The organism is Streptomyces atratus (assembly GCF_900119365.1).
GTDB lineage: Bacteria > Actinomycetota > Actinomycetes > Streptomycetales > Streptomycetaceae > Streptomyces > Streptomyces atratus_B.
Genome location: NZ_FPJO01000005.1, coordinates 1 through 230,686, shown reverse-complemented (window position 1 = coordinate 230,686; position 230,686 = coordinate 1). Strand labels below are relative to the sequence as shown.

Here is a 230,686-nt window from a genome sequence, read left to right as displayed (position 1 = left end):
AGTACGGATCGCCCTGCACCGGCCGGTCGACGAGGAGGAGGCGGAGCACCTCGCGAAGCCGTCCGACCCCGTGGTCCTCGCCTCCGGGAACCTCGGCCTGATCTCCTTCCCCGACATCGAGGGGCGGGCCTCGCGCGAACAGCTCGACCGCTGCCACCCCGCCCTGCTCGGCACCCTCGCCAACCACCCCGGGATCGGCTTTCTGCTGGTCCGCAGCGAGCGCCACGGATCGGTGGTGCTGGGCCGCGGCGGCGCGGAGATCCCGGTCTCGGAGCTGGTCGACGGGGAAGGTCCGCTGGCTCCGTTCGGCCCCGGAGCGGCCGCGGCGGTGCGGCGGACGGACACCTTCCCGCACGTCGCCGACATCATGGTCAACTCGATGTACGACGGCGCCACGGGCTGTGTGCACGCCTTCGAGGAGCAGATCGGCTCGCACGGCGGCCTGGGCGGCGAGCAGTCCCGCCCGTTCCTGCTGTGGCCGGCCCGGCTGTCCGCGCCGGTGGCGCCCGGCACGGAGCTGGTGGGCGCCGAACAGGTGCACAAGGTGCTGCGCCGCTGGCTGCGGGAGTGCTCGGGTCCGCAGATTCCCCTGTCGGCGCCGGGCGCGGCGGGCGGCGCCGACGAAGCGGACGGCACGGTCCAGGCCGCCGGCTGAGGGGCGTTGTCAGTGGCGGACGGCAGGATGGGGGCCATGACGAACTCAGCTGTTGTGCTCGCCGACACCGCCGCCTACGCCGCCGCGGTCGAAGAAGCGACGAAGGCCGCCGCCGCGTACTACGCCACGGGCGAGAGCACGTTCGACGACGACGCCTACGACCGGCTGGTGCGGGGGATCGCCGCATACGAGCAGGAGCACCCGCAGGAGGTGCTGGACGCCTCCCCGACCGGCAAGGTCGCGGGCGGCGCCGCGAGCGGCGACGTACCGCACACGGTGCCGATGCTCTCGCTGGACAACGTGTTCTCGGCCGACCAGTTCGTCACCTGGACGGCCTCGCTGGAGCGCCGGATAGGCCGGCCCGTCGCGGCCTGGAGCGTGGAGCCTAAGCTCGACGGCCTGGCCGTCGCGGCGCGCTACCGGGCGGGCCGCCTGGAGCAGCTGATCACCCGGGGCGACGGCACCGCGGGCGAGGACGTCTCGCATGCGATCGGCACCGTGGTGGGCCTGCCCGAGCAGCTCGCCGAGCCGGTGACGATCGAGATGCGCGGCGAGATCCTCATGACGACCGAGCAGTTCGAGCAGGCCAACGCCGTGCGCACCGAACACGGCGGCACCCCCTTCGCCAACCCGAGGAACGGCGCGGCGGGCACCCTTCGCGCCAAGGACCGCGCGTACACGGTCGAGATGACGTTCTTCGCCTACGGCGCCCTGCCGCTGCCCGACTCCGGCGAGCTCACCGAAACCCTCGCCGAACTCCCGCACAGCGAGGTTCTCGCGTACGTCGCCCGCCTCGGCGTGCACACCGCCGCGGACACGGACGTGGCGCCGCGCACCGTCACCACCGTCGGGGAGGTGCAGAGCCGGGTCGAGGAAGTCGCCGCCCTGCGCGCCTCGTTGCCGTTCGGCATCGACGGCATCGTGATCAAGGCCGATCTCGCGGCCGACCAGCGCGAGGCCGGTTCCGGGAGCCGGGCGCCGCGCTGGGCCATCGCCTACAAGCTCCCGGCCGTCGAGAAGGTCACCCGGCTCCTCGGCGTCGAGTGGAACGTGGGGCGGACCGGCATCATCGCGCCGCGCGCCGTGCTGGAGCCGGTCGAGATCGACGGCTCGACCGTCAGCTACGCCACGCTGCACAACCCCGCCGACATCACCCGCCGCGATCTGCGCCTGGGCGACCGGGTGATGGTCTACAAGGCGGGCGACATCATCCCCCGTATCGAGGCCCCCGTCGCCCATCTGCGGACCGGTGACGAGAAGCCGATCGACTTCCCGGAGTCGTGCCCGCAGTGCGGCTCCGAGATAGACACCAGCGAGCAGCGCTGGCGCTGTGTCCGGGGCCGCGGCTGCCGGCTCGTCGCCTCCATCTCGTACGCGGCGGGCCGCGACCAGCTCGACATCGAGGGCCTCGGCGCGACCCGTGTCGTCCAGCTCGTCGACGCCGGTCTGGTGGCCGACTTCGCCGACCTCTTCACCCTCGACCGCGAGCAGTTGCTGGGCCTGGAGCGGATGGGCGAGACCAGCACCGACAACCTCCTGGCCGCCATCGAGACGGCACGGACCCAGCCGCTCTCCCGGGTCTTCTGCGCGCTGGGGGTGCGCGGCACCGGGCGCTCCATGTCGCGGCGGATCGCCCGGTACTTCGCGGTCATGGACCGGATCAGGGCGGCCGACGCCGAGGAGCTCCAGCGGGTCGACGGCATCGGCAAGGAGAAGGCCGCGGGTGTCGTCGCGGAGCTGGTGGAGCTGGCCCCGCTGATCGAGAAGCTGGTGGCCGCCGGGGTCAACATGACGGAGCCCGGCGCCACGCCGCCGCCCGAGCCGGGGGAGGAGGGCGAGGAGCCGGCCGCCGCCGCGGACGGGGAGGGCGGCGCCCTGCCGCTGGACGGGATGACGGTGGTGGTCACCGGCGCCATGACCGGCGTACTGGAAAAGCTCTCCCGGAACGAGATGAACGAGCTGATCGAGCGGGCCGGCGGCAAGTCCTCGTCCAGCGTCTCCAAGCGCACCTCGCTCCTGGTCGCCGGGGAGAAGGCCGGATCCAAGCGCGCCAAGGCGGAGGACCTCGGCATCCGGATCGCCGCGCCGGACGAGTTCGCCGAACTGGTCGCGGTGTTCCTGCCGTCGGAGGTGTGAGGCACGGCGCCGCGCGGCCGAGCCCTTGGATTTTGCCCGGGAGTGGCTTTCTTTGCCTCCCTATTGCATAGTGAGGGCTCGGCCATGCCTCGCTATCAGCGGGTTCATGGGTGTGTGCGCGGCCGCGACGGCAGGTCGGTGGGAGGGGCGATGCGTTCTCTGCACGAAAGGCGACGACTCGGCTCCTCCGTCCGCCGGGACCACCAGGACCACCGGGGCGTCACCCGTGGCCTCGCCCTCGATCTCGGCAGCTTCCGCACCCGCGTCTGGGTGCCCGGACACGGCGTTCTGGCCGACACCGACGTCTGCGGCGATTCGGGCACGGGAGCCGGGAACGGCCGCCCGGTCCGGCGGGGGCGCATCGTCGACCCCGAGTCGTGCGGCCGGATGCTCGGCCGTATCGCCGACACGGCACTGGGCGCGGACCGTACCGGCACCGTGATCGTCCTCAGCCACCCCGTCCTCGCCGGGGCCCGCCAGCGTGCCGAGGCGAGGGAACTGATCGCCGCCCTGGGACCGACGACCGTCATCGCCCTCGACAGCGCGAGAGCCGCCGCCGCATACGCCGGTCCGCGCGACGGCGGCCCGCTGCTCGTCGTCGACATCGGCGCCGAACTGACCGAGGCGACCCTGCTCGTCGACGGGCAGGTCCGCGACGCCCGCCAGGCCGAGACGGGCCTGGGCGACCTCGTCCCGGCACAGCCGCCCACCGCAGTGGTCCGCACCGTCCTGGACATGATCATGGAGATGTGGAAGCAGGACCGGCACGGCGCCGTCCTCGGGGCCCTGCGCAAGGGCCCGTTGCTCACCGGGGGCGGCGCCACCCGCCCCGACATCACCAACCGGATCGCGGTCCGCCTCGGGGTCCCGGTGCGTCTCACCGACGATCCGGCGACCGCCGTCGTACGCGGCGCCGGGATGGTCCTCGACTCCGTACTCCGCCGGGCCGGCGCGGCCCCGGCCCTGACCGGCCGAACCGGGTGACCCCCCTCCCGGGGCCGCCCCCGGGGAACGTGCCCCCTGGGGCCTGTCCGACGGACCGGGGCCGGAGCGGCCCGAGCGCACGGCCGGGCACCCCGGCACACCACGGCACCGCGCAGGCGGCCCGGCTGCTCCTCGCCGCCCTCCTGCTCGCCGTCCTCACTGTCGTCGGCGGCACCCCCGCAGCCGCCGGATCCGCACTCCCCGCCCGGCCGTTCGCCGGCGTGCCGCCCTCCGCCGCGTACACCCCCGGCGCCCACCAGCCCACCCCGCACACCGACCGGACCGCCCGCACGGGCACCGCCCACGACACCCGGCGCACCCGCACGGCCACGGCCACCGACCACCACCGGTCCGGGCCGCCGACCGCACCCCGCCCCCAGCCCCGGGCCGGCAGCGACCAGGCCCGCACCGCGCACCACCTCCCGCCGCCCGGCCCCGACGCCCTGCTGCCCGGCGCGCCCGGCGTCCACGCGCCCCACCGGGCCGACCGCCCGGCCCCCACCGCACCCCCTCGTGCCACCGACCACTCGCGCATCGCGCTCCCCGGCGTACGCGGGCCTCCACGGACGGCCGTTCACCGGCCACCGGTCCTGCCACCGGTCCCGTCCCACAGAACCGCCGTGCCGCCCCTGCCGAGGTGAGGGCGCCCGGCGCCCCCTCGGAGGAAACCCATGACTCGCGCCACCACGGTGCGAGCGGTGCTGGCTGCCGCCGTGCTGCTCGTCTCCGTGCTCATCACGCTGACCATGTCACCCAGACTCGGCCTCGACCTTCAGGGCGGCACCAGAATGGTGCTCCAGGCCAAGGACTCGGACACCGCGAAGGCGGACCGGGAGAGCACCGACCGCACACTCGAAGTACTGCGCCAGCGCATCGACTCGCTCGGCGTCGCCGAACCCACGCTGACCCGCTCCGGCGAGGACCGGATCATCGTCGAACTCCCGGACGTCCAGGACCCCCGCAAGGCCGCCGAGGTCATCGGCAGAACCGCCCAGCTCAGCTTCCACGCGGTCCAGGGCCCGGGCAGCGGAAAGGACGACAGGGCCGGCGCGGGGCCGACCCTCCCCGACGAACAGGGGCGCGCCCTCGACCTCGGCCCGGCCAGGCTCTCCGGCGCGGGCGTCAAGGACGCCACCGCGGCGTTCGACGCCCAGCAGGGCGCCGGCTGGACCGTGTCCCTGGACTTCCACAAGAAGGCAGGCCGGGACTGGACCCGGCTGACCGGTGAAGCCGCCTGCCACCCGGTCCAGGACGACCGCCGCCGCGTCGCCATCGTCCTCGACGAGCAGATCATCTCCTCGCCGCAGGTCTCCCCGACGGTCGCCTGCAACACCGGCCTGCCCTCCGGCTCCACCCAGATCACCGGTTCGTTCAGCGCGGACGAGGCCCGCGAACTGGCCCTGCTGATCAAGGGCGGCGCCCTGCCGCTCCCCGTCGAGATCGTCGAGCAGCGGACCGTCGGGCCGACGCTCGGCGCCGCCGCGATCGACGCCAGCGCCCGCGCAGCCCTCATCGGCGCCGCCGCCACCGCACTCTTCATCACTGTCGTCTACCGGCTCTTCGGCGCACTCGCCGCCGTCGCGCTCGCCGCCTACGGACTGATCTCCTACGCGGCCCTGGTCGGCCTCGGCGTCACCCTCACCCTGCCCGGGCTAGCCGGATTCGTCCTGGCCATCGGGATGGCGGTCGACGCCAACGTACTGGTCTTCGAACGGGCCAGGGAGGAACACGCACAGCATCCGGGCCGTTCCCTGCGGTCCTCGCTGACCGCCGGATTCAAGGGTGCCTGGAGCGCCGTCGCCGACTCCAACGTCACGACGCTGATCGCGGCCGGGCTGCTCTTCTTCCTCGGCTCCGGACCGGTGAAGGGCTTCGGCGTCACCCTCGCCATCGGTGTGACCGCCTCCATGTTCTCCGCCCTCGTCATCGCCCGCGCACTCACCGAGATCGCTGCGGGCTCCCGGTTCGTCAGCGCCTACCGGGGCGTCAACGGCATCGCGTTCCCCGGCCGGGTACGCACCTGGCTGACCCGCCGCGAGCCCCGGCTGATGCGGTTTCCGCGCCGCTGGCTGATGGTCTCCACCGCACTGGTCGCCGTCGCGGTCCTCGGCATCGTCGTCCGCGGTGTCAATCTGGGCGTCGAGTTCACCGGCGGCCGGCTCATCGAGTACTCGACCAGCCGGCCCGTCGACGTGGAGCGGGCCCGCACCGCGCTGGCCGGTGCGGGCTTCGGCGACGCCGAGGTCACCACGGCCGGGGCGGGCGACCTCTCCGTACGGACCGGTGAACTCGACAACGACGGCGAACACGCCCTGCGCGCCGCCCTCGCGGAGGAAGGTGGCAAGACGACCAAGGTCCGCGACGAGCTGATCGGCCCCAGCCTCGGCGACGAGCTGCGGCGCAATGCCCTGATCGCGCTCGGCATCGCCGTGTTCGTGCAGCTGGCCTATCTCGCGGTCCGGTTCCGCTGGACGTTCGCCGTGGCCTCGGTCGGGGCGCTGGTCCACGACGTGATCATCCTGGTCGGCGCCTTCGCCTGGCTCGGCCGTACCATCGACGGCGTCTTCCTGGCCGCGCTCCTCACCGTCATCGGATACTCCGTCAACGACTCGGTGGTGGTCTTCGACCGGGTGCGGGAACTCTGGGCGAAGGCCCGTCGCGTACCGCTGGCCACCATCGCCGACCGGGCCGTTGTCCAGACCGTCCCGCGAACGGTCAACACCGGAATGGGCGCGCTCTTCATCCTCGTCGCGCTCGCGGTGCTGGGCGGTGACTCCCTCGCGGACTTCGCCCTCGCCCTGCTCATCGGCATCTGCGTCGGCACGTACTCCTCGGTGCTGACCGCCGTGCCGGCCGCCCTCGTCCTGGAGCGCAGCAGCAAGGCCCCGCCACCGGCCCGCAAGCGGGCACCGGGACGCCGGTCCGGTACGGGGCGGGCGCGCCGGGATCCGCTCGACAACGGAGCACGAGTCTAAGACCGACCGGCAATTGGGGGGCGGCGTCGCGGGGCTGGGCACGCACATCTGCCGCGTTGTCGTCAATCAACAACTTCCCCAAGCTCTCGGCTTCGCTCGAGCAGGGGAGACCCCATTGCGTTGCCTCAGTCCTCCGCCTTGCAGCTGCACGCACCCAGCCCCGCTCCTTCACCCACCCCCCAATTGCCGGTCGGTCTAAGGGCTGTCCGGCGCTCGAATTCGTCTCAGGAGGCGAGGTATCGCAGATGGTCGGCGGTGGCCCGGTCGGCGGGCAGGAAGGTCTCGATCGCCAGCTCGGCCACCGTCACATCCATCGGTGTGTTGAACGTCGCGATGGAGCAGACGAAGGAGAGCACCCGCCCGTCGTGCTCGATCAGCAGGGGCAGCGCGAAGGGCAGCGACGGAACGGGCCCGGGGCAGGTGCCTTCAGGTACGGGGTAGCCCGCGACCTCCTCGTACAGCTCACGCAGCTCCGTCGAACGGGACAGGGCGATCTGGCGGTCCATCTGGTCCAGCAGATCGGCCCGCCACTCCCGCAGATTACGGATGCGCGGGGCCAGACCTTCCGGGTGCAGGGTGATCCGCATGGCGTTCAGCGGCGGCACGAGCAGGTGCTCGGCCACTCCCTCCAGCAGCGTCGCCATGCCCCGATTGGCCGCCACCACGTTGTACGTACCGTCGACGACCAGTGCCGGATACGGGTCGTACGCCTGGAGCAGCCGCTCCATCCCCTCGCGCAGCGCGTCCAGCGCCGGGTCGTCGAAAGCGGTCTGTGCGTAGCGGGGTGCGTAACCGGCCATCAGCAGAAGGGCGTTGCGTTCTCTGACCGGGACGTCGAGATGCTCGGCGAGCCGCAGGATCATCTCTTCGCTGGGGCGGGAGCGGCCCGTCTCGATGAAAGAGATGTGCCGGGCGGAGGAATCGGCACGGAGCGCCAGCTCCAGCTGGCTGATCCGGCGCTGCTCCCGCCAGCTGCGCAGCAGCGGTCCTACCCCCGTGTCAAGCGCGACAGTTGTCATACCCAGACCGTAACGTCACCGGCACCGCCGACCGGCACCGATCACTGATGAGGGAGTCGCCGTATGCCCGCCGCACCGCTGTCGCAGCAAGAGATCGAGGACCGTCTGGCCGGACTGCCCGGCTGGTCGCTGGAAGGGGACCGGATCACCTGCACCTACCGGCTCCACACCCACTTCGCCGCCCTCGGCCTGACCGTGCATGTCGCCGCCATCCAGGACGAACTGAACCACCACTCCGATCTGACCCTCGGCTACAACACCGTCTCCCTCTCCGTGAACACGCACGACGCGGGCGGTGTGGTCACCGAGAACGATCTGAACCTGGCCGCGCGGGTGGTGGCGATCGCCGACGGGCACGGCGTGCGGTAGCCACGGCGACGCGCGCGGCAGGTCACATCGCCGCGCCGAACCGTGGATGCGCGGCGAGCCAGCGCGTACAGCTCTCGCTGCGCTGCGCTGCGCTGCGCTGCGCTGCACCGCCTCCGCGTACGCCGCCGTGTGTACCCGCTCACCGCGCCCGCCGCCGCGCCGGCCGCCGTCGAACGCGGATGCCAGCCCAGCAGATGGCGCCAGCTCAGCGGCGAGCCGGTGATCGGCCGGGTCACCAGCCCCGGGGTCGGCGGGCTCTCCCCGCAGGTCCCGATGAGGGCGAAGTCGAGTCGTCCGTCCACCAGCTGGGAGGCGATCTCGGCGACCGACCAGGAGGTGTACGTCGACACGGGCGCGGCCGGGTGCGCGGTGACCAGGCGGTCCACGAGGCCGGCCAGCAGCGGGCCGTGCGTGCCGCCCAGCCGGAAGCGCTCCATCGTCCCCCAGGCGTTGGCGAACCGGACCGCCTCCTCCTGGAGCTCGCTCACGGCGGGCAGCACCACCCGGGCCCGTTCGAGCACCAGCTCACCGAGGAGCGTGGGCCGGGCGCCGGTGTGGTCGCGGTCGAAGAGCGGGCCGCCGAGCGCCTTCTCGATCCTTCGCAGCTGCGCGCTCAACGCGGGCTGGGCGAGCCCGAGCGTCGCGGCCGCCTTGGTCAGGCTCCCGGTGTCGGCGATGGCACGTACGGCTCGCAGATGGCGCAACTCCAGCTCCATAAACGCAAGTTATGGACCCGGCGGCGTACCGGCAATATGCCGGTGTCCATTGAGTGAGATGTGTCCGGACTCGGGCGGGTGCCGGCGCGCGGCGTCGGCCGGAATGAGCGACTTGCTGAACCGGCAATAGAACTTGCCGTGGAGTCGGCCCGCGGTGACGCTGTTTCCATGAGCCAGCAAACCGGACACGGTCATCACCAGAACACCGCCCACAGCCACCAGCACCACCCGGACGCGGCCCACGGCGGGCACCACGACCACACTCATGGCCATCATCACGACGCCGGTGACATCGACTGGGATGTGATGGGGCCGCAGCTGGAGCAGGAAGCCGAGGTCAGCCGTCCGCAGTACGAGGCGGCGGCTCGCTGGATCGCAGGGCTCCCCACGGCCCCGAAGGTCCGCCGGGTGCTCGACATCGGCAGCGGACCGGGCGTGATCACCTGCCTGCTCGCCGAGATGTTCCCCGAGGCGGAGGTCGTCGCCGTCGACGGCACCCCGGCACTCCTGGAACGCACCCGGAACCACGCCGAACGCCTCGGTCTCGGCGACCGGGTCCGCACGCACGAGGCGGACCTCCCCGAAGGCCTCGGCGGACTGGAGGAGGCGGATCTGATCTGGGTGGGCAACGCCCTGCACCACATGGGCGACCAGCGCGCCGTCCTGGCCGGATTCGCCGCGCTGCTGCGCCCCGGCGGGACCGTCGCCCTGGTCGAGGGCGGGCTGCAGCCCCGTCGGCTCCCGCGTGACATCGGCATCGGGCGCCCCGGTCTGGAGGCCAGGCTCGAAGCGATCAACGCGGCCCGGTTCGAGGACATGCGGGCGGCACTGCCCGGCGCCACGCGGGAGACCGAGGACTGGAGTGCCCTGTTCACCGCGGTCGGACTGGCCCCGCAGGGCACGCGCAGCTTCCTGCTCGACCTCCCGGCGCCGCTCTCCGACCGGGCCCGGGACCATGTCGTGACCGAGTTCGCCCGTCGGCGCCAGATGTTCGAGGAGGAGCTCACGGCCGAGGACATCGCCGCACTCGACCGGCTGCTCGACCCCGACGACCCGGCCGGGCTGCTTCGGCGCCCCGATGTCTACCTGCTCTCGGCACGCACCGTGCACCTGGGCCGACGGGACTGACCGCGCGCGACCGCGCTGATGGGAGCCGGGTCGGGCCCGGCTCCCATCCGGTGCGGGAGACGGGCGGCGCGTCCCCGGGCTGTCCCATGTCCCGCCGCGGCCCCGTGGCGGCCAGGCGCGGACGGGGCTGCGGATGACGGGTATTCACGGGCCCCGGCCGCCGCCCGGGCCGTGTCAAGAAAAGACACGCTGCTGCCAGGGTGAGTGGGCATCAGGAAGTCCCCTGAGCGGTCTAATCGCGGATCAATTCGCCTATGAATAAGGGCAATTGGCGGCTCATCGAATTATGTGAATATCGCATATGGCGCATTTATGTAACTCGATCGGAGTGTGGGTGTCGACCTTCGACGTGTCCGATATGACACGTATGAAGATCTTCAGTAATTTCATCCACGGGTCGACTGCTCAGCCGACCTTTCTGAGACAGGAGAAGCGAAATGATTACGCGTTCCACCGTCGTCACCGCCGCCGTTGCGGCCGCTGCAGCCCTGGCCGCCACCGGTATCACCTACGCCTCGGCCGCCACCTCGGAGCCGGCCCAGGCGACCCAGGCCGTCCAGCAGGCCGTTCCCGCTTCGGCTCTCGGCGGCGGCGACGTCGACAAGGGCAACGAGGGCAAGGGCAACGAGGGCCGTGGCAATGAGGGCCGTGGCAATGAGGGCCGGGGCCACAACGAGGGCCGTGGCCACTACGAGGGCCGCATCCACATCAACGAGCGGACGTACGCCGACGAGCTGGGCGGCTGCGTGACCGTGGTCAGCGGCCTCGGTTCCAACAGCCTCAACATCCGCAACGACAGCCGCCGGACCGTTGAGGTCTTCCGCGGCGCCACCTGCGACAACGGCGCCCCCATCGCCACCGTCGGACCGCACAGCTCCAGCGACGGGGTGTTCCCCGGTCACGTCAAGGGCGGTGTGTGGGTCAAGAACGGTGTCGTGGGCAGCTTCCGCGTCATCGAGCGTCACTTCGACGACAAGAATGACGGCGGTGGCCGGGACTGGTGACCGAGTCGCCAGGTTGACGTGAGCCCCGGCCCGCCGTAATCGGGCCGGGGCTCCAGTCAGGGTATCCGACCGGAGTGTTCCGGTCGGATATCCGCACCTGAACGACGACTGACAATCTCAAACACCTGCCAGGTCATACTAAAACCGGACGGTGAGGTACTGCCAGCCGACTGGAGCAGCCGTGCCGCACGCGGCCACCGGTCGGGCCGGTGCTCTTCCGGTTCCGGGATTCGGCTTCCGAATTCGTTTCTCGGTCTGCGACCCTCGGCGGGGGCCCGGTAACCGGGGCGGCAGAGCGTGGCGCCGGCGTGGCAGACGCCGCCCATGTCCCGGCCGTCAGGAGGCCGACGGGCCGTCTTGGTCCGGGTGGGTGAAGGCCCGCACGGCACGGTGCCGAAGGGCCACTCGCATCATGGTCCGCACGCATCCGCACAGATCCCCGTGCCGGTCTGTATCCGGCCCATGCCCCGGGATGTTCCCGCATCGGCTCCAACCGTCACCACTGGCCGCTGCCGTTACGGTTCCGCTCCCGCAGGGCGGGCCGCCGCCCGGCTCGGCAGCCGGGCGGCGGCCCGTGTGCGTCAACGGCGCGATGGCGGGGCTCAGGCGCCGACGTTGAACTCGCCGGGGTTCGGGCCCAGGCGCCTGCCCTCGTCCAGGGCGGCGAACGCGGCCAGGTCGTCGGCGTCCAGTTCGAAGCCGAACACATCGAGGTTCTCCACGATGCGCGACGGCGTCACGGACTTCGGGATCACCACATTGCCGGTCTGGATGTGCCAGCGGAGCACCACCTGGGCGGCCGTGCGGCCGTGCTTCCGGGCGATCGCGACGACCGTCGGGACCTCCAGGAGGCCCTTGCCCTGCCCCAGCGGAGACCAGGCCTCGGTCGCGATGCCGTGCTTGGCGTGGAAGGCGCGCGACTCGGCCTGCTGGAGCTGCGGGTGGAGCTCGATCTGGTTGATCACCGGGACCACGGAGGTCTCGCCTAGCAGACGCTCCAGGTGCTCGGGGAGGAAGTTCGAGACACCGATGGCCTTGGCGCGGCCGTCGGCATGGATCTTCTCGAAGGCCTTGTACGTGTCCACGTACGCGTCCTTGGCCGGCACCGGCCAGTGGATCAGATACAGGTCGACGTAGTCGAGCCCCAGCTTGTCGAGCGAGGCGTCGAAGGCGCGCAGGGTCGAGTCGTGGCCCTGCTCGGAATTCCACAGCTTCGTGGTGACGAACAGCTCCTCCCGGGCGACACCGCAGGCCGCGATCGCTCTGCCGGTGCCCTGCTCGTTCTCGTAGATCGCGGCGGTGTCGATGCTCCGGTACCCGGACTCGATGGCCGTGGTGACCGCCTTCGCGGCCTCGTCGTCCGGCACCTGCCAGACACCGAAACCGAGCTGCGGCATCGCGACGCCGTTGTTGAGGGTGATGGAGGGGACCTGGCTCACGAGCGGTCGATCCTTACGTCGTCGGTAGGTACTCCCACGGTCAACGATCACCGGCCGCCGAGCATTCCCCGCAGACCTCATCCGTCCAGGGCATTGACCGCGTCCGGTCAGCACGCAACTCTGGAGCACGTCACTGAACTACGGACACTCTTGTGAACGTGCACTCCGAGATCATGGCGAACGACTCCGAGCGAGGTCGACGTGACGAACCCTTCCAGGCGGGCGTTGTTGGGTGTGGCCATCGGCGGTGCCGTCGCCGCGACCGCCGGGCTCCCCGCCACCGCGCACGCGGCGAGCTGGAAACTGCGCTGGTCGCCCTCGGCGAGCAGCGGTGGACTCGGTGCCTTCGAGACCGTCGAGGACGACCGGGCCGACTCCCATCCGACGGGGCAGCCGCACATCCTCACCGAGGGCGACAACTTCCGGTTCAACATGCACACCGTCGACCGGGACACCTCGACGGACCGCCAGCGCCAGGAGGTCACCGGGCTGCGCACCAGCGGCAGTTCGTACCTCAAGTGGCTGCCCGGGGAGACCTGGCGGGTCGCGTACCGCATGTACATTCCCGGCTCGCTGAAGGCGACCACCAGCTTCACCCACATCATGCAGATGAAGCAGCCGGGCACCGGCACCTCGCCGATCGTCGTGCAGTCCCTGCGCCGGGTGAGCGGGGTGCAGACCATCGAGCTCAAGCTTCCCCTCGCCGACATCCTCGTCGGCCGCACCGACCTCGTGCCGCTCCAGGACAAGTGGATCGACGTCGACTTCCGGATCACGATCGGTGACGGTGCGTCGGGCTCGGTCCGCTGGATCCTGAAGGACGGGGCGACCACCGTCGTCGACAGGTCGAAGTCCGGCGTCGACACCCTCCTCGCCGACCGGGTCCGGCCCAAGTGGGGCATCTACCGGTCGCTCGGCGACACCTCGGGATCGCTGCAGGACACCCATCTCCTGCTCACCGGGATGCGTGGGTACCAACTGGTCTGACCGGTCCCGGGAACAGGAGGCGGAACGCCCTGGCACGGCAGGGCGGCGGGGCATGCCCGCCGCCCTCGAGGGCTTTCCGTACTCCGCCCAACCTGCCTGCGCCGCTTGAGATTTGGGCCCGCGCGAGGCATTGACAGAAAGCTCCGCAGGGAATCCTATGCAGTGTCGGTCAGGAACCTTTCCTAACACCGAACCGGAAGGGATCATCCGTGCACCCTGCCGCACCCCCACGCCGCTTGGTGGCCGCCCTCGCAGGCATCAGCTGTCTGCTCCTGCCCCTGCTGGGCCATCTCCCGAAGGCCTATGCCGCCGCGGACGCGGACGAGGCCGCCATCGACTCCATCCGGGCGGCCGGCGGTGACATCGTCGTCTCGGTGGGCGGCTGGAGCGGCGACAAGCTCGGCGAGAAGTGCACCAGCGCCGCCGCGCCGGCCGGGGCCTACCAGAAGGTGATCAACGCCTACCACCTCAAGGCGCTGGACATCGACATCGAGGACACCGAGTTCTCCAAGGCGACCGTGCGGCAGCGGGTGGTCGACGCCCTGAAGATCGTCAAGAACGCCAACCCCGGCCTCGTGACGTACGTGACCACGGGGACCACCCCGACCGGCCCCGACGCCACCGGCAAGGACCTCATCGAGCGGGGCGCCGTGACCAAGATCGTCGTCCAGTACAAGGGCTGAGGAGATCCCATGCGTACCACCACGAGCGGAGCGACCCTCGCCGGAGCGGCACTCGCCGCAGGACTGCTGATGCCACTGCTCGGCGCGCCGTCGGCCGCCGCGGCGGACACCCGCTACGAGGCGGAGGGCGCGAAGCTCTCCCAGGCGGCCGTGGCGACCAACCACACCGGCTACTCCGGCACCGGCTTCGTCGACTACACCAACGTGGCCGGATCCTCCGTGGAGTTCACGGTGAACGCCACCGCGGCCGGCAACGCGCTGGCCATCCGCTACGCCAACGGAACCACCACCGAGCGTCCGCTGGACATCAGCGTCAACGGCACGGTCGTCGCCTCCGGAGTCCCGTTCGGCTCCACCGGGTCCTGGGACACCTGGGCGACGAAGACCATCGGCGCACAGCTCCCCGCCGGAACCAGCACCGTCCGGGCCACCGCGACCACGGCCGACGGCGGCCCGAACCTCGACTACCTGGACACCGCGATCCCCGCCACCGGCGGTCCCGCCGTGCCCTTCGGCAGCCACACGATCCCGTACGCCGCGGGGATGCTGAAGCCCTCGGGCTCGCAGTCGGCACTCGACCAGGCCGTGATCAGGACGTACAACGACTGGAAGTCCGCGTTCGTGAAGAAGAACTGCGGCAACGGCTGGTACGAGGTCATCTCGCCGGACGCCGACCACCCCTACGTCGCCGAGGCCCAGGGCTACGGGATGGTCGTCACCGCGACGATGGCGGGCGCCGACCCGGAGGCGAAGACCGTCTTCGACGGCATGGTCAAGTACATGCTGGCGCACCCCTCGGTGAACAACGCCAACCTCCTCGCCGCCGAACAGGACGCCTCCTGCAAGAGCGTCGACGGCTCCGACTCGGCGACCGACGGGGACCTGGACGTCGCCTACGGGCTGCTCCTCGCCGACAGGCAGTGGGGCTCCACCGGCACGTACAACTACAAGGACCTCGCGGTCAAACACATCAACGCCATCAAGAAGAGCGAGGTCAACCCGACCACGCACCTGATGCTGTTCGGCGACTGGTCGGACTCGGGGGAGTCCCACTACTGGATGACCCGCTCCTCGGACTGGATGATCGACCACTTCCGCGCGTTCAGGGCCGCCACCGGTGACAGCACCTGGGACACCGTGCGTACCGCGCACCAGAACCTGATCACCTCCCAGCAGTCCAAGTACGCATCCAGCACGGGGTTGTTGGCGGACTTCGTCGTCAACACCAACACCACGGCCAAGCCCGCCCCGGGCGAGGTGCTCGAAAGCCCCAACGACGGCGACTACTCCTGGAACGCCTGCCGCGACCCGTGGCGCATCGGTGCCGACGCCGTCACCAGCGGGGACAGCGCCTCGCTCGCCGCGGCCCGCAAGCTCAACACCTGGATCAAGGCCAAGGCGGGCGGCGACCCGGACAAGATCGCCAGCGGCTACCACCTGAACGGTTCGGTGTTCGACAGCGGCAACGACATGGCGTTCACCGCCCCGTTCGTCGTGACCGCGCTGACCGACTCCGGCTCCCAGGCCTGGCTCGACGCGCTCTGGAACAAGCTCGCCACCACCCCGATCGACCCGGATCTCTACTACGGCGGGAGCGTCCAGCTCCAGTCGATGATCGTCGCATCCGGCAACTACTGGGTTCCCTGACGGAGGGTCAGATGCAGACCGGAACGCTCACCACCTCACGAGGAAGAGTGGCGGCCCTCACCGCCGTGCTGCTCTGCACCGCCCTGGTGCAGGCGGTCCCGCAGCCGGCCTCCGCGGCCGCCACCCGCTACGAGGCGGAGTCCGCGACGATCGTCAAGGGCGCCGCCGAGTCCAACCACTCCGGCTACTCGGGCACCGGATTCGTCAACGGCGACAACGTCGTCGGCAGCTATGTGGAGTTCACCGTCGACGCGGCCTCCGCAGGCACCGGGAAGATAGCCGTCCGCTACTCCAACGGTACGGCGGACGCCCGGCCCGCCGATGTCGCCGTGAACGGCACGGTGGTCTCGGCCGCCCGCGCCTTCGACGCCACCACCGACTGGAACACCTGGGCCACCTCCACCCTGACCACCCCGGTCAAGGCGGGCAGCAACAAGATCCGGCTGACGTCCACGTCGGCCAACGGGCTGCCCAACCTCGACTACCTCGACGTCACGGTCACCTCCTCGGACACCGAGGCGCCCACCGCGCCCACGGCGCCCAGCTGTTCGGAGATCACCGAGAACAGCCTCACGCTCGGCTGGGGCGCCGCCACGGACAACGTGGGAGTCGCCGCGTACGACATCTACGAACACGGCAACAAGTTCGGCGAGGCACCCGGCACCGCCACCACGAAGAACCTGACCGGGCTCACCCCCGACACCACCTACAACCTCACGGTGTTCGCACGTGACGCGGCCGGCAATGTGTCGTCGGTCAGCCCGATCGTGGACTGCACCACCCTGCGCAGCTCCGACACCACCGCACCCTCGGCACCCGGCACCCTGTCCACCTCCGGCCTCACCGCGAACAGCGTCGCCCTGAACTGGGGGGCGTCGACGGACGACAAGGCGGTCACCGCCTACGAGGTACGCAGCGGCAGCACCGTCTACAAGACCGTGACCGGCGCTCCGCCGGCCACCACGACCACCCTCACCGGGCTCGCCTGCGCCAGCCCGTACAGCCTGGACGTCGTCGCCAAGGACGCGGCGGGCAATGCCTCACCGCCGAGCAACACGGTCACCTTCACCACCCCGGACTGCGCCACCGACGGCGGTGTGCCGTCCGGCATCGCCACCGTCTCCGGCGGCTGGTCCATCCCCTGGGGCACCTACTGGATGCCCGACGGCAAGAGCGCGCTGGTCACCGAACGGGACAGCTTCAAGGTCCTCAAGGCCACCCCCGACGGCACCAGGACCCAGGTCGGGACCGTACCCAACGCCGTCACGACCGACGGCGAGGGAGGTCTGCTCGGCGTCGCCGTCGACCCGAAGTGGTCCACCAACCACTACGTGTACTTCATGCACACCGCGTCCGAGGGCAACCGCGTGGCACGCATGACCTACGACGGCAGCTCGCTCAGCGGATACACGGTCCTGCTCCAGGGGATCAAGAAGAGCAGGTACCACGACGGCGGACGGCTGCTGTTCGGCCCCGACGGCTACCTGTACGTGTCGACCGGCGAGGCACAGACCCCCGACCTGGCCCAGGACAAGAACTCGCTGAACGGCAAGATCCTGCGGATGACGACGGACGGCAAGGCCGCTCCGGGCAATCCGTTCGGCAACTACGTCTACAGCTACGGCCACCGCAACCCGCAGGGGCTCGCCTTCGACCGCAACGGCCGGCTCTGGGAGGCGGAGTTCGGCGACAGCAAGAAGGACGAGCTCAACCTCATCAAGCCGGGCAAGAACTACGGCTGGCCGGTCTGCGAGGGCACCTGCACCACCGACGGCATGACCAACCCGAAGAAGACCTGGAACATCTCCGAGGCCTCGCCCAGCGGGATCGCCATCGTCCGCAACGTCATCTACATGGCGGCGCTGAAGGGCGAACGGCTGTGGCGGGTGCCGATCAGCGGTGACACCGAGAACCTCGGCACGCCGAGCGCGTACTACGTCGGAACGTACGGCAGGCTGCGCACCGTCACCAAGGTGCCCGGCCAGGACCAGCTCTGGCTCTCCACCACCAACTGCGACAACAAGGGCAACGAACCCGACGGCTCGGACAAGCTGTTCCGCGTCTCGATCACGTAGCACGGGACGCCGTACGCGCTGTACCGCCGGGGCACGCCATGTCTCAGCGGTACAGCGCGTCGACCTCCGCGGCGTACGCCGTCTCGATCGCCCGGCGCTTCAGCTTCAGCGACGGGGTGAGCAGACCGTGATCCTCGCTGAAGGGATGCGCGAGGATCCGGAACGTACGGATCGACTCGGCCTGGGAGACCGCCGTGTTGGCGGCCACCACCGCCCGCCGGACCTCCATCTCCAGACCCGGATCGCGCACCAGGTCCTCCGGCTTCAGAGGCTCCCGCCCCTGCATCGCGAGCCAGTGGTCCACCGCCTCCTGGTCGACCGTGACCAGGGCCGCGATGTACGGCCGGTCGTTGCCGACCACGATGCACTGCGCGACCAGCGGATGCGCCCGCACCCGCTCCTCCAGACCGGCCGGCGCCACACTCTTGCCGCCCGATGTCACCAGGATCTCCTTCTTCCGCCCGGTGATCGTCAGATATCCGTCCTCGTCGAGCGAGCCCAGGTCCCCGGTGGCCAGCCAGCCCTCGCGCAGCACCGCCGCGGTGGCCTGCGGGGCGCCGAGATAGCCCGTGAACACATTGTCGCCGTGCACCCACACCTCACCGTCCTCGGCGATGTGCACGGTCGTCCCCGGGATCGGCAGCCCGACCGTGCCGTACCTGGTGCGTTCCGGCGGATTGGCCGTGGCCGCCGCGGTCGACTCGGTCAGCCCGTACCCCTCGTACACCGTGACGCCCGCGCCCTCGAAGAACAGCCCGAGCTGCCGCTCCATCCCCGAACCACCGGACATGGCGTGCCGGATCCGGCCGCCCATCGCCTCGCGCACCTTCTTGTACACGACCTTGTCGAAGAACTGGTGCTGCATCCGCAGCCCGGCCGACGGTCCCGGCCCGGTCCCGAACGCGCGCGCCTCCAGCGCCTCGGCGTACTTCACCGCGATGTCCACGGCCTTGTCGAACGGCCCGATCCGGCCCTCCGTCTCGGCCCTGCGCCGGGCGGCGTTGAAGACCTTCTCGAAGATGTACGGAACCGCCAGGATGAACGTCGGCCGGAAGGACACCAGATCCGGCATCAGCGCCTTGGCCGACAGCTCCGGCTGATGGCCCAGCTTCACCCGGCCCCGGATCGCCGCGACCTCGACCATCCGGCCGAAGACATGGGCCAGCGGCAGGAAGAGCAGCGTCGCCGCCTCATCACCCGGCCGGGAGCGGAACACCGACTTCCAGCGGGCGACCATGGTGTCCGTCTCGAACATGAAGTTGGCGTGCGTGAGCACACAGCCCTTGGGGCGTCCCGTCGTCCCCGAGGTGTAGATGACGGTGGCCACGGACTCGGGCGTCACGGCGCGGCGGTGGCGGTGCACCACCTCGTCCTCGACGTCCGCCCCCGCCTCGACCAGCTCGGCCACCACGCCGGCGTCCAGCTGCCAGAGCCGCTTGAGGCCGGGCAGCCGGTCGATCACCGAGGCGATCGTCATCGCGTGGTCCTCGTGCTCGACCATGACGGCGGACACCTCGGCGTCGTGCAGCATCCACAGCACCTGCTCGGCCGAGGAGGTCGGATAGACCGGTACGGACTGGGCGCCCACCGTCCACAGTGCGAGGTCGAAGAGCGTCCACTCGTAACGCGTACGCGACATCAGGGCCACCCGGTCGCCGAACCTGACGCCGTGGGCGATCAGTCCCTTGGCGAGCGCCAGCACCTCGTCGCGGAAGGCCGCAGCGGTGACAACCCGCCAGTTCCCGTTCGCGTCCTTGCGGCCGAGCGCGACCCGGTGCGGGTCCTCCTCGGCATGGTCGAAGACCACGTCTGCCAGCCCGCCCACGAGGGGCGCGGCCGCCATGGGTGGGACAGTGAACTCGCGCAATGACCTGCTCCTTGTGGCGCTCCGCACAGCGCCGTGACGCTACCCCACCGGGCGGCGCGGCGGGAGGGCCCGAAACGGCGGACAAGGTGGCATATGCACAAGTCAGCCACCGAAATCCGGCCAGATGGGCAAGGCTCGGGCGTGGCCGGGACCACGGAGCGAGGGGCGGGCGCCGGAATCTCCACCGAATCTGTACGCCACTGCCACTCCCGTTCCGGGGGTATGCACGGTGGTTCATCCGTATTCACCCCGATCGGGCGGGACGTGTGTGCGACCGCCGGTATGCCCGTGCCTCCGTGCACGCGGGTGGTCATGCGTGTGGCCGTGCGCCGTCCCGGCCGTTGATCGGAGCGAGGGGGCCGACGCCGCGGATCAGCCGGTCGCCGCCCGCCAGGATCGCCGTCGCCAGCGCGTCCGCGGCCTCGTGCGCCCCGTCGCGGCGGCGGCCGTGCGACAGGACGAAGTCCACACCGCCCAGCTCCGGCAGACCCGCCCTGGCCGGAACCGGCGCCAGGCCCGGCGGGATCAGCCCCCGGCTGTGGACCATCACGCCCAGCCCCGCGTGGGCCGCCGCGACCAGCCCGCTCAGGCTGGTGCTCGTGCAGGCGATCCGCCAGGACCGGCTGTGTTCCTCCAGGACCTCCAGGGCGCGGGCGCGGGTGATGCCCGGCGGCGGGAAGACGATCAGCGGCACCGGGCGGTCCGGGGCGATCCGCAGCTGTGGTGCGCCGATCCAGGCCAGCGCGTCCTGCCAGACCAGCTCGCCGTGCGTGTCGCCGGTGCGCCGTTTGGCCAGCACCAGATCGAGCCGGCCGGCCGCGAGACGCTGCTGGAGCGTCCCGGAGAGCTCCACCGTCAGTTCCAGCTCGACCTCCGGATGGTCGTGGCGGAACGACTCCAGGATCTCCGGCAGCCGGGTCAGCACGAAGTCCTCGGAGACCCCGAACCGCAGCCGCCCGCGCAGCCGGGTGCCGGTGAAGAAGGCCGCGGCCCGCTCATGGGCCGCGAGTATCGTCCGGGCGAAGCCGAGCATCGCCTCGCCGTCCACGGTGAGATCGACCCGGTGCGTGTCCCGGGTGAACAACTGCCGCCCCGCCGCGTCCTCCAGGCGCCGCACGTGCTGGCTCACCGTGGACTGCCGCACCCCCAGCCGCCGGGCGGCCCGGGTGAAACTCAGCGTCTGGGCGACGGCGAGAAAGGTACGGAGCTGCGCGGGGTCGTACATGAGTGCCAGGCTATCGCGCTCCGTGATGACAGTGAGAGCGGTGTGCGGGATTCCCGATCACGCCGATCGGGAGCAGCATGGGGAGGGCACGACCAGAACCAAGAGAACATGTGGAGCACATGAGCCGCCGCACCCTGAAGCTGCCGTCCTGGCTGCCGCTCGACCCGTACATCCTGGCGCTGATCGGCACCGTCGTGCTCGCGGCGATACTGCCCGCCTCGGGGACTGCGGCCGATGTGGCGGGCGGTGCCTCCACCGGAGCGATCGCCTTTCTCTTCTTCCTGTACGGCGCCCGGCTCTCCACCGCCGAGGCCCTGGACGGGCTCAAGCACTGGCGGCTCCACCTCACCGTGCTGATCTGCACCTTCGTGGCGTTCCCGCTGCTCGGACTCGCGGGCAGGGGACTGGTGCCCCACGTCCTGACGCCGCAGCTCCACAGCGGCTTCCTCTTCCTCTGCCTCGTCCCGTCGACCATCCAGTCGTCGATCGCCTTCACCTCGATCGCCCGGGGCAACGTGCCCGCGGCGATCTGCGCGGGCTCCTTCTCGTCGATCGCCGGGATCTTCCTCACCCCGCTGCTCGCGGCCGCCCTGCTCGGCAACAACGGCGGTGGATTCTCGGCGGACGCGCTGCTGAGGATCGGCGTCCAGCTGCTGCTGCCGTTCGTCGCCGGGCAACTGCTGCGCCGCTGGATCGGCGGCTTCATCACCCGCCACAAGAAGGTCCTCGGCCATGTCGACCGCGGCTCGATCCTGCTCGTCGTCTACACGGCCTTCGGTGAGGGCATGGTCGCGGGCATCTGGCACCAGGTCACCCCGGCCCGGCTCGGGGCGCTGCTCGGTGCCGAAGCACTGCTGCTCGCACTGATGCTCACGCTGACCTGGTACGGGGCGAAGCGGCTCGGCTTCGACCGGGAGGACCGGATCGCCATCCAGTTCGCCGGTTCGAAGAAGAGCCTGGCGTCGGGACTGCCGATGGCGAGTGTGCTGTTCGGGGCGCAGGCCTCGCTCGCCGTGCTGCCGCTGATGCTCTTCCACCAGATGCAGCTGATGGTGTGCGCCGTGATCGCCAAGCGCCGCTCGCGCGACGCGGAGCAGGAGAGCCCGGCGAGCGCAGCGGTGTCACGGGGGCCCGCCGCCGCGGTGGGCTGAGCCGGGACGGGGCCGGGCGGGGCCGGGGCGCCCTGCGGGGGCCTCAGTCCAGGCCGACCGGTGTCTCCAGGGCGATGCGGTGCTCGCCCGCGTACACGTTCATCGAAGGGCCCCGCAGGAAGCCCACCAGGGTCAGCCCGGTCTCGGCCGCCAGGTCGACGGCGAGGGACGACGGCGCCGAGACCGCCGCGAGCATCGGGATCCCGGCCATCACCGCCTTCTGGGCCAGCTCGAACGAGGCCCGCCCCGACACCAGCAGAATGGCCCGGGACAGCGGCAGCCGGTGGTCGGTGAGGGCCCGGCCGACCAGTTTGTCGACCGCGTTGTGCCGCCCGACGTCCTCCCGGATGTCGAGCAGCTCGCCCGCCTCGGAGAACAGGGCCGCCGCGTGCAGCCCGCCGGTGCGGTCGAAGACCCGCTGTGCGGCGCGCAGCCGGTCGGGGAGGGCGGCGAGCAGGGCGGGCTCGACCCGCAGCGGGGGAGCGTCGGCGACCGGGTGCCGGGTCGTGGTGCGTACCGCGTCGAGGCTCGCCTTGCCGCACAGTCCGCAGGACGAGGTGGTGTACACATTGCGTTCGAGCGTGATGTCGGGGACCGGGACACCGGGGGCGAGCTTCACGTCCACCACGTTGTACGAGTTGACGCCGTCGGCGGTCGCTCCGGCGCAGTAGACGATGGACTGCACCTCGGAGCCGTCGCCGATGACGCCCTCGCTCACCAGGAACCCCGCCGCCAGGGCGAAGTCGTCACCCGGAGTGCGCATCGTGATGGCGAGCGGCCTGCCGTCGAGCCGGATCTCCAGGGGCTCCTCGGCGACGAGCGTGTCGGGCCGGGTGGAGACGGCCCCGTCCCGGATGCGGATGGTGCGGCGACGCTCGGTGACCCGTCCCATAGCGGTTAAACCCGATTCTGTACGTGCGGGAGGCCGAACCGGCCTCTGAGGATCTCATTGTCCTGTACGGAGCGGACCCGGCGAGGCGCGAGAAATGACATCAAGTCGACAGAATACTGTCTACAGAATCCTTTCGAGATGTCAACGCTGTCGTCAAGCCATGTTGCCAAGCCTCCAACGGCCGGGCGCTATTCCTGTGGGAACACGTGCCCCTGTACCGGGCAGTAGCGACCAAGACTGGATGGTTCCTGCCATACGTAGCGAGGGGACCCCGTACATGACCGGCTCACGTGTCGTGGCGCTCGGCCACTACCAGCCCGCCAAGGTGCTCACCAACGACGACCTGGCGGCCATGGTCGATACCAGCGACGAGTGGATCACCAGCCGCGTCGGCATCAGGACCCGCCATGTCGGGGGGCCGGACGAGCCGGTGGACGAGATGGCCGCGCACGCGGGCGGCAAGGCGCTGGCCGCGGCGGGGCTGCGGCCGGCCGAGGTCGATCTGGTCCTGGTCGCCACCTCGACCGCGATCGACCGCTCGCCGAGCATGTCGGCGCGCGTCGCCGCCCGGCTCGGGATGGGCTCGCCCGCGGTGATGGACATCAACGTCGTCTGCTCCGGCTTCACCCATGCCCTCGCCACCGCCGACCATGCCATCCGGGCCGGGGCCGCCGAGCGCGTCCTGGTCATCGGCGCCGACAAGATGGCGGACATCGCCGACTGGACCGACCGCAGCACCTGCGTACTGCTCGGCGACGGCGCCGGTGCGGCGGTCGTCGTCGCGGAGCCGGACGGGAGCGGCCGGCCCGGGATCGGTCCCGTTCTGTGGGGCTCGGTGCCGGAGATGGGGAACGCGGTACGGATCGAGGGAACGCCGCCGCGGTTCGCCCAGGAAGGGCAGTCCGTCTACCGCTGGGCCACCACGCAGCTGCCGCCCATCGCCCGCAAGGTGTGCGAGAAGGCCGGTGTGGCGCCCGAGGAGCTGGGAGCGGTGGTACTGCACCAGGCCAACCTGAGGATCATCGAACCCGTCGCCAGGAAGATCGGCGCGGTCAACGCGGTCGTCGCCAGGGACGTCGTGGACTCCGGCAACACGTCCGCGGCCTCGATCCCGATGGCCCTGTCCAAACTGGTGGAACGCGGCGAGGTCCACAGCGGCGCGCCGGTTCTGCTCTTCGGCTTCGGCGGGAATCTCTCGTACGCGGGTCAGGTGATCCGCTGCCCCTAGCGGGCATTGCGCTCGGTAGACTGTAGACAATAGGCAATTGATGCCTCGTCGGCCGGAGGGGGACCGCGATGTTGTCCGCAGGACTGCCGCAAGGGACTGTGCCGAGGCTGGAGCGGCCCGGACCGCTGCGTGAGCGCGTGTACGAGGCGCTGCTCGAACTCATGACGACGCGTGCGCTCCGTCCCGGCCAGCATCTGGTCGAGAGCGAGCTGGCGGGCCATCTCGGGGTGTCCCGCCAGCCGGTCCGCGAGGCGCTGCAGCGGCTGAACACCGAGGGCTGGGTCGATCTCCGGCCCGCCCAGGGCGCGTTCGTGCACGAGTCCACGGAGGAGGAGGCGGACCAGCTGCTCTCGGTCCGCACCCTTCTGGAGGCCGAGGCCGCACGCCTCGCCGCGGCCAACTCGGGCACGGCCGGCATCGCGGCCCTGGAGGAGCTCTGCGCCAAGGGTGAACAGGCCGTCGCCGACGACGACGTGGACCTCGTGGTCGCCACCAACGCGGCCTTCCACGCCCAGGTCATGGAGCTGGCGGGCAATGCCGTCCTCTCCGGGCTCGCCGGCCAGGTGGACCGCAGGGTCCGCTGGTACTACACCCCGGTGGCCCGCCGACGCGGCGCCCGGTCCTGGATCGAGCACCGCGCGCTCATCGAGGCGATCTCCGCGCGCGACGAACAGCGGGCCACGGAGATCATGCGGTCCCACACGGAACACACGCGCAGCACGTACCACCAGCGCGAGGAGAGGTAGCTCCGCTCGGGATCAGGGCCGGTCCCTGCGTGGGCAGACCAGGTGGTGGCTGATCCGGCAGCACTCCCCGGGGCCCGGTTCGTGGTCCTGGGCGTTCCACGCCGTGCCGTCCCGGTCGAGGTGCCACCGCTGTCCGGGCGGCACGGTGTGCGCGAGGAGCGGGGCGGGGCCGTCCGGTTCGAGACGGACCCACCACCGGTAGTGGGTGGGGCGGATATCGACGGTGAGCCCGCAGTCCGGGCAGTCGGGCGCGGGTTCCGGGCCGGGGAACGCCCCGTCCCGGAGACCCTGCTCGTGATCGGTCGAGTGTTGGAGATCGGTCCATTCCTCAGTGGTCCGTGGCGTTCCGGAAACCCCCATGGTCAAAGGGTGCGGGCAGGTCGTGAGGCGCGGTAGGACGCGATCCGGCCGCGCGGCGGCGGGTGGGAAGCCGCGCGGCCGTCGGCGCGGGTGTGGCGGGCGGCAGGCAGACTTGCCGGTGTGACGATACTGAGCAAAGGCGCCAACGTGCCCGTCGCGGCTTCCGCGGTCAGGGCCGTACTCGACTGGTCGGCAGGGCCCGGAGTGCCGGACGTGGATGCTTCCGCCCTGCTGCTGGGCAGCGGCGGGCGGGTGCGATCCGATGACGACTTCGTCTTCTACAACCAGCCGCGGCACGCCTCGGGCGCGGTGAGCCACGTCGGCAAACGGCCCGGCAGCGACTCGCTGGACGTCCACCTGGCCGCGCTGGGGCCGGACATCGAGCGCGTCGCGCTCTGCGCCTCCGCCGACGGCGGCACCTTCGGTCAGGTGCCGGGGCTGTGTCTGCGGCTGCTCGACTCGGCGTCCGGTGCCGAACTGGCCCGCTTCGGCATCACCGCCGCGATGGAGACCGCCCTGGTCGGCGGTGAGCTCTACCGGCGCGACGGCGGCTGGAAGTTCCGCGCGGTCGGCCAGGGTTACGCCAGCGGGCTGGCGGGACTGGCGACCGACTTCGGGATCAGCGTCGACGAGGACCAGCCCGCGGCCGGGCCCGGCTCCCGTCCCGTGACGCCTCCGTACCCCGCCCGGGCACCGTCGTTCGACGCCCCCGTGCCGTCGTTCAATGCTCCCGTGCCGGCGGCCGGCGCCCCCGTGCCGGGGCACGTCGCAGGAGAGCCCCGGCCCCGGCTCACCAAGGGCGAGGAGCACCTGCCCGTGGACATGCGCAAGCGCCTGTCGCTGCGCAAGCAGCAGGTCCTGGTCAGCCTGGGCAAACACGGCGTACCGGAGCTGCGCGCGCGGGTGGTCCTCGTCCTCGACGCGTCGGGTTCGATGGGCGGTCTCTACCGGCGGGGCACGGTCGCGGGTGTCGCCGAGCGGATGGTGGCCGTCGCGGCGCAGCTCGACGACGACGGCCAGATGCAGGCGTGGACGTTCGCCAGCAACCCCGCCCGGCTCCCCGACCTTGCCGTGGGCGACCTGCCCGAGTGGCTCAGGCTGCACGTACGCGTGGGGCAGACCTTCGGGTTCGGGCGCAGGAAGCCGCCCAGGGGGCTGGAGCCCGGTCAGATCGACATGCGTACGGTCGGGATCCAGAACGAGGAACAGAAGGTCATCGCCGAGGTGCGGGCCTTCGTGCGGGCGCATCCGGTGCCCGACCCCACGCTGGTCCTGTTCTTCTCGGACGGCGGTGTGCACCGCAACAGGGAGATCGAGCAGGAGCTGCGGGCCGCCGCCGAGGAGCCGGTGTTCTGGCAGTTCGTCGGCCTCGGCAGCTCTCAGTACGGCGTGCTGGAACGGTTCGACACCATGCCGGGCCGCCGGGTCGACAACGTGGGCTTCTTCGCCGCCGACGACATCGAGAGGATCTCCGACCAGGAGCTGTACGACAGGGTCCTGTCGGAGTTCCCGTCCTGGCTGAGGGCCGCCCGCCAGGCCGGAATCCTGCGCTGAACGGGTCGGCCCCCACCGCCCGGCCGACCGGCTTTGTCCTCGGTGTGGAGAAAGTTGTAGTGGATTCCTGCGCAACTTCTTCCCACTCCCGGCAACCGCTGCTACGTTCCCCTCGAAAGCCCGACGGAAAGGCCGATGCGGCGGGGAGGGGCGCGTGAGACGTATGACGGCACGACCCGCGAATGCGCATCAGGCGCGACTGCTCCGGCTGTTGCGCGACGGCGGGCCCAACTCACGTGCACAGCTGGGGGATCAGGTCGATCTCTCCCGCTCCAAGCTCGCCGTCGAGGTCGACCGACTGCTGGAGACCGGGCTCGTCGTGGCCGACGGACTCGCCGCATCCCGCGGCGGGCGCCGCTCGCACAACATAAGGCTCGCACCACAACTGCGGTTCCTTGGCGTCGACATCGGTGCCACATCCGTCGATGTGGCCGTCACCAACGCCGAGTTGGAGATCCTGGGCCACCTCAACCATCCGATGGACGTACGCGAAGGCCTCGTCGCCGTCTTCGAGCAGGTGCTGTCCATGGCGGCCAAGCTCCGGGCCTCCGGGCTCGCCGAGGGTTTCGACGGCGCGGGCATCGGCGTACCCGGACCGGTCCGCTTCCCCGAAGGCGTCCCGGTCGCACCGCCGATCATGCCCGGCTGGGACGGCTTCCCGGTCCGCGAGGCGCTCAGCCAGGAACTGGGCTGCCCCGTCATGGTCGACAACGATGTGAACCTGATGGCGATGGGGGAGCAGCACGCGGGCGTCGCACGCTCCGTGGGCGACTTCCTCTGCGTCAAGATCGGCACCGGCATCGGCTGCGGCATCGTCGTCGGCGGCGACGTCCACCGCGGTACGACCGGCAGCGCCGGGGACATCGGCCATATCCAGGTGGAACCCGAGGGCCGCGCCTGCGCCTGCGGCAACCGGGGCTGCCTGGAGGCCCACTTCAGCGGTGCCGCGCTCGCCCGCGACGCCGAGGACGCGGCGCGCACCGGGCGGTCGGCGGAGCTCGCCGGCCGGCTGGAGGCCGCCGGGAGACTCACCGCCGCCGATGTGGCCGCCGCCGCGGCGGCCGGTGACGCCACCTCGCTCGACCTGATCCGTGAAGGCGGCAACCGGGTCGGCCAGGTCATCGCGGGACTCGTCAGCTTCTTCAACCCCGGCCTGGTGGTGATCGGCGGCGGTGTGACCGGCCTCGGCCACACGCTCCTCGCCAGTGTCCGGACCCAGGTCTACCGGCAGTCGCTGCCGCTGGCCACCGGCAATCTCCCCATCGTGCTGGGTGAGCTGGGACCGGCCGCCGGAGTGATCGGCGCCGCCCGCCTCATCAGCGACCACCTCTTCTCACCGGCCTGACCCCGGGCCGGCCACGCACGGGCGCACCCCGGAAACACCGGGATCGCCGGAAACACCCGCACCACCGCACCTGGTACAGCCCTGCCCGCTCACCGGCCCTCCCCAAGTTCTCGGCTGCGTTCGAGCAGGGGAGACCCCATTCGCCGAGGGGATCGTCATGGCACCAGAACCACCCCTGCTCACCATGTCCGGCATCACCAAGTCGTTCCCCGGAGTGCGCGCCCTCGACGGCGTGGACCTGGAGGTCCAGGCCGGCGAAGTCCACTGTCTCCTCGGGCAGAACGGCGCCGGCAAGTCCACCCTCATCAAGGTGCTCGCCGGGGCCCATCAGCCCGACGGAGGCGCGATCACCTGGCGCGGCGAACCGGCCGCGCTGAAGTCGCCCATCGCCGCCATGCGGCTGGGCATCGCCACCATCTACCAGGAACTCGACCTGGTGGAAGGCCTGTCGGTCGCCGAGAACGTCTTCCTCGGCCACGAACCCACCACCGCCCGCTTCGTCGTCCGCACCCGCGAGGGCCGCACCGCCGCCGCGGCGCTGCTGAAGCGGCTCGGCCACCCGGAGATCGACCCGGCCCGCCCGGTCGGTGAGCTGTCCGCCGCTCAGCAGCAGATCGTCTCCATGGCACGGGCGCTCTCGCACGACGTACGGCTCATCGTCATGGACGAGCCGTCCGCCGCACTCGACCCGGACGAGGTCGACAACCTCTTCCGTATCGTCGCCGCGCTCACCGCCGACGGCGTCGCCGTCGTCTACATCTCGCACCGCCTGGAGGAGATCCGCCGGATCGGCGACCGGGTGACCGTGCTCAAGGACGGACGGGCCGTGGCCGTCGGGCTGCCCGCCGATTCCACACCGACACGCGACATCGTTGCCATGATGACCGGACGCAACGTCGAGTACGTCTTCCCGCCCCGTACCGCGGACCGCGCGGAAGTCACCGCGGCGGAGCCCGTCCTCAAGGTCGAGGGGCTGACCAGGAAGGGTGAATTCGACCCCGTGGACCTGGAGTTGAGGCCCGGCGAGATCGTGGGCCTGGCCGGGCTCGTCGGTTCGGGGCGCTCCGAGATCCTGGAGACCGTCTACGGCGCCCGCAGGCCGAGCGCCGGACGGGTGACCGTGGCCGGCAAGCAGTTGAGGCCCGGCAGCGTCCGTGCGGCCGTCGCCGCCGGAATCGGCCTCGCCCCCGAGGAACGCAAGGCGCAGGCCCTGCTGATGCTCGAATCGGTCACCCGCAATGTCTCCGTCTCCTCGATGTCCCGCTTCTCCAGGGCCGGCTGGATCGACCGCGCGGCCGAACGCCGGGCGGCCCGCGAAGCCACCCGCGAACTCTCGCTGCGCCCCGACAACCCGGACACCCCCGTTCGCATGCTCTCCGGCGGCAACCAGCAGAAGGCGGTCCTGGCCCGCTGGCTGCTGCGCGGCTGCCGGGTCCTGCTGCTCGACGAACCGACCCGCGGTGTCGACGTCGGCGCCCGCGCCGAGCTGTACGCCGTGATCCGCCGGCTGGCCGACGAAGGCCTCGCCGTCCTGCTCGTCTCCAGCGAGGTGCCCGAAGTACTGGGCCTCGCCGACCGGGTGCTGGTGCTCCGCGAGGGCCGCGTCGTGCATACGGCGGACGCCCGGGAGCTCGACGAGCACCGTGTACTCGACCTAGTGATGGAAGGGAGCCCGACGTCATGACCCAGCCCGTCTCCTCGGCGCAGCAGGGCGGGCCGGACAAGGGGGCCGCCCCCGCCCCGGTCCCCGAACTCCGGAAGAAGGACGGACCCGTCCGCACCTCGGGCCTGCGCCTGGACGTCCGTAACCTCTCGCTCCTCGGCGTCCTCGCGGTACTGGTCGCCGTCGGCGGATTCACCGAGCCCGACGCCTTCCTGGACACCGGGAACCTTCAGCTGATCCTGACGCAGTCGTCCGTCATCGGTGTCGTCACCGTCGGGATGACCTTCGTCATCACCAGCGGCGGCATCGACCTCTCGGTCGGAGCGATGGTCGCACTCGCCTCAGTCTGGGCGACCACGGTCGCCACCCAGGAGTACGGCTTCGCGGGGATCCTGTTCACCGCGGTGATCGTCGGACTCGCCGCCGGACTGGTGAACGGGCTGCTCATCGCGTACGGGCGGATGGTGCCGTTCATCGCGACGCTGGCCATGCTCGCGTCGGCCCGCGGGCTCGCACTCCAGATCACCGACGGAAAGACCCAGATCGTCACCGTCAAGTCGGTCCTCGACCTGGGCCTGCCCGACTCCTACGTCCTCGGCATCCCGCCGCTGGTCATGATGTTCGCCGCGGTCACCGTCATCGGCTGGCTGGTGCTGAACCGTACGACCTTCGGACGGCGCACGGTCGCGGTCGGCGGCAACGCCGAAGCCGCCAGGCTGGCCGGGATCGACGTACGACGCCAGCGGCTCTTCCTCTATCTCCTCTCCGGGCTGTGCTGCGGCATCGCCGCCTTCATGCTGATCATCCTGTCCGGCTCGGGTCAGAACACCAACGGCAATCTGTACGAGCTCGACGCCATCGCGGCCGCGATCATCGGCGGCACCCTGCTCAGCGGCGGGCGCGGCACCATCGTCGGCTCCGTACTGGGTGTCCTGGTCTTCACCACCATCACCAACATCTTCGCGCTCAACAATCTGCAGAGCGACGTCCAGCAGATCGCCAAGGGCGCGATCATCGTCGCCGCCGTCCTGGTCCAGCGCCGCACATCGGCGCACGGGGAGACCTGACGCTCCACCTCCCACTCACCACCCCGTTCGCCCCATGTGACATGTCACGCACCGGATGAAGGGTTTGACAGCCATGCCAGAAACCAGCCGCAGACGACTGCTCTTCGGTACCGCGGCCGTCTCCGCGGGCGCCCTCCTCACCGCCTGCACCAGCAACGACCCCAAGAGCGAGGACACCGCCAAGCGCACCGGACCCGCCGCCGACAACAAGCCCGGCAAGCCCGTCACCATCGGCTTCGCGGGCCCGCAGGCCGACCACGGCTGGCTCAACGCCATCAATGAGAACGCCAAGTCACGGGCGGCCACGTACTCCGAGGTGACGCTGGAGACCACCGAGGGCTCAAACGACACCGCCGCCCAGATCGGCCAGGTCAAGACACTCATCAACAAGAAGGTCGATGTCCTCGTCATCCTCCCGGCCGACGGCAAGGCGCTCACCCAGGTCGGTCTGGAAGCCATGCGCGCGGGCATCCCCGTCGTCAACCTGGACCGGATCTTCGCCTCCCCGCAGGCCTACCGCTGCTGGGTCGGCGGCGACAACTACGGCATGGGCCTCAACGCCGGTACGTACATCGGCGAGCAGCTCAAGGACAAGGCGGGAGCCAAGGTCGTCGAGCTGGCCGGCATCGACAATCTGGAGCTCACCAAACAGCGCAGCCAGGGCTTCGCCGACGCGCTGAAGAACTACTCCAACATCGAGTTGGTGGCCCGTCAGGCAGCCGATTTCACCGTCGAGTCGGGCCAGGCGAAGATGGCCCAGCTCCTCCAGGCGCAGAAGAAGATCGACGCCGTGTGGAACCACGACGACGACCAGGGCGTGGGCGCGCTGCGCGCCATCCAGCAGGCCGGCCGGGACGAGTTCCTGATGGTCGGCGGCGCCGGGGCGAAGTCCGCGATGGACGCCATCAAGGCCGACAACAGCGTCCTGAAGGCCACCGTTCTCTACCCGCCGACGATGGCCGCGTCCGCCATCGACCTGGCCCGCGCGCTGGCCCAGGGCAAGGGCGTCAGTGGCCTGGCCGAGCTGGAGATCCCGACCAGCCTCACCCTCTACTCGGCCGTGGTCACCAAGGAGAACATCGACCAGTACCTGCCGACGGGCTTCAGCTGATCCGTCCCGCAGGAGGGTGCTGACCCTCCTGCCGCACCCATCGAACGACCGACGAGGAGGAAGCCCGGATGGCCCGTAGGGAAGAGACGGATCAGGAGGCCGCAGCGCCGCCGACGCACCGGCCGGCGACAAATGTGCCGGTGCTCGGGGTCGGCATGGTCGGATACGCGTTCATGGGCGCCGCCCACTCACAGGGCTGGCGCACCGCGGGACATGTCTTCGACCTGCCGATGAGACCGGCCCTCGCCGCGATCTGCGGACGCGACCGGGCCGCGGTCGACGCGGCGGCCGCCCGTCACGGCTGGGCGGCGGCCGAGACCGACTGGCGGGCGCTCATCGCCCGGGACGATGTACAACTCGTCGACATCTGCACCCCCGGCGACAGCCATGCCGAGATCGCCATCGCCGCCCTGGCGGCGGGTAAGCACGTGCTGTGCGAGAAGCCGCTCGCCAACACGGTTGCCGAGGCGGAGGCGATGACCGAGGCCGCGGAGCGCGCCGCCGCCCGCGGCCAGGTCGCGATGGTGGGCTTCAACTACCGCCGGGTGCCCGCGATCGCCTATGCCCGGCAGCTGATCGCCGAGGGACGGATCGGCACCCTGCGCCATGTCCGCGCCGCCTACCTCCAGGACTGGCTCGTCGACCCCGAATCACCGCTCACCTGGCGGCTGGAACGGGAACGCGCCGGCTCGGGCGCGCTCGGCGACCTGGGGGCGCACATCGTAGACCTGGCCCAGTATCTGGCGGGGGAGCCGCTGGTCGGGGTTTCGGCGGTCAGCGAGACCTTCGTACGCGAACGGCCCCGGCTCGCGGGCCCGTCGGCCGGGCTCTCCGGAGCGGCGGACACGATTGCGCGAGGAGCGGTGACCGTCGACGACGCGGCGCTGTTCACCGGGCGGCTCGCCTCCGGGGCGCTGGCCTCCTTCGAGGCGACCCGGATGGCGGCCGGCCGGAAGAACGCGCTGCGGCTGGAGATCAACGGGGAGCGCGGCTCGCTCGCCTTCGATCTGGAACGGCTCAACGAACTGTCCTTCCACGACCACACCGAACCCGCCGCCACGGCAGGATTCCGGCGCGTCCTCGTCACCGAACCACAACACCCTTACCTGGAGGCGTGGTGGCCGCCGGGCCACGCCCTCGGCTACGAGCACACCTTCGTCCACCAGGCCCGCGACCTGGTGCGGACGATCGCCGAAGGGGCCGCCCCCGCACCGTCGTTCGCCGACGGACTGCAGGTGCAGCGGGTGCTCGCAGCGGTGGAGGAGAGTGCCGAGAAGAACTCCGTACACACCCCCGTGGTTCTCTAGGAGGCCTTGCCCATGCCCCGTCCCTTCACACTCTTCACCGGCCAGTGGGCCGACCTGCCGCTGGAGGAGGTCTGCCGGCTCGCCCGGGACTTCGGTTACGACGGGCTCGAACTCGCCTGCTGGGGCGACCATTTCGAGGTCGACAAGGCGTTGGCCGACCCCGCCTATCTGGACGGCCGGCGGCAGCTGCTCGACAAGTACGGACTGAAGTGCTGGGCGATCTCCAACCACCTCGTCGGCCAGGCCGTCTGCGACGACCCGATCGACGAGCGGCACCAGGGGATCCTGCCCGCACGGATCTGGGGCGACGGCGAGCCCGAGGGGGTCCGCCGCCGGGCCGCCGAGGAGCTCAAGGACACCGCCCGCGCGGCCGCCGCCTTCGGGGTGCGTACCGTCATCGGCTTCACCGGCTCGTCGATCTGGCACCTGGTCGCGATGTTCCCACCGGTGCCGCCGCACATGATCGAGCGGGGCTACGAGGATTTCGCCGAGCGCTGGAACCCGATCCTGGACGTCTTCGACGCGCACGGCGTGCGCTTCGCCCACGAGGTGCACCCCAGCGAGATCGCGTACGACTACTGGACCACGCACCGCGCACTGGAGGCCGTCGGCCACCGGGCGGCGTTCGGGCTGAACTTCGACCCGAGCCACTTCGTCTGGCAGGACCTGGACCCGGTCAACTTCCTGTACGACTTCCGGGACCGGATCTACCACGTGGACTGCAAGGAGGCACGCAAACGCCTCGACGGCCGCAACGGCAGGCTCGGCTCGCATCTGCCCTGGGGCGATCCGCGGCGCGGCTGGGACTTCGTCTCGGCCGGGCACGGCGACGTGCCCTGGGAGGACGTCTTCCGGATGCTCCGGTCCATCGGCTACGAGGGGCCGGTCTCCGTGGAGTGGGAGGACGCCGGGATGGACCGGCTGGCCGGCGCGCCGGAGGCACTCGCCACGCTGAAGCGGTACGACTTCGAGCTGCCGTCGGCGTCGTTCGACGCGGCGTTCGGGGGCGGCTGACCGACTCCCGCCCGGGGACGGTGTGTCCCCGGGCCTCCGGCCCGGGCAGGGGCGGGCCGGGGGCGAGAGCTCCGCGACCGCCCCGTACCCACCCCTGCCCTCACCCTGCTTTGTCCTGACGCAGGGAAAAGTTCGACCGGACCGCTGCGCAGGGGCTTTCCGTCCCGGACGAACAGGTCTACGGTCCAGAACGTGTACATGACATGACTCGGGTCGCCGGTGTCCCACACACCCCGGACGACCCGCGCGGCAGTCCCCGCGCAGAACGGCACGGCAGCACCCCGCCCGTACAACCGGCACTCTCCGGAGGACACTCGTGCACAGAACCCCAACCGGAAACAGGAACAGAACACGGCTCCGAGTCCGCAAATCCCTCGCGCTGTTCACCGGCGGCCTGCTCGCCGCGGCCACCCTGGCCCTGGGCGCCACGCCCGGAGCAGCCGCGACAGGGCCCTCCTCACCGGCCGCCACGGACGCGGCGGCCGAGGAATTCCAGCAGGTCACCCTCGCCAAGGGGGTGGCCGAGACCGGCGAGCCCATGACGCTGGCGGTGCTCCCCGACCGCAGCGTCCTGCACACCGCGCGCGGCGGCGAGCTGTGGCTCACCGACAGCGGCGGCGACACCACACTCGCCGGCGTCCTCCCCGTCTACTCCCACGACGAGGAAGGCCTCCAGGGCGTCGGCGTCGACCCGGACTTCAGCAAGAACCGGGCCATCTACCTCTACTACGCGCCCCCGCTGGACACCCCGTCCGGCGACGCCCCCGAGAACGGCACCGCCGCCGACTTCGCCAAGTTCGACGGAGTGAACCGGCTCTCGCGCTTCGTCCTCAAGGAGGACGGCACGCTCGACACCGCCAGCGAGAAGAAGGTCCTGGACATCCCGGCCTCGCGCGGCATCTGCTGCCACGTCGGCGGTGACATCGACTTCGACGCGCAGGGCAATCTGTACCTGTCGACCGGCGACGACTCCAACCCGTTCGCCTCCGACGGCTACACCCCGATCGACGACCGGACCGACCGCAACCCCGCGTTCGACGCCCGCCGCACCTCGGGGAACACCAACGACCTGCGGGGCAAGATCCTCCGCATCAAGGTCGCCGACGACGGCTCGTACACCGTCCCCGAAGGCAATCTCTTCGCCCCGGGCACGGACAAGACCCGCCCCGAGATCTACGCGATGGGTTTCCGCAACCCCTTCCGCTTCACCGTCGACAAGCCCACCGGCATCGTGTACGTCGGTGACTACGGGCCCGACGCCGGTGCGGCCGACCCCAAGCGCGGACCCGGCGGCCAGGTCGAGTTCGCCCGCGTCACCAAGGCCGGCAACTTCGGCTGGCCGTTCTGCACGGGCAAGAACGACCCGTTCGTCGACTACGACTTCGCGACCAAGACCTCCGGCGAGACCTTCGACTGCGCCGCACCCAAGAACACCTCCCGGTACAACACCGGACTGGTCGACCTGCCGCCGTCCCAGCCCGCCTGGATCCCGTACGACGGCGGATCGGTGCCCGAGTTCGGCACCGGCTCCGAGTCCCCGATGGGCGGTCCCGTCTACCACTACGACGCCGACCTCGACTCGCCCGTGAAGTTCCCCGAGGCCTACGACGGCAATTTCTTCGCCGGTGAGTTCGGCCGGCGCTGGATCAAGCGCATCGACCAGGACACCGACGGCACGGTGAAGTCCATCAACGCCTTCCCGTGGTCGGGAACCCAGGTGATGGACATGACGTTCGGCCCCGACGGCGCGCTGTACGTACTCGACTACGGCACCGGCTACTTCGGCGGCGACCAGAACTCGGCGCTCTACCGCATCGAGAACGCCACTGGCGGACGCTCGCCGATCGCCGAGGCGACCGCCAACAAGACCTCGGGCACCGCCCCCCTCAAGGTCGCCTTCTCCTCGGCCGGAACCACCGACGCCGACGGCGACACGCTCAGCTACAGCTGGGACTTCGGCGACGGTGGCACATCGACCGCCGCCAATCCCACGTACACGTACAAGAAGAACGGCACCTACACCGCCACCGTCACCGCCACGGACCCCACCGGCCGCACCGGCTCGGCGAACGTCCATGTGACGGTCGGCAACACCGCTCCGGTGGTGAAGCTGGAACTCCCCGGTGACGGGCAGCTGTTCTCCTTCGGCGACGAGATCCCGTTCAAGGTGACCGTCACCGACCCCGAGGACGGAACCATCGACTGCTCGAAGATCGAGGTCCGTTTCATCCTCGGCCACGACAGCCACGGCCACCCCATCACCTCGGCGCACGGCTGCACCGGCACCATCAAGACGGAGATGGACGGCGGACACGACCCCAACGCCAACATCTTCGGTGTCATCGACGCCTCGTACACGGACGGCGGGGGAGGCGGCCAGGCCGCCCTGTCCGGCCACGACCAGTCCGAAATCCAGCCGCGCCACCGCCAGGCCGAGCACTACAGCGACTCCCACGGCGTCGCCCCGCAGAACAAGGCGACCGCCCATGGCGGCAAGACGGTCGGCGACATCCACAACGACGACTGGATCTCCTTCAAGCCGTACCTCCTGGCCGGCTCCACCAAGCTGACCGCGCGGATCTCCTCCGGCGGCGCCGGCGGCTTCCTCGAAGTCCGCACCGGCTCGGCGACCGGCAAGATCCTCGGCTCCGCACCCGTCCCGGTGACCGGTGCCTGGGACAACTTCCAGGACATCGACGTACCGCTGCGCGGCGTCCCGAAGAAGTCCACCGAACTCTTCCTGGTCTTCAAGGGCGGCGCCGGAGCGCTCTACGACATCGACGACTTCGAGCTCTCCAACAGCGCCCCCGACAAGACCGCCAAGCGGATCCTGGTCTTCTCGAAGACGGCCGGCTTCCGCCACGACGCGATTTTGAACGGCATCGCGGCGCTGAAGGAACTCGGCAAGGACAGCAACATCACCGTCGACGCCACCGAGACGGCAGGCCAGTTCACCACCAGCAACCTGGCCCGCTACGACGCCGTCGTCTTCCTCTCGACCACCGGTGACGTGCTCAACTCCGACCAGCAGAAGGCCTTCGAGAACTACGTGGCCACCGGCGGCGGCTACATGGGTGTCCACGCGGCGGCGGACACCGAGTACGACTGGGCGTTCTACGGCGGACTCGTCGGGGCCTACTTCTCCTCGCACCCCGCCATCCAGCCCGCCACCGTCCGCGTCGAGGACCACAAGCATCCGGCCACCGCGCACCTCGACGACGAATGGAACCGCACCGACGAGTGGTACAACTACCGCACCAATCCGCGAGGCCAGGCCAAGGTCCTTGCGACACTCGACGAGACGACCTACACCGGCGGCTCCATGAAGGGCGACCACCCCATCACCTGGTGCCAGACCTACCAGGGCGGCCGCTCCTTCTACACCGGCCTCGGCCACACCAAGGAGTCGTATGCCGAACCGGCCTTCCGCCAGCTGCTCCTGGGCGGCATGCGGTACGCGGCCGGACAGGTGAAGGCCGACTGCAAGCCCGACACCGGCTACCGGTCGATCTTCAACGGCAAGACGCTCGAAGGCTGGAAGCAGGCAGGCCCCGGAAAGTTCGACGTCGTCGACGGTGAACTCCGTTCCCAGGGCGGCATGGGCCTGCTCACCTACCAGGCCAAGGAGCTCGGCTCCTACTCCCTCAAGCTCGACTGGAAGATGCAGGGTGACGACAACTCCGGTGTCTTCGTCGGCTTCCCGGAGTCCGACGACCCCTGGTCCGCGGTGAACAACGGCTACGAGGTCCAGATCGACGCCACCGACGCGCCCGACCGCACCACGGGCTCCGTCTACACCTTCAAGGCGGCGAACGCCAAGGCCCGTGACCAGGTCCTGCGGCCGCCCGGCCAGTGGAACAGCTACGAGATCAAGGTCCAGGGCGAACGCCTCCAGGTCTTCCTCAACGGGGTGAAGATCAACGACTTCACCAACACCGATCCGGTACGGAGCCTGAAGAGCGGCTACATCGGCATCCAGAACCACGGTGCCGACGACCATGTGTCGTTCCGCAACATCCAGCTGAAGGAACTGCCCTCGGCGTAGGGCGCCCGTCCCGGTGACGGCGGGCGAGGAAGGGACACCCTCCCCGCCCGCCGTCACCGCCCGATCCCGGTCCTCTCTCGTACAGCGCCACCCGCTCTGCCCAGCCAGCACCCCCAGCCAGGGAGGCAGCCCGTGTCAGCAACCGCCGTACGTACCGGAGTCTGGTTCATCGGAGCACGCGGCTCCGTCGCCACCACCGCCACCGCGGGGTGCGCGGCGATCGCGGCAGGGCTCCACCCGGCGGCAGGCATGGTCACCGAGACCCCGCCCTTCACCGGCAGCGGGCTGCCCGCACCCACCTCACTCGTCTTCGGCGGACACGACACGGTCGGCTGCCCGCTGCCGAAACGGGCCGAGGCACTGGCGGCCGGGGGAGTGCTGCCGCACGGCCTGCCCTCGGCGGTGCACGCCGAACTCGCCGCCGCGGACGCGGAGATACGGCCCGGTGGGCCACTGCCCGGCGACACCCGCAGCGACGAGGAACTCATCACCGCGTTCGTCGCCGACCTCACCGGCTTCGGGCACCGCAACGACCTGGCCAGGACGGTCGTCGTCAATGTGGCGTCCACGGAACCCGTCCCGGCCCCCGGCGAACGGAGGCTGCCCGCCAGCTCGCTCTACGCGGCGGCGGCGCTGCGGGCCGGCTGCCCCTACATCAACTTCACCCCCTCCACCGGGCTGCGCACCCCCGCCCTCCAGGACGCCGTCGCGGCCTGCGGACTTCCTCACGCGGGCCGCGACGGCAAGACCGGTCAGACGCTGCTCCGCTCCGTACTCGCCCCGATGTTCATGCAACGCGCCCTGCCCGTACGGGCCTGGTCGGGCACCAACCTGCTGGGCGGCGGGGACGGAGCGGCGCTGGCCGACCCCGGCGCGGCGGCCGCCAAGAACGCCGGCAAGGAACGTGTCCTCGCCGACACCCTGGGCGCCGCCCCCGAGGGCGAGGTCCACATCGACGACGTACCGGCCCTCGGCGACTGGAAGACCGCCTGGGACCACATCGCGTTCGACGGTTTCCTCGGCGCGCGGATGGTGCTCCAGACCACCTGGCAGGGCTGCGACTCCGCACTGGCCGCGCCCCTGGTGCTGGACCTCGCCAGACTGGTGGCCCGCGCCCATGAGCAGGGCATGAGCGGCCCGCTGCCCCAGCTCGGCTTCTACTTCAAGGACCCGGACGGCGGCCCGGCCGCGCTCTTCGAGCAGTACCTCGCGCTGCTCGCCTTCGCCGAGACGCTCCGGGGGGAACGGTGACAGCACGCGCCTGGGCGGAGCTGCTACGGGTCTCCGCGCTCTTCACCGTCCCCGGTGACGCGCTCGCCGGGGCGGCGGCGAGCGGCCGACGTCCCGACCGCGGAACCGCGCTCGCCGTCGGAGCCTCGCTCTGCCTGTACGAGGCGGGCATGGCGCTCAACGACTGGGCCGACCGCGAGGAGGACGCCATCGACCGCCCGCACCGGCCGATCCCCTCGGGCCGGATCGCACCCGCTGCGGCCCTCGCGGCGGCGGGCGCGCTGACGGCCGCCGGGCTGGGCCTCGCCGCCCGGGCCGGCCGCCCGGCCCTCGCGGTGGCCACGGGGCTGGCGGCGACCGTATGGGCGTACGACCTCCGGTTGAAGCACACCCCGGCCGGTCCGGCGGCGATGGCGGCGGCGCGCGGGCTCGACCTGCTCCTCGGAGCCACCGCAACCGGGGCGGCGCGGCGGACAACGGGGGCGGCGGTGGGTCCGGGGGCGGGCCCGGGTCCGGGATCCGCCCGAGGTTCGGATACGGCTGGGCGTGGCTCCCTCCGCGGCGCCCTTCCGGCCGCCGGCCTGCTGGGCGCGCACACCTACGCCGTCACCGCCGTCTCCCGGCACGAGGCGCACGGCGGATCCACCACCGCACCCCTCGCCGCGCTCGCGGCCGTCGCCGCCCTGGGCGCCGCGGCCGTGCACGAGCAGCGTGGACGGCGCGGAGCCGAGACGACGGATCCGGAGAAGGGAGGCCGCACCCGGAACGAGCCGCTCCGGCCGCATCCCTCGCACCGCTCACCGGCGCCCCCCGCCCCCACCGTCCCCGGTCTCGTGCGCACCGTGCTCACCGGCTCCTACTTCCGGACCGCCGCGGTCCCCCTCCTGCAAGCCGCGCTCAACCCGTCCCCGCCGCTCACCCAGCGCGCCGTCGGCGGCGGCATCCGGGCGATGATCCCGCTCCAGGCCGCCCTCGCCGCCCGTGCGGGCGCGGTCACTACGGGCCTCGCCGTCATGGGACTCGTACCGATCGCCCGCACCCTCGCCCGGAAGGTGAGCCCGACATGACGATCCGCTTCGGCTACGGCACCAACGGGCTCACCGACCTCCGCCTGGACGACGCCCTCGGACTCCTCGCCGACCTCGGCTACGACGGGGTCGGCCTGACCCTCGACCACATGCACCTCGACCCCCTCGCCCCGGACGCCGCCGCCCGCACCCGCCATGTGGCGGCCAGGCTCCAGGCGCTGGGGCTCGGCGTCACCGTGGAGACCGGTGCCCGCTACATCCTCGACCCACGCCGCAAGCACGGCCCGTCCCTCCTCGATCCGGACCCGGAGGCCCGTGCCGCCCGCACCCGGCTGCTCGTCCGGGCCGTCGGCATCGCCGCCGACCTCGGCGCCCACGCCGTGCACTGCTTCAGCGGCATCACCCCGCCGGACACCACCCCCGACACCGCCTGGCAGCGGCTCACCGGCTCCCTCGCCCCGGTGCTGGAGGCCGCCGACCGTGCCGGCGTTCCCCTGGCGATCGAACCCGAGCCCGGACACCTCCTCGCCAACCTCGCCGACTTCCACCATCTGCGCGTCCTCAGCGGCGACCCGGCACCGCTCGGGCTCACCCTCGACATCGGCCACTGCCAGTGCCTGGAGCCGGCCCTGCCCGCCGACTGCGTCCGCGACGCCGCACCCTGGCTGCGCCACGTCCAGATCGAGGACATGCGCCGCGGCGTCCATGAACACCTCCCGTTCGGCGAGGGCGAGATCGACTTCCCGCCCGTATTCGAAGCACTCGACACCCTCTCGGACAACGGCTACCGCGGCCTCACCGTCGTCGAACTGCCCCGCCACTCCCACGCCGGCCCCGAACTCGCCCGAACCTCCATCGAATTCCTCCGCGACCACAGTCCGTCGAAACACAGCCCGCCGAGCCGCTGAACCACCGAAGGGAGCGACGCCATGCCGATGTCCCCGACGAACCCCCCACTGCTGACCCGCAAGGAACTCGACGCACAGCTCGGCGGAGCCGCGCGCGCCTGGCTCGACGAGGCCCTCGCCGAGGCGGAGCACTCCGCCGCCCACCAGGACACCGAACAGCCCGGCGGACCGTACGCCGCTCCGTCGTGGGAACTGCGGTACGCGGCGGCCGGCCGGTACTGCGGACTCGAACACGCCGACTCCGTACGCGCCCTGCTGCTCATCGAAGCCCGGGCCGCGCTGCCCGCCCTGACCAGGCTCTACGAACAGGGCACCGCCGCCGAACGGCACGCCGTCCTGCTCACCCTGCACCGGCTGGACCTCGGCCCCACCGCCCTTCCCCTCGTCGAGGACGCCCTGCGCACCAATGACACCCGCCTGGTCGCCGCAGCCGTCGGACCGTACGGCGCCGCTCACCTCGACCCGCACAACTGGCGCCACGCCATTCTCAAGTGCCTCTTCACCGGGGTCCCCGTCGACGCCGTCGACGGACTGGCCCGACGCGCGCGCGGCGACGCCGAACTCGCCCGCATGCTCGGCGACTTCGCCGCCGAACGCATCGCAGCGGGCCGCAGCGTCCCCACCGATCTCACCCGCGTCCTCGAACTCACCACCCCCGGTGCCGCCGCCCCCACGGAGGAGTCCTGATGCGCATCTTCGACCCGCACATCCACATGACCTCCCGCACCACGGACGACTACCAGGCGATGTACGACGCGGGGGTCCGCGCCCTCGTGGAACCCTCCTTCTGGCTCGGCCAGCCCCGCACCTCGCCCGCCAGCTTCTTCGACTACTTCGACGCCCTGCTCGGCTGGGAACCCTTCCGCGCCGCCCAGTACGGCATCGCCCACCACTGCACGCTCGCCCTCAACCCCAAGGAGGCGAACGACCCCCGCTGCGTCCCCGTCCTGGACGCCCTGCCCCGCTATCTCGTCAAGGACTCCGTCGTCGCCGTCGGCGAGATCGGCTACGACTCCATGACACCGGCCGAGGACACAGCCCTGGCCGCCCAGCTCCAGCTCGCCGCCGACCACGAACTGCCCGCACTCGTGCACACCCCGCACCGGGACAAGCTCGCCGGGCTGCACCGCACCCTCGACGTCATCCGGGAATCCCATCTCTCCCCGGAACGGGTCCTGCTCGACCACCTCAACGAGACGACCGTGAAGGACGCCCTGGACAGCGGCTGCTGGGCAGGCTTCTCCATCTACCCCGACACCAAGATGGACGAGGACCGCATGATCGCGATCCTCAGGATCCACGGCACCGAGAGGATCCTGGTCAACTCGGCCGCCGACTGGGGCAGGAGCGACCCGCTCAAGACCCGCAAGGTGGGCGACGCGATGCTTGCCGCCGGGTTCGGCGACGACGACGTCGACCAGGTGCTCTGGCGCAACCCCGTCGCCTTCTACGGACAGAGCGGCCGTCTCCAGCTCGGCGTCGCCGCGCCGGACCCCCTCCACGAGGGCAACTCCATCCTGCGTGGCGGGGAGTGAGGCGATGCGCTTCCGACACCCCGACGGCTCCACCGTCCACCTCTCGTACTGCACCAATGTCCACCCCGCCGAAACGCTCGACGGCGTCCGCGTCCAACTGCGCGACCACTGCGAACCGGTCCGCAAACGCCTCGGCCGCGACCGGCTCGGCATCGGTCTCTGGCTCGCCAGGGACGCGGCCCATGCCCTGATCAACGACCCGGCCCAGCTGCGTTCCCTGCGCGCCGAACTGGACCGCCGCGGCCTGGAGGTCGTCACCCTCAACGGCTTCCCGTACGAGGGATTCGGCGCCGACGAGGTCAAATACCGGGTGTACAAGCCGGACTGGACGGACCCGGAGCGGCTCGCCCACACCACCGACCTCGCCCGGCTCCTGGCCGGCCTGCTCCCCGACGACGCCACCGAAGGCACCATCTCCACCCTCCCGATCGCCTGGCGCACCCCCTTCGACTCGGACCCCGAGGCGGCCCGCACGGCACACACCGCGCTCACCACCCTCGGCGAACGCCTCGACGCACTCGCCGAGCTCACCGGCAAGTCCATCCGCATCGGCCTCGAACCCGAACCGGGCTGCACGGTCGAGACCACCGCCGACGCCATCGCACCCCTCACCTCCGTCGGACACCCACGCATCGGCATCTGCATCGACACCTGCCACCTGGCCACCTCCTTCGAGGACCCCGGCACCGCCGTCGACGCGCTCGGCGCAGCGGACATCCCGATCGCCAAGGCCCAGCTCTCCGCCGCCCTGCACGCCGAACACCCCCACCTTCCCGAGGTGCGCGCCGCACTCGCCGCCTTCGACGAGCCCCGTTTCCTGCACCAGACCCGCACCAGCACCGCCGCCGGGCTGCGCGGCACCGACGACCTCGGCGAGGCCGTCACCGGCCGGGTCCTGCCGGACGGCGCCCCCTGGCGCTCCCACTTCCACGTCCCCCTGCACGCACCACCCGCACCACCGCTCACCTCCACCCTTCCCGTGCTCCGATCCACACTGACCCGCCTGGTGGGCGGCGCACGGCCCCTCACCAGGCACCTGGAGGTCGAGACGTACACCTGGCAGGCGCTCCCGGCCGCGCACCGCCCCCGTACCCGCACCCAGCTCGCCGACGGCATCGCCGCCGAACTCACCCTCGCCCGCGACCTCCTGGTCGACCTCGGCCTCAAGGAGCTCCCGTGAACACAGCCGAGCAGCCCACCGGGCCCACCACACCCACCCCTCTCCTCGTCGTCGACGTCGTCGGCCTCACCCCGCGGCTCCTCGACCACATGCCGCACCTCAAGGCCCTGGGGCAGTCAGGCACCCACGCCCCCCTCGGCACCGTCCTTCCCGCCGTCACCTGCGCCGCCCAGTCCACCTTCCTCACCGGCACCACCCCCGCCGAACACGGCATCGTCGCCAACGGCTGGTACTTCCGCGAACTCGGCGACATCCTGCTCTGGCGCCAGCACAACGGACTGGTCGCCGGCGACAAACTCTGGGACGCCGCCCGCCGCTCCCACCCCGGCTACACCGTCGCCAACATCTGCTGGTGGTACGCGATGGGCGCCGACACCGACATCACCGTGACCCCGCGCCCCGTCTACTACGCCGACGGCCGCAAGGAACCCGACTGCTACACCCGTCCGCCCGCCCTGCACGACGAACTCACCGAGAAATTCGGCACCTTCCCCCTCTTCCACTTCTGGGGCCCCGGCGCGGACCTCGTCTCCTCGCAGTGGATCATCGACGCGACCCGGCACATCCTCGACACCCGCCGCCCCGACCTGGCCCTGTGCTACCTCCCGCACCTCGACTACGACCTCCAGCGCTTCGGCCCCGACGACCCGCGCTCCCACCGGGCCGCGGCCGAACTCGACCGCGCCATGGCTCCCCTCCTGGACGATGCCCGCCGCGAGGGCCGCACCGTCGTCGCCCTCTCCGAATACGGCATCACCCGTGTCGACCGGCCCGTGGACATCAACCGGGTGCTGCGCCGGGCCGGCCTCCTGGAGGTCCACACCCAGGACGGTATGGAGTACCTCGACCCGATGGCCTCCCGCGCCTTCGCCGTCGCCGACCACCAGCTCGCCCACATCTACGTACGCCGCCCCGAAGACCTCGAAGCGACCCGCGAAGCCCTTCAGGACCTCCAGGGCATCGAGCAACTCCTCGACGACGAGGGCAAGAAGGCGCACGGCCTGGACCATCCGCGCTCGGGCGAACTGGTCGCCGTCGCGGACCCGGATGCCTGGTTCACGTACTACTACTGGCTCGACGACGGCCGCGCGCCCGACTTCGCGCAGCTCGTCGAGATCCACCGCAAACCCGGCTACGACCCCGTCGAACTCTTCCTGGACCCCCAGGACCCGTACGTCCGGGTCAAGGCGGCCACGGCCGTCGCCCGCAAGAAACTCGGCATGCGCTACCGCATGGCGGTCGTGCCCCTGGACCCGTCACCTATTCGCGGCAGCCACGGCCGCCTTCCGCAGAGCGACGAAGAAGGTCCGCTCATCCTGTGCTCCACCCCCCACGCGTTCACCGGCCCCGTCCGGGCCACCGAAGTGAAGTCCTTGCTCCTCAAGCTTGCCGGACTGCACTGACAACGTCCCGCCCCCAGAAGGAGTTCCCCCATGAGCCGCCGCACCCCCGTCGACGCCGAACTCGCCCATAAGCTCAGCAGGCGCTCCATGCTCGGCGTCGCCGCCGGAGCCACCGCAGCCGCCCTCCTCGGTGCCGCCGCCCCGTCCGCCACCGCACAGGGCAGGCCCCAGGGTGATCCGCTGCTGCCGCCCGGCCGTCTCGGGATCCAGCTCTACACCCTCCGCGACAAGGTCTCGACCCTCGGCTTCGACAAGGTCTTCGCCGAACTGGAGGCGTACGGCTACGACGAGGTCGAGTACGCCGGATACACCCAGGGCTCGGCCGGTGCCATCACCCTCGCCCAGCTCAAGCAGCTCACCCGCGACCACGGGCTCAAGGGCATCGGCAGCCACGTCGGCTACTACGACAACAACAACCCCAACGCCTACACCTTTGCCCAGAACCTGACCAAGGTCCTAGACGACGCCCAGGCCCTCGGTCTCAAGCATGTCGGAACCGCCTCGGGGCCGTTCCGCTACGGATCGACGGTCGATGCCTGGAAGCGCGCCGCCGAGGAGTTCAACACCTACGGCGCCGCGGCCCGGGAGCGCGGCATGAAGTTCTACCAGCACAACCACGCCGAGGAGTTCTCCTTCGCCACCGACCGGCCCGATGTCCGCCTCTACGACGTACTGCTCGCCGAGACCGACCCCGATCTGGTCTTCCTGGAGATGGACATCTACTGGGCCTACGTCGGACAGTTCCGGTTCGGGAAGCGGGCCGACGGCACCGCCGACACCTTCGACCCGTTGCACTACGTACTGAAGCAGCCCGACCGCTACCCGCTCTTCCACGTCAAGGACGGCGAGCACGACATGGCGGCCCGCGACGGCTACCGCATGGTGGACGTCGGGGACGGCGACATCGATTACAAGAAGTTCCTCACTGCCGTCACCAGGACCCATGGCGGCCGCCGTGACCACCATTGGCAGGTGGAGCACGACCAGCCGATCGTGGACTCCTTCACCACGGCCCGCCGCTCGGCCGCCTACCTGCACACCCTGCGCCGCAAGGGCTGCTAGCGACCGCACGCACGACGGCCCTCCTCGCGAAGCGGCGGGGAGGGCCGTCGTGACGACCGCGCAGCCGGGGCGCATTACATACAGTCGACGAATACTGTGTGTAACCCCTCATCCCGCATCCGGTGGGTGGTGTCCAGGGGGTGTGCGGCACTTTCGACATCGGCGCGATCGGTAGCGGCGGCCGCCCCGGCCGACGCGGAGGTCGAGGTGGAGCCGCCGAGGCGATGTACTGTGCGTACGGGTGTGACCGCGGACCGTGGTCGCGGTGCTGGAGGTGGGGCCGGATCGTGCCGGGTGTATCCGCCGCACCGCACTGACCATGGGAAACGCAGGTGAGCGCCATCCCGAACCCCTGGTATTGTTTTCCATGTCGCCGCGGGAAACCGGGGCCGACCACCTGGTCCGGGTGGCGGAATGGCAGACGCGCTAGCTTGAGGTGCTAGTGCCCTTTATCGGGCGTGGGGGTTCAAGTCCCCCCTCGGACACCAGTAGGAAATCGGTCAAATGCCGGTCGGGATTCTTCCCGATCGGCATTTTGTGTTGTGGGCCCGTATCCGGCTGTCCCCTGCGATGTCGCGCCCCGTGCGTGCGCTCGGCTCACTCCCATCTCCTCCGTCACGCTCGTTACGATCCGGTCTCGGACGGCGGGTGGGGTCTTGTCTCCACCCGTGTAATCGTTTCCAATCATCCGTGTAATCGATTCCACGGTTCCGGTCCACGGCTCCGGCCCGCTGGTTTCGAGGCTCACGGAAACCACAAGGAGGTGGTCCGGACATGACGAGCATCAAGGACGTCGCGGCCCAGGCGGGAGTCTCTGTCGCCACGGTCTCCCGTGTTCTCAACAGTCATCCCTCCGTCAGCCCGGACGCGCGGACACGAGTCCTCGCCGCCGTCGACGCCCTCGGCTACCGGCCCAACGCCGTCGCCCGTTCGCTGCGCACCGATCAGACGCGCACCCTCGGCCTGGTCATCAGTGATGTGCTCAATCCGTACTTCACCGAACTGGCCCGCTTCGTCGAGGAGGAGGCCCGGGCCCTCGGCTACAGCGTCATCATCGGCAACGCCGACGAACGGCCGGAGCTGCAGGACCACCACGTCCGCACGCTCCTCGACCGGAGGATCGACGGGCTGCTCGTCTCTCCCGCGGACGGCGACTCCCCGCTGATGGCGGACGTGGCGCGAGCCGGTACCCCGATGGTCTTCGTGGACCGGTGGATGCCCGGTGTCGACGTCCCCGTCGTACGCGCCGACGGCCGCCTCGCGATCCGGGACCTGGTCGCCCATCTGCACGCGCTGGGCCGCCGCAGACTCGCGATCATCGCCGGCCCCGCGGCCACCACCACGGGCAACGAGCGCGTCGAGGCCTTCCGCGAGGCGCTGCGCGCGTACGAACTCACGCTGCCCGACGCCTACATCGGCCAGGGCGACTTCCAGGCGGACAGCGGCCGGCGCGTCACCGAGCGCTTCCTGGCACTCCCCGAACCGCCGGAAGTCGTCTTCGCCGCCGACAACCTGATGGCGCTCGGCGCGCTGGACGCCATCCGTGCGGCCGGCCTGCGTGTCCCGCAGGACATCGGGCTCGCCGCCTTCGACGACATCCCGTGGTTCGTCCACACCGCCCCGCCGATCACGGCGATCGCCCAGCCGACCGGCGAGCTCGGCCGCGCCGCCGTCCGCGCACTGGTCGACATCGTCGAGGGCCGGTCCCCGCAGTCCGTCACCCTTCCCGCCCGCCTCGTCGTACGCCGCTCCTGCGGCGAACCCACCTCGGACAAGAGGAGCAACTTGTGAGCATTCCCGACGAGTTGCTGCGGATCGAAGGCGTACGCAAGACCTTCCCCGGTGTGGTCGCGCTGGACAGCGTGGACTTCGACCTGCGCAGCGGCGAGGTACACGTCCTGCTCGGCGAGAACGGAGCCGGCAAGAGCACACTCATCAAGATGCTCTCCGGCGCCTACCGCCCGGACAGCGGCCGGATCTTCGCCCAGGGGCGCGAGGTCCGCATCCACGGCGCACAGGACGCCGAACGGCTCGGAATCGCCACGATCTACCAGGAGTTCAACCTGGTGCCCGATCTCACGGTCGCCGAGAACATCTTCCTCGGCAGGCAGCCGCGCCGCTTCGGGATGATCGACCGCCGTCGCATGGAGGCGGACGCCGAGGTGCTGCTGCGCCGCGTCGGCCTGCATGTCTCGCCGAAGGCCAGGATCCGCGAACTGGGCATCGCCAGGCTGCAGATGGTGGAGATCGCCAAGGCGCTCAGCCTGGACGCACGCGTCCTGATCATGGACGAGCCGACCGCGGTCCTCACCTCGGAGGAGGTGGACAAGCTCTTCCGGATCGTGCGGCAGCTGCGTGCGGACGGCGTCGGCGTCGTCTTCATCACCCATCACCTCGAGGAGATCGCGGCACTCGGCGACCGGGTCACCGTGCTGCGCGACGGCCGGAGCATCGACCAGGTGCCCGCCTCGACCCCAGAGGCGGAGCTCGTACAGCTGATGGTGGGACGCAGCATCGACCAGCAGTACCCCCGTGAACGACCTGAGACCGGGAGCCCGTTGCTGTCCGTGCGCGGCCTGACCCGCGACGGCGTGTTCCACGACATCAGCTTCGAGGTGCGGGCCGGCGAGGTGGTCGGTCTGGCCGGTCTCGTCGGCGCCGGACGCACCGAGGTCGCCCGCGCCGTCTTCGGCGCCGACCCCTACGACGGCGGCACCGTCGACGTGCTCGGCGAGCGGCTGGCCAAGCATGACGTCACCGTGGCGATGGGCGCCGGAATCGGCCTCGTGCCCGAGGACCGCAAGGGGCAGGGGCTGGTGCTCGACGCCTCGGTGCAGGAGAACCTGGGCCTGGTCACCCTGCGCTCGGCCAGCCGCTCCGGGCTCGTGGACCTCAAGGGGCAGCGCGTGGCGGCCGCCCGGATCGCCGAACAGCTCGGCGTACGGATGGCGGGCCTCGGCCAGCATGTCCGTACGCTCTCCGGTGGCAACCAGCAGAAGGTCGTCATCGGCAAGTGGCTGCTCGCCGACACCAGGGTGCTGATCCTCGACGAACCGACCCGCGGCATCGATGTCGGTGCCAAGGTCGAGATCTACCAGCTCATCAACGAACTGACGGCGTCGGGCCATGCGGTCCTGATGATCTCCAGCGACCTGCCCGAGGTCCTCGGCATGAGCGACCGGGTGCTGGTCATGTCCCAGGGCCGGATCGCGGGGGAACTCGCCGCGCACGAAGCGACCCAGGACGCCGTGATGGCCCTCGCCGTCAGCGCACCTTCCACAACACCTTCCACAACACTTTCCACAGCACCTTCCACAACACCTTCCGACGCATCGTCCACGACGACTGAGGAGAGCCCCCGTGGCCACTGACACGCTCAAGAGCAATACGGGCGCCAGTGGCGCCGCAGGGCACACGGTCCGCCGTCTCCTGCTCGACAACGGCGCCCTGAGCGCCCTGGTCGTCCTGCTGGTGGCGATGTCGCTGCTCTCCAGTGACTTCCTGACCACCCAGAACCTGCTGAACATCGGTGTGCAGGCCGCCGTGACCGCGATCCTCGCGTTCGGTGTCACCTTCGTCATCGTCTCGGCGGGCATCGACCTGTCCGTGGGCTCGGTCGCCGCGCTCTCGGCGACCGTCCTGGCCTGGACGGCGACCTCGGAGGGGCTGCCGGTCTGGCTGGCGCTCGTCCTCGCAGCCGCCACCGGAATCGCGTGCGGCTTCGTCAACGGGGCGCTCGTCTCGTACGGCAAACTGCCGCCGTTCATCGCGACCCTGGCGATGCTGTCTATCGCGCGCGGTCTGTCCCTGGTCATCTCCCAGGGCAAGCCGATCGACTTCCCCGACTCGGTCTCCGTGCTCGGCGACACGCTCGGCGGCTGGCTGCCCGTCCCGGTCCTCGTGATGATCGTGATGGGGCTGATCGCGGCGCTGATCCTGGCCCGTACCTACATCGGCCGTTCGATGTACGCGATCGGCGGCAACGAGGAGGCGGCCCGGCTCTCCGGGCTGCGCGTCAAGCGGCAGAAGCTGGCCATCTACGCCCTGTCCGGGCTCTTCGCCGCGGTCGCGGGCATCGTCCTCGCCTCCCGGCTGACCTCCGCGCAGCCGCAGGCCGCGCAGGGTTACGAACTCGACGCGATCGCCGCAGTGGTGATCGGCGGCGCCAGCCTCGCCGGCGGGGTCGGCAAGGCGTCCGGAACCCTGATCGGTGCACTGATCCTCGCCGTCCTGCGCAACGGGCTGAACCTCCTCTCCGTCTCCGCCTTCTGGCAGCAGGTCGTCATCGGTGTCGTCATCGCGCTCGCGGTGCTGCTGGACACACTCCGCCGCAAGGCCGGATCCGGAGCTGCCGCACCGGGCGGTTCGTCCATGGCACCGGGCTCACCGGGATCCGGTCGCAAGGGAGCGGGCGCGGTCAAGTTCGGTGTCGCCGCACTGTGTGTGGCCGTCGTCGTGGGCGCGGTCTCCTATTTCAACTCCGGCCCCTCCGGCGGCAACACCAAGGTGGGCATGTCGCTCTCCACGCTCAACAACCCCTTCTTCGTCCAGATGAAGGCGGGCGCACAGGCGGAGGCGAAGGCGGCCGGGGTCGACCTCACCGTCACCGACGCCCAGAACGACGCCTCGCAACAGGCCAACCAGATCCAGAACTTCACGAGTTCAGGCATGAAGTCGATCATCGTCAATCCGGTGGACTCGGACGCGGCGGGCCCCGCAGTCCAGGGCGCCAACAAGGCGGAGATCCCCGTGATCGCCGCCGACCGAGGCGTCAACAAGGCGCGGACCGCGACGCTCGTGGCGTCCGACAACGTCGCCGGCGGCAGGCTCGCCGCCAAGGCGCTGGCCGAGAAGCTCGGGGGCAAGGGCAGCATCGCCGTCCTGCAGGGCACGGCAGGCACCTCGGCCAGCCGTGAGCGCGGAGCGGGCTTCGCCGAAGGCCTGGGGGCGTACCCCGGCATCAAAGTCGTGGCCAGGCAGCCGGCGGACTTCGACCGCACGAAGGGCCTGGACGTCATGACCAACCTGCTCCAGTCCCACCCCGGCATCAGCGGTGTCTTCGCCGAGAACGACGAGATGGCGCTCGGCGCGGTCAAGGCGCTCGGCAGCAAGGCCGGAAAGTCGGTGTCCGTCGTCGGCTTCGACGGAACCCCGGACGGCCTGAAGGCGGTTGCCGCGGGCACGCTGTACGCCTCCGTGGCCCAGCAGCCCAAGGAGCTGGGCAGGATCGCCGTGCAGAACGCGGTGAAGGCGGCAGAGGGCGAGAAGGTCGGCAGCACGGTGATGGTGCCGGTCAAGGTCGTCACCAAGAGCAACGTCGCCGACTTCTCCTGAGCCCGGCCCAAAGGGACCCCGGTGCGGCTGAGCGGGACTTGCGGACATGACCTGGCTCGCCCCGAACAGCCGCCTGACCACGGAAAGCAGGAACCATGCACGAGAGCGAACACGACCACGACCGGTACGACCTGCTGGTCGTGGGCTCCGCCAACGCCGACCTGGTCGTCGGCGTCGAGCGGCGCCCCGCCCCCGGCGAGACCGTGCTCGGCTCCGACCTCGCCGTCCACCCGGGCGGCAAGGGGGCGAACCAGGCGGTCGCCGCGGCCCGCCTCGGAGCCCGTACGGCCCTGCTGGCCCGGGTCGGTGACGACGCGCACGGCCGCCTGCTCCTGGAGTCGCAACGGGCGGCGGGCGTCGACACCGCGGGCGTCCTCGTGGGCGGGGCCCCCACCGGCGTCGCGCTGATCACCGTGGACCCTTCGGGTGACAACAGCATCGTGGTGTCGCCGGGGGCCAATGCCCGCCTCACCCCGGAGGACATCCGGGCGGCCGGCCACCTGTTCGGCGCGGCCCGGGTCGTCTCCGTACAGCTGGAGATCCCGCTGGACACGGTCGCCGAGGTGGCCGGTGCGATGTCACCGGGTACCCGGCTGGTGCTGAACCCGTCCCCGCCCGCGCCCCTGCCCGGCCATGTGCGGGCCGCCTGCGACCCCCTGGTGGTCAACGAGCACGAGGCGCGCTACATGCTGGGCGAGGCCGCGGGCAGCACGCCGGAGGACTGGGCGCGAGCGCTGCTCGCGCTCGGCCCGCGGTCGGTCGTGGTCACGCTGGGGGCGGCGGGAGCACTGGTCGCGGACAGCCGCGGGGACGAGGTCGTACGCGTACCGAGCGTCGAGGTCGAGGCCGTGGACACGACCGGGGCGGGCGACGCCTTCACCGCCGCCCTGGCCTGGCGGCTGGGCCTGGGCGAGGAACTCGTCGACGCTGTCGCGTTCGCCGTCAGGGTGGGCGCGGCAGCCGTCACCAGGCAGGGCGCGCAGGCGTCCTTCCCGACCGCAGAGGATGTCGCCGCGCTGTGAAGAAGGCAGGGATCCTCAACCGCCATCTGGCCGGAGCGCTGGCCGAACTGGGCCACGGCGACGCCGTACTGATCTGCGACGCGGGCATGCCCATCCCGGCCGGCCCCCACGTCGTCGACCTGGCCTTCCGGGCCGGTGTCCCGTCGTTCGCCGAGGTGCTCGACGGGCTGCTGGACGAACTGGTGGTGGAGGGCGCGACAGCGGCGTACGAGGTAGGGGAGGCCAACCCGGAGGCCGCGTGTCTCCTGGCGGAACGCCTCCCGGAACTCGCCCACGTACCGCATGACGAGCTGAAGGCACTCTCGGCGGGTGCCCGGCTGGTGGTGCGGACGGGGGAGGCGCGGCCGTACGCGAATGTGCTGCTGCGGTGCGGGGTCTTCTTCTGACGGGAACAGCCGGCGAAGGAACGGACCATCAGTAACCCACGGCCGAGGTTGCTTTGGGGCGGGCGTGACGTAGCGTTGCCCTTTTGGTGGTGTTCGAAGGAGCACCACGAGGCACCGTTGTGCCCTCACCAGCTGTGGGGCACCGAGGGGTTTTGGGATGAAGCTCTGCTTCCTCGTCGAAGAGCTGTACCGGCATGACGGCATGCCGCTCGACGTCGTCCGGCAACTGACGTCGTGGGGACACCGGGTGGACGTGGTGCGCCCCGGCGGCTCACTCCTGCGGATATCGGAGGAGGTGCGGGCGGGGACCCACGACGCCTGGGTACTCAAGACCGTGTCCGGCGGCCCCGGGCTCACCCTGCTGGAGGCCGCGGCGGCGGTGGGGCTGACCACGGTGAACGACGCGCGGTCGATCCGCGCGGTCCGCGACAAGGTCCTCACCTCGGTCATCGCGCGGCAGCACGGGCTGCCGGTCCCGGTGACCTATTCGGCACCGAGGGCCGCGCTGTTCGCGGACGTTCCCGAGGAGCTCTTCCCCCTGGTGGTCAAGCCCGCCGACGGCAGCTCGGGGCGCGGGGTGCGGTTCGTGTCGGACCCCGGGCGGCTGGCGGAGACGGAGCAGGCGGGCGAGGGCCAGCTCATCGCACAGCCCTACGTGTCCAATGCGGGTTCCGACCTCAAGGTCTACTGTCTCGCGGGCGAGTTCCACGCGACCGTGCGCCGCTCCCCGCTCCACCCGGACGCGCCGGTCGACGAAAGAGCCGTCCCGCTGCCCGCCGAAGTGGCCGAAGCGGCGGCGAAGGTGGGAGCGGTCTTCGGCCTCGATCTCTACGGCATCGACGTGGTGCTCGGCCCCGACGGCCCCGTGATCGTCGACATCAACGACTTCCCGAGCTTCCGCCGGGTGCCCGACGCCGTGTCCCGGTTGGCCGGCGCCGTTCTCGAGCTGGCCAGGGCGGGCGGCTCCGACCGGAGGGGCGCGATCGCCCCTGCCCCGCGCATTCCCGTGCAGCCGGAAATCTCCCACGGACGGCCCCATCCGTACCCCGCCGCCGGTCCCGGTCCCGGGCCCGGTCCCGAAGCGGACATGGTGGCAGCCGTACCGGAAGGCGCGCGGATATGAGGGTCTGTGTGCTGACCGACAAGCCGGATCATCCGCTGCTCGCCGCGGCCGCCTCCGCGCTGACCGAGGCGGAGCACCGGGTGATGTTCCTGAACCCGGACGCCGGAACCGGATCCCCGTCGCAGCTGGTGGCCCCGGGCGATCTCGCCGATGTCTACCTTCTCAAGGCCCATACCCCCCGGGCACTCGCGCTGGCCCGTTCCCTCGAAGGGCTCGGCGTCAGGGTGGTGAACTCCGCTGCCGCGACGGAGCTGTGCCAGGACAGGAGCCGGATCGCCGCCGTGGCGGAAGGCGCCGGTCTGCCGATGCCCCGGACACGGACCCTGGACGCACTGTCCGAAGCCCGCCACGGCTCGGAGCTGCCGGAGAGCGGCTATCCGCTCATGGTCAAGAGCCGCCACAGCCGCCGCGCGGACCTGGTCGCCCGCGTGGACGGCCCGGCCGGGCTCCGGGACCTTGCGGCAGGGTGGTCCGACGAGCCCGTCGTGCTGCAGGAGTTCGTCGCGAACAGTGGCTGGGACCACAAGCTCTGGGTGATCGCGGGAGAGGTGTTCGCGGCGGTGCGGCCCGCACCGGTGGGCGCACCGCCGGACGGCGCACGGCCCGCGCCGCTGGTCCGCGACCTGCCGCAGACCTGGACCCGGCTCGCCCTGCGCACAGGCGACGTCTTCGGCCTCGACGTCTACGGTGTCGACCTGCTGGACCGCGAGGGCGAGCCCGTCGTCGTCGACATCAACGCCTTCCCGGGCATCCGCGGCCCGAAGGGCGCCCCGGAGGCGCTGGCGGCCCTGGCACTGCGACTCCCCGGCCCACCCGCCTACGAGGCCTGAGACACCCCGGCCTCCACCAGGAACTCGCTCGGCGTACCCGACCACGACACATGCAGCCCGTCCCGGGCCCGTGTGCACGCGACGAACAGCAGGCAGCGTTCCGCCAGGAGGTCCGACTCGTGCTGGAGCCGGTCGATGTCGGCCGGGGTCACCGCACGCGGGTACGGCAGCGCACCCTCACTCACGCCGATGACCGCGACGCACCGGAACTCCAGCCCTTTGAAGGAGTGCATCGTGCCGACCTGCACGGCGTCCGCGTCGGAGGGCACATCGCCCCGCAGGCGTGAGGCAGGGATGCCCGCGGCCTTGAGCCGCTGCACCGCCTTGTCGCAGTTCTTGTTGAAGCGGGCGCTCACCCCGAGCTCACCCGGGGAGATCCCGCTGTCGAGCCAGCTACGGACGCGTGCGACGAGTGCGTCCAGTTCGGCTTCTTCCGACTCCGCCCCGTACGCCTCGGGTCCCTTGCCGTGCAGGGCCGAGCGATAGCCCAACAGGGTCTCGTTCGCGGCGTCGTCCGCCAACTGCTCGAAGGGCCGGCCGACGAGCAGGGCGGTGGACCAGGAGAGGATCTCGTGCGTGGAGCGGTAGTTCTTGCGCATCTTCGCCGACCGGCCGGCCACCTTGATCCCGACGGCCTTCAGCGACACCTTCGAGTCGTAGATGCGCTGATGGGGGTCGCCCGCGATGAAGAGATCGTCGGGACGGGCCGGAGCCGCCGCACGCAACAGCCGCCACTGCGCGGGGTGCAGGTCCTGCGCCTCATCGACGACCACATGCCGGTAACGCGGACCATCGGCCTCCAGTAGATCCGCTGCCTCCGCGCACGTGCCGAGATAGGTGCGGAGCCCGTCGGAGGTGAGCCGATGGGTGAACTCCTCGATCGTGCGCCACACCAGCGCGCGGGCCGACGTGGGCAGCCCGCTGCCACGCCCGCGCCGCTCACAGCCCTCGTACTCCTTCAGGGTCCGCAGATTCTGCGCGAGGACGACGTGCTTGTACTCCTGCCCGAGAAACTGCGCCGTGCCGGTGAACCCGGTGGCCTTCGCGGCCTGCGCCCACCGCGTCTCCTCCTCGCTGCCCCGGAGCGGCCGCCGCGAGGTGGACACGATGCGGCCCGCGAACGCGTCGACGGTCATGATGTCCACTCGGTCCCGCAGCGCTTCGTCCTCCACCAGGGTGGCGAGCCCGGTCCGCAGCGCGCCCACCAGGGTGTTGGTGTACGTGGTCAGCAGAATGCGGTCGCCGTCGCGCAGGTACCCCAGCAGATGGCGCACCCGGTGCAGAGCGACGACCGTCTTGCCCGTCCCGGGACCGCCGGTGACCTGTGCCGGCCCGGAGTACGAGGCCCGGTAGGCGACCTTGTGCTGGGAGGGGTGCAGGAAGACCCGCCAGGCCGCGAACGGCTTGTCGAGGATGTCGCGCAGCTCCTCGGACGCGGTGACGAGCGCGATCCGGGTCCTGGTGCGGTGGATGGCGGTCGCGAAGTCCCCGGTGTCCACGGGCGTGGTGTCGGCGGGTGCGGCGGCGAGGCCGATGGACACCACGTCCCGCCACACCTCCTCCACGGTGAAGCCTGCCGCGAGATATTCGAGGACTTCACGCTGGTCCTGCGGGAAGTACGGCGCGAAGACCTCCAGCTGTTCGGGGTCGGTGAGGGCACGGGCCTGGCGCAGGGTGGTTTCGTCGATGCCGAGCGCCGCCAGGTCCCCGTCGGACACCTTCGCGAACAGCCGTCGGTCGGGAGTCGGCGCGATGCTCTCGTACACGGGGGTGAGCTCGTCGAGCATCGCGATGTCGCGGATCTCGACGGCCCGGGTCACGGTGTTGATGCTGGCCTTCTGCTTGACGGCCCAGTCGATCGCCTTGTCGTGCGGCATCACGCGCAGCAGTACATAGGTGTCGCCGCTGTCGGGTGCGAGGACGACACCCCGCGTCCCCTGGTCGATCCGGATGGTCCGGATATGAGGATCACGGGCCCGCTTCAGGCTCTCCAACTTGAGCCCGGGATCCTTGAACAACTGGTCCAGAGTGAGGCGTTCGAACTTCTCCCACGCGTCGAACACCCCCTGCTTGACACTGCCCTGAAGCTTTCCGAGCTGGGCGCAGAAACCGATATCGAACGCGAGGTGGGGCATGGGACTGACTCTCCGGGAAGCGGACGGGACGGGGGAGACGGGGTCAGGTGGCCGGAGCGTCGAGATCGAGGCCTATCAGAGCCAGCGCCTCGCCGACCTCTTCGGTCATCTCGTCGCCGGGCCCGAAGACCAGACACAGGTCGTCATGCAACGGCCGAAGAATCCGATGGGCCTCGACCGCCTGCCCCTGGGCGAGCAGCAGCATCCCGATGTCGCGGCGCAGCTCGACGGCTTCCTCGCTGAGATCGCCGTCGACCGTTCGTACGACGTCGAGGAGGCCACGCAGCGCGGCGAGTGCATCGGTGACCTGGCCGAGTTCGGCCCGGCATCGCGCGGCCTGGGCGCGGCAGGCGCGTGCGGGCTCGCCGGTGGGGCCGTCGGTGCGCGCGTACGCGTCCGCCAAAGCGTCGAACTCGGGCAGAGCCGCCCGGTAGTCCCCGCCGAGCAGCTGGATCGCGGCCCGGCGGGTCCGCAGCTCCAGGACCTTCCGGCTCTCCGCGCCGAGCGCGCGGGCAGCCGGTTCGATGATCTCTCCCAGTACCTCGGCGGCCTGTGCGAACCGTTCCTCGTCCAGGAGTGCGTCGGAGTGTGCGTACGCCTCGTCGATCTCCGCCCGCAACTGCGCGGGTACGGGCACGGGCGCGGCTTGTCCGGCAGCCGGGTCGGCGGCCACCGGCGCGGACCGGCCCGCACCCGCGCGGGCACGGGGCGCGTACGGGTTGCGGAAGAGCCCGGTCGGGTCGGGCACCCCCGCCGGTCCGGCCTCGCCGGGCCCAGGCATCCGGCCGGGCGGCGGCAGGAACGGCCGCAGCCGCTCGTACACCTCCTGCACATCGGCGGGCCGGGCCTCCGGCGCCTTGAGCAGCAGATGCAGGACGAGGTCCTCCAACTCCTGCGGCACCTCGGGACGCAGCACCCGCAGTGGAGTGGGAGCGGCGTTGACGTGCTGGTACATCACCATGTACTCGCTGTCCGCCGTGAACAGCAGGCGTCCGCCCAGCAGTTCGTGCAGCACGCAGCCGAGCGCGTACAGGTCGGTCTGCGGAGTGGTCCGTCCGCCGCGCACCTGCTCGGGTGCCATGTACTGGTAGGTGCCGATGGGGGTGCCGGTCGCGGTCAGCTTGGTGACGTCGGTCCGCAGGATCGCCGCGATCCCGAAGTCGAGGACCTTCACCGTCCCGTCGCGGGCGACCAGGATGTTGCTGGGTTTGAGGTCGCGGTGGATGACCGGCACCTCGTGCGCGTACGACAGCACGGTGGCGACCTGTGCCGCCACCGCCACCGCCCAACTGACCGGAAGCAGCCGATTCGGATGGATGTACGCGGACAGCGACATCCCGTCCACCAGCTCCATGACCAGGAACAGCCGCTCGTACGTGTCGTCGAGCACCGCGTCGTACACCTGGGGCACGCCGGGGTGCTGGATCCGCGCGGTGATCCGGGCCTCACGGCGGAAGCGCTTGGCGAACTCCTCCGCCAGCTGCGGCGAGCCGCCGACGGCCTGCTGCCGGATCAGCTTCACGGCGACGGGCCGGTCGAGCACGGCGTCGTAGCCACGCCACACGTCCCCCATGCCGCCGTTGTCGAGCGGTTCCAGAAGCTCGTACCGACCGGCGATCGGCTGCTGCTGCGGCACATTGCCCCCGTGTGTGCGTGTGCTGGCCGGTGTGCGCGGCTGGACCGGCTTTCGGCATGGTGGAGGGCAAGTGTCCCTGGTGGGGCGATCTTCAGTCCAGCGGCGGCGGCACGGAGGCGGTCGGGGCGCCCCTTTCCGGTCACGGGGCGCCCGGGGCGGGGGCCCCGGCCGTTCTACGGCGAGGGCTCCGCCACAACAGAACAGACGGCCCACACCGTCTTGCCCGGCCCGTCCGCGCACGGATACCAGCCCCAGCGGTCCGCGAGCGCGGCCACCAGGAGCAGGCCGCGGCCTCCGCTTGAGGAGTCCGACGGGTCGGTGAGGGCAGGGACCTTCTCGCCGCGGGTGTCGGTGACCTCGACGCGGACGGTGGAGCTTTCGGCGGACAGCCGCAACCGGAAGTCGCGGCCGGGCACGAGGCCGTGACGTACGGCGTTGGCGCTCAGCTCGGCGATGACCAGTGTCACCGTGTCGTGGGTGTCGCTGCCGTACGGGATGCCCCACGCGTCGAGCCGCTCACCTGCCAGGCGCCGGGCGAGGCGGGCACCGCGGGGCGTGGAGCTGAAGCGCATTGAGAAGTGGTGCCCGGGGAAGCGGGGTTGGTTGGTGCGAAGGGGGCGCACGGGGAGTGGCGAGTTGCTGGTCATGGGGGCCACGGTTCCGTTCAGTGGCGTAGCATGACCAGGGGTGACGCGCCGTCGCGTACTGCTTGTACGCGGGAGCGTTCGGCATGTACGTGCGTGGGACAGGCGATGGCGGTGACGCGGGGCGACGAGGACGCGGTGGCCGGGCAGCCTGTCGTGGCCCCGTTCGCACAGTGGCTTGTTTTGTCACGTGCTGTTGAGATCGACTTCTTCGGGTTCGATGATGTCCGTTGCTACCGGGGAGCGGGGGGCACGCTGTGCTGCGGAGAAGTAACGACTCAACGGTCGGTGCGTGATGAGGCAGCGCATGCAGCTCGCGCTTCAGGTCATGCTGGTGCTTGTCGCCAGCTTGTTCGGCATCGTCACCAACTACGCCACCAACGTCAGCGATGCCCCGTGGTTGTTACAGGTCATCCAACATGCGTCCGTCCCCGCCATCGGCCTTCTGGTCGTCGCGATGGTGGTGGGCCAGGTCGTCGTGTACCGGCTGGAGAACCCGGCGCCGCCGCAGGTCGACTGGCCGCGTGACCGGGTCCCGTACCCCGGACTGGACTCTTTCGCAGAGGACGAGGCGGCCGTGTTCTTCGGCCGGGAAGTTCTGGCTGCCGAACTCACACGCAGGCTCCACACTTCATCGGAAAGGCCCACCGATCGGTTTCTCGTACTCGTCGGCGCGTCCGGGAGCGGAAAGTCCTCGCTCGTCAGAGCCGGTGTGATGCCACGGCTGCGGGACCGCCGATGGACGCTGGTGCCCGCCTTCTCCCCGGGGCCGAATCCGCTCGGTGCTCTGGCCTCGGCCATCGTGGCCGCAGGCGAAGGACAGGAATCAGTGAGTGCTGTCCTACGGCGCCTGCGTCAGGGGCCGGGAGCTCTTAAGACAGAGTTGGTGCGTCTGCGCGGCGGCCGATTCCGGCGTGTGCTCCTTGTGATCGACCAGTTCGAAGAGGTGGTCACCCTTGCCGGTGAGCGGGAACGAGCGCAGTTCCTCGGCGCGCTGCGCTTCTGTGTGGAGCAGGACACGAATGTCCGCGTGCTGGCCACACTCAGGGTGGACTTTCTAGGTCGGCTCCTGGCCACGGGACATGCCGAGATCTGCCAACACCCCATCACCTTGGGTGCACTGGGGAGAAGTCAGTTCGCGCAGGTGGTGGAGCGCCCCGCTGCGCTGGTGGACCTCTCCTTCGCACCCGGTGTGGTGGACACCATCGTCGACGAAGTCGGCGCGGACGATGCCCTGCCGCTGCTCGCCTATCTCCTCCAGGAGCTCTACTTCGCATCCGGTCCGGGCGAGACGGTCACCGAAGAGCTGTACCACAGCGTGGGCGGTGTGGCGGGTGCCCTTGCGCGGCAGGCGGATCACACTGTGGCCGAACTCGGCCACGCTGACGGGATCGCCTTCGTACTGCAGGTCCTCCTCCGGTTCGTCACGGTTCAAGGACAGGAAGTTGCCCGCAAGCGAGTCCTGCTGTCCGAACTGACCGAACGGGAACGACACGTCGTCGACGCGTTCGTCGATGCACGGCTGTTGGTATCCGACGCAGGTGGGGACGGTGCCTCCGGTCAGGAAGAGCCTTACGCGCAGGTGACGCACGAGGCACTGTTCCGACAGTGGGCTCCGCTACGCCAGGAAGTCGAATCACGCGTGGAGCAACTGCGCGAGCGGGCCGAGCTGGAGCGGTGGGCCGAGGACTGGGAACGCTCAGGACGCAGTGAGGACTACCTCCTCACCGGCGAACGGCTAACGCTGGCCCAGCGCTGGCTCACCGCACTGGAGGAATCAGGCATGGCAGCGGAGCCGGTTCGTGTACTCGTGATGTCCTCGCAGCGACGTGATCTGGCCTTTCTTCGCCGTGTGTCGGACGGTGTTGGCCAGTATGCGCTCGGCAGCGCGGAGAGCCATCCGGAGCGGGCCATTCTCCTGTCCTTGGCCGCTCTCGGCGAATGCACGCCGACGCCCTCGGCCCGCCGCGGTCTCATGGCGGCGCTGGCTGCGAGTCATCTCCGTACTCGCATGGACGGGCACACGGACACGGTCAGGCACATCGCCTGGTCTCCGGACGGCCGGCGACTGGCCACCGCATCACGTGACGGCAGCGCACGCGTCTTCGACGCCCGATCCGGGCAGTCGCTGCTCGTTCTGCCCTCCGATGGTGCAATGGTCGAGTCGGTCACCTGGTCGCCCGATTCCGCTCACGTTGCGACGGCGGGACGGGAGCGAGTCGTACGGATTTGGGACGCCGTCTCCGGAGAGCCTGTCCGGTTGTTGACCGGAGCCGCGGACATCGTGAGGCAGGTGGCCTGGTCTCCCGACGGAAGGCACGTTGCAGCCAGTTCGAAGGACTGCGTCGTACGAGTGTGGGAAGGAGAAACAGGGCACCTCGCACACGAGCTCCGTGGGCACCGGGACGACACCTGGGGCGTTGCCTGGTCGCCGGACAACAGCCGCCTCGCCTCGGCCTCACATGACCAGACTGCGCGCGTGTGGGACCTGTCCACTGGAACTGCCGTCGTCCTGGCCGGTCACTCGGACTTCGTCGAAGGAATCGCCTGGTCGCCGGACGGTTCCTCCCTTGCCACGGGTTCCGGCGACCACACTGCCCGCATCTGGGATGCCCGGACCGGTGCGCTACGGCTGTTGCTGCGTGGCCACACAGACTACGTCTGGAACCTGGCCTGGTCCCCGGACGGCCGGGTACTCGCGTCTGCTTCCTCGGACCACACTGTGCGCCTCGTCAGCACCCAGGACGCCAAAGTGCTGACCGTGCTGCGCGGCCACACCGACACGGTCTGGGGCGTGACCTGGTCGCCCTCAGGCACTCAACTCGCCACGAGCTCGACCGACGGCACCGCGATCGTGTGGGACCTGCGGCCACGGGGAGCGGAGACCGTGGTGGCCGACGGACACTGCGGCCCCGTGAACCAGGCCGCTTGGTCCGCCGACGAGCTGACGATTGCCACGGCTTGTGACGACGCCACCGTACGACTCTGGCACGCGGGCGACGGGACTTCCGCCGGACAGCCGATGCGGCTCGATGACCGGGTCTGGAGCGTGGCATGGTCGCCCCTGCCTCAAGGCGGCAGGTTCGCGCTCAGCACGAACGACGGTGTCTTCCGCGTCATGGACGACACCGGCACCACTCTGGTCGAGCAGCGGGGAGAAGTCGTCGAGGCGTGCGCCTGGTCACCGGACGGCCGCCGCATCGCCACCGGCGGACACGACGGCATCGTACGCGTGCGGGAGGCGGACACAGGTACCGAGCTCACCGCTCTGACCGGCCACCAGGACTGGGTGGGCCGCATCTCCTGGTCTCCCGGTGGACGATTTCTTGCGAGCGCATCGGACGACCGCACATGCCGCCTATGGGATGTCGCCGAGAGCCGGCAACTCACCGTCCTGCGTGGCCACGACAACTACGTGGACGACGTCGCCTGGGCCCCCGACGAACAGCGGGTCACCACAGCCTCCGGTGACTGGACCGTGGCGGTGTGGGATGTCGCCACGGGCCGCCGTATCGATGTGCTCAAGGGCCATGAAGGACGTGTCCGCTGCGTTGCCTGGTCTCCCGATGGCCGATTTATCGCCAGCGGATCCGACGACCGGACGGTACGCGTCTGGTCCGCCGACACGTTTGAGGAAGTCGCCATCGTCGGTGTTCACCAGGACAAGGTGTCATCGGTCACCTGGTCCCGTGACAGCGCTCGGCTGCTCACCGCCTCGTTCGACGGAACAGCCCGCATCTGGTCAGCCGACCCGGACTACGACCGGCTCGAAGCCCATGCCCGAGGACGCGTTTTCCGGACCCTTGACGAGGATGAACGGCGGCGGCATCTGTTGCCACTTGCAGGGACGTAGCCGGACCGGCTTCAGTACCGCTCTTCCACCGTCCGGTCGTCGGTGCTCACCAGATAGTCGTCCGGATCAAGGTCCATCGCCTTGCGGGCGGGCGACGACCAGTACATCGCGTTGCGCTCCGCGAACGTTTCGGGGCCTTCGTAGGAGATCAGCCATACGAACCGGTTGCGCTCCCGGTCGACCCAAGCCCCGCCGATCGTGAACCCCAGTTCCAGGCGCAGCGGCACGATTTCCGCGCGCCACCGCTCCACCCACTTGTCCAGCATGCCGTCACGAACGGTGTAGGTGCGGAGTTGCGTGGTCCTGGCCATGGGTGGTGTGCCTTCCCGGTTGGACTCGGAGGTGGTATGTACCCGATGCGACGCGGCACGACAACGAGTATCTTCTTTGGTCTTCTCCTCCAAGGGCCGCGGCATGGTCTCGCACGGGATGATGTGTTGATCGTGGCCGCGGACGGTTGGCTACGGAGCTGGATCCTGGTCGGGTACCACCGTCACGACAGAGGCACTCCAGCAAATGAGTCTCGGATGTGGGGTCTCGGCCCACACAGCCAAGCGATGTCCGCTCAGTAGCTACCTGATGGCTGGCATTACCCGGTCCGTGCATGTGGCGCCCCGCGCAAGCGACTTCGAGCCATTTCGATCCTGGCGTGGTGATACCTACTATGTGTCAGGTGACAAGTCGAGCGATACCGGGGGATGACATGGACGATGTAGAGCGCAGGAACGCCACAACTCCGATTCGCGTTCACCAGATTCGTTCCGCGCTGATGGAACAGTACGCCGGTCTTATCTACGACGAAGACCTCAAGTCGTATGACCAGCGGGGGTACGACCAGCGGTTTCTGTCTCGAGCTCTTACTGCTGCGGCCGTTCGCGTTGTCACCGGATGCGACCACAAGACCGCAGGTCGTTCGGTCATTGACGGCGAACTTGACCAGGGCATCGATGGTGTGGCCGTGACCGACGGTACACAGGAGGTCTGGCTCGTCCAGGCCAAGTGGAGTGACGAAGGCAAGGGCAAGTTCAACACCGACGCCGCCCACAAGTTCATCCATGGTCTTCGCCTCATCGAGCAGCGGAGCTTCGATCGGTTCAACGACCGACTCGATCCGATTGCTGCCCGGGTGAACTCCGCCATGCACGACGCCCGGTTGAAGGTCACCCTGGTGATCGCGGTGATGGGAATGGGAACGCTCAGCGACGAGGTTGTCGCCATCCTCGAAGATGCCCGCAAGGAGTTCAACGGGCTCGGCCCTGTCTTGGACTACCGAGTGGTCAACGCTGCGGATGTCCTGCGGCAGATTCGTGAAGACCTCGCTCCTGAGCCGGTGCGGGTCACCGTGCGCATGACGAACTGGCTCAAGCGGAACACGCCCCTTGTTGCCTACCAGGGGACGGTTCCGGCGAGCAACATTGCGGAGTGGTACGGGGAGTATGAAGACCGTCTGTATTCGCAGAACCTTCGGCAGTCGCTGGGCACCACTCGGGTGAATTCAGGCATGCTCAACACGCTTGCTGAGGAGCCGGAGAATTTCTGGCTCTTCAATAACGGGGTGACAGTGCTCTGTGACGGGCTGGACGAAGACTGGCCCGGCCGACGCAGGCCGGACGAGCCGGTGCACCTACAGCTCAGAGGCGTCAGCGTGGTCAACGGAGCGCAGACCGTGAGCGCCGCGCATCGCGCGATGCAGTCGTCCGCGGATGCCGTCGAAGATGCCGAAGTTACTGTCAAGGTCATCGTTGTCGGTGAGAACATGCCGGACTTTGCACGGCGGATCACAGAGACAACCAACACCCAGAACCATGTCGAGCAACGCGACTTCATCGCCCTGGACGAGGTCCAGGCGATGATCCGGGAGGATTTCGCGCTGTCACTTCAAAAGTCATACGTGTACAAGCGCGGCGAGCCGGACCCCGCTCCAGATGAGGGGTGTTCGGTGGTCCACTCTGCCATCGCCTTGGCGTGTGCGCATCACGGCACTGAACTCACCGTGCGCGCCAAGCGGGATACGGATCTACTCTGGGAACGAGGAGCCGGCGGAGCCTACCCCCGGCTGTTCTCGGAGCGGCCGAGCGCATTCCAGATCTGGCGGTCAGTGCTTGTTCACCGGGCGGTCGGCGCTGCGCTCAACGAGGAGCGCAAGAAGTTCCAGAAGCGTGCAGCAGACGTCGCCCAGCGAGGCGACCTGCTGATCACGCATTTGGTCTTCCAGTTCATTGAGCAGGACCGGATTGATGACCCTGACTACGACTGGGACAAGGTGCTCGCCGAGGTGCCTGCCCTGACTACGCGGGTCCTTTCTTGGCTGATCCACCATATCGACAGTGAATTCGGGCCGACGTCTTTCCTCAGCGGCACCCTCACGGACGTGGCGCGTTGCAAGCAGCTCACAGCGCTGGTGCTCCGTGATGCGGAGCGTGCAGGAGTCATCCCCGATCTACCCGCCGAGTATCGCCCCTCCAGAGCAGCCCGGCGCAAGGCCCGTCGGCCCAACGCCGTGCCCACTCTCGTCGATCACGGGAAGATCACGGATGGAACTCCCCTTCGTCTGCGGCTGTTGAACAAGCCAGAGATCAAAGCTCTCGAAGCATGGCTCGCCCAAGAACCCCGACGCAGTGAGGCGACGTGGGTCAATGATCGATCGAAGTGCCTTTTGTGGGCGGGGGACAACCGGGCCTATTCGCCTACGCGCCTGGTCCTGCACATGTACGAACTCGCGGGCTGGGAGCAAGCCCCAGTCGCAGTCCAGGGTCCCGCCCGGTGGGCTGTGGACGGAGGAGGCTTGACCCTCTCTGACATGGCGCTGGCGCTCCTTGATGAACAGGCCGAGCAGGAGTGAGGGGCTTACTGCGGCTCGCGGACGGCGTTCGCGCTGACCTCGGCGACGATCAGTGTCAGCGTGTCGTGGGTGTAGCTGCCGTACGGGACGCCTCACGCGTCGAGCCGCTCACCGGCCAGGCGCCGGGCGAGACGGGCACCACGCGGTGTGGAGCTGAAGCGCATCGAGAAGTGGTGCCAGGGGAACCGGGGTTGGTTGGTGCGAAGGGGGCGCACGGGGAGTGGCGAGTTGCTGGTCATGGGGGCCACGGTTCCGTTCAGTGGCGTAGCGTGACCAGGGGTGACGCGCCGTCGCGTACTGCTTGTACGCGGGAGCGTTCGGCATGTACGTGCGTGGGACAGGCGGTGGCGATGACGGTGACGCGGGGCGACGAGGACACGGACATGGGGGCATGCTCGGGCTCGGGGCCGGGCTCGGGCGCGGAGCCCGGGAATCGGCCGGAGGACGAGCCAGGGTCCGGGGTGTTGATCGCGTTCGGGCAGCAGTTGAAGCTGTTACGTCTGCGGGCGGGGCTGGACCGGACTGAGTTCGGCAAGCGGGTGGGTTACGCGGCACAGTCCATCGCGTCGTTCGAGCAGGGGCGGCGGATCCCGCAGCCCGAGTTCATCGACAAGGCGGACGCGGTGCTGGACGCCGGGGGCTTGTTGATCGCGTTGAAGAAGGAGGTTGAGCGGGCTCAGTATCCGCCGTTCTTCCGGGACGCGGCGCAGTTGGAGAAGAAGGCCGTGGCGCTCTCGGTGTACGGCGTTTACGCGATCCCTGGTCTGTTGCAGACAGCCGAGTACGCACGTGCTGTCTTCCAGATGCGGAGGCCGCTGCTTGATGATGACGCGATCGAGCGTGGGCTGTCGGGTCGGTTGGCGCGGCAAGAGATCTACGACCGGCACCCGACTCCGTTGCTGAGCTTCGTTGTCGAGGAGGAGGCGCTCCGGCGCCCCGTGGGTGGTCGGGCAGTTCTGCTTGGTCAGTTGGAACAGCTACTGCTCATCGGCCGGAAGCGTAACGTTGAGATTCAGGTGATGCCGACCGACAGGGAGGACCACGGGGCGCTGGGCGGGCCGTTCACCCTCATTGACACGGTGCAGGGACAGCGCATTGCCTACGCCGAAGCGCAAGGTGACAGCCGCCTGTACACGGGCCAAGCGAAGGTCCGCCAGCTCGAAGCCCGCTATGGCATCATCCGATCGCAGGCACTCACTCCGCGTGAGTCTTCGGAGTTTGTTCAGAAACTACTGGGAGAGAAATGACCATTCAACACTCTGAATCGACTGCGCCCGAGTTGGAGTGGTTCAAGAGCAGTTACAGCACTGGCGATGGCGGCGAGTGCGTAGAGGTCGCCTGGCGCAAGAGCAGCTGCAGCACCGGCAATGGCGGTGAGTGCGTGGAGTTTGCCGCCGCAGCCACGCACGTGCACATTCGCGACTCGAAGCAGCTCAGCGGCCCCATGTTGACCGTCGGTCCGTGCTCGTGGGCCGGATTCATCCGCCTCGTCGCCGGCTGAGGCACACAACGCAAGGAGGGTCCCGCCGCGCGCCGCAGAGGCGTAGCGGCGGGACCCTCCCCGTGACTTGTGGGACTACTCGTCCACGCCCTCTTCGCGGCGGATCATCCGCCATGCCGCCCGGCGCGCGCTGCGGTCCAGGTTGGAGCGGAAGCTCTTGTCGGGGCCGAAGTACTGGCGGCCCATGCCGGCGGTGGACTCGATGTGGTCGGCCATGTTGTCGGCGAAGGCCCGGTCCCAGACCTTGCCGAAGTTGTCCTCGTCGTTGACGACGGCTGCCGCCCGGACCTTGGGGTCTTCCGTGGTCTTGTTGAACGGCTTGCGGACGTCCTCCTCGGTAAAGTCCGTGCCGAACTTGGCGTTGAACGCCTTGATCAGCTCCGACAGCAGCGACTTCTCCGCCTCCGCCGCGCCGCCTGATCCGTCACCGAAACCCGGGAGCTCGGTCGAGCCCTCGGGGGTGAGTGAGACGTCGTGCTCACCCGTCCTCTCGACGCGCAGGTGACTGAGGTTGATCTCGCCTATGTCGACGCCACCGTCGGCACGGCGGGGGAGCCGGTTGAGGAGGTAACGGCCGTAGAGGTGGAGGCGTTCCAGTTCAGCGTCGCGGTACGGGACGATCTGGGCGAGGAAACCGTACTTACGCACATAGTCGTTGAGGTCCGCGCGGAAGGCCTCCGCCGTCTCCACGTCGTCCTCCTCCTCGCTCTCCAGGAGTGGCGTGAAGCGGGCGACGGCGGGGGAGAGGAGCCGGTACAGCTCCGCGTGGAGCTTCTCCCACTTCGCCTGCGAACCGGCCGCCTTCTCTTTCGCCGCGAAGTACGCCGCAGCGAACTCGTCCATTCCCGACTCGGAGATGATCGGCGCCGACATCACCCGACTCTGCGCGGTGTAGAGGAGGTTCGGGTCGGACGGGAGGGTGTTGGCCTCCTCGAAATACGGGCGGAACGCCTCCTGGATGTCCTCGGCGTCGTTCACGAAGTCCAGGACCGCCAGGTCCGACTGGGCCTTGCGGTCGGCGGTGCGGTTGAGCCGGGAGAGGGTCTGCACGGCGGAGATACCGGTCAGTGTCTTGTTGACGTACATGGTCGTCAACAGCGGCTGGTCGAAGCCGGTCTGGTACTTCTCCGCGACCACCAGGATCTTGAACTCCTGCTGGCCCCGGCCGCCCGCGCCGACCGCCTTGTCGTCGGCACGGGTGTACGCGAACGCCTTCGGCAACGCGCTCTCGGCGACCCCGCCGTTCTCCTTCGGCTCGGTCGTCTCCTCGCCGTCGATCGTGAGCGAGCCGGAGAACGCCACCAGAACCCCCAGGTCCGGGTACTTGGCGTCGTACTCCCGGTCCTTGATATAGCTCTTGATCGCCCGCGCCATCTGTACGGCGGACTGCCGCGAGGCCGTCACCACCATGGACTTGGCGCGCCCGCCGAGCCGGCCGCGGGAGTGCGTCAGGAAGTGCTCGACGATCACCTGTGCGTGCTGGGAGACGGTGTGTTCGTGGGTGAGGGCGTACCGGGCGAGCAGGCTGTTGGCCTTCGAGGGGTCCACCTCGCGCTCGTCCGGATTCTGGTTCACCAGCTTCCAGTACGTGTTGTACGTGACGTAGTTCCGCAGCGGGTCGAGGATGAAGCCTTCCTCGATGGCCTGACGCATGGAGTACGTGTGGAAGGGGCGATAGGCCGCCTTGCCGTCCAGGGTGTCTTCCGTGCCGAAGAGTTCGAGGGTCTTCGCCTTCGGAGTGGCGGTGAACGCGAAGTAGGAGAGATTCGCGGCCCGGGAACGCTCCGCGGCCTTCTGCCTCAGCTTCTCGTAGACGGTGACAGCGCTTGCGCCCTGGTCCTCCGAGTCGGCGTCCAGACCGAGGTCACGTAGGGCAGCCTTGACGGCGGTGGAGGCGTCGCCGGACTGGGAGGAGTGCGCCTCGTCGATGACGATGGCGAAATTCGTGCCCTTGATCTCGGTCGGGTTGCGCTCGATGTAGTCGATGAGCGCGGGGAACGAGTGAAGGGTGACGGTCACGATCTTGCCCGTGTCGCGGGAGAGCGCGCGAGCGAGCTGCTCGCTCTTCGAGCCGTGCTTCTCGTCCACCTTCACGACCAGGCCATCGGTCTGCGAGAAACTGCCGACCGTTTCCCGGAGTTGGGCATCGAGGTTTCGGCGGTCCGTGATGACGATGACCTTGTCGAAGACCGGCGCACCCGGCTTGATCCGGCCGGCCGACAATGTCTCCGGGTCGAGCGTGCGGGGGTCGGAGTCGGCGTGGAGGTCGCTCAGTCGGTGAGCCAGCCAGCCGATGGTGTTCGACTTGCCGGAACCGGCGGAGGCCATGACGAGATAGTTCTGGCCGACGCCGTAGGTCGCCGCGTGCGCGGTCAGCTTCTTCACCACGTCCCACTGGTGAAAGCGCGGGAAGATCGTCGACTTGGTAGTGCCGCCGCCGGGTGTCTTGGTCTTCTGCTGGTGCACGTAGCGCTGGAGCAGGTCGAGCCAGTTGTCCCGAGCCCAGACCTGTTCCCACAGGTAGGAGGTGGCGTACGTGCCGTACGCGGTCGGGGCGGAGTTTCCGGCGCCGCCCGGCAGGCCGGCACCGTTGGAGCCGGTGTTGAAGGGGAGGAAGCGGGTGTTCTTGCCCCGGAGCTGCGTCGCCACGAAGACGAGGTCCGGGTCCACGGCGAAGTTCACGATGACGCGGCGGGTGAAGATCAGCTCGGTGGGGTCGCGGTCGGTGCGGTACTGCTCCTTGGCCTGCTCGACGCCCTGCCGGGTGAGCGGGTTCTTCAACTCGGCCGTGGCGACAGGGATTCCGTTGAGGAAGAGAGTCAGGTCGAGCTTGTTGCCCCAGTCGGCCTGCTTGGTGGCGTAGACGAGTTCGCGTACGACGGTAAGGCGGTTGGCCTGGTAGCCGTCGAGGACGGAGTCGTCGGCGACGAGATTCGGCTTGAAATAGGCCACCCGGAGGCGGACTCCCCGGTCCTTGACGCCGTTACGGAGGACGTGGAGGAGGCCGTCTTCGCTGATGGCCTTGTCGAGGCGCTGGGCGAAGCCGCGCTGGGCGTCGTTGACGTTGTTGCCGTAGACGGCGAGCAGTTCGTTCCACTCATTGATCTGCGTCTTGCCAAGGAAGGTGAACAGCTCGTTGGTGTCCAGCCCGAGGTCGGCCTGATAGTCCTCGGGCTGAGCCTCGCGCCAGCCGCGCTCGGTCATCGAGGCGACGATGGCGTCCCCGAAGGCGGACTCGTGGTGGATGGGGCTCATGCCGATACTCCGTCCGTTACGTTGCGGCCGCTGGCGGTGGAGACGTCGAACTGGCCGGTTACGGCGGCGGTGATGAGGGCTTGGCGGCGTTCGGCTACCAATTTGCGATGCTGCGCCACGCGGGACCTCAAGGTCTCGTGCGTTGCCATCGTGCGGCCAGCCTCCTCGGCCAAGTCTCGCTGACAGGGTGAGCTGGGAGTGGGTACCAGAACCCGCTTGAGGTCCCAAATGTTGATGCCCTTAATCGTGGCACCTGTCACACGTTGTTGGATTTGGTGAATGACTAGAGGGGATTCGAGGGCAAGTCGCAGCCATTTGGCGTCAGTGGAAGGCCCGACGGAGATTCGGGCTGCATCTTGGGTGAGGTTGGCGCCGGTGAGCTCGGTCGGAACTACTGCAACTTCACCAACACTCCCGCGAATGGCGATGACCAGGTCTCCGCCTGCAAGTCGCGATCTTTCATACCCGGACTCAATCTGATGAGTCGTCCGGTTTAGGGTTTCGAGCGAAAGGCGATTCGCGGCGACGTCCCCGCCCTTCACGATGGGCACGCCGTCAGCCACATTCGGTCCAGGCAAAACGATCCCATACATGATTTGCCGGAGTTGGTTCGTGAGATGCATGAGCGGGGTCCATCGCCATCCTGAGGGCAGATCGCTCTGTGGATGTTGGGCACCCGCGTTGAGTAGCCTCGCCAGAACGGCGCGCTCGCGCTCTCGCACTTCCTGCTCGAAGCGCTGAAGTGCAGCGGTGAGCTTCGACATGTGTGCGGTCTCTGCGTCGAGGAAGTCGGCGATGCGGCGCTGCTCCTCCAGTGGGGGCAGTGGGATGGGCGCATCACCAAGCCGGTCCCGGTTGAGCTCGATCTGGTTCGTTGCTCCAACTACGAGTGCTGCGTAGACGTACTCCTGGAAGGGGCGCGAACCTAGCCAATAGTAGGAGAATCGCGCATCCAGCTCGTCCGACTTGGCTCGGGAAATTGTGACATGGCTGTCTGCCATGCATGGGAGCCCGTCTGGCGACTTGCTGAAGTATCCGATGCGTCCCAAAGTTCCTGTGCCTGTGGAGTTGATGAGCACATCGTTTGGGAGAAGGTAGCCCTTGAGCTTTTTTGGATCGCCACTGAAGTCATGGAAGCGGGTACGTGACCAGTCGAGGCCTCCTGTTTGGTTCGCGGCTTGGCTGATGGCCCGCACTGGCCCCTCGTCCACGTAATTCGGGGCAGACCCACGATTTAGCACGGAAGACACATGCTTCAGTGGAGCCACAGACCACGAGTCAGGGAGGGGGACGCCCAACACGGAACTCATTCCGTCACCTCGCCCAGCAGCGTCTGGATCTCGGCCTCAAGCGCCTTCAGCTCCGCGTCGATCTCCGCCAACGGCCGCGGCGGCTCGTACACGTAGAAGTGCCGCGTGAACGGGATCTCGTACCCCACCTTCGTCTTCGTGTGGTCGATCCATGCGTCCGGCACGTGCGGGTGCACCTCTCGCTTCAGGTACTCCTCCACGTCCTTGCCGAGCGGCACATTCTCGGAGTCCCGTAGCTCGCTGTCCGGTTCCGTCTCGCCCTTGAGGGTCTGCACCTCGCCCTCCGGGGCCCGTACGCCCACCGTGTCCCGCAGTGCCTTCGTGAACGGTGCGCCCGTCGGGCCCTGGACGCCGGCTTCCGCCATGGCGTTCCGTACCGCGACCTGCGCCTCGGATTTGGTGGCCCACTCTGTACCCAGCAGCGGGGCCAGCGCGTCCCCGAGTACCTGTGCCTCGGCCTCCGCCAGCTTCCGGAACTGCGCCTCTTCCTCGTCCGTCAGCTTCCGGCGGGCCTTCACCTTCGCGGCCAATTCCGGTTCGTGCGGCAGGAAGCGCTCCTCCGCCCACTTCTGCACCGGCTTCGATGCCAGCAGCGCCGCCAGCGTGTCGTCCGTCAGCTCGAAGCACAGCTTCAGCGGCCGTTCGACCGTGATCCGCTGGTAGCCGAAGGCCGTGTTGTCGAAGACCTTCACCTTGGCGTGCATCGGGTGTTCCGGGTCCGCCGCGGCTGCCACTGCGTCCCCGTACAGGCGGGTGATGTCGCCGATGTGGTTCGGCTTGCCGCCCGTGCCATCGCCCAGCTCCTTGCGCTTGTCGCCGAGCGACTTGCGCATCTTCACCCACTGGTCGCGGGCGTCCAACAGGACGACCTTGCGCTTGTGTTCGGCGTCCTTACGGTTCGTCAGAATCCAGAAGTAAGTCGAGATCCCTGTGTTGTAGAAGAGCTGGTCCGGCAGGGCGACGATCGCCTCCAGCCAGTCGTTCTCCAGGATCCAGCGGCGGATCTCCGACTCACCCGAGCCAGCCGCGCCCGAGAAGAGCGGGGAGCCGTTGAAGACGACGGCGATGCGCGAACCGCCCCCGCCCTTCACGTCCACCGGCTTCATCTTCGAGACCATGTGCTGGAGGAAGAGCAGCGAGCCGTCGCTGATACGGGGCAGGCCCGCGCCGAAGCGTCCGGAGTCGCCGAGGTTCCTGTGCTCGTACTCGACCTCCTCCTGGACCTTTTTCCACGCCACGCCGAATGGCGGGTTGGCCAGCAAGTAGTCGAACTTCTCCCGCGCGTGGCCGTCGTCGGAGAAGGAGTTGCCGGAGGCGATGTTCTCCGGGTCCTGGCCCTTGATCATCAGGTCGGACCGGCAGATCGCCCAGGACTCCGGGTTGAGCTCCTGGCCGTACACCTCCACCGTGGCGTCCTTGTTGTACGCCCTGATGTGTTCCTCGGCCGCGCTGAGCATGCCGCCCGTGCCGCAGGCCGGATCCAGGACCGTGCGGACGACGCCGGGGATACTGAGCGCGTCGCCGTCCGGGGCGATCAGCAGGTTGACCATCAGCTTGATGACTTCGCGCGGGGTGAAGTGCTCACCCGCGGTCTCGTTGGACTGCTCGGAGAAGCGGCGGATCAGCTCCTCGAAGATGTAGCCCATGTTGTGGTTGGACACGACCTCGGGGCGCAGGTCCAGGTCCGTGAACCTGCCGATGACCTGGTAGAGAAGGTTCGCGCCGTCGAGCTTGCGGATCTGCTGGGCGAACTCGTACTTCTCCAGGACCTCACGGGCGTTGGGCGAGAAGCCCGCGATGTACACCTGAAGGTTGGCGGCGGCGTTGTCCGGGTCGCCGGCGATCTTCTTCAGGGTCAGGCCGCTCGTGTTGTAGAAGGAGTGGCCCGACGCCCGCGGAAGGAAGTAGTCAGGGTCGAGGTCCTGCTCCTCGCACCGGGCGGCCTCCTCCACGACCTTGTCGCGCGTCGGCTCCAGGACGCACTCCAGGCGGCGCAGCACCGTGAACGGAAGGATGACCTTTCCGTAGTCCGACTGCTTGTAATCGCCGCGCAGGAGGTCGGCGACGGACCAGGCGTGGTTCGCCAGCTCCGTGTGCTTGCTGCTGTTCAAGGGATTCCCCGGTTTCCTTTCGGACCCGCCCACCCCAACCGGAGCGGGTTCGGACAAGTGTGATGGATGCGTGAAGGCAGTGGTGCCGTTCAGGCCGAATCGGACGGGACGGACGGCCCGGTGCCGGTCGACGACGGGATCAGCCCGCCGCCCGTCAGCCCGCTCGCCAGCAGCCGGGCCGTCTGCTCGGCCAGCTCCGTCGTGCGTCGCGCCTCCGCCCCCAGCTCGTGGACGCGGCGGAACGCTTCCCCGTACCGGCGCTGCTCCTCCAGCGGTAGCAGCGGCACGCGCAGTCGGCCCGGACTTACGTGCAGGATCGTGCTCCCGGTCGATGCGCCGGCGATGTTCTCCTCCGCGCCCAGGAAGCCCGCGAGGAACCACGGGTCGAGCCGCGCGGGATCGGGCCGGAAGAGGTGGACCTGCCGGCCGAGAAGCGCCCCCTCGTCCGACTCGGCCGCCACCCGGACCATCGGTCCGCTGCCGCCCGCGAGCGACCGGACGAGCACATCGCCCGCAGCGATCACCGGGGTGGAGTCCGGGCGCAGTCCGGACGGGTCGCCGGTCGGGTCCGTGCCGCGCGCGATGTCCTCGCCGGTCAGGACTGCGGTGGCGGTCGGCACGGAGGGTGCGCCCTGTGGTTCCTTGGGCTCCTTCGCGTCGGGGGCCGTACGCAGCAGCGTGAGCGCGCCGCCCCGTGCCAGGTCCGATGCCGTCGCCGTACGCCACTCCCGTGCCACCGGTCCGGCCGCCTGCCAGCCGACGTGACCCGCCGCCCTGCCCAGCGAGCCCGCGGCGGCGACGAGGCGTCGGCGGCTGTCGTCCGTTTCCCGGGCGAGCTCCGCCGGTTCGATGTCGGTGCGGGAGACACGTACATGCCGGGCGGGGGAGAGGTCGATGAGGTCGCCGATGAGGTCGACCACCGGGACGGCGCGCGCGATGCCGGGTTCGTCGGTGAACTCGTCCGGGGCATCCGTGAAGGCTGCCCACGCGGTGAGTACTCGGTCCGTCAGAGCCGTCCAGTCCAGGGAAGCCCGGCCGCCGCCCCGGGTGCCCCCGCGAGAACCGGCCTCCGTCGTGCCCCCGGCCCGCACCGTGCCGGGCTCCTCGGACGTATCGACGAAGAGCACGGATCTCCGCTCCGGGCCGCTAGGCTCCGGCCGTTGCAGGACCCAGATCTGCAGACCCACGTGCAGAGGGGCCGCCGCTCCGGCCGGCAGGGCGACGACCGCGCGCAGGGCTCCGCTGCGTACCAGCTCCATCCGTACGCGGCGGCCCGATGCACGGGAAGCCGTGGCGGGCGGAAGGATCAGGACGGCATGGCCGCCAGGTACGAGATGGGCGAGTGCGTGCTGGACCCAGGCCAGCTCGGACTCGGCGCGCGCCGGTACGCCGTACGCCCAGCGCGGGTCGTAGGCCAGCTCGTCGTGGCCCCAGTCCCGGTCGCCGTAGGGCGGGTTGCACAGGACGGCGTCGATGGCGAGCCCGCCGAAGGCGTCGGCGCGGAGGCTGTCGCCGGTATGGACGGTCACCGTCGCGTCCGGGGCGGCCAGCATCAGGGCCACCGCGCTGCGCCGGGCCTGGACCGGCACGCTGTCCTGGCCGTACAGCTCCGTCGCGCCCCGCCGGGCGGCCGCCGTGAGCAGTGTTCCGCTGCCGCAGGCCGGGTCGAGAACCCGGGACGGCGGACCCGGTACCAGTCGGGCCACGAGATCTGCGAGCGGGTCGGGGGTCCGGTAGGTGCCGCTGGTGGCACTGTCCTCCAGCTCCCGTTCCGCCAGTACGCCCAGTGCTCCTTCGCCGCCCTCGTCACGTACGCAGCGGACCAGGGCCCGCAGCGCCGGGGCGTCTCCGGCCGAGAAGCGGGAGGCCTCCGCACCGGGGACGGTCTCGGCGAGCGTCGAGACGGCGCCGTTCGCGCGGGCGGCGAGATCGGCGTCCGGCAACTCGGTCAGGGCCGTCAGCTCGTCCGGCGTGCGACGGGCGGTGGTGAGGACGAGAGGGAGGAGGTTCGCTGCCGCGCCACCGCCCTGCGGGTGCAGGCGCAGTGAGGTACGCAATTCCTCCAGCGGGCTGACCGCTGCCGTGTGCCCCCGGGCGTCCAGCCAGGCGCGCACGGCCGGCAGGTCGTACAGAGGGCTGCTCTCGGTGCCTCCCGAAGGGGCGGGGAAGTCGTCGTGACGTCGGCGCCAATTGCTGACAGTGGCACGTGTGACCCCCGCGATGCGTGAGATCTCGGCGGCTGTCACCTGTGCGGATGGCTGGGGCATGGCGCGAGTCCTGAGCCTCTCGGTGGGGAGCTGTTAACAAACTACACCAGCCGTCAAATCAGGCAAGCTGTTTGACAGCGCTTTCACGGTGATGCTTATCTGGGGTTGCTTCCGGGTGGTGGCCGCCATCCGAACGACAAGCGATCCCTGCGGCCTGCCTGTCCGCTGCCTCACCGATTCTTTGGGGAAACTGCCATGCGTCTCACCATGCCGACCGCCGTTGTCGAGGGAACCCAGCTCACCGTCATGCCGTTCCGTGCGGACGCCGTGATCGGGACCATGTCCGTACCGACGCTCGTCCAACTCGTGCCCTCGCCCCGCCGCGAGGAGGACACGAAGACGCTCAAGGCCGCGTCCGGCGCCGTGCGCCGCCACGCCGAACTGCGATCGCTCGTGCAGCGGGCGCTGAAGTCCACTCAGAAGGGGAAGAACGTCGGCTCGTACGCCGAGTACATCGCGGACGGTGTGAAGGGCGAGTTGGGAGCGGGCTGGTCAACCCCGCCGATCACGTTCTGGCACGCTGGACCGCTCGCCGCGCTCAGTGACGAACTGCTGCCCGGCACCGGGCTGCGGACCCTGACCATCACGCCGGGCACGTCCGTGGTGGCCATCGACGGCGAGACGCAGACGACCGCGTGGCACGAGCTGTACGACGATCCCGAGCGGTACGGGCTCACCTATGCCGAACTCGCTCAGGTGCGCGTGCCGTTCGAGCTGTACGTGGACCTGACCGTGGCCGATGCCCGGCAGATCTTCTACGACCGCAATGTGCAGGGCGTCGCCGTCGCGAAGAACCTGGCCATGTCCATGGACCAGCGGGACTTCGCCACCCGCCTCGCACACCGCGTCGCCGACGCAGTCAAGGTCGATATCGACGGCAAGCTCGTGCCGTTCACCAAGCTCGTCAACGCCAGCAAGCGGCAAGTGGGGAAGGCCGATGCCGAGGTCATCACCCTGTCCGCGCTCCGGGCACTCGTGATCACGGCGATCTACGGGCGCGGCGGGCTGTCCCGCTCGGCGGAGACCGTGCAAGAGGACGAACTGCCCGCGGGGTCGAGCCCCGAGCAGGTCGAGCAGAGTGTCGTGCCGCTGCTGGCCCGTCTGATCGCCGACCGCAGCGAGCACTTCGTCTCACGCAGTGCCCTCACCGCGCCGGCCGTGCTCGCCGGGCTCGGCATCGCCGTGCACCACACCGCGCCCTGGGCCGACCCGGTGAACGCCCTGGGCACCGACGAACTGAACCGGCTGCTTTCCGACATCCGGTGGGAGCGCGAGGCCCGCTACTGGGACGGTGTGGCAGCGAAGTCGGGCGCCTCCGGACGCCTCAACTTCAGCGGCGGTGTGAAGGACTCCGGCGGCCGGGTCGCCGACGCGATCCTCTACCCCGGTACCGAAGCCGGGCGCCGGATCCGCGGCCAGTAGACGCCGGATCGCGTACGCCCACCCTCTCGGGTCCGCCGCTCCGGAGCGGCGGACCTCACATCCCGAACCCGCCCCGCACAGAAGCGACTTGGAGCACATCATGAGCACTCCGCACCACCAGGACCCTGGCCCGTACCACGCGCCTCAGCATGCCGTCCCGGTCCCGCCCGCCTTCCCGCCGCGAAAGCCCTCGACGTCGGCCCCGCCTTCTGGTGGCCGGGCCGCCCGGCGGGCCGGGCCACGGCAGCGGCACACCGTCGACGACGCGCCGGGGGAGGCGGTCGCGGTCGCCGTCAGCTCCGGTTCGCGTACACGATGAGGTTGTCCACCGGGTGGCCCCGGTCGTCGAAGGCGCCGTCGCAGGTGATGAGGCGCAGGGTGCGCGTGTTGGTGGCGCCGTAGACCTTCTCGGTCGGGAAGGCCTTCTTGCTGACGGTTTCGGTGGCGGTGACCCGGAAGTGGAGTTCCGCGCCGCGGTCGTTGCGGACGGCGATGTCCGCTCCCTTGCCGATCTTCTTCAGATCGTGGAAGACGGCCTTCCCGAAGCGGGTGTTGTTGTGCCCGATGAGGACCGCGGCGCCGCGCTCGCCGGGAGTGGCGCCGCCGGTGTACCAGCCGGCGGTCATGCCCTTCTCGGCTGGCGGGACCTCGACGGTGCCGTCCTGGTTGAGGCCGAGACGCATCAGCTCGCTGTCGATCCCGAGCGACGGGATGCTGATGCGGACGGGGGCGGCTGCCGCGGAATCCTCGGATTTCCCGGTCCCCGTCGAACCGGTCTGTTCCGGAGCATCGACCGTGGCGGTGGTGCTACTGCCGGGTGTCGCGGCGGACGAGCCGTCCGTGGCGTCGGAGGAGCAGCCGGTGAGGACGAGACAGGCGAGCACCGGAAGTGTGACATGCCAAAGCGACATGTGTGTACGGGACATGGGGGCTCCAGAACGGGACGGAGACGGGCAGTGGCGCCGCCCGGGACGAGGCGGCGCCACAAGGGAAGGTCAACTGCTGTGCGCGGTACGTTGTCGTGCGCGGTCAGTTGCCTTGCAAGTCAGTGGCCGTGAAGGGACTGACGTGCCGGCAGTTCAGCGGCCCTGCTGTGCGGCGGAGCGGCGGCGCAGCACGACCGTTCCCGCTCCCGCGACCAGAAGGGCGGCTGCGGCCGACCCGGCAAGGGCGGTGGTGCTGCTGCTCGAGGTCCCGGCCGGTCGCTCGCCCGCGGCGACACCGCCACGGGGCGCAACCGACGGCTCCGAGCCCCGCGCGGGCGGGCCGGTGACACCGGCCGGGGCGGCTGCGGCGGACCGCTCGACGGACGGCTTCGGTGCGGGCGTGCTGTCGGCGAAGGCCGCGGTGGACGGGACGAGTACCGCGCCGGCCGCGACAGCGGCAAGGACGGCGGTACGCAGGGACAGACGGTGGGGCATGGGCATGGCTCCATTCCAGGTCGGCCTCGGTGGTGCCCGGAAGCCGGTTCGCACCGGGCACAAGGCATGCCGACAGGCTGGCGTGAAGTTATGAAGAAACTGTCAGATCGCTGTGGTCATCGCATCAGGCCTGGCCCGCACCGCTTCCACGGCCGCCCACGGCACGTTCGGGTCCGCCCGCGCCGCTCCCGCGTTCGCAGCCGCCTGCCGCGCTCCCCGACACGCCCGTCGAGGCTCCTTGGAACTCGTCCGACCCACCAGCCTCTCCGCATTCATCCGACCCCGTCTGTGCAGGATCTGCCGGCAGCCGGAGCGTGAACACCGAACCCTGCCCCTCGACGCTCACCGCACTCACCGAGCCGCCGTGCGCCTCGACGAGTTTCCGTACGATCGCCAGGCCCAGCCCGCTGCCGCCGGTGCGGCGGCTGCGGGACTTCTCTGCGCGCCAGAAGCGGTCGAAGACATGGGGCAGATCCTCGGCCGAGATGCCGCTGCCCGTATCCGTGACGTCCACCACGACCAGGTCCGCACACTCGGACCCATACGCATGCAAGGAGACATTCCCACCCGCCGGGGTGTGACGCACCGCGTTGGAGACGAGGTTGCCGATGGCCTGGCGCAGCCGGACCGGATCGGCCGTCAGCTCGGGACCGGCAGCGCCGGCCGTCGCCGTGAGGACGGCCAACGTGACTCCAGCCGTCTCCGCTCCTCCCTGGTGGGCCGCGGCGACCTGGCTCAGAACGTCCTCGATGCGTACCGGCTCGGGGTGCAACCGCAGCGCACCCGCGTCGGCCGCGGCCAGATCCTGGAGATCGTCGATGATGTGCTGCAGCTGAACGGCCTCCGTGTGGAGCGAGGAGATGAACGCCGGGTCGGTCTCCGCCAGACCGTCCTGTGCTGCCTCCAGCCAGCCGCGGATGTTGCTCAGCGGGGTGCGCAGTTCGTGGGCTACGTCGCTGACCATGTCCTTGCGCTGTCCTTCGAGGCGGGCGCGGTGGGCCGACATGTCGTTGAAGGCCGCGGCGAGCCGCCCGATCTCGTTGTCGTCGGTGACCAGCACCGGCGCGGAGTCCTCACCGTCCCGCATCCGTTGTGCCGCACCGGTGAGGGCGTGCAGCGGCCGTACGAGCCGGGCCCCAGCCAGCATGGTGGCTCCGACGGTGAGCGCCAGGACGAGCGCCGCGGCACCCGCGATCTTCGCGGTGTTCGCCGGGGAGAGGTCGAAGCCGGGCACGGTCGTGCCGCCCTCGTCGCCGATGAACAGCAGTGCGGGCGAGGCGACATAGGAACTGAGCTGCTCACGGCGGGCCGTGCCCACGCAGGAGGCGGTGGCCCGGTCGTCGTCGCCGGTGCGGACGCTCGGCGCGGGAGCGGGCGACGGGGGGGAGACACCGGCGCTGGGCATCGGCTCGGAACCGTCGCCCCAGGACAGGTCCAGATTGAGCTGTACGCCCGTGCGGCCCTGACGTTTCAGGCAGGCATCGGCGAGCTGATTGAGCGCCCCCAGCGCCTTCCGCTCGGTCGCTGTCGGTTCGTCCAAATTGTCGGATGCGCACCTGGTGCCCTGCACCCGGTCGGGATCGTTGCCCACGACCTCGATGCGCGGGCGCCCACTCGGGCCCCGGACCACATCCGCCGCGACCCCGGACCGATTCAGGCACGCCACACTCCGGTCGGCGACACGCTGCAACTCCGTACGCTCGGACGCGGGCAGCCGGAACGGACCGACTGCGCGCGGGTCGACACGGTCGGCCGTGACGCCGGCCCGGCCCACCGTCTGGGACAGCGTCGTGTCCACGGACAGCGGATCCACGATCGCCGATGCCTCGGGCGGCAGCGCGGGCGGGGACGGCCGGGTGGCGGAATCGGCGAGTGGTCGGCGCTGCTCGGTGGTGAGGGCGATCCGCCGGCCGGACTGCCGGGCCAGGTCGCGCACGGTGCTCTCGACGCCGTCCCAGGTGGGGTGGCCCGCCGCGTACCCGAGCAGGGTGTTGTAGATCCGGGCGTCGGCGGCGAGGTTCTGACCCTGTTCCTGCTTGATGGCACCGGAGGTGGTCTGTACGGCAAGCCAGGCCGTGGCGGCCACCGAACACGCCGCCACCAGCGCCGATACCGCCAGCAGACGGCCGAACAGACTCTTGCGGAGCGGCAGCCGGGTCCGCCGCTGCTCACGACGCAACGGAAGCGTTCCTCGCCGGGTCCGTCAGCTTGTAGCCGACACCGAAGACGGTGATCAGCCGGGCCGGCCGACGGGGTGCCGGCTCGATCTTCTTGCGCAGGTTCATGATGTGCACATCGACCGTACGGAAGCTGATGTACCGGTCGAAGCCGTGCAGCTCCTCCAGGAGCCGCTGCCGGGTGAAGACCCGGTCGGGCTCGGTCGCCATGGCGACCAGAATCCGGAACTCACCGGGGGTGCAGTCCACGGACCGGCCCTCGACGGACACCTCGTGCCGGTCCGGGTCGACCACCAGCGCACCCACCCGCAGCGCCTGATCCGCGGCGGGTCCGGTGTCCTGCGCGCCCCGCCGGCTGCGCCGCAGCAGTGTCCGTACACGCGCCATCAACTCACGCGGGCTGTACGGCTTCGTCATGTAGTCGTCCGCACCGAGGTCCAGCCCCAGCAGCAGATCGTCCTCGGTGCTGCGGGCCGTCAGCATCAGCACCGGCAGCTCCCGGTGCTCGGCACGCAGCACGCGTACCACGTCCAGGCCGTCGGCCCGCGGCATCATCACATCGAGCACCAGCAGATCGGGCTCCCGGTGCCGGACCTCGGCGAGCGCCGCGAGGCCGTCGCCCACGACCGTGACCGCGTGGCCCTCGTGCTCGAGGTAGCGGCGTACGAGTTCGGCCTGCTTCTCGTCGTCTTCGGCGACCATGACGTTTGCGCACACGCGATCGATCGTAGAGGGTCCGCACGGCTCGTCCGGCGTTCAGAGGCTGGACGCCGGACGAGCCCGGCGCGCTACCGCGCCGACGCGACCAGCGACCAGCGGTCGGAGAGGTTCGTGTACGTGTGGCTCGTGCCCCAACTGGAGACGGTCCAGGGTGCGCTCTGCTCCTTTACCACCTCGTTCGTCCACCCGGACGGCTTCGCGTGCGAAGCAGGGGCAGTTACTGATGGGTGGACATCGGATGCCGTCGGACTTGCCTCGGCTGAACGAATGGGCACCGGCTCTTGTCGTGGGGCCGGATGCCTGGTCTTGTGTACCGTCGGCTGCCCGTTCACCCGCGGGCGCGGCCAGGGCTGGGAAGAGTGGGGAGAAGTGTGGAACCGGTGACCGGACGTGATGCGCGGGGTGCGCTGCCCGCAGGGCTCGGCGATGCCGTCCGGGCCACCGCCGAGGAGATCGCCGCGGTGCTGCGCGGCGTTGCCGACACGAGTGTTCCGGTGCCCGGTTCGCAGTGGACGGTGGGCGAGGCCGCGGCGCATCTGGCGCAGGCCAACGAGCTGATGGCCGAGCTCGCGGCCGGGCAGGAACGCCGCTACGGGGACGGCACGCCGCAGAGCCTGGCCGCTGCCAATGAGCGTGCGCTCGCCGAGTTCGACGAGCGGGCCGCCGAGCCGCTGGCCGGGATGATCGTCGCGCACGCGGATGCCTGCCTCACAGCCGTCGAGCGGAGTGTCGCGGGGGCCGGGGACGTGGTCACACCGTTGGGGCCGATGAGCCGGGCGGTGCTGGCCTCGTACCTGCTGACACACATGCTCGGCCACGGCTACGACCTGGCCCGTGCGCTGCGGCGCCGTCACATGGTCGACCGCGAACGCGTCGAACTGTCGCTGCCGTTCCTGATCACCGCCATGCCCAGGGTCACCGATGCCGCCGCCACCGCCCGGCTCACCGCCAGGTACACGATCCGCCTGTGGGGCGGCTCCCGGTTCGGCGTCACGTTCACCGACGGCGCCGTGACCGTCACCGCTCGACCGCCGGACCGCCCCGACTGCACCATCCTCATCGAGCCGGTCACCTTCTTCCTGATGGCGCTCGGCCGCACCGACCCCTATGGCGCCATCGCCCGGGGCCGGGTGTTCGCCCGGGGCCGCAAGCCCTGGCTCGCTCCCCGGTTCCCCGGGCTGTTCAAGGCACCCTGAGCCCTACGCCGGGTGCCCGTGGGACTCCATGAGCTCCTGGTGGGCCGCCATCACGTCCTGAGTGAGTACGGTGACGATCTCCGCCCTGGTGGGCGTCGTGCCGCCCGAGTGCTCGGCGTACAGACGCAGATCCCGTTGCGCCGCGGCCTTCTGGCAGAGTTCGCGGGCGAAGCGGGCATTGCCCAGGGTGTCGGCCATGCCTTCGTCCACGGCCGAGGCGAAGAGGGTGCCGAGTGCGGCCGCGGCCTCCTCGTCGGGTTCGTCGCCCTGACCGGACAGGACGGACCGGGCGATCAGGAGCAGCTCCTGCGCGGAGTACGAGGGGAAGTCGACGCGGGTGTTGAACCGGGACACCAGACCCGGGTTGGCGGCGAGCAGGCCGGTCATCTCCTCGCGATAGCCGGCGAGCACGACGACGAGCCGGTCCCGGTCGTCCTCGGCCCGCTTCAGGAGGACCTGCAGTGCCTCGTCGCCGAACGCGTCGCCACCGCTGTACCCGCTGTTGGACAGGGCGTACGCCTCGTCGATGAACAGCACGCCGTTCAGGGCGGAGTCGATGACCTTGCTGGTCTTGATGGCGGTGGATCCGAGGTGCTGTCCGACGAGGTCGACGCGCTGGGCCTCGACGACATGGCCGGAACGCAGCAGCCCCAGACCGGCGAAGACCTTGCCGATGATGCGGGCGACGGTGGTCTTCCCGGTGCCGGGCGGACCCGCGAAGACGAAGTGCCGGGGCCGGGCGCCGCTGGGCAGCCCCTGCTCCTCCCGGAGCGCCGCCATGCGCAGCTGCGCGATCAGCGTGAGGACCTGCCGCTTCACCGGCTCCAGACCGATCATGCCGTCCAGCGCCTCCTGGGCCTGGGCGAGCAGGCGCGCCCTCTCCTCCCGCGACAGCCCGTCCCCGTCGCCCTCCCGAACCTCCGGACCGGCCGCCTGGGCCGTGGGCGCGGGAGCGGGTGCGGCCGTACGGGCCTCCGGGGGCGCCGGGGACGGGGCGGAAGGGGCGGGGGAGGGCGTCGAAGACTGCCCGGCCACGGCCGAAGCCGTCGGAGCCGAGGAACGCGCCTGGGCCCGTACATCCACATCGAGCAGGCCCGGCGCACACCGGAACGCGTACTGATACCGCTTCAGCGCCTCCTCCGGCCGGCCCAGCGACTCCAGGGAGCGGCCCATGAAGTACTTGACCTCCGCGTCGAAACGGCTCCCCGACTCCAGCTTCCTCGGCAGCTCCGCCAGCACGTTCAGCGCCTCGTGACAGACTCCCTGCGCGAACAGCGCCGCGCCCACGTACAACTGCGCCTCGTCGTGCAGGAACGCGTCACGGATCCCCGGGGCGAAACGCAGGACCAGAGCCCAGTCCTCCTTGAGGAAGGCGTAGCGCGTGCAGACGAACCGGGTCTCGTCGCAGTCGAGTTGCGCGGTGGAGAGCCCGGCCCAGGCCTCGTCGAGCTTCCCGGCGTCCAGCAGCGAGGTCATGGCCGCCACCCAGAGGTCCCGGGCGTTCTCCAGCCGGAAGGTGACGTAGTGACCGAGCTGGAACCGGGAGCGCAGCGGCATCCCGAACTTCGAACGCAACGCGCCGAACGACCCGGAGGCGCGGACCATGCCGTCCAGCGCCTCCTTCTGACGCTGCCCGGTCGCGTGCAGCCCCAGCCAGGCGTCGGCGGCCAGCGGATCGTGCGCCGCGGCGAGCGAGAACCGTTCGGCGGCGGCCGCTTCGTCGCCCTGCTGCAGCAGGACCATCGCCTGCTGCCAAGCCTGCTCGGCCTTCTTGGCCGAACCCCGACTTGCGGCTGCTCCCTGCACAGTTACTCCCCTCGACAGGCCCCGGCCCGCGCGCCGGCGGCCGACGGGGCTCGCCGTGATGACCTGGAACAACTGCCAGGATATCCAACACGGCGTGGCGGCCGCTGAAGACTCCGGATGCGGTCGAATCCGCCGGAAGCCGGCGAAAGGCCGGTTTCCGGACGGATGAACGGCCGATCCGCATCGGGCCCGGGCGATCACCATCGCGATGTTCAGGGGACATTGACCCGTCTGACGCTAACGTGGCTCCGCACGGTGACAGCGACGGTGCCGGGGAGGGCGCACCGCGCGGAACACCGGGAACGAGGAGTGCGCGACATGCTGGATCCCACTTCGGTGGCGGCGATTTCGGCGGTACTCGGTGCGGTCGGCTCGGGGATGGCCAACGAGGCCGGCAAATGGGCCTGGGAGTCCACCGGCGCGGCCGTGCGGAGAATCACCGGCCGTGAGGTTCCCGCCCCGGTGGCCCCGGAGGAGCGGGACGATGTGGCCCGCATGGTCCATGAACGGCTCCGCGCCGATCCGCAACTCGCCTCCTCCTGGACCGCGTTCGCCGCGCGGGTAGGCCGCCGCGCCCCCGCCCCGGCCCGGGCCGCGCGGTCGAACCTCCCCGCCTCCATAAGGTTCTTCACGGATCGCAAGGAGGCGATGAAGCAGCTCCAGCGAGAGGCGTCCCGCCGCCCGGACGGCCGGCCCCGGCTCGCGCTGGTGCACGGCCCGGACGGAATGGGATCCAGCACGCTCGCCGTGCACTTCGGAGCACAGCCGACCCGTCTCTTCCCGGACGGGCAGATCTACGCCGACCTCGGAGGCGGCGGTGGCGGGCGCGACATCGGAACCGTACTGCGGGCGCTGCTGCGTCAACTACGGGTACCGGACGAGGAGATGCCGCCCGGGACCGACGAGCTCGGCGAGTTCTACCGCCATTGTGTGGCTGACCGCAGGCTCCTGGTCGTGCTCGACCACGCGTACTCCGCCAGGCAGGTGCGGCCGTTCCTCACCTCGGCACCCGGGGTGTTCACGATCCTGGTCGCCCGGGCCCCCTTCCCCGGTATCGACGCCCTGCGGGTGCCCGTCGGACCGCTCTCGGACAAGGACGCGGAGCGGCTGCTCACCGCCGTCACCGACAAGTCCACGGTCGCCGCCGCCCGTGCCACACTGCCCTCGCTGCTCCAGCGCTGCGGCGGGTCGCCGTACGCCCTGCGCGCCGCGGCGTACCAGCTCTCCGCGCCCACCCTTCCGCCACGCCGCACCGAGGCGGACAGCGACCCGGTGCGCGGGGCCGCCGAGGACAACTACCGGCTCCTGACGCCGGAATCCGCCAGGCTGTACCGGCTGATGGCGCTGCGCGCCTGGCCCGCCTTCGACGCCGCCGCTGCCGCCCGCACCACCGGCCAGGACCCCCACGCCACTGCGGAACTCCTGGAGGACCTCGCCGACCGGATGCTCCTGGAGCATGGCGCCGGCGGAACCGGCAACGGCCGATACCACTACCGCCACGGGGTCCGCGCACACGCCGAGGCGGCAGCGGTCCGGGAGGACGGGATCGCGGCGTGCTCGGCCGCGCTCGCCCGCACCCTGAGTGCCTATGCCGATCTCGCGGCATCGGCCGCCCACCAGGCGCTCCCGGAGAGCTGGCGGGTCCCGGCGCCCGCCGAGGACCGTGCCGGGCAGCGATACGAGGACCGGGGCGCCGCCCTCGACGCGCTGCTCGCGGAGGCGGGCAATCTGGTCGAGGCGGTGCGCTGCGCCGAGGAGTCCGGCGACCCGGACACCGCCGTACGCCTGTGCCGTGCCCTGTGGCCGCTCCAGCTCAAGGCGGGCCACCACGAGATGCTGCTGCCGGCGCTCCGGATCGGGACGCGCCTCGCCGACACGCATCGCCCCGCGAGCCCCGACGCCGGAGCACTGCACGCGCAGCTCGCCCACACCCTCACCGAGCTGAAGCGCTGGGAGGAGGCGGAGACGGCGGCACGGGCGGCGGCGCGGGCCGAGGAGTCGGCCGGCCACAAGCGGGGCCACGCCTCGGCCGTCGAGCTCCTGGGGCTGCTGAGGCTGCGCCAGTGGCGGTACCCGGAGGCGTACGAGTGCTTCGACGAAGCGGGCGGCATCCTGGACACCATGGGCGAAGGGGACGAGGGCACCGCCGATCTGCCGCGCGCCCGGGCCCTGCTGGAGCGTCATCGAGGACGGGCGCTGCGCGGTCCCGGGCGACGGGAGGAGGCCCGGGAGAAGCTGGAGACCGCGCTGCGGTACTTCCGGGCGAGCGGCGACACGTACAACACGGCGCGGACGCTCACGGATCTGGCCGAGAGCTGGCTGGACGAGGAGAACACCGGAGCGGCGCTGCCGCTGATCGATGGTGCGATCACGACGCTCGACGGGCAGAGCGCGGAGTACCAGCTGCTGTACCTGCGGCAGATGCGAGAGGCCTGCGGCACGGGGTGAACCCATGTCCCGCTCAGGCCGCTGCCTCCTCCGGCGTCAGGGGAACGACCCGTACGCGGTGGAGCCGGTCACCCGTCCGCACGGCCAGCCCGTCGGCCACCGCCTGCGCGAGCCGCTGTCCGACCGCGCCCGGTGCGTGACCGCCCGTGGCCAGCCAGGCGTGCAAGGCGGAGGCGTACACGGCGGGGTCCGCGGCGGACACGCCCTCCGTATCGGTGACGGGCATCGCCACGATACGGAGCGGCGCCGCGCCACGCACCCGGACCACGCACGTGGACGGGCCGGTCACATAGGCGGCCAGGGAACAGTCCCGGTGGCGGCGGAGCACCTCGGCAGTCCAGATCGACGGGGAGCCGAAGCGCGGGTCGTCGGGTGCGCCGTCACGAAGGACGACATCGGCCAGATCCAGCTGGTCCACATCGCGGGTGTCCTCGTGGACGGCGATGTGCAGTTCGCCGTCGGGGGCCGATCCGGTCTCCGGCCGCGCTCCGGCCCACCGGCCGACCGCGATCTCTCCAGGCCCGAGCACCCGTGTCAGGACCCGCAACGGGACGGTGGCCGTTCCGGGCTCGTATCCGGGCAGCGGGAGCGGCTCCAGCGTTGCGGGCCGGCCGGGCTCCGGCACACCCATCATCGAGTAGAAGAGCTTGCGGAGCCGGGCCGCGGACTCGCCCGGCACGGAGGTGGTGAACCCGGCCGGGCCGGGCAACGGCCGGTGGCGGCCGATGAGTTCCTCGATCTGCGGCAACAGGGGCGCGTCGGGGGCGAGCCGCGGCGCCTCCCGCATGAACGCGGAGATCGGTGCGTCGGGGTCGAGGGCGTGGAGCGGCACGGCCCCCAGGAGCACGGGGGTGCCGAGGGCGGCCGCGTAGAAGGTGACGGATCCGTGGTCCCCGATCACGGCATCGGCTGCCAGCAGGGCCTGCCGCCACCCGTTCAGCGGATCGATCAGCGCCAGCCCGCCGCGCCGCGCGCGATCGAGCCAGGCACGGATCTGACCGGGGCCGTGCCCGTGCCAGATGTTGGGGTGCAGTACGGCCGCGAACCGGTATTCGTCCACGGGGAACTCGTCGGCCACGCGGTTCAGCAGGGCGGCGACGACGTCGCCCCCGTCCGGGACCTCCCCGCCGTCACCGAAGAGTGACTCGGGGTTCCAGGTCGAGTTGAGCAGGACGAGCCGCTGCCCCGGCCGGACCCCCAGCGCGCGGCGGAAGCGTTCGCGAAAGGGCCGTGCGGCAAGGATCCGGTCGTAGCAGGGGTCCCCGGCGAGCACGGCGGTCGGCGCGGCTTCGGGACAGGCGGCGCGCAGCCGTTCGTACTGCTCGGGATGGGAGAGCACGAGCACGTCCGCGACGGGAGTGCCCCGGGGCGACAGCAGCCACTGAGGCGCGAGCCCGAACACGGGCGCAGGCACCGACCCCGACCCCTGTCCGGTGTCCGGTGTCCGGTGTCCGGTGTTGCCAGCCTCTTAGTGTATCCAACACCGTGCGAGAGGATGGCCAACTGTCCTGAAAATACGTCTAGTTGGCCGCCGAAGCTGGCAGAGACGACCAGGTCCACTCCCGTCTCGACCGCCTGTTCCCACGGCAGCACCGGAACTCCGGTGTCGGCCAGCAACTCGGCGGTGCCGGCCGCGAAAGCCGATGAGCCCGTGCAGGTCATCAGCAGCTGGACCCGCAGATCGTCGTCGAAAAGGGGCAGCACGTCGAGCAGCCGGGTCGCGGCGGTCACGTTGTGCACGACGACCAGCACCCGCAGGCACTTCCCCCGCGTCGCCCACCGCGCCGCGTCGTCCCCCACCGGCACCCGCACCCACCCGGCCCGCCCGAACCCCATCCGCACGCCCCTCATCAGCCCGGGCCCGTCCGAGGCCCCCGTGCCGCCCGCGCGAGCGGCCACGACAGTCAACCAGCACGAGGCCGCACCGGCCACCGAGGGGGCGTCAGACGGCCATCGCCACCGAGGCCTTGCTCAGCGCCTCCTCGCGCGGATCGTGCGCAGCGCCCCGGCTCCGGTCGCCGAAGACGACGACCCGCAGCAACACGAACCGTCCGACCCCCGCCAGCGCGGACGCCGACAGATAGACGGACTGTGCGAGCACGGGCGAGGGATCGGGCCGTACGGCGAAGAGGCAGAGCAGCGCCCCCGTCGTGAACGCGTAACTCACGGCGACCGTCACCCCGGACTGGAGGTGGACCCCCCACCCCTTGCGCTCGCTCCGGAAGGAGATCCGCCGGTGCAACTCGGTGGCGACGGCCGTGGAGACGACGGTGACCAGTGCGTTCGCGAGGGTCATCGGGATCCGCTCGCTGAGCAGGAGGACCGCCCCGCTCGACGCCAGCCCGACCCCGCCACCGCATACGACGAATCGTACGAAGGCCGCGACGAGAGGGCGGAGGTCGCGCGTCTGCCGACGCGTTGGGGCGGTCACGGGCTGGCCTCCGGAGGCTGGAGCGGCGAACGGTGTGTCGAATCCACCCCAGAACCTACGGAGTCGGCGACGTTCGGGCGACCCGATAAACCTCGAATCCAGTGGGGGACAACCAGGAAACAACCCCGGGCCGACCACGAGAGACAGGATCCGAGACGTATCCGGCCATAAGTCTCGCCACGCCCAGGTAGGTTAAGGCCAGAGCTTGATCGTTTTCACGTCCGGAGGTCTCCATGAGTGAGCAGCAGCCGTCCGATACCCCTCCCGCCGAGCCGGTGTCGGACCGGATCGACACCACGAGGCCTCATTCCGCCCGGTTCTGGAACTACTTCGTGGGCGGCAAGGACAACTACGAGGTCGACCGCGAGATCGGTGACCAGATCAAGGCGTTCTTCCCGGGGCTCGTCGACGTGGCGGTGGCGGGTCGGCAGTTCCTGCGGCGTTCGGTGAGTCATCTGGTGGAGGACCGGGGGGTCCGGCAGTTCCTGGACATCGGGACGGGCCTGCCCACGGCGGACAACACCCACCAGGTGGCCCAGGGCATCGCGCCCGAGTCGCGCATCGTGTACGTGGACAACGATCCGCTCGTGCTGGCGCATGCCCGTGCGCTGCTGACCAGTTCCCCCGAGGGCGTCACCGACTACATCGACGCCGACCTCTACGATCCGGACGCCATCCTGGCCGAGGCGGCGAAGACGCTCGACTTCGACCGGCCCGTGGCGCTGATGCTGCTCGGCATCCTCGGTCACGCGGGCGACTTCTCGAAGGCCCGTGAGGTGGTGGGCCGGCTGATGGCCGGGCTGCCGGCCGGCAGCTACCTCGTGGTGTACGACGGGACACGCACCAGCGAGGGCATGATCGCCGCGGAGAAGGCGTACATCGAGAGCGGCGCGGTGCCGTACTACGTGCGCGAGCCCGACGAGATCGTCACGCTCTTCGACGGGCTGCGGATCCTCGACCCCGGCTTCGTCCGGCTCAGCGAGTGGCGGCCCGACGCCGACAGCGCGACCGTGTCCGCGGATGTCGACGCCTTCGGGGGCATCGGCGCCAAGGAGTGACGCGTCCCGGAGCCCGATGCCCGGATCCGGCCGCCGGACCGCGATGTCCGCGCGGTCGGCCGGACGGTTGCTGCAAGATGCTTGCAGGAAGCTGATCAGTACCAGGGGGAGTGCCATATGACAGGGTACGGATCCGGTGCGGACCGCATCGACACCACCAGGCCGCATCCCGCGCGGGTGTACGACTGGTTCCTCGGCGGGAAGGACAACTATCCCGTCGACGAGGAACTCGGCAGCCAGATCGCCGGGCTCTCACCGGACACGAAGCGCATCGCGCGCCACAACCGGTGGTTCATGCACCGCGCGATGCGGTGGCTCGCGGGCGAGGCGGGGATACGGCAGTTCCTCGACATCGGTTCCGGCATTCCCACCGAGCCCAATCTGCATCAGATCGTCCAGGGCTCGGCTCCCGACGCACGGGTCGTGTACGTGGACAACGACCCCATCGTGCTGGCCCACTCGGAAGCGCTGCTGAGCGGGAGCGCGGAAGGGGTGACGGCGTATCTCGACGCCGATGTGCGGGAGCCGGAGAAGATCCTCCGGCTCGCGGCCGATGTGATCGACTTCGACCGGCCCGTCGCGCTCTCCCTCATCGCCCTGCTGCACTTCGTAGGCGATGGAGACGGGGAAGGGGAGGGGGCGTACGCCCTGGTGGAACGGCTGGTGGAGCGGCTTCCCGCCGGGAGCTTCCTCGTGCTGTCACAGCTCACCGGTGACTTCGACCCCGAGAGCGTGGAGAAGGGCGTGGCCTCGTACGCGGCGGGCGGTGTGACGCTCGTGCCGAGGTCGCGCCGCGGCGTCGGCCGCTTCTTCGACGGGCTGGAAGTGGTGGAGCCGGGGCTCGTCCAGGTCGTCGACTGGCATCCGGAACTCAGCCTCGGCGATCTCCCGGTGGAGACGCGGCCGGTGCCGATCTACGGAGCGGTCGCCCGCAAGCCGTAGCGTGCCGGGCACATGGGCCGGGTGCCGTCCAAAGCTCGCCGCCTCGCCCGCGTCGATGCGCCGATGAGGGCGAGGCGGGGCACATCCTCATCCTTTTGGTCAGTCATGCCCAGAAAGCGGTCTCGCGAGATCGAAAAAGTGGCGAGAACGGTCGCGAACAGTGCCGAAAGGCTCACTGAATTTCCTTATAGTGAAGCCGCGTTGATCAACCGACCACCGCAACGAGCGAAGCCTTCGTCGCAGGAGATTCCGTACGATGACGACGCCCGCATCCGCGGTGCCCGAGCGCCCGTCCATGTCCCCGTCGCCCGTGTCCGGGGGCTGCCCGGCGAGTGGCGGCAAGGCCGCCGTACCGCTGAGCGGTCCCGGGTTCCACACCGAACCCCAAGTCGTCTACCGCACCATGCGGAGCGAATACGGCCCCGTCGTACCCGTCGAACTGCCCGGCGGGGTTCCCGCCTGGCTGGTCATCGGCTACCGCGAACTCCACCAGGTCACCAGCGACGGCGAGTTGTTCCCCCGGGACGTCGGGTTGTGGAACCAGTGGGGGAACATCCCCGAGGACTGGCCGCTGATACCGATGGTCGGCCGACCGATGCCCTCCATCTACTTCACCGCCGGGGCCGAGCACCGGCGCCACGCGGCGATGGTCGGGCAGGCCCTGGAGGAGGTCGAGCACTTCGAACTCCGCAGGGACTGCGAGGATTTGGCGGATCGCCTGGTCGACGGGTTCTGCGACCGCGGTACGGCGGACCTGATCGCCGACTTCGCCGTGCCACTGCCGGTGCTCGTCCTCGCCCGGCTGCTCGGATTCCCCGACGGCGACGGGCCGCGGATCGCCGACGTGCTCAGGGGCCTGGCCGACGGCGGGCCGGACGCGCAGGAGGCCCATCTCCGGTTCGGCGAACACATGCAGCGGCTGCTGGCGGCCCGCCGGGCCGCGCCCGGAAACGACGTGACCTCGCGCATGCTGGCGTACGCCGAAGCATTCACCGACGAGGAGTACGTACTCGACCTGATGGCCATCACGGCCGCGGGACACCTCACCACGGCCGACTGGATCGGCAGCTCGCTCCGGCTGATGCTCACCGACCACCAGTTCGCCGTCGCGCTCTCCGGCGGCCGGCACAGCGTCGCCGAAGCCATGAACGAGGTGCTCTGGGAGGAGGGCCCCACGCAGATCCTCGCCGGTCGCTGGGCGGCCCGCGACACCCGGCTGGGGGACCGGAGCATCCGAGCCGGGGACATGCTGCTGCTGGGCCTGGGTGCCGCCAACGCCGATCCGCACATCCGGCAGCACCTCTCGGCCTCGCCGGGGCCGTCCGGCCAGAGCGGCAACAGCGCGCATCTGGCGTTCAGTCACGGCGAGTACCGCTGCCCCTTCCCCGCGCAGGAGATCGCCGAAATCATCGCCCGCACCGGGATCGAGGTGCTCCTCGACCGGCTGCCCGATCTGGAACTATCGGTCCCCGCAAAGGAGTTGGTCCGCAGGCAGTCCGCCTTCCTGCGGGGGACGACCGCGCTGCCCGTTCGGTTCGCCCCCGTACGTCCGACAGGAGACCCGTCTTGAACTGCCCGCACGCCGCAGCCCGGGAGACCGCTTCGAACGGCGCGGCCGTCGTCATCGACCCGCTGGTCCAGGACCTGGACGGTGAGACGGCACGGCTGCGCGACGCCGGCCCGCTCGCCAGGATCGAACTGCTCGGCGTTCCGGCCCTGACCGTCACCCGGCACGCCCTCGCCCGTCAACTGCTCGTCGACCCACGCCTGGTGAAGGACCTCGACGCCTGGGGGCTCTGGCAGCGCGGCGAGGTCACCCACGAGTGGCCGCTGATCGGCATGATCGATGCCGGACGCTCCATGTTCACCGTGGACGGCGCCGAGCACCGGCGACTGCGTACCAAGACCTCCCAGGCGCTCACACCGCGCCGGCTGGAGGAGATACGCCCGGACATCGAGAAGTTCACCGAGGAACTGCTCGACGCCCTCGCCGAACAGGGCGAGAGGAGCGAGAACGGTGCGGTCGACCTCAAGTCCGTGTTCGCCCAGCCGTTGCCGATGCGGGTCGTCGGCATGCTGATGGGGGTGGACGAGGCCGAGCACCCCATGCTGATGAAGCGGTACAAGGCGTTCTTCTCCATGCTCACCCCGCAGGAGGAACGCCTTGCGCTGCTCGCCGAGTTGGACGTCTTCTACGCCGCTCTCGTGCGCGAGAGGACGGCGCGTCCGACCGACGATCTCACCAGCGCGCTCATCCTCGCCGAGGAGGGCGGTGAACCGCTCACCGAGGAAGAGGTGGTGGGCAACCTCAAGGCGATGGTGGCCGCCGGGCACGAGACCACGATCGGGCTGATCCTGAACGCCGTACGCGCCCTGCTCACCCACCCCGACCAGTTGCGCATGGTGCTCGACGGCGAGATCCCGTGGGAGGCGGTGATCGAGGAGACCCTGCGCTGGGACACCCCCACCACCCATCTGCTGATGCGGTTCGCCACAGAGGACATCCAGGTCGGCGACGACGTGATCGCGAAGGGCGAGGGAGTGGTGATCTCCTATCGCGCCATCGGCCGTGACACCGAGCACCACGGGGCCGACGCCGACGACTTCGACATCACCCGGCCGGCCCCGATCCGCCACATGACCTTCGGCCACGGCCCCCATATCTGCCCAGGGGCGGCCCTCTCCCGCGTCGAGGCCGGGATCGCCCTGCCCGCACTGTTCGGGCGCTTCCCCGGGCTGCGGGCGGCCGTCGCGGACGAAGAGGTCCGCAAGCTCCCGGTGATGACGCAGAACGACATGGAGGCCTTCCCGGTCCTGCTGCACGGCTGAGAACTGACCACCCGTCGGGCACCGTGGTCCGTGGGATTCGGCGGCACGTCCTACGGCCCGTGGCGCCCGTACGGCCGTCCCGGTCAGCCCAGCGCGTCCGCCAGCGCACTGTCCGCCGCGGCGCGCGACTCCTGCCACAGCGTGGTCACCGGCTCCCACACGTGGACTCCCTCGGGCATGCCCACGGTGGCCCCGCGGAAGGTGACGCCCAGGTGGGAGGGGTCCGCCGCCACGGACAGGCTCCCGACGACATGGCCCTCGCCGGCCGCCGGTTCCGCGGTGCGCACGGCCGCGTACGCCCGCTCGCCGCCGGCCAGTACGTAGGGTCCGCTCCCGGCGGGCGGGACGGCCTCGGCCGAGCCGTCCAGGCCCCTGAAGGTGATCGTGGGGACCCGGTCCACCACGCAGTCCCGGCCGCCGTTGTTGGTGACGCTGATCCGGGCGACGTTGCGCTGTCCGCCGGGTTCGGCGTGTACTTCGAGGGCCTTCTCCTGGCAGGTTCCGAGACGGCTCGCGGTGCCGGCGGGCGCGGCGCCGGCCGTTGCGGGGGCAACGGTGCCGGTCAGGGTCAGGGCGGCCGTGACGGAGAGCACGGGGGCGAGTGCGGAGCGGAGGCGCATGGTGTTTCTCCCGTTGGATCGACAGCCTGCGGAAGCGGCCGGACGGCCCTGTCGGCCCGTGCGGCCGACAGGGACAGTGTGAACCGTATGACCCGATCTCCGCGACAGATCGGACCCATCGGTTCGGTGTATGCGGTGCCGGGGCGGGTCCCACGCGGGGACCGGGGCGGGCCGCCCGGTGCTCGTCGAGCCGCCCTGCCCCGTGCGCCGTCAGCGTGTCCGGACCGTCGCCATCACCTCCCGGTCCGGCTGGAGCGTCAGCGAGGGCACCGGACCGATGACACCCGGGTCCACATCCAGTTCGAAGCGGCGCGCCAGCACGGCCAGGATCAGCACCGCCTCGACCATCGCGAACCGGGTGCCCAGGCAGACCCTGGGGCCGCCGCCGAACGGGAACCAGGCGTACTCCGCGATGTCGTCGCCCTTCTCCGGATCCCAGCGCTCGGGGCGGAACTCCTCCGGCTCGGGGAACCACCGCGCGTCGCGTTGTGTCACCCACTGGCTGGTCCACACCCGGGTGCCCTCCGGCATCGCAACACCGCCGATGTGCGCACCCTCCTTAGCGACACCGGTGACCAGCCAGATCGTCGGGTAGAGGCGCAGCGTCTCCTTGACCACGGACTGGGTGTACGTCAGCCGCGCGTAGTCGTCGAACTCCGGCTCCCGGTCGCCGAGCACCCGCTCCAACTCCTCGGTGAGCGCGGCGCGCACCCGCGGATTGCGGGACAGCAGGTACCAGGCCCACACCAGTGTGGAACTGGTCGTCTCGTGACCGCCGATGTACAGCGTGACCGTCTCGTCGCGTATCTCCTGGTCGGTGAGGCGCACACCGGTCTCGTCGACCGCGGCCAACAGCCGGCTCAGCAGATCGGGCCGCTCGTCCCCGCCGTCGCGATGACGGGCGACGACCCGGCCCACCTCCGCGTCGATGACCGCCGCGGCCTTCTTGATCCTGGCCCGCCCGGGAGTCGGCACCCAGTCCGGCAACAGCGCACCGATGCCGGCGAACTCCTTGCCGATCTCCTGCTGCGCCACATCCATCGCCCGGCCCATCGCCTCGGCGTCGGCCGCCGTGTCGACGCCGAAGATGGTGCGCACCGCGATCCGCTGCGTCAGCGCCGCCATCTCCCGCTTGACGTCGATGCGTTCACCGCCCGACCAGGTGTCCGCCAGCTCCACCGTGCTGCCCGCCATCGTCGCCGCGTACGACCGCACCTGCTTGGGCCGTACGGAGGGCTGCACCAGCGACCGCTTCCGCCGCCAGTCCGTGCCCCGGGCGACGACCACGCCGTTGCCCATCACGGTCCGGAAGGCGATGCCCAGGGCCGGCTGGTCGAAGGAGCGCTCCGTCTCGGTGAGCAGCTCGCCGATGCAGTCCGGATCGGCTATGTACACACAGGAGTTGGGGCCGAACCGCCAGCCCACCATGTCCCCGTGGGAGCGCAGCCGCTCGAAGAATGCGAGGGGGTTCTTTCCGAACTGCGGCAGGTTCCCGAGGAACGGCAGCCCCTTCGGGCCCGGCACGATCCTGTGGCTCCGCGGCTCGGCGACGACGGCCGGGCCGGTCTCCGTGGACATGAGAGTCTCCGCTCCTTGTGGCGCACCCGACTCGGTGCGCGGCGACCTGACTTGAGTGGTACCGCCTGCCGTGGAACATGCCATCGGCCTTGTGCGGTACGTGAGTTGTCGAGACTAGTCGCGTGGTGCCGTCCCCGGGAGCGGGCGGGCGGCAGGGGTGGCGGAGAAGAGACGCTCCGCCACCGCCGGTCGGGCCCGGGACCCGGGCCCGACCGGCGGTGCGGTTCCGCGGTGTGCCGGGCCCCGGTCCGGGGCCCGTGCCGCGAGGTGTGCGGGTCAGACGCCCGGCGGGACCCGGGACGGGCGGCCGCTGCCGCGGGTGAGGGAGTAGCCGAAGAGCGCCGCGAGCGCCCCCAGGACCCCGCCGCCGACCGTCCACAGCCAGCGGCCGGTCCACCAGCCCGAGGCCCAGCCGTCCTCGGGCTCGCTGCCGAGCGAGACCTTGGACGAGGTGTCCTCACCACCGTCCGCCGTGCCGTCCGAGGCCTGCTCGACGGAGGAAACGCCGGGCACCAGCGGCTCGGCGAGCGTACCGTCGACATCGGCGGCGCCGCCCTGGTCGGCCGCCGTGACCTCGACCTCGGTCCGTACCGGAAGGCCGAGGTCGGCCGACGGCAGATCGACGACCGTCAGGCGTACGTAGTAGCTGCCCGGCAGCGGGTCGTTGGCCCACGGCTCGGACCAGGCGCGGACGGTCCGCAGTACACAGGTCAGCTCGACCGCCGACGCGTCGGCGGCGGCCTTGCCGGTCTGGCGGCCGTACATGCAGGCCTGGCGGCGCCGCAGCCCGTCGTACACATCGACCTGCCAGGTCGACGCGCCGTGCCGGGCGGCGCTCTCGGGCAGGGTGATCTTCGCCTTGACGGTGGCCCGCTGGCCGGCGTCGGCGGGGAACACCCAGTACAGGTAGTCGCCCGTGGACGCCCCGGCGGTGGCGAGCTGGTTCTGCTGGAGGGCCGTCGCCGTACGGAAGGTGGTGCCTGCCTCGGTGGGGCCCGACCCGTCCTCGGAGGCGCTTGCGCTCGGGGAGGCCGACGGGTCGTCGGCGACCGCGGCGCCCGCCGAGGTCAGCAGGGCGAGCCCGGCGAGCAGCGCACCCGCGAACGCACGTGTCCTACGCATCATCAGTTGGTCCTCCAGACAGCGACGCGCCAGCGCGAGATCCAGCCGAAGAGCAGGCCCGCGATCAGTCCGGTGAGGATCAGCACGCCCAGCAGCCACCAGCCGCGGCCGAGACCGAACGCGGCGGCATCCGCGGCGTCGTCCGGGGCGTCCACCAGGTCCACGGTCAGCTCGACCGGCATGCCGGGCGAGGTCTTCACCGAGGCGGGGGCCGAGAAGGCGTTGGCGACCTGGAGGCACACGGTCTCGGCGGCCGGCTTGTCATCGCTGTCCGTGCCGTCCACCTCGGCCTTCGGGTAGCGCAGGCCGGAGGAGATCGCGTCCGTACGGCCGGTGCCCGACTCCGAGCCCCGCACGATCTCCCGGCCGTGCACGGTCAGCGCGCGCAGCAGCACGCCGTAGTCGTTGTTCACGGCGCGGTCGGCGAAGACGCTGACCGAGGCGCGCAGTTCCTGGCCGGGCAGCACATCGACGCGGTACCAGCGGTGCTCGCCGAACTTCTCGCGGTCGGTGTACAGGCCGGGCTTGAGCTGCGGTGCCGAGGAGCAGCTGTCCGCGCCCTCGGTCGCCACCGGGGTGACGACGGGCTCGGCGGCCCGGTCGACCAACTGCTTGACACGTCCGGAGAGTTCATCGGTGTGCTGGACCGCGGTGTACGTTCCGCCGGTGGCCTCGGCGATACAGGTCAGCTGTTCACGGATCTTCGCGTTGGGCACCAGGCCCAGGGTGTCGATGACGAGGTGGATGCCGCGGGCCGCGATGTCACGTGCGACCTCGCACGGGTCGAGCGGGCCGCAGGTGTCCTCGCCGTCACTGATCAGTACGATCCGGCGGGTGGAGTCACCGCCCTTGAGGTCGTCGGCGGCGCCCAGCAGGGCCGGGCCGATCGGGGTCCAGCCGGTGGGGGCCAGGGTGGCGACCGCGGTCTTCGCCTCGGTGCGGTCCAGCGGGCCGACCGGGTAGAGCTGCCTGGTGTCCTTGCAGCCGACCTTGCGGTCGTTGCCCGGGTAGTCGGCGCCCAGGGTCCGGATGCCGAGCTCCACCTGCTCGGGCACCGCGTCCAGGACCTCGTTGAACGCCTGCTTGGCGGCTGTCATCCGGGACTGGCCGTCGATGTCGCGGGTCCGCATGGAGCCGCTGACGTCGAGTACCAGCTCGACCTTGGGGGAGGCTTTGGCGGGGGCTTCGTCGGCGGCGGCGGGGAGCGCCGAACCGAGCCCGGCGGTCAGAGTGGCGAGCAGGATGCCCACCCCGACCGTCAGCCTTTTTCTTATGATCATCGCCGGATAGTAGTGAAGATCGCTTCGCTTCCCCAAACCGGTCCGGGGACGGCCGTGGGGCCGTCAGAAACCGCCGAGCAGCGGGCCCGAGGCCCGGTCCAGCACCGAACCGATCCGCTCCCAGGTGGCTGAATCCCTTTCCAAGGGCGGCAGTTGGGCGTCATCGCCGGTTCTCCAGCCGGTGGCGGCCGCTACCGGGTCGGCGCCGGTGGCCGCCGCCGCGGCCAGTGCGGCGGCGCCCATCGCGACCGGTTCGCCGCCGCCGGGCACGATCACGGGACGGCCGGAGAGCCGTCGTACCGTCTCTACCCAGGTCCGCCCCTGCGCGCCGCCGCCGATCAGACGCAGCGGCCGGGCGGCCACCTCGGGGTCGGCCGGGTCGAGGCCGCAGGCCCGCAGCAGTTCGTCGAGGGCGCGCAGTACGGTGACGACGGCGCCCTCGTAGGCCGCGCCGAGGAGTTGTTGCGGCGTGGTGTCGTGACGGAGCCCGGTGAGCAGGCCGGAGGCGGTGGGCAGATCGGGGGTGCGCTCGCCGTCGAGGTAGGGCAGGAGCACCGCCTCGCCGCCGGGGGACGTGTCGTCGCGGTCCAGGCCGAGCAGTGCGGCGACCTTGTCCACGGCGAGTGTGCAGTTGAGGGTGCAGGCCAGCGGGAGGTACGTACCGTCCGCCGCGGCGAAGCCGGAGAGCGCCGGTGAGGCGGGCCGGGTCCGGGAGGCGGCGAAGACCGTGCCCGACGTGCCGAGGCTGAGGACGGGGTGGTCGAGGAGCCCGGAGCCGCCCAGTCCGAGGCCGACTGCGGCGCTCATGTTGTCCCCGGTGCCGACGGCCACCGCGGTCGTGGTGGGCAGCCCGAGCGCCTCGGCCGCTTCGGCGGTCAGCGAGCCGACGCGGGTCGCGCCGGTCCGGGCCACCTCGGGCAGCAACGCGGCGTCCAGGCCGAGGAGTTCGAGGAGCTCGGGGTCGTAGGCGCCGGTAGCGGTGGAGTACCAGCCGGTGCCCGAGGCGTCGCCGGGGTCAGTGGCGGCGGTGCCCGCGAGCCGTTCGGTGAGGAAGTCGTGGGGGAGGCGCACGGCGGCGGTCGCGGCGGCGTTGTCCGGTTCGTTCTCCCGCAGCCACCGCCACTTCGACGCGGTGACGGCGGCCACCGGCACCGATCCGGTCCGCGCGGTCCAGGCGTCCGGTCCGCCGAGCGCCTCGGTGAGCCCGGCGGCCTGCGGGGCGGATCGGGTGTCGTTCCACAGCATCGCGGGGCGCACCGGGCGGCCCGACCGGTCGAGGGCGACCAGCCCGTGCTGCTGCCCGGCGATCGCGATGCCGGTCACGGCCGAAGCGGAGGCTCCGGACTCCGCGAGTCCGGCGGCGACGGCGTCGCGCAGGGCCTGCCACCACCCTTCCGGGTCGCTCTCGCGGGCCCCCGCCGTACCGCTGACGACATGCGGGGCGCGGCCGACGGCGAGCAATCGGCCGCTCTCGGCGTCGACGAAGGCCGCCTTGGTGGACTGGGTGGAACTGTCCACACCGATGACGACGGTACGCGGCGACATGAGTCCTCATTCCTGTGCTGCGTGCGGTGCGGGATTGATCGTGCACAGAACAAATTACGTCACCGAGGGCCAGCCCGACAGTGGCCCGCGGTGGGGGGTTACGTGCCGGGCGCGGTCCGTGCATCATTAGTCATGGCACTGAACAAATAAGCCCGGGTGCCTCGACCGGCCCTGGGACCGACGGCACCGAAGGCGGCCAGAGGATGACGGAACGCTTCACGCCCACCCCCGACGACAGGTTCACCTTCGGACTCTGGACGGTGGGCTGGCAGGGGCGCGATCCGTTCGGTGACGCGACCCGCGCGCCGATCGACCCGGCCGAATCCGTGCGGCACCTCGCGGAGCTGGGCGCGTACGGTGTGACATTCCACGACGACGACCTGATCCCGTTCGGCTCGACGGACGCCGAGCGCGAAGGAATCGTGAAGCGGTTCCGGCAGGCGCTGGACGCGGCCGGGCTGGTCGTCCCCATGGCGACGACGAACCTCTTCACCCACCCGGTGTTCAAGGACGGCGCGTTCACCGCCAACGACCGCGACGTACGCCGCTACGCCCTGCGCAAGACCCTCCGCAACATCGACCTCGCCGTCGAGCTGGGCGCCACCACCTATGTGGCCTGGGGCGGCCGGGAGGGCTCCGAGTCCGGCGCCGCCAAGGACGTCCGGGTCGCCCTCGACCGTATGAAGGAAGCCTTCGACCTGCTCGGCGACTACGTCACCGAGCAGGGCTACGACCTGAGGTTCGCCATCGAGCCCAAGCCGAACGAGCCGCGCGGCGACATCCTGCTGCCGACCATCGGTCACGCCCTCGCCTTCATCGAGCGCCTGGAGCGCCCGGAGCTGGTCGGCGTCAACCCGGAGACCGGACACGAGCAGATGGCCGGGCTGAACTTCCCGCACGGCATCGCGCAGGCGCTGTGGGCGGGCAAGCTCTTCCACATCGACCTGAACGGCCAGTCGGGCATCAAGTACGACCAGGACCTGCGCTTCGGCGCGGGTGATCTGCGCCAGGCGTTCTGGCTCGTCGACCTGTTGGAGACGGGCGGTTACGCGGGCCCGCGCCACTTCGACTTCAAGCCGCCGCGCACCGAGGACCTCGACGGTGTCTGGGCGTCGGCCGCGGGCTGCATGCGCAACTACCTGATCCTGAAGGAGCGCACCGCCGCGTTCCGTGCCGATCCCGCCGTGCGGGAGGCGCTGCGCGCTTCCCGGCTCGACGAACTGGCCCGCCCCACCGCGCAGGACGGCGTGGCCGGGCTGCTGGCCGACCGGTCGGCGTTCGAGGAGTTCGACGTGGACGCGGCGGCGGAACGGGGGATGGCGTTCGAGGTCCTGGACCAGCTGGCGATGGACCACCTGCTCGGGGTCCGCTGAGCTGGGGCCCGCGGGGGCGCGGGACACAGGCGGCCGGCCACGCCTTCTCACCCGGCTCCGCCGGTCGCGTGGCCCGCGTACGCCACCGGGTCGGCCAGCACCTCCGTGAGCACCAGCGCCGCCGCGCCCCGTGCCGCGTCACCCGCGACGGACGAGGCGCGCAGCCGCCCGCCGCCCGGCGACCAGAGCCCCGACACCACACGGCCGGTCAGCTCCTCGTCGGCGGGTGGCGACAGCCACGGCATCAGGTTCCGGTAGATCCCGCCGAGCACCACCGCGTCCGGGTCGAGCAGATTCACCGCCCCGGACAGCACCCGCCCCAGCATCCGGCCGGCCTCCGCGACCGCGGCCACCGCCCGTTCGTCCCCCGCCCGGGCACGCCGCTCCAGCTCGGCCACCCCTGCTCCGCCGCCCGACTCACCGACCCCGGCGGCCCGCAGGAGCGCCGCCTGTCCCGCGTACTGCTCCAGACAGCCGCGCGAGCCGCACCGGCACTCCGGTCCCTCGGCGTCCACCACCACGTGCCCGATCTCTCCGGCGAACCCATGTGCCCCGCGCAGCAGTTCACCGCCGACGACCAGGGCGCCGCCGACACCGATCTCGCCCGTCAGATAGAGGAAGCTGCGGATCGCGTCGAGCCCGCCGAACCACAGCTCGGCCAGCGCCGCCAGATTGGCCTCGTTCTCCGATCGCACCGGCAGCGCCGCACCGTCGGGACGCCCGGCGGCGAGCGCGGCGGCGAAGAGTTCATCGGCCGGAACCCGGTTCCATCCCAGGTTGGGCGCCTGGCGCACCGCACCGCCGGAAACCAGCCCTGGCAGCGCGAGTGCGACCCCCACCGGGAACAACTCCTGCTCGCGCGCCGACTCCAGGGTGCGTGCGGCGATCCCGGCCGCCCGCGCCAGGACCTCGGCCGGTGGTGCGCCGCGATTGTCGAGGTGCTCGGTGAGCCGCACCCGTCCGGTGCCTGCCAGGTCGACGACGCACACCGAGACGTAGTCGATGTTGACCTCCACGCCGAGCCCGGCGGGCCCGGTGCGTGCCACCTTGAGCGCGGTCCCGGGGCGGCCCGCCTGCCCGCTGAAGGTCTTGCCGGACTCGGTGAGGAAACCGATGCCGAGCAACTGCTCGACGAGCGAGGAGACCGCGGCCCGGGTCAGTCCCACCCGTGCGGCGACCGTGGCCCTGGTCGCCCCGCCCTCGGCCTCGTCGCGGACGGCCCGCAGCACCAGGCTGAGGTTGCTCCGGCGCACGGTGTCCTTGTCGGCCTTGGGCCCCAGCGGTGTGACGTTGCTCTTCATGTCGGAGCCGAGCCTATGCGATCCCCTGTGCGAAGCGGCGCGCCGGACCCACCGGCCGCGCGGTGCCGGGGACGGCCCGCTCACGGGGGAGGCGACCCGCCGCGAACGGACCGTCGGGGAGACCGGGCGCGGCACTCAGGCCTTCGCGCCGCGCTCCGTCAGCATGTCCGCCATGAGCGCGATCTCCGACTGCTGGCCCCGCACCATGCCCGCCGCCAGATTCCGGATCGCATCCGTGTCCGCGGAGTCGGCCGCGGCCTGAGCCATCTCGGCGCCGGCCTGATGGTGCGAGGTCATCAGCTTCAGGAACAGCACCTCGGCGTCCTCGCCCTTCGCCGCCCGCAGCTCGTCGAGCTCGGTGTCGGTCGCCATGCCGGGCATCAGCGAGCCGTCGCCCCTCGGCGTGATGGTGTGACCCATCCACTCCATGGGAGGAGCGGAGGAGGACTTCGCCCGGCCCCACATCTCCAGCCAGCCGAGCATCATGCCGCGCTGGTTGGCCTGCGTGTTGATGATGTCGTACGCGAGCCGGCGCACCGCCTCGTCGGACGTGCGGTCCCGGACGATGAACGACATCTCGACCGCCTGCTGATGGTGGATCGACATGTCACGGGCGAACCCGGCATCGACCGAAGTGTCCGAGGGGGCCGCCGAGGCGGCGGCGGAACCCCCGGCGGACGCGGAGCCCGCGGACGAGGACGGCCGTACGAGCATGAGCACGACCAGGCCCAGCGCCAGCAGCAGCACCACACCGCCGGCCAGCATCATCGGACGCGAGGAGCGGGCCGCGGACGTCACTGGGCGACCCCACCCGTGCAGGCCGCGCCGGGCTCCGGGGTCTGCGGTCCCTGCACGTACTTGGTGAAGAACTGCCCGACGCGCGCGTCGGCGGCGCCGGTCACCGTCACCTGCTTGCCCCAGGCGCTGAGCATGAGCGGGGCGGCCTGGTCCTCGACCGGGCTCATCAGCGAGTAGGGCGTCGACTCGACCCGTTCACGGAGCTTCTCGATGTCGGCCGGCTTCGCCTTGCTCGTGTACGTGACCCAGACCGCGCCGTGCTCCAGGGAGTGGACGGCATTCTCCTTCGGTATCGCCTTGGTGTAGACGTCGGCGTTGCAGTTCATCCAGATCGGGTTGTGATCGCCGCCGACCGGCGGGTTCATCGGGTAGCCGACCTTCTTCTCGACATGGTTCTGGGCGAGCTTGTCCCAGGTCCGCTCGCCCTTCACCGGCGAGGACTTGGCCTCGACCTCGGCCTTCTCCTTGTCGTCGGCGGCGGACATCAGATAGCCCCCGCCCGCGACGAGCGCCGCGACCACGGCGACGGAGACGGTGATGGTGATGATGCGGCTGCGCCGCTCGCGGGCCCGCTCCTTGCGGCGGGCCTCCTCCAGCTTGGTGCGGCGTGCGGAGGCAGAGGTGTTCTGCTGCTTGGCGGATGCCATGAAGAGTCCTTCGGTTCAACGGAAGTGAGGGAGTTGAGGGCATGCGGAGGCCGTTCCCCGGGTGTCCCGGGGAACGGGGGCCTGCCTCTAGATCCGTTGAACCTGCAGACGGAGATGGTCGACTTCCCGCACGGCGTCGTTGGACGGGCCGCGGATCGCGGCCGCGCCGGTCAGCGGGGCGACAGGAGCGGTGACGGTCGTGCCGGGAAGGGCCGCGGGTGCGCTCTGGCCCGGCAGCACGACCGGGGTCGAGTGCTCGGAGGGTCCGTGGCAGGAGCTGCCCGTGCCCCGGTCCTCGGGGGAGTCGGCCACCACGATCCGTGCGAGCGCCTGGTGCGTGGGCGTGATGGTCCGGGCGACGGTCGCCGGCCGGTCGCCGGAGGCGTGCGCGGCCGGGGCCGTGATCGAGCAGCACGAGACCATGGCGAAGAGCACGAACAGCCAGCCGGACACGGCCGACGCGCAGGTGCCCTGTGTTCGTCGGCGCGTCCCTTCGCTCAACCCGGTCATCCCGTCATCGTACGCGGTGTGTGAAGTTTCAATGAGGGGTGCAGGGGGTGGATGCCCGACACAGAGCGCGAGTGCGACCACGATGCCGTTGGTGCCGTGGCCGAGGTTCTCGCGGCTGAGCATGCCGAACCCCATCGTCGCGATCACCGCGTAGATGATCAGCCCCGCGGCGCCGACCACCGGCTCCGGAATGGCGGCGAGCAGCCGGGTGAGCGGTGTGATCAGACCGCACACGATCAGCAGCACCCCTGCACCCGCCGTGACGAACCGGCTGCGCACCCGGGTCAGCCGGACGATGCCGTTGTTCTCGGCGCTCGTCACCATCAGCGGCGTACCGAAGATCCCGGCGCCCAGCGAGGCACCAGGGTCCTCGTGGCCGGCATCGCCGATCACGTCCAGGCGACCGACGAGCAGGTGGGCTGACGGGCGGGCCGGCCGGTGCGCGATCGGCCCCGATGGCTTCCGCCCCGTGCGAAGATGCGTCCATGCCGTACCTGGTGCCGCCCCACCTCGCTCCGGGTCGCCTCGCGGACTGCGCCCAACCGGCTCTGGCCGTCGCCGACGATCTGCTCCTGCGGCCGTGGCGGCGACAGGACGCACCGGCGGTCGTCGCCGCCTTCTCGGATCCGGCGATCCAGCACTGGCATCTGCGCCGGGCCGACAGCGAGGACGAGGCGCGCGACTGGATCGAGCAATGGCAGGACGCCTGGTACAGCGAGACCGCGGCCCACTGGGCCGTCGTACGCCCCGAGGGGGCCGGCGACGGGATCGGGGAAGTGCTCGGCCGGGTCTCGCTCCGTTCCCTGGTACCGGAGATCGGTATGGCGGAATGCGCCTACTGGGTGCTGCCGGCGGCCCGCGGCCGGGGCGTGGCGCCCCGGGCCGTTTCGACGCTCGTGCACTGGGCCTTCGACGAGATCGGGTTCGAGCGGCTCGAACTCGCGCACTCCGTGCTGAACGAGGCGTCCTGCCGGGTGGCGGCCAAGACGGGCTTCGCGCTGGAGGGCACCCGGCGCCACTCCCATCTGCATGCCGATGGCTGGCACGACATGCATCTGCACGCCAGGCTCCGCGGGGACGAGGCGACCGGCTGACCGCGACGGACGCGGTGCCGGCCGTTCGCGTCGCCCCCGCGCAGCCGCGCTGCTCAGTCCCGCTCGACTCCACCTCGTTGAGCCGCGCGTACCGCTCGGGGTAGGTGCGGCGGATGCGCAGCGCCACCACGAACCCGGCCACCAGCACCACAGGCAGCGGCACCAGCAGCGCCGCGTCGACCGCAGCCGTGCGCCCGGTGAGCAGATCGGTCAGCCGCGGTCGAGCGCGCGGTCGGTGAGGGAGCCCGCGCAGCCGGTGTACCGGGCGGGGTCGGTCAGTTCGCCCAGGTCGAGACCGGCGAGTCCGGGCTCCTCGTCGAGCACGTCGGCGAGCACGTCGGCCAGGTCCGTGGTCTCCGCGCGGGCCCGGTCGGCGGCGCTGAGCAGGACTTCCTCGGCACGCCTGCGGCCGATCCGTTCGGCGAACACGGCGGCCAGCCGCTCCGAGACGATCAGCCCGTCGGTGAACTGGAGGTTCTCCCGCATGGCGTACGGGACGACGCGCAGCGCGCCGGTGAGTTCGGCGGCGTGGTGCGCGGCCCCGCCCACCAGCCGCAGCAGTTCGCGCAGCGGCTCCCACTCGGCGTGCCAGGCCCCGGCCGGCCGCTCGTCCTCGGCGGCGAGCGAGCCGTACAGCGTCGCCGCAAGCCCGGGGGCGCGACGGGCGGCCGCAGCGATCAGCGTGGCGTGCACCGGATCGGCCCGGTGTGTCATGACGGACGGATCGTCGCCCTGCCCCTCGGTGACCTCGCCGATCTCGGTACGGGACAGATTGAGCACATCGGCCGCCATCTTCCCGAGCGCACCGGCCGTGAACGCGAGCGCGCCCGCCAGATCGGCGATCGGGGTGCGCAGGGTGTGCCACGGCAACAGCGGTTCGGCGAGACCGAGTTCGCCCGCGTATGCCTGGACCAGGGGCAGCCCCGGGTCGATCCCGTCGATGTCCTCGGTGGGCGCGTACGCCTCGAAGGCGGCCAACGTGCCTGCCACGCCGCCGAGTTGTACGGGAAGCGACTCCCGTACGGCTGAGAGCCGGTCCCTCGCGTCGAGGATCAGCGACCGCCACCCCGCCGCCTTGAGCCCGAAGGTGGTCGGCACGGCGTGCTGAGTGAGCGTCCGGCCGGCCATCGGGGTGTTGCGGTGCGCGGTGGCGAGCCGCGCCACCGAGTCCGCGCTCCGCGCCAGGTCGTCGAGGAGCGGCGCCAGGGTCCGCGCGGCGACGAGCATGGCGGCCGTGTCGAGGATGTCCTGGCCGGTCGCGCCCCGGTGCACATACGGCCGGACGTCCGGCTCCACCGCGGCGGCGAGGGCCATGGCCAGCGGGACGGCCGGATCGCCGCCCGCGCGTGCGCGCAGCGCCAGGTCCCGTACGTCGAAGCGGCCCGCGTCGGCCGCCGCCGAGGTCACCGCCCGCCCCGCCTCCGCGGGGGCGAGCCCGCATACGGCCTGGGCCCGGGTGAGCGCCGCCTCGGCGTCGAGCATCGCCTGCAGCAGGGCGCTGTCGCCGGTGGCCGTCTCGGCGGGGGAGCCGGCCCGCCCGGGGGCGAGCAGTCCGGCGTCGCTCTCGTACATCGGCTGAACTCCAGGAGACCCCGGGGCCACTCGGCCCTAGCCTTCGCTGCCGGTCCGGTGGATGCCGAACACCGCACCCTGCGGGTCCCGGACGACCGCGATCCGTGGTCCGTCCGGGATGTCCGTCGGCGGCATCAGCAGTTCGCCACCGGCCCCCTGAGCGGTGGCGGCCGTCGCGTCGACATCCGTCACGGTGAAGTACGGCAGCCAGTTCGGCGGCGCCTCCGGCGGGAACCTGTCGTCCATGATCAGCATCCCGCCGAAGTCCTCACCGGCCACGCCCCACTGGGTGTACCGCTCGGACGCGGCGTTCACCGTCCACCCGAGGACCGCGGGATAGAAAGCGAGCGCCGGGTCGGCCTCACGGGTGACGAGTTCCACCCAGCCGAGCGCCCCGGGGTCGTTCAGCCGCTCGGCACCGGAGAAGGCGCGCTTCTGCCACAGCGAGAACACCGCGCCGGACGGATCGGCGACGACCGCGAACCTGCCCTGGTCGAACACGTCCATCGGACCGACCAGCAGCGAGCCGCCCGCCGACTTCACCCGATCGACCGTGGCGTCCGTGTCCTCGGTGGCGAACGAGACCGTCCAGGCGGTCGGCCGGCCCGGCTGGTAGATCGGGCTGAGCGCGGCCACCCGCGCGTCGCCGAGGCGCGCCATCGTGTAGCCGCCCGCCTCCTCGCGCGGATCGGTCTCGGAGCGCCAGCCGAAGAGGGCCGCGTAGAACGACTTGGCGGCCGGGATGTCGGAGGTGCTCAGCTCGATCCAGCAGGGGCCGCCGGTTACCGGTTCGGTGAGCTTCATTCGGTTCCTCCGTGGTGGCGTCGGCAGAGCGATGCGTACGCATGTTCGAGCATGTCCGCCCTTGTGCAGTCGAAACGCTATGACCTCGCGCCCGGTGCGGCCATCGGGGAGAAATGTTTTACATGTGTAACACCTGTTAAAGTATTTGGGTGAGTGATGCAACTACCTGGTCCCGGCAGCCCTCCGTCCGCAGACTTCCGCTGGCAGCGCCGCTGCGTCTCGCCCGGCCCTCGGACATGTGGTTCAAACCGGCACTGAGCGTGGTCGTCGCCACCGCCGTACCGGATCTGCTGCTCTTCGCCGTCGACCGGATCGACCTCGTGATGTACACGATGGCCGGTTCCCTCTGCGCGCTGTACGGCCACAACCTGCCGTACGCCCGCCGTGCCAGGGCCGTCGCCGGAGTCGTCGTCGCCATGGTCATCGGCATGGCGATATCCCTGGTCACGGCCTCTCTCACCGGGTCGACCGCCGTGCTGATCGCGGTCGGGGCCCTGCTCGCCGCAGGGCAGAAGACGCTCTGCGACGCCACCCGCATCGGACCGCCCGGACCGGTGATCTTCACCTTCGTCACCTCCGCCGCGCTATTCGCCCCACAGCGTCTCGGCCAGGTGCCCGGCCATCTCGCGCTGACCCTGGCCGCGGGCGCGATCGCCTGGCTGGTCACGGCCGGCCCCGCACTCCTGCGCCGGGAGGGCCCGGAGCGCCGGGCGACGGCCCGCGCCCTCGACGCCGCCGCGGCGTACCTCGCCGCCCCAGGCCACCGCACCCGGCACACCGCGGCCGCCGCCGTGCACGGGGCCTGGCAGACCCTGCTCGCCGCCGGACGCCCCACGCCCGCGCGCCGGGCTCTCGAACGCCTCGTGGTCCACGCCGAAGCCGCCCTCGCCGGAGGCACCCCCGGCACCTGCCCGCTCGCCCCCGCGCCCGGCCCCGACCGGCTCCGGACCTGGGCCCGGCAGACCCGGGCCCGCGGCCCCGTCCCCACCCCGCCGGCCGCCCCCGGCACGTCCGAGGAACTGTTCGGCATCGACGCCGAACGGGCCGCCCGGCACGGCGGAAGCCGTCGTGACGCCCGCCGCGCACTGCTGCGCAGCCTCGCCCCGGGCTCCCCGCTGCTGCCCATCGGAGCCCGCGCGCTCATCGGCTGCGCCCTGGCCGGATACGTCTCCCAGGCGGTCGGCGTCGGCCGCCCCTACTGGGCGATCGTCACCGCCGCCTCCCTGTACCAGGCGAACGTGACACTGTCCTGGAACCGGGCCCTCCAGCGCACCCTCGGCAATCTGCTCGGCGTCCTCGTCTTCGCCGCCGTCCTCCCGGTCAGCCGCACCGGACCGCTGGCCCTCATCGGCTTCTGCCTGTTCTTCGGCTTCGCGGCCGAGGCCCTGATCACCCGCAACTACTGGCTGGGCTCCGTCGCCGTCACCCCGATGGCGCTGCTGGTCCTGGAATTCGGCGGCACCCACCCGGCGGGTGAACTCATCGGCGACCGGGTCCTGGACACCGTCACCGGCGCCGCGGCGGGCATGCTCGCCGCCATGCTGGTGACCAACCGCCGGGCCGCCGGGCGCCTGGAGAAGGCCCTGGTCGCCACCGACCTGGCCCGCGCCCACGCCGTACAGACACTGGCCGCCCCGCAGTCCACGTCCGCCGCGCTCGACGCCGCCCGTCGCAGGCTGACCGGATCGCTCGTCGAACTGCGCGAGGCGGACGACGCCGCGGCGGGCGAGTGGTGGCAGCGCGCCCTGCCCCAGGAGCAGGTCCTCGCCGCCGAGCGGGCCGGACACCGTACGCTCGCCGCTACAGCAACACGGCGGGGGTCGATCGCCCGCGCCCCGGAGAACGGAGCGGTGTGACCGACGACATCGTCGCCTCGGTGGTACGGCAGTGGCAGGCCGTCAACCCGGAGCTGGACACCGGACCGATGGAACTCATCGGCCGCATCAACCGCTGCGCTGCCCTGCTCCAGCAGGCGGAGGACGCCCCGCTGCGCGCCGCCGGTCTGACCCGCGCCGAGTTCGACCTGCTCGGTGCCGTACGCCGTACCGACCGCGAACTCACCCCAGGCGAACTGGCCAGGGAGACCTTCTCGTCCGGTGCCGCGGTCACCAAGCGCCTGCGGGTCCTCCAGGAGCGCGGTCTCGTCGACCGCCGCAGCGACGACCGCGACCGCCGGGTCAACCACATCCGCCTCACCGGGCAGGGCCGCGAGCTGGTGGACACGTTGCTGCCCCGGCAGCTCGCGTACGAACGCGCGGTGCTGTCCGGCCTCGACGAGCAGTCCCGCACTCGGCTCAGCGCCCAGCTCAGCGAGTTGCTGGTGCAGCTGGAGGGACGGATCGGCGGCGGCCGGCGCTGAACCGGGTCGGGTACGCGGGTCCGTACCGACAGCGCGGAAAAATGCCGCGCGGACGCCGGTGCGCCACTGCTAGCGTCCACCGCATGAAGCGCGCTGCCATGACGACGACGCCGGAGAGTGTCCCGGCGCGCTGACAGCTGTGCAGTGAGAAGCCCCGGGGCGAGTGCCCCGGGGCTTCGCCTTGCGGTCACCCGCCCGACGACCGCGAGGAGACCGCCATGCACGACCACCGCAAGCTCGGCCGCGAGCTGGACCTGTTCGACACCGACCCGCTGATCGGCGCGGGACTGCCCTACTGGCTGCCCGACGGCGCCGCCGTGCGACACACCCTGGAGGAGTACATCCGCACCGTCGAACAGCGGGCGGGCTACCGGCATGTGTACTCGCCGGTGCTCGGCAAGCGGGAGCTGTACGAGATCTCCGGGCACTGGTCGCACTACAGCGACGACATGTTCCCGCCGATGGACCTGGGCGGGGAGCAGGTGGTGCTGCGGCCCAGCCTGTGTCCGCACCACGCGGTCATCTACCGCTCCCGTTCGCACAGCTACCGCGAACTGCCGCTGCGCGTGGCCGAGCTGGGCGGCATGTACCGCTCCGAGCTCTCCGGAGTGCTCGGCGGACTGACCCGGGTGCGCTCCATCCAGCTGAACGACGCGCACATCTTCTGCACCCCGGACCAGGTGGCCGAGGAGGCACGGGCCGCGCTGGAGCTGATCGGCGGGGCATACCGGGCCCTGGGCATCAGCGCGGCCCGCTACCGGCTCTCCCTCCCGGGCCCGGGAGGCAAGTACGTCGACGACCCCGGGATGTGGCAGCGGTCCACCGCTCTGCTGACCGAGGTCCTCGACCGCTCGGGAGTGCCCTACGAGGCGGCCGAGGGCGAGGCCGCGTTCTACGGCCCCAAGATCGATGTCCAGGTCGTCGACGGTGCGGGCCGGGAGTCCACCCTGTCCACCGTCCAGATCGACTTCCACCAGCCGGTCCGGTTCGCACTGCACTACATCGGCGCCGACGGCGCGAAACACCGGCCCGTCATGGTCCACCGCAGCATCATCGGCAGCGTGGAGCGGGCCGTCGCCCATCTGATCGAGGCGCATGGCGGGGCTCTCCCCGCCTGGCTCGCCCCCACCCAGCTGGCGATCCTCCCGGTCTCGGGCGCCGAACTGCCTGAGGCCGAGGCGCTCGCCCGGCAGTGTGCCGGCCTGGGGCTGCGGGCCGAGATCGCCGGACCGGAACGCGGCACCCTGGGCGCTCGCATCCGGGAAGCCCGCCTGGTGCCCGGCCAGGCGGTCATCGGGGCCAGGGAAGCGGCCGAGGGGCAGGTGGCCCTGCGCCTGCGCGACGGAACCCGGCTCGATCCGCGGCCCGCGGACGAGGTTCTCGCCCGGATCGCCGCGCTGGTGGACGCGCACAGCATCGAACTCCGGGCGTAGGAACGGCGGAAACGGCAGCGGACCGCCCGGGAACGGTGGTCCGCTGCCGCCTCCCGCACCGCCGGGTCCGTTCAGACCGTGCCCAACAGCGATGCGGACAAGCGCAGTTCCCCGGCACGGCGGGCGAGAGCCGCGTCGTCGCCGCGGTCGGCGGGTGCCGAGGCCATCAGGGCGAGCCGGTCGCGCCGGCTCGAACCCGCCAGCGGTACGGCCACCGTGTGCATGCCCCGGACCGACTCCCCCCGGCTGACCGCGAATCCGCGGGAGCGGATCTCCTCCAGCTCGGCGAGCAGCGCTGAGCGCGAGGCGAGGGTGGCCGGCGTGGCCACGGGCAGCTCCTCGTGCGGATAGTGGGCGCAGACCTGTTCCGGCGTCATCCGGGAGAGCAGTATCTTGCCGCCCGACGTGGCGTGGGCGGGGTGCGTACCGCCGACTTCCGGCATCACCCGCACCGGATGCGGGGACTCGCGGCCGTCGGTGACGATGATCCGGTCGCCGATCAGCGCCGTACTCTGCACCGTCTCGCCGGTGCGCCGCAGCGCGTCCTCCAGTACCGCCCCCAGCCGTTCGCGGACGGCCGTGCCGAATCCCGCCGGGCGGCCGAGCCGGACCAGCTCCGGACCGGCCGAATAGCCGCGGCCGGAGAAGTCCCGGATCGCGAAGCCGCGTCCCTCCAGGGTGCTGAGCACCCGGTGCGCGGTGGACCGGCCCACGGAGAGCAGCCCGGCGGCCTCGGAGACGGTGAGTGTGTCATGGGTGAGGAAGAGCCGCATCAGCCGGAGCCCGGTGTCCAGCGACTCGATGGTGTAGCCCCGGTTCGGCCCCGAGGCGTGTCCATTCCCTTCCGGCTCCGGTGTCAGTTCGGTGACCGGGCCGTCCACCCGCCCATGCGACATGAATGTGCTCCTTTCGATCCGGTTCGATCACATGTGCGTCTGTCCTGCGCTGTGGGACACGGTGGAGTGGCCGACCGAGCCGGATCGCGCCACCTCCTCCGCAACCACCGTACGTGATCGGCAGGTTGGCCTGACTCGATGCCGTGACGGACTCGGACACCGTCCCGTTCTCCGGGACGGACAACTCTTCCCCACGCCGGATCGCACCGGACATCACTCCCTGTGTGCGCGTGACGGCGGTGCGTGCAAAAACTCGTGAGTTTATTACCGCTGGAGCGCTCGCGCAGGGGGTTGGGTGAATATGCCGAAGCACTGATTCGATCTGACTAAGCTCACGCGCAGTGAAGTCGAGTTGATATGAATTCGAGCGCTTGTTCCCGACTGCCCTGCAAGCGTGCATACCTCCCGAATCAACCGCCAGAGGTCCTAGATGGTTCGTGTCGAATCACCGCCGATCGACCGAGAAGTCCCCGTCGCTCGTGCTGTGTTGCTGCCCGTGCTCCTGATGGGCGGCGCCACCGCCGCCGCGGTGGCACTGGTTTCCGCGGCCGTGCGCATACCAGTCGTATGGTGCGGCGCCGTCGCCACCGCCGTGGTCGTCGCGCTGAGCGTCCAACTCGCCCGCCGGGCTCGCGACCTGCGCAGCCAGCGCGCGGTGTACGAACGGCGCTTCGCCGATCTGGAGCGGCGCATCGCCACCCACGACGACGAGACCGTGCGGATCAGCAAGGAGCTCCTGCCGGCCGCCATCCACCGGCTGCGCGTGGGGAATTCGCCCGAAGAGGTGCTCCGTGACGTCGTCGACGCGGATGAGCTGTACCGCGACCTCCCCGACGCCCAGCGCACCCTCGTCTACACGGTGCTGAACATCATCGACAACGAAGAGGCGATGCGTGACTCCGCGCAGCGCGCCTTCGTCAACGTCGCCCGGCGCGTCCAGGCGATCGTCCATCGCCAGGCGAGCGAACTGCGCGAGATGGAGGAGCATCACGGGCGCAACCCCGATGTCTTCGACGACCTGCTCCGCATCGACCACGGCACCGCGCTGATCGGCCGCCTCGCCGACTCCATCGCGGTACTCGGCGGCGCCCGGCCCAGCCGTCAGTGGCCCAAGCCCGTACCGCTGTTCAGCGTGCTGCGCGGCGCCATGTCGCGGATTCTGGAGTACCCCCGCGTCGATCTGCACTCGATCGCCAAGGTCGCCATCATCGGCACCGCCGTCGAGCCGCTCATCCATGCCTGCGCCGAACTCCTCGACAACGCCACCCGCTACTCGCCCCCGCAGACGCGGGTGCACGTCACCGCCGTCGAGGTGCAGACCGGCATCGCCATCGAGATCGAGGACGGCGGCGTCTCGCTGAGCGAGGAGGCCCGCTCGCGGGCCGAGAACATGCTCGCCAGGGCCCAGGCCGGCTCCAACATGAACGACCTCGGCGAGTCCCCGCGTCTCGGCATGGCCGTCGTCGGCAGGCTCTCGCGGATGTACGACCTCCAGGTCTCGCTGCGGCAGTCCGCGTACGGCGGTGTCCGCGCCGTGCTCATCGTGCCCCGCGCCATGATCACCACCGGGCCCGCTCCCGGGATCGCGCACGGCATCGGCGCCACGTCGAGGCCCACCAGCGACATCGACCAGGAGGCCATGAAGCACGTCGTGCCGGCCCGTCGCAAGCCCCGTACCCCCGTGGCCCAGCGACCCGCCACCGGGCCGGTCGCGCCCGTCACCCGGCCGGTCGTTCCTGCGGCCGCCATGGAGGACGACGTCCCCGTGGTGACCGAGTGGACCGCGGGCGGGCTTCCGCAGCGCCGCAGCCGCGGCCGGGCGCCCCTGGGCTCGCACAACCTCCCGGCCCAGCCCGTCGACCCCACCGCAGGCCAGCGCAACGGCTACACCAACGGCTACACGAACGGCCACACCAACGGTCACGGACCCGGCGGCAAGGAGCAGCCCCCCGGACTCTGGCTGGAGGCCTTCACCAACGCGGTCAACGGCGTGCCGCAGGACCCGAAGACCGACGAAGACTCTGACGATGCGTGGGACAAGGGAGACCTGAAGTGATCCAGCAGCGGGGAAACATGGACTGGATGCTCAAGGAACTGGCCGACGACGTACCGGACATCCACCAGATCGTGGTGCTCTCCGCCGACGGTCTGCGCATCGCCCGGCACGGCGGCGACCCCGATGTCGCCGACCGCCTCGCGGCGGCCTGCGCCGGGCTGCAGAGCCTGGCCGCCGCGGTCGCCTCCGAAATCCCGTACAGCGACGGCGTCATGCGACTGGTCGTCATCGAAGTCACCGGCGGTTTCTTCTACTTGATGGCCGCCGGAACGGGTGCGTACCTCGCGGTCCTCGCCGGCGAGACGGTCGATGCGGGACTCGTCGGATCGCGGATGCGCGACATGGTCGTCAGGATCGGTGCCCACCTGACGAGTCCGCCGCGCCACGACGGGCAGGCCGGATGAACTCTCCCCGACGAGAACGCCGAGAGGCCGATCCGGCACTGAGCGATCCGGAGCGGCTGTATGTGATCACCGGCGATCCCGACGGCAGCGAGCGGGCACAGCTTGACCTGGTCACGATGATCGTCGCGCAGGCACAGCCGACGCCGACGGTCCAGCCCGAGCAGGCCGTGATCCTGCGGCTGTGCCAGGCGCCGTTATCCGTCGCCGAGATCTCGGCATACCTCGGTCTGCCGTTCAGCGTGGTGACCTCGCTCCTCACCGAACTCCTCGCTGCCGGACTCATCGAATCGCGCGCGCCCATCGTCCGCGCCACTCTCCCGGACAGGTCCCTTCTCGAAGCGGTGATGCATGGACTTCAGAAGCTCTGACACGATCACCGGCCCCCGGCGCGAGGACGTCCTTCCCACCACGGCGACAGCCGCGGTGAAGGTCGTGATCGTCGGCGGGTTCGGGGTCGGCAAGACGACCATGGTCGGTTCCGTCAGCGAGATCCGGCCGCTGACCACCGAGGAGACCATGACCCAGGCCGGTGTCGGCGTGGACGACAACTACGGGGTGGAGAGCAAGACCGCCACCACCGTCGCCATGGACTTCGGCCGGATCTCCATCAGCGAGGAACTGATCCTCTACCTGTTCGGCACCCCGGGCCAGGAACGGTTCTGGTTCCTGTGGAACGGCCTGTTCGAAGGTGCCCTCGGCGCGGTGGTCCTCATCGACACCCGGCGTCTCGAAGTCAGCTTCGACGTCATCGGGAGACTGGAGGAGCGCGGCGTGCCGTTCGTCGTCGCCATCAACACCTTCCCCGACGCCCCGAAACACCCCGTCGAGGCGCTGCGGAGCGCCCTGGACCTCCCCGAGGAGGTCCCGATGATCGACTGCGACGCCCGACTGCGCGGCTCCAGCCGCGACGTGCTGATGACCCTGATGCGCTACCTGCACAGTCTGGCCCTCCCGCTCGCCTGACCGCAGTACCAACCCCCCGCGCGCATCCCCATCAGTCCGGTACTTGGAAGCCTGATCCCTGGAGCGATCGTGACAACCCCATTCCACTACGAGCCCGGAGCGGCCCAGGGGCCGGTTCCGCCCCCCGAATGCCCGGCCCACGGCCTCGGCATCGGCCCCGGCGGACTGCGCCGGTTCTACGGCCCGGAGGCCGAGCGGGACCCCCACGGGCTCTATGACAAGCTGCGAGCCGAACACGGCACCGTGGCCCCCGTGCTGCTCCACGGGGACGTGCCCGCCTGGCTGGTCCTCGGGCACAGCGAGAACCTGCACATGACCCGTACGCCCTCGCAGTTCTCCCGCGACTCCCGGCGGTGGCGGGCCCTGCAGAACGGCAGCGTCGCCCCGGACCACCCGCTGGCCCCGATCTTCACCTGGCAGCCGATGTGTGTGTTCGCCGACGGCGCCACCCACGAGCGCCTGCGCGGCGCGGTCACCGACAGCATGGGCCGGATCGACACCCGCGGCGTCCGCCGCCATGTCAACCGCCACAGCAACCGGCTCGTCAACGACTTCTGCCAGGAGGGCCGTGTCGACCTGGTCAGTCAGTTCGCCGAGCGGCTGCCGATGATGGTGATGTGCGCGATCATCGGCATGCCCGAGGAGTACAGCGACCGGATGGTCCAGGCCGCCCGCGACATGACCCGGGGCACGGCGACCGCCGTCGCGAGCAACACCTATGTGCTCGACGCGCTGACCCGGCTCGTCCAGCGCCGCCGGCGCGAACCCGCGGACGACTTCGCCACCTGGCTCGTCGAGCACCCCGCCGGGCTGAACGACCAGGAGGTCAGCGAGCACCTCCGGCTGATCCTCATCGCCTCCTACGAGGCGACCGCCAACCTGATCGCCAACGTCCTGCGCATGGTGCTCACCGACCCGCGCTTCCGGGCCAGGCTCAGCGGCGGGCACATGACGGTGCCCGAGGCGGTCGAGCAGACACTGTGGGACGAGCCGCCGTTCACCGCGGTCTTCGGCCGCTGGGCGGTCGGTGACACCGAGCTCGGCGGCAAGCAGATCAAGGCCGGTGACGCGTTGATCGTCGGCATCGCACCGGCCAACACCGACCCGGTGGTCCGGCCCGATCTGACCGCCGACATGGCGGGCAACCGCGCCCACCTCGCCTTCAGCGGCGGCCCCCACGAATGCCCCGGCCAGGACATCGGACGCGCCATCGCGGACGTCGGTGTCGACGCCCTGCTGATGCGACTGCCCGACCTCGAACTCGCCGTCGAGGAGAGCGAGCTGAGCTGGATCGGGAACATCATGGGCCGGCACCTGGTGGAGCTCCCGGCGGACTTCGCCGCGCGCGCCCCGCAGGACGACAAGGAACCGCCGTCCATGGGGAGGCCCAACCCGCCGCGCCAGGACTGGGAGGTGCAGTCGACGGTCCGGCACACCGCACCCACCCCCGGGCGCGCCCCGGCCGCCGCGCCCACGGGTGCGACGGCCACTGCTGTCGACGAGTCGGAGGGCGCGGCCTTTGCACCGTCCCCCGTCGGCCGGATCCCGCAGCAGCGCGGCGAGTCCGCGCCGGCGCGGCTGTGGCGGGCCGTTTCGCGCTGGTGGAGCGGCAGCTGACCCGACCTGCACCCGGGGCCCTGCCCGTAAAGTCCCGCCTGCCCTGAGGGCAGACGGCGCTACTTCGCGGACACGGCCCCGGGCCGTACCATGCACAAGCGTGAAGCTGACAATTCTGGGCGGCGGCGGATTCCGGGTTCCACTCGTGTACGGGGCGCTGCTCGCCGACCACGCCGAAGGCCGCGTAACGGCGGTCACCCTCTACGACACCGACGCCGGCCGGCTCACCGCCGTGGCCCGGGTGCTCGGCGAACAGGCCGCCGGCGTACCGGACGCGCCCACCGTCACCGCCACCACCGAACTCGACGAAGCACTGCGCGGCGCCGACTTCGTCTTCTCGGCGATCCGTGTCGGCGGACTCGAAGGCCGGGCGGCCGACGAACGGGTGGCCCTCGACGAAGGCGTACTCGGCCAGGAGACGGTCGGCGCCGGCGGCATCGCGTACGGCCTGCGCACCGTGCCGGTCGCCGTCGACCTCGCACAGCGCATCGCCCGGCTCGCCCCCGAGGCCTGGGTCATCAACTTCACCAACCCGGCCGGCCTGGTCACCGAGGCCATGTCCCGTCACCTGGGCGACCGGGTCATCGGCATCTGCGACTCGCCGGTGGGCCTCGGCCGCCGCATCGCCCGGGTGCTCGGCGCCGACCCCGACCGGGCCCGGATCGACTACGTCGGGCTCAACCACCTGGGCTGGGTCCGCCGACTGTACGTCGACGGCCGGGACGAACTCCCCAGGCTGCTCGCGGACCCGGAACTCCTCGGCTCCTTCGAGGAGGGCAGGCTCTTCGGCACCGACTGGCTGCGGTCGCTGGGCGCCATCCCCAACGAATACCTGCACTACTACTACTTCAACCGGGAAGCGGTACGCGCCTACCAGGACGCCGAGCAGACCCGCGGCGCCTTCCTCCGCGAGCAGCAGGAGGGCTTCTACACCCGGATGAAGGATCCCACCACCCCCGCCCTGTCCGCCTGGGACCGCACTCGCGCCGAGCGCGAGGCCACCTACATGTCGGAGAACAGAGAGGTCGCCGGGGTCGGCGAGCGGGACGAGAGCGATCTGGAGTCCGGCGGCTACGAGCAGGTGGCGCTCGCCCTCATGCGGGCCGTCGCCCGCAACGAACGGACCTCGCTCATCCTCGACGTCCGCAACCGCACCACGCTTTCGGTGCTCGACGCGGACGCCGTGATCGAGGTGCCGTGCCTGGTCGACGCCAACGGCGCCCATCCCGTCGCCGCCGACCCGCTCCCGTACCACGCCGTCGGACTGGTCACCGCGGTCAAGGCCGTCGAGCGCGCGGTACTGGACGCGGCGGAGAGCGGCTCCCGGGCCGCCGCCGTGAAGGCCTTCGCACTGCACCCGCTGGTCGACTCGGTGACCGTGGCCGACCGCCTCGTCGACGGGTACATCAAGGTCCATCCCTCTCTCGCCTACCTCAACCGGCCCTGACGTCCCTCAGGCCCCGGAGCCTGCTCCGGAGGAGCGGAGTTCGCTGCTGACCAGGAGGTGGAGCTGGGCCGCCAGCCACGCCCCGGAACGGACGGCGAGGGCCTCCTGGTTCGGCATGGCCCCGTCGTCCAGGGTCTCGGTGAAGGCGCGCAGCAGGGTCGCGGCGCGGGTCAGGCCGGTGCGGGAGAGCGCGGTCGCCGCTTCGTCGATCCGGGCGCGGGCGGGGACGTTCAGATGGCGCAGCCCGCTGTGCGGCACCGCAGCCATGGCGGACATCGCCTCGTCCAGCGCCGCCGTCAGCGGCTCGGACGGGCGTCGCCCCACCGCTGCCAGCGCCGTGGAACCGTCACCCGCGGCGAGATCGGGCACGACCGTCCCCGCCGGGGTGAGCACGGCGAGCGGATCGATCCGGACTCCACCGCCGGACCGGTGCAGCGAACCGCTGATGTGTGTGGCGCCGCCCTCCAGCGCATCGGCCAGGGCGTCCAGCGCGCCGGGGCACTCCGGCCGGTACTCCGACGTCACCAGCGCCCGGGTCCCCGCCGCGTCGCGCACCACGGCTTCGAGGCGCTGCTCGGCCGGGTCGTAGCCGACGCTCTCCACCTGCGACAGTGCGACGACATGGACCGCCTCCGCCTCGACCCGCGGCCGGATCAGCCGGGGCGGCCTGCCGTCCCAGCCCGCCGTCAGGGCGGTCAGATCCCGTACGAGCAAAGGGTCGGGCAGCTCCGTCCAGGCGGCGCCGACCGGGGTGATGGTCGTCGTGCCGAGCCTGCCCCGGGCGACCGTCAGCGCGCGGCTCGGGGTGCGCCGGACGCTCTCGCTGACCAGGCTTGCGGTGGCCAGCGAGCCCAGCGGCGTGGCGAGGACACGACGGGTGGCCAGCTGGTGGGCGGAGAGCTCCTTGCCCTCGGGGGCCGTCCAGGTCTTGCGCAGTACGAGGACGGTGCCCGCGCCGGGGTGGGCGAAGTACACCTCGGAGACCAGGGACTGCGCGGTGCCGTGGACGCGGCAGCCGAGCGAGACGAGCCGGACCCGGCGCAGCGGGGTGTCTCCGGCCTCGCGGGTGCCGAGCACACCGGGATGTGCGGCGGCCCGCCGCCGGGCGTGCAACTCGGTGAGCAGGGCGGCGACCGACTCCGGGCGGTAGTGCGCGTTGCGGTCGGCGTACGCCGTGAGCTGGTCCGTCAGCTCGGCGAGCGCGCCCGCCGGCCAGTGCAGCGATGCGGTGGTCAGCGCGGCACCGGCACGCGCCAGGGCTCCGCCGTGCACCGGCCCGACATGGGCCACGCCCTCCGCCAGCAGCTCGTCCGCCAGCCCCACGGCCGCGTCGAGCGCGGGCAGGGTCGTGGCCGGTGCGGTGGGGCGGCCACCGACCTGGACCGGTACGGAACGTTCCTCGGTGTCCATGGCGTCGGCGGCTTGGAACGCCCATACCGCGAGCGCCACCACCTCGCCGCGCAGCGCGGCCGCCGCGTCCGTCAACGCGTAGGCGATCTCGCCGGGGACCGGGAAACGCACCGCGCAGGTGGGGAGCTCGACCCGGGGCTCGGGGTGATCGGGGGAGGGGCGGTGCACCACGGCGGCGTAACCCCGCTCGAAGGTGCGTCGGGCCGCGGCGAGGGGGCGGGCGCCGACGGCCTCGGCCAGAGCCGCGTCGCCGGTGCCGCCGGGGGACCAGTCGGTGAACGCGGCGGGGGCGCTGCCCGGATCGGCCGCGGCAACGCGCTGATGGGCCAGCACCAGGGCGATGAGGTGGCGGCACACCCCTGGTGCGACGCAGCTGCAGTCGCCCTCGTCCAGACCGGTGCCGGGCGGCAGCGCCGCGGTGGTGCCGTCGGCGAAGCGGGCGCGCACCGTGGTGTCCGGATCGGTCGTGAGCGCGGGCACCGTCCCCGCGTCCAGCTCCTTCGTGGCGCGTTTGACCAGGCCGCGGTTGGCCAGCGCGGCGAGGGTCTCCGGAGTGAGGGCGAGCAGATCGGGGCGCACGGCGGTGCTGGTTCCCGCGTCGGTCATCGGCCCAGCCTCTCGGCCACGAACTCGGCGAGCCGGCCCGGTGTCATCGCCCCGACGTGCGCCCCGGCCGAGGCGAGCTTCCCGGCCGTCAGCCGGTCGTAGTCCGGCTCGGCGTCCTCGTCGAGCGCGGCCAGCCCCAGCACGGTCGAGCCCTGCTCCACCAGCCCCCGCACCGCCCGCACCAGCCGGTAGGGGTCGCCCCCCTCGTAGAAGTCGGTGATCAGCGCGACGATCGTGCGCCGGGGGTTCTCCACCAGGCCCGCGCCGTACTCCACGGCCCGCGCGATGTTGGTGCCGCCGCCCAGCTGGACCCGCATCAGCAGCTCCACCGGATCGCTCACGTCGGCGGTCAGGTCCACCACCTGGGTGTCGAAGGCGACCAGATGCGTCTTGAGACCGGGCAGACCCCACAGGCACGCGGCGGTCACCGCGGAGTGGATGACCGATCCGGCCATCGAGCCCGACTGGTCGACCAGCAGGATCAGCTGCCACTGTGTCACATGGCGCCGGGCACGGGAGTGGAAGTGGGCGCGCTCGATGAGCAGGCGCCGTTCGGCGGGCTGGTAGTGGGCGAGGTTGGCCTTCACGGTCTGCCGGAAGTCGAAGTCCCTCGCCAGCGGGACCTGGCTCGGCCTGCGGGAGCGGGTGCCGTTAAAGGCCCGGCGGATCTCCGGCTGGAGCCTGGCCAGGAGCTGTTTCACCACCGACTCGACGATGCGCCGGGCCAGCCGCAGCACCTGCGGATTCATCAGATGCTTGGTGCGCAGCACGGCACGGAGCAGGGTCTGGCTCGGCTCGACCCGCTCCAGCACCGCGGGGTCGGTGACGATCTCCTGGATCCCGTACTTCTCGACGGCGTCGCGCTCCAGACGCTCGATGGTCTCCTTCGGGAAGAGCCGGTGAATGTCGTCGAGCCAGTCGATCGCGGTCACCGCGGACGGGCCGTCGCCGCCCTCCCGGGCGGTGGTGCCGGAACGGCGCACCCCCCGCCGGGCGAGGTCGGGGTCGCGGCCGTAGAGCCAGTCGAGGGCGGCGTCGCGGCCGGCGTTGCCCGGCCCCAGGGGCCCGGTGTGCCGTTCGGCGGCGGAGCCGAGGACCAGCCGCCACCGCTCCAGGCCCGCGTCGGGAGCCGTGCCGGGCTCCTCTCCGGGCACAGGCGCCCGGCCGGGTGCTTGTTCGGGCGTGGTCATGGGGTGGCTTCCAGTTCGTAGCGGTCCAGCAGTCGGGACACGGATTCCTCCAGGGCGCGGGCCCGGGCGATCAGCAGGGGGTCCGCGGTGGTCCGCAGCAGGGAACGCGACGAGCCGCGCACCCCGCGCCGTTCCAGCAGACGGCCGGCGATCCGGTCCCGCTCGCGCGGCGGGAAGAACGCGAAGGCCTGCCGCAGCGCGGGCAGCCCGGACAGGAACTCGTCGTCGGGCAGCGCGCAGACCAGGCCGTCCAGCACATCGATCAGCGATTCGGCACCCTCGCCGTCGTCGCTGCCCACCGCGCCCGTCACCTCGTCGCGGGCGAGCGCGAACAGCCCGGCCAGCCAGTCGCCGAGGGCGTCCGTGCCGGCCCTCGCCACCGTACGCACCGCCTCGGCCGGGTCTCCGGCCGCGCCCGGTACCTGCCCGAGCGAGCGGCGCAGTCCGAACGCGGCCCCGCGCAGATCGATCGGTGCCTCGGGGTCGCCCGCGATCCGCCAGGCGATGCCGGCCGCGGTCTCCCGGGCCAGGGAGAGCAACTCCGGTGCGTGCAGCACCGCGTCGCGCACCGCGACCACGGCCCGCAGCCGGGGGAGGTCCACCCCTGACGAGCCGCGCGCACCCTCCAGGAGCCACAGCAGCCGCTCCGTCGACCCGTCGATCACGGTGCCGAGCAGCGGACCGCGTGCCATGCCGAACACCCGGTCGTGCCGCCACAGCCCGAGCGCCGTGGCGAGCACCTCCCCGAGCGGGCCGGGCATGGGCAACTCGCGTACACGGGTGGCGAGTTCGCCGAGCAGCTGGTCCGAGAGACCGTCCGTCCCGCACAGCACGGCGTCGAACAGCGCCCCCGCCAGGTGATCGGCCTCCGCCGAGCCGGCCCGCGTCCGCTCCGTGAGTGCGACAGCCGCCGCCTCGGCCAGAGTCGCCCCGTACGCCCCTGCCTCCACCAGCGCGGCCTCGCGCCCCGCGACGGACCGCGCCTCCCAGCGTTCGGTGAACACCGGGTCCACACCGTGCGCGGGACCGGCGGTCCGGACATGGCCGGGGATCCCCAGCACCCGCAGTCGGTGGAGCGTCCGGCTGCGTTCCAGACCGGCGGCGTCCGTGAGGTCGAGGCGGTAGGTGGCTTCCGGGCCGCCGTCGAGCGCCAGCCCGGCCAGCTGCGCCGCGACGTCGTGGACCAGGGGCGGCGCCGGAGTGCCGGGATGGAGCCGCCCGGTGCGGTCGCCGCCGCAGGCCGCGACCATCTCGACCACCGCGGGATGGGCACCCGCCGTCATGGTGTCCCGGCCCGTCCACGGCAGCGGGCGGTCCAGGTCGTCCGTGATCAGGGCGCCCGCCAGGCCGTCCAGCACATCGATCCTGGCGGGGCGCGGATGGCCGCGCAGTGCCGTGAGCCCCTGGGCCAGGCTCCGGGCGGCGATCAGATCGGCGGTGGACACCGGGAACTTCCGTGCCCGCAGCCGCTCGACGACCACCCGCAGCAAGCCGTCCGCCGCGGCCTCGGGACCCGCCTCCCACACCCGCTGGTAGTAGCCGGGCGACGGCATCCCCGACTGGTACCCGGCGAACGCGTCCAACTGCCGGAAGGAGTAGGGCACGAGGAAACTCCCGGCCATGGCGCCGTCCGGCGGGGCGGGCACCCGGGGCCAGCCGTCCTCGCCCCGCTCCCAGTCGTCGCCCGAGCCGCCCGGCTCACCGGATCCGGCGAGCGCGCGGAGCGCGGGCTGGTGGAAGCCGCCGGTGACCACCAGAACCGGCCGGTCCCCGGCGGCATCCACCGCCGCGCGCACCCACGCGGCCATGTACGTCTCCCGCGCCCGGTCGCCCGCGTCGGCCTCCGCGTCACCGCGGACCAGCGCGAAGTACGCGTCGAGCCGCTCGGTGAGACCCTCGGCCGGTTCGACCTCGAACAGGCGGTCCCACAGAGCGTCGGAGGAGTCCACCGCGAAGTGCCGGCACAGCCGCTCCGTCGCCTCCGCATAGCGCGCCTCCGCGTCGGCATAGCGATTGGTGCGCTCGGCGAAGGCCGGATGCCAGGCCGGCAGATCGATGAAGCGGACCTCCGCCCCGGCCGCCCGCCCCGCCCGCAGCGCGACCCACTCCGGCGAGTAGTCGCACAGCGGGGCCCAGGACGTCGCGGCCCGCTCCTCGTCGCGGTAGTGACTGAACACCGCGACCGGCAGCTCGTGTCCGAGCAGCAGCTCGTCCAGCCGCCCGTTCATCTCGGCGGGGCCCTCGATCAGCACCTGGGCGGGCCGGAGCTCACCGATGGTCCGCTCGACCAGCCGTGCGCAGGCGGGGGAGTGGTGACGCACCCCCAGGAACACCGCGGACATCAGTCGGCCAGCAGATGGCGTGCGTCGTGCAGGGCCTTCCACTGCGGACCGCGACGGTGCGGCACCTGCTGCTCCAGATAGCGGCGCAACCGGGCCAGGTCCTCCGGGCTGTCCTTCGCCGCCGTACCGGCCAGACAGGCCACCACATCGGCGGCACTGCCGGGCTCGCCACGCAGGAACCAGCCGCGCACCCCCACGGCATGGGCGACGGACACGGCCTCCGCCGTACTCATCACCGCCGAGGGCCGGTCCGGACCGGCGCCGGAACCGCTCCGCTCACCGGACCCCGAGCGCAGCTCCCGGAACGTACCGACCAGGACCTCCAGCACATCCCGGTCCGGCGGCGGCTCCACTCCGGAGCGTCGCAGCAAGGTCGTCACCTCGGCCTCCACCAGGGCCAGCTCGGTGTCCAGGTCGGGGATCGGGAAGACCGTCTCGAAGTTGAACCGCCGCTTGAGGGCAGCGCTCATCTCATTGACACCCCGGTCCCGGGTGTTGGCCGTGGCGATGACATTGAAGCCCTGCCGGGCGAAGACCATGCCGTCGGGCCCGGTCAGCTCGGGGATGGCCACCACCCGCTCGGAGAGCAGCGACAACAGCGAGTCCTGCACCTCCAGCGGACAGCGGGTGATCTCCTCGAACCGGACGAGTCTGCCCTCCGCCATGCCCCGCAGCATCGGGGCGGGGACGAGCGACCGGGTGGAGGGCCCCTCGGCGACCAGCAGCGCGTAGTTCCAGCCGTACTTGATCTGGTCCTCGGTGGTGGCTGCACCGCCCTGCACCGTCAGCGTCGAGTCCCCGCTGACCGCTGCCGCGATCAGTTCGGACAGCAGCGACTTGGCGGTGCCCGGCTCTCCGACCAGCATCAGCCCGCGGCTCGTCGCCAGCGTCACCAGAGCCCGGTCCACCAGTGAAGGGTTGCCGACGAACTTCCGGCTGATGCCCGTCTCCACGTCACCGATGATGAACCGGCGCGCGGCACGCAGACTCAGCTCCCAACCGGGCGGACTCGGATCGCGGTCGTCCGCCCGCAGGGCCGCCAGCTCCTCGGCGTACCGCACCTCGGCCGGGGGCCGCTGAACCGGTGCCGCATCGCCGTCCGGTGCCTCACCACGGATCTCGTCCCGCTCGGTCACGATGCGACGCCCTCGGTGAGTTCGGCCAGGTCGACGAGGAGTTCGGACAGGGTCACCGCGTCCAAGCCGGTGAACCGGAGCGAGTGGGTGCGCCGCGTCCAGTGGTCGTCGGGCTGATCGTCGAGCCAGACCGTCTCCAGAACCTGCTCGGGGAACATGTCGACCACACCGACCGCGATGCCGGGATCCAGTGCGATCACGAGGTAGCAGTCGTCGCTCAGCCGCTTGGAGATCCAGCGCTCCACCCCGGCGTCCTGCGGGACACCGCGCCGCCAGCCGCGCCGCTCCAGCCCGAGCACCTTCCCGATCGGCACCTTGAGGCCCTCGAACCGGGTGAGCCGGTACTCCCCGGCCTCCTCCTCGGGCAGCGTGAGCACGGTGCGCCCGAGCTGCGGGAACGGCTGCAGGATCTCGTAGTCGGCGAACACCTCGGCCCAGGTGGTCAGTTCGTCGCCCAGGTGCAGCGGGTGCGCGAGCCGCACGGTCGCGTCGTCGGGCAGGACGAAGACATCGTCCTCGGCGTCGGCGAACGTACGGTCCTCCGCGACCCGGAACGCCGTGCGCGCTGCACCGTCCGTCCCGCTCAGCCACACCAGCCGGCGCACCAGGTGCCACAGCAGCGGATGACCGACGAACAGCTCCTGGAACTCCTGGGCCGTCCAGGACCGTCCGGCCACCATCGCGGCCTCCAGCCGCCTCACCTGGTCCGAGGCGACCGTCCGGACGTCCTTCTTGAGCGCCATGAACCGCTTGCGTTCCGCGGGGGCGAGCTCCGCGTCGTCCCGGGCGCCGGGCTTCGGGAGGTCCTTGCGGCGCTTGCCGTCACCGTCCAGCACGTACGGCCGCAGCTGCTCGTCGAAACCGACCGTGAACGAACGGGTGCCGTAGTCGACGACGGTCGAGCCGTCCGCGTCCAGGCCGAAGTCCGGAACCAGACGGTCGGAGAGCTGCTCCCCGGTCAGCCCCAGCCCCGCGGCGACCTCGGCGATCTTCTCCTGGGCCCGCACCTTGAGCGCCTTGAACTTCACCCGCTGCGAGATGCCGTGCAGATGCAGAAGCGCCACATCGCTGCCGATGGACGCCAGCACATCGAGCCCTTCCACCGCCCGGTGGTGTGCCCCCTCACCGGGCCAGGCACGGATGATCGGCGTGAGCCGGCGGACCGTCCCGTCGTCACCCAGCAGCCCCAGCGCGTGCAGGGCCCACGACTCCTTCGCCGGCATGTTCGCCAGCCGCCACTGCTCGAAGAGGGCCCACGCGAACTCGGCGAGCGAATCGGCTGTGGCCGTTTCGGTCAGCGCGGCGATTCCCGGATACACCTCACCGGGCTTCGACAGCGCCAGCATCATCAGGGCATGGCGCGCCGACGCCACCGGCAGCGCGCCGCCGGACCGGACCAGGATCTGCGGCAGCACCGAGGGCTCCGCCCAGCCCGGCAGCACCGGCATCTTGGCGGGCAGTGCCCGCTCCAGCGGGTCCGCGGCCAGCAGCCCGTCCACCGCGGCCGCCGCCTCCGCGCCGTACCCCCGGGCGGCCTCGCGCACCACGGCGTCGCCGTGCACCGTGGCGATCAGCGTCAGCGCCTGCTCGGCGGAGCGCCGCGCGGTGCCCGCCTTGCCCACGGCGTCCGGCACCAGGAGCGGGGCGGCCGCCACGCCGTGCCGGGTGAACCAGGCACGGGCGGTCGTCGCAGTGGACTTGAGCCGGACCGCCCAGTTGGCCATGGCCCGGGCGACTTCGACATCGACGTACGGGAGCAGCAGCGGGGCGAGCGTACTCGGCTGCCGGGGCACGGCGCGCAGCAGCAACGGCAGCGTGGCCAGGCCGAAACGGGCGGCGATCGGCCTGAGCGTGTCCTCGGCGTCCCACAGGTCGGTCGGATCCCAGGTCGCGAGCAGCGGGGCGACCATTTCCTCGTCGCCGTGGACGAACACCCACGCCGGCCGCAGACCTTCCCCGGCCGGGTTGTGGCGCAGGACGTCGACGTACTCGTTCAGATCGGCGTTGTTCTGCTTGGTGGTGTACCAGGAGGAGGTGGCCGCCCAGGCGGCCTGTTCCTCGGGCAGCCACTCCAGGGAGGGCTCGGACACCGCGGTCAGCCCTGTCACGGCCTTGGTCTTGACGGTGGTGCGGGGCCGGGACCACGGCGGGGCCGTCAGCACCGCCGGCAGGGCGTCCGCCGGTGCGTCGGCGATGAGGTCCGCCGGATTGAGCAGCGGTTCGACGATCTCCACGACCTCGGGTCCGAGATCGCCGAGCACCGGCGTCAGCAGCTCACGGCAGGCGCCGACATGACTCCGGAGCAGTTGCAAGGACCGGGACGCCGCAGCCGAACCGCCACCCGCCTCCGCGGCCAGCAGACGCACCGCACGCACCGGATAGCGGCGCATGGCTTCCAGGAGCGAGGGGCGGACATGCTTGGAGTCCGCATGCGCCAGCAGCCCGAGGAAGGCCTCGTCGGTGGGCAGCTCCGCCAGCGCCTCGGCGGCGAGCTTCACGTCGTCCGAGTAGTAGTGGTTGCCGTCGAGCGTGGCGGCCAGCGGCTGGGAGACGGCCGGCCCGATGCCCTCGGCCACCGTGGCGATGATCGCGACACCGAGGGTGAAGTCCGGGCGGTAGGGGAGCAGCGCCAGCTGGTCGGCCGAGTACAGCGAGCTGAACACCATGGCACGCAGGGTGCGGTCCTGCTCCGCGCCCACCGCGGGATCCGCGCAGAGCTCGTCCACCCAGTGGGTCTCGCTCGGCACCAGGTAGGAAACGATGATCCTGCGCATGACGTCGGTGCGGCACCTGGCCAGTGCCTCGACCGCCGCCCGGTAGGTCTCTTCGTCGGCCGCGGCGAGCAGCGCACGGACCCGGTCGATCGGCGCCCGGTGATGCCAGGACCAGTACGAGTGGCGGGGCCCCGCGAGCGCCAGCAGCCGGGGCGCGCCCCGCTGGAGGCCGCTCTGCTGCCAGTCGGCGTCGACCGAGAACACCTCGGTCGCGGTCACTGCGGCGAACGGCAGGCCGTAACGCTCGGACCAGAAGTCTGCCCACCCCGATACGTTCACGATCGAGGCCAGCGCGGCGGCACCGGCCGGTGAGGGACTTCCGCCGAAGTGTGCGCGCAGCGACTCGGCCGCCGCGGCGTCCGAACGCGGCGAGTCCGCGAACTCCTGGATCCAGGCGGCGTCTTCCGCGAGCCTGGCCTCGATCGTGTCGAACGCCTCCCGCCGGATCCTGACCGGCCCTCGGCGCACTCCGCCGCGCCGGGGGTGGAGCACCCGCTTCCAGTGGGCGGGCAGGGTGAAGGTGTCCTCGTCAGGGAGAACGGGTGTGTCCTCCTGCGGAACCGCACCGGGAGCGGCCGAGGCTGTCGTGGCGTCCGGAGCGGGAGCGGCGACAGCGGCAGCGGGGGCCGAAGCCGACGCCGCGACCTCGCGGTACCCCTTCTTCTCCTTCTCCGCGATCGTCTTGACGACCTGTGCCGCCGCGGCCTCGGCCGACGCGTACTCCTTGGTCTGAGTACGTCCGTCGCTTCCGCACCGTCCGTAGCGCACCGTCACCACGGCGCCCTCGGCCTCGGTCTCCCAGAACTTCGACGCAGTGCCCTCGACATATTCCCAGCGGCGCACGGCTCCGCCCCTTCCCGCCCGCAGCCCGCTCCGCCGCGGGCCTTTCGATCAGTGGTGCCACAGTAGAACGGGCCACTGACAACGCAGCGTGACCGGGGGGCCCGACGGGATCAATCAGCAGGTCAGGGGGTAGAGATGGCGCGCTCGCCGCCGGACGGCGCCCACGACGGCGCCACCCCGGTCACCTGGCACACCATCAGGAAGAGCGGGATGGGCGGGGTGTACGGCGTGCGGTTGTCCGGCTGGTGGATCAGCCGGGGCCGGACCGCGGGGACGTACGCCCCCTTCGCGTAGGCGGCCTGCGGGGGCCAGTCCAGATCGAGGTCGGAGCCGGCGGGCACGATCCACCACCAGCGCTCGGCGTCCGCGAAGACGCAGCCGGTGCGCGGCAGGTGCGACATCAGCCGGAAGCCGTACCGGGCCGGTACCCCCACCGCGTCACAGCCCAGACTCGCCGACAGCGCGGGCGGCAGCGGCAACCGCACCGTGCCCGCCGCGCCGACGGGCGGCCGGGGCTCACCGGTGCGCCGCGTGCCGAGCAGATGGGACATCGCGTTCTTCAGCATGACCGCTCCGAGCCGTGCGGCAGTTCCGCCCAGACGATGCGTCCCGAGCCGTTGCCCGCGTCGCGGGAACCCCAGGAGCTGCACATCGCGTCGACGAGCAGCAGGCCGCGTCCGTGCTCGTCGTCGGAGGTCCGGCGCAGCTGCGGCCCGCCGGGCTGGTGCCCTTGGTCCTGCACGGCTATGCGCAGCCGTCTGTCGAGGCGGCGCAGCTCGCACACGACGCGGGAGCTCATGGTGTGGACCACCGCGTTGGTGACCAGCTCCGAAACGATCAGGAGCGCCGAGTCATGGGCGTCCGCGTCCAGCCGCCACTTGTCGAGCCGGGCCCGGGTCAGCCTGCGTGCACCGGCCACCGACTCGGGGTGCGCGGGCAGGGCGAAGCAGTACCGGAGCGCCTCCGTCCCGGGACTGAGATCCATGAGCCGGGGGATGAGCGCACTGCCAGGTGCCACAACCGATTCCTCACAGTGGGGGCTGCGTCACGCTCCGCGTTCTCACGCGAATGAGGGCGGGCGAGACATCGTGAACTGGTTCACTGACCAACTCTCCCCCTGTCGTGAACACTTGGCAAGGGGCACTCTGAAATTTTCAGAGTGGCAGTGTTCTGGGTGGCCCGCGCATGGCACACTGCTCGCAAACAGCGCATGGGGAGGTCTGAAGTGAGCGAACCGCGGTCCGCCCCGACCGTGGGTCAGGTCGTTCTCGGCAAGCGCCTGCAGGATCTGCGGGAGCGCGTCGGCCTGAGCCGTGACCAGGCTGCCAAGGTGCTGCGGGTGGCACCTGCGACGATACGCAGGATGGAGACCGCCGAGGTCGCTCTCAAGATCCCCTATGTGCAGATGCTGCTGAAGGCGTACGGGGTCCTGGACGACGAGGCCGAGGCCTTCGTGGAGCTCGCCGAGGAGGCGAACAAACCCGGCTGGTGGCAGCGGTTCCACGACGTGCTGCCCGACTGGTTCAGCATGTACGTCAGCCTGGAGGGCGCCGCGAGCCTCCTGCGCATGTACGAGCCGCACTTCGTCCCCGGACTGCTGCAGACCGAGGACTACGCGCGTTCGGTGCTGCGCACCGGAGCCGTGGGCCAGACCAGACCCGAGGACATAGAGCGCCATGTGGCGCTGCGGATGCAGCGCCAGTCCCTGCTCACCAGACCGGACGCCCCGAAGCTGTGGGTGGTGATGGACGAGACGGTGCTGCGCCGCCCCGTCGGCAGCGTCGACGCCATGCGGGAGCAGATCGACCGGCTTCTCGAAGCGACCGAGATGCCGCATGTGACGCTCCAGATCGCGGAATTCTCTACCGGACACCACCCAGGCACCTACGGCCCCTTCGTCCTCTTCCGCTTCGGGGTCCCCGAACTCCCCGACATGGTCTACAGCGAGTACCTGACCGGAGCCGTCTACTTCGACGCGCGCCCCGAGGTGGCCTCCTACCTCGAAGTCATGGACCGCATGGCGGCTCAGGCCGCAACTGCACAACGCACGAAGGAAATCCTCCGGGACTTCCGCAAGGAGCTGTGATGGATCCCATATACAACGGCATGCCGGCCGCTGAACTCGGCTCCGAGGGCTGGCACAAGCCGTGGAGCGGTGGGAACGGAGGCAATTGCGTCGAGGCGATGAAGCTGTCCGACGGCAGAATCGCCGTACGTCAGTCCGCCGATCCCGACGGCCCGGCCCTGATCTACACCCCTCGTGAGATCGCGGCGTTCATCCAGGGGGCCAAATCCGGTCAGGCGGACTTCCTGCTCACCTGAGTTCGCGGCCCGGCCGCCCGGGCCGGTTTTCTTGCCCGAATCCGCAGCGCCGGAGCCGACCGGGCCCCACACTCTTGTTGTTCGCCGACCTATGGACCCATGGAGCGCGCTATGACCGGGCACGAAACCCAAGGTATCGAGATCGACACCACCAAGCCCCACCCCGCCCGGATGTACGACTGGTTCCTCGGCGGCAAGGACAACTACCCGGTCGACGAAGAGATGGCCCGCCAGCTGCTCGCCCTCGACGCGCGGGGGCGGGACATGGCCCGGGTCAACCGGGCCTTCATGCACCGGGCCACCCGATGGCTGGCCGAGAACGGCATCCGCCAGTTCCTCGACATCGGCACCGGCATACCGACCGAGCCGAATCTCCACCAGATCGCCCAGCGCACCGCCCCGGACGCGCGCATCGTCTACTGCGACAACGACCCCATCGTCCTCGCACACGCGGCGGCCCTGCTGCGCTCCACCCCACAGGGCGCCACCGAGTACATCCAGGCCGACGCCCGCAAGCCCGAGACCATCCTCGAAGCGGCCGGCCAGGTTCTCGACTTCGACAAGCCGATCGCCCTGTCGCTGCTCGCCCTGCTGCACTTCCTGGACGACGGGGACGGCGCGGCCGAGCTCGTCGACCGCCTCGTCGAACGGCTCCCCTCCGGCAGCTATCTGGTGCTCTCGCACACCACCGGGGACTTCGACCCCGAGGGCGCGGCGCAGGCGTCCGCCATGTACCGGGCCCGGGGAATGACGCTGCGCCTGCGCTCCCACGCCGAGATCACCACTTTCTTCGACGGGCTGGAGCTCGTCGAGCCCGGGGTCTCGCTCTCCGCGGACTGGCACCCGGAGCTCGGCGAGGTCATCGAGGTCCCCGGCGACGGCCCGATCCCGGGCTACGCGGGCGTCGCCCGCAAGGCCTGACCGCGCCCCGTCGTCGGCGGCCGACCGGCCGGCAACCCCCCGGCTCCCCGAGCCGGCCTCACCGCAAGCCACAATGGACGCATGTCACGACGCACCACACGGCCGGGGCGCCCCGCCGCCGGAGCACGGACCCCCGCCGTCACCGCGGAGTCACCGTGCCCCTGTGGCCTGCCCGCCACCTACGCACAGTGCTGCGGCCGCCTGCACTCCGGGACCGCCGCCGCGCCGAGCTGCGAGGCGCTGATGCGCTCCCGGTACGCCGCCTTCGTCGTCCGGGACGAGGCGTACCTGCTGCGCACCTGGCACCCCGACACCCGGCCGCCCGCCGTCGACTTCGACCCCGCGATGCGCTGGGTGCGCCTGGAGGTGCTGGAGACGACCGAGGGCAGCCCGTTCCACACCACGGGCACGGTCACCTTCCGTGCGCACTACACAGACAACGGGCGGCCCGGCTCGCTCCACGAGAAGAGCCGCTTCGTCCGCCACGAGGGCGCCTGGGTGTACGCGACCGCGGTCTTCGTCGACTGACGCGCGGGTACGGCGGCCGGACCCCGCTCAGTCCGCCGTCCCCGCCAGGGCCTTCTCCGGTGACAGCTGCTGCGCCAAGTCCTCCGCCAGCAGCCGTTTGGCGATCACGTCCACGGCCGCCCGCAGCTGCCGGTCGTCCGGGCGCGCCCCGTGCTCGTCCAGGCGCTCGCCCAGCCACCGCGCCCACGCGTCGGTGATCGCGGCGGCCTCCCGGCTCCCGGCGGCGGTATGCGTGAACAGATGACCGTCGCCGGTGAGATAGCCCTCCTCGATCATCCGGTCGAAGACCGGCACCAGCACCTCGGGCGGCAGCCGGTGCCGGGCCGCGATCAGCCGCAGACCCGCGTGGCCGACCATCCGAGTGAACAGCTCGACCTGCATCACCGCCCAGGCGCCCGCCATGTCCAGCCGGGTGTCCGAGCCCGCGACGATCCGCCGGGCCGTGTCCGGGCCCGCCTGGCGCAGGATCTTGGCCACGGCGAATTCGAGGAGCCTCGCCGGGTCGCAGGTGGTGGGCTGCGCGAAGCCCTCGCCCATGTCCGTGGATCCGGCCCGGGCCGTGTCCCGCAGCTTCACCTCTTTCAGGAAGAGCGCCACGAAGAACCCCAGGACCGCGACCGGCACCGTCCACAGGAACACGGTGTGCAGCGTGTCCGCGTATGCCTGGGCCAGTGGCTCGGACTGCGCGGGGGGAAGAGCGTGCAGCCCCGTCGGGCTCTGCGCGGCCTTCGCCAGCGTCGCGGGGTCGCCGCCGGCCCGCGCCGCCGCCGCGATCCCGTCGGTCAGATTGGGCTTCAGCGCATTGGCGTAGATCGTCCCGAAGACCGCCGTGCCGAAGGAGCTGCCGAGCGTACGGAAGAACGTCACGCCGGACGTCGCCGTACCCAGGTCCGCGTAGTCGACCGTGTTCTGCACGGCGATCGTCAGCACCTGCATGGCCAGACCGATTCCGGTTCCGAGCACCAGCATGTACAGCGACTCCAGCCACACACCGGTGTCCGGGCCCATCCGGGAGAGCAGATACAGCCCCACCGCCATGACCAGCGAGCCGATGATGGGGAACAGCCGGTACCGGCCCGTCCTGGAGACCACGTTGCCGCTGAAGATCGAGGCGACGAGCAGCCCGAGGACCATCGGCAGCGTCCGTACGCCCGAAAGGGTCGCCGAGTCCCCGTCCACGTACTGCAGATACGTCGGCAGGAAGATCATCGCGCCGAGCATCGCGAAACCCACGATGAAGCTCAGGACCGAGCAGACGGTGAACACCGGATTCCGGAAGAGCCGCATGGGCAGCATCGGCTCCGCGGCCCGGAACTCCACGAGGCAGAAGAGCGCCAGTGCGACGAGGCCGCCCGCGAAGAGACCGAGGATGACGGGCGAGCCCCACGCGTACTCGTTGCCGCCCCAGCTCGTCGCCAGGATCAGCGCGCTCGCGCCGACCGTGACCATCGCGATGCCCGGATAGTCGATGACGGGCCGGCCCGCGGCCTTGACCGACGGGATCGTCCGGGCCGCGGCGATCACCACCGCGATGGCGATCGGCACATTGACGTAGAACGCCCAGCGCCAGCTCAGATGGTCGGTGAAGAGCCCGCCGAGCAGCGGCCCGATCACCGTCGACACCCCGAACACCGCGCCGATCGCGCCCTGGTACTTGCCGCGCTCGCGCAACGGGATCACATCGGCGATCAGCGCCATCGAAGTGACCATCAGACCGCCGGCCCCGATGCCCTGCAGCCCGCGCCAGACGATCAGCAGTGTCATATTGGTCGCGAGACCGCAGAGGAACGAGCCGGTGATGAAGATGATCGCCGACAGCTGGAAGATGATCTTCCGGCCGAACAGGTCGCCGAACTTGCCCACCAGGACCGTCGCCACCGTCTCCGCGAGCAGATACGCGGTGACCACCCAGGACATGTGGGCGGCGCCGCCGAGATCCGAGACGATCGTCGGCAGCGCGGTGCCGACGATCGTCTGGTCCAGGGCGGCCAGCAGAATTCCCAGCACGATCGTCGCGAAGACGATGTTCCGGCGGCGCGGATCGAGTACGGGCGGCGCGGCGGCACTCTGCGCGGCGGGGGCGGTCTCGCTGGCAGTGGTCACGCTTGCACCATCACACCGGCCCGCGCTTCGCGCATGTGGGGGACGGCCGGACGTGCCGTCAGGCCAGCAGATCCCGCACGGAAGCCTTCATCCGGGTCACGAACGCCTCCCGTACGGGCTCCGCCACCCGGTCCAGCGAGAGATACGGATTGAGGTCCTCCAACTCGACGAGCAGCAGCTCGCCCCTCGCGGTCCGGCAGGCGTCGACCCGCTGGATGCCGTGGCCGAGACTGTTCCACTCCACGAAGCCGCGGGCGAACGCCAGATCCGCCGCGTCCGGCGCGTACGGCTCCAGCGCCCACCGCCGCTCCGGGTCCGGTGCGTACAGCGCGTACTGGAAGTCGTGGTCGACGAAGTAGAAGGAAACCTCGTAGCGGAAGTCGATCCGGGGCTGGACGAGCATGGTGCCGTCCTCGCCCTCCGGCAGCTCCGCCTCCCGTACGAACCGCAGTCCGGCCGAGTCCGCCCCCAGCTTCGGTTTGACCACGTACTCCGGCGCCTCGGGCAGCGACCCCAGATCGGCCGCCCGGTCCACCGTGGGGATCACCGGATGCCCGGCCCGGCTCAGATCGACCAGGTACTGCTTGCCCGCCATGTCCCCGCGGCCGTGCAACGGGTTGTAGACCCGGGTGCCCAGCTCCCGGGCCCGGGCGCGGAACGCGTCGTACGCCTCCTGGTAGTGCAGCACCGGACCGCTGTTGCGTATGACGACCGTGTCGAAACCCTCCAGCAGCGCGGCGGCGTCCCGGGGGTGACAGAGCGCGACATCGAAATCCTCCCGCAGCCGCGCCGTCAGATGGATGTCCTCGTCGCAGTAGCGCCGGCCGCGCGCCTCGTAGGCGAGGTCGGTGACGAACAGGACGGACGGTCGCGGACCGGCGGGCATGGCGTTCTCCCCAGGGGTGTGTCGGTGGACGGCTGGTCAATAACCTTGATGGTGTTGCCCGTTCACGACCCTGGAGCGTCATGTCAGCTGCCCCGCACGAGCCGGTCGCATCGCAATCGCCGTCGCTGCCCGACATTCTCTCGCCCGCCTTCGCGGCCGATCCCTACGGGGCGTACCGGATCATGCGCGAGAGCGCGCCGCTGATCCGGCACGAGGCCACGAACAGTTACATCGTCTCCCGGTACGAGGACGTGGAGCGGGTCTTCAAGGACCGGGCGGGGGAGTTCACCACCGACAACTACGACTGGCAGATCGAACCCGTCCACGGCCGGACGATCCTCCAGCTCAGCGGACGAGAGCACGCCGTCCGCCGGGCCCTGGTCGCCCCTGCCTTCCGGGGCACGGACCTCCAGGAGAAGTTCCTGCCCGTCGTCGAGCGCAACGCACGCGAGCTGATCGACGCCTTCCGGCACACCGGCGAAGCCGATCTCGTCGGCGCCTTCGCGACCCGCTTCCCCGTCCTCGTCATCGCCGACATGCTCGGCCTGGACAGGGCGGACCACGAGCGCTTCCACGGCTGGTACACCACCGTCATCGCCTTTCTCGGCAATCTGACGGGCGACCCGGAGGTGGCGGCGGCCGGGGAGCGGACCCGCCGGGAGTTCGCCGAGTACATGATCCCGGTGATCCGGCGGCGCCGGAACGCGCCGGGCGACGACCTGCTCTCCACGCTCTGCGCCGCCGAGGTCGACGGGGTGCGGATGAGCGACGAGGACATCAAGGCCTTCTGCAGCCTGCTGCTCGCCGCGGGCGGCGAGACCACCGACAAGGCCATCGCCTCCGTCTTCGCCAATCTGCTCACCCACCCCGAACAGCTCGCGGCGGTACGGGAGGACCGCACCCTCATCGACCGGGCCTTCGCCGAGACCCTGCGCCACACCCCGCCGGTCCACATGATCATGCGCCAGACGGCGCGCGAGGTGGAGCTGAGCGGCGGAACGGTCCCGGCCGGGGCCACCGTCACCTGCCTGATCGGCTCCGCCAACCGCGACGAATCGCGCTACGAGGCGCCCGACCGGTTCGACATCTTCCGCTCCGACCTGACCAGCACCACCGCCTTCTCGGCGGCCGCCGACCACCTGGCGTTCGCGCTCGGCCGGCACTTCTGTGTCGGCGCGCTGCTGGCCAGGACCGAGGTGGAGACGGGGGTGAACCAACTGCTCGACGCGATGCCCGATCTGCGGCTCGCGGACGGCTTCACCCCCACCGAGCACGGCGTCTTCACCCGGGGCCCGCGCTCGCTGCCGGTGCGCTTCACCCCGGTCGCCGCCTGAGACCGGGGCAGCCGGGCTGGAACGGCCGACGGGCGTGGCGGTCAGCGGATCAGGGCCGTCAGCCGTCCCGTCGCCTCCGGGCGGAACTGCTGATTCGTCCGGCCGAAGACCTCGCCCAGTAACCCGGGAGGCGCCGTACCGCCCCCCGCTGGACGGGTGCGGCTCGGGGACGTCACCAGGAGCTGCCGGGGCGCACCGTCAGCCGGGGGTGGTGGGCGGCGAGGATCTTGTTGGCGCGGGCCAGTTCGGAGAGCGCCTGCTCGCGGTCGGCCCGGTCCTCGTCACAGAGCCGCGGACCGCGGAAGCTGCGCACCTCGCGCGCGGCGCACTCGGCGTCGAATTCCGCCTGCAGGATGTGCTGCGGGATGCAGGATCCGATCAGCGCGGCGACCCGGTCCGGGATCGGTACGGGGACGAGGAGGTGTGAGGCGGTCATGGGGGTTTCCCTCTCGCGATGGTCGGCCAGGAGGCGGTTGTCGGCTCGGCCGCCGGGTGCGGCGGCCGACAGCTCCATATGTACGGGACGCAGTTCCGGGTTTCTCGTTGAGAGCGTCTCCGTGTGGCAACCGTTTGAGAGTGACCGTCTATTTCGCCTTACCCGCAAGTAAGTTGACTCATGGTGAGGACCGTGATCCGGCTGAAAGCGGACTCAGAGCGGTGTTTCCTCGCCGCGGGCCCGTAACTGGAGCGCCCGCAGCACGGCCTCGGTGGAGAACCGGCTCTCGGGATCCGTCAGTTGCTCGCCGAAGATGGACTCCAGATTGCGCATCCGGTAGCGAACCGTCTGCGGGTGGACGTCCAGCAGCTCGCCCATGTGGGCAGCGGTGCCACGGGTGTCCAGCCAGATCCGCAGGGTCTCGACCAGCCGCTCCCGGCGGGTGGCGCTGATAACGGAGATCGGGGCCAGTTCGCGCTGGGCGAGCTGGTCGACCAGCGCCGGGTCGGAGAGCAGCCACAGGGTGATGAGGTGGTCCTCGCAGAGGATGACGGGCGCGTCGTCGATGATGTTCGTGTCGACGAGTTCGAGCACGCGCCGGGCCCAGCGGATCGAGTCCGAGGCCAGGGCGGTGGGCACGGTCAGGCCGATGGCGGCGTGGGTGCCGAGGAGCGCCTCGCCCAGCATGTGTCTTCGGGCGTCGTCGAACGCACCGGGGATGAGCAAGTGGGGTTGGGGGTCGCTGAGATCGGTGAGGACGTCGCGGTCCGCCACGGCCCGGTCCAGGGTGGCGGGGGAGCGGACGGCGACCAGGGTGACCTCCTCGGGGAGGGGCCATCCGGTCTGTTCGCAGAGCTCGGCGATGGCGGTACGGGGCGCGGGTCGCCCGGCGAGGATCAGATGCAGCAGACGGCGGCGCATGGCCTCGGTCTGTTCGCCGGTCTGCGACTGCACCTCCAGGAAGCCTTCCCGGGACAGGGATTCGAGCTCGTCGATGTAGGCGAAGAGCGCGTCGGCGAAGCTGAGCATGAGGGTCGGTGAGAAGTTGTAGCTCCGGCCGACCTTCTTGGCCCGTCGCAGCGCGACCCGGGCCCCGAGCCGGTAGGCGCCCTGGAGCGTTTCCATCGTGCGCCCTTCGTACGCCTCGAAGCGCCCGAACCGGCGGCACATGTCGTCGCGGAGCGAGGTCGAGGCGGACGGTTCGGCGACCAGGTCCACGAACGAGGAGAGGCTCTGTTCGACACCGACGCGGATGGCCTGCCCGTTGGGGCCGCTGAGCAGCCGGGCGTATTCCGGATAGGCCCGGGTGACCTCCACGCCGATCTCCTTGATGAGGCTCGGCAGTTCGGGGCGCATGATGGCGGCGAACTCCTGGGGGAGCGGCCCCAGTGGATCCCCCGTGTCCGACGGCTGTATGAGTTCTGGCATGACTGTCCCCTTGCTCTCCGGCGCCCGGTGGGGGGTCAGGCGGTGGGGAAAGCGCTCCCACGAACCGACAGGTGCGTACCAAGTCCGCGATGAAGATAGACCAAGTCAGCAGTCGTGCCCACTACTTGGACAAGATCGAAGTGCAAGGGGCACATTTCTCGGCCCCGTTGTGGTGCTTCGGTGCAGGTGGGCCGCCGGTGCTCACTTCCGGACAATGTTTTTCGGACATCTGCTCTTTCGACGACAAGAAAGTAACCGTGGGTAACGAATTTGCGTCCGGGTGATTGGTGTGGATTCGTGCGGGTGGTGAGTATTCTCCCGGGGCTCTGTACCCGTGCCGGGCCGCGTTCATTCGCGACTCCGGGCGCCGCGGTATTCGAAGGGGGGCATATTCTTCGGATGAGGGGAATTCTTCGGGATTGGTGGGCCGATATCGGAACCGGTCGGCCGGAATGGATAATTCATCGGCGGTTCCCCCGCGGTGGTGTGTTCGATGGTCCAGGAACGGGTTCCGCGGCGCCCTGTACGGTTCGGTTGTGCGATGCACGCGGCGCGCCAGGGTGTCATTCGGCCGGGGGCCGGACGATCTTACCGGTGGGTACGCCGCCGGTCGGCGGACCGCCCCGTCGCCGGTGACTGCGCCCGGGATGAGTGTCCTGCGGGGTCCGAGGCGCATGACACGGCCGTAACTACTCACTTTCGTATAGAAAATCGCGGCGATCTGCTGAGATATCGCTAAGGCGGAATGCTTTCGCCGAGAGGGGTGGGGATTTTCTGCGCCGGGTATTGCCGCGTTGGGCTACTGGCTCGTAACGTTCGATCCGCACGGAGTTCGATCACGCAGTCGAGTCCATCGACTTCTGCGTTCCACGATGTGAGCCGCCCTCGTGCCGGGCCCATTCCCGGGGCGTGGTGCGGGGTAATCGGGTACGTCCGACTCCACTTCCCGGAGGTATGTTCCGTGAGAAACACCCTCAGACGAGCATTGTTCGCCACGACCGTCGCCGCAGCCGCGTTCGGCTTCGCCGCCACGTCGGCCTCGGCCACCGCCCTCGCGCAGTGGACCGTGGTCAACCCCAACGCGAACGGCACCTTCACGGCCTCGCTCAAGGCCGGCACGGTGGCGACCCTGGTCGACACCAACACCAGCCAGCAAGTGGACTGCTCGGTGGGCACCGCCAGTGGCACCGCTCCGAGCGGCACGTACCCCTCCGGCGCCGGCCTCGCGAAGATCACCGCCGCCGCCTGGGGTTCCACGGCCAGCCCGTGCCCCGGACCGCTCGGCTCGAACTTCACGGCCGTACTCGCACCGGGTGCTGTCATCAGCATCGACGCGAGCACGTACAGCGGTGGCGTCACCTCGGGGAGCCTGACCGGGGTCAAGGTCAATCTGACGGGTGACACCATCCTGGGCACCTGCAAGGCCGTGATCTCCGGGTCCGTGAACAACGTGACCTACACCAACTCCACGGGCGAACTCGACATCAACAACGGCTCCGGGCTGAAGGTCGACAGCGCCGACAACTGCGCGGGGCTGCTCAACGCGGGTGACTCGGCCACGTTCGACGCGACGTACAAGGTCGCCGCGCCGCTCACCATCACCTCGCCGTAACCGAACCGGGCCGGCGCCAGTGGCGAGGAAGGGCCGCGGAGCGGAGGTTCTCCTCCTCTCCGCGGCCCGCCGTCGGCCCACCCCTTCGCATTCCACGCACGAGTGCCGAGCACCGAGACGACGGCAGGTATGTCGAGATGAGAACAAGGACCACGGACCCGCGGCGCCCCGCACGCTTAGCCGCGGTCGGTGCGGTGGCGCTCGTGGCGGGCTTCATGCCGGGCACGGGAGCCGCGACCGACACCCGGACCGCCGAGGCGGACGTCGCCTACACCTGTGACCTTCCCTCCGGCGCGCAGCCGGTCCCGGTGCACATCACGGCGGAACTGCCGGTGACCACGAGCATCGGGACGGCGATCCGGCTCCGGGACGTGGCCCTGTCCTTCGAGCTTCCGCGTTCCGCCCTCTCCGCGTCGCAGGGGGCCGAACCGGCGGCCGTCTCGGGATCCGCGCGGGTGCTGACCGAGGTCTCGCAGCGGGGCGAGTCGACGGTTGTGCCCTGGCAAGGGCTGGAGATCCCGGAGTCCTCCCTCCCCGCCGCGGGGGACATCGCGCTGCGGGCGACGGGCGAGGTACCGACGGTCACGCCGAGATCCAGCGGCGACGTGCTCTTCGCCCTGGGGCAACTGGACGTGGGCCTCGCCCTGCGGGCCGCGGAGGGAGCCGGGGAGGCACCGCCCGCGCTGGCCTTCTCGTGCAAGGCCGATCCGGACCAGAGCGCGGAGCTGGCCACGGTCACCGTTCCCCCGCAGACCGGGACCCCGCCGCCTTCCGGGGCCGCCCCCGAGCCCTCCGGGGGCACCACCCCCGACGGTGCCGGCGGCGCGAAGGCGGGACGGCCGGCGGCCCTGTCGTCGGGAGGCGTGCAGCCACCCCCCGACTGCACGGTCATGACCGGTCCGATCCCGCAGGTGCCCAAGCCGGCACACGGCTACATGGCGGGATACTCCAACGTCAACAAACTGGCCGGGGCGATCAAGTTCAGCGACCCCGGACATCTTCGCCTCAACCTGAACACATCCGTCTCCTTCCTCAAATGCCCGACGGGCGTGAAGAGCTGGCTGACCACCGATGGCACGCTCGACTACAAGGGCAGGGCCCAGATGCCGCCGGCCGCGGCCACCTTCCTCACCTTCGGCTTCATGCCGACGACGGCGAAGGTGGAACTGCTCCTCGAAGGCAGGATCGACATCGGAACACTGGGCGACTCGGCCCCCGACCCCGAGACCAAGAAGTACAAGGAGACAACGACCGCCATCGCTCCCGTGCGCGCACGCCTCTACGACGTGGAGGTCAACGGGGAGCCGCTGGACGTCGGCCCCAACTGCCGCAGCGCGAGCCCGATGAAGCTGGAACTGGTCGGCAAGGGGGCGTCCGGCGCGGGTGGCCCCGAGGGCTACACCGTGAAGACCGGGGGACCCCTGACCGGCTACGCGGATGTGCCGCCGTTCACCGGATGCGGCGTCACGGAGGATCTCGACAACCTCTTCACCGCCTCGGTCTCCGGAAAAGGCAACTACACGAAAATGATGCAGTCCCCGCTGTGCGTCGAAGGTGTTCCGGCGAACTGTCCCGAGCCGCCGAAGCCCAAGCCCGAACGCTGAGAGCTGTTCCGCAAGCGCTGACTCCCGGATCCCCGGAAAGGCTGGACGAACCATGCGAGCTGCCCCGAAAAGTGTCAGACCCGCTCTCCTCGGCGCGCTGATGGCGGTGGCCGTCGGCATTCCGCTGAGCACCTCGCCGGCGAGCGCCGCCTCCGCCCAGGAGATGAACGGCCACTGGGCGCCCTTCAGCCGGTGTCCGGTCGACGACCCGGCCATGCTGGCCGCCGACGGCCGGACGGACATCGCGATCTGCGTGGCCTCGCACTCCGAGAGCGGGTCCATCAAGCTCGGCAACACCCTGGCGACGACCGGTGCCAACGACCTCCAGTTCGGTGTCGTACGGAACACGGCGACGGGCGAGTCCAGGATCGTGCCGCCCGCGGGCGGGGCGATCGTCGGAGCCCCGACGGAGATTCCCGGGGGTCTGCTCGGCCTCATGTGCCCGAGCGGGATTCCGGTGGTCTCGGACATCTGCAAGCAGCTGACGGACAACAGCCTCAACCGGGTCGTCGCCACCGTGCAGTCGGCCGGCACCCCCAGGAACTTCGACGTGGCCGCCGGGATGCAGAGCGGGAAGACGATCGTCGACATTCCGGTCCGCATCCATCTGGAGAACCCCTTCCTGGGGTCGAAGTGCTACATCGGGACCACCTCCGACCCGATCGTGCTGCGCCCGCAGAACCTCACCCAGCCGGCCGTGGCCAGCAAGCGCTTCGACGCCAACGGCACGGCGAACACCGGTGGTCTGCTCAACCGCATCGAGCTGACCGGAAACTCTCAGGGCGACGCGGCCTTCGCCGTCCCCGGGGTGAGCGGCTGCGGGCCCCTCACCCTCGGCGAGCTGAACTGGGCGGTCAACCTGAAGACGGCGCTCCCGTCGGCGGCCGGAAAGAACAACCTGGTGCTCAACAACGCCGCCACGTACACGGGGGGCCTGGCTTCCCCCGGCGCGGCGGCGCCCAACGCCGGCCGACTGCTGTCGGAGAGCTGGCACGCAGGAGTGGCGCGGTAAGCATTCCTTCCGTGCCTCCTTCCGTGGAGTACGGAAATCAGTGATGCCGCCCGCCCCGCCCGGCGCATTCTGCCGGGCGGGGCGGGCGCTTTCGCACCGGTGTGCCGGATGGCTCACTTACCGACAAGTGCGCGGTACGCAATACTCACTCGCTCACAAAAACAAAAAAGGCCGTGAAGCGTCGTGCAAAAAGATGGCGAACCAGTATTGCTAAGCCAGGTTACCGGGCCGTAGCGTCCCGGTTGAGCAGCGGGGAAACGTATCCGCGGCTGCTCGTTCGGTACCTCTGGAGCCCCGAAGGATCCGGCCTTGCCGGCCGAGGAGCCCCGGTCCGCGCGCCGGAGACCTTGCGCAGATTCCGACAAAGCCGCCGCAGGGCTTTGTCACTCGGTGACAAGTGAACCGCGCCGAGCCCCAGATTCGTTGATTTCCGCTGTTCAACGGCTTGTCCTGGCGGTTTCGACGGACATAGCGTGCGCCTCCTGGTGCATGTGTGACGAGCCGCCATCGGATTTCTCAGAGCCGGAGCGCTGACAGATGACTTCGTTCACCACAACTTCGAAGGAGGGCCGATGGGAATCGAAGTAGTCGTCGAAGGCCTCACGAAGTCCTTCGGCAAGCAGAACATCTGGCAGGACGTCACTCTCACCCTGCCCGCCGGTGAAGTGAGCGTCATGCTCGGACCTTCCGGCACCGGAAAGACCGTCTTCCTGAAATCCATCATCGGTCTGCTGAAGCCCGAGCACGGACGCGTCCTCATCAACGGCGTCGACATGGTGAACAGCCCGGAACGCGAGATCATGGAGACCCGCAAACTCTTCGGGCTCATGTTCCAGGACGGCGCCCTCTTCGGGTCGATGTCGCTCTTCGACAACATCGCCTTCCCCTTGCGTGAACACACCCGCAAGAAGGAATCGGAAATCCGCCGCATCGTGATGGAACGGATCGACATCGTCGGTCTCCTCGGCGCCGAGGACAAACTGCCCGGCGAGATCTCCGGCGGGATGCGCAAACGGGCCGGGCTGGCCCGCGCCCTCGTCCTGGATCCGCAGATCATCCTCTGCGACGAACCGGACTCCGGACTCGACCCGGTCCGCACCGCCTACATCTCCCAGCTGCTCATCGATCTCAACGCACAGATCGACGCGACGATGCTGATCGTCACCCACAACCTCGACATCGCGGCCACCGTCCCGGACAACATGGGGATGCTCTTCTGCCGCAACCTCGTCACCTTCGGACCGCGCGAGGTGCTGCTCACCAGCGACATGCCGGTCGTCTCCCAGTTCCTCGCCGGGCGCCGCGAAGGGCCCATCGGGATGGCCGAGGAGAAGGACGCCGCCACCCTCGCCGCCGAGGAGATGAACGGCTACGGAGTGGGCATCAGCTCCGCCAACGCGCCCCGCACCGTCGTACCGCAGCTGGAACCCTCGCCCGGCATGCCCGTACGGCAGGCCGCGCTGCGCCGCCGGGAACGGGTCCTGTCGATGATGGGGCAGCTGCCCGAGGCAGCCCGCACGGCCATCATGAAGAGCTACACCCCGGCCGCGGGCGGTGAACGCCTGTGACGGCCCCCATGCCGGTGGTGCCCCCCGAGCCGCCCCCGGCCGGCGTGACCGACACGGCGCCGAAGACACCGGAGCACCAGCCCCCGAGCCGGCTGCTCGCCCCGCTGCGCGAGACCGGGAAGCTGTTCTCCCTCGCCGCGACCGTGAGCCGGGAGGTCTTCCGACGTCCCTTCCAGGTACGGGAGTTCATCGAGCAGTTCTGGTTCGTCGCCAGCGTCACCATCCTGCCCGCCGCACTCGTCTCGATCCCGTTCGGCGCCGTCATAGCCCTCCAGGTCGGATCGCTGACCCAGCAACTCGGCGCCCAGTCCTTCACCGGCGGAGCCAGCGTCCTCGCCGTCATCCAGCAGGCCAGCCCGATCATCGTGGCCCTGTTGATCTCCGGCGCCGCGGGCTCGGCCATCTGCGCCGACCTCGGCTCGCGGAAGATCCGCGAGGAGCTCGACGCGATGGAGGTCATGGGCGTCTCACCCATCCAGCGCCTCGTCGTCCCCCGCGTCCTGGCGACCATGCTGGTCGCCGTACTGCTGAACGGCCTGGTCTCCGTCGTCGGCACACTCGGCGGCTACTTCTTCAATGTGATCCTCCAGCACGGCACCCCCGGTGCCTACCTGGCCAGCTTCTCCGCCCTCGCCCAGCTCCCCGACCTGTACATCAGTGAGGTCAAGGCGCTCATCTTCGGCTTCATCGCGGGCATCGTCGCCGCCTACCGGGGACTCAACCCTCGCGGCGGCCCCAAGGGTGTCGGCGACGCGGTGAACCAGTCCGTCGTCATCACCTTCATGCTGCTGTTCTTCGTGAACACGGTCCTCACGGCGATCTACCTCCAGATCGTCCCCGCGAAGGGGAGCTGACCGATGTCGATGCTCAGCTGGCTCGACCGATCCGGTGAACAACTCACCTTCTACGTACGTGCGTTGATCTGGGTTCCCCGGACCCTGCGCCGCTATCTGCGCGAGGTCCAGCGGCTGCTGGCCGAAGTGGCCTTCGGCAGCGGCGGACTCGGTGTCATCGGCGGCACCATCGGCGTGATGGTCGCGATGACCCTCTTCACCGGCACCGTCGTCGGTCTCCAGGGGTACGCGGCCCTCAACCAGATCGGCACCTCCGCCTTCACCGGCTTCATCTCCGCCTACTTCAACACCCGCGAGATCGCTCCGCTCGTCGCCGGACTCGCGCTCTCCGCGACCGTCGGCGCCGGCTTCACCGCCCAGCTCGGCGCTATGCGGATCAACGAGGAGGTCGACGCCCTGGAGGCGATGGGGGTGCGGTCCATGCCGTACCTCGTCTCCACCCGGATCATCGCCGGGGTCGTCGCGATCATCCCGCTGTACGCGATCGGGCTGCTCTCCTCGTACCTCGCGTCCCGCTACATCACGGTCCTGTTCAACGGGCAGTCGGCGGGCACCTACGACCACTACTTCAATCTCTTCCTCTCCCCGGACGACGTGCTGCTGTCGGTGCTCAAGGTGCTGATCTTCAGCGTGATGGTGATCCTCGCCCACTGCTACTACGGCTTCCACGCCACCGGCGGGCCCGCCGGTGTGGGGGTCGCGGTCGGGCGGTCGGTGCGCAACGCCATCGTGCTCATCAGTGTCACCGACTTCTTCCTCTCCCTCGCCATCTGGGGCGCTACCACGACGGTGAAGGTGGCCGGCTGATGAATTCCCACCGGACGCAGACCGTCCGCCGCAGACTCGCCGGAGTCGCCTTCCTCCTCGTGCCCGCAGTGCTCGTATGGGTCTCGGTCTCGGTGTACCGGAAGGACTTCACCGACGACGCGACCGTGACGGTACGCACCTCCAGCGTCGGCAACGAGATGCACGACAACGCCGATGTGAAACTGCGCGGCGTCGTCGTCGGGCAGGTCCGCGACATCACGGCCGACGGGAACGGGGCCCGTATCACCCTCGCCATCAAGCCCGACAAGCTCGACCGGATCCCGGCCGACGTGACCGCCCAGATGCTGCCCACCACGCTCTTCGGGGAACGGTTCGTCGCACTCGTACCGCCCGAGATGCCGTCCACGCAGCCGCTGCGGGCCGGTTCCGTCATACCGCAGGACCGCTCCAGCAACGCCATCGAGCTGGAGGAGGTCCTCGACAACGTCCTGCCGCTGCTGACCGCCGTCAAACCGGAGAAGCTCGCCGCCACCCTGGGCGCGGTCTCCCAGGCCCTCCAAGGACGCGGCGAGAAACTCGGCGACACCCTCGTCACACTCGACGCCCACCTGGCGAAGTTCAACCCCCAGCTCCCCACGCTCAACGCCGACATCAAGGAACTCGTCAAGGTGAGCAAGGTGTACGGGGACGCCGCCCCCGATGTCCTTGACGCACTCACCGACTTCACCACCACCAGCGGCACCATCGCCGAACAGCAGGCACAGCTCGCCGGGCTCTACGGGTCCACGACCGCCTCCGCGCGCGACCTCACCTCGTTCCTCCAGGAGAACAAGGACAACCTGATCCGGCTCTCCGCCACGAGCAGGCCGACGCTGGAGCTGCTCGCGAAGTACTCGGACGAATTCCCCTGCACCCTGCGGACCATGGCCGGTTTCGTGCCGGCCATGGACAAGGCGCTCGGCAAGGGCACCGACCGGCCCGGACTCCACGTCACCATCAAGCCCGTGAAGTCGAAAGGCAAGTACGTGCCCGGCAAGGACACCCCGGTCTACAACTCGACCGGCGGACCGCACTGCTACTCCGTGCCGTACGTGGGCAAGGCCGTCCCGACCGCCGACGCCCGCACGGCGGCGGTCACCGCGCCCCGCACCGCACACGCCGGCGAACCCGCCGGCACCGCGTCCACGGCCGAGGACTCCGCCCTCGGCATGCCCAACTCCCCACAGGAGAGCCGGCTCGTCAACGAGCTGGTCGCTCCCTCACTGAAAGTCCAGCCGCAGACCCTGCCCGACTGGAGCAGCGTGCTCATCGGTCCGGCCTTCCGCGGTGCGGAGGTGAAGCTCAAGTGAAGCGCCGCTCTCTCGCCGCTCCGCTCACGAAATCGATCGTCTTCATCCTGGTGACCGTCCTGGCCACCACGGTGCTGGCACTGTCCATCGCCAACACGGGCGTCGGCGACACCACCACGTACAGGGCCAGGTTCACCGACGCCACCGGACTGGTCGTCGGCGACAGCGTCCGGATCGCCGGGGTCAAGGTCGGACAGGTCGAGTCCATCGAGGTCGCCGACAAGAGGCTCGCCGAGGTCGCCTTCGCCGTCCGCAAGGGACGCAGGCTCCCCGCCTCGGTGACCGCCTCGATCAAGTACCTCAACATGGTCGGCCAGCGGTACATCGACCTCGATCAAGGGGCCGGGCCGGTCGGCAGGAGCTTCGCCGCCGGAGCCACCATCCCGCTCTCCCGCACCACCCCGGCGCTCGACCTCACCCAGCTCTTCAACGGCTTCCAGCCGCTCTTCGAAGGGCTCTCCCCGCCCGACGTCAACCAGCTGGCCGGCTCCATCGTCCAGGTACTCCAGGGCGAGGGCGGCACCGTCGACAGCATCCTGTCGCACGTCGGCTCGCTGACCGGCACGGTCGCCGCCAAGGACAAGGTGATCGGCGAGGTGGTCAAGAACCTCAACACGGTCCTGAAGACGGTCAACGACCGCGAGGCCGGCTTCGACGACCTCGTCGACACCCTGCAGAAACTCGTCACCGGATTCGCCGGCGACCGCAAACCGCTCGGCCAGGCGGTCACCGCCATGGGGGCGCTCACCACCGTCACCGCGGACCTCCTCGACGACGGCCGGGCACCCCTCAAGAGCGACATCAGGCAACTCGGCCGGCTCTCAGACCAGTTGGGCAAGGGCACCGGGCAGATCGAGAACTTCCTGCAGAAGACCCCGGCCAAGATGGCGGCGATCAGCCGGCTCACCTCGTACGGCTCCTGGCTCAACCTCTACCTCTGCGAGGCCAAGGTCAGCGGAGTGACGACCGAGGACGGCAGCGCCCCGCCCACCGGCATCGTGGTCAGGAAGCCGAGGTGCCAGTCATGAGGATCAAACCCGTACGGGAACGCAACCCCGTCGCCGTGGCCGTCGTGGGGCTGGTCGTCCTCGCCCTCATCGGCCTGGGCGCCTACCGCGTCGACTCGCTGCCCTTCACCGGCGGCGGCACCACCTACAGCGCCGACTTCACCGAGTCCGCCGGACTGAGCGAGGGCGACGAGGTACGGGTCGCCGGAGTGAAGGTCGGCGAGGTCACCGGCGTCTCGCTCGACGGCCCCAAGGTGAAGGTCAGCTTCAAGGTCAAGGACGTCTGGATCGGCAACTCCTCCACCGTGGGCATCGCCATCAAGACCCTGCTCGGCGAGAAGTACCTCGCCGTCGACCCGCTGGGCAACGCCCCGCAGGACCCGCACGAACGCATCAGGGCGAGCCGCACCACATCCCCGTACGACGTCACCCAGGCGTTCAACGGACTGGGTGAGACCATCGGCGAGATCGACACCGAACAGCTCGCCAAGAGCTTCGAGACGATCTCCGCCACCTTCAAGGACTCCCCGCCGGACGTGAAGAGCGCGGCCGACGGGCTCTCCGCCCTCTCGAAGACCGTCTCCGAACGGGACGCCCAGCTCGCCACCCTCCTCAAGGGCAGCAAGCAGCTCACCAAGACCCTCGCCAACAAGAAGAGCAGCTTCGAAACCCTGCTGGAGGACGGCAATCTGCTCCTCGGCGAGATCCAGGCGCGCCGCGACTCCATCCACCTGCTGCTCACCGGCACCAAGAACCTGGGCACCCAGCTCACCGGCCTCGTGCAGGACAACAACAAGCAGCTGGGGCCCACCCTGGACTCGCTCGGCCGGGTCACCGCCGTACTGGTGAAGAACCGCAAGAGCCTCGACAAGGTGCTCTCGCTCGCCGGCTCGTACAGCCGGCTCGTCGGCAACACCCTCGGCAGCGGCCGCTGGTTCGACAACTACGTCTGCGGAGTCGTCCCCAAGGAGTACGTGCCCGCGGGCACACCCGCCGGGCCCGAGTGCAAGCCACCCAAGCAGCAAGGCGGCCGCTGACATGAGAATGAAGCGCATCGTCGGCATCGGCGCCGGACTCGCCGTGGTGGCCGTCGCGGCCACCACCGGGGTGCTGGCCATGGACGACGAGGGAACGACGACCATCACCGCCTGCTTCGACCGGGCCACCGGTGTGTACGCGGGATCGGACCTGCGCATCCTCGGCGTCAGGGTCGGCCGGGTCGAATCGGTCACCCCCCGGGGCAAGGAGGTCGAGGTCACCCTGCGGGTCGACAAGGGCGTCAAGGTCCCCAAGGGGGCGCACGCCGTGGTCGTCGCACCCAGCCTCGTCGCCGACCGCTACATCCAGCTCGCCCCCGCCTACGACGGCGGACCGCAGATCGCGGCGGGCGCCGTACTCCCGGCCGCGAACAACGCCACACCCGTCGAGGTGGACCAGCTGTACGACTCCATCACGGAGCTCTCCAAGGCACTCGGCCCGGACGGAGCCAACGCCGACGGAGCCCTCTCCGGACTCCTCGACACCGGGGCCAAGAACCTCGACGGCAACGGCAAGGCCATCGGCAACTCCATCGAGCAGTTCGGCAAGGCCACCAAGACCCTCGACAAGAGCAGCGGGAACCTCTTCGACACGCTGTCCTACCTGCAGACCTTCACCACCGTGCTGAAGGACAACGACGGCAATGTCCGCGCCGCCGAACAGCAGCTCAACTCGGTCACCGGGTTCCTCGCCGACGACAAGGAGAACCTCGGTGCCGCGCTGAAGGAACTGGGCACCGCACTGGGGCAGGTCAAGGGCTTCATCCAGAAGAACCGCGGCGCCCTCAAGGCGAACGTGGACGCCCTGGTGCCGCTCACCCAGACCCTGGTCGACCAGCGGGCCTCGCTCGCCGAGTCACTGGACACGCTGCCGCTCGCCGCGGGCAACGTCGTCAACGCCTACGACCCGGTGAACCGCACCCTCAACGGCCGTACCAACCTCAACGAGCTCTCCATGGGCGGACCGCTCACCGAGACCACCGGACTCGCCGGCCTCACCCCGGTGGACGGCGCACGCCGCAAGGCGCTGCCCACCCTGCCGCTCCCGGCCGTCGGCACCGTCTACGGCACCCCGGCGAAGACCGCCACGGAAAAGAAGGGGGCGAACCGATGAGCCGAGTGCTGCGCAGACCCGGAGCCCGCACGACCGGCGCCGCCGCGGTGCTGGCCGTGGGCGTCGGCCTGGCCCTCGTCGTCACCGCCTCCGGCCTGCCGTCGTTCACCGGGATCGACCAGGTCCCGCTGCCCGGCGGCGCCGACCTCGGCGACCACCCGTACGAGATCACCGCGGAGTTCGCGGACGTACTCAGCCTCGCCCCGCAGGCATCGGTGAAGGTCAACGACGTCGCCGTCGGCCGTGTCACCAAGGTCTCCCTCGGCTCGGGCAGCTGGAACGCCAAGGTCACCATGCGCGTCAACGGCAAGGTCGAACTGCCCGCCAACGCCTACGCCCACCTGGAACAGTCCAGCCTCCTCGGCGAGAAGTACATCCAGCTCGCCGCGCCCGCGCGCGGCACGGCCCAGGGCAGGCTCGCCGACGGAGACCGGATCCCGCTGTCCCGCACCAACCGGAACCCCGAGGTCGAGGAGGTCTTCGGCGCCCTGTCGATGCTCCTCAACGGCGGCGGCGTCAACCAGCTCAAGACCATCACCACCGAGCTCAACAAGGCACTCGCCGGACGCGAACCCCAGATGCGCTCCATGCTCGGCCGGGTCGACACCCTCGTCACGAACCTGGACGGCCACAAGAAGGACATCACCGACGCACTCGACGGGGTGAACCGGCTCTCCGCCACCCTCGCCACCCGAAAACAGGACGTCGGTACGGTCCTCACCGGGCTCAGCCCCGGCCTGAAGGTCCTGGAGAAACAGCGCGGCTCGCTCCTCACCATGCTGCGTTCGCTCGACACCCTCTCCACCGTCGCCGTCGACACGGTCAACAAGAGCAAGGCCGACATGATCGCCGACCTCAAGGCTCTCGCCCCCAGCCTCAAGGCGCTCGCCGACTCCGGCCGAGACCTGCCCGACTCCCTCCAGGTGCTGCTCACCTACCCGTTCACCGACGAGGTGCTGCGCGGGGTGAAGGGCGACTACCTCAACGTCTACCTGGATGTGACGGCCATGCCCGGCACACAGATCATCCCGTCGCTCGTCCCGGCGGTTCCCCCGCGGACCGGGACCGGTACCAGCGGGACCAGCCGGGCACTGCCGCTGCCCCTTCCCGCGGTCCCGACGGCGGGCACGGACGGGAGCAGCCGATGATCACCCTCGCCATCCGGCTCAAGAACATCGCCTTCCTGGTCATCGCGGTCCTCGTGCTCGGCTTCCTCGGAGTGCGGTACGCCGACCTCGGCCACTACATCGGCCTGCGCAGCTACTACACCGTCAAGGTCCAGCTCCCGCGCACCGGCGGGCTGTACACCCACTCCAACGTCACCTACCGGGGGGTCTCGGTGGGCCGGGTCGGGCCGATCGAGCTCACCGACGACGGAGTCGAGGCCGAACTGCGCATCGAGAAGGACGCCCCGAAGATCCCGGACGGTCTCAAGGCCGTCGTCGCCAGCCTCTCCTCGGTCGGCGAGCAGTACGTGGACCTGCGGCCCACCCGCACCGGGGGCCCGTACCTGGCGAACGGCTCCGTCATCGACCAGGCCGACACCACCGTCCCCGCCCCCGTCACCGATGTCCTCACCAGCGTCAACGACCTCGCGGGCTCGGTCGATCCGGAATCCCTGCGCACGGTCGTCGACGAGTTCGGCACCGCGTTCGAGGGACGCGGCGACGACCTCCAGGTGCTGCTGGACACCGGGAGCGATTTCGTCCGGGCGGCGGACGACGCGCTGCCGGTCAACACCCGGCTCATGATCGACGGCCGGACCGTGCTGCGCACCCAGGCCGAACAGGGCGAAGCACTCAAGGGCTTCGCCTCCGGGGCAAGGGAACTGGCCGCACAGCTCAAGAGCTCCGACACCGATCTCCGCAAGCTGATCGCGGTCGCCCCCGACGCGACCGGACAGATCAGCGGACTGCTGCGGGACCTCGACCCGAGCTTCGGCGTCGTGGTCGCCAACCTCCTCACCACCTCCGAGGTCGCCGTCACCCGGCAGCGCGGCATGGAGGAACTCCTGGTGAAGCTGCCCGCGGTGGCGGCCGCCGGGGCCAGCGCGATCGACGAGAACGGCGCCCGGTTCGGGATGTCGGTGACCTTCTTCGAACCGCTGCCCTGTACCGCCGGATACGGCGGCACGGTCTACCGCAGCGGCCTGGACACCTCGGCCGGACCGCCCGTCAACACCAAGGCGCGCTGCACCTCCTCGCCCGGCACCGGCACCAACGTGCGCGGCAGCGCCAACGCGCCGAAGGGCGGCGCCGTGCCCGAGCCCGCCAAGCCCGGCTCGATGCTGCTGAGCGACGACACGGACCGGCTCCCGGGCGCGCTCGGTGTCACCGGCCGGAGCCCGTCGGACGGCGACGGCATGGCCGGCCTGCTGGGACTCGGACAGGAGGGCGGCCGATGACGACCCGTACGAAGACCATGACCGGCTGGGCGGTGCTGCTCGCCGCCGTACTGGTCTGCGCCCTCGGCGGCTGGTCGTACGCCCGGGCGCGCGGCGACGAAAGCCTCGCGTACGCCAAGAGCCGGGATGCCGCGCTGGCCGACGGCAAGCACCGCCTCGCCCTGCTGAACAGCCTCGACGCCAAGGACGCCAGGAGCGTGGACAGCGGCCTCGCCGCATGGCTCGACTCCTCGACCGGGCCGCTCCACGACCAGCTGGGACGCACCCGGAGCAAGGACGCGAGGGAACTGACCAAGTCCGGTGCCACCGCACGCGGCAAGGTCACCGACGCGGCGCTCACCGCACTCGACGAGCGGACCGGAACGGCCGAAATGATCGCGACCGTCGATGTCGAGGTCACCCCGCGCACCGGAAAGGCCGGCACCGAACGCAAGCGCTTCGAGGCCACGATGGCCCGTACCCCGGACGGCTGGAAGGTCAAGGCGCTCACGGCGATTCCGGTCGGGAGCGGCGAATGAAGGAGCGGGGAGGGACAGTGGTCGTGAGTACGGACACCGGCACGGACACGGAGACACGGGACGCCGAGGAAGCCGGTGCGGTCGCCGAGGAGGACCGGCCCGACCCGCCCGGGTCCGTCCGGCGGTGGCCGCGCATCGTGGCAGCCGTCCTGGCCGTCGCGCTGCTCGCGACCGGCGGCGTGCTCTTCGCCGAGGGCAGGGCGCTGCGGGACACCCCCGCCACCTCGAACCGCGCGCTGACCGACAGCGAGGCCACCACCCGGGTCGCGGGCGATGTCAGCAACGCACTCGGCAAGGTCTTCTCCTACAGCCCGCAGGCCACCGCCGTCACCAAGGAGTCGGCGAAGCAACTCCTGGCAGGCAAGGCGCTCCAGCAGTACGCGGCCCTGTTCGGCCAGGTCGAGAAGCAGGCCGCGGACCAGAAGCTGACGCTCACCACCCATGTCGTGCGCGCCGGAGTGACCCGGCTGACGGACGACAGCGCCCACCTGCTGGTCTTCCTCGACCAGGTCTACGAGCGGGAGGGCAAGCCGGCCACCACGGCGGCGGCCCAGCTCTCCGTCACCGCCCAACTGCGGGACGGCCACTGGACCGTGGTCGAGATCGCCTCCAGATAGCAGCACCCACACTCGCGCAACTCGGTACGGATCGGCCGGCAGGGGAGAGACAGCAATGACACGGGTAAGGAAGACGGGGAACCCGCTGGCGGCGGCGGCGGTCGTACTGGCGGTCGCGGCGGCCGGCGCGGCGGCCTGGGGCGGAGTGTCGTGGTACGACGCCGCACACGACGAATCGGCGCAGTACGCCCAGTCCCGCGACGAGGCGCTGGCCGCGGGCGAGCAGGCCGTGCAGAACATGAACACGCTCGACCACCGGAAGCTGGAGAAGGGCCTCGACACCTGGGAGGACTCCACCACCGGCGACCTGCACCAGCAACTGGTCGACGGGCGCTCGGCGTTCGTGAAGCAGATCCAGCAGGCGAAGACGGTCAGCACGGCCCAGATCCTGTCCGGGGCGGTGACCGAACTCGACGACCGGGCCGGCAAGGCCGGAGTCATGGTGGCGCTGCGGGTCACCGTGACCGTGCCGAAGGGCAAGCCCGCGGTGAAGGAGAGCCGGATGCTCGGCAAGCTCACCCGTACCTCCGAGGGGTGGAAGCTCAGCGCCCTCGGCCAGGCACCCGTCGGCAACACGGCCGGCTGAGAGGCTGTCGGGTGCCCTCCGACCGGGCGGCCACGCCCTGGCAGGCGCGCTTCCCGCGTTGTCGTCGGTCGCCAGCGCTCCTTTCCCAAGCTCTCGGCTCCGCTCGAGCAGGGGAGACCCCATCCGACTCCCTCCTCCGCCTTGGAATCGCACGCACCAGACCGTGTCCGTTTTCCGATCCGAGGTCACCCGACAGCCTCTGACGCCACCGACTCCCACCCCGCCACCGAGAGGACTTTCCGGACATGTCGACGACCCGTCACCTCGTCAACCGCCGGCGCAGGCTGGCCACCGTCGCCGCGGAACGCCCCACCGCCACCGCGCCGACGCGGCGGCCCGCGACCACGGACACGTCCCAGGACGAGCCGGCGCGTACCCCCGCCGCGAAGGACACCACCACCGACGACGAGGTCACGGACGACGCCGTTCCGGCGGTGGACCAGGAGAGGAAAGCGCCGCGCGGCGAGCGGCCGTCCCGCCTCCGCGTCCGGCTGCCCGCCGCCCTCTGCGCCCTCACCGTGCTGCTCGGGGCCTTCACCGCCTGGGCGTTCACCTCGGCCGGCAGCCTGCGCGACGACCCGTCCCGGCAGAACACCGCGCTCACCGACATCGCGCGGACCAGCGAGGTGAAGGGCCGGATCGCCGACGCCGTCGGCGCGGTGTTCTCGTACAACTACGCCTCGCCCGGCAATTCCGAGGAGGCGGCCAGGACCCACCTGGTCGGCAAGGCGGTGCAGCAGCACAAGGACATGCTCGCCCAGGTCCGGGCCCAGGGACAGAAGCAGAAGCTGGTGCTGACCACGACCGTCACCGACAGCGGTGTGGAGCTCCTGGACGGCGACCGGGCCCGGCTGCTGATCTTCGCCGACCAGAGCAACACCCGTACCGGCAAGTCGGACGAGACGACCTACGCGGCGGCCATGTTCGCCGTGGACGCCGTTCGCCGCGGCGACAGCTGGCGGATCTCCGCTATCGATACGTTCACCCGGTGACCCGGGGGAGAGGGGAGCACGCATGAGGTTCAACGGCACCATGCGCCGCGGACTCAGCGGCACGGCGGCCGCGGTCGCCGCGATGGCCGCGCTCACCGCGTCCCAGGCACCGGGACTCGTCGCTCACGAAACGACGCCCGAGAAGCGTCAGGAGACCGACGACGTGAAGTGGTCGCACATACCCAACGACGACTCGTACCACACCGAACTCCCGCCGCTGCAGTCCCCGAAGCCACCGAAGGCCGGTACGAAGCAGAGCCCGGCCGCCGCTCGGTCGTGGGCCGAGGCGGGCATCCCGGCCACGGTGCTCGCCGCCTACCGCAAGGCGGAGAGCGCACTCGGGAAGACCGACCCCGGATGCCGGCTGCCGTGGCAGTTGCTCGCGGCGATCGGCAAGGTCGAGTCCGGCCAGGCGGGCGGGGGACGGGTCGACGCCCACGGCACGACGCTCACCCCGATCCTCGGACCGGTCCTCAACGGTGCGGGCTTCGCCGACATCCCGGACACCGACGGCGGTGCGTACGACGGCGACCGGACCTACGACCGGGCGGTCGGCCCGATGCAGTTCATCCCCTCGACCTGGGCCCACTGGGGGCAGGACGGGAACGGTGACGGGCGCCGCGACCCGAACAACATCTACGACGCCGCACTCGCCGCCGGGCACTACCTCTGTGCCGGACCGCGCGATCTGTCGGTGAAGGCCGATCTGGACCGGGCGATCCTCAGCTACAACCACTCGGACACCTATCTGCGCACCGTGCTGTCCTGGCTGGAGTTCTACCGCAAGGGCATCCACCCGGTGGCCGACGGCAAGGGCACCGTCCCGAAGAGCCCCGGCGCGGGCGGCCCCAACAAGCCGAAGCATCCGGTCGGCGGTCCCGGCGCCCCGGACGGCGGCATCATCGTGGGCCCCCAGCCCGGCGGTTCGCCGCGCCCCTCCCCGTCGGGCGGCCCCAAGCCCTCCGGATCGCCGACCGGCTCCCCGGACCCCACCGCCTCCCCGGACCCCACCGACCCGGGCACCGCCTCGCCCGATCCGACCGGCACCGGACCGGCCAGCCCGGACCCCGGTACGAGCCCCGACCCCGGCACCTCGGAGCCGGGCCCCGGCTGCCCGACGGACTCGCCGTCACCGGACCCGACCGAGACGGCCGGAACCACCGAGTCCCCGGAACCCGACCCGACGACGAGCGAGGACCCCTGCGCCACGCCGTCGGGCTCACCGTCCGCCGGCTGACAGCACCTGGGCCAGGTCGTACCGCACCACCTCCTCCAGCTGCGCGTAGGTGCAGCCGGCAGGGGTGCGGTCCGGCCGCCACCGGCGGAACCGGGCGGTGTGCCGGAACCGGTCGCCCTCCATGTGGTCGTACGCCACCTCGCAGACCCGCTCCGGGCGCAGCGCCACCCATGACTGGTCCTTCTTCCCGGACCAGCGGCTCTGCGTCCCGGGCAGCCGGGCCCGCTCGTGCGCCTCGGCATCGGCCCAGGCCGCCCATGGGTGACCGGCGAAGTCGACACGCAGCGGCTCCAGCTCCGCGACCAGCTCCGCGCGGCGCCGCATCGAGAAGGCCGCACAGACCCCGACGTGCTGGAGCACGCCCCCGGAGTCGTACAGACCGAGCAGCAGCGAGCCGACGACCGGGCCGCTCTTGTGGAAGCGGTACCCCGCCACCACGCAGTCGGCGGTCCGTTCGTGCTTGATCTTGTACATCACCCGGGTGTCGGGGCGGTACGGCAGGTCGAGCGGCTTGGCCACCACACCGTCGAGCCCCGCGCCCTCGTAGCGCTCGAACCACTCCTGGGCGAGGGCCGGGTCCGTGGTCGCCGGGGCGAGATGGACGGGGGCCGACGCTCCGGACAGTGCCGCCTCCAGCACGGCGCGGCGGTCGGACTGCCGGGTGGAGAGCAGCGAGTCGTCGCCCACCGCCAGGATGTCGAAGGCGATCAGACTGGCGGGGGTCTGCTCGGCGAGCAGCCGCACCCGGGAATCCGCTGGATGGATGCGCTCGCTGAGCCGGTCGAAATCCAGCCGCCCGTCGTACGCGATCACGATCTCGCCGTCGATCACGCAGCGCGGCGGCAGATTCTCCCGGACCGCGGTGACCAGTTCGGGGAAGTAGCGGGTGAGTGGCTTGCCGGTGCGGCTGCCGATCACCACCTCCTCGCCGTCCCGGTGCACGATCGCGCGGAAGCCGTCCCACTTGGCCTCGTACTGCATACCGGGCGGGATCCTGGACACGGACTTGGCGAGCATCGGCTTCACAGGAGGCATCACCGGCAGATCCATGGCCCGATTCTGACCCACGACCGGGCGCAAGTCTCCCGATATGCGGCATATGTGAGCCCGGCCTACCGTGACCGTCATGGGTGCAGCAGTGAAAGCAGTGGAGCTAGAAGCCGACGGACGGGCCGTACGGCTCTCCAGTCCGGACAAGGTCTACTTCCCGGAGAAGGGCTACACCAAGAGGGACGTGGCCGAGTACTTCCTGGCCGTCGGCCCCGGCATCACCCGCGCCCTGCGCGAGAGGCCCACCACCCTCCAGCGCTTCGTGGACGGTGTCGAGGGCGAGTTCTTCTACCAGAAGCGCGCCCCGAAGAACCTCCCCGACTGGATCCCCACGGCACGGATCGCCTTCCCGAGCGGCCGGCCCGCCGACGAGATCTGCCCCACCGAGCTCGCCGCCGTCATCTGGGCGGCCAACCTCGGTACCCTCACCTTCCACCCCTGGCCGGTCCGCAGCACCGACACCGACCACCCCGACGAACTGCGCATCGACCTCGACCCGCAGCCCGGCACGGACTACGCCGACGCGGTGCGCGCCGCCCACGAGCTGCGGTCCGTGCTCGACGACCACGGGCTGCGCGGCTGGCCCAAGACCTCCGGTGGCCGGGGCATCCACGTCTTCGTCCCGATCGCCCCGGAGTGGACGTTCACCGAGGTCAGACGCGCCGCCATCGCCGCCGGACGCGAACTGGAACGCCGTATGCCGGACCGGGTGACCACGGCCTGGTGGAAGGAGGAGCGCGGCGAGCGGATCTTCGTCGACTTCAATCAGACCGCCCGCGACCGCACCATCGCCTCCGCCTACTCCGTGCGCCCCCGCCCGCATGCCCCGGTCTCCGCCCCGCTGCGCTGGGAGGAGATCGACGACGCCGAACCGGGCGACTTCGACATCAGGACCATGCCGAAGCGCTACGCCGACGTGGGCGATGTGCACGCGGACATGGACGACCACGCCTTCCGGCTCGACGCGCTGCTGGAGCTGGCGGACCGGGACGAGCGGGAACGCGGCCTCGGCGACATGCCGTACCCGCCGGAGTACCCGAAGATGCCCGGCGAGCCGAAACGGGTCCAGCCGAGCCGGGCCCGGCACGACGGGGAAACCGCGGGATGAGCGACCCGGACCTGGAGCCCTCCGTCCCGCACGGGGCACACGGCAGAGCGCTGACCCGCGCCGAGAAATGGGCCGCGTACAAGGACTCGCCGTACTTCCCCGCTACCGTCATGCTGTTCATCCTCGCCGCGGCCGCCGGACTCATCGCCGGTTCCTACACCTACGCGATGGCTACTACCAGGGCCACCAGCGGATCTTCCCGTACCCGGTGCTCGGAACCTGGGCGGTGGTCTCCTGCACGGTGTTCTGGGTGTGGCGCCACCGGCACCCGGGAGGCCGTGACCACATGCCTCAGCATGCGGCCACGGCCACCTGATCGGGCCCGGGCTACAGCTCCTTGATCCGGATGTCGCGGTACGAGACCACGTCCGTGGTGCTGTGGACCTGGAGTCCGATGTAGCCGGAGGCGTACCGCCGGCCGTCGGTGCCCGGGTCGTCGCCGCGCGGCGGCTCGAAGACCTGACCGCCGTTGTTGTCGAACTCGTTCAGCAGGACACCGTTGCGGTAGACCGAGTAGTGCTGGTCCACCACCCGGATCTCATAGTCGTTCCAGGTGCCCTTGGGGGTGACCCCGGCGCCGGCCAGGCCGATCCGGTCGAAGCCGTAGACCGAGCCGGTCTTGTACATGTCGCCGTCCGGACGGTCGAGGATCTGCACCTCGTGGCCGTACTTGATGGCGACCCACTCGGGACGCGACTCCTCCGGGTTGTCGTGGACGTCGGGGAAGCGGACGAACACCCCGCTGTTGGCGTTGCCAGCGCCCGGGGCGTCGTCGCGCCACTGGAGCTTGAGCGAGAAGTCGCCGTACTGCCGGCCCGGGAACCAGAGCATGCCCATGCCGTCCACCGCGGTGGAACTGGTGATGGTGCCGTCCGCGTTCAGCCCGAACTTCCCGCCACCGACCTGCTGCCACTTGGCGAAGGAATCCGCCGTGCCGTCGAAGAGCTTCTTGTAGCCCTCGTCCTGGCCCGGCATACCGATCCCCGACTGCTTGGCCGCCCGGTAGATCTTCTTGTGCTCACGGGCGTCGATCACACCGGCGGCGAGCAGCTTGTCCAGGACACCGTCGACGTGCTTGAGGAAGAGCGCGTGCGACGACCAGTCCTTCTCGTCCTCGATCAGCTCGTTGATCGTGCAGCGGTTGCCCGTGATGCGGTTGGGGACCCCGGTGTCGACCGTGCCGACGATGACGGTGAGCCGCTCGTCGAACTCCGGGCAGTTCGGCGCCGGTACGCCCCCGCTCTCCGCGACGGTGAAGGACACCTGCTTGGCGACGGAGGTGTTGCCGGCCTTGTCCGTCGCCCGGTGGGCCACGGTGTGGTAGCCGACGCGGTCGACGATGACGGTGGTGGTGTACGCGAGGTACGGGCCGCCGTCGAGCGAGTACTCGGCCTTGTCCACGCCCGATTCGGCGTCGGTCGCGGTGATGGTCACCTTCGCGCTGGTGATGTAGGCGTTGTCGGAGTTCTTGTCGCCCTCCACCTTCGCCGAGGTCTCCGGCGGGGTCTTGTCCTGCGTCGGCGGTGCGACGACGGTGAAGTCGACCGACTTCCCGGCCGCCGCGTTGCCCGCCTTGTCCGTGGCCCGGTAGCGGACCAGATGGGTGCCGGTCTCGTGCACCATCACCGGTGCGGTGTACGGCTGCCAGGCGCCGTCCGCCCCGAGCGCGTACTCGATGGTGTTGACGCCGGAGCCGGTGTCGGAGGCGGTCACGGTGACCGTCGCCATCCCCAGGTACCGCCCCTGGCCGTCCTTCTCGCCGGACACGGTCGCCGAGGTCTCCGGCGGCGTCCTGTCGTCGGTGGGCGGTGCGACGACGGTGAAGTCGACCGATTTCTCCGCCGCCGTGTTGCCCGCCTTGTCGGTGGCCCGGTAGCGGATCGTATGCGTGCCGACCTCGTTCACCACGACCGGTGCGGTGTACGGCTGCCAGGCGCCGTCCGCCCCCACCGCGTACTCCACGGTGTCGACGCCGGAGCCGTCGTCGGTCGCCGATACGGTGACCGTCGCCTGACCGACGTACGCGCCGTCGGCGTTCTTGTCACCGTCCACCTTCGCCGAGGTCCCGGGCGCCGTGCTGTCCTCGCCGCCTCCGTCCTCGGTGACGGTGAGGATGCCCTGCATCGCCTCGTGCCCCGGCATGGTGCAGTGGTAGAAGTACCGGCCGGGGGTGAGCGTGACCTCGGCGGTGTGCCTGCCGCCCTGGTCGTCGGCCGGGTTGGCCAGGATGTTCAGCGTGACGTCGTTGTTGAACTCAGGGTCCGAGACGCTGAAGGTGAGGGTGTGCGGCATCCCCGTGGTGTTGCCGGTCGCCGCACTGTTCTCGAAGACGATGGTCGCCTTGCCGGCCACCGCGGTCTTCGGGGCGGACAGATAGCGGTCGATGGGGTCGCCCGCGGTCCAGGTGAGGACCTGCTCGGCCGCCGCACCGGCGGGAGCCGCCGTACGGCCGTAGGCAGCCGTCGAGGTCAGCCCCAGCACCATCAGGAACGAACCCAGCAGCGCGAGCCACAACCGGGCCGGACGGTACCGCTTTCGCGAGAGGACCGGACGATGTCTCACCGCACTGCCGCCTTCCTGGCCAGATCACCGGCGGCCGGGGTCGGGCCGCCGCCCTTGTACGTCACGCGCCACAGCGCGGACTTGGAGTCGGAGGTGAAGAAGCCGCGCCCGTAGTCCAGGACGTACAGCGAACCGTCCGGGGTGAACTTCCAGTCCATCAGGTTGCGGATGCCGTCCGCCCCGACCGGGATGATCTTCCGCAGGGACTCGGCGTGCGTGGGCAGACCGCCCTTGCCGACCGTCCTCGGATCGGTGAGCACGGCGTGCCGGGGCTGGGTGCCGTCGTAGAAGTCACCGACGAACCACTTGCCGTCCCAGTACGAGGGCCACTTGTCGGCGCTGGTGCTCGCCGCGTCGTACCGGTAGACCGGGCCGTTCATCGTGGCCTGGCCGCCGCCCTTGAGCCACGGCAGCAGCTGCTTCTGGTCCTCGACCTTGTAGCTGGGGATGCCGTTCGCGTCGCGCGGGTAGTCCACGCCACCGCCCTGCGGCGAGTACCAGATGGTGTTGGAGGTGACCGGTGGCAGATTCACCAGACCGTCGTTGTTCGGCGACTCGTTCTTCGGGTGGTCGCAGTCGTACCAGCCGAGCGGCTTGGTGGGGTCGGGCAGATTGCGGTCCCGGTAGGGCTGCTTGTTGCCCATGCAGTACGGCCAGCCGTGGTTGCCCGCCTTCGTGATCGCGGCGAACGTGTCGTACTTGGCCGGGCCCCAGGTGGTGGAGGGCGAGCCCGCGTCGGGACCGACCCAGCCCGCGTACAGCGTGTCGGTCGACTTGTCGATGGAGATCCGGGCCGGGTTGCGCACGCCCATCACATAGATCTCGCCGCGCGTTTTGCCACCGCCCTCGTCGGGCTCCTTGCCGGTGAAGAGATTGCCCTCGGGCAGTGTGTAGGTGCCGTCGTCCTCCGGGTGGATCCGCAGGATCTTCCCGTTGAGGTTGTTCGTGTTGCCCGCGGTGCGGCGGGCGTCGGCGAACGAGACGCCCTTGTGGTTCGGCTGCGGGTTGTTCCCGGAGTAACCGTCGCTGAAGCCGGAGGAGTTGTTGTCACCGGTCGCGATGTACAGATTGCCCTGGGAGTCCCAGGCCATCCCGCCACCCGCGTGGCAGCAGCTGTGGACCTGGACGGGCCAGTGCAGCAGCACCTTCTCCGAGGACAGGTCCAGCTTGTTCGTGGACAGGTCCATGGTGAAGCGCGAGACCTGACGCACCGCCATCTGCTTGTCGCGGTCCAGCTTCGAGTGCGGGGTGTAGTGCAGATACACCCAGCCGTTCTTCTCGAAGTCCGGGTCCAGCTCGATGCCGAGCAGCCCCTCCTCGACCTTGACCAGCTCGTCGCCGCCGCCCTTGTTGCCGAAGATCGTCAGCTGGCCGGCGAGGGTGACCTTCTTGGTCTTCGGGTCGTAGACATGGATCTGCCCCAGACCCTTTCCGATGTCCGGGTCGTTCCAGTCGGTGACGACCGGCCTGCTGCTGTCGGCGCCGCCGCGCCCGATGTACAGCACGCGTCCGTCGGGGGCGGTGACCAGACCGTGCGGCTCGCCGATCTGGTCGTTCTGCCCCGGCTGGTTGGGCTGGGTGACGCGCTCGGCCTTGTAGTTGGAGTCGATCGTCGCCTTGCAGTCGGCCTGCGAGATCCGGGTCGTCCAGTTCAGCGCGCCGCGCAGATGGTCGCGGAAGTCGGTCTCCGCGAAGCTGTCGGCCGTACCGCCCATCGCCGTGTAGAAGGACCGGCCGCCGTCGTAGTCGCGGCACCAGGAGACCGGGTGGTCCCAGCCGTTGGCGCTCGCGCCCGGCTTGTAGGTGATCTCGCGGACCCGGGCCACGGTGTGCACGTCGCCGGACGGGTTCTTCGTCCAGTTCAGCCACTTGTCGGGGCGCTTCCACTCCAGCGGGAGGTTCTTGGTCGCCGGATGCTGCCGGTCGCCGACCTCGACCGTCGCACGCTGTACGGAGGCCGGGCTGTCCGCCGCCGGGCGGGCGCCGACCAGGCCGGTGAACCAGTCCGAGTACGGCTCGGTGCGCGCGGCGTCATGGATGCCGAGGAAGCCGCCGCCGGCCTCCATGTACGCCTCCAGACCCGCCTCCTGCTCCGGGTCGAGGACGTCGCCGCCGCCGGTCAGGAAGACCACGGCATTGAACTTGCCGAGCCTCTTGCCGTTGGTGAAGACCGCGGGGTCGTCGGTGGCGACGGTCCTGAACCGGCTGGATTCCGGGCCGGTCAGGCCGATCTTCTCGATGGCCGCGATCCCGGCGTCGACCGTCGGGGACTCCTCGGTTGCCGAGGCGTGGAACACCAGCACCTTGACGTCGGCGCCGCCCGGCGGCGACGGCAGGGACAACGTTGTCGCCAGGGAGCCGGGCGGCTCCGGATAGGGCCTGGCCGCCGCTGTGTTGGCGCCGAGCAGGGAAGCGGTCAGTGCGCCGGCCGCGAGGCCCGCCGCGAGTCCGCGTCGCGATCTGGACCTGTGATGTGGTGTGCGCTGCATGTGGTCACCCACCCCTCTTTGGTCACTGCAACAGCGCATGAAGCTAGACCTCTTTTCGCGGTCCGCCAATAGCTATGGCGGCATTTGCACGAACTTTGTCCTGGGTGTGGATAAACGGAGATCCTCCGGCTACGGTGTGGGCCGTCCGGGGCGAGTCGGCGCTCCAAATACCTTGGAGCAGTGGGGAGTTCGGCATGGACAGAAGGAGCTTCAACCGGCGGATGCTGGTCGGCGGCGGGGTGGCGGCCGCGACCGGCCTGACATCGTTGTCCCTCGGTTCGATCGAGGCCAGCTCGGCGGAGCCCGCACTGGCCACCGCCCCGGCGGGCGGTGCGGTCCGCCATCTCAAGCTGTACGCCGAGAAGCTGGCGGACGGTCAGATGGGGTACGGGCTGGAGAAGGGCAAGGCGTCGGTGCCGGGGCCGCTCATCGCGATCAACGAGGGCGACACCCTGCACATCGAGTTCGAGAACACGGCCGATGTGCCGGTCAGCCTCCATGCGCACGGCGTCGACTACGACATCGCGAGCGACGGCACCCGGATGAACAAGAGCATCGTCGAGCCGGGCGGGACCCGTACGTACACCTGGCGCACCCATGCCCCCGGCCGGCGCAAGGACGGCACCTGGCAGCCGGGAAGCGCGGGTTACTGGCACTACCACGACCATGTCGTCGGCACGGATCACGGCACCGGCGGCATCCGCAAGGGCCTCTACGGTCCGCTGATCGTCCGGCGCAAGGGCGACATCCTGCCGGACAAGACGATCACGATCGTCTTCAACGACATGATGACGATCAACAACAAGCCGGCCCACGAGAGCCCGAACTTCGAGGCCACGGTGGGGGACCGGCTCGAAGTGGTCATGATCACGCACGGCGAGTACTACCACACGTTCCACATCCACGGTCATCGCTGGGCGGACAACCGGACCGGCCTGCTCACCGGTCCCGACGACCCCAGCCGGGTCGTCGACACGAAGATCGTCGGCCCGGCGGACTCCTTCGGCTTCCAGGTCATCGCGGGCGAACACGTGGGCGCGGGCGCCTGGATGTACCACTGCCATGTGCAGAGCCACTCCGACATGGGGATGGCCGGACTGCTGCTGGTCGCCAAGCCGGACGGCACGGTGCCGGGGTACGAGCCGCACGACATGACGGCCCACGGCAAGGCAGCGCCGGACAAGGCGGCGTCCGGAAGCGCGCCGAAGGACACGGCCGCGCACGACCCGGCGGCACACGGATCGTGAGACCACCGGTCCGTGGGCCCTGACGGCGTCAGCTTTCCGGCACCGTCTCTCGGGCCGTCCCGTCCGTCCCGGTGGGTGCGGCCGGCATGGTCGTCGCGGCCGTTCCGGCCGTTCTGGTCGCGAGGCGCAGCTGTTCCTCCTCGACGATGCGTCGGGCCAGGGCCCCGTCCGACACATCCACGGCGTCCGGCGTCGTCTCGGCGACGTCGCTGCGCCGTGCGTACAGGTCGAACAGCCGCTCCTTGCGGGCCAGGATGTCCAGCATCCGTTCGTCGACGCTGTCGGCCGCGAGGAGCCGGTGCACCTGGACGGTCCGTATCTGGCCCATCCGATGGACGCGGGCCACCGCCTGGTGCTCCATCGTCGGCTTGATCTGCGGTTCGCAGATGATGACGACCGACGCCGACTGCATGTTCAGTCCGACGCCGCCCGCCTGGACCTGGCTGAGCAGCACGGCATGACCGTCCACGGCACCGAAGTCGTCGATCAGCCGCTGGCGGCGGGCGGCCGGGAGGTTCCCCGAGAGCGGGCCGAACACGGGTGATTCCAGGGCCTGTCGGACCGTGTGGAGCACTTCGCGGAAGTAGGAGAACACCACGACCTTCAGGCCGTTGTCCGCGGCCTCGGCCACCAGCTCGCGCAGCCGGTTCAGCTTCGTGGACGTGCCGGGCCGGGCGTACGCGGCCCGGCGCATCCGCATGAAGTGCCCGGCGCCCACCGCCTCGCGGTAGGCGTCGAGATCGCCCGGACTGAACTCCTCCCACTCGTCGACCTGTACCAGCGCCGGGAGTTCGGTCAGCACGTCCACCTGGTTGCGCCGCAGATAGGCCGGGGCGACCGCTCTGCGGAAGGCGAGCGAACCGGCGGCTCCATGGGTGGTGTGTATCGAGGGAGCCAGCTCCGGCTGGAGGTGGCGGACCAGGCTGCGGAACTCCTCGACGCGGTTCTCCATGGGCGTGCCGGTCAGGAACAGCACCCGTTCGGTGTGCTGCGTCCAGCCGGACACCGCCTGGGACCGGCGGGTGGCGGGGTTCTTGACGTAGTGGGCCTCGTCGACCACCAGCATGCCGGGCCGAAGGCCGCAGTCCGCGGCGGCCGGCAGCGTGTGCAGGGCGTCGAACGTGGTGAGGGCGACCCCGCCGCCGCTACGCCATTCCCCGAAGGCCGACTGCCGCTCGGGGCCGTGCACCGGCAGGGTGCGCAGCGTGGAGCGGGCGCGGATCTCGCGCGCCCAGTTGATCAGCACGCTCGCCGGGCAGACCACCAGGAAGTGCGTCTCGCCCCGTGCCGAGAGATGTGCCAGCGCGGCGATGGCCTGGACGGTCTTGCCGAGCCCCATCTCGTCTCCGAGGATCACCCGCTTCTGCGCGAGCGCGAACCGCGCGCCGAACGACTGGTAGCCGCGCAGCGAGACGCGCAGATGGGCGTCGTCCAGCCGCAGACCGCGCACGCGGTCCGCCATCCCGGACGGCAGGAACCCCTCGGCCGCGTCCCGGTCCGGGCCGGTGCCGGACATCTCGGCGAGCAGGCTGTAGTACTCGGCGGACCGCAGCTCGAAATCCACCCACGCGGCGAGCTCCGACTCCGGGGCCCGCAGCAGATCCACCGAGACCTGCCCGAACAGCAGCGGCAGCTCGCGCCCCTGGGCCTCGGCCACCGCGGTCCGCACCTCGGCGACGGCCTCCAGCGCCCGGGAGCGGGCCTCCCGCCCGGTGAAGAGCATGCGCAGCCGGCCGCGCGCGGGACCCGCGGCGGCCAGCAGGGATTCGAGGCGCCCGACGAGCCGGCCCGCCGCGTCCACCGCCCGGCGGACGTCGGGACCGGCGGCGACCAGCCGGTGCAGGGCGACGACCAGCGCGGTCGTGGCGTCGTCCGGGGCGTCCACGTCTATCCGGACCGCGACCGTGTCCCGCACCGCGTGGGCGATCTGACCGGCCGCGGCCAGCACCTGGTCGGCGGTCTGCGCGCCGACCCCGGGGATCTGCCGCAGCTCGTAGCGGTTGGCCTCGTGGACCTGGCCGACGGTGGTGAAACCGGCCTGCTCGACCGCGCCGAGCCGCAGTCTGCCCTCGGTGACGTCCTTGAGCCTGGAGGCCGGGATGGCGGCGAGCTCCCGGCGGACGAGGGAGTCGAGCAGCGGCTTCAGCGCGGTGTGCACGGCGTCGACGGCGCGGGTGTGATCGGCCAGTACCGTGCGCGCGGTCTCCAGCAGCAGCCCGGCCCGCGTCAGCAGCTCCCGGGCGGCCCTTCCCGTGGGCGCCCCGTCCTCCGTCGCTCCGGCCTGTGTCATGTACGTCCCTCTGTCCGCGCAGCCCGGCTGCCGTCCTGCCCGGCACCTGCCCGGACGATTCCTATCGTGCCACGCGGCACCGACAGCCCAGGCTGCTCAGGGCGCGGGCGGCCGGCGTTCGGCGTTCGGCCGGGGAGAGCAACAGGACCTCCAGGGCCCGTGCGCAGGAGCGGGCCTGCGCCAGGAACCAGTCGGTGCGCGCGTCGGTGATCACGGACGGGGTGGCCCGGACCGCCAGGGCGAAGCGGGCATGACCGGCGCCGTCCAGGACCGGCACCGCCAGGGTCCGCACCCCGTGGGCCGACTCCCCGTCGTTGAGCGCGTAGGTGTCGGACCGCACCTTCGCCAACTCGGCCTCCAGGGCCGCCGGTTCGACGATCGTACGGTCGGTGAAGGCGGGCAGCGGGGGCAGCGAGGAGGGCCCGCCTCGGGAAGTCCCCCATGACGCATGCCGTCCTGCCCCGGACGCTCTGGTTCACCCGCTGTCCCGTCCCCACCGCGACCGGCATCGCCGCCGACCGCAGGTGGCTCACCGAAGAGTTCGCCCCCGACGGCATCACGGTGCGGTCCCTCCAGGACACCGCGCCCGGTGCCGACCGGTCAGCCCACTTCACCCACGCCCTGCCGGGCCTGTTCCGCGAAGGCGGCAACGTACCTGCCCTGTGGGCCCGTTCGCGCGGGGAGCGGACGCGGCTGATCGGTCTCACCTGGATCGAGGAACGCCAGGCCGTACTCGTCGGACCCGGCTCCGGAATCCGGGGCGTCAAGGCCCTGCGCGGGCTGCGGCTCGCCGTTCCGGTGCACGACATCGCCATCGACTTCCGACCAGCTCGACATCGCCACCGGCTCCATCACCTCCGGCATCACCTCGCTCGCCCAGCGCCCCGGCTTCAAGTTCTTCACCGCGGTCGACCCGGACGCGGCCGGCGAGGGCATCCTCGTCAAGAACGGCTCCGGCATCTCATCGGTCAAGGACCTGGTCGGGAAGAAGGTCGCTGTCAACCAGGGCGGCACCGGCGAATACCTGCTGCTGAAGGCCCTCGACAAGGCCGGCATCCCCGCCGACAAGGTCAAGCGGGTCTATCTGCGGCCCGACCAGACGGCCGCCGTCTTCAACGCGGGCAAGGCCGACGCCTGGGCGGTCTGGGCGACCTACGCCGTGGCCGAGATCGGCAGCGGCAAGGCGCACTTCGTCGCCGACGGCGCCGCGATCGGCTCCGACAACTACAGCCTCAACGCCGTGCGCACCGGCTTCGCCGAGCAGCACCCCGAGATCGTCAAGGCGCTCTACCAGTACCTCCACGACGCCAGCGCCGAGGAGAAGCAGGACCCGGCCGCGTACCTCAACGTCTTCACGGACGTCGGACCGACCGCCGTCACCGGCAGGGCGAAGGAGGTCCAGACCGAATTCACCCGCAAGGGCGGCACGGTCGACCCCATCGGACCCGAGGACATCGCGCGCTTCGAGGCCGTCGCCGGCATCTACGCCGAGCAGCAGGTCACCACGGACAAGGTCGACGTCGCCGCCCACCTCCTCGACATCGAGAAGCTGAAATGAGCGACACCGGCCTCCATCCGGGCCTCGTCAGGCCCCGCCCGCAGCGGCGCAGGGCCCGCAGCCGGACCTACTCCGCGACCGTCCGGACACTCGGCCCCCTCGCACTCCTCGTCCTGTGGTGGGCGGCGTCCGCCACCGGGCTCCTCACCCCCGACGTCCTCGCCTCGCCCGCCGAAGTACTGCGTGCGATAGGAGAGTTGTGGGGCAATGGGCAGCTGCCCGACGCCCTCACCACCTCCCTGACCCGCTCCGCACTCGGCCTCCTCATCGGGCTCGCCGCCGGGCTGGTCCTCGGCATCACCACCGGATTCACCCGGCTCGGCGACGAACTCCTCGACTCCTCCATCCAGACCCTGCGCACCATCCCGTTCCTCTCCCTGGTGCCCCTGTTCATGGTCTGGTTCGGGATCAACGAGACCGCGAAGATCCTCCTCATCGCCGTCGCCACCACCTTCCCGATGTACGTGTCCACATCGAGCGGGGTGCGCAGCACCGACCCCGAACTCATCGAGGCCATGCGCAGCTTCGGCATGGGACGGCTCGCCCTCGTGCGCGAGGTCGTCCTGCCCGGTGCCCTGCCGTCGCTGCTCGCCGGGCTGCGGCTCTCCATGACCCTCAGCGTCATCGCCCTGATCGCCGCCGAGGAGATCAACGCCACCGCCGGCATCGGCTATCTGATGTCCCAGGCACAGAGCTACGCCCGCACCGACATCCTCGCCGTCTGCATCCTCGTCTACGGACTGCTGGGCCTCACCGCCGACGTCGTCGTACGGCTGCTGGAACGCCTGCTGATGCCCTGGCGCACCCCACAGGGAGCCACCCGATGACCGGCCGGACCCCGCAGACAGCGGTACGGGTACGCGGACTGCGCCGCTTGTTCGGCGACCGCGCCGTCCTCGACGGACTCCGACTCGACATCGCGCGGGGCGAGTTCGTCGCCCTGCTCGGCGCGAGCGGAAGCGGCAGGACGACCCTGCTGCGCATCCTGGGCGCACTCGACGCGGCCGACGCCGGAGAGGTCCTCGTCCCCGAGGCCCGCACCGTCGTCTTCCAGGAACCCCGCCTCGTACCCTCGAAGAAGGTCCTCGCCAATGTGACGGTCGCCCTGCCGCGCGGCCGCTCCGGACACGGGCTGCGGGCCCTGGCCGAAGTCGGCCTCGAACGGCACGCCGATGCCTGGCCCGCCACCCTCTCCGGCGGCGAGGCACAGCGCGTCGCCCTCGCCCGCGCCCTGGTCCGCGAACCCGAACTGCTGCTGCTCGACGAGCCGTTCGCAGCACTCGACGCCCTGACCCGGCTCAGGATGCAGGACCTGGTGGGAGAGCCGTGCCGCAAGCACCGGCCCGCCGTCCTCCTCGTCACCCACGACGTGGACGAAGCCGTACGGCTCGCCGACCGGGTCGATCGGCTCCTGGCAGACCCACCTGATCGCCAAGGCGCTCGACGGCGCCGGGCTCTCCTTCGCCGAGGACATCACCGCCGTCCGCAGCACCGACGACAGCGAGGAACTGCTGCGCACCGGAGCCATCGCCGCCTGGGTGGCCCAGGGCGCCCAGCTCGCCGCACCGGCGGTCTGCGCACCCTGGTCCGCACCGGCGACATCATCACCGACCGCTCCGTCTTCTTCGCCCGCCGCGACCTCGCCGAGAGCCGCCCCGAGGTGATCGAGGCGCTCACCCGCGCCCTGAGGCGCGCCGACGACTGGGCGGCGGCCAACCCCCGCCGGGCGGCCGAGATCGCCGCCGCCGACCTCGGCGGATCCGCCGACGACTGGGAGACCGCGCTGCGCGCCCTGCCCTGGAAGATCGAACCCGTCACCGACGCATTCATCGCCGAGCAGCAGGAAGCGGCCGACATCTTCCACCGCACCGGCTTCATCGACCGCCCGGTCACCGTCGCCCACGCCCTGGCCGGCGCCGGCGCGGACAAGGCGGCGTGACGGCATGGCGACCGAGGTCCTCTGGTACATCATCCCGCGCGAAGGCGCCTACCCCTGGGAACCCGAAGGCCGGCGGCCGGTCGACCTCGGCTACCTCGCCCAGCTCGCCGGCACGGTCGAACGCCTCGGCTACAGCGGTGCGTTGCTCGCCACCGACCTGTACGACGTCTGGCCGCTCGGCAGCGCGCTGGCGGCCTCCACCAGCACCCGGTTCAAGCCACTGCTGGCCGTCCATCCCGGTCTGATCTCGCCCACCCTGCTCGCCAAGACGGCCCTCAGCTTCGACAGCCTCTTCGGCGGCCGGCTCCGCTTCAACGTCGTCAACGGCTCGACGAAGTCCCTCCAGGAGTACGGGCTCCACGTGGAGCACGACGAGCGGTACGAACTGAGCGCCGAGTACTGGTCGATCGTGAAACGGCTCACCGCCGGTGAGGTCTTCGACCACAAGGGCCGCTTCTACGACCTGAAGAACGCGGGCGCGTCCTTCAGGGAGCTGAAGCCGGTCCAGGAGTCGCACATCCCGCTCTGGTTCGGCGGCTCGTCCGACCCCGGCATCGAGATGGCGGCCGAGCACGTGGACGTCTACCTCACCTGGGGCGAACCCCCGCACCTGCTCAAGGAGAAGCTGGACAGGGTCAGGGCCCGGGCCGCCGCGTACGGCCGCACGCTCAGGATCGGGCTCCGCCTCCACCTCATCGTCCGCGAGACCGAGGACGAGGCATGGGCGGCGGCCGACCGGCTCCTCGACGTGACGAGCGACGCGACGTACGCCCGGCAGCTCGGCGACCGGGCGGGGGAGGACGGCGTGGGCTGGCAGCGCCAGTTCCGCCAGCACGGCGGCAGGGTCCCCGCGCACGCCCGCGAGCTGGAGGAGCACCCCAACATGTGGCCGGGCATGAGCCTGTTCCGCCCGGGGCCGGGCACGGCGGTCGTCGGCTCCACGGACCAGGTCGTCGAGCGCCTCGGGGAGTTCCAGGACCTGGGCGTCGACACCTTCATCCTCTCCGGCAGCCCGCTGCTGGAGGAGGCCTACCGGGTGGCGGAGACCGTGCTTCCCGCACTGGGCATCAAGCGCTGACCGGCCGGTGCCCCGGGCGCGGGCTGCGGACGGCGGTGCCCGGTGCGAGACTCGGAACGTCGGGAAGGCTCCCGCAGCCCGCAGCCGGGCATCGTCGAAGGAGCAGGCCATGCCCACCACCCGTTACGCCGACGGAGCGCCCTGCTGGACCGATCTGGGCACCCCCGATCTCGACGGTGCCGTCGAGTTCTACACCGGCCTCTTCGGCTGGGAGTACGTGGCCGGAGGCCCGGAGACCGGTGGGTACGGCACCTTCACGCTGGACGGGAAGACGGCCGGCGGGGCGATGACGGTCACCGAGGAGCAGGGGGAGCCGTCCTGGTCGGTCTATTTCCGGTCGCCGGACGCCGATGCCACGGCGCAGGCGGTCGAGCGGGCCGGCGGCACCGTGCCGTTCCCCCCGATGGACGTCCTGGACCTCGGCAGGATGGCCGGATTCAAGGACCGGGCCGGGGCCTTCTTCGGCATCTGGCAGCCGGGGAAGAACCCGGGCCTGGGGGCGGTGGGTGTCCCGGGCAGCCTGTGCTGGGCCGAGCTGTACACCCCGGACGTGCCCGCGGCCGCCGCGTTCTACGACGCGGTCTTCGGATGGGAGACCGCCCTGACGCCGTTCCCCGGCGGCGGCGGGTCCTACACGGTGATCCGGACCGGGGGCGGCGGCGAGGAGGCGGGCTTCGGCGGCCTCGTACCGCTCAACGCGGTGGCGACCCGGGCGGTGGCCGGATCGCACTGGCTGCCGTACTTCGAGGTCGAGGACTGCGACGCGGCGGTGGCGCAGGTGGAGCGGCTGGGTGGCAAGCTGAGCCTGGAACCGATGGAGATGGAAGATGTGGGAAAGTTCGCGCATGCCGCCGATCCGGACGGGGCAGAATTCGCCCTGATCACGAGCGCGACGGCGTCGCAGACCTGACCGGAACTCATCGGCGCGCCGTATTGATGAGGCGTTGATCAGTCGTTTATCGCGACCGGGCACGGTGGACACATGCTGATCAACACCGCGGACGACCCCGCACTCGCCTGGCAGGAGACCGCGCTGTGCGCCCAGGCGGGGCCCGAGTTCTTTTTCCCCGCCCCCGGCAGTTCGACCCGTGAGGCCAAGCAGCTCTGCAACGCCTGCGAAGGGCGCGTGGCCTGCCTGGAGTACGCCCTCGCCAACGACGAGCGCTTCGGTGTATGGGGCGGGCTCTCCGAGAAGGAGCGGGAACGGCTGCGCAGGACCGGCCGCGGCTGAGCCCCCTGAGCCGGTCTGGGACGATGTCCGCATGAATGATCACGACCGGGACAGCTTGCTCGCGGCGGCCGTGCGGCTGCGCACCGATGGCCACCGGGAGGAGGCCCGGCAGCGGCTGCTCTCCCTCGCCGCCGACTTCCCCGCGGACGCGGAGATCGCCTATCAGACCGCCTGGGCGCACGATGTGCTCGGTCTTGAGGCCGAGGCGGTGCCGTTCTACGAACGCTGCCTGGCCGGGGCCGGGCTGTCGGAGGAGGACCGCAGGGGCGCGCTGCTCGGCCTCGGGAGCACGTACCGGGTGCTCGGGCAGTACGACAAGGCCGTCGAGGTGCTGCGCGAGGGGACCGGGCGGTTCCCGGACGACGGGGCGCTGCGGACGTTTCTCGCCATGGCCCTGTTCAACACCGGTGAGCACCACGAAGCCATGCGGTTGCTGCTGGAGCTGCTCGCGGCCGGCAGCACGGACCCGTATGTGCGCCGGTACCGGGCGGCGATCGAGCACTATGCGCGGGATCTGAACGAAACGCTGTGAGAGCGGCGCGGGCGTCGGTCCGCCGGTGCCGCCGGACGGGGCGTACTGCAGTGCCCGTCCGGCGGGGCGGCGGCCTTCGGGGGCGTCAGGCGCCGGCGCGCGCGGCCATCCGGGCCTTGCGGGCGGCGAGCTTCTCGTCGAACTTCGCCGCCTCGTTGTCCAGGCCGCCCATGTACAGACCCAGCTCCTCCTGCGCCTTCAGGCCGTCGGGGCCCAGGCCGTCGATGGAGAGGACCTTGAGGTAGCGCAGTACGGGCTGGATCACGTCGTCGTGGTGGATGCGCATGTTGTAGATCTCGCCGATCGCCATCTGCGCGGCGGCCCGCTCGAAGCCCGGCATGCCGTGACCGGGCATCCGGAAGTTGACGACGACGTCGCGCACGGCCTGCATCGTCAGGTCCGGGGCCAGCTCGAAGGCCGCACCGAGGAGGTTGCGGTAGAAGACCATGTGCAGGTTCTCGTCGGTGGCGATCCGCGCCAGCATGCGGTCGCAGACCGGGTCGCCCGACTCGTGGCCGGTGTTGCGGTGCGAGACACGGGTGGCCAGCTCCTGGAAGGCGACGTACGCCACGGAGTGCAGCATCGAGTGCCGGTTGTCCGACTCGAAGCCCTCCGCCATGTGTGCCATCCGGAACTGCTCCAGCTTGTCCGGGTCGACCGCCCGTGAGGTGAGCAGGTAGTCACGCATCACGATGCCGTGCCGGCCCTCCTCCGCGGTCCAGCGGTGCACCCATGTGCCCCAGGCGCCGTCGCGGCCGAAGAGGGAAGCGATCTCGTGGTGGTAGCTGGGGAGGTTGTCCTCGGTCAGCAGGTTCACCACCAGCGCGATCTTGCCGATGTCGGTGACCTTGGACTGGTCGGCCTGCCAGGCCTCACCGTCCTCGAAGACGCCGGGGAAGTTCCGCCCGTCGGAGAACGGGACGTACTCGTGGGGCATCCAGTCCTTGGCGACCTTGAGATGGCGGTTGAGCTCCTTCTCCACCACCTCTTCCAGGGCGTACAGCAGCTGGGCGTCGGTCCACGCCTTGGGGCTGCCGAGGTGGGGAGCGGTGATCGTCACGGGGAACTCCTGGGGACGGGAGAATTACCTACGGATACGTAGGTTACGAGACCGTAGGTTAAAGCGGAGGTAAGCCCACCGCCAAGCCCGCTCTTCCAATGCCCTGTTATGTGACGTTACGTACGCATGCCGGGGTCGGTCGGCCCCCGGTCGCGGGTGCTCTGAGCTGTCGGCGTACTCGGAGCCGACGCTTGCGGGGGCGCGGGTACGGTCGGGCGCGCGGTCAGAGCAGGTGGTCCGCCGCGCCGGACTTCACCGCGGAGATCAGCGCCCGCAGCGCCTCCACGGAGTCGCTGACATAGGTGGTGGCGTCCGTGGTGGAGCCGATGCAGGCCCTGCCCTGGTCGTCGACCCCGAAGCGGAAGCAGTTGGCGCCCTCGCTGCGGAAGGCCTCGTCCCAGCAGATGTCGGTCATGGTCACTCTCCTCAGAGGTCATGGGCTATGGATCGGATGAAGTCGCGCGATTCCCCCACGGGCAGTGCGAGCATGCGCAGACGCTCCAACAGGCCGCGGTAGCGGCGCAGTTGCATGTCGGAGTCCAGCAGCATCGAACCGTGCGAGGAATCGAGCTGTACGGTGTCGAGCTGCGGCACCGCGGCGCCCGCATAGGTGAACGACTGTCCGGCGCCCGGGAAACCGCCGGCCGCGAACGGGATGACCCGGACCGTGATCCGGTCCCGCTCGGACTGCTCGACGATGTGGTCCAGCTGGGCCCGCGCCACCTTCGGACCGCCGAACTGCATGCACAGCGCCGCCTCGTGGATCACCGACTCGTACATCGGTGGGAGGTCCCGCTTCAGCACCTCCTGGCGGCGCAGCCGCAGTGAGAGCCGGGCCATCAGGTCGGGTCCGGGGAGTTGGGGATCGGCGTTGTCGAAGACCGCCCGCGCGTGCTCCTCGGTCTGGAGCAGGCCGGGGATGTGCGTGGTGGTGGAGGTGGCCAGCTCCACTGCGTGGTACTCGAGTTCGGCGATGTCGAGCAGTGCGGGCAGCAGCAGTCCGCGATGCTCCTCCCACCAGCCCCTGGCGCGCTCCTGAGTCATCGTGGCGAGCAGGTCGACCAGCCCGGTGTCCGGGCATCACCCTCTACGACCAGCACCCGTCCCACGGCTCGGCCGTGAAGTCCGAGAAGTGCCGGGAGCGGCGCAGCGACAGCATGTGGCTGCTTGCCGCCGCGGTCGACGCGCACGGCGGGGACTGGGGGCTTGCACCCGCACTGACTCCCTCCGGCGGCTGCAAGGCCCGGGCCTTACTCCACAGGTGATCCCGGCACCGGCCGGTCACCCGGGGCCCTGGTCGTCCCCTCGGCGGAGTCGGCCCGTCGGAGGCGAGGTCAGCAGGGACCGCCGAGCAGCTCGGCCAGAGCGCGGTCGAGATCCAGGAACCGGTGCTCGTCGCCGACCGGCACCATTTCCTGTGCCCGCCCCAGAAAACGGCGCAACTCCGCCGTGCGGACGTGCACCATCGCGATTCCCTCGGCGGCGTGGAACTCCAGGACCGTGCGGTCGTAGCCGAACGGCCTGACGCGTACGTCCCCGACGCCGGCCGCCCCGTCCATCCCCGCCGCCAGCAGCTCGCGGGAGAACTCCCAGGCGACCTCGGTGCCTTCCAGGGTCGCCGGGGCGGGGAACGCCATGCGGACGGTGAACGGATCCTTCGGGTCGTACTGCAGGGTGGCGGGAAGGGTCTCCATCCGCGGCGCGGATGCGACCATGCGGGCCTGCACGGACTGCTGGATGACGGTGGACAAGACCTGCTCCCTTTCTCGGCCAGATGAACGGTTCCCGGCACTGATAAAGACGACCGAAGTCCCTCATCCGTGCACCGAAGGGTGGCGTGAGCTGTGTCACCGCCCCCTCGCGCGCGGCCACTTCCCGGCAGCGCGCCCTGGACTGGGCACAGCTCGTGGGCTAGCTTCCAGCGCCATGAGAGTCAAGGGGAAGACGAGACGACTGATGTCATGGGGACTCTGTGCCGCGGCGCTGACCGCGACACTGGCCACACCGGCGGCCGCGGCCACTCCGTGGGACCGGCACCGACCCGGTGAGCGCCCGGTCTGGACGCTCACCGACACCGGAACCGACGCACGCTTCCGCGGACTTGCCGCCGTCGACCGTCGCACCGCCTGGGCCGCGGGTTCCAAGGGAACGGTGCTGCGCACCACCGACGGCGGCCGGCACTGGCGCGACGTGTCACCGCCCGGTGCGGCGCAGGAGGCGCTGGAGTTCCGCGACATCGAGGCCTTCGACGCCCGGCGCGCGGTGGCGCTGGCCATCGGGGAGGGCGAGGCCTCCCGGGTGTTCCGCACGGACGACGGGGGAGAGACCTGGAAGGAGTCCTTCCGCAACACCGACGCGCGCGCCTTCTACGACTGCCTCACCTTCTTCGACAGCAGGCACGGACTGGCGATGAGCGACCCCGTGGACGGGAAGTACCGCATCCTGTCCACCGCGGACGGCGGCCGGAGCTGGCGGGTGCTGCCCACCGAGGGCATGCCGCGGGCGCAGGACGGTGAGGCCGGATTCGCCGCCAGTGGCCAGTGCCTGGTCTCGTCGGGCCCCCGGGACGTCTGGCTGGCGACCGGCGGCGCCGCCACCGCACGGGTGCTGCACTCCGCCGACCGCGGGCTGACCTGGACCGCGGCCGAATCGACGATCCCGGCCGGCGACCCGGCCCGCGGCGTCTTCGGCCTGGCCTTCCGTGACCGCCACCACGGCATAGCGGTCGGCGGCGACTACCGGGCCGGCGAGCCGTCGCCGGACGCCGCGGCCGTGACGGGCGACGGCGGCCGCTCCTGGCGGCAGGCCACCACCCCGCCGGCCGCCTACCGCTCGGGCGTCGCGTGGCTGCCGCACAGCAGGTCCGGCGCGCTGGCGGTCGGCCCGACCGGCACCGACCTCACGACGGACGGCGGCCGCACCTGGCGCACGGTCGACACCGGCTCGTACGACACCGTCGACTGCACACCGGACGGCGGCTGCTGGGCCGCGGGCGAGCAGGGACGAGTGGCGCGCGCGGGGCTCTGAGCCCGTTCCGCGTCCCTTTCGCATGCCCCCGGAGCGGGTTCCGCTCCGGGGGAGGCGCTCCGCTATCCGGGCAACTGCTCGCGGTACGGGGCGAGTTCGTCCGCGGTCTTCGTCGCGATGAACTCCGTGATCCGGTACGCGCACACGCCCTGCGCCGTGAACGGGTCCTCCGCGACGATCTTCTCGATCCGCTCGCGGTCGTCCCCGACGGCCAGGATCACCCCGCCGTCGCGCGGATTCTTGCGGCCCGACGCGATGAACACCCCGGCCGCGTACTGCGTGTCCAGCCAGGCGACATGGTCCTGGAGCAGCGCGTCGACGCGCTCGACAGGTGCGGTGTAGGTCAGCTCGAGTACAAACATGATCGCCAGGCTACGGGACGGGCCCCCGCGGACGACCTGCCCCGTCCCGCGGCCCGGCCGTCCGCCGTGGGCGCCGCCCTTAGACTCGACTGCACCATGACAAACCTTGCAATGCCCGCCGACGAGGCCGAAGCCCGAGCCGTCCAGGACGCCCTGCGCGCCCGCGTGGTGCTCGACGAAGCCGGTCCGCCGCCCGGCACCGGCCGGGTCACGGGGGTCGACGTCGCCTACGACGACGAGCGCGATGTCGTCGTCGCGGCGGCGGTCGTCCTCGACGGGGCGACCTTCGACGTGGTCGCCGAGACCACCGCCGTCGGCCGGGTCACCTTCCCGTACGTCCCCGGTCTCCTCGCCTTCCGGGAGATCCCGACCGTGCTGGCCGCGCTCGAATCCCTTCCGGTCGACCCCGGACTCGTGATCTGTGACGGATACGGCCGGGCACACCCGCGCCGCTTCGGGCTCGCCAGCCACCTCGGGGTGCTCACCGGTCTCCCGGTGATCGGCGTCGCCAAGAACCCGTTCACCTTCTCGTACGAGCAGCCGGGCCCGCACCGGGGCGACCGGTCGCCGCTGCTCGACGGCGAGGAGGAAGTGGGCCGGGCGCTGCGCACCCAGGACGGCGTCAAACCCGTCTTCGTCTCCGTCGGACACCGGACGAGCCTGGACAACGCCTGCGCCCACACCCTGCTGCTGGCCCGTGACTTCCGTCAGCCGGAGACCACCCGCAGGGCCGACTCGCTCTGCCGGAAGGCCCTGCGGGAGGCGACCGCCTGAGTATGCGTACGGATTCCGTTTGCCGATCATGACCGGCAAGCTGGTACGCATGAACGAACATCGAACGTCCACACGACCCGGTACCGTCTATCTCGCTCAGCGCCGGGTCGCGGTCGGGATGACACTCGGCATGATCGCGGGAGCGGTCTGGGCCGTCTCGATGATCTGCACGCTGGTGTCCTGGGCGCTCTGAGCCCCGCGGCTATTTGTGCAGGTCCGGCCCCTGGGCGTTGAGCAGGGCGCGCCAGGTGACCTCGTCCCCGACGCCCGTCACGGGCAGGTTCCGGGACTCCTGGAACTCCTTCAGGGACCGCATGGTCGCGAGGGTGTACGTACCGGTGCTGTCGGTCGGCACCCCGGCGTGGTGCAGCAGGTACTGCACCGCCGTGACGGCGTCGGGCTTCGTCGTGCGCGAGTCGACCGTGACGATCAGCAACGGCCAGGTGTCCTTTCCGACCTTGCCGTCCGGGGTCAGGCCATGAGCGGCCTGGAACTCCTTGACGGCCTGGGCCGTGGCCGGACCGTAGTCGGCGTCGACCTTCACGTCGAAGCCGTTCGCGCGCAGCAGCAGCTGCACCGTACGCGCCTTCCAGAGCACATTGCCCTTGCGGGCCAGTGGCCAGTCCGTGCCTTCCGACGGACGGTCCGACACGTGCGCCGTGGCCTTGGCGTCGCTCTGTCCGCCGGCCGGCACCAGCCACCACACGGAACAGCCGAGCGCGAGCAGGAGAAGCGACGCGACGGCGAGGGACGGGAACCTGATGGGGGAGCGGCCCCACCAGTGGGCGGCCGCTTCGCGATTGCCGGCCGGCCCGGCGGGTGCGGGCGCCGGGCCGGGCGCCGCCGTGGCCGCCGGGCGTTTCCCGGCCGCCTGCGCCAGGGCGAGCGCCGGGTCCAGGTCACCGGCCGGGGCCCGCAGCACCGAGTGCAGCTGCTCGACGATCCGGCACGGGGCGTTGGAGGCGTGAGCGGGATTCAGATAGCGCGACAGGGTGGTCTGGTCGATCCCCAGCCGCTTGGCGAGGGACTGCTGAGTGGGTTTCTCGCGGCCGTCGCGCGCCGACGACTCCCACCAGTTCCGCAGTAACCCGGCGAGTGCCCGCCCCGGCTGTTCCTCGTGACCCGCCACAGTGTTGTCCGTCATTGTTCTTCCCCGACTCTCTGTGTGCATAGCCGCAGGTCAGAGCCGTGCATCGGGAGCATGCCCGGGTGCGTCGACCTGTGGGACGCAGAGCGTAGTGAAAGCGCCGATCCGTGCCGCGCCGCCGAGGAGCCCGCGAAGCGTGCCACGGCCCGCTCCCCCGGGGAACGAGGAGACAGGGGCCCGCGTCGGACATCACCCGAACGAGTGGGTGCCGCCCCGGGCCTCGGCTCAGCGGGCGGAGGCGACCCGGAAGCGCACACCGGCCGAGCGCAGCCGCTCCAGCAGCGCGTCACCCATCGCGGCGGCCGTGGTGACCTGCCCCGATGTCGGCGGGAGCTCGTCCAGGGCGAGACAGAGCGCGGACTGGGCGAGCATCTTCGCCGTCTCGTCGTAGCCGGGATCCCCGCCCGAGACCTCGGTGAAGACCCGGTGCCCGCCGCCCGTACCGACGAAGCGCACGGTGAACCAGCTGCGCCGCCGACGCTCCGCGTCCGGCCCCCTGCCCGGCTCGTACCGGTCCATCAGCCAGGACCGGGCCGCCGGAATCTGTGCGGCGCCCAGGAGCGCGCCGGCCGCGGCCGTGCCGCCGAGGGCCACCGGCAGATGCCGCACCGAGGCGAAGTGGCGGTAGCGGAAGTCGGGGCCGTAGCGGTCGAGTGCCCGCGCCGAGCGCTGGACGACCTGCGGGTCCAGCGTCGGCAGCGGGAGCGCCCAGGTGCCGGTCTCCGTGCTGAAGTGCGGGGCGCCGAGCGGGGCACGGGCCCGGCGGGCGACCAGCCGCGGTTCGTGCAGTCGGCGTTCCCGAGCGGCGCGCAGCAGCCGCGGGCCGCGGCCCATCGCGGTGAGCACCGAGGCGAACGTACCGCCGGAGAAGACGGCGCTGCTGCGCACGAAGCCGTCGACGGTCAGCGGCACGCCCTGCGGCAGCTGCTGGACGGTGAAGTACACCCCGAGGTCGTGCGGTACGGAGTCGAAACCGCAGGCGTGCACGATCCGGGCGCCCCTCTCGCGGGCCCGCACGTCGTGCTCCAGATACATCCGGTCCACGAACTCGGCCTCACCGGTGAGGTCCGTGTAGTCCGTCCCCGCCTGGGCGCAGGCCGCGACCAGCTTCTCGCCGTACCAGACATAGGGGCCCACCGTGGTGGCCACCACATGGGCGGATTCGGCGAGTTCGCGCAGCGAGTGCTCGTCGTCGGCGTCGGCGTGCAGCAGCGGGAGGTCCGCGCAGAGCGGCTCGACCGCGGCGAGACGCTCGCGCAGGCGTTCCAGCTTGGCCCGGTTCCGTCCGGCCAGGGCCCAGCGGCAGCCGGAGGGTGCGTGGGCGGCCAGATACTCGGCGGTGAGAGCGCCCACGAAACCGGTGGCGCCGAAGAGAACCACGTCATAGGGGCGTTGTGCCCCGTTCTGCCTGTTCATGAGTGCCTCCCCGGGGGGCCGGTGCCGATGTGGCAGGCAGAGGCTAGCGGAGGGGTTCGTGGCGGTGCGCGGCAGGGCGGCCCCGGTGGGGGAGGATCCCGGAGGAAGAACTAAGCGCTTGCTCGGCCTAAGGGGTTGTGCGGAGCGCGGTGCGTTCTTAGCATCATCGATGTTACATCAGTTGTGTCATACCGCTGGGGGCTTGATGGCAACGACAGAGCACGGCCCGCTGGCAGGGGTGCGGGTGGTCGAACTGGCCGGCATCGGACCCGGTCCGTTCGCCGCGATGCTCCTTGCCGACCTCGGCGCCGATGTCGTCAGGGTCGACCGGCCCGGCGGCGCGGGGCTGGGCATCGACCCCGCGTACGACCTCACCAACCGCAACAAGCGCTCCGTGCTCGTCGACCTCAAGGCCGAGGGCGGAGCCGCCAGGGTGCTCGATCTGGTCGAGCGCGCCGACATCCTGATCGAGGGCTACCGGCCGGGCGTCGCCGAACGCCTCGGCGTCGGGCCCGACGCCGCGCTGGCCCGCAATCCGCGGCTCGTGTACGGGCGGATGACCGGCTGGGGCCAGGACGGACCGCTGGCCGAGCGGGCCGGTCACGACATCGCCTACATCGCGCTCACCGGCACCCTCTCCGTGATCGGCAAGCCCGGCGAGCCGCCCACCGTCCCGGCCAATCTCATCGGGGACTACGCGGGCGGCTCGCTCTATCTCGTCGTCGGTGTGCTCGCCGCCCTCCAGCACGCCCGCACCCCCGGCGGCCGGGGCCAGGTCGTGGACGCGGCGATCGTCGACGGCGCAGCCCATCTCGCCATGATGATCCACGGAATGCTGGCGGCCGGCGGCTGGCAGGACCGGCGCGGCTCCAACCTCCTGGACGGCGGCTGCCCGTTCTACGGCACGTACGAGACCTCCGACGGCCAGTACATGGCGGTCGGGCCGCTGGAGCAGCGGTTCTACGAGGAGTTCCGCAGGCTCCTCGGGATCGGGGACGAGGCCCCGGACCGGGGCGACATCGGCCGGTGGGAGGAGCTGCGCACCGTCGTCGCCGACCGGTTCCGGACCCGTACGCGTGCCGAGTGGACCGAGGTGTTCGAAGGGTCGGACGCCTGTGTCGCCCCCGTACTCTCGCTCCGCGAGGCGCCCCACCACCCCCACATCGCCGCCCGCTCCACCTTCGTCGAGCACGACGGGCTCACCCAGCCCGCGCCCGCACCCCGCTTCTCCGCGACCCCCGTCTCCGTGCGCGGCGGGCCCGCGCGGCCCGGCGCGGACACCGAGGCCGTCGCCGCCGACTGGGACGTACCCGGCATCGCCAGGCCGTGATCCCCGCCGGGCCCCCACCGGCCCGGCCCCTTCCCCCGTCAAGAACCGGCCCCAGGAGGACCCCAGTGCAGCGGCAGATCTTCACCGACGAGCACGACGCGTTCCGCGAGACCGTGCGCACCTTCCTCACCAAGGAGGTCCTCCCGCACTACGAGCAGTGGGAGAAGGACGGGATCGTCTCGCGCGAGGCCTGGCTCGCGGCCGGCCGGCAGGGGCTTCTGGGCTTCGCCGTACCCGAGGAGTACGGGGGCGGCGGCAACACCGACTTCCGGTACAGCGCCGTACTCGCCGAGGAGTTCACCCGGGCCGGTGCGCCCGGCCTCGCGCTCGGGCTGCACAACGACATCATCGGCCCCTACCTCACCGGCCTCGGCACCGACGAGCAGAAGCGGCGCTGGCTGCCCGGCTTCTGCAGCGGCGAGACCATCACCGCCATCGCCATGACCGAACCCGGCGCCGGCTCCGACCTCCAGGGCATCCGTACCGCCGCCGAGGACAAGGGCGACCACTGGCTGCTCAACGGGTCCAAGACCTTCATCTCCAACGGCATCCTCGCCGACCTGGTGGTCGTCGTGGCGAAGACCACCCCCGAGGGCGGCGCCAAGGGGCTCTCGCTGATCGTCGTCGAACGGGGCGCGGAGGGCTTCGAACGGGGCCGCAACCTCGACAAGATCGGCCAGAAGTCCCAGGACACCGCCGAGCTGTTCTTCAACGACGTCCGCGTCCCCAAGGAGAACCTGCTCGGCGAGCGGGACGGCGCCTTCATCCACCTGATGACCAATCTCGCGCAGGAACGGATGGGCATAGCGGTCGCCGGGATCGCCGCGGCCGAACACCTGCTGGAGATCACCACGCGGTACGTCAAGGAGCGCGAGGCCTTCGGACGCCCGCTCTCCAAGCTCCAGCACATCAGGTTCGAGATCGCCGAGATGGCCACCGAGTGTGCCGTCACCCGCACCTTCATCGACCGCTGCATCGTCGACCACTCCGACGGGACCCTCGACGCCGTGCACGCCTCGATGGCCAAGTGGTGGGCCACCGAACTGCAGAAGCGCGTCGCCGACCGCTGCCTCCAACTCCACGGCGGATACGGCTACATGGCGGAGTATCCGGTCGCCAAGGCATTCACCGACGGCCGCATCCAGACCATCTACGGCGGCACGACCGAGATCATGAAGGAGATCATCGGCCGCTCGCTGCTCGCCTGACCCTGTCGCACAACCACCCCCGAAAGGCTGCTGTCTTGAGTACCGAAGCGTTTGTCTACGAGGCGATCCGCACCCCGCGCGGCCGCGGCAAGGCCAATGGCGCCCTGCACGGCACCAAGCCGATCGACCTCGTCGTCGGCCTCATCCACGAGCTGCGCAGCCGCTTCCCCGGCCTCGACCCGGCGGCCATCGACGACATCGTCCTCGGCGTGGTCAGCCCGCTCGGCGACCAGGGCTCCGACATCGCCCGGATCGCCGCCATCGCGGCCGGCCTCCCGGACACCGTCGCCGGCGTCCAGGAGAACCGCTTCTGTGCCTCGGGTCTGGAGGCCGTCAACCTGGCCGCCGCCAAGGTCCGTTCGGGCTGGGAGGACCTGGTGCTCGCGGGCGGCGTCGAGTCGATGTCCCGGGTCCCGATGGGCTCGGACGGCGGTGCCTGGGCGATGGACCCGATGACCAACTTCGAGACCGGCTTCGCCCCGCAGGGCGTCGGCGCCGACCTCATCGCCACCATCGAGGGCTTCTCCCGCCGCGACGTCGACGAGTTCGCCGCCCTCTCCCAGGAACGCGCCGCCGAAGCGTGGAAGGAAGGCCGCTTCGCGCGTTCCGTCGTCCCCGTCAAGGACCGCAACGGCCTCGTCGTGCTCGACCGCGACGAGCACATGCGGCCCGGCACCACCGCCGACTCGCTCGCCGCGCTCAAGCCCTCCTTCGCCGCGATCGGCGAGATGGGCGGCTTCGACGCGGTGGCGCTGCAGAAGTACCACTGGGTCGAGAAGATCGACCACGTCCACCACGCGGGCAACTCCTCCGGCATCGTCGACGGCGCCGCGCTCGTCGCGATCGGCAACAACGAGGTCGGCGAGCGCTACGGGCTCACGCCGCGCGCCCGGATCGTCTCCGCCGCCGTCTCCGGCTCCGAGCCGACCATCATGCTGACCGGCCCCGCGCCCGCCACCCGCAAGGCTCTTGCCAAGGCCGGGCTGACCATCGACGACATCGACCTCGTCGAGATCAACGAGGCGTTCGCCGGAGTCGTGCTCCGCTTCGCCCGGGACATGGACCTCCCGCTCGACAAGATCAACGTCAACGGCGGCGCCATCGCCCTCGGCCACCCGCTCGGTGCCACCGGCGCGATGATTCTCGGCACCCTCATCGACGAACTGGAGCGCCGCGACCAGCGGTACGGCCTCGCCACCCTCTGCGTCGGCGGCGGCATGGGCATCGCCACCGTCATCGAGCGTCTCTGACCGTCCCCGGCCACCCCTGCTTACGGAGAAGAAGAGCACATGACCGAGAGCACGACCATCCGCTGGGAACAGGACGAGACCGGCGTCGTCACCCTTGTACTCGACGATCCCGACCAGTCCGCCAACACGATGAACCAGGCCTTCAAGGACTCCATCGCGGCCGTCGCCGACCGCGCCGAGGCCGAGAAGGACTCCATCCGCGGCATCATCTACACCTCCGCCAAGAAGACCTTCTTCGCGGGCGGCGACCTCAAGGACATGATCAAGGTCGGTCCCGAGAACGCCCAGCAGGCCTTCGACACCGGCACCGCCATCAAGAACTCGCTGCGCCGCATCGAGACCCTCGGCAAGCCCGTCGTCGCCGCCATCAACGGCGCCGCGCTCGGCGGCGGTTACGAGATCGCGCTCGCCTCGCACCACCGCGTCGCCCTCGACGCCCCCGGCTCCCGGATCGGCCTGCCCGAGGTCACCCTCGGCCTGCTGCCCGCCGGCGGCGGCGTCACCCGCACCGTACGCCTCATGGGAATTGCCGACGCGCTGCTGAAGGTCCTCCTCCAGGGCACCCAGTACACCCCGCGGCGCGCCCTGGAGAACGGCCTGGTCCACGAGGTCGCCGCCACCCGGGAGGAGATGCTCGAAAAGGCCCGCGCCTTCATCGACGCCAACCCCGAGTCCCAGCAGCCCTGGGACGTCAAGGGGTACAGGATCCCCGGCGGCACCCCGTCCAACCCGAAGTTCGCCGCCAACCTGCCGGCGTTCCCGTCCAACCTGAAGAAGCAGCTCGCGGGCGCCCCGATGCCCGCGCCCCGCAACATCCTCGCAGCCGCCGTCGAGGGCTCCCAGGTCGACTTCGAGACCGCGCTGACCATCGAGGCCCGCTACTTCACCGAGCTGGTCACCGGCCAGGTCGCGAAGAACATGATCCAGGCGTTCTTCTTCGACCTCCAGGCCGTCAACTCCGGTGCCAGCCGCCCCAAGGGCATCGAGGAGCGCCAGGTCAACAAGGTCGCCGTGCTCGGCGCCGGGATGATGGGCGCGGGCATCGCGTACTCCTGTGCGCGGGCCGGTATCGAGGTCGTGCTCAAGGACGTCTCCACCGAGGCCGCGGCCAAGGGCAAGGAGTACAGCGAGAAACTCCTCGACAAGGCGCTCTCCCGGGGCCGCACCACCGAGGCCGAGCGCGACGAACTGCTGGCCCGGATCACCGCGACCGGCGACCCGGCCGATCTCGCGGGCTGCGACGCCGTCATCGAGGCCGTCTTCGAGGACACCGCGCTCAAGCACAAGGTGTTCCAGGAGATCCAGGACATCATCGAGCCGGACGCGCTGCTCTGCTCCAACACCTCGACCCTGCCCATCACCGTCCTCGCCGAAGGTGTGGAGCGCCCGGCCGACTTCATCGGGCTGCACTTCTTCTCGCCCGTGGACAAGATGCCGCTGGTCGAGATCATCAAGGGCGAGCGGACCGGCGACGAGGCCCTGGCCCGTGCCTTCGACCTGGTCCGCCGGATCAAGAAGACCCCGATCGTCGTCAACGACTCGCGCGGCTTCTTCACCTCTCGCGTCATCGGCCAGTTCATCAACGAGGGCGTCGCCATGGTCGGCGAGGGCGTCGAGCCCGCGTCCGTCGAGCAGGCCGCGGCACAGTCGGGGTACCCGGCCAAGGTGCTCTCCCTGATGGACGAGCTGACGCTCACCCTGCCCCGCAAGATCCGCAACGAGACCCGCCGGGCCGTCGAGGAGACCGGCGGCACCTGGGCCGGACACCCCTCGGACGCGGTCATCGACCGGATGGTCGACGAGTTCGAACGGCCGGGACGCAGCGGCGGCGCGGGCTTCTACGAGTACGACGAGAACGGCAGGCGCACCCGCCTCTGGCCCGGACTGCGGGAGCACTTCACGAAGTCCGACTCGGACATCCCCTTCATCGACATGAAGGAGCGGATGCTGTTCTCCGAGGCTCTGGACAGTGTCCGCTGCCTGGAGGAGAACGTCCTCGTCTCGGTCGCCGACGCCAACATCGGCTCCATCATGGGCATCGGCTTCCCGCCGTGGACCGGCGGTGTGCTCCAGTACATCAACGGGTACGAGGGCGGCCTGCCCGGCTTCGTCGCCCGCGCCCGGGAGCTCGCGGAGCGGTACGGCGACCGCTTCCTGCCGCCCGCGCTGCTCGTGGAGAAGGCCGAGAAGGGCGAGACCTTCCACGACTGAGCCCCACGACTGACGCCCATCCCGCGGGCCGTGTTCACTCCGTCGTGAACGCGGCCCGCAGCTCTTCCTTCAGCGACCGCTGGAACGCGGTCACCAGCGCCTGGATCACCATCGGCTGCATATGGGCCGACAGCGACTTCATCGCCGCCACGTGCTCGGGGTCCGACTCCCGCTCCCGGTACGGACCCCACACCTCGTCCCGGAACAGCCGGGTCAGCTCCTGTGCGGCGGACCGGGAGTGCTCCAGCAGAACCGTGCGGGCGGCCAGGATCGTCTCGTGCGCGATCGGCACGCCGAGCAGCTCGATCCCGAGCCGCAGCAGCCCCGGGTCCACCCGGTAGCAGCCGTCGACCGGCTCCGCGCGCTCCAGCACCCCCATCGCGGCCAGCCGCGCGATGTCCTGCCCGGTCAGCGCCCGGCCGGCTCGCCTCTCCAGCTCCGCCCGCGTCGCGTCCTCCGCCGAGTCCGGTGCCCAGGACGCCACCAGGGCCCGGTGGATCGCCAGGTCATGCGCGCTCAGGTCCGGCGGCAGCTGCTCCAGATAGCGTTCGATGGCGGCCAGCGTCATGCCCTGGTGCTGGAGCTCCTCGATGAGCGCCAGCCGGGACAGGTGGTCGTGTCCGTAGTGCCCCACCCGGCGCGGTCCGATGACCGGGGGCGGCAGCAGCCCGCGAGTGCTGTAGAAACGCACCGTACGCACGGTCACCCCGGCGCGCGCCGCCAGCTCGTCGACGGTGAGCGTAGGTTCCTCGGCCCCGGTCGCCATATCTGCTCCTCGTGTCCGGCCCTGAGGGCGATCCGCAGCGCGCGTGATCCACCCGGTGCAACAGTATTGCTGTCTCACCATTGATGTGAAAGTGCCCGGTTGTCAGAGGCGCCGCCTACGGGACAGCCCTTAGCCTGTTGCCATGTCCGAGATCATGTACGTGCAGGGGGATGCGACGGCGCCCCACGGCAAGGGCGTCAAGCTGATCGTCCACGTCTGCAACGACCTGGGCGGCTGGGGCAAGGGATTCGTCCTGGCACTCTCGCGCCGCTGGCCCGAACCCGAAGCGTCCTACCGGCGATGGCACCGGGAGCGCGCGGACAACGACTTCGCTCTCGGCGCGGTGCAGTTCGTGCAGGTGAGCCCGTACATCTGGGTGGCGAACATGGTGGGCCAGCGAGGGATGCGTACAGGCAGCAACGGGGTCCCGGTGCGCTACGAGGCGATCGACACGGGGCTGGACGCGGTGGCCGAACGGGCCCGCGAGCTGGGGGCCTCGGTCCACATGCCGCGGATCGGCTGCGGGCTCGCGGGCGGGAAGTGGTCCCGGATCGAGCCCCTGATCGAGAAGCGGCTGACCGGCCGGGACATACCGGTGACGGTCTACGACTTCGACTAGCGGTCTGGCCTGGTCCCCGGGGGCCTCGGTCTGCGGAAATCCACCGGAGAACCTGACCCCGGCCGACGGGCGGCAGGAAGAGGGTTGGGTCCTGGTGCCGGCCAGGCATGTGCCCGCGGTGCTCAGCTTCGAGGACAACCACGAAGAGGCCGACTCCGAGATGATGCGGCGCGGGGTGACCGTGCGCAGTGTCGTCGCACGCGAATGGCTGGAGCATCCGGCGACCGCGGGCGTGCTGGCCTCCTGTGTCGCCCAGGGCCGGCACATATCCGTCACGGACCGGCTGCCGATCACCGACGCGGCCGACGCGTCGCCCGCGCAGGGGACGGGCGTACGCGTCGACGGCACCGAGGCGAAGCCGGACGTCAACAAGGAGCCGGACGGCTCGTACACGCTCGTCGACTCCACGCGCGCCATGTACCCGCAGACGGACCGACCGAGGTGAAGGTCTCCAAGACCGCCGATGTGGTCGCGGGCATCGACAACTTCACCCGTGTCTCCTGCTCCTCCGGCTCCCAGCCGGCCCCGTCGCTCGGCGACGGCCGGCGCGTCGTCTGGCTGGACACGACCGCGGCGGCCACCGATGTGGTGACCTGCGGGACGTTCGCCGGGACCTGCGAGCAGTACCCACCGCACCGAAGGCAGGGGTACCCACCGGAGCCAGGTGGGCGCCCCTGCCCGCGTCGATACAGAGGTGCGGGGATGCAGAGATACGGAGCCATGGGGTGGGTCACTCCGTATCGACTTCTATGGTGGGGTGGACGCGGCGGAACGGGAGAGGGCCCATGACGGCACGGAGCACCGACGAGACACGGCTGGCCCTGGCGCTCCGCGCGACGCCGCCCTCCGACGCGCTGAGCGAGCAGATCCTGGACGCCGCGCGCGAGCAGTTCATGACCTTCGGGCTGCGCCGCTCCACCGTCGACGACGTCGCCAAGCGCGCCAGGGTCTCGCGGGTGACCGTGTACCGGCGGATCGGCAACAAGGACAGCCTCGTCTCCGCCTGTCTGCTGCGCGAGTACCGCCGCTTCGTCGTGGAGGTGGACGATGCCGTGGCCGCGCTGCCCACGACGGAGGATCGGCTCGTCGAGGGCTTCGCCGCGGTGCTCCGGCACATCCGCGAGCATCCGCTCATCGGCGGTCTGCTGAGACTGGAGCCCGAGACGATGCTGCCGTTCCTGACCCTGGAGAGCGGACCGGCCTTCCTCGCCATCCGCGAGTACCTCGCCGACCGGCTGCGTGACGCCCGGCGCGCGGAGGGCCGGGCGGCGAGTGATCCGACTCCGGTCGCCGAACTGATGGTGCGGATCACCGTCTCCTTCCTCCTCAACCCCGTCAGCTGTTTCGAGCTGGACGACGACACCCAGGTGCGGGAGTTCGCCCGCCGCTATCTGGTGCCGCTGCTCGCCGCCGGGTAGATCCACCGGCGTGGCCGTCCCTCTCGTCGGGCAGGGGTTCCACGGGGCGGTTGCGGGCCCAGTGCGGACCGAGGTCGTCGAGCCGCCAGCCGAAGGGGTACGAACGGGGCCGCGGGCGCGCGGGAAACCTGCGTGGCCGGGCCGGCAGCCTGCGGACACACTGTGCGCGCAGGCGCAGGGCCGCCGACGCCGAGGCCCGCACCCACCGCGGCTGCGGCCGGAAGCCCAGCGCCGCCAGCAGCGGCTCGTCCAGCAGCCCGAGAGCGAATCTCGCCACCAGGGGCCGTAACGGACGCGGATACCAGCTCGCGATCACGCGGAACGTGGCGTTCGCGACCCGCCGGTTCGCCGGGTCGTACGCGAACATCCGCTCCTCGTAGGAGTCGAGAAACCGCTCGAACCCCTCGTACGTGTCGGGCGCCCCCTCGATGCCCATCATCGCCGCCGTCTTCCGGCCGGCCTCCACCAGCGCCTGGACCTCCTGGGCGCACAGGGGACGCCAGCCGAACCGGTCGATCCAGCGCTTCGGCCCCACGACCGTGGTCGCGAGGACATAGCGGAAGTCGTCGTCCGCGATCCTGTACTTGCCGTGGATCCGGTTGAGATGACGCGCGGCCGCCCGCCCGCGCTCCGAGTCGAAGCCGTCGGCGGCCATCTCGTACCCGATCAGCATCGTGTCGTCGTACCGCTTCTGCCCGGCCCGTTCGAACTCCTGGGTCCGGTCGAGGAGCACGGAGATCCGGGGAACGCCGTAGTCCCGGAGGAAGGCGACACTCACCCCCTGCCGGTAGTCCCAGGGGAACTCGTACTGAGAGATGAGCCGAAGGATCTCGGCGTAGTCGCGCGCCGGATCCATCCGGCGTATCTCGTGCAGGCGGCTGTATCGGCCCATGGTGCGCCCTCCTGTCCGGTTACCGACTCCCTGCGGGGCCGCTCCTGTGGGTTGTCGCTGCGTGACCGGCCAACTCGCCTTCTGTGCAAGGAATGTGAGGGGCCGTCCGGTCCGGGAGTCAAAGTTACAAATACTATCGACATGTTTCACGAGTCCCGTCAACACCGCCGACGACCGGGCATACGACGAGGTGCAGCGGGGGCCGGTGCGCATGACTTCCGAAGCGCTCGCATACTGGATCACAAAGGGGGCCGGGCGCCGGACCGTGCACCCGCCGACCGTCGGGAGCACCGTATGAGCAGCGAACCGGCCAGAGGCGCCGACCCCGTACCGCCGCCGCCCGGCGGTGTGCTCTGGAGCCTCTCGGGTGACATCCGGGCCCTGCTGATGCTGCCCGCCGCGCTCACCCTCCAGGTCGCCCACCCGGCGGTCGGCGCCGGCGTCGACGAGCACTCCGTCTTCCGCACGGACCCCTGGGGGCGCGGCGAGAGGTCCCTGCGCTCGCTCCAGCTCTGGGTGTACGGGGGTGAGGAGGCGGCCGAGGAGGGGCGCAGACTGCGGCGCCTGCACCGCACCATCCAGGGCACCGACACCCGGGGGCGCCGCTACCATGCGCTGTCGCCCGCGAACTACGCGTGGGTGCACGCCACCGGGTTCCCGGTCTACCAGCACGGCGCGCGCTATCTCGTCCGGCCGCTCACCGGGGCACAGGAGCGGGCGCTGTACCGGGAGTGGCTCCAGGTCGGCAGGATCCTCGGCATCCACGACCGGGACATGCCGCAGACGATCGAGGAGTTCTGGCCGTACTTCCGCAAGGTGCTCGCCGAGGAGATCGAGGCGACCGCGGTCGTCGAGGACCTGATCGCCACCGATCGTCCCGTACCGCCGCCGGACCGCGGGCCGCTGCCGCTCAGGCTGCTGCTGAAGGTGTTGTGGCCGGTGCTGCTCCCGCCGCTGGCCCGGTTCCGGCGGTTCGTCACCATCGGGCTGATGCCGCCGGAGGCACGCGAGGCGATCGGGCTGGAGTGGACGGACGAGCAGGAGCGCGCACTGCGGCGGTTCTGCGGGGTGGTGCGGCGCGTGGTGCCGGTGCTCCCCGAGCGGCTGCGCTATCTGCCGTACGCGCGCAGGGCCCGGGCGGCCCGTCGCGCGGCCGTCCGGCGCGGGGGAGGGCTCAGGGCCTAGGCGGAAGCCCGGCGGACCAGCTCGGTCGGCGTGATCACCGATGCCTGCTCGTCGCCCCCGGCCTCGCCGTTGAGGCGGCTCATCAGCATCCGCACCATCAACCGGCCCATTCCTTCCACATCCTGACGGACCGTCGTCAGCGGAGGCTCGGTGGCCTCGGCTATCGACACCATGTTGTCGAAGCCGACCAGGGCCACCTCGTCCGGCACCCCGCGACCGCGCTCGCGCAGCACCCGCAGGGCGCCCGAGGCCATCAGATCGTTGGCGGTGAAGACCGCGTCCAGACCGGGGTGGCGGTCGAGGAGTTCCGCCATCGCCCGCGCGCCACCCTCGACGGTGAAGTCGCCGTCCGCCAGCAGGGTCGGATCGACGTCGGGCAGCACATCGCGGTAGCCGTCGATGCGGTCGAGGGCCGAGGTCTGGTCGCGCGGCCCGGCGATGTGCGCGATCCGCCGCCGGCCCAGGGCGACGAGATGGCGCACGGCCTCGGCCGCGCCGCCCCGGTTGTCGCAGTCGACGTACGGGACGGCCAGTTCGGACGCGGCGCCGGGCCGGCCCGGACGGCCGCCGTAGACCGTGGGCACCCGGAACCTGCGGATGATCGCGGGGAGTTCGTCGTCGGTGTGCAGCGAGAAGGCCAGCACCCCGTCCACATGGCCGCCGGCCAGATAGCGGGCGATCCGGTCGAAGTCGCCGCTGCCCTCCACCAGAAGCAGCACCAACTGGGAGTCGTGCAAGGTAAGTTCGCGGCTGATGCCACGGATCTGCTGGGAGAAGAACGGGTCGGAGAAGATCCGGAACTCCGGCTCGTCGATGATCACGGCGACTGCGCCGTTGCGCCGGGTGACCAGGGTCCGGGCGGCGTGGTTCGGTACGTATCCGAGCTCCTCGACCGCCTTGCGCACCTGGTCCACGAGCGGCTTGCGCACCCCCGCCCCGCCGTTCACCACCCGGGAGACCGTCGCCCGGGAGACCCCGGCGCGGGCCGCCACGGCCTCCAGTGTGGGGCGGGCATCGCGAGCGGAATCGTGGGACGGACCGGGCAAGGGACGCTCCTCGTACACGCGGGATCGGGCCGGAAACGGCCGGGCCGGCCGGACAGCACCGACGCCGTCAGCCTAACCGGCGCCGCCGGCCCGCCGCTGGGCACCACCGCCCCCACCAGGGGAAAGGGCAGCGGTGCCCGGACCGGTCAGCGATGGTCGTGCACGGAGTCCGTCGCGGCGATCTTCTTCCAGGAGGCGGGCCGCGCGGGCTGCCCGGTGGCGTGCAGGGCGTGTGTCCCGGCCGCCGCCGGGGCCTCGGGCCGCGTCGGCCGGAACAGCCAGGTGTCGAAGAAGGCGGCGAGCGGCTTGCCCGAGACCCGCTCCGCGTAGGCGACGAAGTCGCTCACGCTCGCGTTCCCGTACGCGTGCTCCGCGGGCCAGCCCTTCAGCAGCGCGAAGAACGTCTCGTCGCCCAGCTCGTTGCGCAGCGCCTGGAGCGCCAGCGCGCCCCGGTCGTAGACGGCTGCGCCGAACTGGTTGTCGGGGCCCGGGTCTCCGGGCTTCACCTTCCAGAAGGCGTCGTCGGCGGGGTGCAGCGCGTAGGTGTAGTCCGCCAGCTCCTGCGCGGTTCCCTCGCCCTCCTTCTCCGACCACAGCCACTGGCTGTAGCGGGCGAAGCCCTCGTTGATCCAGATGTCCTTCCAGCCCTTGAGGGACACGCTGTCGCCGTACCACTGGTGCGCCAGTTCATGGACGACGACCGAGACGTTCGCACCGTTCGCGAACTGCTTCGGGCTGTAGAACGGCCGGGTCTGGGTCTCCAGAGCGAAGCCGCTCGTCACATTGGGGGAGTACCCGCCCAGCGCGTCGAAGGGGTACGGCCCGAAGACCTCCGTCAGCCACTCGGCGACCTCGGCGCTCCGCTCGATGCTGGCGCGTGCCGCCCCCGCGTTTGCGCCGAGGTCCTTGCTGTACGCGTTGACGACCGGCAGCCCGTCCGACGTGGTGTCCGTGGTGATGTCGAACTTCCCGACCGCCAGCGTCGTCAGGTACGTCGCCTGCGGCTTGCTGGAACGCCAGTTGAAGCGGGTCCAGCCGAGCTTCGAACTCTGCGACTGCAGCGTGCCGTTGCTGATCGCCTGGGTGCCGTCCGGGACGGACACGGAGATGTCGTACGTCGCCTTGTCCAGCGGGTGGTCGTTGCTGGGGAACCACCACGCGGCCGACTCCGGTTCCTGGGCGGCCACCGCGCCGTCCGGGGTGCGGACCCAGGACGTCCAGCCGTTGATCTCCACCTCGGAGGGCTTTCCGGCGTACCGCACGACCACCGAGACGGCCTTGCCCTTCGCCAGCGGGGCCGCCGGGGTGATCTCCAGCTCCTGCTCACCGTTCTTCACATGGCCGGCCTTCTTGCCGTTCACCCGTACCTCGGAGACATTCAGCCCGAAGTCCAGGTTGAAGCGGGAGAGTTCCTGGGTGGTCGTGGCGAGGATCGTCGCCGTGCCCTCCAGCAGATCGGTCGAGGGCTGGTACTTCAGTCGCAAGTCGTAGTGGGACACGTCGTAGCCGCCGTTGCCACTGGCCGGGTAGTAGGGGTCGCCGACGCCCGGGGCGCCCACGGTGCCTTCGGCGGCCGAGGCCGGGACCGCCAGCAGCAGGGAGGCCGCGAGTGCGCTCGGGACGATGAGTCTGCGGTGCACGGAATGCTCCAAGTGGTCGGGGCGAATGATCTTTCGAACCGTCACGTCGACACTATTCAGCGACCACGGCATCAGTCGTGTCCATGGCCGCAGCTGTCACACGATCGCCATTCGGCCGCCACTGCGGCAGTACGCATTTGCATCGTGATCAGGCCATATGCGCCACTGATCGCCCTCTGTCGCCGGGGAGTTGACCGGGGTACCTTCCGCCCATGCCGAATCGTGCGCGAGGCCTCCGTCCGAGGTACAGATCGCTGGTGGTGGCGGCCGTCGCCGCCCTGACGGCCGTCCTGCTCCCACCGGCAGGTGCGCAGGGCGCGAGCCCCGGGAAGGAGCTGCCGACGGAGAGCAGACCCGTCTACTCGTACGAGAACGCCGTCCGTGAATCGGTCTGGGTCGACACCGGACTCGACGGCGACGCGGACGGGCGGAGCGACCGCGTCGCCGTCGACATCGTGAGGCCGCGCGAACCCGCCCGGCAGGGCCGGAAGATCCCCGTGATCATGGACGCCAGCCCGTACTACTCCTGCTGCGGACGCGGCAACGAGAGCCAGCTCAAGACGTACGACGCCGACGGCCGCCCCGTACAGTTCCCGCTCCACTACGACAACTACTTCGTGCCGCGCGGCTACGCCTTCGTCGCCGTCGATCTGGCCGGTACCAATCGCTCCGACGGCTGCGTCGACGTCGGAGGCCGCTTGGACGTGCAGTCCGCCAAGGCCGTGATCGACTGGCTGAACGGCCGCGCCCGCGGCTACACCACCCGCACCGGCAACGCCCGCGCCACGGCCGGCTGGTCCAACGGCCGCACCGGAATGATCGGCAAGAGCTACGACGGCACCATCGCCAACGGTGTCGCCGCGACCGGCGTGGACGGGCTGCGGACCATCGTGCCGATCGGCGCCATCTCCTCCTGGTACGACTACTACTTCGCACAGGGCGCGCCGCTCTACGACAGCGGCCCCGAATGGCTCTCCGGCCATGTGGAGAGCCCCGAGGCGCGCGGACGCTGCGCCGCCGTCCAGCAGCGGCTCGTCGACGGGGCGCCGCGCACCGGCGACTGGTCGAAGCTGTGGAGCGGGCGCGACTACGTGAAGGACGCCCGCAAGGTGCGCGCCAGCGTCTTCGCCGTCCACGGCATGCAGGACCTCAACGTCCGTACCAAGCACCTCGGCCAGTGGTGGGACGCGCTCGCCGACCGGGGCGTGGAGCGCAAGATCTGGCTCTCCCAGACCGGCCACGTCGACCCGTTCGACCATCGACGCGCCGAATGGGTCGACACGCTGCACCGTTGGTTCGACCACTATCTCCTCGGCTACGACAACGGCATCGACCGCGAACCGATGGCCGACATCGAACGCCACCCCGACCAGTGGTCCACCGACCGGATCTGGCCGCCCCGCACCACCCACGCCACCACCGTGCGCCCCGGTGCCGGGAGCGCGCCGGGCGTCGGCACCCTGTCCCTGCGGCCGGCCCGCCCCGGCACCACCGAGACGTTCACCGACGACCCGGCACAGAGCGAGACGGAGTGGGCCGCCGACCTGGACCGGACCACGAGCGCCAAGGCCGGATTCCGTACCGCGCCGCTCACCGCCGACCTCAGGCTCTCCGGATCCTCCGCGGTGACCGTCACCGCCACCCCGACCACCTCGACCGCCCACCTCTCCGCGGTCCTCGTGGACATCGGCCCCGACACCATCCGCGACTACGGCTCGTCCGGTGAGGGCATCACCACCCTCACCACCCGCAGCTGCTGGGGCGCGAGCACCACCGGGGACAGCTCCTGCTTCAAGGAGACCAGGGCCAGGACCACCACCGTCGACCGGACCGTGGTCAGCCGCGGCTGGGCCGACCTCGGTACGTACGCCTCCCCCGGGCAGGGCCGCCCGCTCACCCCGGGCCGGGCCGTCACCATCACCATCGACCTGGCGGCCACCGACCACGTCGTCCCGGCCGGACACCGCCTGGCCCTGATCGTCGCCGGCACCGACCGCGACCTCATCGACCCGCCCGACTCCACCCCCACACTCGGCCTCGACCTGGCCCGCACCTCCGCGAAGCTGCCGTTCGTCGGCGGCACCGGAGCCTTCGTACGGGCCACCACGGGTTCCGCCTCCGCGACGGCCGTGCCCCGGGCGGACGACGTCCAGGGCGTGACGCCGCCGCGGCCCGCCGCTCGTGTCCCGGGCGGCGGCCACCCGTAACGGCTCGCCCGGCCGCGAAGGGTCCTTCCTCAGAGGGGCCCTTCGCACCGCTTGTTGGTCCTCGGAGGCGAGCGTTGCGTGTGGTACCGCCTACGGAGAGCGAAATAGCTGCTTCCGTGAAAGGCGCGCCGTCTTCGAGCCACTCATCGGATCCCGGCGCGCCCACGGCGGTCTCGGCCGGCTGATCGACATCCTCGCCATCTTCGCGACCCTCTTCGGCTCCGCCGCTTCACCGGGACTCGGCGCCCTCCAGATCGGCAGCGGCTTCCATGAGCTGCACTGGTAAGGAGAAGACCGGCACCGGACTCCTGGTCCTGATCACCGCCGCACCGACCGTGGCCTTCGTCGCCTCGGCGGTCTCCGGTGTGGAGAAGGGCATCCAGTGGCTCTCCAACACCTACATGGTGCTCGCCCTGATCCTCGCCGTCTTCGTCTTCGCCGCCGGCCCCACCATCATCGTGCTCGACCTGCTGCCCACCTCGATCGCCGCCTACTTCGGCAACCTCGCCCAGCTCGCCGGCCGCACCGAGGCGACCGGCAAGGGCGACGTGGCCGAGTGGCTCGGCAACTGGACCGTCTTCTACTGGGCCTGGTGGATCTCCTGGACGCCCTTCGTCGGCATGTTCATCGCCCGGATCAGCCGCGGCCGGACGATCCGGCAGTTCATCGGCGGAGTCATCCTGGTGCCCAGCGCGGTCAGCCTGGTCTGGTTCGCGATCTTCGGCGGCACGGCGATCGATCTGCAGCAGGCCGGCAGGCTCGGCAACGCCGTCACCCAGGAGGCACAGCTCTTCGGAGTGCTCCAGGAGTTCCCGATCCCCACGGCCCTCGTCACGATCGGCATGTGCGTGGCGCTGATGCGGGATCTGCGCCAGGACCCGCTGATCGTACGGCGCGAGTTCGGCGTCGAAGCGGTCGAGTCCGCGGTCATCGAGGGGCACGCGAAGTACGCCGGCGACTTCGAGATCCGGATCGGTCCGGGCGGCAGCCGGGTCACCACCGGACTCCACGAGGGCCACGACCCGCCACCGGACACCTCGGCCCCGGCGGGCCCTCCGGGCGACGGCTGAGAGCTCCTGCCCCGGCGCCGATCAGGACCTGTCCGGCGGACCGAGGCCGGACAGGCCCTAGGATCGACACCCTGATGACTGCCACTCTCGTCGCCAAGGACCTCGCCGCCGGACACGGCGACCGCACACTCTTCGCCGGACTCGACCTCGTCGTCGCGCCCGGCGACGTGATCGGTCTCGTCGGAGTCAACGGGGCCGGAAAATCGTCCCTGCTCCGGCTCCTCGCCGGACTCGACCGGCCGGAGGAGGGCGAACTGCGGCTCTCCCCGCCCACCGCCACCGTCGGCCACCTCCCGCAGGAGCCGGAACGGCGCGCGGGGGAGACCGTGCGGGAGTTCCTGGCCCGCCGCACCGGTGTCGCCGACGCCCAGGCCGCGATGGACGCGGCGACGCAGGGCCTCGTCGACGGGGCGCCGGGCGCGGACGACGCGTACTCCGAGACACTGGAACGCTGGCTGGCCCTCGGCGGCGCGGACCTGGACGAGCGCGCCGAGGAGGTCGCGGCCGAACTCGGGCTGACCGTCGGCCTCGACCTGCCGATGACCGCGCTCTCCGGAGGCCAGGCCGCCCGCGCCGGCCTGGCCTCCCTCCTCCTGTCCCGCTACGACGTCTTCCTGCTGGACGAGCCCACCAACGACCTCGATCTGGACGGCCTGGAGCGGCTGGAGCGCTATGTCTCGGGGCTCCGCGCGGGCACGGTGGTCATCAGCCACGACCGCGAATTCCTGATGCGCACGGTCACCAAGGTCCTCGAACTGGACCTGGCCCAGCAGCAGATCAACCTGTTCGGCGGCGGATACGCGGCCTATCTGGAGGAGCGCGAGCGCGCCCGCAGGCACGCCCGCGAGGAGTACGAGGAGTACGCCGACAAGCGCGCCTCCCTCGAAGGGCGCGCCCAGATGCAGCGCTCCTGGATGGACAAGGGCGTCAAGAACGCCCGCCGCAAGGCCACGGACTCCGACAAGATCGGCCGCAAGTTCCGCAGCGAGTCGAGCGAGAAGCAGGCCGCCAAGGCCCGGCAGACCCAGCGCATGATCGAACGGCTCGATGTCGTCGACGAACCGCGCAAGGAATGGGAACTGCGGATGGAGATCGCCGCCGCACCCCGCTCCGGCTCGGTCGTGGCCACCTTGCGCGAAGCGCGGGCCGTACGCGGCGACTTCGCCTTCGGCCCGGCATCGCTGCAGATCGACTGGGCGGACCGGGTCGCCATCACCGGCGCCAACGGGGCGGGCAAGTCCACCCTCCTCGCCGCACTCCTCGGCCGCCTCCCGCTCGACTCCGGCCATGCGGCGCTCGGCTCGGGCGTGGTGGTCGGCGAGGTCGACCAGGCCCGCAAGCTCTTCCACGGCTCGGAGTCGCTCCTGGAGGCGTTCTGCGCGGCCGTGCCCGACACCGAACCGGCCGAAGTGCGCACGCTGCTCGCCAAGTTCGGCCTGCGCGCCGACCATGTGATGCGCCCCGCCACGACGCTCTCCCCGGGTGAGCGCACCCGGGCGGCGCTCGCCCTGCTTCAGGGCCGGGGCGTCAACCTCCTGGTGCTCGACGAGCCCACGAACCACCTCGATCTGCCCGCGATCGAGCAGCTGGAATCGGCCCTGGAGTCGTACCCGGGCACGCTGCTGCTGGTCACGCACGACCGGCGCATGCTGGAAGCCGTACGGACGACGCGGCGTGTCGAGGTGGCGGAGGGAAGGGTGACGGAGATCTGAGCCCGGGCCGCTCCGGTCTGGTATGCCAAAATTTTCGCGTCTCGGGACCCTACCCATTTGGTATACCGATATGGGGAATTCTTGGTGAATGCCGTGAAGGGCCGGTGCCTGTGGGGGAGTTGTGCCGCTGTCGCCGGGTGCTGAACCGGGGCGGGGCCCGCCGCAGGCGTGGCCCCTCCCCGCTCAGTGGTCCTGCTTACCGCTTCCTGTTGCGACCGCCCTGGTCAGGGTCCGCCAGCCCGGCCCGCCGCAGGGCGTCGGCCATCGCGCTGTTCACCGGCGCCGGTGCCGGACGGGCGGAGCCACCACCGCCACCGCGCCGGTCGCGGTCCTGGCCGCCCTGCCCCTGACGCTGCCGCGGAGGCCGGCCGCCCTGGCCGCCGCGCTCGCCCCGCTCACGCCTCGGGCCGCCGCCCTGGGAGCCCGCGCCGGCCGCCGCCTCGTCGTCCAGCCGCAGCGTCAACGAGATCCGCTTGCGCGGCACGTCGACGTCCATGACCTTGACCTTCACGATGTCGCCCGGCTTCACGACATCCCTCGGGTCCTTCACGAACGTCCGCGACATCGCCGACACGTGCACCAGGCCGTCCTGGTGCACACCGATGTCCACGAACGCGCCGAACGCCGCGACATTGGTGACGACACCCTCCAGCACCATTCCGGACGCCAGATCACCGATCTTCTCGACGCCCTCCTTGAAGGCGGCCGTCTTGAACGCGGGCCGCGGGTCGCGCCCCGGCTTCTCCAGCTCCTTCAGGATGTCGGTGACCGTCGGCAGACCGAACTTCTCGTCCACGAAGTCGTCGGCCCGCAGCGACCGCAGTACCCCCGTGTTGCCGATGAGCGAGGCGACGTCGCCGCCGGTCCGCTTCACCATCGCCCGCACCACCGGATACGCCTCCGGGTGCACGCTCGACGCGTCCAGCGGATCGTCGCCCCGGATGCGCAGGAAGCCCGCGCACTGCTCGTACGCCTTCGGACCCAGCCGTGCCACGTCCTTGAGTGCCTTGCGGGACCGGAAGGGGCCGTTGGCGTCGCGGTGCGCGACGATGTTCTCGGCGAGCCCCGAGCCGATCCCCGACACCCGCGAAAGCAGCGGCGCGGAGGCGGTGTTGACGTCGACACCGACACCGTTGACGCAGTCCTCGACGACCGCGTCCAGCGAGCGCGACAGCTTCACCTCGGACAGGTCGTGCTGGTACTGCCCGACGCCGATCGACTTCGGGTCGATCTTCACCAGCTCGGCGAGCGGGTCCTGCAGCCGCCGCGCGATGGAGACGGCGCCGCGCAACGACACGTCCATGTCGGGGAGTTCCTGCGAGGCGAAGGCCGACGCCGAGTACACGGACGCGCCCGCCTCGGACACCATCACCTTGGTGAGCTTCAACTCCGGGTGCTTGTCGATGAGTTCACCGGCGAGCTTGTCGGTCTCCCGGGACGCCGTACCGTTGCCGATCGCGATCAGGTCGACGTCGTGGGCCTTCGCCAGCCGCTCCAGCGTGGCCAGCGACTGGTCCCACTTGTTCGCCGGGACGTGCGGATGGATGACATCCGTCGCGACGACCTTGCCGGTCGCGTCGACGACGGCGACCTTCACACCCGTACGGAAACCGGGGTCGAGCCCGAGCGTGGCCCGGGTCCCGGCCGGGGCGGCGAGCAGCAGATCGCGCAGGTTCGACGCGAAGACGCGTACCGCCTCGTCCTCCGCCGCCGTGCGCAGCCGCAGCCGCAGATCGATGCCCAGGTGCACCAGGATCCGGGTCCGCCAGGCCCAGCGCACGGTGTCGCCGAGCCACTTGTCGCCGGGGCGGCCGCGGTCGGCCACCCCGAAGCGCCGGGCGACCATGTTCTCGTACGTCGAGGGGCCGGGCGCCTCGGAGGGCTCCTCCGGCTCCAGGACCAGATCGAGCACGTCCTCCTTCTCGCCCCGGAGCATCGCGAGCACCCGGTGCGAGGGCAGTGCGGTGAACGGTTCGGCGAAGTCGAAGTAGTCGGCGAACTTCGAGCCCGCCTCCTCCTTGCCGTCCCGCACCTTGGCGGCCAGCCGCCCGCGCGACCACATGCGCTCACGCAGCTCACCGATCAGATCGGCGTCCTCGGAGAACCGCTCGGTGAGGATGGCACGGGCACCCTCAAGCGCCGCCGCACCGTCCGCGACGCCCTTGCCGGCGTCCACGAAGGCGGCGGCAGCTGCGAGGGGCTCGACCGACGGGTCACCGAGCAGGCCGTCGGCGAGCGGTTCGAGCCCGGCCTCCCGGGCGATCTGCGCCTTGGTGCGCCGCTTGGGCTTGAACGGCAGATAGATGTCCTCGAGGCGGGCCTTGGTGTCGGCGGCCCGGATCTGCGCCTCCAGCGCCTCGTCCAGCTTGCCCTGCTCGCGTACCGAGTCGAGGATCGCCGCCCGGCGGTCCTCCAGCTCCCGCAGATACCGCAGCCGCTCCTCCAACGTGCGCAGCTGCGCGTCGTCGAGCATCTCGGTCGCTTCCTTGCGGTAGCGCGCGATGAACGGCACGGTCGACCCGCCGTCGAGCAGCTCGACGGCCGCCTTCACCTGCCGTTCGCGTACGCCGAGCTCCTCGGCGATCCTGCCTTCGATGGACGTCGTCACGGTTCTACCGACTCGCCTTCTCGTACTGGCTCTACTGGCTGTGCATGCCGGGGCAGGGCCCCTTCGCCTGCATTGTGCCGGGTGGCCGGGCGCCGTGTCGCCCGGCCACCCCCGAGGCCTCTCGTCCGGACCGGGCCGGACGGCGGCTCAGCCCTTGCCCATGAGATCGTCCGGGAACGCGCCCGCCGACGCCGCCGTGAACAGGAACCCGCGCGCCAGCTCGGTCAGCCGCTCCACGCCCTCCGCGCCCAGGTGCTCGTACGGGGCCGCGTCCATCCGGTCCGTGGCCTCCTCCAGCTCCGCCCGGAGCGCGACGCCCGCCTCCGTCAACTCGCCCTCGGCGTCCAGGAGTCCGCGCCCGCGCAGCCGCTCGCACGCCGCGTCCCAGTCGTCGCGCTGCCAGCCACGGGTGGCGAGCACCCAGCGCGGGTTCATCCCCTTGCCGGTCGCCGTGTGGCTGACCAGGGCCTCCAGCGGGTCGAGCCCGGCGGTCATGAGCGCGGCGAGATGGCCGTCGCCGCGGTGCTCCCGCAGCAGTGCGCCGGCGTGCCAGTACGCCAGATGCGGCTCCTTCGGCACCGGGAGATCGGCATGGGCGGCGTAGAGCGGCCGGGCGTGTCGGGTGCACCCCTGGGCCGCGCGCAGCGCGAGTTCCGCCGCCTCGGCCAGTTCCGGGGAGGCGATGATCTCCTCGCCCAGCAGCCGCCGCAGGGTGGTGTCGGCGGCGCGCAGCCGGGCGTCCAGGACCGCCTGCGGCGAGGCGACGGACCACACGGCGGGCAGATGCCGGGCCACCAGGTCGTGGTTGAAGTTGTAGAACGTCGCGGTGACCGTGCCCGGTCCGACAGCACCCATCGCCGCCGAACGCGCGGCGAAGTAGGCGGCGTTCGAGTCGTCGATGCCGAGCTCCCCGAGCTCCTTGCCGAGGCCGGGGGAGAAGTAGACCGTCGAGTGCAGCGGGTTGATGGCGTTGTGACAGTGGCGTCCGGCGCGAGGCGGCAGAGTACTCATGGCGGCACATTACCGACCGGTCGGTACGTCCGGTAGCCTCGGGCGGCATCAAGAGCGCGGCGGCCCCGCCGTGGCAGAAAAGGTGGGTTCTTCGTCATTGCGGCCATATGCGGGGCCGACCAGGATGACAGCCATGGCGCAGCGATCCGTACTCGTCGTCCTCTACGACGGCGTCCAGAGCCTGGATGTCACCGGGCCGGTGGAGGTCTTCGCCGGGGCCTCCCACTTCCCCGGCGCCGGATACGCACTGCGCACCGCCTCGCTCGACGGCGCCCCGGTCCGCACCAGCAGCGGCCTCGTCCTCGTCCCGGACGGCGCCCTGGCCGACGCCGAACCACCCCACACCCTGCTCGTCCCCGGCGGCGAGGGCACCCGCGCCCCGGACTCGGCGCTCGTCGACTGGCTGCGGGCACACGCCCCGCGGGCCGAACGGCTCGTCTCCGTCTGCACGGGCGTGCTGCTGCTCGCCGGGGCCGGACTGCTCGACGGGCACCGGGTGACCACGCACTGGACGCTCTGCGACCACCTCGCCCGCAACCACCCGGCCGTCGAGGTCGACCCGGACCCGATCTTCGTCCGCGACGGCCGGCTGGCCACCTCCGCCGGGGTCACCGCCGGAATCGACCTGGCGCTCGCGCTCGTCGAGGAGGACCACGGCAGGGACATCGCGCTCAGCATCGCCCGGCACCTGGTGGTCTTTCTGCGCAGGCCCGGCAACCAGGCCCAGTTCAGCGCCCAGCTCACCGCCCAGACCGCCCGGCGCGAACCGCTGCGCGAGGTCCAGCACTGGATCACCGAGAACCCCGGCGAGGACCTCTGCGTCGAGGCGCTCGCCGCCCGGGCCCGTCTGTCGCCCCGTCATTTCGCGCGTGCCTTCCAGGCTGAGACGGGCCTCACGCCGGGCCGTTACGTCGACCGCGTACGCCTCGAACAGGCCCGCAGGCTGCTGGAGGACTCCACCGACGGTGTCACTGGTATCTCCCGCGCCTGCGGCTACGGCACGACGGAGGCGATGCGCCGCGCGTTCGTCAAGGCGCTGGGCACCGCCCCCGCCGAGTACCGCCGCCGCTTCCGCACCCGACCCGCCACCGACTGACCGGCCGGTCGCTCGCCGGACCGCTCGACCGCTGGACCGAGAAAGGGAACCCATGCAGATCGCCATCGTCCTCTTCGACCGCTTCACCGCACTCGACGCGGTGGGCCCCCACGAAATGCTCGCCCGCACCCCCGGCGCCGAGACCGTGTTCGTCGCCGAACGGACCGGGCCGGTGGGCAATGACACCGGCACCCTCTCGCTCGTCGCCGACAGGACCTTCGCCGAGGTACCGGCACCGGACGTGGTGGTCGTGCCCGGCGGCCCCGGTCAGCGTGACCAGATGGAGAACGAGGCACTGCTCGGCTGGCTGCGCGCCGCAGATGCCACCAGCACCTGGACCACCTCCGTCTGCACCGGTTCGCTGCTGCTCGCCGCGGCCGGACTGCTGACGGGCCGGCGCGCCACCTCGCACTGGCTCCTGCTGGACGTGCTGAAGGAGCTCGGCGCCGAGCCGACCGGCGAGCGCGTCGTCATCGACGGGAAGTACGTCACCGCGGCGGGCGTCTCGTCCGGCATCGACATGGGGCTCACCCTGGCGGGCCGGATCTCGGGCGACGAACACGCCCTGGCCGTACAGCTGCTGACCGAGTACGACCCGCAGCCGCCGTACGACGCGGGCTCGCCGGAGAAGGCCCCGGCGGCCATGGTCGAGCGGTTCCGTGCCCAGCGCCACTACCTCCTCCAGTAGGGCGCGGGCGGTCAGGCCGTCCAGGTGAAGCGCGGCGCGCGCCGCTCCAGGAAGGCGGCGACACCCTCGGCGGTGTCGCCGCTGCCGCGCGCCTGCTCCGCCCAGTACGCGTCCCGGTCCTCGCGCCCGGCGGCGAACTCCTTCGCCGCCGCCTGCGTCAGCTGCGAGCGGGCCGCCAGGGTCGCCGCGTACGCCTCGACCCGCTTGTCCAGCCCACCGGCCGGCAGCACCTCGTCGACCAGGCCGGTGCGCAGCGCCCGCGCGGTGTCGATCAGCTCGCCGGAGAACAGCAGATGCTTCGCCGTGGCCGGGCCGGTCAGCGCCACCAGCCGCCGGGTCGACGACGCGGCGTACACGATGCCGAGCTTGGCCGGGGTGACACCGAAGGACGCACCCTCCTCCGCGAACCGCAGATCGCAGGCGGCCGCCAGCTGGCTGCCGCCGCCCACGCAGTAGCCCCGGATCGCCGCGAGCGTCGGTTCGGGGAACGCGGCCAGCGCCTCCTCGGCCGCCACGGCGAGCGCTTGCGGATCGCCCGCCGGGTCCCGCAGCGAGGAGATGTCCGCACCCGCGCAGAAGGTGTCCCCGGCACCGGTCAGCACCAGCACCCGGACCGCGGGATCGGCCGCCAGCCGCTCCAGCAGGCCGGGCAGCGCGCGCCACATCGCGGCCGTCATCGCATTGCGTTTGGCGGGGTTGCTGATGACGACGGTGGCGACGCCGTCCGCGACGGCGTGCTCCAGTCCGGGTTCCGTACGGTCCATGCGCCGGATGCTATCCGTACCGTTCGAACCTATGATCAAGAAGGGGTATCCGACCAGGCACGCACCGTGAGGAGCTTCCCGTGGCAGATCCCGCAACCGAGGGCAGGAGACTGAGCCGCAGCTTCGGCTGGCTCGCCCTGCTCGGTGCCCTGCTCGTCGTGGCCGGCCTCGTCGGCCTCGTCTACACCGGCGTCGCGACGCTGACCTCGATGCTCCTGTTCGGCTGGCTGCTGCTGATCGGCGGCATCGTCGGACTGCTGCACGCCATCGACTCCCGCGGCAGCGACTACTTCTGGCTGGGCGTCGTGGTGGCCGCGCTGAACATCGCCGCCGGAATCGTCGTCATCCGCCACCCGCACGGCACCGCGGAGGCGCTGACCATGTTCGCCGCGCTGCTCTTCCTGACCGGCGGGGTGTTCCGCCTGGTGGGCAGCGTCGTGGTGCGCGGCCCGCAGTTCGGCTGGACGCTGCTGCAAGGAGCGTTCGGCCTGCTGCTGGGGCTGCTGGTGCTCTTCGACTGGCCGCACAGCAGCCTTTACGTACTGGGTCTCTTCTTCTCGCTGGCGCTGCTCTTCGACGGGCTCGGCCTGATCGCGATGGGCGTGGGCGGCCGCCGCATCGTCTCGATGGTCTCGGAACAGAGGGTGACCGGAGAGCTTCCCGACTCACCCCCGCGAGATGAGCAGAAGCGGTCCAATGATTGAGTCTTTCGTGTCCTGTCCGGTCAGAACATGTCGATAGAAGTCGAATTCTGTGCAGTGACCCGGCCGGGGCCGACTACGCCCCGCACTCTGTACTCGACGTGCAGTCACCATCGAGCGGAGAGCGGGTACCGGACTATGGAGAGCCGCGGGAGTGTCCCGGCCCGGCCCGTGTCGTACGAGGGAGTCTGGCGGTTCACCGCCCCGGCCGTGGACGTCTCCGTACCGCAGGCCCGGCACGCGGTGCGCGATCTGCTGAAGCGCCAGGGCGTGCCGCTGGACGAGGACGTCGCCGAGGGACTGCTGCTGATCGTCTCCGAGCTGGTCACCAACGCGGTGAAGCATGCCGCGCTGCTCTCGCCGGAGCTCGCCGTCGAGGTGGCCGTGGGCGAGGAGTGGATCAGGGTGTCCGTCGAGGACAACCATCCCTACCGTCCGACGGCCCTGGAGACGGACTACGCGCAGACCGGCGGGCGCGGTCTGCTGCTGGTCCGGGAGATCACCCGGGAAGCGGGCGGAGCCTGCGATGTGGAGCACACCGCAGGCGGCGGAAAGATCATCTGGGCGGCGCTGCCGTTGAGCCCGCGGCCCTGACCACCGGCATCCGCCGGCGCGCCCGGTGCCGCCCGCCCGTCACCAGCCGGCGGACGGCCCGGTCAGCTCCCTGATCGCCGGACGCGCGGCATCCAGCACCGTCATGAACCAGGCCGAGAACGGCGACCGGGCATGACGCTCCGCGAGCTCCTCGGCCGTCACGAAGGCGGTCTCACCGACCTCCTCCGGGTCCGGGGCCGGCCGCTCCTGCGCCATTCCCACGAAGAGGTGGTTGAACTCCTGCTCCACCAGACCGGAGGCCGGGTCGGGGTGGTTGTAGCGGACCGTGCCCGCCTCGGCCAGCAGGGAGGGCGAGATCCCCAGCTCCTCATAGGTGCGCCGGGCGGCGGCGGCGAAGGGCGCCTCACCGGGGTAGGGGTGGCCGCAGCAGGTGTTCGACCAGACACCGGGGGAGTGGTACTTGCCGAGCGCACGGCGCTGGAGCAGCAGCCTGCCCTGCTCGTCGAAGAGGAAGACCGAGAAGGCGCGGTGCAGCTGACCGGGCGGCTGGTGGGCGGCGAGCTTCTCCGCCGTGCCGATGGTGGTGCCGTTCTCATCGACCAGTTCGAGCATGATCGCTTCTGCTGTGCCGTTCGACGAGCTGTGCGCCGCGGTGGCTGGTGTGGTCGGCATACCCATCCTTCGCTATGGTCCCGGCCCGGTGCGCCGGTCCCGTCGATTCCGGTCAAGTCTGCCGTACAAAAGCCGCTTGTCCGCACCTCGGGGTCTGGCATGTCCGGTCCCGCCGCACCACGAGGCGCGGCGGGAGCGGACGGTGCGTCAGACGCCGAAGGCGGCCGGGTAATGGATCGTGCCCTGCGGCACCGGCGCGGATTCGTCCAGCACCAGGGCCATCATCGCCTCGTCCGGGACGTCGAAGCCCGGCCGGATCCCGTACCGCGACGCCGGTACGAAGCCGAACTTCGGGTAGTACTCGGGATGACCGAGCACCAGGACGAGTGACTCGCCGCGCAGCCTTGCCGCGTCGAGCACCGCCCGCACCACCTCCTGCCCCGCCCCCCGGCGCTGGTGCTCCGGGGCCGTCGCCACCGGGGCCAGCGCGAGCGCCGGAGCGTCCCCGACCCGGCACCGGGTCAGCAGGGCGTACGCCGTGACGTCCCCGTCCGGGCCGTCCGTCGCGACCTGGGAGAGGCCGGGCAGCCAGGCCGCCGGGTCGGCGCGCAGCGCGTCGACGAGAGCGGCCTCGTCCGGCGTCGGGAAGGCGGCGGCGTTGAGCGCGTGCACGGCCGCCGCGTCCGCCGCCGTCTCCGGACGGGTCGTCCAGCGCGGGTCGGCGGGGCGCAGCACGTAGCAGGCGTAGCCGTACTCCGTGCCGTGGTCGCGCCGCATGGCCAGCTCCTCGCGGGTTGCCGCGAGCGCCCACGCCATTCCGGGGGCCGACGCGTCAGCGGTCTCGACGCGCTCGGCGAGCGGGACGTAGTACTCGTCCCAGTCGCTGTCGGGCTGCACCAGCGCCCCGAGGACGTGGTAGCCGGCCGCCACGGCCGCCGCCGTGTTGCCCGCCACGGGGCGCATCGACGTCTCCTGCTCCCAGAAGGCGCGCGCCTGGGCCGTCGGCGCGTCCGTCGTCCAGACGCACTCGCTGACGACCAGGGAACCGCCCGGGGCGAGCAGCCGCTTCCAGTCACGCAGGGCGGTGTCGAAACCGATGATGTACGCCGACCCCTCGGCCCAGACGAGGTCGAACGACCCGTCGGGGAAATCGGGGCCGGACAGCTCTGCCATGTCGGCCCGGACCGTACGGACGCGGTTGCCGAGCCCGCGGGCGTCGGCCCCCTCGCGCAGTTCGTCGAGGAACGGCTGGTGGAGGTCGACGGCGGTCACCTCGGCGCCGGCCTCGGCGGCGAGGAGCAGCGCGGCCCGGCCGGGCCCGCAGCCCAGGTCCAGGACGCGCGGACGGCGCGGCAACGGGCCGGTGAGCTCCAGCAGCCGCCGGGCGGTGGCGTCGGAGCCGGGGCTCTGCCGGGGCAGGCCGTGGTGCAGGGAGAAGAACGCCTCGGTACGGACGGCGTGGTCGTTGTCGGTCAACGTGGGAACCCTTGATGTACGAGGGCTCCGGCCAACGTGTCGACCCGGTGCGAGTCGGGGTGCTAGCCGAGAACCCGGGAGATGAGGAAGGACCGGATGCTGCGCCGGGCAGGCGCCGTCGCGACGGTCATCAACCTCAGCTCCTCTCTCGCACATGGGGAGGCCGAACGCCTCTGCGAAGACCCTACACGGCCCCGCCGGACGGGGATCTCAGCGGCAGAGCCTGGCCTCGTGCTCGGCATGGCCGCTCGGCTCCAGCTGGAAGGTGCAGTGCTCCACGTCGAAGTGGACGCCCAGGCAGCCCTGCAGCTCGTGGAGGAGCTTCTCGTGCCCGATCGAGTCGAGCATGTCCTGGCGCACCACCACATGGGCGGAGAGCACCGGCATTCCCGAGGTGATCGTCCAGGCGTGCAGGTCGTGTACGTCCAGCACGCCGGGCAGTGCGGTGATGTGGGCCCGTACCTCACCCATGTCGACCCCCTTGGGCGCCGACTCCAGCAGCACATTGAGCGTCTCCCTGAGCAGCTTCACGGTCCGGGGGACGATCATCAGGCCGATGACCAGCGAGGCGATCGGGTCGGCGGCCTGCCAGCCGGTGGCCAGGATGATCCCCGCCGAGATCAGCACCGCGAACGAGCCGAGCGTGTCCGCGAGCACCTCCAGATAGGCGCCGCGCACATTGAGGCTGTCCTTCTGCCCGCGCATCAGCAGCGACAGGGAAATCATGTTGGCGACCATGCCGACCAGGGCGAAGGCGATCGTCAGCCCACCCCTGGTCTCGGCCGGGGTGATGAAGCGCTCGACGGCCTCGAAGAGCAGGAAGCCGCCCACGCCGAGCAGCAGCAGACAGTTGGCGAGCGCGGCGAGGATCTCGGCACGGGCGTAGCCGAAGGTGCGGTTCAGCCCGGCCGGCCGGTTGGCGAAATGGATCGCCAGCAGCGCCATGCCCAGGCCGAGCGCGTCGGTCGCCATATGGGCCGCGTCGGCGATCAGTGCCAGAGAGTCGGCGAGCACACCGCCGACGATCTCCACGACCATCACGGTGAGTGTGATGCCGAGCGCGATCCGCAGCCGTCCCTTGTGCGCGGCGGCTGCCGTGCCGGTGGGCGGCGGCCCGCCGTGTGTGTGCCCGTGGTCGTGCCCTGCCCCCATGGGGAACGCCTCCGTCGTCTCGCGGTCCCGGGCGCGGTCGGCCCGGGCACTGCCAGTCAACTACGGGTGGGGGGTATCCGGCAACACGGTACTGAACACCGTTGTCATATGCTCTGACCTGCGGAAATGCTTGCAGGTCGGGGCGGTGGCGCGAGGGCTGGGAGTGGGTCGCACCGATGCGTTTTGTCAGGCGGGGCGGCGATCGACGATGATGATCGCGGGCGGCGTCGCATGATGCAGGTCCGCCTGGAACAGAGCGCAAACGGGCAGTGAACTCGCGCTTCCGTTCATCCGATAGCCTCTGCCGACGTGCCGCCGGCCCGTATCCGGGCCGCACAGTCGCGCGCCGACCCCGTCAGCACCAAGGAGTGAGTTCGTCTGTCGACCGCCATCCTCACCGGTGCACCGGTACCCGGATCGTCGCTCGGGGACGATCTTCGGTCACTGGGCTTCGACGTACAGGCCGCCGCCGATGTGACCGAGGCCGCACGGCTGCTCTCGGTCGTCCCCGCGGACCGCCGTGTCGCACTGGTCGATCCCCGTTTCGTCGGCCATGTCCACGCCCTCCGGCTCGGACTGACCGACCCGCGCTTCCCCGCCGCCACCGTGCCCGGCGCGCTCACCGCGCAGCCGGAGGCGCGCTCCGCGCTCGTCCGGGCCCTGGACACCACGGCCGAGGCCGTCGGCGCCGGCGTCCCCACGGGCCCGCCGGACGCACCGGTCACCGACCGCACCGTGCCGGGCCGCATCGCGGCCACCATGGACGCCGAGGGCACCGCCGTGCAGCGCCCCGAGCTGGGCTCACTGGTCGCGGCCGTGCCGGTCGACGGGCCCGCGCGCGAAGCGGCACAGAGCGCCCGCGCCGCGGTCGACGACGAGGCGGTGCGGCTGCGCAGCGCCGTGAAGGCCCACGACGGCTTCTTCACCACGTTCTTCATCAGCCCGTACTCCCGCTACATCGCCCGCTGGTGCGCCCGCCGCGGCCTCACGCCGAACCAGGTCACCACCGCGTCCCTGCTGACCGCGCTGATCGCGGCCGGCAGCGCGGCGACCGGCACCCGCGGCGGTTACATCGCGGCCGGGCTGCTGCTGCTCCTCTCCTTCGTCCTGGACTGCACCGACGGGCAGCTCGCCCGCTACTCGCTCCAGTACTCGACGATGGGCGCCTGGCTGGACGCGACCTTCGACCGGGCCAAGGAGTACGCCTACTACGCGGGCCTCGCGCTCGGCGCCGCCCGCGGCGGTGACGACGTATGGGCGCTCGCCCTCGGCGCGATGGTGCTCCAGGCCTGCCGCCACGTCATCGACTTCTCGTTCAACGAGGCCAACCACGACGCGGTGGCCAATTCGAGCCCCACGGCAGCACTCTCCGACCGGCTCGACAGCGTCGGCTGGACCGTCTGGCTGCGCCGGATGATAGTGCTGCCGATCGGCGAGCGCTGGGCGATGATCGCGGTACTGACCGCGGTGACCACCCCCCGGATCGTCTTCTACGCCCTGCTCATCGGCTGCGCCTTCGCCGCCTGCTACACCACCGCCGGACGGCTGCTGCGCTCCCTGACCCGCAAGGCCGAGCGCACCGACCGCGCCGCCCGGGCACTCGCCGAGCTGGCCGACTCCGGACCGATCGCCCAGTTCGTCGCCGCGGTCGGGCCCCGGCTCGGCGGCAGCTGGAGCGCCCCGCTCACGGCCCTGCTCGCCGGGGCGCTCATGATCGCCTCCGCGCTCTCGCAGCCCTTCGGCAGCTGGCACACCATCCTGGCCGCGGTGGTCTACGCGATGTTCTCCGGCATGGCCGTCTCCCGCCCGCTCAAGGGCGCACTCGACTGGCTCGTACCCCCGATATTCAGGGCGGCCGAGTACTGCACCGTCCTGATCCTCGCGGCCCGCAGCGATGTCCCGGGCGCCCTTCCGGCGGCCTTCGGGCTGGTCTCCGCCGTCGCCTACCATCACTACGACACGGTGTACCGCATTCGCGGCGGCACCGGCGCGCCGCCCCAGTGGCTGGTGCGCACGATCGGTGGGCACGAGGGCCGCACCCTGGTGGTGGCCGTACTCGCCGCCGTATTCACTCAGCATCCGGCTTTCACCGTGGCACTCACCACGCTCGCTGTGGCGGTGGCACTGGTGGTGCTCGTGGAGTCCATCCGCTTCTGGGTGTCTTCCGGAGCACCCGCCGTTCACGACGAAGGAGAACCCGCATGATCGGCCTCGTACTGGCAGCCGGTGCAGGACGGCGTCTGCGCCCCTACACCGACACGCTTCCGAAGGCGCTCGTGCCTGTCGACGGCGAGAAGACGGTCCTGGACCTCACGCTGGCCAACTTCGCGGAGATAGGCCTCACCGAGGTCGCCGTCGTCGTCGGCTACCGCAAGAAAGCCGTGTACGACCGCAAGGCCGAGCTCGAGGCGAAGTACGGCGTCACCCTCACCCTGATCGACAACGACAAGGCCGAGGAGTGGAACAACGCCTACTCCCTGTGGTGCGCCCGCGAGGTCCTGGGGCGCGGCGTCATCCTGGCCAACGGCGACACCGTCCACCCGGTCTCCGTGGAGAAGACCCTGCTCGCCGCCCGGGGCGACGGCCGGAAGATCATCCTCGCCCTCGACACGGTGAAGCACCTCGCCGACGAGGAGATGAAGGTCATCACCGAGGACGGCAAGGGCGTGCGGCGCATCACCAAGCTGATGGAGCCGGCCACCGCGACCGGTGAGTACATCGGCGTCACCCTCATCGAGCCCGAGGCCGCCGAGGAGCTCGCGGACGCCCTGAAGACGACCTTCGAGCGCGACCCCGACCTCTACTACGAGGACGGCTACCAGGAGCTCGTGAACCGCGGCTTCACCATCGACGTGGCCCCCATCGGCGAAGTGACGTGGGTGGAGATCGACAACCACGACGACCTCGCGAAGGGCCGTGAGATCGCGTGCCAGTACTGACGCGGCTCATCCCGTCCCCGGTCGTCGTCGACATCCGCAGCGGCGCCCTGGACGATCTGGCCGGCCTCCTCGCGGACCAGCGGATCTCCGCCTCCGGCAAGCTCGCCGTCGCGATCAGCGACGGCTCGGGGCGCGCCCTGCGCGAGCGGCTGACCCCCGCGCTGCCCGGCGCCCACTGGTACCCCGTGAGCGACGGCACACTCGACTCGGCGGTCAAGCTGGCCGACGACATCAAGGGCAATCGGTACGACGCCGTGGTCGGCCTCGGCGGCGGCAAGATCGTCGACGTGGCGAAGTACGCGGCGGCGCGGGTCGGGCTGCCCATGGTCGCGGTGGCGACGAACCTCGCCCACGACGGTCTGTGCTCGCCCGTCGCGACGCTCGACAACGACAACGGCCGGGGCTCGTACGGAGTCCCCACCCCGATCGCCGTGGTCATCGACCTCGACATCGTCCGCCAGGCACCGGCCCGCTTCGTGCGCTCCGGCATCGGCGACGCGGTCTCCAACATCTCCTGCGTGGCCGACTGGGAACTCGCCCACGAGGTCAAGGGCGAGGAGATCGACGGACTGGCCGCGGCCATGGCTCGCCAGGCCGGCGAGGCCGTGCTCCGCCACCCGGGCGGGATCGGCGACGACGCCTTCCTCAAGGTGCTGGCCGAGGGCCTCGTACTGACCGGCATCTCGATGTCCGTCGCCGGGGACTCCCGGCCTGCCTCGGGCGCCTGCCACGAGATCAACCACGCCTTCGACCTGCTGTACCCCAAGCGTGCGGCCAGCCACGGCGAGCAGGTCGGCCTCGGCGCCTGCTTCGCCATGCATCTGCGCGGCGCGCGCGAGGAGTCGCTGCTCATGGCGGCCACCCTGCGCCGCCACGGCCTGCCGGTACTGCCCGACGAGATCGGCTTCAGCGCCGACGAATTCGTCCAGGCCGTCGACTACGCCCCGCAGACCCGTCCGGGGCGCTTCACGATCCTGGAACACCTCAACCTGTCCACCGACCAGATCAGGGACGCGTACGCCGACTATGCAAAAGCCATCCATAGCTGAACTCCGTCCGGTCGTGCACCCCCCGGGTGTGAAGGACCGGCGCAGCGGTGAGCACTGGGCTGGTCGGCTCTACATGCGCGAGATCTCGCTGCGCATCGACCGGCACCTGGTGAACACCAAGGTCACCCCCAACCAGCTGACCTATGTGATGACGGTCGCCGGAGTGCTCTCCGCGCCGGCCCTGCTAATCCCGGGCATCCCCGGCGCGCTGCTCGGGGTGCTCGCGGTCCAGCTCTACCTGCTGCTCGACTGTGTCGACGGCGAGGTGGCCCGTTGGAAGAAGCAGTTCTCGCTGGGCGGGGTCTACCTGGACCGGGTCGGCGCGTACCTCTGCGACGCGGCGGTACTGGTCGGCTTCGGCCTGCGCGCCGCCGACCTGTGGGGCACCGGACGGATCGACTGGCTCTGGGCCTTCCTGGGCACGCTCGCGGCCCTCGGCGCCATCCTGATCAAGGCCGAGACCGACCTGGTCGGCGTCGCCCGTCACCAGGGTGGGCTGCCGCCGGTCAAGGAGGCCGCCTCGGAGCCGCGCTCGTCCGGGATGGCACTCGCCCGCCGGGCCGCCGGCGCGCTCAAGTTCCACCGGCTGATCCTCGGGGTCGAGGCGTCACTGGTCATCCTGGTGGCCGCCGTCCTCGACGCCGTCCGTGACGACCTGTTCTTCAGCCGCCTCATGGTCGCGGTGCTGGCCGGCATCGCGCTGCTCCAGACGCTCCTGCACCTGGTGTCGATCCTGGCGTCGAGCAGGCTGAAGTGAACACGCCCATGAAGCTCGGCGCGGTCGTGATCACGATGGGCAATCGCCCCGAGGAGCTCCGCGCCCTCCTCGATTCGGTCGCCGGGCAGGACGGCGACCGGATCGAGGTGGTGGTCGTCGGCAACGGCGCCCCCGTACCGGACGTCCCCGCAGGTGTGCGGGCCGTCGAGCTGCCCGAGAACCTGGGCATCCCCGGCGGCCGCAATGTCGGGATCGAGGCCTTCGGCCCGTCCGGCGCCGACGTGGACGCCCTGCTCTTCCTCGACGACGACGGGCTGCTGCCGCTCGCCGACACCGCCGAGCTGTGCCGGCAGGCCTTCGAGGCCGATCCCGAGCTGGGCATCATCAGCTTCCGCATCGCCGACCCGGACACCGGTGTCACCCAGCGCCGCCACGTACCGCGGCTGCGTGCCTCCGATCCGATGCGCTCCTCACGCGTGACGACCTTCCTCGGCGGCGCCAACGCCGTACGCACCAAGGTCTTCGCCGAGGCCGGGCCGCTGCCCGGCCAGTTCTTCTACGCGCACGAGGAGACCGATCTCGCCTGGCGGGCCCTGGACGCCGGCTGGATGATCGACTACCGCGCGGACATGGTCCTCAACCACCCGACGACCGCCCCCTCGCGGCACGCGGTGTACCACCGCATGGTGGCCCGCAACCGGGTCTGGCTGGCCCGCCGCAATCTGCCCGCACCCCTGGTGCCGGTCTACCTCGGGGTGTGGCTGCTGCTGACCCTGCTCCGCAAGCCCTCGGGCCCCGCACTGAAGGCCTGGTTCGGCGGCTTCCGGGAAGGCTGGTCCACGCCGTGCGGAGCCCGCCGTCCGATGAAGTGGCGCACGGTGTGGCGGCTGACCAGACTCGGCCGACCTCCCGTGATCTGAGAGGCTCACCTCTGAGAGCATGGGACGTACGTTTTCTTCACGGGACCTGTCCGCTCCGAGCCGCGCCCCCGACCGGCTGCGCATCTTGAATACGAGAGTTTCATCTGGTGAGTGACACAACCCATGATGGTGCGGTGGCATTGAGCACCCCACCATCCGCCGACGACGGCCTGAACTCGGCCGAGCTGGCCGCCAAGTACGGTCTGACGGTGAGCGGCGCCCGGCCGGGGCTCTTCGAGTACATCCGGCAGCTCTGGGGCCGGCGCCACTTCATCATGGCGTTCTCCAGGGCGAAGCTGACCGCCCAGTACAGCCAGGCGAAGCTCGGCCAGCTGTGGCAGGTGGCCACACCGCTGCTCAACGCCCTGGTCTACTACTTGATCTTCGGGCTGATCCTGGGCACCCGGAAGGGAATGACCCAGGAGGTCTTCATCCCGTTCCTGGTGACCGGCGTCTTCGTCTTCACCTTCACCCAGAGTTCGGTGATGGCGGGCGTGCGGGCCATCTCCGGCAATCTGGGGCTGGTCCGGGCACTGCACTTCCCGCGTGCCTCGCTGCCGATCTCGTTCTCGCTCCAGCAGCTCCAGCAGCTGCTGTTCTCGATGATCGTGCTCGGGGCCGTGGCCATCGCCTTCGGCAGCTACCCGAGCCTGTCCTGGCTGCTGATCGTCCCGGCGCTGGTCATGCAGTTCGTCTTCAACACCGGCCTGGCGCTGATCATGGCCAGGCTCGGCAGCAAGACCCCCGATCTCGCCCAGCTGATGCCGTTCGTCATGCGGACCTGGATGTACGCCTCGGGCGTCATGTTCTCCATCCCGGTGATGCTCAAGGACAAGCCGGACTGGATCGCCAACGTTCTGCAGTACAACCCGGCGGCCATCTATATGGATCTGGTCCGCTTCGCGCTGATCGACGGCTACGGCTCGGGGAACCTGCCGGCGCACGTCTGGATCGTGGCGCTCGCCTGGGCGGTCCTGGTCGGCCTGGTGGGCTTCGTGTACTTCTGGAAGGCAGAGGAACGGTACGGCCGTGGCTGACGACAAGACTCCGGGGCGCGTCCCCACCGTCATCGCCGACGATGTGCACATCGTGTACCGCGTCAACGGCGCCGGCGGCGGCAAGGGCAGCGCCACCGCGGCGCTGAGCCGGATCCTGCGCCGCGGCAAGGGCGAATCGCGCGGTGTGCGCAAGGTGCACGCCGTCCGCGGTGTCTCCTTCACCGCCTACCGGGGCGAGGCGATCGGCCTCATCGGTACCAACGGCTCCGGGAAGTCGACGCTGCTGCGGGCCATCGCCGGCCTGCTGCCGACCGAGCACGGCAAGGTCTACACCGACGGGCAGCCCTCGCTGCTCGGGGTGAACGCCGCGCTGATGAGCGATCTGACCGGTGAGCGCAACGTGGTTCTCGGCGGTCTCGCGATGGGCATGTCCCGCGAGGAGATCCGCGAGCGCTACCAGGGGATCGTCGACTTCTCCGGCATCAACGAGAAGGGCGACTTCATCACCCTGCCGATGCGTACGTACTCCTCCGGCATGGCCGCGCGTCTGCGCTTCTCGATCGCCGCAGCCAAGAACCACGACGTCCTCATGATCGACGAGGCGCTGGCGACCGGTGACCGCAAGTTCCAGATCCGCTCCGAGAAGCGCATCAGGGAGCTCCGCAAGGAGGCCGGCACCGTCTTCCTGGTCAGCCACAGCAACAAGTCCATCAGGGACACCTGTGACCGGGTGCTGTGGCTGGAGAAGGGCGAGCTGCTGATGGACGGCCCCACGGACGAGGTGCTCAAGGCGTACGAGCGCGAGACCGGCAAGTAGCGGCTCTCCCGGTCCCGCGACACCGCTGCGGCCCTTGCCGGTACCCCGGCAGGGGCCGCAGCGGTGTCCGGATCGTGGACCACCGCCGGCGCTCTCCACGCCCGGCGGTATGTCCCGCACCGGATCTCGTTCCGACGGATGACGTCAATTGCCGTGTGTACGAGGAAGGTTGGCGGGGTGGGAAGCGTTCCTGCAACGCGCTCAACACCCCGCCGTATGGATGAGCGTTGTACAACGTAAGCTGTAGCGGTGCTGATTCGAGGCAAGTGGGGCGATCGTGCCCGGTGTGCGGCCCGTAGGCAGCGCTCCGCACTCGGCAGAGCGGGCGGCGTGTCCGGAATGGGATGTTTTGGGTCAGCAGTGTAGAACGGGAGATGTGACGGCCATGACGGAAAATCTCCAGCTCCGAGGTGCTCGCGCCGTCCCAGCGCCGGGCGGTCCCTGGTGACCCGTACCCGGCAGACGCACCCCGATGACGTCGTGCCCAGCACCCTCGACAAGGCCGCGGACGAGAACTTCCCCGTAGCCCCCTTCTTCCTGCCCCGCGCCTGGCGCGACGACCTCATGGCCGTCTACGGCTTCGCCCGCCTCGTCGACGACATCGGCGACGGCGACCTCGCCCCCGGCGGCGCCGATGCCCGCCACCTCGGCGTCGATCCCGCGCAGGCCGACGACCGGCTCGCCGTGCTCGATGCCTTCGAGGCGGATCTGCACCGGGTCTTCGACACCGCGGGCGACGGCCCCCGCCACCCCCTGCTGCGCGCCCTGCGGCCCACCGTGCGGCGCTGCGCGCTCACTCCCGAACCCTTCCTCGGCCTCATCGAGGCGAACCGGCAGGACCAGAAGGTCCGCCGCTACGGGACGTACGAGGAGCTGCTGGCCTACTGCGAGCTCTCCGCCAACCCCGTGGGCCGGCTGGTCCTGCAGATCACCGGGACCGCCAGCCCCGAGCGCATCCGCCGTTCCGACGCGGTCTGCACCGCCCTCCAGATCGTCGAGCACCTCCAGGACGTCACCGAGGACCTCGGCCGCGACCGGATCTATCTCCCCGCCGACGACATGGCGCGGTTCCACGTCGACGAAACCGATCTCGCCGCCCCCTCGGGGAGCGCATCGGTGCGTTCACTGGTCGCGTACGAAGCGGAACGCGCCCGGGAACTGCTGAATGAAGGCACCCCTCTGGTGGGTAGCGTCCACGGCAGGCTCAGGCTGCTTCTCGCCGGATTCGTGGGAGGGGGGCGCGCCGCCCTCACCGCGATCGCGGCCGCCGGGTTCGACGTACTGCCCGGACCGCCCAAGCCCACCAAGCCCAGCCTGCTGCGCGAAGTGGGAGTTGTCTTGCGAAGAGCGCGTAGAGAGGGGTGAGCCGGACCGTGGAGGGACAGACGACGTACATGTCGGCACCGGTACAGGCCGCATACAGTTACTGCGAGGCGGTCACCGGACAGCAGGCGCGTAACTTCGCGTACGGCATCAGACTGCTGCCGACCGAGAAGCGACAGGCCATGTCGGCGCTGTACGCCTTCTCCCGGCGCGTCGACGACATCGGTGACGGCGAGCTGGACGCGGACACCAAGCGGGCCCGCCTGGAGAGCACCCGTACCGTCCTGGACCGGATCCGGGACGGAGCGGTCGACGAGGACGACACCGACCCGGTGGCCGTCGCGCTCGCCGACGCCGCGCGCAGGTTCCCGCTCCCGCTCGGCGGGCTCGACGAGCTCATCGACGGCGTGCTGATGGACGTGCGCGGCGCGACCTACGAGACCTGGGACGACCTCAAGGTCTACTGCCGCTGTGTCGCGGGTGCCATCGGCCGTCTCAGCCTGGGCGTCTTCGGTACCGAGCCCGGCGCCCCGGGGGCCGACCGGGCCGCAGAGTACGCCGACACGCTCGGCCTCGCGCTCCAGCTGACCAACATCCTGCGCGACGTACGCGAGGACGCGGGCAACGGGCGTACGTATCTGCCCGCCGACGACCTCGCCAAGTTCGGCTGCTCGGCCGGCTTCCACCGGGCCACACCACCGCCCGGCGCCGACTTCGCCGGCCTCGTCCACTTCGAGGTACGGCGCGCCCGCACCCTGTTCGCCGAGGGATACCGGCTGCTGCCCATGCTGGACCGGCGCAGCGGAGCCTGTGTCGCGGCCATGGCGGGGATCTACCGCCGGCTGCTCGACCGGATCGAGCGCGACCCCGAGGCGGTGCTGCGCGGCCGGGTCTCGCTGCCGGGCCACGAGAAGGCGTACGTCGCGGTGCGCGGCCTGTCGGGTCTCGACGCCCGGTACATCTCCCGGCGCACCACCAGGAGGCGTGTCTGATGCGCCGTGAGGACATCTCGCGCACCATGTGCAACACGGAGACCCGATCCGCCCGGCGATCAACCCCGCGCCGTGCCCTCGCGTCCCAGACTGAAGTGACCCGGCGAAAGGAGGACGCATGACGGACGACGCCCCGCGCTCCTCCCGCGCGGTCGTGATCGGCGGCGGCCTCGCCGGAATCACCTCGGCGCTGCGTCTCGCCGACGCCGGGCTTGACGTGACCCTGCTCGAAGGCCGGCCCCGGCTCGGCGGCCTCGCCTTCTCCTTCCGGCGCGGCGAACTGACGGTCGACAACGGACAGCATGTCTATCTGCGCTGCTGCACCGCCTACCGCTGGTTCCTCGACCGCATCGACGGGGCCCGCCTGGCCCCCCTGCAAAACCGTTTGGACGTGCCCGTTCTCGATGTCGGACGCCCCTCGGGCCCCCGGCTGGGACGGCTGCGCCGCAACGGGCTCCCGGTGCCCTTCCACCTCGCCGCCGGACTCGTCGGCTATCCGCACCTCTCGCTCGCCGAGCGGGCGGGCGTCGGCCGCGCCGCACTGGCACTCGGCCGCCTGGACCCCGACGACCCCGCGCTCGACGCCGTCGACTTCGGCAGCTGGCTCGCCCGGCACGGCCAGTCGCCGCGCACCGTCGAGGCCCTCTGGGACCTGGTCGGCGTCGCCACGCTCAACGCCACCGCGCCGAACTCCTCGCTGGCCCTGGCCGCGAAGGTCTTCAAGACCGGACTCCTCTCCGAGCCCGGCGCCGCCGACATCGGCTGGGCGAGCGTGCCCCTCGGCGAGATCCACGACACGCTGGCCCGCAAGGCCCTGGACTCCGCCGGAGTCCGTACCGAACTGCGTACGAAGGCCTCCTCCCTCACCCGGACGGTGGACGGCGGCTGGATCGTGGACACCGGCGCCGAACGGATCGAGGCGGACACCGTCGTCCTCGCCGTCCCGCAGCGCGAGACCCACGACCTGCTGCCCGAGGGCGCGCTCGACGAGCCCGGGCGGCTGCTCGGCATCGGCACGTCGCCGATCCTCAATGTGCACGTCGTCTACGACCGCAAGGTGCTGCGCCGCCCGTTCTTCACCGCGCTCGGCTCCCCGGTCCAGTGGGTCTTCGACCGTACGGACGCCTCGGGCCTCACAGGTCCCGGGCAGTACCTCGCCGTGTCCCAGTCCGCCGCCGACGAGGAGATCGACCTTCCCGTCGCCGAGCTGCGTGCCCGCTACCTGCCCGAGCTGGAGCGGCTGCTGCCGGCCGCCCGCGGGGCCGGCATCAGGGATTTCTTCGTCACCCGGGAGCGCGCGGCGACCTTCGCCCCCGCCCCCGGCGTCGGCCGGCTGCGGCCGGGGGCCCGCACCCGGCTCCCCGGCCTCTGCCTGGCCGGGGCGTGGACGGCCACCGGCTGGCCCGCGACGATGGAGGGTGCCGTCCGCAGCGGGTTCAGCGCGGCGGACGCCGCGCTCCGGGCGCTCGGCCGCTCCCATGAACATCCGCTGCAGGAGGCGGCATGAGCAGTACCACCGGAACAAGAGGAGAGTCAGTGACCCCGGCGAATTCGGCTTTCGACACCGTGGCCGACACCACGGACGTCACCGCGCTTCTGGAGCGCGGACGGGCCCTTTCCACGCCGGTGCTCCGGGCCGCCGTTGACCGGCTCGCACCGCCCATGGACACCGTCGCCGCCTACCACTTCGGCTGGATCGACGCCCAGGGACAGCCTGCCGACGGCGACGGCGGCAAGGCCGTCCGCCCGGCTCTCGCCCTGCTGTCCGCGGAGGCGGCGGGCGCAGCGGCCGAGGCCGGCGTCCCCGGCGCCGTGGCCGTCGAACTCGTGCACAACTTCTCGCTGCTGCACGACGACCTGATGGACGGCGACGAACAGCGCCGCCACCGCGACACGGTCTGGAAGGTGCACGGCCCCGCCCAGGCGATCCTGGTCGGCGATGCGCTCTTCGCCCTGGCCAACGAGGTCCTGCTGGAGCTCGGCACGGTCGAGGCGGGCCGCGCGACCCGCCGGCTGACCGCGGCCAGCCGCAAGCTCATCGACGGGCAGGCCCAGGACATCTCCTACGAGCACCGCGAGCGGGTCACCGTCGAGGAGTGCCTGGAGATGGAGGGCAACAAGACGGGCGCCCTGCTCGCCTGCGCCTGCTCCATCGGCGCGGTCCTCGGCGGCGCCGACGACCGGACCGCCGACACCCTGGAGGCGTACGGATACCACCTCGGCCTCGCCTTCCAGGCCGTCGACGATCTGCTCGGCATCTGGGGCGACCCCGAGTCCACCGGCAAGCAGACCTGGAGCGACCTGCGCCAGCGCAAGAAGTCGCTGCCGGTCGTCGCCGCGCTCGCCGCGGGCGGCCCGGCGTCGGGGCGCCTGGGCGAACTGCTCGCGGCCGACGCCAAGAGCAGCGATTTCGACAGCTTCTCCGAAGAGGAGTTCGCCGCCCGTGCGGCACTCATCGAGGAGGCGGGCGGCCGTGAGTGGACCGCCCAGGAGGCCCGTCGGCAGCATGCGGTCGCCATCGAGGCACTGCACCGCGTCGACATGCCGCAGACCGTGCGGGCGCAGCTCACGGCGCTCGCGGACTTCGTCGTCGTACGAAAGAGATGATCACTATCTGCTCCATATGACTCGCAGTCGCCGGCCGGTGCCCTTATCAGGCACCGGCCGACGGAGACCCCAGCACAGCAGAGGACCTGACTGCACGAAGGGGAAGCCATGACAGCGACGACCGACGGAAGCACCGGGGCCGTGAACCCCCGCGCGGCCTCGGCCAGTGAACCGACCGACACAACCATCGCCGCGGACGACGCGTACACCGCCGCGCGGCGGGCCGCGGAACGCTCGGTGGAGCACCTCCTCGGCAGGCAGGACGAGCAGGGCTGGTGGAAGGGCGACCTCGCCACCAACGTCACGATGGACGCCGAGGACCTGCTGCTCCGTCAGTTCCTCGGAATTCAGGACCCGGCCACGGTCCGGGCGGCCGGCCGCTTCATCCGCGGCGAACAACTGGGCGACGGCACCTGGGCCACCTTCCACGGCGGCCCCGGCGAACTCTCCACCACCATCGAGGCGTACGTGGCCCTGCGGCTGGCCGGGGACCGGCCGGACGAACCGCACATGGCACGCGCCTCGGCCTGGATCAGGGAACAGGGCGGCATCGCGGCCGGCCGGGTCTTCACCCGGATCTGGCTCGCGCTCTTCGGCTGGTGGAAGTGGGACGACCTGCCGGAACTCCCGCCCGAGCTGATGTTCTTTCCCAAGTGGGCCCCGCTCAACATCTACGACTTCGGCTGCTGGGCCCGCCAGACCATCGTGCCGCTCACCATCGTCTCGGCGAAGCGGCCGGTACGCCCGGCCCCCTTCCCGCTCGACGAACTGCACACCGACCCGCGCAATCCGAACCTGCCCAGGCGCCCCGCCCCGGCCGCGAGTTGGGACGGCGTCTTCCAGCGCCTGGACAAGGCGCTGCACGTCTACCACCGGATCGCGCCGCGCAGGCTGCGCCGGATCGCGATGGACTCGGCGGCCCGCTGGATCATCGAGCGCCAGGAGAACGACGGCTGCTGGGGCGGCATCCAGCCGCCCGCGGTGTACTCCGTCATCGCCCTGCACCTGCTCGGCTACGACCTGGACCACCCGGTGATGCGGGCCGGACTCGAATCGCTCGACCGGTTCGCCGTGTGGCGCGAGGACGGCGCCCGGATGATCGAGGCCTGCCAGTCCCCGGTGTGGGACACCTGCCTCGCCACCATCGCGCTCGCCGACGCCGGGGTCCGCCCCGACCACCCGGCGCTGGTGAAGGCCGCGGACTGGATGCTCGGCGAGGAGATCGTCCGGCCCGGCGACTGGTCCGTGCGCCGCCCTCGGCTCAACCCGGGCGGCTGGGCCTTCGAGTTCCACAACGACAACTACCCGGACATCGACGACACCGCGGAGGTGGTCCTCGCGCTGCGCCGGGTCCGCCACCCGGACCAGGCACGCGTCGAGGCCGCCATCAGGCGCGGGGTCCGCTGGAACATCGGCATGCAGTCCCGCAACGGGGCCTGGGGTGCCTTCGACGCGGACAATACCAGCGCCTTCCCCAACCGGCTGCCGTTCTGCGACTTCGGCGAGGTCATCGACCCGCCGTCCGCCGATGTCACCGGGCACGTGGTGGAGATGCTCGCCGTCGAGGGGCGCTCCGGCCACCGCGTCACCCGGCGTGGCATCGATTGGCTGCTCGCCGAACAGGAGGCGAGCGGCGCCTGGTTCGGCCGCTGGGGCGTCAACTACGTATATGGAACAGGGTCGGTGGTGCCCGCACTGGTGGCCGCCGGGCTGCCCGTGACGCACCCGGCGATCAGCCGCGCGGTCGGCTGGCTGGAGTCGGTGCAGAACGACGACGGAGGCTGGGGCGAGGACCTGCGCTCGTACCAGGAGGAGAAGTGGATCGGGCACGGCGCCTCGACCGCCTCCCAGACCGCCTGGGCCCTGCTCGCGCTGCTCGCCGCCGGACGCCGGGACAGCAAGGCCGTACAGCGGGGCGTGTCCTGGCTCACCGAGACGCAGCAGGCCGATGGCTCCTGGGACGAGCCGTACTTCACGGGCACCGGCTTCCCGTGGGACTTCTCGATCAACTACCACCTCTACCGTCAGGTGTTCCCGCTCACCGCACTCGGGCGGTACGTGTACGGCGAACCGTTCGCCGACCGCACGGCCACCCGAAAGGGGGCCTGATGGCCGACGGGCCGGGCACGCCCGGCCCCGCGGCGCCGCTGCTGATCGCCTGCGCGCTCGGCATCGAGCAGTTCGCCCTGCGCAGCGGCCGGAGCAGGGCCGGCGCCGCCTCCGGCCCGGTGACCGTACTCCGTACGGGCATGGGGCCCAGGGCCGCCGAAACGGCCGTCGCACGGGCGCTCGGTCAAGGCCGGGCGCCCGGCACGGCGGTCCTCGCCTCCGGGTTCTGCGCCGGGCTGGTGCCCGGAATGCACCCCGGGGACCTGGTGGTCGCCGACGAGACCCGGGAGTCCGGGGACCCGACGGTCTGTACCGGTCCGGGCCTGCTCGCCGAGGCCCTGGCCAGGGTGGTGCCCGGCCGCGCCGTCCACACCGGTCCGCTGACCGGCTCCGACCGTGTCGTACGCGGACATGGGCGGGCCGGGCTGCGGGCCACCGGAGCGATCGCGGTGGACATGGAGTCCGCCGCCACTCTGCGCACCGCTCTGCGGTCCGGGCCCCGCCCGGTTGCCGCCGTACGGGTGGTCGTGGATGCTCCGGAGCATGAGCTCGTCCGCATCGGCACGATACGCGGTGGAATATCAGCTTTCCGGGTTCTCCGTGCCGTCCTGCCGGCTTTCTACGAATGGCACCGATCTTTGCTGCTCCCCAGGAGGTGAGCCAGATGGCCATGCCGCTCCGTCAGTCCATCAAGGTTGCGACGTACCTCATTGAACAGAAGCTCCGCAGGCGGGACAAATTCCCGCTCATTGTGGAACTGGAGCCGTTGTACGCCTGCAATCTCGCGTGCGAGGGATGCGGGAAGATCCAGCATCCGGCGGGCGTGCTCAAGCAGCGCATGCCGGTGGCCCAGGCCGTGGGTGCCGTGCTCGAATCGGGCGCCCCGATGGTTTCCATCGCCGGCGGCGAACCGCTGATGCATCCGCAGATCGACGAAATCGTCCGGCAGTTGGTGGCGCGGAGGAAATACGTCTTCCTGTGCACCAACGCGATGCTGTTGCGGAAGAAGATCGAGAAATTCACGCCCTCGCCGTACTTCGCTTTCGCCGTGCACATCGACGGGCTGCGCGAACGGCACGACGAATCGGTTGCCAAGGAGGGTGTTTTCGACGAGGCGGTGGCGGCGATCAAGGAGGCCAAGCGGCGCGGCTTCCGGGTCACCACGAACTCCACCTTCTTCAACACCGACACCCCGCAGACCGTCATCGAGGTCCTCAACTACCTCAATGACGACCTGAAGGTCGACGAGATGATGATCTCGCCCGCCTATGCCTACGAGAAGGCGCCCGACCAGGAGCACTTTCTGGGCGTCGAGCAGACCCGCGAACTGTTCAAGAAGTCGTTCGCGGGCGGCAACCGGGACCGCTGGCGGCTGAACCACTCGCCGCTCTTCCTGGACTTCCTGGAAGGCAAGGCGGACTTCCCGTGCACGGCCTGGGCCATTCCGAACTACTCGCTGTTCGGCTGGCAGCGGCCGTGCTACCTGATGAGCGACGGCTACGTACCGACGTACCGCCAGCTCATCGAGGAGACCGACTGGGACAAGTACGGCCGGGGCAAGGACCCGCGCTGTGCCAACTGCATGGCGCACTGCGGCTACGAGCCCACCGCCGTGCTCGCCACCATGGGATCGCTGAAGGAGTCGCTGCGCGCGGCGCGCGAGACCCTCTCCGGGAACCGGTGACGTCATGACCGCCGGAGAGCCGGTCGAACTGGGTCTCCCCGGGCTGCCGGCCCGGCCGCTGGGGATGCGCCGCCACTCGCGGCGCATCCAGGTCGGGTCGGTTGCGGTGGGCGGGGATGCGCCGGTGTCGGTGCAGTCGATGACGACGACGCGTACGTCGGACGTGGGTGCGACGTTGCAGCAGATCGCGGAGCTGACGGCGTCGGGCTGTCAGATCGTGCGGGTGGCGTGTCCGACGCAGGACGATGCGGACGCGTTGGCGGTGATCGCGAGGAAGTCGCAGATCCCGGTGATCGCGGATATTCATTTCCAGCCGAAGTATGTGTTCGCGGCGATCGATGCGGGCTGTGCGGCGGTGCGGGTGAATCCGGGGAACATCAAGCAGTTCGACGACAAGGTGAAGGAGATCGCGCGGGCGGCGAACGACGCGGGTACGCCGATCCGGATCGGTGTGAACGCGGGTTCGCTGGATGCGCGTTTGCTGGCGAAGTACGGGAAGGCGACGCCCGAGGCGTTGGTGGAGTCGGCGTTGTGGGAGGCGTCGCTCTTCGAGGAGCACGGTTTCCGGGACATCAAGATCTCGGTGAAGCACAACGATCCGGTGGTGATGGTGAATGCGTACCGTCAGCTGGCGGCTCGTTGTGACTATCCGTTGCATCTGGGGGTGACGGAGGCGGGTCCGGCGTTCCAGGGGACGATCAAGTCGGCGGTGGCGTTCGGTGCGTTGCTGTCGGAGGGGATCGGGGACACGATCCGGGTGTCGTTGTCGGCGCCGCCGGCCGAGGAGGTCAAGGTCGGGATCCAGATCCTGGAGTCGCTGAATCTGCGTCAGCGGCGGCTGGAGATCGTGTCGTGTCCGTCGTGCGGGCGGGCGCAGGTGGATGTGTACAAGCTGGCGGACCAGGTGTCGGCGGGTCTTGAGGGCATGGAGGTTCCGCTGCGGGTGGCCGTGATGGGCTGTGTCGTCAATGGTCCGGGCGAGGCCCGTGAGGCGGACCTGGGTGTGGCGTCCGGCAACGGCAAGGGGCAGATCTTCGTGAAGGGCGAGG

186 protein-coding genes, 1 tRNA gene and 11 pseudogenes (1 of these 198 cut by a window edge) are annotated in these 230,686 nt (G+C 70.7%); 128 read left to right on the top strand and 70 right to left on the bottom strand.

All coding sequences use genetic code 11. The annotated features are described in order from the left end of the window. The 5 genes from BT364_RS11875 to secD form a co-directional block, all read left to right on the top strand. Nucleotides 1–655: the 3' portion of a phage holin family protein gene (locus BT364_RS11875; RefSeq protein WP_177328094.1), read on the top strand. The gene continues 1,445 nt to the left of window position 1, outside the view; the window shows 655 of its 2,100 coding nt (coding positions 1,446–2,100); its start codon lies beyond the left edge, outside the window; its stop codon occupies nucleotides 653–655. A gap of 27 nt (nucleotides 656–682) precedes the next feature. Continuing rightward, the gene (gene ligA, locus BT364_RS11870) at nucleotides 683–2,791 is read left to right on the top strand and encodes an NAD-dependent DNA ligase LigA (RefSeq protein ID WP_072485118.1); all 2,109 of its coding nucleotides are present in this window, start codon (nucleotides 683–685) and stop codon (nucleotides 2,789–2,791) included. Between the two features lie 150 nt (nucleotides 2,792–2,941). Beyond that, a complete protein-coding gene (locus BT364_RS11865) occupies nucleotides 2,942–3,775 on the top strand; it encodes a rod shape-determining protein (RefSeq protein ID WP_072485117.1) in 834 nt (277 codons plus the stop codon). Between the two features lie 29 nt (nucleotides 3,776–3,804). Beyond that, nucleotides 3,805–4,416 (top strand): hypothetical protein, encoded by a 612-nt coding sequence (locus BT364_RS11860; protein ID WP_072485116.1) that lies wholly within the window; start codon nucleotides 3,805–3,807, stop codon nucleotides 4,414–4,416. A gap of 30 nt (nucleotides 4,417–4,446) precedes the next feature. After that, entirely contained in the window at nucleotides 4,447–6,750 is a 2,304-nt protein-coding gene (secD, locus tag BT364_RS11855) for a protein translocase subunit SecD (protein ID WP_072485115.1), read from the top strand. Nucleotides 6,751–6,974: 224 nt separating this feature from the next. On the opposite strand, the gene BT364_RS11850 is transcribed toward secD, so the two are convergent. Next, nucleotides 6,975–7,769 carry a helix-turn-helix domain-containing protein gene (locus BT364_RS11850; RefSeq protein WP_072485114.1) on the bottom strand — a complete coding sequence of 265 codons (795 nt, stop codon included), beginning with the start codon at nucleotides 7,767–7,769 and terminating at the stop codon, nucleotides 6,975–6,977. A gap of 63 nt (nucleotides 7,770–7,832) precedes the next feature. Here BT364_RS11850 and BT364_RS11845 point away from each other — a divergent pair, with 63 nt between their 5' ends. Continuing rightward, nucleotides 7,833–8,138, top strand: a complete 306-nt coding sequence (locus BT364_RS11845) for a 4a-hydroxytetrahydrobiopterin dehydratase (protein WP_072485113.1) — start codon at nucleotides 7,833–7,835, stop codon at nucleotides 8,136–8,138. 22 nt (nucleotides 8,139–8,160) lie between these two features. Here the strand turns inward: BT364_RS11845 and BT364_RS11840 are convergent. Next, nucleotides 8,161–8,854: pseudogene (locus BT364_RS11840) on the bottom strand (LysR family transcriptional regulator). Between the two features lie 168 nt (nucleotides 8,855–9,022). Here BT364_RS11840 and BT364_RS11835 point away from each other — a divergent pair. Together BT364_RS11835 and BT364_RS11830 are read left to right on the top strand one after the other, a co-directional pair. After that, on the top strand, nucleotides 9,023–9,982 hold the full coding sequence (locus BT364_RS11835) for a class I SAM-dependent methyltransferase (RefSeq protein ID WP_072485112.1): 960 nt from the start codon (nucleotides 9,023–9,025) through the stop codon (nucleotides 9,980–9,982). A 437-nt stretch (nucleotides 9,983–10,419) separates the two neighbouring features. Further along, nucleotides 10,420–10,986 carry a hypothetical protein gene (locus BT364_RS11830; RefSeq protein ID WP_072485111.1) on the top strand — a complete coding sequence of 189 codons (567 nt, stop codon included), beginning with the start codon at nucleotides 10,420–10,422 and terminating at the stop codon, nucleotides 10,984–10,986. Between the two features lie 602 nt (nucleotides 10,987–11,588). Here the strand turns inward: BT364_RS11830 and BT364_RS11825 are convergent. Next, complete coding sequence (locus BT364_RS11825) at nucleotides 11,589–12,425, bottom strand: aldo/keto reductase (RefSeq protein ID WP_072485110.1); 837 nt, start codon at nucleotides 12,423–12,425, stop codon at nucleotides 11,589–11,591. Nucleotides 12,426–12,626: 201 nt separating this feature from the next. Here BT364_RS11825 and BT364_RS11820 point away from each other — a divergent pair, with 201 nt between their 5' ends. The 4 genes from BT364_RS11820 to BT364_RS11805 all read left to right on the top strand — a co-directional run bounded on the left by BT364_RS11820 (nucleotide 12,627) and on the right by BT364_RS11805 (nucleotide 17,817). After that, nucleotides 12,627–13,412 carry a Tat pathway signal sequence domain protein gene (locus BT364_RS11820; RefSeq protein ID WP_072485109.1) on the top strand — a complete coding sequence of 262 codons (786 nt, stop codon included), beginning with the start codon at nucleotides 12,627–12,629 and terminating at the stop codon, nucleotides 13,410–13,412. A 209-nt stretch (nucleotides 13,413–13,621) separates the two neighbouring features. Next, nucleotides 13,622–14,095, top strand: coding sequence for a glycoside hydrolase family 18 protein (locus BT364_RS11815; RefSeq protein WP_256259711.1), 474 nt, complete (start codon nucleotides 13,622–13,624; stop codon nucleotides 14,093–14,095). Between the two features lie 9 nt (nucleotides 14,096–14,104). Next, nucleotides 14,105–15,742, top strand: coding sequence for a glycosyl hydrolase family 8 (locus BT364_RS11810; RefSeq protein WP_079179413.1), 1,638 nt, complete (start codon nucleotides 14,105–14,107; stop codon nucleotides 15,740–15,742). 11 nt (nucleotides 15,743–15,753) lie between these two features. Next, nucleotides 15,754–17,817, top strand: coding sequence for a PQQ-dependent sugar dehydrogenase (locus BT364_RS11805; RefSeq protein ID WP_079179412.1), 2,064 nt, complete (start codon nucleotides 15,754–15,756; stop codon nucleotides 17,815–17,817). 43 nt (nucleotides 17,818–17,860) lie between these two features. Here the strand turns inward: BT364_RS11805 and BT364_RS11800 are convergent, their stop codons facing one another. After that, on the bottom strand, nucleotides 17,861–19,660 hold the full coding sequence (locus tag BT364_RS11800) for an AMP-dependent synthetase/ligase (protein WP_072485107.1): 1,800 nt from the start codon (nucleotides 19,658–19,660) through the stop codon (nucleotides 17,861–17,863). A gap of 334 nt (nucleotides 19,661–19,994) precedes the next feature. Next, nucleotides 19,995–20,909, bottom strand: coding sequence for a LysR substrate-binding domain-containing protein (locus BT364_RS11795; protein WP_072485106.1), 915 nt, complete (start codon nucleotides 20,907–20,909; stop codon nucleotides 19,995–19,997). 119 nt (nucleotides 20,910–21,028) lie between these two features. Here BT364_RS11795 and BT364_RS11790 point away from each other — a divergent pair, with 119 nt between their 5' ends. Next, the gene (locus BT364_RS11790; protein ID WP_177328093.1) at nucleotides 21,029–22,060 is read left to right on the top strand and encodes a bile acid:sodium symporter family protein; all 1,032 of its coding nucleotides are present in this window, start codon (nucleotides 21,029–21,031) and stop codon (nucleotides 22,058–22,060) included. 43 nt (nucleotides 22,061–22,103) lie between these two features. On the opposite strand, the gene fdhD is transcribed toward BT364_RS11790, so the two are convergent. After that, on the bottom strand, nucleotides 22,104–22,952 hold the full coding sequence (fdhD, locus tag BT364_RS11785; protein WP_072485104.1) for a formate dehydrogenase accessory sulfurtransferase FdhD: 849 nt from the start codon (nucleotides 22,950–22,952) through the stop codon (nucleotides 22,104–22,106). A 277-nt stretch (nucleotides 22,953–23,229) separates the two neighbouring features. Here fdhD and BT364_RS11780 point away from each other — a divergent pair, with 277 nt between their 5' ends. Together BT364_RS11780 and BT364_RS11775 are read left to right on the top strand one after the other, a co-directional pair. Next, entirely contained in the window at nucleotides 23,230–24,180 is a 951-nt protein-coding gene (locus tag BT364_RS11780; RefSeq protein ID WP_072485103.1) for a beta-ketoacyl-ACP synthase III, read from the top strand. A gap of 68 nt (nucleotides 24,181–24,248) precedes the next feature. Then, nucleotides 24,249–24,926, top strand: a complete 678-nt coding sequence (locus BT364_RS11775) for a GntR family transcriptional regulator (RefSeq protein WP_072485102.1) — start codon at nucleotides 24,249–24,251, stop codon at nucleotides 24,924–24,926. A gap of 12 nt (nucleotides 24,927–24,938) precedes the next feature. On the opposite strand, the gene BT364_RS11770 is transcribed toward BT364_RS11775, so the two are convergent. Next, complete coding sequence (locus tag BT364_RS11770) at nucleotides 24,939–25,286, bottom strand: DUF6083 domain-containing protein (protein ID WP_072485101.1); 348 nt, start codon at nucleotides 25,284–25,286, stop codon at nucleotides 24,939–24,941. 120 nt (nucleotides 25,287–25,406) lie between these two features. On the opposite strand from BT364_RS11770, the gene BT364_RS11765 reads away from it, so the two are divergent. From BT364_RS11765 to BT364_RS11650, 24 genes are all read left to right on the top strand, one after another. Continuing rightward, a complete protein-coding gene (locus BT364_RS11765; protein ID WP_072485100.1) occupies nucleotides 25,407–26,840 on the top strand; it encodes a VWA domain-containing protein in 1,434 nt (477 codons plus the stop codon). Between the two features lie 163 nt (nucleotides 26,841–27,003). Further along, entirely contained in the window at nucleotides 27,004–28,185 is a 1,182-nt protein-coding gene (locus tag BT364_RS11760) for an ROK family transcriptional regulator (RefSeq protein ID WP_072485099.1), read from the top strand. A gap of 157 nt (nucleotides 28,186–28,342) precedes the next feature. Then, nucleotides 28,343–29,869, top strand: a complete 1,527-nt coding sequence (locus BT364_RS11755) for a sugar ABC transporter ATP-binding protein (RefSeq protein ID WP_072485098.1) — start codon at nucleotides 28,343–28,345, stop codon at nucleotides 29,867–29,869. Further along, nucleotides 29,866–30,915, top strand: a complete 1,050-nt coding sequence (locus BT364_RS11750; RefSeq protein WP_072485097.1) for an ABC transporter permease — start codon at nucleotides 29,866–29,868, stop codon at nucleotides 30,913–30,915. Before BT364_RS11755 ends, BT364_RS11750 begins: the two co-directional genes overlap by 4 nt. Before the next feature lie 73 nt (nucleotides 30,916–30,988). Further along, entirely contained in the window at nucleotides 30,989–32,026 is a 1,038-nt protein-coding gene (locus tag BT364_RS11745) for a substrate-binding domain-containing protein (protein WP_072485096.1), read from the top strand. Between the two features lie 68 nt (nucleotides 32,027–32,094). Beyond that, the gene (locus BT364_RS11740) at nucleotides 32,095–33,333 is read left to right on the top strand and encodes a Gfo/Idh/MocA family protein (protein ID WP_072485095.1); all 1,239 of its coding nucleotides are present in this window, start codon (nucleotides 32,095–32,097) and stop codon (nucleotides 33,331–33,333) included. Nucleotides 33,334–33,345: 12 nt separating this feature from the next. Further along, nucleotides 33,346–34,347 carry a sugar phosphate isomerase/epimerase family protein gene (locus tag BT364_RS11735; protein ID WP_072485094.1) on the top strand — a complete coding sequence of 334 codons (1,002 nt, stop codon included), beginning with the start codon at nucleotides 33,346–33,348 and terminating at the stop codon, nucleotides 34,345–34,347. A gap of 316 nt (nucleotides 34,348–34,663) precedes the next feature. After that, complete coding sequence (locus BT364_RS11730) at nucleotides 34,664–38,392, top strand: ThuA domain-containing protein (protein ID WP_072485093.1); 3,729 nt, start codon at nucleotides 34,664–34,666, stop codon at nucleotides 38,390–38,392. Nucleotides 38,393–38,524: 132 nt separating this feature from the next. Continuing rightward, nucleotides 38,525–39,643 (top strand): inositol-3-phosphate synthase, encoded by a 1,119-nt coding sequence (locus BT364_RS11725; protein WP_072485092.1) that lies wholly within the window; start codon nucleotides 38,525–38,527, stop codon nucleotides 39,641–39,643. Next, entirely contained in the window at nucleotides 39,640–40,689 is a 1,050-nt protein-coding gene (locus BT364_RS11720; protein ID WP_072485091.1) for an SCO3242 family prenyltransferase, read from the top strand. The genes BT364_RS11725 and BT364_RS11720 overlap by 4 nt, the downstream gene beginning before the upstream one ends. Further along, a complete protein-coding gene (locus BT364_RS11715) occupies nucleotides 40,686–41,558 on the top strand; it encodes a sugar phosphate isomerase/epimerase family protein (RefSeq protein WP_072485090.1) in 873 nt (290 codons plus the stop codon). Before BT364_RS11720 ends, BT364_RS11715 begins: the two co-directional genes overlap by 4 nt. 21 nt (nucleotides 41,559–41,579) lie before the next feature. After that, on the top strand, nucleotides 41,580–42,245 hold the full coding sequence (locus BT364_RS11710) for an EboA domain-containing protein (protein WP_072485089.1): 666 nt from the start codon (nucleotides 41,580–41,582) through the stop codon (nucleotides 42,243–42,245). After that, the gene (locus BT364_RS11705) at nucleotides 42,245–43,093 is read left to right on the top strand and encodes a TatD family hydrolase (RefSeq protein WP_072485088.1); all 849 of its coding nucleotides are present in this window, start codon (nucleotides 42,245–42,247) and stop codon (nucleotides 43,091–43,093) included. Before BT364_RS11710 ends, BT364_RS11705 begins: the two co-directional genes overlap by 1 nt. 4 nt (nucleotides 43,094–43,097) lie before the next feature. Then, nucleotides 43,098–44,273 carry a metabolite traffic protein EboE gene (eboE, locus tag BT364_RS11700; RefSeq protein ID WP_072485087.1) on the top strand — a complete coding sequence of 392 codons (1,176 nt, stop codon included), beginning with the start codon at nucleotides 43,098–43,100 and terminating at the stop codon, nucleotides 44,271–44,273. Continuing rightward, nucleotides 44,270–45,676: an alkaline phosphatase family protein gene (locus tag BT364_RS11695; protein WP_072485086.1), complete on the top strand. Its 1,407-nt coding sequence runs from the start codon at nucleotides 44,270–44,272 to the stop codon at nucleotides 45,674–45,676. The genes eboE and BT364_RS11695 overlap by 4 nt, the downstream gene beginning before the upstream one ends. A gap of 30 nt (nucleotides 45,677–45,706) precedes the next feature. After that, nucleotides 45,707–46,738, top strand: coding sequence for a sugar phosphate isomerase/epimerase family protein (locus tag BT364_RS11690; protein WP_072485085.1), 1,032 nt, complete (start codon nucleotides 45,707–45,709; stop codon nucleotides 46,736–46,738). 400 nt (nucleotides 46,739–47,138) lie between these two features. Beyond that, nucleotides 47,139–47,226: transfer RNA gene (locus BT364_RS11685), tRNA-Leu, on the top strand. A 286-nt stretch (nucleotides 47,227–47,512) separates the two neighbouring features. Continuing rightward, nucleotides 47,513–48,529 (top strand): LacI family DNA-binding transcriptional regulator, encoded by a 1,017-nt coding sequence (locus BT364_RS11680; RefSeq protein ID WP_072485084.1) that lies wholly within the window; start codon nucleotides 47,513–47,515, stop codon nucleotides 48,527–48,529. Further along, nucleotides 48,526–50,109, top strand: coding sequence for a sugar ABC transporter ATP-binding protein (locus BT364_RS11675; RefSeq protein WP_072485083.1), 1,584 nt, complete (start codon nucleotides 48,526–48,528; stop codon nucleotides 50,107–50,109). Before BT364_RS11680 ends, BT364_RS11675 begins: the two co-directional genes overlap by 4 nt. Beyond that, entirely contained in the window at nucleotides 50,099–52,072 is a 1,974-nt protein-coding gene (locus BT364_RS11670; protein WP_072485082.1) for an ABC transporter permease/substrate-binding protein, read from the top strand. Before BT364_RS11675 ends, BT364_RS11670 begins: the two co-directional genes overlap by 11 nt. Before the next feature lie 95 nt (nucleotides 52,073–52,167). Then, complete coding sequence (locus BT364_RS11665) at nucleotides 52,168–53,094, top strand: ribokinase (protein ID WP_072485081.1); 927 nt, start codon at nucleotides 52,168–52,170, stop codon at nucleotides 53,092–53,094. Further along, nucleotides 53,091–53,480 (top strand): D-ribose pyranase, encoded by a 390-nt coding sequence (gene rbsD / locus BT364_RS11660; protein ID WP_072485080.1) that lies wholly within the window; start codon nucleotides 53,091–53,093, stop codon nucleotides 53,478–53,480. Before BT364_RS11665 ends, rbsD begins: the two co-directional genes overlap by 4 nt. Before the next feature lie 157 nt (nucleotides 53,481–53,637). Next, entirely contained in the window at nucleotides 53,638–54,603 is a 966-nt protein-coding gene (locus BT364_RS11655; RefSeq protein WP_079179411.1) for an ATP-grasp domain-containing protein, read from the top strand. Next, nucleotides 54,600–55,433, top strand: coding sequence for an ATP-grasp domain-containing protein (locus BT364_RS11650; protein WP_072485079.1), 834 nt, complete (start codon nucleotides 54,600–54,602; stop codon nucleotides 55,431–55,433). Before BT364_RS11655 ends, BT364_RS11650 begins: the two co-directional genes overlap by 4 nt. On the opposite strand, the gene BT364_RS11645 is transcribed toward BT364_RS11650, so the two are convergent. From BT364_RS11645 to BT364_RS11635, 3 genes are all read right to left on the bottom strand, one after another. Beyond that, the gene (locus BT364_RS11645) at nucleotides 55,421–57,568 is read right to left on the bottom strand and encodes a UvrD-helicase domain-containing protein (RefSeq protein ID WP_072485078.1); all 2,148 of its coding nucleotides are present in this window, start codon (nucleotides 57,566–57,568) and stop codon (nucleotides 55,421–55,423) included. The two genes, BT364_RS11650 and BT364_RS11645, sit on opposite strands and share 13 nt — an antisense overlap. A gap of 43 nt (nucleotides 57,569–57,611) precedes the next feature. Next, the gene (locus tag BT364_RS11640; RefSeq protein WP_072485077.1) at nucleotides 57,612–59,204 is read right to left on the bottom strand and encodes a serine/threonine-protein kinase; all 1,593 of its coding nucleotides are present in this window, start codon (nucleotides 59,202–59,204) and stop codon (nucleotides 57,612–57,614) included. Between the two features lie 173 nt (nucleotides 59,205–59,377). Then, nucleotides 59,378–59,851, bottom strand: coding sequence for an ATP-binding protein (locus BT364_RS11635; RefSeq protein ID WP_072485076.1), 474 nt, complete (start codon nucleotides 59,849–59,851; stop codon nucleotides 59,378–59,380). 304 nt (nucleotides 59,852–60,155) lie between these two features. Between BT364_RS11635 and BT364_RS11630 the strand changes: the two genes are divergently transcribed. Then, nucleotides 60,156–63,701: an nSTAND1 domain-containing NTPase gene (locus BT364_RS11630; protein WP_256259709.1), complete on the top strand. Its 3,546-nt coding sequence runs from the start codon at nucleotides 60,156–60,158 to the stop codon at nucleotides 63,699–63,701. 11 nt (nucleotides 63,702–63,712) lie between these two features. Here the strand turns inward: BT364_RS11630 and BT364_RS11625 are convergent, their stop codons facing one another. Beyond that, on the bottom strand, nucleotides 63,713–64,012 hold the full coding sequence (locus BT364_RS11625; protein ID WP_072485074.1) for an NIPSNAP family protein: 300 nt from the start codon (nucleotides 64,010–64,012) through the stop codon (nucleotides 63,713–63,715). Between the two features lie 392 nt (nucleotides 64,013–64,404). On the opposite strand from BT364_RS11625, the gene BT364_RS11620 reads away from it, so the two are divergent. Further along, nucleotides 64,405–66,543, top strand: coding sequence for an AIPR family protein (locus BT364_RS11620; protein ID WP_072485073.1), 2,139 nt, complete (start codon nucleotides 64,405–64,407; stop codon nucleotides 66,541–66,543). Nucleotides 66,544–66,560: 17 nt separating this feature from the next. Here the strand turns inward: BT364_RS11620 and BT364_RS11615 are convergent. Further along, nucleotides 66,561–66,782, bottom strand: a pseudogene (locus BT364_RS11615) (ATP-binding protein); the annotation flags it as partial. Between the two features lie 144 nt (nucleotides 66,783–66,926). Between BT364_RS11615 and BT364_RS11610 the strand changes: the two are divergent. Further along, a complete protein-coding gene (locus tag BT364_RS11610; RefSeq protein ID WP_177328101.1) occupies nucleotides 66,927–67,790 on the top strand; it encodes a helix-turn-helix domain-containing protein in 864 nt (287 codons plus the stop codon). Then, entirely contained in the window at nucleotides 67,787–68,044 is a 258-nt protein-coding gene (locus BT364_RS11605) for a DUF397 domain-containing protein (RefSeq protein WP_072485072.1), read from the top strand. Before BT364_RS11610 ends, BT364_RS11605 begins: the two co-directional genes overlap by 4 nt. Nucleotides 68,045–68,119: 75 nt before the next feature. On the opposite strand, the gene BT364_RS11600 is transcribed toward BT364_RS11605, so the two are convergent. From BT364_RS11600 to BT364_RS11585, 4 genes are all read right to left on the bottom strand, one after another. Beyond that, entirely contained in the window at nucleotides 68,120–71,299 is a 3,180-nt protein-coding gene (locus BT364_RS11600) for a type I restriction endonuclease subunit R (RefSeq protein WP_072485071.1), read from the bottom strand. Continuing rightward, nucleotides 71,296–72,495 carry a restriction endonuclease subunit S gene (locus BT364_RS11595; RefSeq protein ID WP_177328092.1) on the bottom strand — a complete coding sequence of 400 codons (1,200 nt, stop codon included), beginning with the start codon at nucleotides 72,493–72,495 and terminating at the stop codon, nucleotides 71,296–71,298. The genes BT364_RS11600 and BT364_RS11595 overlap by 4 nt, the downstream gene beginning before the upstream one ends. Nucleotides 72,496–72,605: 110 nt before the next feature. Then, the gene (locus tag BT364_RS11590) at nucleotides 72,606–74,720 is read right to left on the bottom strand and encodes a type I restriction-modification system subunit M (protein ID WP_072485069.1); all 2,115 of its coding nucleotides are present in this window, start codon (nucleotides 74,718–74,720) and stop codon (nucleotides 72,606–72,608) included. A gap of 89 nt (nucleotides 74,721–74,809) precedes the next feature. Next, a complete protein-coding gene (locus BT364_RS11585; protein ID WP_177328091.1) occupies nucleotides 74,810–76,987 on the bottom strand; it encodes an N-6 DNA methylase in 2,178 nt (725 codons plus the stop codon). A gap of 195 nt (nucleotides 76,988–77,182) precedes the next feature. On the opposite strand from BT364_RS11585, the gene BT364_RS11580 reads away from it, so the two are divergent. Beyond that, complete coding sequence (locus tag BT364_RS11580; protein ID WP_072485067.1) at nucleotides 77,183–78,409, top strand: DNA sulfur modification protein DndB; 1,227 nt, start codon at nucleotides 77,183–77,185, stop codon at nucleotides 78,407–78,409. A gap of 293 nt (nucleotides 78,410–78,702) precedes the next feature. Here BT364_RS11580 and BT364_RS11575 read toward each other — a convergent pair whose 3' ends face one another. The 5 genes and pseudogenes from BT364_RS11575 to BT364_RS42755 all read right to left on the bottom strand — a co-directional run. Then, on the bottom strand, nucleotides 78,703–79,320 hold the full coding sequence (locus tag BT364_RS11575) for a class F sortase (RefSeq protein ID WP_256259708.1): 618 nt from the start codon (nucleotides 79,318–79,320) through the stop codon (nucleotides 78,703–78,705). A 168-nt stretch (nucleotides 79,321–79,488) separates the two neighbouring features. Then, on the bottom strand, nucleotides 79,489–79,830 hold the full coding sequence (locus BT364_RS11570) for a hypothetical protein (RefSeq protein WP_072485065.1): 342 nt from the start codon (nucleotides 79,828–79,830) through the stop codon (nucleotides 79,489–79,491). 124 nt (nucleotides 79,831–79,954) lie between these two features. Then, entirely contained in the window at nucleotides 79,955–82,009 is a 2,055-nt protein-coding gene (locus tag BT364_RS11565) for a sensor histidine kinase (RefSeq protein ID WP_079179410.1), read from the bottom strand. After that, on the bottom strand, nucleotides 81,999–82,709 hold the full coding sequence (locus BT364_RS11560; protein ID WP_072485064.1) for a response regulator transcription factor: 711 nt from the start codon (nucleotides 82,707–82,709) through the stop codon (nucleotides 81,999–82,001). The genes BT364_RS11565 and BT364_RS11560 overlap by 11 nt, the downstream gene beginning before the upstream one ends. An 86-nt stretch (nucleotides 82,710–82,795) precedes the next feature. Next, nucleotides 82,796–82,936: pseudogene (locus BT364_RS42755) on the bottom strand (sphingomyelin phosphodiesterase); the annotation flags it as partial. Nucleotides 82,937–83,107: 171 nt separating this feature from the next. Here BT364_RS42755 and BT364_RS11550 point away from each other — a divergent pair. Next, complete coding sequence (locus BT364_RS11550) at nucleotides 83,108–83,923, top strand: maleylpyruvate isomerase family mycothiol-dependent enzyme (RefSeq protein WP_072485247.1); 816 nt, start codon at nucleotides 83,108–83,110, stop codon at nucleotides 83,921–83,923. Between the two features lie 3 nt (nucleotides 83,924–83,926). On the opposite strand, the gene BT364_RS11545 is transcribed toward BT364_RS11550, so the two are convergent. Next, a complete protein-coding gene (locus BT364_RS11545) occupies nucleotides 83,927–85,729 on the bottom strand; it encodes an AAA family ATPase (protein WP_256259706.1) in 1,803 nt (600 codons plus the stop codon). 318 nt (nucleotides 85,730–86,047) lie between these two features. On the opposite strand from BT364_RS11545, the gene BT364_RS11540 reads away from it, so the two are divergent. Further along, the gene (locus tag BT364_RS11540) at nucleotides 86,048–88,177 is read left to right on the top strand and encodes an ATP-binding protein (RefSeq protein WP_072485061.1); all 2,130 of its coding nucleotides are present in this window, start codon (nucleotides 86,048–86,050) and stop codon (nucleotides 88,175–88,177) included. A gap of 13 nt (nucleotides 88,178–88,190) precedes the next feature. Here the strand turns inward: BT364_RS11540 and BT364_RS11535 are convergent, their stop codons facing one another. Both BT364_RS11535 and BT364_RS11530 read right to left on the bottom strand, forming a co-directional pair. After that, nucleotides 88,191–89,591, bottom strand: coding sequence for a UDP-N-acetyl glucosamine 2-epimerase (locus tag BT364_RS11535; RefSeq protein WP_256259705.1), 1,401 nt, complete (start codon nucleotides 89,589–89,591; stop codon nucleotides 88,191–88,193). Nucleotides 89,592–90,119: 528 nt separating this feature from the next. Next, nucleotides 90,120–90,608 carry a GtrA family protein gene (locus BT364_RS11530; RefSeq protein ID WP_072485059.1) on the bottom strand — a complete coding sequence of 163 codons (489 nt, stop codon included), beginning with the start codon at nucleotides 90,606–90,608 and terminating at the stop codon, nucleotides 90,120–90,122. Nucleotides 90,609–90,841: 233 nt separating this feature from the next. Here BT364_RS11530 and BT364_RS11525 point away from each other — a divergent pair, with 233 nt between their 5' ends. The 4 genes from BT364_RS11525 to BT364_RS11505 all read left to right on the top strand — a co-directional run bounded on the left by BT364_RS11525 (nucleotide 90,842) and on the right by BT364_RS11505 (nucleotide 95,437). Next, complete coding sequence (locus BT364_RS11525; RefSeq protein WP_072485058.1) at nucleotides 90,842–91,666, top strand: SAM-dependent methyltransferase; 825 nt, start codon at nucleotides 90,842–90,844, stop codon at nucleotides 91,664–91,666. A gap of 117 nt (nucleotides 91,667–91,783) precedes the next feature. Then, nucleotides 91,784–92,608 carry an SAM-dependent methyltransferase gene (locus BT364_RS11520; RefSeq protein ID WP_072485057.1) on the top strand — a complete coding sequence of 275 codons (825 nt, stop codon included), beginning with the start codon at nucleotides 91,784–91,786 and terminating at the stop codon, nucleotides 92,606–92,608. Between the two features lie 256 nt (nucleotides 92,609–92,864). Next, nucleotides 92,865–94,178, top strand: coding sequence for a cytochrome P450 (locus BT364_RS11510; protein ID WP_072485055.1), 1,314 nt, complete (start codon nucleotides 92,865–92,867; stop codon nucleotides 94,176–94,178). Further along, the gene (locus BT364_RS11505) at nucleotides 94,175–95,437 is read left to right on the top strand and encodes a cytochrome P450 family protein (RefSeq protein ID WP_072485054.1); all 1,263 of its coding nucleotides are present in this window, start codon (nucleotides 94,175–94,177) and stop codon (nucleotides 95,435–95,437) included. Before BT364_RS11510 ends, BT364_RS11505 begins: the two co-directional genes overlap by 4 nt. 83 nt (nucleotides 95,438–95,520) lie before the next feature. On the opposite strand, the gene BT364_RS11500 is transcribed toward BT364_RS11505, so the two are convergent. The 5 genes from BT364_RS11500 to xylB form a co-directional block, all read right to left on the bottom strand. Next, a complete protein-coding gene (locus BT364_RS11500; RefSeq protein ID WP_072485053.1) occupies nucleotides 95,521–96,057 on the bottom strand; it encodes a DUF4232 domain-containing protein in 537 nt (178 codons plus the stop codon). A 210-nt stretch (nucleotides 96,058–96,267) separates the two neighbouring features. Next, on the bottom strand, nucleotides 96,268–97,635 hold the full coding sequence (locus BT364_RS11495; RefSeq protein ID WP_072485052.1) for a cytochrome P450: 1,368 nt from the start codon (nucleotides 97,633–97,635) through the stop codon (nucleotides 96,268–96,270). Nucleotides 97,636–97,911: 276 nt separating this feature from the next. Continuing rightward, the gene (locus BT364_RS11490; protein WP_072485246.1) at nucleotides 97,912–98,757 is read right to left on the bottom strand and encodes a hypothetical protein; all 846 of its coding nucleotides are present in this window, start codon (nucleotides 98,755–98,757) and stop codon (nucleotides 97,912–97,914) included. A gap of 2 nt (nucleotides 98,758–98,759) precedes the next feature. Continuing rightward, nucleotides 98,760–100,037, bottom strand: a complete 1,278-nt coding sequence (locus BT364_RS11485; RefSeq protein ID WP_072485051.1) for a VWA domain-containing protein — start codon at nucleotides 100,035–100,037, stop codon at nucleotides 98,760–98,762. 63 nt (nucleotides 100,038–100,100) lie between these two features. Then, complete coding sequence (gene xylB, locus BT364_RS11480) at nucleotides 100,101–101,582, bottom strand: xylulokinase (RefSeq protein WP_072485050.1); 1,482 nt, start codon at nucleotides 101,580–101,582, stop codon at nucleotides 100,101–100,103. A gap of 203 nt (nucleotides 101,583–101,785) precedes the next feature. Here xylB and xylA point away from each other — a divergent pair, with 203 nt between their 5' ends. Then, the gene (gene xylA / locus BT364_RS11475; RefSeq protein WP_072485049.1) at nucleotides 101,786–102,955 is read left to right on the top strand and encodes a xylose isomerase; all 1,170 of its coding nucleotides are present in this window, start codon (nucleotides 101,786–101,788) and stop codon (nucleotides 102,953–102,955) included. A gap of 47 nt (nucleotides 102,956–103,002) precedes the next feature. Here the strand turns inward: xylA and BT364_RS11470 are convergent, their stop codons facing one another. The 4 genes from BT364_RS11470 to BT364_RS44120 all read right to left on the bottom strand — a co-directional run bounded on the left by BT364_RS11470 (nucleotide 103,003) and on the right by BT364_RS44120 (nucleotide 106,604). Then, entirely contained in the window at nucleotides 103,003–104,256 is a 1,254-nt protein-coding gene (locus BT364_RS11470; protein WP_072485048.1) for an ROK family protein, read from the bottom strand. Between the two features lie 135 nt (nucleotides 104,257–104,391). Next, nucleotides 104,392–105,054, bottom strand: coding sequence for a DUF305 domain-containing protein (locus BT364_RS11465; protein WP_072485047.1), 663 nt, complete (start codon nucleotides 105,052–105,054; stop codon nucleotides 104,392–104,394). Then, nucleotides 105,051–105,701 (bottom strand): DUF3105 domain-containing protein, encoded by a 651-nt coding sequence (locus BT364_RS11460; protein ID WP_072485046.1) that lies wholly within the window; start codon nucleotides 105,699–105,701, stop codon nucleotides 105,051–105,053. The genes BT364_RS11465 and BT364_RS11460 overlap by 4 nt, the downstream gene beginning before the upstream one ends. A gap of 87 nt (nucleotides 105,702–105,788) precedes the next feature. After that, nucleotides 105,789–106,604, bottom strand: coding sequence for a solute carrier family 23 protein (locus BT364_RS44120; RefSeq protein WP_371268578.1), 816 nt, complete (start codon nucleotides 106,602–106,604; stop codon nucleotides 105,789–105,791). A 92-nt stretch (nucleotides 106,605–106,696) separates the two neighbouring features. On the opposite strand from BT364_RS44120, the gene BT364_RS11445 reads away from it, so the two are divergent. Further along, a complete protein-coding gene (locus BT364_RS11445) occupies nucleotides 106,697–107,305 on the top strand; it encodes a GNAT family N-acetyltransferase (protein WP_072485045.1) in 609 nt (202 codons plus the stop codon). 210 nt (nucleotides 107,306–107,515) lie between these two features. Here BT364_RS11445 and pcaB read toward each other — a convergent pair whose 3' ends face one another. Both pcaB and BT364_RS11435 read right to left on the bottom strand, forming a co-directional pair. Next, nucleotides 107,516–108,877 (bottom strand): 3-carboxy-cis,cis-muconate cycloisomerase, encoded by a 1,362-nt coding sequence (gene pcaB, locus BT364_RS11440; RefSeq protein WP_072485044.1) that lies wholly within the window; start codon nucleotides 108,875–108,877, stop codon nucleotides 107,516–107,518. A 36-nt stretch (nucleotides 108,878–108,913) separates the two neighbouring features. Beyond that, a complete protein-coding gene (locus BT364_RS11435) occupies nucleotides 108,914–109,681 on the bottom strand; it encodes a VOC family protein (RefSeq protein WP_072485043.1) in 768 nt (255 codons plus the stop codon). Between the two features lie 236 nt (nucleotides 109,682–109,917). On the opposite strand from BT364_RS11435, the gene BT364_RS11430 reads away from it, so the two are divergent. The 3 genes from BT364_RS11430 (at nucleotide 109,918) to thrS (ending at nucleotide 113,473) form a co-directional block, all read left to right on the top strand. After that, nucleotides 109,918–111,537 (top strand): FUSC family protein, encoded by a 1,620-nt coding sequence (locus BT364_RS11430; RefSeq protein WP_079179407.1) that lies wholly within the window; start codon nucleotides 109,918–109,920, stop codon nucleotides 111,535–111,537. Further along, nucleotides 111,534–112,040 carry a MarR family winged helix-turn-helix transcriptional regulator gene (locus BT364_RS11425; RefSeq protein WP_072485041.1) on the top strand — a complete coding sequence of 169 codons (507 nt, stop codon included), beginning with the start codon at nucleotides 111,534–111,536 and terminating at the stop codon, nucleotides 112,038–112,040. Before BT364_RS11430 ends, BT364_RS11425 begins: the two co-directional genes overlap by 4 nt. Before the next feature lie 218 nt (nucleotides 112,041–112,258). Continuing rightward, the gene (thrS, locus tag BT364_RS11420) at nucleotides 112,259–113,473 is read left to right on the top strand and encodes a threonine--tRNA ligase (RefSeq protein WP_072485040.1); all 1,215 of its coding nucleotides are present in this window, start codon (nucleotides 112,259–112,261) and stop codon (nucleotides 113,471–113,473) included. A gap of 71 nt (nucleotides 113,474–113,544) precedes the next feature. Here thrS and BT364_RS11415 read toward each other — a convergent pair whose 3' ends face one another. After that, the gene (locus BT364_RS11415) at nucleotides 113,545–114,369 is read right to left on the bottom strand and encodes an IclR family transcriptional regulator (protein WP_079179406.1); all 825 of its coding nucleotides are present in this window, start codon (nucleotides 114,367–114,369) and stop codon (nucleotides 113,545–113,547) included. A 430-nt stretch (nucleotides 114,370–114,799) separates the two neighbouring features. On the opposite strand from BT364_RS11415, the gene BT364_RS11410 reads away from it, so the two are divergent. The 6 genes from BT364_RS11410 to BT364_RS11385 all read left to right on the top strand — a co-directional run bounded on the left by BT364_RS11410 (nucleotide 114,800) and on the right by BT364_RS11385 (nucleotide 120,856). Continuing rightward, nucleotides 114,800–116,425 (top strand): sensor histidine kinase, encoded by a 1,626-nt coding sequence (locus tag BT364_RS11410; RefSeq protein WP_072485039.1) that lies wholly within the window; start codon nucleotides 114,800–114,802, stop codon nucleotides 116,423–116,425. Next, nucleotides 116,422–116,829 (top strand): roadblock/LC7 domain-containing protein, encoded by a 408-nt coding sequence (locus tag BT364_RS11405; protein WP_072485038.1) that lies wholly within the window; start codon nucleotides 116,422–116,424, stop codon nucleotides 116,827–116,829. Before BT364_RS11410 ends, BT364_RS11405 begins: the two co-directional genes overlap by 4 nt. After that, entirely contained in the window at nucleotides 116,826–117,197 is a 372-nt protein-coding gene (locus tag BT364_RS11400; protein ID WP_072485037.1) for a DUF742 domain-containing protein, read from the top strand. The genes BT364_RS11405 and BT364_RS11400 overlap by 4 nt, the downstream gene beginning before the upstream one ends. Continuing rightward, on the top strand, nucleotides 117,178–117,792 hold the full coding sequence (locus BT364_RS11395) for a GTP-binding protein (protein WP_072485036.1): 615 nt from the start codon (nucleotides 117,178–117,180) through the stop codon (nucleotides 117,790–117,792). The genes BT364_RS11400 and BT364_RS11395 overlap by 20 nt, the downstream gene beginning before the upstream one ends. Nucleotides 117,793–117,861: 69 nt before the next feature. Beyond that, nucleotides 117,862–119,409, top strand: a complete 1,548-nt coding sequence (locus BT364_RS11390) for a cytochrome P450 (protein WP_072485035.1) — start codon at nucleotides 117,862–117,864, stop codon at nucleotides 119,407–119,409. Between the two features lie 100 nt (nucleotides 119,410–119,509). Beyond that, nucleotides 119,510–120,856, top strand: coding sequence for a 6-phospho-beta-glucosidase (locus tag BT364_RS11385; protein ID WP_072485034.1), 1,347 nt, complete (start codon nucleotides 119,510–119,512; stop codon nucleotides 120,854–120,856). Between the two features lie 6 nt (nucleotides 120,857–120,862). Here the strand turns inward: BT364_RS11385 and BT364_RS11380 are convergent, their stop codons facing one another. From BT364_RS11380 to BT364_RS11350, 7 genes are all read right to left on the bottom strand, one after another. Beyond that, nucleotides 120,863–122,872, bottom strand: a complete 2,010-nt coding sequence (locus tag BT364_RS11380) for a hypothetical protein (RefSeq protein WP_072485033.1) — start codon at nucleotides 122,870–122,872, stop codon at nucleotides 120,863–120,865. After that, a complete protein-coding gene (locus tag BT364_RS11375; RefSeq protein WP_079179405.1) occupies nucleotides 122,869–124,062 on the bottom strand; it encodes a VWA domain-containing protein in 1,194 nt (397 codons plus the stop codon). The genes BT364_RS11380 and BT364_RS11375 overlap by 4 nt, the downstream gene beginning before the upstream one ends. Then, a complete protein-coding gene (locus BT364_RS11370; RefSeq protein ID WP_072485032.1) occupies nucleotides 124,059–126,404 on the bottom strand; it encodes a DUF5682 family protein in 2,346 nt (781 codons plus the stop codon). The genes BT364_RS11375 and BT364_RS11370 overlap by 4 nt, the downstream gene beginning before the upstream one ends. After that, the gene (locus BT364_RS11365; protein ID WP_072485031.1) at nucleotides 126,404–127,540 is read right to left on the bottom strand and encodes an AAA family ATPase; all 1,137 of its coding nucleotides are present in this window, start codon (nucleotides 127,538–127,540) and stop codon (nucleotides 126,404–126,406) included. Before BT364_RS11365 ends, BT364_RS11370 begins: the two co-directional genes overlap by 1 nt. Further along, nucleotides 127,537–131,157: a WGR and DUF4132 domain-containing protein gene (locus BT364_RS11360; RefSeq protein ID WP_072485030.1), complete on the bottom strand. Its 3,621-nt coding sequence runs from the start codon at nucleotides 131,155–131,157 to the stop codon at nucleotides 127,537–127,539. Before BT364_RS11360 ends, BT364_RS11365 begins: the two co-directional genes overlap by 4 nt. 122 nt (nucleotides 131,158–131,279) lie before the next feature. Further along, the gene (locus BT364_RS11355; RefSeq protein ID WP_072485029.1) at nucleotides 131,280–131,723 is read right to left on the bottom strand and encodes a hypothetical protein; all 444 of its coding nucleotides are present in this window, start codon (nucleotides 131,721–131,723) and stop codon (nucleotides 131,280–131,282) included. After that, nucleotides 131,717–132,175, bottom strand: coding sequence for an ATP-binding protein (locus BT364_RS11350; protein WP_072485028.1), 459 nt, complete (start codon nucleotides 132,173–132,175; stop codon nucleotides 131,717–131,719). The genes BT364_RS11355 and BT364_RS11350 overlap by 7 nt, the downstream gene beginning before the upstream one ends. 207 nt (nucleotides 132,176–132,382) lie before the next feature. On the opposite strand from BT364_RS11350, the gene BT364_RS11345 reads away from it, so the two are divergent. From BT364_RS11345 to BT364_RS11330, 4 genes are all read left to right on the top strand, one after another. Continuing rightward, on the top strand, nucleotides 132,383–133,243 hold the full coding sequence (locus BT364_RS11345; RefSeq protein ID WP_072485027.1) for a helix-turn-helix domain-containing protein: 861 nt from the start codon (nucleotides 132,383–132,385) through the stop codon (nucleotides 133,241–133,243). Beyond that, on the top strand, nucleotides 133,243–133,479 hold the full coding sequence (locus tag BT364_RS11340; RefSeq protein ID WP_072485026.1) for a DUF397 domain-containing protein: 237 nt from the start codon (nucleotides 133,243–133,245) through the stop codon (nucleotides 133,477–133,479). Before BT364_RS11345 ends, BT364_RS11340 begins: the two co-directional genes overlap by 1 nt. A 111-nt stretch (nucleotides 133,480–133,590) precedes the next feature. Further along, the gene (locus tag BT364_RS11335) at nucleotides 133,591–134,400 is read left to right on the top strand and encodes an SAM-dependent methyltransferase (protein ID WP_072485025.1); all 810 of its coding nucleotides are present in this window, start codon (nucleotides 133,591–133,593) and stop codon (nucleotides 134,398–134,400) included. Nucleotides 134,401–134,481: 81 nt separating this feature from the next. Then, the gene (locus BT364_RS11330; RefSeq protein ID WP_072485024.1) at nucleotides 134,482–134,928 is read left to right on the top strand and encodes a YchJ family protein; all 447 of its coding nucleotides are present in this window, start codon (nucleotides 134,482–134,484) and stop codon (nucleotides 134,926–134,928) included. A gap of 27 nt (nucleotides 134,929–134,955) precedes the next feature. Here BT364_RS11330 and BT364_RS11325 read toward each other — a convergent pair whose 3' ends face one another. Together BT364_RS11325 and BT364_RS11320 are read right to left on the bottom strand one after the other, a co-directional pair. Next, on the bottom strand, nucleotides 134,956–137,031 hold the full coding sequence (locus BT364_RS11325; protein WP_072485023.1) for an MDR family MFS transporter: 2,076 nt from the start codon (nucleotides 137,029–137,031) through the stop codon (nucleotides 134,956–134,958). Between the two features lie 58 nt (nucleotides 137,032–137,089). Then, a complete protein-coding gene (locus BT364_RS11320) occupies nucleotides 137,090–137,917 on the bottom strand; it encodes an ATP-grasp domain-containing protein (RefSeq protein ID WP_072485022.1) in 828 nt (275 codons plus the stop codon). An 80-nt stretch (nucleotides 137,918–137,997) separates the two neighbouring features. On the opposite strand from BT364_RS11320, the gene BT364_RS11315 reads away from it, so the two are divergent. Next, nucleotides 137,998–139,251, top strand: coding sequence for a cytochrome P450 (locus tag BT364_RS11315; RefSeq protein WP_072485021.1), 1,254 nt, complete (start codon nucleotides 137,998–138,000; stop codon nucleotides 139,249–139,251). 44 nt (nucleotides 139,252–139,295) lie between these two features. Here BT364_RS11315 and BT364_RS42740 read toward each other — a convergent pair. From BT364_RS42740 to BT364_RS11305, 3 genes and pseudogenes are all read right to left on the bottom strand, one after another. Continuing rightward, nucleotides 139,296–139,373 (bottom strand): annotated as a pseudogene (locus BT364_RS42740) (SCP2 sterol-binding domain-containing protein); the annotation flags it as partial. A gap of 50 nt (nucleotides 139,374–139,423) precedes the next feature. Further along, nucleotides 139,424–139,687, bottom strand: a complete 264-nt coding sequence (locus BT364_RS11310; RefSeq protein ID WP_072485242.1) for a hypothetical protein — start codon at nucleotides 139,685–139,687, stop codon at nucleotides 139,424–139,426. A gap of 213 nt (nucleotides 139,688–139,900) precedes the next feature. After that, nucleotides 139,901–141,115: a PucR-like N-terminal domain-containing protein gene (locus BT364_RS11305; RefSeq protein WP_072485020.1), complete on the bottom strand. Its 1,215-nt coding sequence runs from the start codon at nucleotides 141,113–141,115 to the stop codon at nucleotides 139,901–139,903. A 961-nt stretch (nucleotides 141,116–142,076) separates the two neighbouring features. Between BT364_RS11305 and BT364_RS11300 the strand changes: the two genes are divergently transcribed. From BT364_RS11300 to BT364_RS11220, 17 genes are all read left to right on the top strand, one after another. Continuing rightward, nucleotides 142,077–142,727: a hypothetical protein gene (locus tag BT364_RS11300; RefSeq protein WP_143166475.1), complete on the top strand. Its 651-nt coding sequence runs from the start codon at nucleotides 142,077–142,079 to the stop codon at nucleotides 142,725–142,727. 137 nt (nucleotides 142,728–142,864) lie between these two features. Beyond that, nucleotides 142,865–144,331: a DUF6801 domain-containing protein gene (locus BT364_RS11295; RefSeq protein WP_143166474.1), complete on the top strand. Its 1,467-nt coding sequence runs from the start codon at nucleotides 142,865–142,867 to the stop codon at nucleotides 144,329–144,331. Between the two features lie 52 nt (nucleotides 144,332–144,383). After that, nucleotides 144,384–145,343 carry a hypothetical protein gene (locus BT364_RS11290; protein ID WP_072485017.1) on the top strand — a complete coding sequence of 320 codons (960 nt, stop codon included), beginning with the start codon at nucleotides 144,384–144,386 and terminating at the stop codon, nucleotides 145,341–145,343. A 572-nt stretch (nucleotides 145,344–145,915) separates the two neighbouring features. Further along, nucleotides 145,916–146,911, top strand: a complete 996-nt coding sequence (locus BT364_RS11285; protein WP_072485016.1) for an ABC transporter ATP-binding protein — start codon at nucleotides 145,916–145,918, stop codon at nucleotides 146,909–146,911. Further along, a complete protein-coding gene (locus BT364_RS11280) occupies nucleotides 146,908–147,765 on the top strand; it encodes an MlaE family ABC transporter permease (protein WP_072485015.1) in 858 nt (285 codons plus the stop codon). Before BT364_RS11285 ends, BT364_RS11280 begins: the two co-directional genes overlap by 4 nt. 3 nt (nucleotides 147,766–147,768) lie before the next feature. Further along, complete coding sequence (locus BT364_RS11275; protein ID WP_072485014.1) at nucleotides 147,769–148,572, top strand: MlaE family ABC transporter permease; 804 nt, start codon at nucleotides 147,769–147,771, stop codon at nucleotides 148,570–148,572. Beyond that, nucleotides 148,572–149,882, top strand: a complete 1,311-nt coding sequence (locus BT364_RS11270; protein ID WP_072485013.1) for an MCE family protein — start codon at nucleotides 148,572–148,574, stop codon at nucleotides 149,880–149,882. The genes BT364_RS11275 and BT364_RS11270 overlap by 1 nt, the downstream gene beginning before the upstream one ends. Continuing rightward, nucleotides 149,879–150,910, top strand: a complete 1,032-nt coding sequence (locus tag BT364_RS11265) for an MCE family protein (protein ID WP_072485012.1) — start codon at nucleotides 149,879–149,881, stop codon at nucleotides 150,908–150,910. Before BT364_RS11270 ends, BT364_RS11265 begins: the two co-directional genes overlap by 4 nt. After that, nucleotides 150,907–151,926: an MCE family protein gene (locus BT364_RS11260; protein WP_072485011.1), complete on the top strand. Its 1,020-nt coding sequence runs from the start codon at nucleotides 150,907–150,909 to the stop codon at nucleotides 151,924–151,926. Before BT364_RS11265 ends, BT364_RS11260 begins: the two co-directional genes overlap by 4 nt. Nucleotide 151,927: 1 nt before the next feature. After that, nucleotides 151,928–153,040: an MCE family protein gene (locus BT364_RS11255; RefSeq protein ID WP_072485010.1), complete on the top strand. Its 1,113-nt coding sequence runs from the start codon at nucleotides 151,928–151,930 to the stop codon at nucleotides 153,038–153,040. Continuing rightward, nucleotides 153,037–154,188 (top strand): MCE family protein, encoded by a 1,152-nt coding sequence (locus BT364_RS11250; RefSeq protein WP_072485009.1) that lies wholly within the window; start codon nucleotides 153,037–153,039, stop codon nucleotides 154,186–154,188. Before BT364_RS11255 ends, BT364_RS11250 begins: the two co-directional genes overlap by 4 nt. Beyond that, nucleotides 154,185–155,444, top strand: coding sequence for an MCE family protein (locus BT364_RS11245; RefSeq protein ID WP_072485008.1), 1,260 nt, complete (start codon nucleotides 154,185–154,187; stop codon nucleotides 155,442–155,444). The genes BT364_RS11250 and BT364_RS11245 overlap by 4 nt, the downstream gene beginning before the upstream one ends. After that, nucleotides 155,441–155,962 (top strand): hypothetical protein, encoded by a 522-nt coding sequence (locus BT364_RS11240; protein WP_072485007.1) that lies wholly within the window; start codon nucleotides 155,441–155,443, stop codon nucleotides 155,960–155,962. Before BT364_RS11245 ends, BT364_RS11240 begins: the two co-directional genes overlap by 4 nt. After that, nucleotides 155,959–156,579 carry a hypothetical protein gene (locus BT364_RS11235; protein ID WP_107408205.1) on the top strand — a complete coding sequence of 207 codons (621 nt, stop codon included), beginning with the start codon at nucleotides 155,959–155,961 and terminating at the stop codon, nucleotides 156,577–156,579. Before BT364_RS11240 ends, BT364_RS11235 begins: the two co-directional genes overlap by 4 nt. A gap of 55 nt (nucleotides 156,580–156,634) precedes the next feature. Then, the gene (locus tag BT364_RS11230) at nucleotides 156,635–157,165 is read left to right on the top strand and encodes a hypothetical protein (RefSeq protein ID WP_072485006.1); all 531 of its coding nucleotides are present in this window, start codon (nucleotides 156,635–156,637) and stop codon (nucleotides 157,163–157,165) included. 245 nt (nucleotides 157,166–157,410) lie between these two features. After that, the gene (locus tag BT364_RS11225) at nucleotides 157,411–158,157 is read left to right on the top strand and encodes a hypothetical protein (protein WP_072485005.1); all 747 of its coding nucleotides are present in this window, start codon (nucleotides 157,411–157,413) and stop codon (nucleotides 158,155–158,157) included. A gap of 22 nt (nucleotides 158,158–158,179) precedes the next feature. Further along, nucleotides 158,180–159,394 carry a lytic transglycosylase domain-containing protein gene (locus tag BT364_RS11220; RefSeq protein ID WP_072485004.1) on the top strand — a complete coding sequence of 405 codons (1,215 nt, stop codon included), beginning with the start codon at nucleotides 158,180–158,182 and terminating at the stop codon, nucleotides 159,392–159,394. Here BT364_RS11220 and BT364_RS11215 read toward each other — a convergent pair. Beyond that, nucleotides 159,377–160,444: an ATP-dependent DNA ligase gene (locus BT364_RS11215; RefSeq protein WP_072485003.1), complete on the bottom strand. Its 1,068-nt coding sequence runs from the start codon at nucleotides 160,442–160,444 to the stop codon at nucleotides 159,377–159,379. The genes BT364_RS11220 and BT364_RS11215 overlap by 18 nt on opposite strands. Before the next feature lie 76 nt (nucleotides 160,445–160,520). On the opposite strand from BT364_RS11215, the gene ligD reads away from it, so the two are divergent. The 3 genes and pseudogenes from ligD to BT364_RS42735 all read left to right on the top strand — a co-directional run. Continuing rightward, complete coding sequence (ligD, locus tag BT364_RS11210; protein WP_256259701.1) at nucleotides 160,521–161,552, top strand: non-homologous end-joining DNA ligase; 1,032 nt, start codon at nucleotides 160,521–160,523, stop codon at nucleotides 161,550–161,552. Further along, nucleotides 161,549–161,725, top strand: a pseudogene (locus BT364_RS44115) (ABC transporter permease); the annotation flags it as partial. The gene ligD and the pseudogene BT364_RS44115, both read left to right, overlap by 4 nt. Then, nucleotides 161,725–161,868 (top strand): annotated as a pseudogene (locus tag BT364_RS42735) (ABC transporter permease); the annotation flags it as partial. The pseudogenes BT364_RS44115 and BT364_RS42735, both read left to right, overlap by 1 nt. 11 nt (nucleotides 161,869–161,879) lie before the next feature. Here BT364_RS42735 and BT364_RS11200 read toward each other — a convergent pair. Both BT364_RS11200 and BT364_RS11195 read right to left on the bottom strand, forming a co-directional pair. After that, a complete protein-coding gene (locus BT364_RS11200; protein ID WP_371268582.1) occupies nucleotides 161,880–164,036 on the bottom strand; it encodes an OmpL47-type beta-barrel domain-containing protein in 2,157 nt (718 codons plus the stop codon). 74 nt (nucleotides 164,037–164,110) lie between these two features. Then, the gene (locus BT364_RS11195; protein ID WP_072485240.1) at nucleotides 164,111–166,603 is read right to left on the bottom strand and encodes a ThuA domain-containing protein; all 2,493 of its coding nucleotides are present in this window, start codon (nucleotides 166,601–166,603) and stop codon (nucleotides 164,111–164,113) included. A 194-nt stretch (nucleotides 166,604–166,797) separates the two neighbouring features. Between BT364_RS11195 and BT364_RS11190 the strand changes: the two genes are divergently transcribed. Continuing rightward, nucleotides 166,798–167,850 (top strand): multicopper oxidase domain-containing protein, encoded by a 1,053-nt coding sequence (locus tag BT364_RS11190; protein ID WP_072484999.1) that lies wholly within the window; start codon nucleotides 166,798–166,800, stop codon nucleotides 167,848–167,850. 28 nt (nucleotides 167,851–167,878) lie between these two features. On the opposite strand, the gene BT364_RS11185 is transcribed toward BT364_RS11190, so the two are convergent. Next, nucleotides 167,879–170,140 (bottom strand): DEAD/DEAH box helicase, encoded by a 2,262-nt coding sequence (locus tag BT364_RS11185; RefSeq protein WP_079179404.1) that lies wholly within the window; start codon nucleotides 170,138–170,140, stop codon nucleotides 167,879–167,881. Between the two features lie 61 nt (nucleotides 170,141–170,201). Then, a pseudogene (locus BT364_RS11180) lies at nucleotides 170,202–170,567 on the bottom strand (IclR family transcriptional regulator domain-containing protein); the annotation flags it as partial. Nucleotides 170,568–170,960: 393 nt separating this feature from the next. Between BT364_RS11180 and BT364_RS11175 the strand changes: the two are divergent. The 8 genes and pseudogenes from BT364_RS11175 to BT364_RS11140 all read left to right on the top strand — a co-directional run. Next, nucleotides 170,961–171,698 (top strand): annotated as a pseudogene (locus tag BT364_RS11175) (NrtA/SsuA/CpmA family ABC transporter substrate-binding protein); the annotation flags it as partial. Next, the gene (locus BT364_RS11170; RefSeq protein WP_072484998.1) at nucleotides 171,695–172,525 is read left to right on the top strand and encodes an ABC transporter permease; all 831 of its coding nucleotides are present in this window, start codon (nucleotides 171,695–171,697) and stop codon (nucleotides 172,523–172,525) included. The pseudogene BT364_RS11175 and the gene BT364_RS11170, both read left to right, overlap by 4 nt. Then, nucleotides 172,522–173,100 (top strand): annotated as a pseudogene (locus tag BT364_RS11165) (ABC transporter ATP-binding protein); the annotation flags it as partial. The gene BT364_RS11170 and the pseudogene BT364_RS11165, both read left to right, overlap by 4 nt. Continuing rightward, nucleotides 173,099–173,637, top strand: a pseudogene (locus tag BT364_RS11160) (ABC transporter substrate-binding protein); the annotation flags it as partial. The pseudogenes BT364_RS11165 and BT364_RS11160, both read left to right, overlap by 2 nt. A gap of 4 nt (nucleotides 173,638–173,641) precedes the next feature. Continuing rightward, entirely contained in the window at nucleotides 173,642–174,715 is a 1,074-nt protein-coding gene (locus BT364_RS11155) for an LLM class flavin-dependent oxidoreductase (protein ID WP_072484997.1), read from the top strand. Between the two features lie 109 nt (nucleotides 174,716–174,824). Further along, nucleotides 174,825–175,625 carry a VOC family protein gene (locus BT364_RS11150; RefSeq protein ID WP_072484996.1) on the top strand — a complete coding sequence of 267 codons (801 nt, stop codon included), beginning with the start codon at nucleotides 174,825–174,827 and terminating at the stop codon, nucleotides 175,623–175,625. Nucleotides 175,626–175,697: 72 nt separating this feature from the next. Further along, nucleotides 175,698–175,946: a WhiB family transcriptional regulator gene (locus BT364_RS11145; protein ID WP_072484995.1), complete on the top strand. Its 249-nt coding sequence runs from the start codon at nucleotides 175,698–175,700 to the stop codon at nucleotides 175,944–175,946. A 31-nt stretch (nucleotides 175,947–175,977) separates the two neighbouring features. Next, nucleotides 175,978–176,478, top strand: a complete 501-nt coding sequence (locus BT364_RS11140) for a tetratricopeptide repeat protein (protein WP_072484994.1) — start codon at nucleotides 175,978–175,980, stop codon at nucleotides 176,476–176,478. Nucleotides 176,479–176,563: 85 nt separating this feature from the next. On the opposite strand, the gene BT364_RS11135 is transcribed toward BT364_RS11140, so the two are convergent. The 4 genes from BT364_RS11135 to BT364_RS11115 all read right to left on the bottom strand — a co-directional run bounded on the left by BT364_RS11135 (nucleotide 176,564) and on the right by BT364_RS11115 (nucleotide 179,289). Further along, entirely contained in the window at nucleotides 176,564–177,538 is a 975-nt protein-coding gene (locus tag BT364_RS11135; protein WP_072484993.1) for an acyl-ACP desaturase, read from the bottom strand. A gap of 223 nt (nucleotides 177,539–177,761) precedes the next feature. Next, nucleotides 177,762–177,953: a hypothetical protein gene (locus BT364_RS11130; RefSeq protein WP_072484992.1), complete on the bottom strand. Its 192-nt coding sequence runs from the start codon at nucleotides 177,951–177,953 to the stop codon at nucleotides 177,762–177,764. Between the two features lie 11 nt (nucleotides 177,954–177,964). Then, entirely contained in the window at nucleotides 177,965–178,582 is a 618-nt protein-coding gene (locus BT364_RS11125) for a DUF5753 domain-containing protein (protein ID WP_256259700.1), read from the bottom strand. 290 nt (nucleotides 178,583–178,872) lie between these two features. Then, a complete protein-coding gene (locus tag BT364_RS11115) occupies nucleotides 178,873–179,289 on the bottom strand; it encodes a spore wall synthesis regulator SsgD (RefSeq protein WP_072484990.1) in 417 nt (138 codons plus the stop codon). A 175-nt stretch (nucleotides 179,290–179,464) separates the two neighbouring features. Between BT364_RS11115 and BT364_RS11110 the strand changes: the two genes are divergently transcribed. Next, the gene (locus tag BT364_RS11110; protein WP_177328090.1) at nucleotides 179,465–180,565 is read left to right on the top strand and encodes a WD40/YVTN/BNR-like repeat-containing protein; all 1,101 of its coding nucleotides are present in this window, start codon (nucleotides 179,465–179,467) and stop codon (nucleotides 180,563–180,565) included. 62 nt (nucleotides 180,566–180,627) lie between these two features. Here BT364_RS11110 and BT364_RS11105 read toward each other — a convergent pair whose 3' ends face one another. After that, entirely contained in the window at nucleotides 180,628–180,927 is a 300-nt protein-coding gene (locus BT364_RS11105) for a YciI family protein (protein ID WP_072484988.1), read from the bottom strand. A gap of 96 nt (nucleotides 180,928–181,023) precedes the next feature. Between BT364_RS11105 and BT364_RS11100 the strand changes: the two genes are divergently transcribed. Then, on the top strand, nucleotides 181,024–181,701 hold the full coding sequence (locus tag BT364_RS11100) for an endonuclease V (protein WP_072484987.1): 678 nt from the start codon (nucleotides 181,024–181,026) through the stop codon (nucleotides 181,699–181,701). A 49-nt stretch (nucleotides 181,702–181,750) separates the two neighbouring features. Beyond that, nucleotides 181,751–181,894, top strand: a complete 144-nt coding sequence (gene mmpA / locus BT364_RS41450; protein WP_177328089.1) for a morphogenic membrane protein MmpA — start codon at nucleotides 181,751–181,753, stop codon at nucleotides 181,892–181,894. A gap of 9 nt (nucleotides 181,895–181,903) precedes the next feature. On the opposite strand, the gene BT364_RS11095 is transcribed toward mmpA, so the two are convergent. Together BT364_RS11095 and BT364_RS11090 are read right to left on the bottom strand one after the other, a co-directional pair. Beyond that, nucleotides 181,904–182,845 (bottom strand): peptidoglycan-binding protein, encoded by a 942-nt coding sequence (locus BT364_RS11095; RefSeq protein WP_072484986.1) that lies wholly within the window; start codon nucleotides 182,843–182,845, stop codon nucleotides 181,904–181,906. A gap of 228 nt (nucleotides 182,846–183,073) precedes the next feature. Beyond that, nucleotides 183,074–184,264 (bottom strand): saccharopine dehydrogenase family protein, encoded by a 1,191-nt coding sequence (locus BT364_RS11090; protein ID WP_072484985.1) that lies wholly within the window; start codon nucleotides 184,262–184,264, stop codon nucleotides 183,074–183,076. Between the two features lie 205 nt (nucleotides 184,265–184,469). Between BT364_RS11090 and BT364_RS11085 the strand changes: the two genes are divergently transcribed. From BT364_RS11085 to BT364_RS11070, 4 genes are all read left to right on the top strand, one after another. Further along, the gene (locus BT364_RS11085) at nucleotides 184,470–185,594 is read left to right on the top strand and encodes a CaiB/BaiF CoA transferase family protein (protein ID WP_072484984.1); all 1,125 of its coding nucleotides are present in this window, start codon (nucleotides 184,470–184,472) and stop codon (nucleotides 185,592–185,594) included. A gap of 65 nt (nucleotides 185,595–185,659) precedes the next feature. After that, nucleotides 185,660–186,802: an acyl-CoA dehydrogenase family protein gene (locus BT364_RS11080; protein WP_072484983.1), complete on the top strand. Its 1,143-nt coding sequence runs from the start codon at nucleotides 185,660–185,662 to the stop codon at nucleotides 186,800–186,802. A gap of 35 nt (nucleotides 186,803–186,837) precedes the next feature. Continuing rightward, the gene (locus BT364_RS11075) at nucleotides 186,838–188,052 is read left to right on the top strand and encodes an acetyl-CoA C-acetyltransferase (protein ID WP_072484982.1); all 1,215 of its coding nucleotides are present in this window, start codon (nucleotides 186,838–186,840) and stop codon (nucleotides 188,050–188,052) included. Nucleotides 188,053–188,091: 39 nt separating this feature from the next. After that, nucleotides 188,092–190,263 carry a 3-hydroxyacyl-CoA dehydrogenase NAD-binding domain-containing protein gene (locus tag BT364_RS11070; RefSeq protein ID WP_072484981.1) on the top strand — a complete coding sequence of 724 codons (2,172 nt, stop codon included), beginning with the start codon at nucleotides 188,092–188,094 and terminating at the stop codon, nucleotides 190,261–190,263. A 34-nt stretch (nucleotides 190,264–190,297) separates the two neighbouring features. Here BT364_RS11070 and BT364_RS11065 read toward each other — a convergent pair whose 3' ends face one another. Further along, entirely contained in the window at nucleotides 190,298–191,029 is a 732-nt protein-coding gene (locus tag BT364_RS11065; protein ID WP_072484980.1) for a MerR family transcriptional regulator, read from the bottom strand. A gap of 142 nt (nucleotides 191,030–191,171) precedes the next feature. Between BT364_RS11065 and BT364_RS11060 the strand changes: the two genes are divergently transcribed. From BT364_RS11060 to BT364_RS11050, 3 genes are all read left to right on the top strand, one after another. Beyond that, nucleotides 191,172–191,648 (top strand): macro domain-containing protein, encoded by a 477-nt coding sequence (locus BT364_RS11060; RefSeq protein ID WP_072484979.1) that lies wholly within the window; start codon nucleotides 191,172–191,174, stop codon nucleotides 191,646–191,648. A 94-nt stretch (nucleotides 191,649–191,742) separates the two neighbouring features. Further along, complete coding sequence (locus tag BT364_RS11055; protein WP_143166473.1) at nucleotides 191,743–192,093, top strand: hypothetical protein; 351 nt, start codon at nucleotides 191,743–191,745, stop codon at nucleotides 192,091–192,093. Between the two features lie 340 nt (nucleotides 192,094–192,433). Beyond that, nucleotides 192,434–193,066 (top strand): TetR/AcrR family transcriptional regulator, encoded by a 633-nt coding sequence (locus BT364_RS11050; protein WP_072484977.1) that lies wholly within the window; start codon nucleotides 192,434–192,436, stop codon nucleotides 193,064–193,066. On the opposite strand, the gene BT364_RS11045 is transcribed toward BT364_RS11050, so the two are convergent. Continuing rightward, nucleotides 192,984–193,958 carry an oxygenase MpaB family protein gene (locus tag BT364_RS11045; protein WP_072484976.1) on the bottom strand — a complete coding sequence of 325 codons (975 nt, stop codon included), beginning with the start codon at nucleotides 193,956–193,958 and terminating at the stop codon, nucleotides 192,984–192,986. The two genes, BT364_RS11050 and BT364_RS11045, sit on opposite strands and share 83 nt — an antisense overlap. A 294-nt stretch (nucleotides 193,959–194,252) precedes the next feature. On the opposite strand from BT364_RS11045, the gene BT364_RS11040 reads away from it, so the two are divergent. Further along, nucleotides 194,253–195,143, top strand: a complete 891-nt coding sequence (locus tag BT364_RS11040; RefSeq protein ID WP_072484975.1) for an oxygenase MpaB family protein — start codon at nucleotides 194,253–194,255, stop codon at nucleotides 195,141–195,143. Here BT364_RS11040 and BT364_RS11035 read toward each other — a convergent pair. Further along, nucleotides 195,140–196,189: a LacI family DNA-binding transcriptional regulator gene (locus tag BT364_RS11035; protein WP_072484974.1), complete on the bottom strand. Its 1,050-nt coding sequence runs from the start codon at nucleotides 196,187–196,189 to the stop codon at nucleotides 195,140–195,142. The genes BT364_RS11040 and BT364_RS11035 overlap by 4 nt on opposite strands. Before the next feature lie 146 nt (nucleotides 196,190–196,335). Beyond that, the gene (locus BT364_RS11030) at nucleotides 196,336–197,829 is read right to left on the bottom strand and encodes a M1 family metallopeptidase (RefSeq protein WP_072484973.1); all 1,494 of its coding nucleotides are present in this window, start codon (nucleotides 197,827–197,829) and stop codon (nucleotides 196,336–196,338) included. Nucleotides 197,830–198,041: 212 nt separating this feature from the next. Here BT364_RS11030 and BT364_RS11025 point away from each other — a divergent pair, with 212 nt between their 5' ends. The 3 genes and pseudogenes from BT364_RS11025 (at nucleotide 198,042) to BT364_RS11010 (ending at nucleotide 202,818) form a co-directional block, all read left to right on the top strand. Then, a complete protein-coding gene (locus tag BT364_RS11025) occupies nucleotides 198,042–200,036 on the top strand; it encodes a Xaa-Pro dipeptidyl-peptidase (RefSeq protein WP_072484972.1) in 1,995 nt (664 codons plus the stop codon). A 55-nt stretch (nucleotides 200,037–200,091) separates the two neighbouring features. Then, nucleotides 200,092–201,106 (top strand): annotated as a pseudogene (locus tag BT364_RS11015) (BCCT family transporter); the annotation flags it as partial. Between the two features lie 74 nt (nucleotides 201,107–201,180). After that, nucleotides 201,181–202,818 (top strand): ABC-F family ATP-binding cassette domain-containing protein, encoded by a 1,638-nt coding sequence (locus tag BT364_RS11010; protein ID WP_072484969.1) that lies wholly within the window; start codon nucleotides 201,181–201,183, stop codon nucleotides 202,816–202,818. Nucleotides 202,819–203,014: 196 nt separating this feature from the next. Here the strand turns inward: BT364_RS11010 and BT364_RS11005 are convergent, their stop codons facing one another. Together BT364_RS11005 and BT364_RS11000 are read right to left on the bottom strand one after the other, a co-directional pair. Continuing rightward, a complete protein-coding gene (locus tag BT364_RS11005; RefSeq protein WP_072484968.1) occupies nucleotides 203,015–205,426 on the bottom strand; it encodes a Tex family protein in 2,412 nt (803 codons plus the stop codon). 147 nt (nucleotides 205,427–205,573) lie between these two features. Further along, nucleotides 205,574–206,437 (bottom strand): SCO6745 family protein, encoded by an 864-nt coding sequence (locus BT364_RS11000; protein WP_072484967.1) that lies wholly within the window; start codon nucleotides 206,435–206,437, stop codon nucleotides 205,574–205,576. Nucleotides 206,438–206,570: 133 nt separating this feature from the next. Between BT364_RS11000 and BT364_RS10995 the strand changes: the two genes are divergently transcribed. Together BT364_RS10995 and BT364_RS10990 are read left to right on the top strand one after the other, a co-directional pair. Then, a complete protein-coding gene (locus BT364_RS10995; RefSeq protein ID WP_072484966.1) occupies nucleotides 206,571–207,533 on the top strand; it encodes a GlxA family transcriptional regulator in 963 nt (320 codons plus the stop codon). Nucleotides 207,534–207,585: 52 nt separating this feature from the next. Next, nucleotides 207,586–208,221, top strand: coding sequence for a DJ-1/PfpI family protein (locus tag BT364_RS10990; RefSeq protein WP_072484965.1), 636 nt, complete (start codon nucleotides 207,586–207,588; stop codon nucleotides 208,219–208,221). Between the two features lie 11 nt (nucleotides 208,222–208,232). Here BT364_RS10990 and BT364_RS10985 read toward each other — a convergent pair whose 3' ends face one another. After that, nucleotides 208,233–208,985: an enoyl-CoA hydratase/isomerase family protein gene (locus BT364_RS10985; RefSeq protein WP_072484964.1), complete on the bottom strand. Its 753-nt coding sequence runs from the start codon at nucleotides 208,983–208,985 to the stop codon at nucleotides 208,233–208,235. An 80-nt stretch (nucleotides 208,986–209,065) separates the two neighbouring features. Between BT364_RS10985 and BT364_RS10980 the strand changes: the two genes are divergently transcribed. Then, entirely contained in the window at nucleotides 209,066–209,689 is a 624-nt protein-coding gene (locus BT364_RS10980; RefSeq protein WP_072484963.1) for an HdeD family acid-resistance protein, read from the top strand. A gap of 135 nt (nucleotides 209,690–209,824) precedes the next feature. Further along, entirely contained in the window at nucleotides 209,825–210,280 is a 456-nt protein-coding gene (locus BT364_RS10975) for an ATP-binding protein (RefSeq protein WP_072484962.1), read from the top strand. Nucleotides 210,281–210,319: 39 nt separating this feature from the next. Here BT364_RS10975 and idi read toward each other — a convergent pair whose 3' ends face one another. The 3 genes from idi to BT364_RS10960 form a co-directional block, all read right to left on the bottom strand. Then, entirely contained in the window at nucleotides 210,320–210,913 is a 594-nt protein-coding gene (gene idi / locus BT364_RS10970; protein WP_072484961.1) for an isopentenyl-diphosphate Delta-isomerase, read from the bottom strand. Between the two features lie 147 nt (nucleotides 210,914–211,060). Further along, nucleotides 211,061–212,329, bottom strand: a complete 1,269-nt coding sequence (locus BT364_RS10965) for a bifunctional class I SAM-dependent methyltransferase/N-acetyltransferase (RefSeq protein ID WP_072484960.1) — start codon at nucleotides 212,327–212,329, stop codon at nucleotides 211,061–211,063. Between the two features lie 210 nt (nucleotides 212,330–212,539). After that, nucleotides 212,540–213,481: a cation diffusion facilitator family transporter gene (locus tag BT364_RS10960; protein ID WP_072484959.1), complete on the bottom strand. Its 942-nt coding sequence runs from the start codon at nucleotides 213,479–213,481 to the stop codon at nucleotides 212,540–212,542. A 378-nt stretch (nucleotides 213,482–213,859) separates the two neighbouring features. On the opposite strand from BT364_RS10960, the gene BT364_RS10955 reads away from it, so the two are divergent. The 15 genes from BT364_RS10955 to ispG all read left to right on the top strand — a co-directional run. Beyond that, nucleotides 213,860–215,686 (top strand): DUF5941 domain-containing protein, encoded by a 1,827-nt coding sequence (locus BT364_RS10955; protein ID WP_079179403.1) that lies wholly within the window; start codon nucleotides 213,860–213,862, stop codon nucleotides 215,684–215,686. Next, nucleotides 215,683–216,420: a phosphocholine cytidylyltransferase family protein gene (locus BT364_RS10950; RefSeq protein ID WP_072484957.1), complete on the top strand. Its 738-nt coding sequence runs from the start codon at nucleotides 215,683–215,685 to the stop codon at nucleotides 216,418–216,420. Before BT364_RS10955 ends, BT364_RS10950 begins: the two co-directional genes overlap by 4 nt. Then, nucleotides 216,408–217,469, top strand: coding sequence for an iron-containing alcohol dehydrogenase family protein (locus tag BT364_RS10945; protein WP_072484956.1), 1,062 nt, complete (start codon nucleotides 216,408–216,410; stop codon nucleotides 217,467–217,469). The genes BT364_RS10950 and BT364_RS10945 overlap by 13 nt, the downstream gene beginning before the upstream one ends. Further along, nucleotides 217,447–218,226, top strand: a complete 780-nt coding sequence (locus BT364_RS10940) for a CDP-alcohol phosphatidyltransferase family protein (RefSeq protein WP_072484955.1) — start codon at nucleotides 217,447–217,449, stop codon at nucleotides 218,224–218,226. The genes BT364_RS10945 and BT364_RS10940 overlap by 23 nt, the downstream gene beginning before the upstream one ends. 8 nt (nucleotides 218,227–218,234) lie before the next feature. Then, complete coding sequence (locus BT364_RS10935) at nucleotides 218,235–219,107, top strand: glycosyltransferase family 2 protein (protein WP_177328099.1); 873 nt, start codon at nucleotides 218,235–218,237, stop codon at nucleotides 219,105–219,107. A 107-nt stretch (nucleotides 219,108–219,214) separates the two neighbouring features. Continuing rightward, the gene (locus tag BT364_RS10930; RefSeq protein ID WP_072484953.1) at nucleotides 219,215–220,144 is read left to right on the top strand and encodes an ABC transporter permease; all 930 of its coding nucleotides are present in this window, start codon (nucleotides 219,215–219,217) and stop codon (nucleotides 220,142–220,144) included. Then, nucleotides 220,137–220,922: an ABC transporter ATP-binding protein gene (locus tag BT364_RS10925; protein ID WP_072484952.1), complete on the top strand. Its 786-nt coding sequence runs from the start codon at nucleotides 220,137–220,139 to the stop codon at nucleotides 220,920–220,922. The genes BT364_RS10930 and BT364_RS10925 overlap by 8 nt, the downstream gene beginning before the upstream one ends. A 444-nt stretch (nucleotides 220,923–221,366) precedes the next feature. Beyond that, nucleotides 221,367–222,287: a squalene synthase HpnC gene (hpnC, locus tag BT364_RS10920; RefSeq protein ID WP_072484951.1), complete on the top strand. Its 921-nt coding sequence runs from the start codon at nucleotides 221,367–221,369 to the stop codon at nucleotides 222,285–222,287. Nucleotides 222,288–222,316: 29 nt separating this feature from the next. Next, nucleotides 222,317–223,237 (top strand): presqualene diphosphate synthase HpnD, encoded by a 921-nt coding sequence (gene hpnD / locus BT364_RS10915; protein ID WP_177328087.1) that lies wholly within the window; start codon nucleotides 222,317–222,319, stop codon nucleotides 223,235–223,237. Nucleotides 223,238–223,355: 118 nt separating this feature from the next. After that, nucleotides 223,356–224,744 (top strand): hydroxysqualene dehydroxylase HpnE, encoded by a 1,389-nt coding sequence (gene hpnE, locus BT364_RS10910; protein WP_072484950.1) that lies wholly within the window; start codon nucleotides 223,356–223,358, stop codon nucleotides 224,742–224,744. Then, nucleotides 224,741–225,844 (top strand): polyprenyl synthetase family protein, encoded by a 1,104-nt coding sequence (locus BT364_RS10905; RefSeq protein WP_177328086.1) that lies wholly within the window; start codon nucleotides 224,741–224,743, stop codon nucleotides 225,842–225,844. Before hpnE ends, BT364_RS10905 begins: the two co-directional genes overlap by 4 nt. 108 nt (nucleotides 225,845–225,952) lie before the next feature. Further along, a complete protein-coding gene (gene shc, locus BT364_RS10900; RefSeq protein ID WP_072484948.1) occupies nucleotides 225,953–227,953 on the top strand; it encodes a squalene--hopene cyclase in 2,001 nt (666 codons plus the stop codon). Beyond that, complete coding sequence (locus tag BT364_RS10895; RefSeq protein WP_072484947.1) at nucleotides 227,953–228,612, top strand: phosphorylase family protein; 660 nt, start codon at nucleotides 227,953–227,955, stop codon at nucleotides 228,610–228,612. Before shc ends, BT364_RS10895 begins: the two co-directional genes overlap by 1 nt. Before the next feature lie 5 nt (nucleotides 228,613–228,617). Further along, a complete protein-coding gene (gene hpnH / locus BT364_RS10890) occupies nucleotides 228,618–229,637 on the top strand; it encodes an adenosyl-hopene transferase HpnH (RefSeq protein WP_072484946.1) in 1,020 nt (339 codons plus the stop codon). A 4-nt stretch (nucleotides 229,638–229,641) separates the two neighbouring features. Next, on the top strand, nucleotides 229,642–230,686 hold a 1,045-nt coding region (ispG, locus tag BT364_RS10885), incomplete at its 3' end, for a flavodoxin-dependent (E)-4-hydroxy-3-methylbut-2-enyl-diphosphate synthase (RefSeq protein ID WP_072484945.1).

Coding starts and splice junctions, on each gene's coding strand:
- BT364_RS11410 (WP_072485039.1), top strand. CDS start 114,800: ATGGTTCGTGTCGAATCACCGCCGATCGACCGAGAAGTCCCCGTCGCT.
- BT364_RS10905 (WP_177328086.1), top strand. CDS start 224,741: ATGAGCAGTACCACCGGAACAAGAGGAGAGTCAGTGACCCCGGCGAAT.
- shc (WP_072484948.1), top strand. CDS start 225,953: ATGACAGCGACGACCGACGGAAGCACCGGGGCCGTGAACCCCCGCGCG.
- BT364_RS11145 (WP_072484995.1), top strand. CDS start 175,698: ATGCTGATCAACACCGCGGACGACCCCGCACTCGCCTGGCAGGAGACC.
- BT364_RS11540 (WP_072485061.1), top strand. CDS start 86,048: ATGCTGGATCCCACTTCGGTGGCGGCGATTTCGGCGGTACTCGGTGCG.
- BT364_RS11375 (WP_079179405.1), bottom strand. CDS start 124,062: ATGACCACGCCCGAACAAGCACCCGGCCGGGCGCCTGTGCCCGGAGAG.
- BT364_RS11250 (WP_072485009.1), top strand. CDS start 153,037: ATGAGCCGAGTGCTGCGCAGACCCGGAGCCCGCACGACCGGCGCCGCC.
- BT364_RS11045 (WP_072484976.1), bottom strand. CDS start 193,958: ATGGGCCGATACAGCCGCCTGCACGAGATACGCCGGATGGATCCGGCG.
- secD (WP_072485115.1), top strand. CDS start 4,447: ATGACTCGCGCCACCACGGTGCGAGCGGTGCTGGCTGCCGCCGTGCTG.
- BT364_RS11095 (WP_072484986.1), bottom strand. CDS start 182,845: ATGACGGACAACACTGTGGCGGGTCACGAGGAACAGCCGGGGCGGGCA.
- BT364_RS11570 (WP_072485065.1), bottom strand. CDS start 79,830: ATGCCCCACCGTCTGTCCCTGCGTACCGCCGTCCTTGCCGCTGTCGCG.
- BT364_RS11110 (WP_177328090.1), top strand. CDS start 179,465: ATGAGAGTCAAGGGGAAGACGAGACGACTGATGTCATGGGGACTCTGT.
- BT364_RS11340 (WP_072485026.1), top strand. CDS start 133,243: ATGGATCCCATATACAACGGCATGCCGGCCGCTGAACTCGGCTCCGAG.
- BT364_RS11220 (WP_072485004.1), top strand. CDS start 158,180: ATGAGGTTCAACGGCACCATGCGCCGCGGACTCAGCGGCACGGCGGCC.
- BT364_RS11500 (WP_072485053.1), bottom strand. CDS start 96,057: ATGCGCCTCCGCTCCGCACTCGCCCCCGTGCTCTCCGTCACGGCCGCC.
- BT364_RS10995 (WP_072484966.1), top strand. CDS start 206,571: ATGGCGCAGCGATCCGTACTCGTCGTCCTCTACGACGGCGTCCAGAGC.
- hpnE (WP_072484950.1), top strand. CDS start 223,356: ATGACGGACGACGCCCCGCGCTCCTCCCGCGCGGTCGTGATCGGCGGC.
- BT364_RS11495 (WP_072485052.1), bottom strand. CDS start 97,635: ATGTCCACGGAGACCGGCCCGGCCGTCGTCGCCGAGCCGCGGAGCCAC.
- BT364_RS11150 (WP_072484996.1), top strand. CDS start 174,825: ATGCCCACCACCCGTTACGCCGACGGAGCGCCCTGCTGGACCGATCTG.
- BT364_RS10990 (WP_072484965.1), top strand. CDS start 207,586: ATGCAGATCGCCATCGTCCTCTTCGACCGCTTCACCGCACTCGACGCG.
- BT364_RS11200 (WP_371268582.1), bottom strand. CDS start 164,036: ATGGTGCTGGGGCTGACCTCGACGGCTGCCTACGGCCGTACGGCGGCT.
- BT364_RS11230 (WP_072485006.1), top strand. CDS start 156,635: ATGACACGGGTAAGGAAGACGGGGAACCCGCTGGCGGCGGCGGCGGTC.
- BT364_RS11710 (WP_072485089.1), top strand. CDS start 41,580: ATGCCGATGTCCCCGACGAACCCCCCACTGCTGACCCGCAAGGAACTC.
- BT364_RS11105 (WP_072484988.1), bottom strand. CDS start 180,927: ATGTTTGTACTCGAGCTGACCTACACCGCACCTGTCGAGCGCGTCGAC.
- BT364_RS11655 (WP_079179411.1), top strand. CDS start 53,638: ATGAAGCTCTGCTTCCTCGTCGAAGAGCTGTACCGGCATGACGGCATG.
- BT364_RS10895 (WP_072484947.1), top strand. CDS start 227,953: ATGGCCGACGGGCCGGGCACGCCCGGCCCCGCGGCGCCGCTGCTGATC.
- BT364_RS11050 (WP_072484977.1), top strand. CDS start 192,434: ATGACGGCACGGAGCACCGACGAGACACGGCTGGCCCTGGCGCTCCGC.
- BT364_RS11560 (WP_072485064.1), bottom strand. CDS start 82,709: ATGGTCGCCGAAGACGACGAGAAGCAGGCCGAACTCGTACGCCGCTAC.
- xylB (WP_072485050.1), bottom strand. CDS start 101,582: ATGTCGCCGCGTACCGTCGTCATCGGTGTGGACAGTTCCACCCAGTCC.
- BT364_RS11680 (WP_072485084.1), top strand. CDS start 47,513: ATGACGAGCATCAAGGACGTCGCGGCCCAGGCGGGAGTCTCTGTCGCC.
- BT364_RS11645 (WP_072485078.1), bottom strand. CDS start 57,568: ATGCCCCACCTCGCGTTCGATATCGGTTTCTGCGCCCAGCTCGGAAAG.
- BT364_RS11100 (WP_072484987.1), top strand. CDS start 181,024: ATGACAAACCTTGCAATGCCCGCCGACGAGGCCGAAGCCCGAGCCGTC.
- BT364_RS11240 (WP_072485007.1), top strand. CDS start 155,441: ATGACGACCCGTACGAAGACCATGACCGGCTGGGCGGTGCTGCTCGCC.
- BT364_RS11775 (WP_072485102.1), top strand. CDS start 24,249: ATGTTGTCCGCAGGACTGCCGCAAGGGACTGTGCCGAGGCTGGAGCGG.
- BT364_RS11490 (WP_072485246.1), bottom strand. CDS start 98,757: ATGCGTAGGACACGTGCGTTCGCGGGTGCGCTGCTCGCCGGGCTCGCC.
- BT364_RS11830 (WP_072485111.1), top strand. CDS start 10,420: ATGATTACGCGTTCCACCGTCGTCACCGCCGCCGTTGCGGCCGCTGCA.
- BT364_RS10940 (WP_072484955.1), top strand. CDS start 217,447: ATGCAAAAGCCATCCATAGCTGAACTCCGTCCGGTCGTGCACCCCCCG.
- BT364_RS11010 (WP_072484969.1), top strand. CDS start 201,181: ATGACTGCCACTCTCGTCGCCAAGGACCTCGCCGCCGGACACGGCGAC.
- BT364_RS11380 (WP_072485033.1), bottom strand. CDS start 122,872: ATGACCGACGCGGGAACCAGCACCGCCGTGCGCCCCGATCTGCTCGCC.
- BT364_RS11600 (WP_072485071.1), bottom strand. CDS start 71,299: ATGAGCCCCATCCACCACGAGTCCGCCTTCGGGGACGCCATCGTCGCC.
- BT364_RS11635 (WP_072485076.1), bottom strand. CDS start 59,851: ATGACCAGCAACTCGCCACTCCCCGTGCGCCCCCTTCGCACCAACCAA.
- idi (WP_072484961.1), bottom strand. CDS start 210,913: ATGCCGACCACACCAGCCACCGCGGCGCACAGCTCGTCGAACGGCACA.
- BT364_RS11850 (WP_072485114.1), bottom strand. CDS start 7,769: ATGACAACTGTCGCGCTTGACACGGGGGTAGGACCGCTGCTGCGCAGC.
- BT364_RS11125 (WP_256259700.1), bottom strand. CDS start 178,582: ATGACTCAGGAGCGCGCCAGGGGCTGGTGGGAGGAGCATCGCGGACTG.
- BT364_RS11585 (WP_177328091.1), bottom strand. CDS start 76,987: ATGCCCCAGCCATCCGCACAGGTGACAGCCGCCGAGATCTCACGCATC.
- BT364_RS11430 (WP_079179407.1), top strand. CDS start 109,918: ATGTGGTTCAAACCGGCACTGAGCGTGGTCGTCGCCACCGCCGTACCG.
- hpnH (WP_072484946.1), top strand. CDS start 228,618: ATGGCCATGCCGCTCCGTCAGTCCATCAAGGTTGCGACGTACCTCATT.
- BT364_RS11395 (WP_072485036.1), top strand. CDS start 117,178: ATGGACTTCAGAAGCTCTGACACGATCACCGGCCCCCGGCGCGAGGAC.
- BT364_RS11290 (WP_072485017.1), top strand. CDS start 144,384: ATGCGAGCTGCCCCGAAAAGTGTCAGACCCGCTCTCCTCGGCGCGCTG.
- pcaB (WP_072485044.1), bottom strand. CDS start 108,877: ATGTACGAGAGCGACGCCGGACTGCTCGCCCCCGGGCGGGCCGGCTCC.
- BT364_RS11155 (WP_072484997.1), top strand. CDS start 173,642: ATGGCGACCGAGGTCCTCTGGTACATCATCCCGCGCGAAGGCGCCTAC.
- BT364_RS11510 (WP_072485055.1), top strand. CDS start 92,865: ATGACGACGCCCGCATCCGCGGTGCCCGAGCGCCCGTCCATGTCCCCG.
- BT364_RS11255 (WP_072485010.1), top strand. CDS start 151,928: ATGAGAATGAAGCGCATCGTCGGCATCGGCGCCGGACTCGCCGTGGTG.
- ligD (WP_256259701.1), top strand. CDS start 160,521: ATGGGTGCAGCAGTGAAAGCAGTGGAGCTAGAAGCCGACGGACGGGCC.
- BT364_RS11305 (WP_072485020.1), bottom strand. CDS start 141,115: ATGCCAGAACTCATACAGCCGTCGGACACGGGGGATCCACTGGGGCCG.
- BT364_RS11185 (WP_079179404.1), bottom strand. CDS start 170,140: ATGACACAGGCCGGAGCGACGGAGGACGGGGCGCCCACGGGAAGGGCC.
- BT364_RS11270 (WP_072485013.1), top strand. CDS start 148,572: ATGAATTCCCACCGGACGCAGACCGTCCGCCGCAGACTCGCCGGAGTC.
- BT364_RS11445 (WP_072485045.1), top strand. CDS start 106,697: ATGCCGTACCTGGTGCCGCCCCACCTCGCTCCGGGTCGCCTCGCGGAC.
- BT364_RS11575 (WP_256259708.1), bottom strand. CDS start 79,320: ATGTCGCTTTGGCATGTCACACTTCCGGTGCTCGCCTGTCTCGTCCTC.
- BT364_RS11130 (WP_072484992.1), bottom strand. CDS start 177,953: ATGACCGACATCTGCTGGGACGAGGCCTTCCGCAGCGAGGGCGCCAAC.
- BT364_RS11795 (WP_072485106.1), bottom strand. CDS start 20,909: ATGTACGACCCCGCGCAGCTCCGTACCTTTCTCGCCGTCGCCCAGACG.
- BT364_RS11750 (WP_072485097.1), top strand. CDS start 29,866: ATGACCCAGCCCGTCTCCTCGGCGCAGCAGGGCGGGCCGGACAAGGGG.
- BT364_RS11025 (WP_072484972.1), top strand. CDS start 198,042: ATGCCGAATCGTGCGCGAGGCCTCCGTCCGAGGTACAGATCGCTGGTG.
- BT364_RS11755 (WP_072485098.1), top strand. CDS start 28,343: ATGGCACCAGAACCACCCCTGCTCACCATGTCCGGCATCACCAAGTCG.
- xylA (WP_072485049.1), top strand. CDS start 101,786: ATGACGGAACGCTTCACGCCCACCCCCGACGACAGGTTCACCTTCGGA.
- BT364_RS11260 (WP_072485011.1), top strand. CDS start 150,907: ATGAGGATCAAACCCGTACGGGAACGCAACCCCGTCGCCGTGGCCGTC.
- BT364_RS11355 (WP_072485029.1), bottom strand. CDS start 131,723: ATGCTGAAGAACGCGATGTCCCATCTGCTCGGCACGCGGCGCACCGGT.
- BT364_RS11415 (WP_079179406.1), bottom strand. CDS start 114,369: ATGTCGCATGGGCGGGTGGACGGCCCGGTCACCGAACTGACACCGGAG.
- BT364_RS11745 (WP_072485096.1), top strand. CDS start 30,989: ATGCCAGAAACCAGCCGCAGACGACTGCTCTTCGGTACCGCGGCCGTC.
- BT364_RS10985 (WP_072484964.1), bottom strand. CDS start 208,985: ATGGACCGTACGGAACCCGGACTGGAGCACGCCGTCGCGGACGGCGTC.
- BT364_RS11170 (WP_072484998.1), top strand. CDS start 171,695: ATGAGCGACACCGGCCTCCATCCGGGCCTCGTCAGGCCCCGCCCGCAG.
- BT364_RS11865 (WP_072485117.1), top strand. CDS start 2,942: ATGCGTTCTCTGCACGAAAGGCGACGACTCGGCTCCTCCGTCCGCCGG.
- BT364_RS11715 (WP_072485090.1), top strand. CDS start 40,686: ATGACGATCCGCTTCGGCTACGGCACCAACGGGCTCACCGACCTCCGC.
- BT364_RS11295 (WP_143166474.1), top strand. CDS start 142,865: ATGAGAACAAGGACCACGGACCCGCGGCGCCCCGCACGCTTAGCCGCG.
- BT364_RS11845 (WP_072485113.1), top strand. CDS start 7,833: ATGCCCGCCGCACCGCTGTCGCAGCAAGAGATCGAGGACCGTCTGGCC.
- BT364_RS10960 (WP_072484959.1), bottom strand. CDS start 213,481: ATGGGGGCAGGGCACGACCACGGGCACACACACGGCGGGCCGCCGCCC.
- BT364_RS11370 (WP_072485032.1), bottom strand. CDS start 126,404: ATGTCCGCGGTGTTCCTGGGGGTGCGTCACCACTCCCCCGCCTGCGCA.
- mmpA (WP_177328089.1), top strand. CDS start 181,751: ATGAACGAACATCGAACGTCCACACGACCCGGTACCGTCTATCTCGCT.
- BT364_RS11620 (WP_072485073.1), top strand. CDS start 64,405: ATGGACGATGTAGAGCGCAGGAACGCCACAACTCCGATTCGCGTTCAC.
- BT364_RS11315 (WP_072485021.1), top strand. CDS start 137,998: ATGTCAGCTGCCCCGCACGAGCCGGTCGCATCGCAATCGCCGTCGCTG.
- BT364_RS11740 (WP_072485095.1), top strand. CDS start 32,095: ATGGCCCGTAGGGAAGAGACGGATCAGGAGGCCGCAGCGCCGCCGACG.
- BT364_RS11760 (WP_072485099.1), top strand. CDS start 27,004: ATGACGGCACGACCCGCGAATGCGCATCAGGCGCGACTGCTCCGGCTG.
- BT364_RS11040 (WP_072484975.1), top strand. CDS start 194,253: ATGAGCAGCGAACCGGCCAGAGGCGCCGACCCCGTACCGCCGCCGCCC.
- BT364_RS11470 (WP_072485048.1), bottom strand. CDS start 104,256: ATGAAGAGCAACGTCACACCGCTGGGGCCCAAGGCCGACAAGGACACC.
- BT364_RS11605 (WP_072485072.1), top strand. CDS start 67,787: ATGACCATTCAACACTCTGAATCGACTGCGCCCGAGTTGGAGTGGTTC.
- BT364_RS11310 (WP_072485242.1), bottom strand. CDS start 139,687: ATGACCGCCTCACACCTCCTCGTCCCCGTACCGATCCCGGACCGGGTC.
- BT364_RS11705 (WP_072485088.1), top strand. CDS start 42,245: ATGCGCATCTTCGACCCGCACATCCACATGACCTCCCGCACCACGGAC.
- BT364_RS11235 (WP_107408205.1), top strand. CDS start 155,959: ATGAAGGAGCGGGGAGGGACAGTGGTCGTGAGTACGGACACCGGCACG.
- BT364_RS11690 (WP_072485085.1), top strand. CDS start 45,707: ATGAGCCGCCGCACCCCCGTCGACGCCGAACTCGCCCATAAGCTCAGC.
- BT364_RS11245 (WP_072485008.1), top strand. CDS start 154,185: ATGATCACCCTCGCCATCCGGCTCAAGAACATCGCCTTCCTGGTCATC.
- BT364_RS11780 (WP_072485103.1), top strand. CDS start 23,230: ATGACCGGCTCACGTGTCGTGGCGCTCGGCCACTACCAGCCCGCCAAG.
- BT364_RS10950 (WP_072484957.1), top strand. CDS start 215,683: ATGATCGGCCTCGTACTGGCAGCCGGTGCAGGACGGCGTCTGCGCCCC.
- BT364_RS11330 (WP_072485024.1), top strand. CDS start 134,482: ATGTCACGACGCACCACACGGCCGGGGCGCCCCGCCGCCGGAGCACGG.
- BT364_RS11065 (WP_072484980.1), bottom strand. CDS start 191,029: ATGGCGACCGGGGCCGAGGAACCTACGCTCACCGTCGACGAGCTGGCG.
- BT364_RS11485 (WP_072485051.1), bottom strand. CDS start 100,037: ATGATCATAAGAAAAAGGCTGACGGTCGGGGTGGGCATCCTGCTCGCC.
- BT364_RS11140 (WP_072484994.1), top strand. CDS start 175,978: ATGAATGATCACGACCGGGACAGCTTGCTCGCGGCGGCCGTGCGGCTG.
- BT364_RS11580 (WP_072485067.1), top strand. CDS start 77,183: ATGCGTCTCACCATGCCGACCGCCGTTGTCGAGGGAACCCAGCTCACC.
- BT364_RS11195 (WP_072485240.1), bottom strand. CDS start 166,603: ATGCAGCGCACACCACATCACAGGTCCAGATCGCGACGCGGACTCGCG.
- BT364_RS11625 (WP_072485074.1), bottom strand. CDS start 64,012: ATGGCCAGGACCACGCAACTCCGCACCTACACCGTTCGTGACGGCATG.
- BT364_RS11460 (WP_072485046.1), bottom strand. CDS start 105,701: ATGGCATCCGCCAAGCAGCAGAACACCTCTGCCTCCGCACGCCGCACC.
- fdhD (WP_072485104.1), bottom strand. CDS start 22,952: ATGGGACGGGTCACCGAGCGTCGCCGCACCATCCGCATCCGGGACGGG.
- BT364_RS11285 (WP_072485016.1), top strand. CDS start 145,916: ATGGGAATCGAAGTAGTCGTCGAAGGCCTCACGAAGTCCTTCGGCAAG.
- BT364_RS11060 (WP_072484979.1), top strand. CDS start 191,172: ATGTCCGAGATCATGTACGTGCAGGGGGATGCGACGGCGCCCCACGGC.
- BT364_RS11085 (WP_072484984.1), top strand. CDS start 184,470: ATGGCAACGACAGAGCACGGCCCGCTGGCAGGGGTGCGGGTGGTCGAA.
- BT364_RS10975 (WP_072484962.1), top strand. CDS start 209,825: ATGGAGAGCCGCGGGAGTGTCCCGGCCCGGCCCGTGTCGTACGAGGGA.
- ligA (WP_072485118.1), top strand. CDS start 683: ATGGGGGCCATGACGAACTCAGCTGTTGTGCTCGCCGACACCGCCGCC.
- BT364_RS11525 (WP_072485058.1), top strand. CDS start 90,842: ATGAGTGAGCAGCAGCCGTCCGATACCCCTCCCGCCGAGCCGGTGTCG.
- BT364_RS11630 (WP_256259709.1), top strand. CDS start 60,156: ATGCAGCTCGCGCTTCAGGTCATGCTGGTGCTTGTCGCCAGCTTGTTC.
- BT364_RS11335 (WP_072485025.1), top strand. CDS start 133,591: ATGACCGGGCACGAAACCCAAGGTATCGAGATCGACACCACCAAGCCC.
- BT364_RS11000 (WP_072484967.1), bottom strand. CDS start 206,437: ATGAGTACTCTGCCGCCTCGCGCCGGACGCCACTGTCACAACGCCATC.
- BT364_RS11800 (WP_072485107.1), bottom strand. CDS start 19,660: ATGGCGGCCGCGCCCCTCGTGGGCGGGCTGGCAGACGTGGTCTTCGAC.
- BT364_RS11805 (WP_079179412.1), top strand. CDS start 15,754: ATGCAGACCGGAACGCTCACCACCTCACGAGGAAGAGTGGCGGCCCTC.
- eboE (WP_072485087.1), top strand. CDS start 43,098: ATGCGCTTCCGACACCCCGACGGCTCCACCGTCCACCTCTCGTACTGC.
- BT364_RS11090 (WP_072484985.1), bottom strand. CDS start 184,264: ATGAACAGGCAGAACGGGGCACAACGCCCCTATGACGTGGTTCTCTTC.
- BT364_RS11070 (WP_072484981.1), top strand. CDS start 188,092: ATGACCGAGAGCACGACCATCCGCTGGGAACAGGACGAGACCGGCGTC.
- BT364_RS11790 (WP_177328093.1), top strand. CDS start 21,029: ATGAGCCGCCGCACCCTGAAGCTGCCGTCCTGGCTGCCGCTCGACCCG.
- BT364_RS11665 (WP_072485081.1), top strand. CDS start 52,168: ATGCACGAGAGCGAACACGACCACGACCGGTACGACCTGCTGGTCGTG.
- BT364_RS11400 (WP_072485037.1), top strand. CDS start 116,826: ATGAACTCTCCCCGACGAGAACGCCGAGAGGCCGATCCGGCACTGAGC.
- BT364_RS10935 (WP_177328099.1), top strand. CDS start 218,235: ATGAAGCTCGGCGCGGTCGTGATCACGATGGGCAATCGCCCCGAGGAG.
- BT364_RS11520 (WP_072485057.1), top strand. CDS start 91,784: ATGACAGGGTACGGATCCGGTGCGGACCGCATCGACACCACCAGGCCG.
- BT364_RS11225 (WP_072485005.1), top strand. CDS start 157,411: ATGTCGACGACCCGTCACCTCGTCAACCGCCGGCGCAGGCTGGCCACC.
- BT364_RS11810 (WP_079179413.1), top strand. CDS start 14,105: ATGCGTACCACCACGAGCGGAGCGACCCTCGCCGGAGCGGCACTCGCC.
- BT364_RS11215 (WP_072485003.1), bottom strand. CDS start 160,444: ATGGATCTGCCGGTGATGCCTCCTGTGAAGCCGATGCTCGCCAAGTCC.
- BT364_RS11835 (WP_072485112.1), top strand. CDS start 9,023: ATGAGCCAGCAAACCGGACACGGTCATCACCAGAACACCGCCCACAGC.
- hpnD (WP_177328087.1), top strand. CDS start 222,317: ATGTCGGCACCGGTACAGGCCGCATACAGTTACTGCGAGGCGGTCACC.
- BT364_RS11190 (WP_072484999.1), top strand. CDS start 166,798: ATGGACAGAAGGAGCTTCAACCGGCGGATGCTGGTCGGCGGCGGGGTG.
- BT364_RS11435 (WP_072485043.1), bottom strand. CDS start 109,681: ATGAAGCTCACCGAACCGGTAACCGGCGGCCCCTGCTGGATCGAGCTG.
- thrS (WP_072485040.1), top strand. CDS start 112,259: ATGCACGACCACCGCAAGCTCGGCCGCGAGCTGGACCTGTTCGACACC.
- BT364_RS11275 (WP_072485014.1), top strand. CDS start 147,769: ATGTCGATGCTCAGCTGGCTCGACCGATCCGGTGAACAACTCACCTTC.
- BT364_RS11650 (WP_072485079.1), top strand. CDS start 54,600: ATGAGGGTCTGTGTGCTGACCGACAAGCCGGATCATCCGCTGCTCGCC.
- BT364_RS11320 (WP_072485022.1), bottom strand. CDS start 137,917: ATGCCCGCCGGTCCGCGACCGTCCGTCCTGTTCGTCACCGACCTCGCC.
- BT364_RS11770 (WP_072485101.1), bottom strand. CDS start 25,286: ATGGGGGTTTCCGGAACGCCACGGACCACTGAGGAATGGACCGATCTC.
- BT364_RS11735 (WP_072485094.1), top strand. CDS start 33,346: ATGCCCCGTCCCTTCACACTCTTCACCGGCCAGTGGGCCGACCTGCCG.
- BT364_RS11610 (WP_177328101.1), top strand. CDS start 66,927: ATGGGGGCATGCTCGGGCTCGGGGCCGGGCTCGGGCGCGGAGCCCGGG.